214 protein-coding genes, 5 tRNA genes, 1 other RNA gene and 1 pseudogene (2 of these 221 only partly in view) are annotated in these 230,686 nt (G+C 55.8%); 104 read left to right on the plus strand and 117 right to left on the minus strand.

What is annotated here, in order from left to right:
- A protein-coding gene (purL, locus tag LG297_RS15245; protein WP_404421711.1) for a phosphoribosylformylglycinamidine synthase subunit PurL crosses the window boundary here: on the plus strand, window positions 1-1,321 show its 3' portion. Its footprint begins 890 nt before the window's first position; only the last 1,321 of its 2,211 coding nucleotides appear in the window; its start codon lies off the left edge, out of view; its stop codon occupies window positions 1,319-1,321.
- 77 nt (window positions 1,322-1,398) lie between these two features.
- Here the strand turns inward: purL and LG297_RS15250 are convergent, their stop codons facing one another.
- Window positions 1,399-2,214: a helix-turn-helix domain-containing protein gene (locus tag LG297_RS15250; protein WP_404421713.1), complete on the minus strand. Its 816-nt coding sequence runs from the start codon at window positions 2,212-2,214 to the stop codon at window positions 1,399-1,401.
- A 133-nt stretch (window positions 2,215-2,347) separates the two neighbouring features.
- On the opposite strand from LG297_RS15250, the gene LG297_RS15255 reads away from it, so the two are divergent.
- Window positions 2,348-2,752: a hypothetical protein gene (locus tag LG297_RS15255; protein ID WP_404421715.1), complete on the plus strand. Its 405-nt coding sequence runs from the start codon at window positions 2,348-2,350 to the stop codon at window positions 2,750-2,752.
- A 46-nt stretch (window positions 2,753-2,798) separates the two neighbouring features.
- Complete coding sequence (locus LG297_RS15260; protein ID WP_404421717.1) at window positions 2,799-3,572, plus strand: substrate-binding periplasmic protein; 774 nt, start codon at window positions 2,799-2,801, stop codon at window positions 3,570-3,572.
- Window positions 3,573-3,588: 16 nt separating this feature from the next.
- Here the strand turns inward: LG297_RS15260 and LG297_RS15265 are convergent, their stop codons facing one another.
- Window positions 3,589-4,803, minus strand: coding sequence for an Mrp/NBP35 family ATP-binding protein (locus tag LG297_RS15265; protein ID WP_404421719.1), 1,215 nt, complete (start codon window positions 4,801-4,803; stop codon window positions 3,589-3,591).
- A 276-nt stretch (window positions 4,804-5,079) separates the two neighbouring features.
- On the opposite strand from LG297_RS15265, the gene hflK reads away from it, so the two are divergent.
- From hflK to LG297_RS15285, 4 genes are all read left to right on the plus strand, one after another.
- On the plus strand, window positions 5,080-6,219 hold the full coding sequence (gene hflK / locus LG297_RS15270; RefSeq protein WP_404421721.1) for an FtsH protease activity modulator HflK: 1,140 nt from the start codon (window positions 5,080-5,082) through the stop codon (window positions 6,217-6,219).
- Window positions 6,219-7,091 carry a protease modulator HflC gene (gene hflC / locus LG297_RS15275; protein WP_404421723.1) on the plus strand — a complete coding sequence of 291 codons (873 nt, stop codon included), beginning with the start codon at window positions 6,219-6,221 and terminating at the stop codon, window positions 7,089-7,091. Before hflK ends, hflC begins: the two co-directional genes overlap by 1 nt.
- Before the next feature lie 132 nt (window positions 7,092-7,223).
- Entirely contained in the window at window positions 7,224-7,415 is a 192-nt protein-coding gene (locus tag LG297_RS15280; RefSeq protein WP_404421725.1) for a DUF2065 family protein, read from the plus strand.
- Between the two features lie 218 nt (window positions 7,416-7,633).
- Window positions 7,634-9,130, plus strand: coding sequence for a DegQ family serine endoprotease (locus tag LG297_RS15285; protein WP_404421727.1), 1,497 nt, complete (start codon window positions 7,634-7,636; stop codon window positions 9,128-9,130).
- 85 nt (window positions 9,131-9,215) lie between these two features.
- On the opposite strand, the gene serB is transcribed toward LG297_RS15285, so the two are convergent.
- The gene (serB, locus tag LG297_RS15290; protein WP_404421729.1) at window positions 9,216-10,106 is read right to left on the minus strand and encodes a phosphoserine phosphatase SerB; all 891 of its coding nucleotides are present in this window, start codon (window positions 10,104-10,106) and stop codon (window positions 9,216-9,218) included.
- 85 nt (window positions 10,107-10,191) lie between these two features.
- Window positions 10,192-10,833: a glutathione S-transferase family protein gene (locus LG297_RS15295; RefSeq protein ID WP_404421731.1), complete on the minus strand. Its 642-nt coding sequence runs from the start codon at window positions 10,831-10,833 to the stop codon at window positions 10,192-10,194.
- 131 nt (window positions 10,834-10,964) lie between these two features.
- On the opposite strand from LG297_RS15295, the gene LG297_RS15300 reads away from it, so the two are divergent.
- The 7 genes from LG297_RS15300 to LG297_RS15330 all read left to right on the plus strand — a co-directional run bounded on the left by LG297_RS15300 (window position 10,965) and on the right by LG297_RS15330 (window position 17,341).
- A complete protein-coding gene (locus LG297_RS15300) occupies window positions 10,965-11,219 on the plus strand; it encodes a type II toxin-antitoxin system Phd/YefM family antitoxin (RefSeq protein WP_404421733.1) in 255 nt (84 codons plus the stop codon).
- On the plus strand, window positions 11,219-11,638 hold the full coding sequence (locus tag LG297_RS15305; protein WP_404421735.1) for a type II toxin-antitoxin system VapC family toxin: 420 nt from the start codon (window positions 11,219-11,221) through the stop codon (window positions 11,636-11,638). The genes LG297_RS15300 and LG297_RS15305 overlap by 1 nt, the downstream gene beginning before the upstream one ends.
- Window positions 11,639-11,663: 25 nt before the next feature.
- Window positions 11,664-12,632 (plus strand): tRNA (adenosine(37)-N6)-dimethylallyltransferase MiaA, encoded by a 969-nt coding sequence (gene miaA, locus LG297_RS15310; RefSeq protein WP_404421737.1) that lies wholly within the window; start codon window positions 11,664-11,666, stop codon window positions 12,630-12,632.
- 151 nt (window positions 12,633-12,783) lie between these two features.
- Complete coding sequence (locus LG297_RS15315) at window positions 12,784-14,547, plus strand: acetolactate synthase 3 large subunit (protein WP_404421739.1); 1,764 nt, start codon at window positions 12,784-12,786, stop codon at window positions 14,545-14,547.
- A 104-nt stretch (window positions 14,548-14,651) separates the two neighbouring features.
- Window positions 14,652-15,161, plus strand: a complete 510-nt coding sequence (gene ilvN / locus LG297_RS15320; RefSeq protein WP_037989846.1) for an acetolactate synthase small subunit — start codon at window positions 14,652-14,654, stop codon at window positions 15,159-15,161.
- A 97-nt stretch (window positions 15,162-15,258) separates the two neighbouring features.
- Complete coding sequence (gene ilvC / locus LG297_RS15325) at window positions 15,259-16,278, plus strand: ketol-acid reductoisomerase (protein ID WP_063092645.1); 1,020 nt, start codon at window positions 15,259-15,261, stop codon at window positions 16,276-16,278.
- 154 nt (window positions 16,279-16,432) lie between these two features.
- Window positions 16,433-17,341 carry a pseudouridine-5'-phosphate glycosidase gene (locus LG297_RS15330; protein ID WP_404421742.1) on the plus strand — a complete coding sequence of 303 codons (909 nt, stop codon included), beginning with the start codon at window positions 16,433-16,435 and terminating at the stop codon, window positions 17,339-17,341.
- Window positions 17,342-17,413: 72 nt separating this feature from the next.
- Here the strand turns inward: LG297_RS15330 and LG297_RS15335 are convergent, their stop codons facing one another.
- A complete protein-coding gene (locus LG297_RS15335; RefSeq protein ID WP_404421744.1) occupies window positions 17,414-17,692 on the minus strand; it encodes a hypothetical protein in 279 nt (92 codons plus the stop codon).
- A 199-nt stretch (window positions 17,693-17,891) separates the two neighbouring features.
- Between LG297_RS15335 and LG297_RS15340 the strand changes: the two genes are divergently transcribed.
- Window positions 17,892-18,341 (plus strand): helix-turn-helix domain-containing protein, encoded by a 450-nt coding sequence (locus tag LG297_RS15340; RefSeq protein WP_404421746.1) that lies wholly within the window; start codon window positions 17,892-17,894, stop codon window positions 18,339-18,341.
- A gap of 115 nt (window positions 18,342-18,456) precedes the next feature.
- Here LG297_RS15340 and LG297_RS15345 read toward each other — a convergent pair.
- Window positions 18,457-18,873, minus strand: a pseudogene (locus tag LG297_RS15345) (GNAT family N-acetyltransferase); the annotation flags it as partial.
- 134 nt (window positions 18,874-19,007) lie between these two features.
- Here LG297_RS15345 and LG297_RS15350 point away from each other — a divergent pair.
- On the plus strand, window positions 19,008-19,376 hold the full coding sequence (locus LG297_RS15350) for a hypothetical protein (RefSeq protein WP_404421748.1): 369 nt from the start codon (window positions 19,008-19,010) through the stop codon (window positions 19,374-19,376).
- Here LG297_RS15350 and LG297_RS15355 read toward each other — a convergent pair.
- Window positions 19,363-20,127 carry a hypothetical protein gene (locus LG297_RS15355; protein ID WP_404421750.1) on the minus strand — a complete coding sequence of 255 codons (765 nt, stop codon included), beginning with the start codon at window positions 20,125-20,127 and terminating at the stop codon, window positions 19,363-19,365. The two genes, LG297_RS15350 and LG297_RS15355, sit on opposite strands and share 14 nt — an antisense overlap.
- Window positions 20,128-20,206: 79 nt before the next feature.
- On the minus strand, window positions 20,207-20,851 hold the full coding sequence (locus LG297_RS15360) for a pyridoxamine 5'-phosphate oxidase family protein (RefSeq protein ID WP_404421752.1): 645 nt from the start codon (window positions 20,849-20,851) through the stop codon (window positions 20,207-20,209).
- Between the two features lie 133 nt (window positions 20,852-20,984).
- Here LG297_RS15360 and LG297_RS15365 point away from each other — a divergent pair, with 133 nt between their 5' ends.
- On the plus strand, window positions 20,985-22,496 hold the full coding sequence (locus LG297_RS15365; protein ID WP_404421754.1) for a PLP-dependent aminotransferase family protein: 1,512 nt from the start codon (window positions 20,985-20,987) through the stop codon (window positions 22,494-22,496).
- Window positions 22,497-22,605: 109 nt separating this feature from the next.
- Window positions 22,606-24,090 carry a cryptochrome/photolyase family protein gene (locus LG297_RS15370; protein ID WP_404421756.1) on the plus strand — a complete coding sequence of 495 codons (1,485 nt, stop codon included), beginning with the start codon at window positions 22,606-22,608 and terminating at the stop codon, window positions 24,088-24,090.
- Between the two features lie 7 nt (window positions 24,091-24,097).
- On the opposite strand, the gene LG297_RS15375 is transcribed toward LG297_RS15370, so the two are convergent.
- A complete protein-coding gene (locus LG297_RS15375; RefSeq protein WP_404421758.1) occupies window positions 24,098-24,652 on the minus strand; it encodes a hypothetical protein in 555 nt (184 codons plus the stop codon).
- Between the two features lie 36 nt (window positions 24,653-24,688).
- Window positions 24,689-26,236 (minus strand): CHAD domain-containing protein, encoded by a 1,548-nt coding sequence (locus LG297_RS15380; protein WP_404421760.1) that lies wholly within the window; start codon window positions 26,234-26,236, stop codon window positions 24,689-24,691.
- A 546-nt stretch (window positions 26,237-26,782) separates the two neighbouring features.
- On the opposite strand from LG297_RS15380, the gene LG297_RS15385 reads away from it, so the two are divergent.
- Window positions 26,783-27,232 (plus strand): hypothetical protein, encoded by a 450-nt coding sequence (locus LG297_RS15385; protein WP_404421762.1) that lies wholly within the window; start codon window positions 26,783-26,785, stop codon window positions 27,230-27,232.
- A gap of 265 nt (window positions 27,233-27,497) precedes the next feature.
- Window positions 27,498-28,142: a hypothetical protein gene (locus LG297_RS15390; RefSeq protein WP_404421764.1), complete on the plus strand. Its 645-nt coding sequence runs from the start codon at window positions 27,498-27,500 to the stop codon at window positions 28,140-28,142.
- 49 nt (window positions 28,143-28,191) lie between these two features.
- On the opposite strand, the gene LG297_RS15395 is transcribed toward LG297_RS15390, so the two are convergent.
- The 6 genes from LG297_RS15395 to infA all read right to left on the minus strand — a co-directional run bounded on the left by LG297_RS15395 (window position 28,192) and on the right by infA (window position 32,161).
- On the minus strand, window positions 28,192-29,259 hold the full coding sequence (locus LG297_RS15395) for a linear amide C-N hydrolase (RefSeq protein ID WP_404421766.1): 1,068 nt from the start codon (window positions 29,257-29,259) through the stop codon (window positions 28,192-28,194).
- A gap of 168 nt (window positions 29,260-29,427) precedes the next feature.
- Window positions 29,428-29,503, minus strand: a tRNA-Phe gene (locus LG297_RS15400).
- Window positions 29,504-29,600: 97 nt separating this feature from the next.
- Window positions 29,601-29,807, minus strand: coding sequence for a DNA gyrase inhibitor YacG (locus tag LG297_RS15405; protein ID WP_404421768.1), 207 nt, complete (start codon window positions 29,805-29,807; stop codon window positions 29,601-29,603).
- Between the two features lies 1 nt (window position 29,808).
- On the minus strand, window positions 29,809-31,233 hold the full coding sequence (locus LG297_RS15410) for a ribonuclease E/G (protein ID WP_404421770.1): 1,425 nt from the start codon (window positions 31,231-31,233) through the stop codon (window positions 29,809-29,811).
- 2 nt (window positions 31,234-31,235) lie between these two features.
- The gene (locus tag LG297_RS15415; RefSeq protein ID WP_404421772.1) at window positions 31,236-31,814 is read right to left on the minus strand and encodes a Maf family protein; all 579 of its coding nucleotides are present in this window, start codon (window positions 31,812-31,814) and stop codon (window positions 31,236-31,238) included.
- A 128-nt stretch (window positions 31,815-31,942) separates the two neighbouring features.
- A complete protein-coding gene (gene infA / locus LG297_RS15420) occupies window positions 31,943-32,161 on the minus strand; it encodes a translation initiation factor IF-1 (protein ID WP_007092059.1) in 219 nt (72 codons plus the stop codon).
- Between the two features lie 221 nt (window positions 32,162-32,382).
- On the opposite strand from infA, the gene LG297_RS15425 reads away from it, so the two are divergent.
- Entirely contained in the window at window positions 32,383-32,889 is a 507-nt protein-coding gene (locus LG297_RS15425) for a GNAT family N-acetyltransferase (RefSeq protein WP_404421775.1), read from the plus strand.
- Here the strand turns inward: LG297_RS15425 and LG297_RS15430 are convergent.
- The 7 genes from LG297_RS15430 to LG297_RS15460 form a co-directional block, all read right to left on the minus strand.
- Entirely contained in the window at window positions 32,886-33,332 is a 447-nt protein-coding gene (locus LG297_RS15430) for an arsenate reductase ArsC (protein ID WP_404421777.1), read from the minus strand. The genes LG297_RS15425 and LG297_RS15430 overlap by 4 nt on opposite strands.
- Window positions 33,333-33,338: 6 nt before the next feature.
- The gene (locus LG297_RS15435; protein ID WP_167332761.1) at window positions 33,339-33,815 is read right to left on the minus strand and encodes a UPF0262 family protein; all 477 of its coding nucleotides are present in this window, start codon (window positions 33,813-33,815) and stop codon (window positions 33,339-33,341) included.
- 50 nt (window positions 33,816-33,865) lie between these two features.
- Complete coding sequence (gene hisD / locus LG297_RS15440) at window positions 33,866-35,161, minus strand: histidinol dehydrogenase (RefSeq protein ID WP_404421779.1); 1,296 nt, start codon at window positions 35,159-35,161, stop codon at window positions 33,866-33,868.
- Window positions 35,151-35,810 (minus strand): ATP phosphoribosyltransferase, encoded by a 660-nt coding sequence (gene hisG, locus LG297_RS15445; protein ID WP_007092064.1) that lies wholly within the window; start codon window positions 35,808-35,810, stop codon window positions 35,151-35,153. The genes hisD and hisG overlap by 11 nt, the downstream gene beginning before the upstream one ends.
- 61 nt (window positions 35,811-35,871) lie before the next feature.
- The gene (gene murA / locus LG297_RS15450; RefSeq protein WP_404421782.1) at window positions 35,872-37,164 is read right to left on the minus strand and encodes a UDP-N-acetylglucosamine 1-carboxyvinyltransferase; all 1,293 of its coding nucleotides are present in this window, start codon (window positions 37,162-37,164) and stop codon (window positions 35,872-35,874) included.
- A gap of 82 nt (window positions 37,165-37,246) precedes the next feature.
- Window positions 37,247-37,801, minus strand: a complete 555-nt coding sequence (gene dcd, locus LG297_RS15455; protein WP_037989813.1) for a dCTP deaminase — start codon at window positions 37,799-37,801, stop codon at window positions 37,247-37,249.
- 142 nt (window positions 37,802-37,943) lie between these two features.
- Complete coding sequence (locus LG297_RS15460; RefSeq protein ID WP_404421784.1) at window positions 37,944-38,126, minus strand: hypothetical protein; 183 nt, start codon at window positions 38,124-38,126, stop codon at window positions 37,944-37,946.
- A gap of 177 nt (window positions 38,127-38,303) precedes the next feature.
- On the opposite strand from LG297_RS15460, the gene LG297_RS15465 reads away from it, so the two are divergent.
- The 5 genes from LG297_RS15465 to LG297_RS15485 all read left to right on the plus strand — a co-directional run bounded on the left by LG297_RS15465 (window position 38,304) and on the right by LG297_RS15485 (window position 41,049).
- Window positions 38,304-38,378, plus strand: a tRNA-Thr gene (locus LG297_RS15465).
- A gap of 27 nt (window positions 38,379-38,405) precedes the next feature.
- A tRNA-Thr gene (locus tag LG297_RS15470) sits at window positions 38,406-38,480 on the plus strand.
- A gap of 282 nt (window positions 38,481-38,762) precedes the next feature.
- Window positions 38,763-39,464 (plus strand): MT-A70 family methyltransferase, encoded by a 702-nt coding sequence (locus LG297_RS15475; RefSeq protein WP_404421786.1) that lies wholly within the window; start codon window positions 38,763-38,765, stop codon window positions 39,462-39,464.
- Window positions 39,465-39,544: 80 nt separating this feature from the next.
- On the plus strand, window positions 39,545-40,633 hold the full coding sequence (locus LG297_RS15480) for a hypothetical protein (RefSeq protein WP_404421788.1): 1,089 nt from the start codon (window positions 39,545-39,547) through the stop codon (window positions 40,631-40,633).
- Window positions 40,630-41,049 carry a type II toxin-antitoxin system VapC family toxin gene (locus LG297_RS15485; protein WP_404421790.1) on the plus strand — a complete coding sequence of 140 codons (420 nt, stop codon included), beginning with the start codon at window positions 40,630-40,632 and terminating at the stop codon, window positions 41,047-41,049. The genes LG297_RS15480 and LG297_RS15485 overlap by 4 nt, the downstream gene beginning before the upstream one ends.
- A 98-nt stretch (window positions 41,050-41,147) precedes the next feature.
- Here the strand turns inward: LG297_RS15485 and LG297_RS15490 are convergent, their stop codons facing one another.
- Complete coding sequence (locus tag LG297_RS15490) at window positions 41,148-42,179, minus strand: NAD-dependent epimerase (RefSeq protein ID WP_404421792.1); 1,032 nt, start codon at window positions 42,177-42,179, stop codon at window positions 41,148-41,150.
- Between the two features lie 211 nt (window positions 42,180-42,390).
- On the opposite strand from LG297_RS15490, the gene LG297_RS15495 reads away from it, so the two are divergent.
- Complete coding sequence (locus LG297_RS15495; protein ID WP_404421794.1) at window positions 42,391-43,122, plus strand: putative metalloprotease CJM1_0395 family protein; 732 nt, start codon at window positions 42,391-42,393, stop codon at window positions 43,120-43,122.
- A 285-nt stretch (window positions 43,123-43,407) separates the two neighbouring features.
- Window positions 43,408-44,061, plus strand: a complete 654-nt coding sequence (locus LG297_RS15500) for a response regulator transcription factor (protein WP_007092070.1) — start codon at window positions 43,408-43,410, stop codon at window positions 44,059-44,061.
- Between the two features lie 51 nt (window positions 44,062-44,112).
- Here LG297_RS15500 and LG297_RS15505 read toward each other — a convergent pair whose 3' ends face one another.
- The 7 genes from LG297_RS15505 to LG297_RS15535 form a co-directional block, all read right to left on the minus strand.
- Window positions 44,113-46,089, minus strand: a complete 1,977-nt coding sequence (locus LG297_RS15505; protein ID WP_404421796.1) for a response regulator — start codon at window positions 46,087-46,089, stop codon at window positions 44,113-44,115.
- 79 nt (window positions 46,090-46,168) lie between these two features.
- Window positions 46,169-47,167: an MDR family oxidoreductase gene (locus tag LG297_RS15510; RefSeq protein WP_404421798.1), complete on the minus strand. Its 999-nt coding sequence runs from the start codon at window positions 47,165-47,167 to the stop codon at window positions 46,169-46,171.
- A gap of 90 nt (window positions 47,168-47,257) precedes the next feature.
- Complete coding sequence (locus tag LG297_RS15515) at window positions 47,258-47,638, minus strand: YkvA family protein (RefSeq protein WP_404421800.1); 381 nt, start codon at window positions 47,636-47,638, stop codon at window positions 47,258-47,260.
- 59 nt (window positions 47,639-47,697) lie between these two features.
- Complete coding sequence (locus LG297_RS15520) at window positions 47,698-47,973, minus strand: hypothetical protein (RefSeq protein ID WP_404421802.1); 276 nt, start codon at window positions 47,971-47,973, stop codon at window positions 47,698-47,700.
- A gap of 125 nt (window positions 47,974-48,098) precedes the next feature.
- Entirely contained in the window at window positions 48,099-48,863 is a 765-nt protein-coding gene (locus tag LG297_RS15525; RefSeq protein ID WP_404421804.1) for a glycosyltransferase family 2 protein, read from the minus strand.
- Entirely contained in the window at window positions 48,856-49,827 is a 972-nt protein-coding gene (locus tag LG297_RS15530) for a glycosyltransferase family 9 protein (protein WP_404421806.1), read from the minus strand. Before LG297_RS15530 ends, LG297_RS15525 begins: the two co-directional genes overlap by 8 nt.
- Window positions 49,828-49,830: 3 nt before the next feature.
- On the minus strand, window positions 49,831-50,859 hold the full coding sequence (locus LG297_RS15535; protein WP_404421808.1) for a glycosyltransferase: 1,029 nt from the start codon (window positions 50,857-50,859) through the stop codon (window positions 49,831-49,833).
- 160 nt (window positions 50,860-51,019) lie between these two features.
- On the opposite strand from LG297_RS15535, the gene LG297_RS15540 reads away from it, so the two are divergent.
- The gene (locus LG297_RS15540; RefSeq protein ID WP_404421810.1) at window positions 51,020-51,934 is read left to right on the plus strand and encodes a YgfZ/GcvT domain-containing protein; all 915 of its coding nucleotides are present in this window, start codon (window positions 51,020-51,022) and stop codon (window positions 51,932-51,934) included.
- An 85-nt stretch (window positions 51,935-52,019) separates the two neighbouring features.
- Here the strand turns inward: LG297_RS15540 and ppdK are convergent, their stop codons facing one another.
- The 6 genes from ppdK to LG297_RS15570 form a co-directional block, all read right to left on the minus strand.
- On the minus strand, window positions 52,020-54,683 hold the full coding sequence (ppdK, locus tag LG297_RS15545; RefSeq protein WP_404421812.1) for a pyruvate, phosphate dikinase: 2,664 nt from the start codon (window positions 54,681-54,683) through the stop codon (window positions 52,020-52,022).
- 58 nt (window positions 54,684-54,741) lie between these two features.
- Window positions 54,742-56,805: a glycine--tRNA ligase subunit beta gene (glyS, locus tag LG297_RS15550; protein ID WP_404421814.1), complete on the minus strand. Its 2,064-nt coding sequence runs from the start codon at window positions 56,803-56,805 to the stop codon at window positions 54,742-54,744.
- A gap of 3 nt (window positions 56,806-56,808) precedes the next feature.
- On the minus strand, window positions 56,809-57,699 hold the full coding sequence (locus tag LG297_RS15555) for a glycine--tRNA ligase subunit alpha (protein ID WP_007092414.1): 891 nt from the start codon (window positions 57,697-57,699) through the stop codon (window positions 56,809-56,811).
- 247 nt (window positions 57,700-57,946) lie between these two features.
- Entirely contained in the window at window positions 57,947-58,171 is a 225-nt protein-coding gene (locus LG297_RS15560; RefSeq protein WP_404421816.1) for a hypothetical protein, read from the minus strand.
- An 85-nt stretch (window positions 58,172-58,256) separates the two neighbouring features.
- Entirely contained in the window at window positions 58,257-59,042 is a 786-nt protein-coding gene (locus LG297_RS15565; protein WP_404421818.1) for a tRNA1(Val) (adenine(37)-N6)-methyltransferase, read from the minus strand.
- Between the two features lie 8 nt (window positions 59,043-59,050).
- The gene (locus LG297_RS15570; protein WP_404421820.1) at window positions 59,051-59,320 is read right to left on the minus strand and encodes a DUF2007 domain-containing protein; all 270 of its coding nucleotides are present in this window, start codon (window positions 59,318-59,320) and stop codon (window positions 59,051-59,053) included.
- A 234-nt stretch (window positions 59,321-59,554) separates the two neighbouring features.
- On the opposite strand from LG297_RS15570, the gene LG297_RS15575 reads away from it, so the two are divergent.
- From LG297_RS15575 to LG297_RS15585, 3 genes are all read left to right on the plus strand, one after another.
- On the plus strand, window positions 59,555-60,565 hold the full coding sequence (locus LG297_RS15575; RefSeq protein WP_404421822.1) for a polyprenyl synthetase family protein: 1,011 nt from the start codon (window positions 59,555-59,557) through the stop codon (window positions 60,563-60,565).
- Window positions 60,566-60,652: 87 nt separating this feature from the next.
- Window positions 60,653-60,729 (plus strand) — tRNA-Pro (locus tag LG297_RS15580).
- Between the two features lie 213 nt (window positions 60,730-60,942).
- A tRNA-Pro gene (locus LG297_RS15585) sits at window positions 60,943-61,019 on the plus strand.
- 204 nt (window positions 61,020-61,223) lie between these two features.
- On the opposite strand, the gene LG297_RS15590 is transcribed toward LG297_RS15585, so the two are convergent.
- A complete protein-coding gene (locus tag LG297_RS15590) occupies window positions 61,224-62,360 on the minus strand; it encodes a DUF2336 domain-containing protein (protein WP_404421824.1) in 1,137 nt (378 codons plus the stop codon).
- Window positions 62,361-62,627: 267 nt separating this feature from the next.
- Between LG297_RS15590 and LG297_RS15595 the strand changes: the two genes are divergently transcribed.
- Window positions 62,628-63,023 carry a c-type cytochrome gene (locus tag LG297_RS15595; protein ID WP_404421826.1) on the plus strand — a complete coding sequence of 132 codons (396 nt, stop codon included), beginning with the start codon at window positions 62,628-62,630 and terminating at the stop codon, window positions 63,021-63,023.
- A gap of 78 nt (window positions 63,024-63,101) precedes the next feature.
- Here LG297_RS15595 and LG297_RS15600 read toward each other — a convergent pair whose 3' ends face one another.
- From LG297_RS15600 to LG297_RS15635, 8 genes are all read right to left on the minus strand, one after another.
- Window positions 63,102-63,842 (minus strand): DUF6969 family protein, encoded by a 741-nt coding sequence (locus tag LG297_RS15600; protein WP_404421828.1) that lies wholly within the window; start codon window positions 63,840-63,842, stop codon window positions 63,102-63,104.
- Between the two features lie 142 nt (window positions 63,843-63,984).
- Window positions 63,985-64,854, minus strand: a complete 870-nt coding sequence (locus tag LG297_RS15605) for a formylglycine-generating enzyme family protein (protein ID WP_404421830.1) — start codon at window positions 64,852-64,854, stop codon at window positions 63,985-63,987.
- Window positions 64,855-65,594: 740 nt separating this feature from the next.
- Window positions 65,595-66,023 (minus strand): universal stress protein, encoded by a 429-nt coding sequence (locus tag LG297_RS15610; RefSeq protein ID WP_404421832.1) that lies wholly within the window; start codon window positions 66,021-66,023, stop codon window positions 65,595-65,597.
- Between the two features lie 14 nt (window positions 66,024-66,037).
- Entirely contained in the window at window positions 66,038-68,629 is a 2,592-nt protein-coding gene (locus LG297_RS15615) for a TRAP transporter permease (RefSeq protein ID WP_404421834.1), read from the minus strand.
- Window positions 68,630-68,841: 212 nt separating this feature from the next.
- A complete protein-coding gene (locus tag LG297_RS15620; protein WP_404421836.1) occupies window positions 68,842-69,819 on the minus strand; it encodes a TAXI family TRAP transporter solute-binding subunit in 978 nt (325 codons plus the stop codon).
- Between the two features lie 207 nt (window positions 69,820-70,026).
- The gene (locus LG297_RS15625) at window positions 70,027-70,857 is read right to left on the minus strand and encodes a 3-keto-5-aminohexanoate cleavage protein (RefSeq protein ID WP_404421838.1); all 831 of its coding nucleotides are present in this window, start codon (window positions 70,855-70,857) and stop codon (window positions 70,027-70,029) included.
- Window positions 70,857-72,218 carry an aspartate aminotransferase family protein gene (locus LG297_RS15630; RefSeq protein ID WP_404421840.1) on the minus strand — a complete coding sequence of 454 codons (1,362 nt, stop codon included), beginning with the start codon at window positions 72,216-72,218 and terminating at the stop codon, window positions 70,857-70,859. Before LG297_RS15630 ends, LG297_RS15625 begins: the two co-directional genes overlap by 1 nt.
- Window positions 72,215-73,117: a MurR/RpiR family transcriptional regulator gene (locus LG297_RS15635; RefSeq protein ID WP_404421842.1), complete on the minus strand. Its 903-nt coding sequence runs from the start codon at window positions 73,115-73,117 to the stop codon at window positions 72,215-72,217. Before LG297_RS15635 ends, LG297_RS15630 begins: the two co-directional genes overlap by 4 nt.
- 276 nt (window positions 73,118-73,393) lie before the next feature.
- On the opposite strand from LG297_RS15635, the gene LG297_RS15640 reads away from it, so the two are divergent.
- Window positions 73,394-74,482, plus strand: coding sequence for a response regulator (locus tag LG297_RS15640; RefSeq protein ID WP_404421844.1), 1,089 nt, complete (start codon window positions 73,394-73,396; stop codon window positions 74,480-74,482).
- Here LG297_RS15640 and asnB read toward each other — a convergent pair.
- From asnB to LG297_RS15655, 3 genes are read right to left on the minus strand one after another with little or no spacing between them, the layout of a single operon-like run.
- Window positions 74,453-76,384 carry an asparagine synthase (glutamine-hydrolyzing) gene (gene asnB / locus LG297_RS15645; RefSeq protein WP_404421846.1) on the minus strand — a complete coding sequence of 644 codons (1,932 nt, stop codon included), beginning with the start codon at window positions 76,382-76,384 and terminating at the stop codon, window positions 74,453-74,455. The genes LG297_RS15640 and asnB overlap by 30 nt on opposite strands.
- Window positions 76,385-76,405: 21 nt before the next feature.
- Window positions 76,406-77,383, minus strand: coding sequence for a UDP-glucose 4-epimerase family protein (locus LG297_RS15650; RefSeq protein WP_404421848.1), 978 nt, complete (start codon window positions 77,381-77,383; stop codon window positions 76,406-76,408).
- The gene (locus tag LG297_RS15655) at window positions 77,376-77,642 is read right to left on the minus strand and encodes a ribbon-helix-helix domain-containing protein (RefSeq protein ID WP_404421850.1); all 267 of its coding nucleotides are present in this window, start codon (window positions 77,640-77,642) and stop codon (window positions 77,376-77,378) included. Before LG297_RS15655 ends, LG297_RS15650 begins: the two co-directional genes overlap by 8 nt.
- A 78-nt stretch (window positions 77,643-77,720) precedes the next feature.
- Between LG297_RS15655 and LG297_RS15660 the strand changes: the two genes are divergently transcribed.
- The gene (locus tag LG297_RS15660) at window positions 77,721-78,497 is read left to right on the plus strand and encodes a phosphodiesterase (protein ID WP_404421852.1); all 777 of its coding nucleotides are present in this window, start codon (window positions 77,721-77,723) and stop codon (window positions 78,495-78,497) included.
- Between the two features lie 2 nt (window positions 78,498-78,499).
- Here the strand turns inward: LG297_RS15660 and queG are convergent, their stop codons facing one another.
- From queG to LG297_RS15710, 10 genes are all read right to left on the minus strand, one after another.
- Window positions 78,500-79,654, minus strand: a complete 1,155-nt coding sequence (queG, locus tag LG297_RS15665; protein ID WP_404421854.1) for a tRNA epoxyqueuosine(34) reductase QueG — start codon at window positions 79,652-79,654, stop codon at window positions 78,500-78,502.
- Window positions 79,655-79,764: 110 nt separating this feature from the next.
- The gene (locus LG297_RS15670; RefSeq protein WP_404421856.1) at window positions 79,765-82,242 is read right to left on the minus strand and encodes a TonB-dependent siderophore receptor; all 2,478 of its coding nucleotides are present in this window, start codon (window positions 82,240-82,242) and stop codon (window positions 79,765-79,767) included.
- A gap of 167 nt (window positions 82,243-82,409) precedes the next feature.
- Window positions 82,410-83,432 carry a FecR family protein gene (locus LG297_RS15675; RefSeq protein ID WP_404421858.1) on the minus strand — a complete coding sequence of 341 codons (1,023 nt, stop codon included), beginning with the start codon at window positions 83,430-83,432 and terminating at the stop codon, window positions 82,410-82,412.
- 139 nt (window positions 83,433-83,571) lie between these two features.
- Window positions 83,572-84,096, minus strand: coding sequence for an RNA polymerase sigma factor (locus LG297_RS15680; RefSeq protein WP_404421860.1), 525 nt, complete (start codon window positions 84,094-84,096; stop codon window positions 83,572-83,574).
- A gap of 196 nt (window positions 84,097-84,292) precedes the next feature.
- On the minus strand, window positions 84,293-84,760 hold the full coding sequence (queF, locus tag LG297_RS15685; protein ID WP_404421862.1) for a preQ(1) synthase: 468 nt from the start codon (window positions 84,758-84,760) through the stop codon (window positions 84,293-84,295).
- Window positions 84,761-84,764: 4 nt separating this feature from the next.
- Window positions 84,765-85,907 (minus strand): tRNA guanosine(34) transglycosylase Tgt, encoded by a 1,143-nt coding sequence (gene tgt, locus LG297_RS15690; RefSeq protein ID WP_404421864.1) that lies wholly within the window; start codon window positions 85,905-85,907, stop codon window positions 84,765-84,767.
- A complete protein-coding gene (gene queA, locus LG297_RS15695) occupies window positions 85,900-86,955 on the minus strand; it encodes a tRNA preQ1(34) S-adenosylmethionine ribosyltransferase-isomerase QueA (RefSeq protein ID WP_404421866.1) in 1,056 nt (351 codons plus the stop codon). The genes tgt and queA overlap by 8 nt, the downstream gene beginning before the upstream one ends.
- Window positions 86,956-87,069: 114 nt before the next feature.
- Complete coding sequence (locus LG297_RS15700) at window positions 87,070-87,615, minus strand: queuosine precursor transporter (protein WP_404421868.1); 546 nt, start codon at window positions 87,613-87,615, stop codon at window positions 87,070-87,072.
- A 263-nt stretch (window positions 87,616-87,878) separates the two neighbouring features.
- Window positions 87,879-89,408 carry an inorganic phosphate transporter gene (locus tag LG297_RS15705; RefSeq protein ID WP_404421870.1) on the minus strand — a complete coding sequence of 510 codons (1,530 nt, stop codon included), beginning with the start codon at window positions 89,406-89,408 and terminating at the stop codon, window positions 87,879-87,881.
- Window positions 89,409-89,578: 170 nt separating this feature from the next.
- On the minus strand, window positions 89,579-93,175 hold the full coding sequence (locus tag LG297_RS15710; RefSeq protein WP_404421872.1) for an AsmA family protein: 3,597 nt from the start codon (window positions 93,173-93,175) through the stop codon (window positions 89,579-89,581).
- 370 nt (window positions 93,176-93,545) lie between these two features.
- Between LG297_RS15710 and LG297_RS15715 the strand changes: the two genes are divergently transcribed.
- Both LG297_RS15715 and LG297_RS15720 read left to right on the plus strand, forming a co-directional pair.
- The gene (locus tag LG297_RS15715) at window positions 93,546-94,382 is read left to right on the plus strand and encodes a DUF2189 domain-containing protein (protein ID WP_404421874.1); all 837 of its coding nucleotides are present in this window, start codon (window positions 93,546-93,548) and stop codon (window positions 94,380-94,382) included.
- A gap of 178 nt (window positions 94,383-94,560) precedes the next feature.
- Entirely contained in the window at window positions 94,561-94,941 is a 381-nt protein-coding gene (locus LG297_RS15720; protein ID WP_404421876.1) for a hypothetical protein, read from the plus strand.
- A gap of 165 nt (window positions 94,942-95,106) precedes the next feature.
- Here the strand turns inward: LG297_RS15720 and LG297_RS15725 are convergent, their stop codons facing one another.
- Complete coding sequence (locus tag LG297_RS15725) at window positions 95,107-95,346, minus strand: hypothetical protein (RefSeq protein WP_404421878.1); 240 nt, start codon at window positions 95,344-95,346, stop codon at window positions 95,107-95,109.
- 160 nt (window positions 95,347-95,506) lie between these two features.
- Between LG297_RS15725 and LG297_RS15730 the strand changes: the two genes are divergently transcribed.
- Window positions 95,507-96,241 carry a Crp/Fnr family transcriptional regulator gene (locus LG297_RS15730; protein WP_404421880.1) on the plus strand — a complete coding sequence of 245 codons (735 nt, stop codon included), beginning with the start codon at window positions 95,507-95,509 and terminating at the stop codon, window positions 96,239-96,241.
- 36 nt (window positions 96,242-96,277) lie between these two features.
- Here LG297_RS15730 and LG297_RS15735 read toward each other — a convergent pair whose 3' ends face one another.
- The 4 genes from LG297_RS15735 to LG297_RS15750 form a co-directional block, all read right to left on the minus strand.
- Entirely contained in the window at window positions 96,278-96,496 is a 219-nt protein-coding gene (locus LG297_RS15735; protein ID WP_404421882.1) for a hypothetical protein, read from the minus strand.
- Window positions 96,497-96,610: 114 nt separating this feature from the next.
- Entirely contained in the window at window positions 96,611-96,991 is a 381-nt protein-coding gene (locus LG297_RS15740; protein ID WP_404421884.1) for a hypothetical protein, read from the minus strand.
- Between the two features lie 119 nt (window positions 96,992-97,110).
- Window positions 97,111-97,308, minus strand: coding sequence for a hypothetical protein (locus LG297_RS15745; protein WP_404421886.1), 198 nt, complete (start codon window positions 97,306-97,308; stop codon window positions 97,111-97,113).
- A 213-nt stretch (window positions 97,309-97,521) separates the two neighbouring features.
- Window positions 97,522-97,767, minus strand: coding sequence for a DUF3309 family protein (locus LG297_RS15750; protein ID WP_404426957.1), 246 nt, complete (start codon window positions 97,765-97,767; stop codon window positions 97,522-97,524).
- A 426-nt stretch (window positions 97,768-98,193) separates the two neighbouring features.
- Between LG297_RS15750 and LG297_RS15755 the strand changes: the two genes are divergently transcribed.
- Window positions 98,194-98,571: a hypothetical protein gene (locus LG297_RS15755; RefSeq protein ID WP_404421888.1), complete on the plus strand. Its 378-nt coding sequence runs from the start codon at window positions 98,194-98,196 to the stop codon at window positions 98,569-98,571.
- A gap of 104 nt (window positions 98,572-98,675) precedes the next feature.
- On the opposite strand, the gene LG297_RS15760 is transcribed toward LG297_RS15755, so the two are convergent.
- The gene (locus LG297_RS15760; protein ID WP_404421890.1) at window positions 98,676-99,590 is read right to left on the minus strand and encodes a DMT family transporter; all 915 of its coding nucleotides are present in this window, start codon (window positions 99,588-99,590) and stop codon (window positions 98,676-98,678) included.
- A gap of 163 nt (window positions 99,591-99,753) precedes the next feature.
- On the opposite strand from LG297_RS15760, the gene LG297_RS15765 reads away from it, so the two are divergent.
- Window positions 99,754-100,662: a LysR family transcriptional regulator gene (locus LG297_RS15765; RefSeq protein ID WP_404421892.1), complete on the plus strand. Its 909-nt coding sequence runs from the start codon at window positions 99,754-99,756 to the stop codon at window positions 100,660-100,662.
- The gene (locus LG297_RS15770) at window positions 100,659-101,744 is read left to right on the plus strand and encodes a lipid A deacylase LpxR family protein (RefSeq protein ID WP_404421894.1); all 1,086 of its coding nucleotides are present in this window, start codon (window positions 100,659-100,661) and stop codon (window positions 101,742-101,744) included. The genes LG297_RS15765 and LG297_RS15770 overlap by 4 nt, the downstream gene beginning before the upstream one ends.
- 71 nt (window positions 101,745-101,815) lie before the next feature.
- Here the strand turns inward: LG297_RS15770 and LG297_RS15775 are convergent, their stop codons facing one another.
- The 3 genes from LG297_RS15775 to betC form a co-directional block, all read right to left on the minus strand.
- Complete coding sequence (locus LG297_RS15775) at window positions 101,816-103,219, minus strand: FAD-binding oxidoreductase (protein WP_404421896.1); 1,404 nt, start codon at window positions 103,217-103,219, stop codon at window positions 101,816-101,818.
- Between the two features lie 197 nt (window positions 103,220-103,416).
- Window positions 103,417-104,370, minus strand: a complete 954-nt coding sequence (gene choX, locus LG297_RS15780) for a choline ABC transporter substrate-binding protein (protein WP_404421898.1) — start codon at window positions 104,368-104,370, stop codon at window positions 103,417-103,419.
- Window positions 104,371-104,411: 41 nt separating this feature from the next.
- The gene (gene betC / locus LG297_RS15785) at window positions 104,412-105,962 is read right to left on the minus strand and encodes a choline-sulfatase (RefSeq protein WP_404421900.1); all 1,551 of its coding nucleotides are present in this window, start codon (window positions 105,960-105,962) and stop codon (window positions 104,412-104,414) included.
- A 146-nt stretch (window positions 105,963-106,108) separates the two neighbouring features.
- Here betC and LG297_RS15790 point away from each other — a divergent pair, with 146 nt between their 5' ends.
- Window positions 106,109-107,035 (plus strand): LysR substrate-binding domain-containing protein, encoded by a 927-nt coding sequence (locus LG297_RS15790; protein WP_404421902.1) that lies wholly within the window; start codon window positions 106,109-106,111, stop codon window positions 107,033-107,035.
- A 33-nt stretch (window positions 107,036-107,068) separates the two neighbouring features.
- Here LG297_RS15790 and LG297_RS15795 read toward each other — a convergent pair whose 3' ends face one another.
- From LG297_RS15795 to LG297_RS15820, 6 genes are all read right to left on the minus strand, one after another.
- The gene (locus tag LG297_RS15795; RefSeq protein ID WP_404421904.1) at window positions 107,069-107,659 is read right to left on the minus strand and encodes an NTP transferase domain-containing protein; all 591 of its coding nucleotides are present in this window, start codon (window positions 107,657-107,659) and stop codon (window positions 107,069-107,071) included.
- A complete protein-coding gene (locus LG297_RS15800; protein WP_404421906.1) occupies window positions 107,656-108,654 on the minus strand; it encodes an XdhC family protein in 999 nt (332 codons plus the stop codon). The genes LG297_RS15795 and LG297_RS15800 overlap by 4 nt, the downstream gene beginning before the upstream one ends.
- A gap of 116 nt (window positions 108,655-108,770) precedes the next feature.
- On the minus strand, window positions 108,771-110,996 hold the full coding sequence (locus tag LG297_RS15805) for a xanthine dehydrogenase family protein molybdopterin-binding subunit (RefSeq protein WP_404421908.1): 2,226 nt from the start codon (window positions 110,994-110,996) through the stop codon (window positions 108,771-108,773).
- A gap of 14 nt (window positions 110,997-111,010) precedes the next feature.
- Complete coding sequence (locus LG297_RS15810; RefSeq protein ID WP_404421910.1) at window positions 111,011-111,994, minus strand: FAD binding domain-containing protein; 984 nt, start codon at window positions 111,992-111,994, stop codon at window positions 111,011-111,013.
- Window positions 111,995-111,998: 4 nt separating this feature from the next.
- Window positions 111,999-112,670, minus strand: a complete 672-nt coding sequence (locus LG297_RS15815) for a (2Fe-2S)-binding protein (protein WP_404421912.1) — start codon at window positions 112,668-112,670, stop codon at window positions 111,999-112,001.
- A 429-nt stretch (window positions 112,671-113,099) separates the two neighbouring features.
- Complete coding sequence (locus LG297_RS15820; RefSeq protein ID WP_404421914.1) at window positions 113,100-113,807, minus strand: TIGR00266 family protein; 708 nt, start codon at window positions 113,805-113,807, stop codon at window positions 113,100-113,102.
- Between the two features lie 185 nt (window positions 113,808-113,992).
- On the opposite strand from LG297_RS15820, the gene LG297_RS15825 reads away from it, so the two are divergent.
- The 4 genes from LG297_RS15825 to LG297_RS15840 all read left to right on the plus strand — a co-directional run bounded on the left by LG297_RS15825 (window position 113,993) and on the right by LG297_RS15840 (window position 117,749).
- The gene (locus LG297_RS15825; protein WP_404421916.1) at window positions 113,993-115,414 is read left to right on the plus strand and encodes a branched-chain amino acid ABC transporter permease; all 1,422 of its coding nucleotides are present in this window, start codon (window positions 113,993-113,995) and stop codon (window positions 115,412-115,414) included.
- Window positions 115,415-115,505: 91 nt separating this feature from the next.
- Entirely contained in the window at window positions 115,506-116,504 is a 999-nt protein-coding gene (locus tag LG297_RS15830) for a diguanylate cyclase (RefSeq protein ID WP_404421918.1), read from the plus strand.
- A 231-nt stretch (window positions 116,505-116,735) separates the two neighbouring features.
- Complete coding sequence (locus LG297_RS15835) at window positions 116,736-117,212, plus strand: GNAT family N-acetyltransferase (protein ID WP_404421920.1); 477 nt, start codon at window positions 116,736-116,738, stop codon at window positions 117,210-117,212.
- A 279-nt stretch (window positions 117,213-117,491) separates the two neighbouring features.
- Window positions 117,492-117,749 (plus strand): YjhX family toxin, encoded by a 258-nt coding sequence (locus tag LG297_RS15840; RefSeq protein WP_085643998.1) that lies wholly within the window; start codon window positions 117,492-117,494, stop codon window positions 117,747-117,749.
- A 49-nt stretch (window positions 117,750-117,798) separates the two neighbouring features.
- On the opposite strand, the gene LG297_RS15845 is transcribed toward LG297_RS15840, so the two are convergent.
- Genes LG297_RS15845 through LG297_RS15860 form a run of 4 tightly spaced genes read right to left on the minus strand, consistent with a single transcriptional unit; the run spans window position 117,799 to window position 120,531 of the window.
- Window positions 117,799-118,152 carry a VOC family protein gene (locus tag LG297_RS15845; protein ID WP_404421922.1) on the minus strand — a complete coding sequence of 118 codons (354 nt, stop codon included), beginning with the start codon at window positions 118,150-118,152 and terminating at the stop codon, window positions 117,799-117,801.
- Between the two features lie 10 nt (window positions 118,153-118,162).
- Complete coding sequence (locus tag LG297_RS15850) at window positions 118,163-119,842, minus strand: FMN-binding glutamate synthase family protein (protein WP_404421924.1); 1,680 nt, start codon at window positions 119,840-119,842, stop codon at window positions 118,163-118,165.
- Between the two features lie 60 nt (window positions 119,843-119,902).
- Complete coding sequence (locus LG297_RS15855; RefSeq protein ID WP_404421926.1) at window positions 119,903-120,259, minus strand: transcriptional regulator; 357 nt, start codon at window positions 120,257-120,259, stop codon at window positions 119,903-119,905.
- On the minus strand, window positions 120,256-120,531 hold the full coding sequence (locus tag LG297_RS15860; RefSeq protein ID WP_404421928.1) for a DUF2442 domain-containing protein: 276 nt from the start codon (window positions 120,529-120,531) through the stop codon (window positions 120,256-120,258). Before LG297_RS15860 ends, LG297_RS15855 begins: the two co-directional genes overlap by 4 nt.
- A gap of 238 nt (window positions 120,532-120,769) precedes the next feature.
- Here LG297_RS15860 and LG297_RS15865 point away from each other — a divergent pair, with 238 nt between their 5' ends.
- The gene (locus LG297_RS15865) at window positions 120,770-121,543 is read left to right on the plus strand and encodes a phage Gp37/Gp68 family protein (RefSeq protein WP_404421930.1); all 774 of its coding nucleotides are present in this window, start codon (window positions 120,770-120,772) and stop codon (window positions 121,541-121,543) included.
- Window positions 121,544-121,592: 49 nt separating this feature from the next.
- The gene (locus tag LG297_RS15870; RefSeq protein ID WP_404421932.1) at window positions 121,593-122,429 is read left to right on the plus strand and encodes a three-Cys-motif partner protein TcmP; all 837 of its coding nucleotides are present in this window, start codon (window positions 121,593-121,595) and stop codon (window positions 122,427-122,429) included.
- Between the two features lie 123 nt (window positions 122,430-122,552).
- On the opposite strand, the gene LG297_RS15875 is transcribed toward LG297_RS15870, so the two are convergent.
- The 4 genes from LG297_RS15875 to LG297_RS15890 all read right to left on the minus strand — a co-directional run bounded on the left by LG297_RS15875 (window position 122,553) and on the right by LG297_RS15890 (window position 129,211).
- Entirely contained in the window at window positions 122,553-126,206 is a 3,654-nt protein-coding gene (locus LG297_RS15875) for a hydantoinase B/oxoprolinase family protein (protein ID WP_404421934.1), read from the minus strand.
- Window positions 126,207-126,273: 67 nt separating this feature from the next.
- On the minus strand, window positions 126,274-127,575 hold the full coding sequence (locus LG297_RS15880) for a TRAP transporter large permease (RefSeq protein ID WP_404421936.1): 1,302 nt from the start codon (window positions 127,573-127,575) through the stop codon (window positions 126,274-126,276).
- Between the two features lie 10 nt (window positions 127,576-127,585).
- Window positions 127,586-128,098: a TRAP transporter small permease gene (locus tag LG297_RS15885; RefSeq protein ID WP_404421938.1), complete on the minus strand. Its 513-nt coding sequence runs from the start codon at window positions 128,096-128,098 to the stop codon at window positions 127,586-127,588.
- 138 nt (window positions 128,099-128,236) lie between these two features.
- The gene (locus LG297_RS15890; protein WP_404421940.1) at window positions 128,237-129,211 is read right to left on the minus strand and encodes a TRAP transporter substrate-binding protein; all 975 of its coding nucleotides are present in this window, start codon (window positions 129,209-129,211) and stop codon (window positions 128,237-128,239) included.
- A gap of 258 nt (window positions 129,212-129,469) precedes the next feature.
- Here LG297_RS15890 and LG297_RS15895 point away from each other — a divergent pair, with 258 nt between their 5' ends.
- Window positions 129,470-130,219, plus strand: coding sequence for an SDR family oxidoreductase (locus LG297_RS15895; RefSeq protein ID WP_404421942.1), 750 nt, complete (start codon window positions 129,470-129,472; stop codon window positions 130,217-130,219).
- A 20-nt stretch (window positions 130,220-130,239) separates the two neighbouring features.
- Here LG297_RS15895 and LG297_RS15900 read toward each other — a convergent pair whose 3' ends face one another.
- Together LG297_RS15900 and LG297_RS15905 are read right to left on the minus strand one after the other, a co-directional pair.
- Entirely contained in the window at window positions 130,240-130,764 is a 525-nt protein-coding gene (locus LG297_RS15900; protein ID WP_404421944.1) for a winged helix DNA-binding protein, read from the minus strand.
- A 136-nt stretch (window positions 130,765-130,900) separates the two neighbouring features.
- The gene (locus LG297_RS15905; protein ID WP_404421946.1) at window positions 130,901-132,865 is read right to left on the minus strand and encodes a methyl-accepting chemotaxis protein; all 1,965 of its coding nucleotides are present in this window, start codon (window positions 132,863-132,865) and stop codon (window positions 130,901-130,903) included.
- Between the two features lie 217 nt (window positions 132,866-133,082).
- Between LG297_RS15905 and LG297_RS15910 the strand changes: the two genes are divergently transcribed.
- The 4 genes from LG297_RS15910 (at window position 133,083) to LG297_RS15925 (ending at window position 137,582) form a co-directional block, all read left to right on the plus strand.
- Window positions 133,083-133,856 (plus strand): TerB family tellurite resistance protein, encoded by a 774-nt coding sequence (locus LG297_RS15910; protein WP_404421948.1) that lies wholly within the window; start codon window positions 133,083-133,085, stop codon window positions 133,854-133,856.
- 116 nt (window positions 133,857-133,972) lie between these two features.
- Window positions 133,973-135,805: an ABC-F family ATP-binding cassette domain-containing protein gene (locus tag LG297_RS15915; protein WP_404421950.1), complete on the plus strand. Its 1,833-nt coding sequence runs from the start codon at window positions 133,973-133,975 to the stop codon at window positions 135,803-135,805.
- 166 nt (window positions 135,806-135,971) lie between these two features.
- Window positions 135,972-136,844, plus strand: a complete 873-nt coding sequence (locus LG297_RS15920) for a DMT family transporter (protein ID WP_404421952.1) — start codon at window positions 135,972-135,974, stop codon at window positions 136,842-136,844.
- Window positions 136,845-136,850: 6 nt separating this feature from the next.
- Entirely contained in the window at window positions 136,851-137,582 is a 732-nt protein-coding gene (locus tag LG297_RS15925; RefSeq protein WP_404421954.1) for an N-acetylmuramoyl-L-alanine amidase, read from the plus strand.
- Here LG297_RS15925 and LG297_RS15930 read toward each other — a convergent pair.
- A complete protein-coding gene (locus LG297_RS15930) occupies window positions 137,576-138,385 on the minus strand; it encodes a substrate-binding periplasmic protein (RefSeq protein ID WP_404421956.1) in 810 nt (269 codons plus the stop codon). The two genes, LG297_RS15925 and LG297_RS15930, sit on opposite strands and share 7 nt — an antisense overlap.
- Before the next feature lie 199 nt (window positions 138,386-138,584).
- On the opposite strand from LG297_RS15930, the gene rnpB reads away from it, so the two are divergent.
- Window positions 138,585-138,980: RNase P RNA component class A (rnpB, locus tag LG297_RS15935), an RNA gene on the plus strand.
- 57 nt (window positions 138,981-139,037) lie between these two features.
- On the opposite strand, the gene LG297_RS15940 is transcribed toward rnpB, so the two are convergent.
- Window positions 139,038-139,658 (minus strand): pyridoxamine 5'-phosphate oxidase family protein, encoded by a 621-nt coding sequence (locus LG297_RS15940; protein WP_404421958.1) that lies wholly within the window; start codon window positions 139,656-139,658, stop codon window positions 139,038-139,040.
- 56 nt (window positions 139,659-139,714) lie between these two features.
- Complete coding sequence (locus tag LG297_RS15945) at window positions 139,715-140,281, minus strand: cysteine hydrolase family protein (RefSeq protein WP_404421960.1); 567 nt, start codon at window positions 140,279-140,281, stop codon at window positions 139,715-139,717.
- 96 nt (window positions 140,282-140,377) lie between these two features.
- Between LG297_RS15945 and LG297_RS15950 the strand changes: the two genes are divergently transcribed.
- Window positions 140,378-141,346, plus strand: a complete 969-nt coding sequence (locus tag LG297_RS15950) for a GlxA family transcriptional regulator (RefSeq protein ID WP_404421962.1) — start codon at window positions 140,378-140,380, stop codon at window positions 141,344-141,346.
- 110 nt (window positions 141,347-141,456) lie between these two features.
- On the opposite strand, the gene LG297_RS15955 is transcribed toward LG297_RS15950, so the two are convergent.
- The 3 genes from LG297_RS15955 to LG297_RS15965 form a co-directional block, all read right to left on the minus strand.
- Window positions 141,457-142,260 (minus strand): DUF3800 domain-containing protein, encoded by an 804-nt coding sequence (locus LG297_RS15955; protein ID WP_404421964.1) that lies wholly within the window; start codon window positions 142,258-142,260, stop codon window positions 141,457-141,459.
- 169 nt (window positions 142,261-142,429) lie between these two features.
- Window positions 142,430-143,485 carry a magnesium/cobalt transporter CorA gene (corA, locus tag LG297_RS15960; protein WP_404421966.1) on the minus strand — a complete coding sequence of 352 codons (1,056 nt, stop codon included), beginning with the start codon at window positions 143,483-143,485 and terminating at the stop codon, window positions 142,430-142,432.
- 159 nt (window positions 143,486-143,644) lie between these two features.
- Complete coding sequence (locus LG297_RS15965; protein ID WP_404421968.1) at window positions 143,645-144,406, minus strand: hypothetical protein; 762 nt, start codon at window positions 144,404-144,406, stop codon at window positions 143,645-143,647.
- A gap of 522 nt (window positions 144,407-144,928) precedes the next feature.
- Here LG297_RS15965 and LG297_RS15970 point away from each other — a divergent pair.
- From LG297_RS15970 to LG297_RS16060, 19 genes are all read left to right on the plus strand, one after another.
- On the plus strand, window positions 144,929-145,450 hold the full coding sequence (locus LG297_RS15970; RefSeq protein WP_404421970.1) for a division/cell wall cluster transcriptional repressor MraZ: 522 nt from the start codon (window positions 144,929-144,931) through the stop codon (window positions 145,448-145,450).
- A complete protein-coding gene (rsmH, locus tag LG297_RS15975; protein WP_404421972.1) occupies window positions 145,450-146,433 on the plus strand; it encodes a 16S rRNA (cytosine(1402)-N(4))-methyltransferase RsmH in 984 nt (327 codons plus the stop codon). The genes LG297_RS15970 and rsmH overlap by 1 nt, the downstream gene beginning before the upstream one ends.
- Window positions 146,430-146,873, plus strand: a complete 444-nt coding sequence (locus LG297_RS15980) for a hypothetical protein (RefSeq protein ID WP_404421974.1) — start codon at window positions 146,430-146,432, stop codon at window positions 146,871-146,873. Before rsmH ends, LG297_RS15980 begins: the two co-directional genes overlap by 4 nt.
- A complete protein-coding gene (locus tag LG297_RS15985; RefSeq protein WP_404421976.1) occupies window positions 146,870-148,588 on the plus strand; it encodes a peptidoglycan D,D-transpeptidase FtsI family protein in 1,719 nt (572 codons plus the stop codon). The genes LG297_RS15980 and LG297_RS15985 overlap by 4 nt, the downstream gene beginning before the upstream one ends.
- Complete coding sequence (locus tag LG297_RS15990) at window positions 148,575-150,035, plus strand: UDP-N-acetylmuramoyl-L-alanyl-D-glutamate--2,6-diaminopimelate ligase (protein WP_404421978.1); 1,461 nt, start codon at window positions 148,575-148,577, stop codon at window positions 150,033-150,035. Before LG297_RS15985 ends, LG297_RS15990 begins: the two co-directional genes overlap by 14 nt.
- A gap of 65 nt (window positions 150,036-150,100) precedes the next feature.
- Complete coding sequence (gene murF / locus LG297_RS15995) at window positions 150,101-151,531, plus strand: UDP-N-acetylmuramoyl-tripeptide--D-alanyl-D-alanine ligase (protein ID WP_404421980.1); 1,431 nt, start codon at window positions 150,101-150,103, stop codon at window positions 151,529-151,531.
- Between the two features lie 24 nt (window positions 151,532-151,555).
- A complete protein-coding gene (gene mraY / locus LG297_RS16000; protein WP_404421982.1) occupies window positions 151,556-152,644 on the plus strand; it encodes a phospho-N-acetylmuramoyl-pentapeptide-transferase in 1,089 nt (362 codons plus the stop codon).
- 17 nt (window positions 152,645-152,661) lie between these two features.
- Window positions 152,662-154,068 carry a UDP-N-acetylmuramoyl-L-alanine--D-glutamate ligase gene (murD, locus tag LG297_RS16005; protein ID WP_404421984.1) on the plus strand — a complete coding sequence of 469 codons (1,407 nt, stop codon included), beginning with the start codon at window positions 152,662-152,664 and terminating at the stop codon, window positions 154,066-154,068.
- Window positions 154,065-155,210 (plus strand): putative lipid II flippase FtsW, encoded by a 1,146-nt coding sequence (gene ftsW / locus LG297_RS16010; RefSeq protein WP_404421986.1) that lies wholly within the window; start codon window positions 154,065-154,067, stop codon window positions 155,208-155,210. Before murD ends, ftsW begins: the two co-directional genes overlap by 4 nt.
- A 185-nt stretch (window positions 155,211-155,395) precedes the next feature.
- Window positions 155,396-155,734, plus strand: coding sequence for a type II toxin-antitoxin system RelE/ParE family toxin (locus tag LG297_RS16015; RefSeq protein WP_404421988.1), 339 nt, complete (start codon window positions 155,396-155,398; stop codon window positions 155,732-155,734).
- The gene (locus tag LG297_RS16020; RefSeq protein WP_037992159.1) at window positions 155,731-156,009 is read left to right on the plus strand and encodes a helix-turn-helix transcriptional regulator; all 279 of its coding nucleotides are present in this window, start codon (window positions 155,731-155,733) and stop codon (window positions 156,007-156,009) included. Before LG297_RS16015 ends, LG297_RS16020 begins: the two co-directional genes overlap by 4 nt.
- Before the next feature lie 78 nt (window positions 156,010-156,087).
- Complete coding sequence (locus LG297_RS16025) at window positions 156,088-156,402, plus strand: ArsR/SmtB family transcription factor (RefSeq protein WP_404421991.1); 315 nt, start codon at window positions 156,088-156,090, stop codon at window positions 156,400-156,402.
- 61 nt (window positions 156,403-156,463) lie between these two features.
- On the plus strand, window positions 156,464-157,441 hold the full coding sequence (locus tag LG297_RS16030) for a zinc-dependent alcohol dehydrogenase family protein (protein WP_404421993.1): 978 nt from the start codon (window positions 156,464-156,466) through the stop codon (window positions 157,439-157,441).
- A gap of 260 nt (window positions 157,442-157,701) precedes the next feature.
- On the plus strand, window positions 157,702-158,166 hold the full coding sequence (locus tag LG297_RS16035) for a GNAT family N-acetyltransferase (RefSeq protein WP_404421995.1): 465 nt from the start codon (window positions 157,702-157,704) through the stop codon (window positions 158,164-158,166).
- A 300-nt stretch (window positions 158,167-158,466) separates the two neighbouring features.
- Window positions 158,467-159,666: an undecaprenyldiphospho-muramoylpentapeptide beta-N-acetylglucosaminyltransferase gene (gene murG, locus LG297_RS16040; protein WP_404421997.1), complete on the plus strand. Its 1,200-nt coding sequence runs from the start codon at window positions 158,467-158,469 to the stop codon at window positions 159,664-159,666.
- A gap of 11 nt (window positions 159,667-159,677) precedes the next feature.
- Window positions 159,678-161,087, plus strand: coding sequence for a UDP-N-acetylmuramate--L-alanine ligase (gene murC / locus LG297_RS16045; protein WP_404421999.1), 1,410 nt, complete (start codon window positions 159,678-159,680; stop codon window positions 161,085-161,087).
- A 39-nt stretch (window positions 161,088-161,126) separates the two neighbouring features.
- A complete protein-coding gene (gene murB, locus LG297_RS16050; protein ID WP_404422001.1) occupies window positions 161,127-162,071 on the plus strand; it encodes a UDP-N-acetylmuramate dehydrogenase in 945 nt (314 codons plus the stop codon).
- Window positions 162,068-162,982: a D-alanine--D-alanine ligase gene (locus LG297_RS16055; protein ID WP_404422003.1), complete on the plus strand. Its 915-nt coding sequence runs from the start codon at window positions 162,068-162,070 to the stop codon at window positions 162,980-162,982. Before murB ends, LG297_RS16055 begins: the two co-directional genes overlap by 4 nt.
- 39 nt (window positions 162,983-163,021) lie before the next feature.
- Window positions 163,022-163,897 (plus strand): cell division protein FtsQ/DivIB, encoded by an 876-nt coding sequence (locus tag LG297_RS16060; protein WP_404422005.1) that lies wholly within the window; start codon window positions 163,022-163,024, stop codon window positions 163,895-163,897.
- A 265-nt stretch (window positions 163,898-164,162) separates the two neighbouring features.
- On the opposite strand, the gene LG297_RS16065 is transcribed toward LG297_RS16060, so the two are convergent.
- The 5 genes from LG297_RS16065 to LG297_RS16085 form a co-directional block, all read right to left on the minus strand.
- Complete coding sequence (locus tag LG297_RS16065; RefSeq protein ID WP_404426958.1) at window positions 164,163-165,209, minus strand: LacI family transcriptional regulator; 1,047 nt, start codon at window positions 165,207-165,209, stop codon at window positions 164,163-164,165.
- 25 nt (window positions 165,210-165,234) lie between these two features.
- Window positions 165,235-166,344, minus strand: a complete 1,110-nt coding sequence (locus tag LG297_RS16070) for an ABC transporter ATP-binding protein (protein ID WP_404422007.1) — start codon at window positions 166,342-166,344, stop codon at window positions 165,235-165,237.
- Between the two features lie 31 nt (window positions 166,345-166,375).
- Window positions 166,376-167,254: a carbohydrate ABC transporter permease gene (locus tag LG297_RS16075; RefSeq protein WP_404422009.1), complete on the minus strand. Its 879-nt coding sequence runs from the start codon at window positions 167,252-167,254 to the stop codon at window positions 166,376-166,378.
- Window positions 167,254-168,147 (minus strand): carbohydrate ABC transporter permease, encoded by an 894-nt coding sequence (locus LG297_RS16080; protein WP_404422011.1) that lies wholly within the window; start codon window positions 168,145-168,147, stop codon window positions 167,254-167,256. Before LG297_RS16080 ends, LG297_RS16075 begins: the two co-directional genes overlap by 1 nt.
- Before the next feature lie 64 nt (window positions 168,148-168,211).
- Window positions 168,212-169,471: an ABC transporter substrate-binding protein gene (locus LG297_RS16085; RefSeq protein WP_404422013.1), complete on the minus strand. Its 1,260-nt coding sequence runs from the start codon at window positions 169,469-169,471 to the stop codon at window positions 168,212-168,214.
- Between the two features lie 295 nt (window positions 169,472-169,766).
- On the opposite strand from LG297_RS16085, the gene ftsA reads away from it, so the two are divergent.
- The 7 genes from ftsA (at window position 169,767) to LG297_RS16120 (ending at window position 179,725) form a co-directional block, all read left to right on the plus strand.
- Entirely contained in the window at window positions 169,767-171,017 is a 1,251-nt protein-coding gene (gene ftsA / locus LG297_RS16090) for a cell division protein FtsA (RefSeq protein ID WP_404422015.1), read from the plus strand.
- A 235-nt stretch (window positions 171,018-171,252) separates the two neighbouring features.
- Entirely contained in the window at window positions 171,253-172,935 is a 1,683-nt protein-coding gene (ftsZ, locus tag LG297_RS16095; RefSeq protein ID WP_404422017.1) for a cell division protein FtsZ, read from the plus strand.
- 297 nt (window positions 172,936-173,232) lie between these two features.
- Window positions 173,233-174,201, plus strand: coding sequence for a UDP-3-O-acyl-N-acetylglucosamine deacetylase (gene lpxC / locus LG297_RS16100; RefSeq protein ID WP_404422019.1), 969 nt, complete (start codon window positions 173,233-173,235; stop codon window positions 174,199-174,201).
- 222 nt (window positions 174,202-174,423) lie between these two features.
- A complete protein-coding gene (locus tag LG297_RS16105; protein WP_404422021.1) occupies window positions 174,424-175,245 on the plus strand; it encodes an outer membrane protein assembly factor BamD in 822 nt (273 codons plus the stop codon).
- A 225-nt stretch (window positions 175,246-175,470) separates the two neighbouring features.
- The gene (gene recN / locus LG297_RS16110; RefSeq protein WP_404422023.1) at window positions 175,471-177,141 is read left to right on the plus strand and encodes a DNA repair protein RecN; all 1,671 of its coding nucleotides are present in this window, start codon (window positions 175,471-175,473) and stop codon (window positions 177,139-177,141) included.
- Between the two features lie 57 nt (window positions 177,142-177,198).
- Window positions 177,199-179,298 carry an NAD-dependent DNA ligase LigA gene (ligA, locus tag LG297_RS16115; protein ID WP_404422025.1) on the plus strand — a complete coding sequence of 700 codons (2,100 nt, stop codon included), beginning with the start codon at window positions 177,199-177,201 and terminating at the stop codon, window positions 179,296-179,298.
- A 34-nt stretch (window positions 179,299-179,332) separates the two neighbouring features.
- Window positions 179,333-179,725: a hypothetical protein gene (locus LG297_RS16120; protein ID WP_404422027.1), complete on the plus strand. Its 393-nt coding sequence runs from the start codon at window positions 179,333-179,335 to the stop codon at window positions 179,723-179,725.
- Window positions 179,726-179,761: 36 nt separating this feature from the next.
- Here LG297_RS16120 and LG297_RS16125 read toward each other — a convergent pair whose 3' ends face one another.
- On the minus strand, window positions 179,762-180,757 hold the full coding sequence (locus tag LG297_RS16125; RefSeq protein ID WP_404422029.1) for a DMT family transporter: 996 nt from the start codon (window positions 180,755-180,757) through the stop codon (window positions 179,762-179,764).
- 140 nt (window positions 180,758-180,897) lie between these two features.
- Between LG297_RS16125 and LG297_RS16130 the strand changes: the two genes are divergently transcribed.
- Window positions 180,898-181,803: a LysR family transcriptional regulator gene (locus tag LG297_RS16130; RefSeq protein ID WP_037992114.1), complete on the plus strand. Its 906-nt coding sequence runs from the start codon at window positions 180,898-180,900 to the stop codon at window positions 181,801-181,803.
- 58 nt (window positions 181,804-181,861) lie between these two features.
- On the opposite strand, the gene mgrA is transcribed toward LG297_RS16130, so the two are convergent.
- Window positions 181,862-182,917, minus strand: coding sequence for an L-glyceraldehyde 3-phosphate reductase (gene mgrA / locus LG297_RS16135; protein WP_404422031.1), 1,056 nt, complete (start codon window positions 182,915-182,917; stop codon window positions 181,862-181,864).
- 684 nt (window positions 182,918-183,601) lie between these two features.
- On the opposite strand from mgrA, the gene LG297_RS16140 reads away from it, so the two are divergent.
- Window positions 183,602-184,300 carry a LuxR C-terminal-related transcriptional regulator gene (locus tag LG297_RS16140; protein WP_404422033.1) on the plus strand — a complete coding sequence of 233 codons (699 nt, stop codon included), beginning with the start codon at window positions 183,602-183,604 and terminating at the stop codon, window positions 184,298-184,300.
- Window positions 184,301-184,351: 51 nt separating this feature from the next.
- Here LG297_RS16140 and LG297_RS16145 read toward each other — a convergent pair whose 3' ends face one another.
- The 4 genes from LG297_RS16145 to LG297_RS16160 all read right to left on the minus strand — a co-directional run bounded on the left by LG297_RS16145 (window position 184,352) and on the right by LG297_RS16160 (window position 189,013).
- Window positions 184,352-186,373: an aminopeptidase P family protein gene (locus tag LG297_RS16145; protein WP_404422035.1), complete on the minus strand. Its 2,022-nt coding sequence runs from the start codon at window positions 186,371-186,373 to the stop codon at window positions 184,352-184,354.
- Between the two features lie 215 nt (window positions 186,374-186,588).
- Entirely contained in the window at window positions 186,589-186,804 is a 216-nt protein-coding gene (locus LG297_RS16150) for a hypothetical protein (protein WP_404422037.1), read from the minus strand.
- A 149-nt stretch (window positions 186,805-186,953) separates the two neighbouring features.
- Window positions 186,954-188,354: a sensor histidine kinase gene (locus LG297_RS16155; protein ID WP_404422039.1), complete on the minus strand. Its 1,401-nt coding sequence runs from the start codon at window positions 188,352-188,354 to the stop codon at window positions 186,954-186,956.
- 2 nt (window positions 188,355-188,356) lie between these two features.
- On the minus strand, window positions 188,357-189,013 hold the full coding sequence (locus LG297_RS16160; protein WP_404422041.1) for a response regulator transcription factor: 657 nt from the start codon (window positions 189,011-189,013) through the stop codon (window positions 188,357-188,359).
- A gap of 168 nt (window positions 189,014-189,181) precedes the next feature.
- On the opposite strand from LG297_RS16160, the gene LG297_RS16165 reads away from it, so the two are divergent.
- The 6 genes from LG297_RS16165 to LG297_RS16190 all read left to right on the plus strand — a co-directional run bounded on the left by LG297_RS16165 (window position 189,182) and on the right by LG297_RS16190 (window position 194,507).
- Window positions 189,182-189,460 (plus strand): PepSY domain-containing protein, encoded by a 279-nt coding sequence (locus tag LG297_RS16165; protein ID WP_404422043.1) that lies wholly within the window; start codon window positions 189,182-189,184, stop codon window positions 189,458-189,460.
- A gap of 2 nt (window positions 189,461-189,462) precedes the next feature.
- Window positions 189,463-190,002: a cytochrome b/b6 domain-containing protein gene (locus tag LG297_RS16170; RefSeq protein WP_404422045.1), complete on the plus strand. Its 540-nt coding sequence runs from the start codon at window positions 189,463-189,465 to the stop codon at window positions 190,000-190,002.
- A gap of 132 nt (window positions 190,003-190,134) precedes the next feature.
- Window positions 190,135-191,808: a phosphoethanolamine transferase gene (locus LG297_RS16175; RefSeq protein WP_404422047.1), complete on the plus strand. Its 1,674-nt coding sequence runs from the start codon at window positions 190,135-190,137 to the stop codon at window positions 191,806-191,808.
- Window positions 191,795-192,742 carry a diacylglycerol/lipid kinase family protein gene (locus LG297_RS16180; protein WP_404422049.1) on the plus strand — a complete coding sequence of 316 codons (948 nt, stop codon included), beginning with the start codon at window positions 191,795-191,797 and terminating at the stop codon, window positions 192,740-192,742. Before LG297_RS16175 ends, LG297_RS16180 begins: the two co-directional genes overlap by 14 nt.
- A 103-nt stretch (window positions 192,743-192,845) precedes the next feature.
- Entirely contained in the window at window positions 192,846-193,586 is a 741-nt protein-coding gene (locus LG297_RS16185) for an SDR family oxidoreductase (RefSeq protein ID WP_404422051.1), read from the plus strand.
- A 159-nt stretch (window positions 193,587-193,745) separates the two neighbouring features.
- Entirely contained in the window at window positions 193,746-194,507 is a 762-nt protein-coding gene (locus tag LG297_RS16190) for a sulfite exporter TauE/SafE family protein (RefSeq protein ID WP_062947775.1), read from the plus strand.
- Here the strand turns inward: LG297_RS16190 and LG297_RS16195 are convergent.
- Both LG297_RS16195 and LG297_RS16200 read right to left on the minus strand, forming a co-directional pair.
- Entirely contained in the window at window positions 194,504-195,385 is an 882-nt protein-coding gene (locus LG297_RS16195) for a 50S ribosomal protein L11 methyltransferase (RefSeq protein ID WP_404422053.1), read from the minus strand. The genes LG297_RS16190 and LG297_RS16195 overlap by 4 nt on opposite strands.
- Window positions 195,386-195,445: 60 nt before the next feature.
- Complete coding sequence (locus tag LG297_RS16200; RefSeq protein WP_404426959.1) at window positions 195,446-197,803, minus strand: ATP-dependent helicase; 2,358 nt, start codon at window positions 197,801-197,803, stop codon at window positions 195,446-195,448.
- A gap of 208 nt (window positions 197,804-198,011) precedes the next feature.
- Here LG297_RS16200 and LG297_RS16205 point away from each other — a divergent pair, with 208 nt between their 5' ends.
- The gene (locus LG297_RS16205; RefSeq protein ID WP_404422055.1) at window positions 198,012-198,743 is read left to right on the plus strand and encodes a hypothetical protein; all 732 of its coding nucleotides are present in this window, start codon (window positions 198,012-198,014) and stop codon (window positions 198,741-198,743) included.
- A 98-nt stretch (window positions 198,744-198,841) separates the two neighbouring features.
- Here LG297_RS16205 and LG297_RS16210 read toward each other — a convergent pair whose 3' ends face one another.
- Window positions 198,842-200,635: a chloride channel protein gene (locus LG297_RS16210; protein WP_404422057.1), complete on the minus strand. Its 1,794-nt coding sequence runs from the start codon at window positions 200,633-200,635 to the stop codon at window positions 198,842-198,844.
- Window positions 200,636-200,961: 326 nt separating this feature from the next.
- Between LG297_RS16210 and LG297_RS16215 the strand changes: the two genes are divergently transcribed.
- On the plus strand, window positions 200,962-202,206 hold the full coding sequence (locus LG297_RS16215) for a multidrug effflux MFS transporter (RefSeq protein ID WP_404422059.1): 1,245 nt from the start codon (window positions 200,962-200,964) through the stop codon (window positions 202,204-202,206).
- Between the two features lie 141 nt (window positions 202,207-202,347).
- A complete protein-coding gene (locus LG297_RS16220) occupies window positions 202,348-203,505 on the plus strand; it encodes an acyltransferase family protein (protein ID WP_404422061.1) in 1,158 nt (385 codons plus the stop codon).
- A 30-nt stretch (window positions 203,506-203,535) separates the two neighbouring features.
- Here LG297_RS16220 and metH read toward each other — a convergent pair whose 3' ends face one another.
- The 4 genes from metH to LG297_RS16240 all read right to left on the minus strand — a co-directional run bounded on the left by metH (window position 203,536) and on the right by LG297_RS16240 (window position 209,290).
- Window positions 203,536-206,181 carry a methionine synthase gene (gene metH / locus LG297_RS16225; protein ID WP_404422063.1) on the minus strand — a complete coding sequence of 882 codons (2,646 nt, stop codon included), beginning with the start codon at window positions 206,179-206,181 and terminating at the stop codon, window positions 203,536-203,538.
- A gap of 35 nt (window positions 206,182-206,216) precedes the next feature.
- Window positions 206,217-207,281 (minus strand): homocysteine S-methyltransferase family protein, encoded by a 1,065-nt coding sequence (locus tag LG297_RS16230; protein WP_404422065.1) that lies wholly within the window; start codon window positions 207,279-207,281, stop codon window positions 206,217-206,219.
- Between the two features lie 49 nt (window positions 207,282-207,330).
- Complete coding sequence (metF, locus tag LG297_RS16235) at window positions 207,331-208,233, minus strand: methylenetetrahydrofolate reductase (RefSeq protein WP_404422067.1); 903 nt, start codon at window positions 208,231-208,233, stop codon at window positions 207,331-207,333.
- 79 nt (window positions 208,234-208,312) lie between these two features.
- Window positions 208,313-209,290: an ArsR/SmtB family transcription factor gene (locus LG297_RS16240; RefSeq protein ID WP_404422069.1), complete on the minus strand. Its 978-nt coding sequence runs from the start codon at window positions 209,288-209,290 to the stop codon at window positions 208,313-208,315.
- A gap of 307 nt (window positions 209,291-209,597) precedes the next feature.
- Here LG297_RS16240 and LG297_RS16245 point away from each other — a divergent pair, with 307 nt between their 5' ends.
- Window positions 209,598-210,383, plus strand: a complete 786-nt coding sequence (locus LG297_RS16245; RefSeq protein WP_404422071.1) for a VacJ family lipoprotein — start codon at window positions 209,598-209,600, stop codon at window positions 210,381-210,383.
- Between the two features lie 14 nt (window positions 210,384-210,397).
- Window positions 210,398-211,045, plus strand: coding sequence for a phospholipid-binding protein MlaC (locus tag LG297_RS16250; RefSeq protein ID WP_404422073.1), 648 nt, complete (start codon window positions 210,398-210,400; stop codon window positions 211,043-211,045).
- 119 nt (window positions 211,046-211,164) lie between these two features.
- On the opposite strand, the gene ettA is transcribed toward LG297_RS16250, so the two are convergent.
- Complete coding sequence (gene ettA, locus LG297_RS16255) at window positions 211,165-212,847, minus strand: energy-dependent translational throttle protein EttA (RefSeq protein ID WP_404422075.1); 1,683 nt, start codon at window positions 212,845-212,847, stop codon at window positions 211,165-211,167.
- A 152-nt stretch (window positions 212,848-212,999) separates the two neighbouring features.
- Here ettA and LG297_RS16260 point away from each other — a divergent pair, with 152 nt between their 5' ends.
- From LG297_RS16260 to modC, 9 genes are all read left to right on the plus strand, one after another.
- Entirely contained in the window at window positions 213,000-213,206 is a 207-nt protein-coding gene (locus tag LG297_RS16260) for a hypothetical protein (RefSeq protein WP_404422077.1), read from the plus strand.
- Window positions 213,207-213,384: 178 nt separating this feature from the next.
- On the plus strand, window positions 213,385-213,642 hold the full coding sequence (locus LG297_RS16265) for a DUF4212 domain-containing protein (RefSeq protein WP_007089795.1): 258 nt from the start codon (window positions 213,385-213,387) through the stop codon (window positions 213,640-213,642).
- A 36-nt stretch (window positions 213,643-213,678) separates the two neighbouring features.
- Window positions 213,679-215,445, plus strand: a complete 1,767-nt coding sequence (locus tag LG297_RS16270) for a sodium:solute symporter family protein (protein ID WP_404422079.1) — start codon at window positions 213,679-213,681, stop codon at window positions 215,443-215,445.
- 114 nt (window positions 215,446-215,559) lie between these two features.
- Window positions 215,560-217,428: a DUF294 nucleotidyltransferase-like domain-containing protein gene (locus tag LG297_RS16275; RefSeq protein WP_404422081.1), complete on the plus strand. Its 1,869-nt coding sequence runs from the start codon at window positions 215,560-215,562 to the stop codon at window positions 217,426-217,428.
- A 2-nt stretch (window positions 217,429-217,430) separates the two neighbouring features.
- Window positions 217,431-218,120, plus strand: a complete 690-nt coding sequence (locus LG297_RS16280) for an exonuclease domain-containing protein (protein ID WP_404422083.1) — start codon at window positions 217,431-217,433, stop codon at window positions 218,118-218,120.
- A 74-nt stretch (window positions 218,121-218,194) separates the two neighbouring features.
- Window positions 218,195-218,710: a hypothetical protein gene (locus LG297_RS16285; RefSeq protein WP_404422085.1), complete on the plus strand. Its 516-nt coding sequence runs from the start codon at window positions 218,195-218,197 to the stop codon at window positions 218,708-218,710.
- Between the two features lie 18 nt (window positions 218,711-218,728).
- Window positions 218,729-219,517, plus strand: coding sequence for a molybdate ABC transporter substrate-binding protein (gene modA, locus LG297_RS16290; RefSeq protein WP_404422087.1), 789 nt, complete (start codon window positions 218,729-218,731; stop codon window positions 219,515-219,517).
- Between the two features lie 5 nt (window positions 219,518-219,522).
- Window positions 219,523-220,215 carry a molybdate ABC transporter permease subunit gene (gene modB / locus LG297_RS16295; RefSeq protein WP_404422089.1) on the plus strand — a complete coding sequence of 231 codons (693 nt, stop codon included), beginning with the start codon at window positions 219,523-219,525 and terminating at the stop codon, window positions 220,213-220,215.
- Window positions 220,212-221,327, plus strand: coding sequence for a molybdenum ABC transporter ATP-binding protein (gene modC, locus LG297_RS16300; protein ID WP_404422091.1), 1,116 nt, complete (start codon window positions 220,212-220,214; stop codon window positions 221,325-221,327). Before modB ends, modC begins: the two co-directional genes overlap by 4 nt.
- Window positions 221,328-221,451: 124 nt before the next feature.
- On the opposite strand, the gene LG297_RS16305 is transcribed toward modC, so the two are convergent.
- The 8 genes from LG297_RS16305 to LG297_RS16340 form a co-directional block, all read right to left on the minus strand.
- Complete coding sequence (locus LG297_RS16305; protein ID WP_404422093.1) at window positions 221,452-222,399, minus strand: 2-hydroxyacid dehydrogenase; 948 nt, start codon at window positions 222,397-222,399, stop codon at window positions 221,452-221,454.
- A 137-nt stretch (window positions 222,400-222,536) separates the two neighbouring features.
- Window positions 222,537-224,159, minus strand: coding sequence for a dihydroxyacetone kinase subunit DhaK (locus LG297_RS16310; protein WP_404422095.1), 1,623 nt, complete (start codon window positions 224,157-224,159; stop codon window positions 222,537-222,539).
- Window positions 224,160-224,170: 11 nt separating this feature from the next.
- On the minus strand, window positions 224,171-225,166 hold the full coding sequence (locus LG297_RS16315; RefSeq protein ID WP_404422097.1) for an ABC transporter ATP-binding protein: 996 nt from the start codon (window positions 225,164-225,166) through the stop codon (window positions 224,171-224,173).
- A complete protein-coding gene (locus LG297_RS16320; protein WP_404422099.1) occupies window positions 225,159-226,256 on the minus strand; it encodes an ABC transporter ATP-binding protein in 1,098 nt (365 codons plus the stop codon). The genes LG297_RS16315 and LG297_RS16320 overlap by 8 nt, the downstream gene beginning before the upstream one ends.
- A gap of 3 nt (window positions 226,257-226,259) precedes the next feature.
- Window positions 226,260-226,448, minus strand: coding sequence for a hypothetical protein (locus tag LG297_RS16325; RefSeq protein ID WP_404422101.1), 189 nt, complete (start codon window positions 226,446-226,448; stop codon window positions 226,260-226,262).
- On the minus strand, window positions 226,445-227,383 hold the full coding sequence (locus LG297_RS16330) for a carbohydrate ABC transporter permease (RefSeq protein ID WP_404422103.1): 939 nt from the start codon (window positions 227,381-227,383) through the stop codon (window positions 226,445-226,447). The genes LG297_RS16325 and LG297_RS16330 overlap by 4 nt, the downstream gene beginning before the upstream one ends.
- Window positions 227,380-228,327 (minus strand): carbohydrate ABC transporter permease, encoded by a 948-nt coding sequence (locus tag LG297_RS16335; RefSeq protein WP_404422105.1) that lies wholly within the window; start codon window positions 228,325-228,327, stop codon window positions 227,380-227,382. The genes LG297_RS16330 and LG297_RS16335 overlap by 4 nt, the downstream gene beginning before the upstream one ends.
- Window positions 228,328-228,457: 130 nt before the next feature.
- Complete coding sequence (locus LG297_RS16340; protein ID WP_404422107.1) at window positions 228,458-229,780, minus strand: ABC transporter substrate-binding protein; 1,323 nt, start codon at window positions 229,778-229,780, stop codon at window positions 228,458-228,460.
- A gap of 184 nt (window positions 229,781-229,964) precedes the next feature.
- Here LG297_RS16340 and LG297_RS16345 point away from each other — a divergent pair, with 184 nt between their 5' ends.
- Window positions 229,965-230,686 carry the 5' portion of a LacI family DNA-binding transcriptional regulator gene (locus LG297_RS16345; RefSeq protein WP_404422109.1) on the plus strand. Its footprint extends 301 nt past the window's final position, so the window shows 722 of its 1,023 coding nt (coding positions 1-722); the start codon lies at window positions 229,965-229,967; the stop codon falls past the right edge of the window.

The raw sequence follows: 230,686 nt of genomic DNA on the forward strand, positions 1-230,686 counted from the left end.
GGTCCCGATGCGCGAAGAAGGCATGACACCTTACGAACTGATGCTGTCAGAATCGCAGGAACGCATGCTGATGGTTCTGAAACCCGGTTGCGAGGATGCTGCCAAGGCGATCTTTGACAAATGGGAACTCGACTTTGCAGTGATCGGGACGCTGACCGATACCAAGCGCATGGTTCTGAAATGGCATGGCGAGGTTGCCGGTGACCTGCCGATTGATCCGCTGGCCGAGGCATCGCCGGAATATGACCGTCCGTGGGAACCGACCCCGAAGCAGGATCGTATTGATCCGGCCAGCATTTCGGGCAAAGTCAGCCATGCCGATGCGCTTAAAACCCTGATGGCGTCGCCCGATCTGGCATCGCGTCGCTGGATCTGGGAACAGTATGACCATCTGGTCATGGGCAACACGATTGTCCGTCCGGGTGGGGATGCCGGTGTCGTGCGCGTACAGGGCACGAACAAGGGCATTGCAGCCACCACCGACTGCACCCCGCGCTATGTCATGGCCGATCCGGTTGAAGGCGGCAAACAGGCCGTTGCCGAAGCCTACCGCAATCTGGTTGCAACCGGAGCCAAACCGCTTGCGATCACGGACAATATGAATTTCGGCAACCCGGAACGCCCGCGCATCATGGGTCAGTTCGTTGGTGCCTGTCAGGGCATCGCCGAGGCCTGCATCGCACTCGACTTCCCGGTCGTTTCGGGCAACGTGTCACTTTACAACGAAACCAATGGCGTTGGCATCATGCCGACCCCGGCAATCGGTGGCGTTGGGGTGATTTCAGATCTGGGCCACCATGCCACCATCGCCATCAAACGCGATGACAGTGCATTGATCATGATCGGTGCCGCGACCGGTGAACTTGGCCAGTCGCTGTATCTCAAAACCATCGAAGGCCGCGAAGAAGGTGCCCCGCCACCGGTCGATCTGAATGCGGAAAAACGTGCCGGTACACTGGTACGCGAACTGATCGAACTGGGTCTGGTACGCACCTGCCACGATATCGCCGATGGCGGCCTTCTGGTCGCGGTTGCCGAGATGTGCCTTGCCGGCAATATCGGTGCCGACCTGCACCTGCCCGAAGCTGGCAGCGAAGTCGCCTGGCTGTTTGGCGAGGATCAGGGCCGTTACGTGATCGCCACCCGCGATCCGGACAAGGTCCTGAACGCGGCGGGCAGCGCCAACGTCGCCGCCGTCATCATCGGTCAGGCCGGTGGCGATGCGGTCACCATCGATGGCGGCACCAAGATATCCCTTGCCGAGCTGCGCGAACTGAACGAAGGCTGGATGCCGAACTTCATGGCAGAAGCCGTCCAGTAAGCCGCCCAAACCGCAAACCCAAAACCCCGTCAGAGAAATCTGGCGGGGTTTTAGGTTTTGGCCCGTTTCGGTTCAAATTAACGCAAGTCTGCCGACAGCTCCCGCAGAAGGGCCGCCGTTTGAGCATCCGCAGGCAATAGGGTCTCAATCGCAAGTTCGGACAGTGTGACCTCAACCGGGGTGCCAAAAACCGTGGTCGTGCTGACGAAGCGCAATTCACCGGCATCGGTCCGTAGAACCAGTGGCACGACAAGCCCGGTCAAATCCCCTGCCCCGTCAGAAGCAGCCATCTCGTCCGCATTTACGGGCGCATGATAACGACTGGCTTCGTCATAAAGACCGCACAGTTTCGCATCGGCCGTCACTGCAATCTGGCGACGCATTCGATCCAGCAAATGATCGCGCCATTCGGCGTAATTCACGACCCGAGGCGCAAGCCCGTTTGGATGCAAACTCAGCCGCAGGATATTGACCGGCGGTTTCAGAAAGTCGGGATCAACCCCGCCAAGCAATAACGGCACGATCCGGTTCGCCGCCACCATGTTCCAGTGCCGGTCCATGGCAAGGGCCGGATAAGGTTCATGTGCGGTAAGGATTTGATCCACCGCCGCCCGAATTGCTGCCGACTGTTCGGTGCCAAGATCATATTCGGCATAGATCGGCGCAAAGCCCCCGGCAATCAGCATCGCATTGCGTTCGCGCAGCGGCACATCAAGACATTCGGACAGATGCAAAACCATGTCGCGGCTGGGCCTTGCCCGACCGGTTTCAAGGAAGCTTAGATGCCGGGTCGATATAGCGGCCTCGCTTGCAAGGTCAAGCTGGCTCATACGGCGCTGCTTGCGCCAGACCTTAAGCACATTGCCAAACGGATCGGGTTTTATCGCGTTCATCAGATCACCGTCATTATTGATGGCGCAATCCTAACACCGATCAATTCGAACAAACATTACCTGTCAGGTAATCGTATTCATTCCCGCTTTTCGGCAAGGTTCGCGAACCACAACCAACCGAAAGGTCAAAACGATGTCGATTGATGTGCAAAACAAAATGCTGAAAACCGTCCTGATGCTTGACGCGGCAACCTGCCTGGCCTTCGGCCTGCTGCTGTGCATCGGTAACACTTTTCTTGCCAGACTGCTGGGCCTGCCTGCCGATTTGCTGTTCTATGCCGGGATGATCCTGTTTCCCTGTACCGTTTTGATGTTTGTCACCGGGCGGCAGGCCTGTCCGCACAGCCTTCTTGTTCGATTGATCGTTATGGGCAATCTAGGCTGGGCACTGGCCAGCATTGCGGTGCTGATCGTCCCGGTCGGCACTCCTACGGTCATCGGATATGGCTTTGTCATCGTGCAGGCACTTGCCGTTATGGGCATCGCGGCACTGGAATATCGCTTTGCAGCATCGCATTCCTTGTCGGCGGCATCCTGACGCCCCATGTCTTCTGTACGGTACAGAAGCATTATCAGGGGCCAGAATGACATTTCCGGCAAGACTGTTTGCCCTATTGATACTCGTCGTCGGCATGGCCTTCGCGGTCCTGATGCCGGCGACGCAAAGCCATGCCGAAACCATTTATGTCGACGAAGCCAATCCGCCGTTTATGTATCGCGCCGGGAACGAGGCAGCAGGCATTTATCCCGCCCTGATCCGGACGATCTTTCTTCATGCCGGAATTGATGTCGATATCGTTGCGGTACCTTGGAAACGCGCGATTGAAAACCTGGATGCCAACAAGGGCGGGGTTGCCGGGATTTACAAGAATCTTGAACGCCAGAAGAAATATTTCTTTTCCGACCCGATTCATGTCGAACGGCTAATGTTCTATCAACGTCAGGACGCATTTAGCGACCCCGGCGATATTGACGATCTGCGCGGCCAGACGGTTGGCGTCATTCGCGGATGGAGTTACGGAGATGAAATCGATAATGCCCGGAAACGCGGCGTATTTACCGCATCCGAGGCATCCGGGGATGAACAGAATTTTCAGATGCTGGAACTTGGCCGGGTCGATACTGTAATTGCCATCGCCGAGGCAGGCAGCGTCTGGGTCAAGCGGCTGAAACTGGATGACACAGTCACGCGGAGCACAGAACCCGTGCGCGAAAATCCGACCTATATCGTGTTCAACCGCGCATCACCGGCCATCTCGATGATGACCGCAATCAACCGTTCAATTGAAGAACTGCGAGAAAACGGCACCCTGCAACGCATCACCAACGAAGTGTTGCAGGGTGCCAGCAATTACTAAGCGAAAGTCGGGCGACCTAGCGGAAACTGATCTTCGGAAACAGGCTTTTCTTCGGGGCGGTTTTCGGACCAACCCGTTCGTCAATTGCCGCAGAAATCTTTTCGGCAATCGCCGCATAGGCCTTGGAATGTTCGCCGTCCGGATCGGTATGGATGATCGGTTTGCCTTCGTCCGCACCAAGGCGGATTTTAAGGTCGAGCGGGATCTCGCCAAGGAACGGCACGCCGAGTTCATCGGCCGCCTTGCGCGCACCACCATGATCGAAGACGTGATCGACATGGCCGCATTCCGGGCATTTGTAATAGCTCATATTTTCGATCAGACCGAAAACCGGCACATTGACCTTGCGGAACATATTCAGCCCCTTGCGCGCATCAAGAAGGGCAATGTCCTGCGGGGTGGAAACAATGACAGCACCCGTAACCGGCACGCGTTGCGCCATCGAAAGCTGGATATCGCCCGTGCCCGGCGGCATATCGACGACCAGAACGTCAAGTTCACCCCAGTCGCTGTCGCGCAGAAGCTGTTCGAGCGCCCCCATCGCCATTGGGCCGCGCCAGATCACCGGTTGTTCTTCGTCGACAAGGAACCCGATCGACATGATGCGAATGCCAAAGGCCGACGGCGGGATCATTTTGCCCTGCTGGCCCGACGGGGTCGGCTTGGCGGTGCGAAGACCCATCATGCGCGGCAGGCTGGGACCATAGATATCGGCATCCAAAAGACCGACCTTTAGCCCACGCGCGGCCAGTGAAAGTGCCAGATTGACCGAGGTTGTCGATTTTCCTACCCCGCCCTTGCCCGAAGCAACGGTGATGATCGAACGCACAGTCGGCAGTTCAAGCGGTTTTTGCGAGGCACCTTGCGGGCGTTGCCCGACCTGCTGGCCTGCTTGCGGTGCGGGGCGTTGAACCCTATGTGTATGGCCATGGGAATGGGGATGCGAATGACCACCTTGCGCCGGGGCAGAAGCCCCCTTCGGACGTTCTGCCGTAAGGGCCACACGGGCTGTTGTGACCCCGTTCACATTGGCAACGGCACGTTCGGCGGCAAGACGCAAATCTTCGAGAGACGCCCCCCGTTCGGGGTCAACAGCGATCATGACATTGACCGTTTCCTCATGGATATCAATGCCTTGAACCATATCCTTTTCGACGATACTCTTGCCGTCAGCCGGATCGATAACACTGGAAAGGGCTTCGGTAATGCGTTCCCGGTCGGGCGAGGTCATATTGCAGTCTCCGAAAATTGGCTTAAGTCCGTGATCGCACAGAACTTGCAGGCGCGTATCGTTGTTTTGCAGGACAAGCTGTCATATAAGGCCTTAGGGCGTGGCCCCATTAATTACATGCAACACCGTCCGGATAAAAGGTTTCAGACGGTGCTTGATGCGCAAATAGGTCATATGGCCGCAATTGGCAAGCAATCGGGGATGTAATTAACGGGCTCACACCCAAGCTCGGTAAACATAAATAAACACCGAACGGCAAGAAGAGGAAGACACTCGATGCCTTGGAATTCACAAGGGGGCGGCGGCCCCTGGGGCAGTGGCGGAAACAATGGCGGCGGCCGCAATCCGTGGGGACAGCGTCCCCAGGGTGGCGGTGGCGGCGGTGGTAATGCCTCCCCCGATTTTGACGAAATGATCCGCAAAGCCCAGGAACGCCTGAAACGGCTGTTCCCCGGTGGCGGTGGCGGCAGCTATAAAGGCATTGTCCTGATTGGCATCGCCATCATCGGGTTGTGGCTTTTGACCGGTTTTTACCGTGTCCAGCCGGGCGAACAGGGTGTCACACTTCTGTTTGGCAAATGGGTTGGCACAACCGGTCCGGGTCTGAACTATTTCCTGCCTGCCCCGATTGGCGAAGTGATCAAGCCGAACGTCGAACGTACCAACCAGATCGAGGTTGGCTATCGCGGGACCGGCGGCGCGGGCAATGGCGGTGCGCGTGACGTGCCCGAAGAAAGCCTCATGCTGACCGGCGATCAGAACATCATCGACATCGATTATGTCGTACAGTGGCGCATCAGCGATGCAGGCTCCTATCTGTTCAATGTTCGCGATCCGGAAAACACCATCAAACTGGCATCCGAAAGTGCGATCCGCGAAGTCATCGGCAAAACCAGTCTGGAAGAAGCCCTGACTGTCGGTCGTGTCCGCGTCGAGGAACAGACCCGCAATCTGCTGCAATCCATCATGGATGGTTATGATTCCGGCATTTTCATTGCCGAAGTGAAAATGCAGAAGGTCGATCCGCCGCGTGACGTTATCGATGCGTTCAACGATGTGCAGCGTGCGCGTCAGGACCGTGACCGTTCCCAGAACGAGGCGCTGGCGTACCGTAACGACATCATCCCGCGCGCCAAGGGTGAAGCAGAACGCCAGATCCTTGAAGCACGTGCCTACAAGGATCAGGTGGTCAAGAATGCCGAAGGTGAAGCGGACCGCTTTGGCTCGGTCTATGATTCCTATCTGACTGCGAAGGACGTGACCACGCGTCGTCTGTACCTGGAAACCATGCAGGATGTTCTGAAGAGCTCCGACAAGGTTATTCTTGATCAGAACGGTGAAGGTGCCAACGGCGTCGTCCCTTATCTGCCGTTGCCTGAAATCCAGAAACGCGCAAATGCAGGAGGCAACAACTAATGGCAAGTCCTAAACTTATTGCCGCCGGTGTCGTTGTCGTCATCGCTGCCGTGGTTGCATCGATGTGCATGTTCACCGTCCGTCAGGACCAGCAGGCACTGGTGTTGCAGTTCGGTAATCCGGTTCGGGGTATTTCCGACCCCGGCCTGCATTTCAAGCTGCCGATCCAGAATGTGGAATATTACGAACGCCGCATTCTTGAACTTGATCCGCCGGTTCAGCAGGTTCTTCTGTCGGACCAGAAGCGAGTCAATGTTGACAGCTTTGCCCGCTGGAAAATCATTGATCCGTTGCAGTTCCGTCAACGTGCCCTGAACGCACAGAACTTTGTCCAGCTTTTCGGGCAGCGTCTGAACTCGGTCATCCGGGGTGAGCTGGCACAGGCACCGCTTCTTGCCCTGCTGTCGGATAACCGCGCACAGATCATGGAGAAAATCCAGTCGACATTGCTTGAAGCCGCCAAGGATTTCGGGGTCGAGTTGATTGATGTTCGTATCGGTCGTACGGACCTTCCACAGGAAACGTCGCAGGCTGTCTATAACCGTATGCGATCTTCGCGTATTGCCGAAGCTGCCCAGCTTCGCGCCGAGGGTGAAGAGCTTAAGGCGAAAATCCAGGCAGAAGCAGATCGTGAACGCGTCGGCATCCTTGCCGAAGCCCGCCGTCAGGCCGAAGTCCTGCGCGGTGAAGGCGACGGCCAGCGAAACATCGTTCTTGGCGAAGCCTATGGCAGAGATGCCAACTTCTTCGAGTTCTATCGTTCGCTTCAGGCCTATCGCGAAGCGCTTTCGGATGGTTCGACGATGGTGATTTCACCGGACTCGGAATTCTTCAAGTTCTTTAACCAGTCCGCACCTGCGGCACCGCGTTAAAAAAACAGGTGCTGGACAAAGCACCAAGGCGACCGGCATAGTGTGCCGGTCGCCTTTTTTGTTTGAAAATAATGCCCTGCTGTCCGCAATAATGCCTGCAAGGTCCATAGAAACGCCGGAACGTCCACGCCCATGAAGGAACTTGCCACAGCTATTCTTCTGGCCATCGCGCTGGAGGGAATGTTTTATTCGCTGTTCCCGGGCGGGGCGAAACGTGTCATGGAGCTGATGCAGGAAATCCCCGAATCCCAGCTTCGGATCGGCGGCCTTGTCGCCGCGGTCGTTGCCATTGCCGCAATCTGGGGCGTGCGGGTCTGGCTTTGAGGAAAAAGTTCCGGTTCATTTTGCGCGTAATCGCGCCTTTCTGTGCGCAAACACAGAAAAACCCGAGCTATTCCTTGTTTTTTCTCGACCTTGCCAAATTTCTGACAAACTCGGCGCTAACTTGGCTAGTTAAGCGATGCATGAACTATCCGAAAGAACAGCATCGCGTGCTGCAAAAATTCAATACCGTGAACGCGGCAACGAACAGGATCAGACACATGCTAAAAGCATTATACAATCCGGCGCGAAGCAAATTTACCGCTGCGCTGGTGATTGTTCTTCTTGGCGTGACCAGCGTCTCGCAGATTGCGAACGCTCGCCCCGCTCCTGAAAGTTTCGCAGACCTGGCCGAAAAGCTTCTGCCCAGTGTGGTAAATATCTCGACCAGCCAGATGGTGGCCGAACGTCAGGGACCGGACTTCCAGTTTCCTCCCGGCTCGCCGTTTGAAGACCTTTTCCGTGACTTTATGGAACGCAACGGACAGGGTGAAGGCGGCCAAGGGCAAACGCCCCAGCAGCGACGCGCGACCGCACTTGGTTCGGGCTTCATCATTTCGGCTGACGGTTACATTGTAACCAACAACCATGTGATTGACGGTGCCGATGAAATCACGGTGCGCCTGCATGATGGCGATACCCTTCCGGCGGAGCTGATTGGCCGGGACCCGAAGACCGACGTCGCCCTTTTGAAAGTCGAGCCGAAAGAAGGTCTTCCGTTCGTCGAATGGGGGGATTCGGATCATTCGCGCATCGGCGACTGGGCGATGGCAATCGGCAACCCGTTCGGCCTTGGCGGCACGGTGACCGCTGGGATCATTTCGGCGCGTAACCGCAACATCAATCAGGGTCCGTATGACGATTTCATCCAGACCGACGCATCAATCAACCGGGGGAACTCGGGCGGACCGCTGTTTAACCTTGATGGCGATGTCATCGGCATCAACAGCGCAATCTATTCGCCGTCCGGCGGTTCTGTCGGGATCGGCTTTGCCATTCCATCCGCAATTGCCCAGTCGGTTGTCGAACAGCTTAAGGAATATGGCCGCACGCGTCGCGGCTGGCTTGGCGTTCATATCCAGACCGTGACCGACGATATCGCGGACTCGGTCGGGCTTGATAAATCGACCGGTGCGATGGTTGCCGGTGTGTCCGAAGACGGCCCGGCGAAGGCCGCCGGGATCAAACAGGGTGATGTCATCCTGTCGTTTGACGGCAAGGAAGTCGAAAGCATGCGCCGCCTGCCGCGCATTGTTGCCGATACCAAGATCGGCAAGAATGTCGATGTTGTGATCTGGCGTGACGGTGAAAAGAAGACCGTTCAGGTCGAGCTTGGCGAGCTTGAAGAAGAGCCCGTCGCCACAGCAGCCGAACCGGGCGAAGAACAGGCCCCGGACGCCATTGCCGAAGCCGAAATCAAGGCGCTTGGCATCAAGGTTGCCAATGTCGATGACGAGCTGCGCCGTCGCTACGGCCTTGCCGAAGGGACCGAAGGTGTCGTCGTGACCGAAGTCAATGGTGACAGCTATGCCGCGGAAAAAGGTGTTCGCCCGGGCGATATCATTATCGAGGCTTCGCACAGTTCGGTTTCCACGGTCGAGGAAGTTTCCGACGCGGTCAAAAAGGCACTTGATGATGACAAGCGCACCATCCTGATGCTGATCGAAACTTCGGCAGGGCCGCGTTACTTCGGTCTGACGCTGAACAAGGAAGAATAAAACCTTCGGGTTTTACCAACCGAACAAAAATGGGCGACCCGCAAGGGCCGCCCATTTTGCGTTTTGTCCCCGATGTCGGTCGCGATCAGGCGACGAAATCGGCCTTGGCGTATCCTTGCAGATAGAGCAAGGCGGTCAGATCGCCATGATTGATGCAGATGCGCGCCTGTTCCTGAACTGCGGGCTTGGCATGGAATGCCACACCGGTCCCGGCCAGCGCGATCATCTGAAGATCGTTTGCGCCGTCACCGACCGCAATCGCGTCCTCAACCCCGATCCCCTGCTGGGCGGACAGTTTCTCAAGCGCATCGACCTTAGCCTGACGGTCAAGCACCGGTTTCTGAACCTTACCCGTCAATGTGCCGTCTTTGGTGATCAGCACATTGGCCTGATCGAAATCGAAACCAAGTTCGCGCCGCACCGCACCAGTAAAGTAATCGAAACCGCCCGACACAAGGGCGGCAAAGGCGCCATTGGCCTTCATGGTCGCAACCAGTGTTTTGGCCCCGCTGGTATATTCAATTTCTTTCCAGGCTTCGGCCAGCATATCGGTCGACATGCCATCCAGCAGCCCGACGCGTTCATCAAGAGCGGCCTCGAAATCAAGTTCGCCATTCATTGCACGTGCCGTAATCGCGGCAACATGGTCCTTGACCCCGGCAAAGGCCGCAAGCTCGTCAAGCGTTTCACCGGTGACCATGGTGCTGTCCATATCCGCAATCAGCAATTTCTTGCGACGCGTTTTGGCAGTCTGGGTCACGGCATCGACACCAAGAGCAGCATCGCGAAGAGCCGTATCGGCAATATCAAGGCTCAGCCCGGCAAAGCCGATATCGCACGCCTCGCCCGCCGCCAGCCAAGAAACATCCCCGACACGCGCCCCGGCCCCGGCCAGAACGGTTTTGGCGCGCGCGACAATTTCATCGCCCAGCGCGTTCGAATTGGGGGCAGCGATCAGGGTCAGGACCAGATCCATGGATTGCGGGCTCCTTGGCGGGACAAAGGTAAATCGGATTTTCGTCTTTATCCGTATTGGGACGGGCAAAGACAAGGAGTTTTCTTCAGGCTAAGGGTAAGCCCGGATCGGTTTTACGAAGAAGGGCGTGACTGGCCATCCCTTGCCACCAGCGTTGCAGGCGCGGAAAGCTATTCACAATTTCCAGCCCTTCCGGGGCCAACGTGAAATAAGCCATCATCGCGCCAAGATGCAGATCGGCATGGCTGATCGCTGTCCCTGTCAGAAAGTCCCCGTCGCCCGCAAGCTTATCTAGTGCTTCACAAACTTTTCGCGATGCGACTTTACCTTCGGCGATAACGTTTTCCTCAGGCTCCTCGCCCTCAGCCACCCGAAAGACGCGATGGGCAAAGACCTGTCGCACCATGGGCCAGTATCCGTAGCTATCCGCAATTTGGATCATTTGCATCATCAGCGCCCGACTTTCGGGATCGGGTGGTGAAAGCAATACAGGAGGGGAAATTTCATCAAGATATCGCGCAATAGGTGCGGTTTCATACAGGACAAAATCACCATTACGGATCACCGGAACCCGACCAAAGGGGTGTAGATCAAGGTAAGCCAGATCAGGATTGTCGGAAAAGGGATCAATTTCGACATAGCGATACGCAATGTCCTTGGCGGCGAGCACCATTCTGACGATGCGCGTATAAACGCTATAATGATAGCCATACAAGATTACCGACATGCGTTTGTTCCCGCAAAGTCACGACGGTCGAAACATAACACGAGACCCTATCAGATATAGACTTGTTGCTACATTATTGAAAAACGCGCGCAGACATTGTAGCATTGTTGCTACAATATTGGAGGCGAGCCATGGGTATCACAACAATCACGAGCCGTGATTTCAATCAGGACACGAGCGGAGCCAAAAAGGCATCCCGCAACGGGCCGGTCATGATCACGGACCGGGGCAAGCCATCGCATGTTTTGCTGTCGATTGAAGATTACCAGAAACTGACCGGGCAATTGCCGTCAATTGTTGATCTTCTTGCCATGCCAACAGCAGGCGATATCGAGTTTGAGCCGCCGCGCATGCAGCCGATCACACGTCCGGTTGATTTTTCTTGATGTATATCCTTGATACGAATGTCATATCGGAATTGCGCAAAGCCGGTAACGGAAAAGCCGACGGAAATGTTGTTCGATGGGCAGATTCCGTTCCGACCGCCAGCCTTTATATTTCGGTCGTAACGATATTGGAAATCGAGACCGGCATTTTGCAACTCGAACGTCGAGATCCCGAACAGGGCGTCATGTTGCGCGACTGGTTTGAAAACCATGTTCTGTGCGCGTTTGAAAATCGCATTCTGTCAATTGATGAGACAGTTGTCCGACAATGTGCCCGGTTGCACGTTCCCGATCCGAAGTCAGAGCGGGATTCCCTAATCGCGGCAACCGGACTGGTACATGGCATGACGGTTGTGACGCGGAACATTCGTGATTTTGAACAGACAGGCGTGAAGCTGCTTGACCCGTGGCAGCCATAAAATCCCGATATAGAAACAAATTGATATGACACAGCCAAGCAGCACGATTCCCTTCCAACCCGTCCTGATCGTTGCCGGGCCAACAGCCAGCGGCAAGTCCGCCTTGGCCCTTGATCTGGCGGATGCGTTTGACGGCGTGGTGATCAATGCCGACAGCATGCAGGTCTATAAGGAACTGCGCGTGTTAAGCGCACGCCCCGATGACAGAGAGATCGCGCGCGCGCCGCATCGGCTTTATGGCGTGTTGTCCGGGCGCGAGGCATGTTCGGCCGGGAAATGGCGCGACATGGCGATGGCGGAAATTGCGGAATGCCATGCAAACGGCAAGCTTCCGATCATTACCGGGGGTACAGGCATGTATCTGAATGCCCTGATAGAGGGGATCGCACCGATTCCCGATATTCCCGCCAGGATTCGCGAACAGGTCACCGCCGATCTTGAGAAAACCGGGCATCAGGCGTTTTTCGATGATTTTGCCAAACGCGATCCTGACACGGCCGCCAGCCTTGATCCGTCAAATACCCAGCGCCTGATCCGCGCAGCCGAGGTTCTGGCGGGCACCGGGCGCGGGTTGGCAGCGTGGCATCGCGAGCCGATGGCCATGCCGCCCGCAGGCATGATGTTTAAGAAATTCTGTTACATGCCACCGCGCGATATTCTTTATGATCGCTGCAACCGGCGTTTTGATTTGATGATCGAACAAGGTGCGATTGAGGAAGTCCGCGGACTTTTGGCCGAAAACCTGCCGGAAACGGCCCCTGTGATGAAGGCCGTCGGCGTGCGCGAGATTGCCGCCTACCTTGCGGGCGAGATCGATCTTGAGAGTGCAAAAGAGAAATCGCAGCGCGAAACCCGGCGTTATGCCAAGCGGCAATTAACGTGGTTTCGTCATCAGATGCGTGACAAGGAGATCATCGACGCGCAATATTCGGAAAGTTTGGCCGACAAATTGCGTAATGATGTTCACCAATTTCTGTTGACCACGCCAAAGTGAGGCGATAGGTTGGCCCTTCCGCCGTCGAAATGGCGGAAAACCGCCGTTTCGGCGGATTTTTCAACTCCAGTTCAAGGGTAATTGGATCATGTATCAACCACGCGGTTATCACGCGGCACGTTGTTGTCGCTAAGGAAGAGGCTCGAAAATCATGGCAGAACGTATTTTAAGCGGTTCGGAAGTAGTGTTGCAGGCTCTGGTCGATCAGGGTGTGGAAGTCGTGTTCGGCTATCCCGGCGGCGCCGTCCTACCGCTATATGACGAGATATTTAAGCAAAACCGGATTCGTCATATCCTAGTACGCCATGAACAGGCAGCCGTGCATGCCGCCGAAGGTTACGCACGTTCGACCGGAAAGGTCGGCGTCGTTCTGGTAACCAGCGGTCCGGGTGCAACGAATGCCGTTACCGGCCTTACCGACGCGTTGATGGATTCGATTCCCGTCGTCTGCCTGACCGGGCAGGTTCCGACCCACCTGATCGGCAATGATGCGTTTCAGGAAGCCGACACCACCGGCATCACCCGCCCCTGCACCAAGCATAACTATCTGGTGAAGGACAGTGCGAAGCTTGCCCGCACGATGCATGAAGCATTCCACGTTGCGTCAAGCGGCCGCCCGGGGCCCGTCGTGATCGACTTGCCAAAAGACATTCTGGTTGCCAAGGCACCGTATCTTGAACCGTCACAGGTCCAGCACCGGACCTATAACCCGGTGGTCAAGGGCGACCGTCGCCAGATCGAGGACGCGCTGGAACTGCTGGCATCGGCGAAAAAGCCGATCCTGTATTGCGGCGGGGGCGTGATCAATTCCGGCAGCCAGGCCTGCAAGGTCCTGACGGAATTCACCCGCCTGACCGGCGTTCCGATTACTCTGACGCTGATGGGACTTGGTGCCTATCCGGCATCGGACAAACAGTATCTTGGCATGCTGGGCATGCATGGCACATACGAAGCCAACATGGCGATGCATGATTGCGATGTCATGGTTGCGATTGGCGCGCGATTTGATGACCGTGTGACCGGCAATCTTGATTTCTTCTCGCCGGGTTCGCAGAAGATTCAGGTCGATATTGATCAAAGCTCGATCAACAAAAACGTTCCGGTCGATATCGGGATTGTTGGCGATGTCGGCCATGTCCTTGAAGACATGATGAAAATCTGGAAAGCCAAACAGCACAAGATCGAAGCCAAGGCGCTTGATAGCTGGTGGGACGAGATCGAAGGCTGGCGGGGCAAGCATTGCCTGTCCTACAAGCAGCCCAAAGACATCATCAAGCCACAGCATGTGATCCGTCGCCTGCATGCGCTGACCCGTGATCGCAAGACATACATCACCACCGATGTCGGGCAGCACCAGATGTGGGCAGCCCAGCATTTCGGTTTTGAACATCCCCATGAATGGATGACGTCGGGTGGACTTGGCACCATGGGATATGGCCTTCCGGCAGCACTTGGCGTTCAGGTTGCCCATCCGGATGCAACCGTGATCTGCTTTACCGGTGATGCATCGATTATGATGAACATTCAGGAATGCGCGACGCTGACCCAGTATCGCCTGCCGGTGAAAACCGTCATCCTGAACAACCGTTACATGGGCATGGTCCGCCAGTGGCAGCAATTGCTGCACGGGTCGCGCTATTCGGAAAGCTACAGCGAATCCCTTCCGGATTTCGTCAAACTGTCCGAGGCATTCGGCTTTACCGGTCTTACCTGTGACAACGCGGCCGATCTTGATGATGCCCTGACCAGGATGCTTGAAATCGACGGTCCGGTGATCCTCGACGTTGCCGTGGATGACAAGGAAAACTGCTATCCGATGATTCCGTCGGGCAAGCCGCATAATGAAATGCTGCTTGGTTCGGAAACCACCGGTGACGAAGCCATTGATTCCGACGAAGGGATGGTTCTGGTCTGATCCGCGAAACCCGTTCGCGACAAGACATCATCAAAACCAAAATCAAAGGCCGGGCCGGGCCGCACATTTGATGCGCCCGCCCGCGCCCTAGCGGAGCAAGACCCGTGAAAGAAACCGAAATTTCGAAACACACGATATCCGTTCTGGTGGATAACGAAGCGGGCGTTCTGGCCCGTGTCATTGGCCTGTTTTCGGGCCGTGGCTACAACATCGAAAGCCTGACCGTGGCCGAGGTTGATGCCAGTTCCCACCAGTCGCGCATCACCGTTGTCACCTCGGGCACGCCCATGGTGATCGAACAGATCAAGGCACAGCTTTCACGTCTGGTGCCGGTCCACAAGGTCAGCGACCTGACCCTTGCCGGACCGTGCGTTGAACGTGAACTGGCGCTGGTCAAGGTGATTGCATCGGGTGAAAAGCGCGTCGAATCCCTGCGTATTGCCGATATCTTCAAGGCCCGCGCAGTCGATGCGACCAACAGTTCCTTCGTCTTCGAAATCATCGGAAGCCCGGAAAAAATCGACGCCTTCATCAAATTGATGGAGCCGTTGGGGCTTTCGGAAACTTCGCGCACGGGTGTCGCAGCAATTTCGCGCGGCACGCTGACGATGTGAGTTCGCCGGGGATGCCTTGGCATTCCCGCTTTAACAATTTGATCCATCCGCCACGCAAAGAAAAATCGCGTGGTCCAACGTCCAGAGGTATCGAAAGATGCGTGTTTATTACGACCGCGATGCAGATGTTAATCTGATCAAGACCAAAAAAGTTGCCATCATCGGTTACGGTTCGCAGGGCCATGCCCATGCGCTGAACCTTCATGATTCCGGTGTCAAAGACGTTGTTGTCGGCCTTCGTGAAGGTTCCAGCTCGCGCAAGAAGGCGGAAAATGCCGGTCTGAAAACCATGACCCCGGCCGAAGCCGCCGCATGGGCCGATGTTGTCATGATCCTGACCCCGGACGAACACCAGGCTGCGATCTATGCCAACGAACTGCGCGACAACCTGAAAGACGGTGCCGCCCTTCTCTTCGCACACGGCCTTAACGTTCATTTCGGCCTGATCGAACCACGTGCTGATCTTGACGTCATGATGATCGCACCGAAAGGTCCCGGCCACACGGTTCGTTCCGAATACAAGCGTGGCGGCGGTGTGCCTTGCCTCGTTGCCATCGAACAGAACGCATCGGGCAATGCGCTTGAACTCGCACTTTCCTATGCATCGGCAATCGGCGGCGGCCGTTCGGGCGTGATCGAAACCAGCTTCCGTGAAGAATGCGAAACCGATCTGTTCGGTGAACAGGCTGTTCTGTGTGGCGGCCTGACCCAGCTGATCAAATACGGCTTCGAAACCCTGACCGAGGCTGGTTATGCTCCGGAAATGGCATATTTCGAATGCCTGCACGAAGTGAAACTGATCGTTGACCTGATGTATGAAGGCGGCATGGCCAACATGCGTTACTCGATCTCGAACACCGCGGAATACGGCGACTATGTCACCGGCCCACGCGTGATCGACGCATCGGTCAAAGAACGCATGAAAGAAGTTCTTGCCGACATTCAGGAAGGCAAATTCGTTCGTGACTTCGTTCAGGAAATGCATTGCGGCCAGCCGATGTTCAAGGCAACCCGTCGCCTGAACGCCGAACACGAAATCGAAGAAGTCGGCACCAAACTGCGCGCGATGATGCCATGGATTGCTGCAAACCAGCTCGTCGACAAAGAAAAGAACTAAGCTTTACGCTTTGTTTTGCAAAACGGCCGTCCCGATGGGGCGGCCGTTTTTGTTTGCCCGCACACAACAGTCATGATGTGTTTGGGGTGGATTTTACAGGCTGATCCGCGTAATCCTGACCTTTAAAACTTTAACTCAACCATGAGCATTTTGAATGTCGGACTTTATCGATATCGCCCCCGAAGTCGCCGAAGCCCTTGCGGCGGGCAAGCCGGTTGTCGCCCTTGAATCCACCATCATCTCGCACGGGATGCCTTATCCGCAGAACCTTGAAACCGCGCAGGCGGTTGAGCAGGATGTTCGTGATAATGGCGCAATCCCGGCCACCATCGCGCTGATCGGCGGGCGTTGCAAAATCGGCCTGTCGCCGTCGGAACTGGAATATTTTGCCAAGGGCACCGACATTCTGAAACTGTCACGCCGCGACATTCCGTTCTGCATCGCCAAGAAACGCGATGGGGCCACCACCGTTTCAGCAACCATGATTCTGGCAGAAAAAGCCGGGATCAAGGTCTTTGCCACCGGCGGGATTGGCGGAGTTCACCGCGAGCTTGCGGCAAGTTTTGATATCTCGGCCGACCTGACCGAACTTGGCAAAACCAGTGTTGCCGTGGTCTGCGCCGGGGCGAAGGCGATCCTTGATATTCCGATGACGCTTGAACATCTCGAAACACTCGGTGTGCCGGTGATTGCATATGGCACCGATGAATTCCCGGCCTTCTATACCGTTAAAAGCGGCCAGAAAGCCCCGATCCGCCTTGACAGCCCAACCGAGATTGCCGAATTCCTGAAAGCCAAGTGGGACTTTGGCCTTGCAGGCGGGGCCGTGATCGGCAACCCGCCGCCTGCGGACAAGGCGTTGGAGCTTGATGCCATCGAACATGCGATTGACAGTGCATTGGTTGAAGCCAAGGGCCTTAACATCCATGGCCGCGAAGTCACCCCGTTCCTGCTGGAACGTGTGACCCAGCATACCAAGGGCAAAAGCCTTGAAGCCAATATCGCACTGGTGCGCAACAATGCCGCCCTTGGCGCAAAAATCGCGGTGGCACTGGCCAGTTGATTCCCGTTATGCAGGTCTGAAATACAGGCCCCCCGAGCGGTTCGTTCGGGAGATTTTTATGCTAAGCAGGCTCTAGTCGGCTTTTGTAGTTGTGCAGGTCGTGCCGCCCGCCTCGCCATTTTCGCGTGCGGCATTGGCCGCGACAAGTTCGCGAATAATCGCCAGAACGGCAGGGGAATCAACATCCATTCCGTGAACGGATTGTTCATATCGCGTGATGTCTTCGGCCAGGAATTGCAAATTGGACAACAGAATGTCCGTGGTCTGGCGGGACAGATACAACCTGCCACCGTAACCATTGGCCGTGCGACGTAACAACGCCGTCATTGTCGAGAGTTGTTCGCTCAACATCTGTTCTCTACGCGATTTATGATATGTTTAATCCCTCATTCTTATATTAGCACCATTTTTCGCGTAGAAACAACCTTTATGCACACCAAATAAGTGCTAAAGACGCAAAATTCACGTAGCCTTTGGTATGATTGCTTCACAACATCCGCCTTTCGGGGTAGCCTTCATATCGTTTAAAGACCGCAGTGGGGCAAAAGGTATGAACTCCGACGCGATGACGGGACTGGGCCAGCGGATCGGGATTTGCGAAAAAATCGTGGGATCGCGCAGCGCCCTTGCCGCAAAAACCGGGATCGCGACCCGGACGCTTGAAAATTACAGTCACGGTCGCAACGACCCGAAGGCCGCCGCATGCGTGGCCATTGCACGGGCAACCGGTGTTTCGATCGAATGGCTGTTAACCGGCAAAGGCGACCCATCCATCGAAGCAGAAGAAGGCGACCGCAAAATCGTCTATAACATTGCCTATTTCCTTGCGCGCAGTTCCAAGGCCGTTAAAGCCGACCCGGAGGAATTTGCCGATTCATTTCTGTCGCTTTACGATTATTGCCGGGAGAAACAGCAATCGGGTTCGGAAACGTTTGATGCAAGGGCATTTGAGAATGTCGTGGAATTTGCGTCAAAGCGTTTTCAGAAGAATAGCGCGTAAGCAGCATCTGCAAACGCCGTCTTAGCCGGTCACAATCGTCGCAGACATAACCGACTTCGGGTAGTCTGCGACCTTCGATCACACGATCACGCTTGACTTGGCTGCGCCATCCCATCTGTGCATACCAGAACCGGATCGGGTTATCTCGAAACGCCCATAATACCGGCGGCGTCAACCCCTGTTCGATCAGAAAATCGACCATGGTCAGCATCATCACCGGTCCGGTTTCACGCCCGCGATAATCGGGCAGGACATAGGCCGCATGCATTTCGCCCCTGCCATCGATTTCCGGATCGCGATTTTGGCAGCAAAAACAAAAGCCGACCACCTGCTGGCCGGCCTCAATCACGAATAATCCATCGGTGTCTTCGTGGGAGTCGAACCAGTCCAGCCATTGCTGTTGCCGGTATTCACGCGACCGGCTGCGCAAAACGGCTTCGGGCATAAAGGCATATGTTTCACGCCAGCAGAAAGCGTGAATTTGGGAAATCATTGAAACATCATCGATTTTTGCAGTCCGGATCGAAATCATCGCTTTTCCTCCAATTGATCAGCGGAGGAAAATAATTGCACATCTTTCGCGCGTTGCGTTTTCCGTATAAAACTATTTAAAGAAATTTGTTCAAAATCATTACCGCTTTAACGATAGTGATCGGGTTCTGCCACATGCTTGATATTGATCTTCAGAAACGTCTTGATCAGGCATCGTCTGCCATTCGCAGAGAAAAAACCGGCTTATCCACCGCCCAGCACATTGTTATTACAATCGCAGTTTCCCTGTTCATGATGACCGCAGGCATCGCAACCTATGCGCAATTATCCGCTGTTCCGGCCATGCCGTCGGACGATCTGGGGAAACTTGCCGTTATTGTCAGTGATGTAACCGAAACGGTTCCGGCCGATATATGGGCCGCGATGGAACGCCATATCGGCAAAAAGGTCGAAGATTTCGACTCGGCTGATCAGGTTCGGGCGGTTGCCTTCCTGCTTGATCTGATTGAAAAGCAGCCCAAACCGACAATCAATATATGGTGACGACCGAACTGGTCACGACAACCGGATAATCGCGCAATTTGCGCCACATGGTGCGCGCCGGATAAGCATTGAGTTTGGTTTCGGTAATACCCGAAAGACCATTGGCGATCATCAGGCTGTTAAAGAAATCCGGGGCCAGTTCCATCTGGGCCGGGCTTGTCATGACGGTGACGCCATCGGTAGTGAAGGCGGAATAGAAACACAGACGACATGCCCGTTCGACCGGAAGCCAGGCATCGGGCGTCATGACCGCGACCAGAACCCCCATAATAGATCCCGAAACACCATGCAACAGGCGTGTCACCGGAATGAAGGGCACGCCCGATTGCTGCCCGGTTACCGGTGTGCCGATCCTGATATCGTCGCTGTCGGCAGCAATAGCCTGACTGAAATAGTCGCGATCAGACAGATCAAGATCGGCGGCGGGATGACGGGTGGTATCGAAGCGCAAAATCCCCTTGGCATCGATGAACAGCAGGGCGCGAACTGCAGAAACCTGTTCGGTAAAACGTTTCAGGCTGCCTTGCAGCACAACTTCGTTCATGCTGCCGTCATTGCGCAGAAGATCAGCCGAACGACGCATCAAACCGTCGGTCTGGTTCAGGATGTTTTCAACATGGGTCGCCATCAGAAGAACGTTTTCTTCAAGCGAGATGTTTGACGTATCGGCAGCGGCCTGCCCCGGTGCCCAAAACAGGCCGAGCAGGATAACCAGCCATTTCTTCATCATGTCCCCCGCGCTGTGCAACATTACAGCTATCCAAATTCGGACATTCTGTAAATGAAACAACAGCGCGGCGGCTTGCGCAATATCTAATATTCTTTGTTTTTTAGCGACGATGGGACGGATCAAGGCGGCTATCGTCAATCGGATCGCCCCAGACAGTGGCGCATGGCAGCACCCCGGCCCAGACCGGCCAGCCGTAATCACCCTCGTCATCCACCGGATCACCGCTACGGACCTTGGCCGATACCTCGTTCAGGTCAAAACCAAGGAACATGGTGGCCTTGAGCTCCTGTTCGTTGGGATGACGGATCTGCTCCCAGCGGCCTTTGGACAGCTTTTCAACAAACAGTCGGGAATGTTCCATTTTGCCTTCCGGATCGGCCACGATTTCACCCCTGCCGTAAATCACGACCGACCGGTAATTGGCCGAGTGATGGAAGGCCGAACGCGCCATCACCAGGCCATCCAGATGGGTGATGCACAGGCAGGCTTCTGCGCCATTGGCGATGGTCGCCAGAATGCGGTTCTTGGATGCGCCATGGATATAAATCCGTTCCCCCACGCGCCAATGCGCGGTCGGGATCATCGAGGGGCGACCATTCACAATGGTCCCGACATGGCAGATCAGGGCATCGTCAATGATACCATGTACCAGTTTGCGGTCGTAACTGGCGCGTTTCGGCCCACGCACCACTTTGGTCGCAGGATGGACTTCGTACTGTTCGGGAAGCTCGGTGGTATCAGACATTTTCTATTTCTCTGTAACTTGTGGTGGCGCAACGGGTTGGCGTCATCATCGGCAGAATTGGACTTTATCAAAGGTCCGTTATAATAATTTTGATAGAACCAATTTTACTGAACCTGATTTTCGATAGGCCACCATGCGCAGCGACTTTACCTGGATCTATCCCAGCCATGCAGCCACGGCAGGCGATGAAAACGGCGATACGGCCTATCGCCGGCTTTATCTTGGCATCCGCCAGGCCATTCTGGACGGGCGACTGCATCCGGGTGAAAAGTTACCCGCCAGCCGTGATCTGGCCAAAAGCCTTGGCATTTCGCGCAATACGGTGGTGACGAGTTTTGATCTGCTGGTATCAGAAGGGTATCTCGAAACCCAGATCGGGGCCGGAAGTTTCGTTGCGAGCAGCCTGCCGGACAGGGAAATGACGGCGACCACCCTGCCCGCATCGGCCGATCAGGCCCGTAAATCCGCAAACCTTCCACGGCTTAGCCAAAGTGCAACCCGCATGCTGGCCTATGATCGACGGTTTCCACGGTTTCGCGTGGCCCGGCCATTTAACCCGGCAACCCCCGATCTTGATGCCTTTCCGTTTGATGTCTGGGCGCGGTTGCTGCGCCGAAGCTGGCGGGCACCTGCCCTTGACCTGACCATTCCGGTTGATCCGCTTGGCATGCCGGCATTGCGCGATGAAGTTGCCAAGTGGCTGCGCCAGTCCCGTGGGGTCAAATGCGATGCCGATCAGGTGATGATTGTTTCAGGTGCGCAGCAGGCACTTGACCTGATTGCGCGTGCGCTTGTGGATCCGGGTGACGTGATCGCAACCGAAGACCCCGGTTATGAAGGCATTCGCGGGGTCCTTGCCGCCAGTGGTGCCACCTTGCTGCCGATCCCGGTCGATGAAGATGGATTGCAGGTCGACAGACTTGGTATCGGTGCCCCGGCGCGCATTGTGGTCACGACACCGTCGCGCAATTATCCGCTGGGTACGACATTGTCGCTTGCCCGTCGTCTTGCCCTTTTGCAATGGGCAGATGCCCATGATGCGTGGGTTGTCGAAGACGATTATGACAGCGACTATCGCTATGACGGACCGCCGTTGTCATCCTTGCAAGGGCTAGACCGGCAGGACAGGGTGATTTATGTCGGCACGTTCTCGCGCGTGATGTTTCCCGGCATTCGGCTTGGCTATCTGGTTTTGCCACCTGCCCTGATCCCGGTATTTCGCGGAATGCGCGGCTTTGCCGATGGCGTGCCCGCCCCGACGGCACAGGCCGCACTGGCGGCATTCTTTGCCGAGGGGCATTTCGGCGGCCATGTGCGCAAGATGCGGCTAAGTTACGGCGAACGTCGGGCTCATCTGCGCCACCTGATCGAGACACGCGCCAGTGATATTTTGCAGGTTCTGCCATCCGATGGAGGACTTCATCTTTGCACAAGGCTGATGACCGCGCAGGATGATGTGGACGTGCAGGAACGGATGGTTCAGGCGCAGCTCGATTGCCGGGCACTTTCATCCTACTACCATGATAAATCGGCAGAAAACCGGCCCCGCCCCCTGCACGGGCTGGTACTTGGATTTGCCGGATGGAAAAAGAATGTGATTTCGCAAAGTTTCGATGAACTGATCAATCTGATCCGCCGTACATGATCATGTACCCCGAGCCAGAGAGAGTGCATCGACATCCCCTCTATGCTGTCACAGTCGATGTGCTCTCTCACCCTTCAGCCTTCCCCTCTCCCAAGGTACGAGTTCCCGGATGCCCTCTGCTTCTGCCGCCCCGGTTGCCATCATGTGGTTTCGCAATGACCTTCGTCTTGCCGACAACCCGGCATTGAACGCCAGCGTAAAGTGGGCACAGCAAAATAACGGCGTCGTGGTTCCGGTATTTATCCTTGATCGGGTGATTGATACCCAATTGGGCGGGGCGACGCGCTGGTGGCTTGAACGCAGTCTGGCACGACTTGATGAAAGTCTTGCCAAGGCTGCGGGGCTCAACTGCTCCTGTCTGAGGGTTTTCAAGTCGGAGGCACAGGACGTTTTCAATCAGTTACAGGCTGATCACAAAATCGGGGCGGTTTTCTGGAACCGGCTTTATGACAAGCCATCCATTGCGCGCGATACCGATATCAAATCATCCTTGCGCGACCTGAATATTGAATGCGACAGCTTCAATGGTCAATTGCTGTATGAACCGTGGGAAGTCAAAACCGGTGCCGGGACCGACTTCAGGGTTTTCAGTCCGTTCTGGCGGGCGTGTTTGAAACTGCCACCCCCGGCAGAGCCGAAAAAAGCCCCGGAAAAGATCCCGCTTGGGAACCTGAAACTGGCCAATGAAACGGACATTTCCGGGCTTGATCTATCGCCCAAGCCGTTTGACTGGGCCACCGGCTTTGCCGAGCGGTTCACCCCCGGCGAACAGGGAGCGATGGATCAGCTTTACGGCTTTATCGATGACCGGTTGATTGATTATGCCGATTTGCGCGACCGACCCGATCATCGGGTGACATCGGAACTTTCCCCGCATCTGCGCTTTGGCGAGATCAGTCCGCGCCAGGTCTGGCACGCAGCAGACCATTATGCCGATGCCCATCCCGGTCAGGGCAAAACCGCATCAAAATTCATGGCCGAACTGGGCTGGCGGGAATTTGCCCATCATGTGCTGTTTCATGCCAAGGATTTGAAATCCGTGCCGCTTCAGGGGCAATTCACCGATTTCCCATGGGTCGATGATCCGAAGGCACTTGAACGCTGGCAACGCGGGCAAACCGGTTTTCCGATTGTCGATGCCGGAATGCGGGAGCTTTGGCATACCGGCTATATGCATAACCGGGTGCGGATGATTGTCGGATCGATACTGGTAAAACACCTTCTGATCCATTGGCACGAAGGGCTTGCGTGGTTTGACGATACGCTTGTCGATGCCTGCCCGGCCAACAATCCGTTTTCATGGCAATGGATTGGCGGCTGCGGTGCCGATGCCGCCCCCTATTTCCGGATTTTCAATCCGGTCCTGCAGGGCGAGAAATTTGACCCCGCTGGAAGTTACGTCCGGCAATGGGTGCCGGAACTTTCCGACATGCCCGACCAATATATTCACAAACCGTGGGACGCATCGCCCTTGATCCTGAAAGCCGCCGGGGTGGATTTGGGCGACACCTATCCAGAACCCCTGATCGGCATCAAAGAAGGCCGTGAACGGGCACTGGCGGCCTATCAGGAGATGAAACGCGTCGCAGCATAGATCGTACTTACGGTGCCTTGCGCAAATACCAGATCAGGTTATCCATCGTGTTTGGCAGCAGGATGCCGCGTGAACAGATTGCGGCTTCGACAAAACTGTCCCGTTCACCTTTGCTTTTGGCGTTATCAAGCTTGAGGATTGCGGTTCCGACCACGCAACGGTTCTGGCGCTTGTCTTTGCCAAAGGCAACGAAGCCCTCTGCCCCGTTTGGATGGTCGGGTTTGCTGACAATCGTGTAATCGGAAACCAAAAGCCGCCACCGTTCTTCAAATGCGGAACGGGTACGGATGAATTTCTTCAGTCCGGATGGCATGTCGTCCGTCGCCCAATAGGATATTCTTACCTGCCCTTTTCCGCCATCAAGTTCCCAATTGTAATAGGCGGCAGCCGTTTCGAAAAACCCGTCCCTTGGCAGGTCCCGAACAGAGGTCACAGACATTCCCGACGCTTCGGCGATATTGAACTGTTCCTGATAGACAACGTCGCTTTCAACCGGAAACTCGTCATTGGTCACGCATGTCGACAAAGCCAGGATCAGCGGCAAAAGTAGCAGATGATGCAAGACCAACATTAGTCCCAATGCAGATCCCCAATCTGTCTACTTCCAGAACGGCTTCTGTTTTTCGAATTTCTTCCATGCCTGATCCAGCCCCTGCAGGTGATGATCGGCGCGTGCGCCGAACCAGCCGGAAATCAGGCCAATGGCGACCAAGCCATCCTTGGAAAGCTGTGGCCGTAAGGCCGTTAGCCTGGCTTCGGCCACCGCGACATCGTTCAGCCAGCCAAGGATTTCCTGCAGATTGGTCAGTTCCTTGCGAAACTTTTTGGTCGGCTTCCCGTCATAGATTTCACCAAAGAAATCGCTGCCATAGCGCATCTGTTTGACATCAAGCCGCAGGGCATGAAGTTGCGGGACGGTCAGTTTGCCAACGTCGCTGCCGCGTTTGGTCAGGCGTTTATAGGCCCGGCTCAGCAAGGGTTCGGCCAGCTTGGTCACGGATGCCGACATTGCCTTCATCTGGGTCGCGTCCGCGCCCGATGCCCAGCGCGAATAACTTGACCATGCCCCAAGCAGCAGCAGGAGTTGCTGATACTCGAAACTTTCAAGCATTTCGTGCGCGGTAAGCAAAGCGGCGTCGCGTTGCTTCGTTGCCGCCTTGCGCAGATCGGCAATTCCCGGATGATCGGGGAAGCGTTCTTCGACCATCGGCAGGGTTTCATTGAGGAAAACATCCCAGTCGCGCAGGCTGTCAAGCGCCTTGGTACAATGTTTCAGCAGGCGGCGGATCAGGACACCTTCGCCCTGCGGCAGGTTTTTCTTGAACAGGTTGAACGTCACGCGCAGGCGACGCATCCCCACCCGCATCTGATGGCAGCCTTCGATATGAAGGTCTTCGCGCACGCAGACCTCGTTCCCAAGGATCATGCGAAGCCCCTGCGCCAAGACCGCACGAAACGCGGTTTCGGCCGACATACCGGCGGCAAGCCCGACGGGGGCCGCCTTGTAAAATCCCGGCACCTCGTTCAGATAAAGAGCCCGGCCGCGCGATGCCTTTGACCGCAAACTTAAAAACAGCGGCACGGTGCGTTGCAGTTCAAGCGCCAGGTCAAACAGGGCGGCGGGATGACCTTCCTTCAGCTCCAGTTCGACCTCTGACAGGGGAGATTCTTTTTCTGCCGTGCGCACCACACCCTGATCGATTGCCAGTTCCATGATCGCATCGCGATAGGTCAGATCAACCGCACTGCGTTTCAGGTCGGTTTCAAAAATCCGTTCGATCTTTTTCTTTTTGACATGCTTGTCGAGCAGACCAACCACGTCTTCGTCGGTGAATTTATCCAGATCAAGAACACCGTCGGGCAGTTCGACATTCCATTCATGGCGTTCGGGCAGGGCTTCGCGCATGCCGTTCGAGGCCTTGACGGTCTGTTCCCACCCCTTGGTGCCCTTTTTGCGCACCCGCAATGCCAGCCCCTTGCGGGCCAGCGAAAGTTTGGGTGTGTCGTGATAGATGGACACAAGATGGGTGGTCAGAAGGCGACGGCCTTCCTTGACCTCGCGCAGGACGGGTGCCTGCTTCAAACGCGATACGTGCTTCGGATCGATGCGGAGCTTCAGTTCGATCTCGATCTGCTTTTCGGCCATCAGGGTCCCCCGGATGTTCTTGTTATTGCAGCGCAGAACACGCTGTCTGCCATAACGTCATAGCCCGAATTGTGTTTCAGCAGTTTGAAACCAGCCGCCGGACGTTATGGTAGCGAGATGTAAAATTTCCGCAACATTCCTGACATAACACCATCTTTTCAAGCGTTAATGTTGCGATTGGCAGCTTGCAACGCGGTCCGTTTTCATTTGAAACCGGATTGATCCCGACAGGTTCGTTTGATCAGGAAAAGTATGAGGAATCATCAAAACGCCCGGACGAATCCCAAATTTGTCGAGGTGAAAAGGTGCCGGTGCCTGCGATTCCCTCCCCCTTTCTGACGGCATATAAAGTTTTTCCAAAAAGTTCTTGATTTGTTCTTTTGTTTGTGGCATAAGAGAAAAATCAACGGGAGAAATGCACCCGGACCAAAACCCGCAAGGCCTTGTGCCTCGCGGGTTTTTGCGTTTGGGGCTGGATCAAAGAGGGTATCAGGATGCAGGGACAAAGACACAGACAGGGCAGCGGGGCCATCCGCAGGATATTGATTGGCGGATGGCGGAGCCATTACGGCGGCGTTCCGCGCCGGTTCTGAAACGTTTCGAACACGCTTGTTTGTCATGACGGGAGAGGTGCGTCTTGTCGGGGAAAGGACCCCGGATTTGCCGGAGGCGGCAGCAATGGCAGCAGCGGGCTTTGGCCCGCCAATGGTGGACAGGTTGGGGGCAGTACGCCCGAAGACCGTCTTTGGCGAGAATGACCGAAGCCCGAAGTTTGTCCGGGCCGCATCGGTTGCCGGAAGTGATCAGAGCGGGCCAGAAGCCGGAAGGCCGTCGATTGGCGAGGATGGCCGAAGCCCGAGGTTTGTCCGGGCCGCACCGGCTGCCGGAAATGCCGTCAGGGCCGGGAGTGACCGGAGCGGGCCGGAAGCCCGAAGGTTGTCGGTTGGCCGGGATGGTGACCGCCCGCAGTGTGTCGGGGTTTCCGGGAAGCCATGACGCCAGAAAACATCCGCCGTCTGCGGTCCGGTTTCCTGAGCCCGGATCACCCCGACAGGTTCGGTTGGTCAGGAAAAGCATGAGGAATCATCAAAACATCCGGGCGAATCCCAAATTTGTCGGGGGGGGGGGGTGAAAAGGTGCCGTTGCCTGCGATTCTTTGCACAACCCTGCCTGTTATCTGCCCTAACCCCCACTTTCGCATAGGTTGTGGTGGGCCTTTCTGGTGCTATTCTGGGCCGGGACGTTAACCAAGGGACAGAAGATGAAATTCAATAAACTTTTTTACCTGGCCGCATTGGCCGGGACGTTGTCGTTGGGCGCATGCCAGACCACGCGCGATTATTCCTATTCGGAATGGCAGGAAATGCCGATTGGCAAATCGCGTTTCAATGTACCGTCCATTTCAACAGTGCCGGTTACGAAACTGGAACAGAATGACCGCAATAACGGTCAGGTCCAGAACGAAAAATGGCAACTGGCGTGCGGTCTGGGATATGTCACCCTTCAATATACATTCGAAGTCTGGTTTGGGCAGACTGTTGAACAACGCCTTGATAACCGGGAAGAATTCACATCCCATTTCAAGGAACGCAAAATCGATGTGTCAAACCTGAAGGCTGTATCGAACAAAAACGGCAGGGCAGTGGGTTACATCGCCGATGCGGAACTTTCCGATAAAACCAGCTGTCAGGTTGCGATGTTCGGTTTCCGGGCTACGAAGGGGCGGAAAATCTATGACAATGACCGTGGTGGTGCGGATGCAGTTGTTGATGCCATTTACTGCGGCTCAATACCGCTTGATATGGAAAAACTGACGTCACAGATCAGTCTTGTCGAGGATCGCGAGGCTTATGCATTGGCGGCCCATGCTCTGCCCAAAATGGAATGCAGTGCCGATAAAACGTGACGGCTGAACCCGATTTAAGCCCCTTTTCGGGAACAGGTTTCAGGCGTGCTCAGTCTGCGAGCCCCTGAAACCTGAACGGCTTTTCTTCCTCGAAGGAAGGGGCGGCATCCCCGGCATAGACATTGCGTTGATCCGGCCCGAGGTCGAGCTTTTTCACCGCGCCGGTTTCCGCGCTGAAATCGATATTCTTGAGATCGACCCAGAAGGTGTTCGGGGTCAGGGCCGATTCAAAGAAGTAAAGCATCCGTTTGTGATCGGCGACCGTGCGCCAGCGGGTGGAGGAAATGTTGGGTTCGTTTGGTGTTGAAATGCCAAAGGGCACCGAGACATTGCGGATGACGCTGAACACACTTGCAAGGGCGACGACCGGGTCCTCGTCCTTCGGGATTGCGTTGATATAGAACGCGGCACGGGCAAACCGGTCGGCAGACCGGTTGGTGCCGGGCAGCATCACGGTTCCGCCGACCTGCTTCCAATAGGCATTCTGCGCAAGCTGATGTTCGAAAATCGGCGAGTTTGTCATGACCTGATAATCGCGGTCATGATGAATGACCTGTTTGCCGTCGATATATTCGATAATCGCGCTGTCACCCGTGGCATCCGAGATCGAGAGATGCAGGGTCGCAAGCCGGTTTTCACCCGGCATCTGGTCGGTGACGACGACAAAGGGTTCCCGGGCGAGTGCCGCAACAGCGTCAGACACCGTCGCGAAATTATCGAGCACATATTGCGCCCAGGCCGCAATCGAAAGACCCGGCTTTGTGCCGTCATAGGGCGGATATTCGGACTCGACCAGCCAAAGCACATTGGCCGACAATCCGGCTTCGTTCAGGCCGTCCGTCGTGGCGATGTCATAGGCGCTGGCGATGACGCTACCGTATCTGGAAACCCATTTGAGGGAATTCGGCCCGGCTTCGCCATTCCGTTCCATACCGCGCGGGAAAATCCATAGATTGGTGGCAATATCGGATTTCCAGTCCATGGAACGCGCGGTGATCACATCGTTATCCGCCCCGTGATAGACGGCCCGCGTGCAGGCATCGGCAACGGGTGAAATGGCCGTCGCCAACAAACCCGAAACCATCATCATCGTTGCAATGCGTGTCCGTTGGCCCATCGGGTTATCCCTTTGCACGATCCGGGTTCATCCTGTTGAACCGTGATTATGTCGCGCAGGGCAACGAACTGCAACCATTGCAGGTATTGAGGGATCATATTCAATTTTACTGAAATTTCAGGCACAAAAAACCCGGCCAGTGGCCGGGTGATTTTTGGGCGACCTAGATGGTGCCCGGGGGCGGATTCGAACCACCGACACGCGGATTTTCAGTCCACTGCTCTACCAACTGAGCTACCCGGGCATTCTCTGGGCGTCTCCGTTTCCGGAGCGTTCCCTGCGGAACGAGCGGGGTTATACAAACTCCTTTGGGGCTTGTCCAGCCTCAAATCGCATTTTTTTTATGCGCGAAAATCTTCTTCATCTTCAAGGTCTTCAAGATACTCCGGCGGTTCGGTCACCGGGACGGCATAGCTTTCATTCAGCCATTTGCCGAGGTCGAGATCGGCACAGCGTTTCGAGCAGAAAGGCTTGTATTTTTCCACCACCGGCTTGCCGCACATGGCACAGCCCGAGCCTGCTGTTTTAACTGTGTTTTTTTCGCTCATATCAGAGTTTCTCCAGCCTGTAGTCTGCGCGCGACAGGGTTTTGTCGGCAGCCAGTTCCGGCGCCATTCCCATCACACGTTCGAGTATTTGTTGCCCAAGGCTTCCCGGCGCAAGGGCCGTCACAATTTCCGGGGCGAGATGAAGACGGTAACGTCCCGCCTGCCCGGCCCGCAGATCGCGAGTCACAGAACGCAGGACCGCATTCAATGCCGCCGCCCGTGTCGGTACAGGATCGGGTTGCGATGCCTGCATCAGTTCGGCAAGGGCAATGCCGCCGCGCTGCCGGGTCAGTTCGAACAGGCCCAGCCGCGTAAACCCGCCAAACTGGACCGCCCCGTTCATTTCCGGGCCAAAGGCATCGCGAAGGGCGACTTCGAACCTGTCGCGCGATGCCTTGCCCGCCATGCGAAGCGGATCAATCACCACCAGACCGCCAATATTGCGCAACTGCAATTGGCGAACGATCTCGGACGCCGCGCGCAGATTGACCTGTTCGGCGCGTCTAGCCTGATCATGATCGGCATCCGATCCGCCCGCGTTCACATCAATCGTGCAGAGTGCCGTCGTCTGTTCAACCGCGATCCAGCCACCACCCGGAAGCGGTACGCGCGGTTGCAGGGCTGTTGCGATATCGTCCTCGATATCCTGATCATCAAACAGCAGGCGCGCGCCGTCATGACGGATCAGATGCGCATCATCCAAACCACGTGCGCGTAACAGGCCGCGCAGACGAACAAATTCGTCCGCCCCATCAACAATACATTCCCGGCCCGCCATCACATGACGTTCGATCAACTGATCGGCATCAGATAATGCCTTGAACACCAGAACCGGTTTTGCCGGCGATGCCAGAGCGGTCTGCGCCCGTGCCCAGGCCGTGCGAAGTTGCCGGAGCTCGCCAGTCAGTGCGGCGTCATCCCAATCGATTGCCAGACTGCGCAGGGTGATGCTTTCCTCGCGCGTGATCAGCCCCTTGAACAGGGACAGAAGCGACGCGCGGCGGGTTTCGTCCTTAAGCTTGCGGGGGAGTTCGATCAAGCCGCCAGCCTTGTGCTCGTTCGGGCGTTCGGCTGGGCGCAGGATCATGCCCAGCCCCTCTATCGCGATGCGACCGGTCAGCTTCGGTCCTTTATCCTCGAACCCGAGGCGGGAAATCTGCACGATGACCCATTGGCCTTCGTGAAGCGGGCCATCCACACGATCAAACGGCAACAAGCCATCGGCAACGCCATCAAGGGCCACCATCGCCGCCGCCATTTCGGGAAGAATTTTCGAAACACGGCCCAGATGGATATCAAACCGGGCCGGACCACCACGATCAATCCATAGACGCGACAGCCTGTCATTGCAGATCAGGGCAATGCGCCGTTCGCATGCGACGGCATCAATCAGCAGGCGGTCCGTTTCTGTTCCGCCAGCCACCATGATCATGCCCCCTGCCGGAAGCCAAGACCGCGCAGCATGCCGTCAACCTCGCACAGCGAAAGACCAACGACGTTGGAATAGGACCCGGTGATGCTTTTGACGAAGGTTGCGGCATATCCCTGAATGGCATAGGCACCCGCCTTTCCCTGCCATTCATCGTGGGCCAGGTATCGCGCAAGATCGTCTTCGCCAAGGCGGCGGAAAATCACCTGTGTTTCGATCACGCGCGAGCGGGTCGTACCATCAGGCGCAACCACGCAAAGACCGCCATAGACACGATGACGACGGCCAGACAGCAATGTCAGGAATTTGCGGGCCTCGGCATGATCGGATGCCTTGCCAAGTGCCCGACGGCCGCAGGCGACAACCGTATCGGCGGCAAGAACAAAGCCGCCCGCATGATCGGCGGCAACCGCACGTGCCTTTTCCTCGGCCAGGCGGAGTGCCAGCCGACGCGGACTTTCATCATCATGCGGTGTTTCGTCGATATCAGCAGGGATAACCTGATCCGGCACAATTCCGATCTGTGCCAGCAGCTCAAGACGCCGCGGCGATGCAGAGGCCAAAATCAGTTTCGACAAGTCGCGGCTCCCCACAGACATCCAAAGCCAAACCAGAAGGGTTGTAGACACAGCAAAACGCAACCATGCGCGCAAACCTAAACTGCGCGCCCGGCAACGTCAATTTTTGCGGTATTACAGGTTCCGGATTACTTGAAACGGAAGGTAATACGACCCTTGGTCAGGTCATAAGGCGTCATTTCGACGCTGACGCGGTCACCAGCAAGAACACGAATACGGTTCTTGCGCATCTTGCCCGAGGTATGAGCAAGAATTTCGTGATCATTGTCCAGCTTCACGCGAAACATCGCATTGGGCAAAAGTTCGACAACGGTGCCCTGAAACTCGATAACGTCTTCTTTAGCCATGAGACTCCTAGCTTTCGTATTGCAATACCAACTACCGGTGGCCCGCAAACTGCTCCGAACGCGCAAAAAGGTCAAGCCCTTTCACGCAAGGGACAAAGCGGCCCTGCACTGCATTTCGTTCATGCCCTGCATGACGGCATAAACCTGCACCGGGAAATCATGTTGTTTCCCATGACCGATCCCCTTTATGGTCTCAAAGCCCCCATCAAGGACCTTTGATTATGTCTGCCAACCACCCGATGCCCTTAAACCCGCCCCAGATCAGGATCGCATCCGCGCAGGATGTTGACGACATTCATGCCATGCTGTTTGAAATTGCCCGTGCCACCGGGTGCGAGGACAAGTTCAAAAGCACAGCGGAAGATCTGGCGCGCGATGGCTTTGGCCCCCACCCGGCGTTTGAAGCGTTGATTGCGCATGATGGTGATGTGCCGGTCGGGCTGTGCCTTTATTTTCCGAGCTATTCGACCTTTCGCGGCAAGGCGGGGATTTATATTCAGGACCTGTTTGTCGCCCCGGAATATCGTGGCGGCGGTTTTGCCCGGCATCTGATCGCAAAGGTTGCCGAACGCGCCCGAACACGTGGCCAGCATTATATCCGTCTGTCGGTTGATGCCGAAAACATCGTCGGGCAGCGGTTTTATACCCGTATGGGCATGCGTCATGCCCATGATGAAAGAATATACGTTCTGGACGGGGATGCGTTTGACGCGCTGATTGACGGCTAGACTTTGGGGGCCGGATCAAGCGGGAAGCGTTCAAGAATGCGTTTTTTGATCTGATCACGGACCTGACGGTAAGCTTCAAGGCGGACTTCACGCGAACCTTCGACAATTGTGGCGTCGAAGGTATTCCAGAATTCGACATCACAGGCCATGGTGCGGGTCATTTCAACCGCCCTGTGCTGGGCCTCGGGCGACAGGGTGATGATCAGATCGAAAAATCCGTCTTCAAGTTCGTCAAATGTCTTGGATTTATAGTTCGAGATATCCAGCCCGATTTCTTCCATGACCGCGACGGCAAAGCCGTCAAGATCACCGGCGCGCAAGCCGCAGCTTTCAACATATACCTTTGTTCCGTGATAATGGCGCATGATTGCAGCCGCCATCACGGATCTTACAGCGTTGAAGCTACAGGCAAAAAGAACCGAACCGGGAAGTTCTTCTGCCACCGTGCCTTAACCCCGGATATGAAGGACACAGATCAGGGTAAACAGGCGACGCGCAGTGTTTTCATCAATCGTCACCTTTTCCGACAGCAGTTCGCGAAGCTGTTCCGATCCTTCGTTATGCAGACCGCGACGGGCCATATCGATGGTTTCGATCTGTGCTGCGCTCGCCTTTTTGATCGCGTCGTAATAGCTTTCGCAGATCATGAAGTAATCCTTCACGATCCGGCGGAACGGCGTTAACGGCACGACAATGGTTGTCAGATTTTCGGTATCGTCATCGCCGCGCACATCCATATAGATGCGGTTGTCCTCGATGCGCATGTGAACCGAATACGGCCCTTCGAAGCCGCCTTTTGGCGCGAAATGGTTTTCTTCGAGAAGGTCATAGATGGCCACCGCCTGCTCGTGCTCGACCTCGGGGCGGCGACGCACCTTGTATTTCTCGTCGAGATAGATACCGGCAATGCATTGGTTATCTGCAATTTCTGCCATCTTAGTCTCCCTGCGATCCCTCGGCGCTGCACTGCAACAGCTTACATGCGGTTGGACCGGATCGCCACAGAAAGTCCGTGTGCCTGCAAACCTTCGCTTTCGGCCAGTGCAATCGCCGCCGGGCCGATCTTGGCCAGACTTTCAGGCGTGCATTTGATCAATGACGACCGCTTGATGAAATCAAGCACACCCAGACCCGACGAGAAACGCGCCGAACGGGCGGTTGGCAGAACGTGGTTCGGCCCGGCAACATAATCGCCAATCGCCTCGGGCGTGTAACGGCCAAGGAAAATGGCACCGGCATGATGAATGTCTTCGGCAAGCGCGTCCGGGTCATCAACAGCCAGTTCAAGATGTTCCGGTGCAATCCGGTCAACCAAAGCCGGAGCCTGCGTCAGATTTTCCACCAAGACAATTGCACCAAAGTCGCGCCAGCTTGCCCCGGCGATTTCCGCACGCGGCAGTTTTTCAAGATGGGCATCAATGGCGTCCTGAACACGGTCGGCAAATGCCGCATCATCGGTAATCAGGATTGATTGCGCGACCGGATCATGTTCGGCCTGCGACAGCAGATCGGCCGCGACCCAGCTCGGATCATTGCTGCCATCGGCAACCACAAGGATTTCCGACGGGCCGGCAATCATGTCAATCCCGACCTGCCCGAAAACGCGGCGCTTTGCGGCAGCGACAAAGGCATTGCCCGGACCGACGATCTTGTCGACCGGCTTGATGGTTTCCGTCCCATAGGCAAGGGCGGCAATCGCCTGTGCCCCGCCGATACGGTAAATTTCATCCACCCCGGCAATGCGCGCGGCGGCCAGAACCAGCGGGTTCATTTTATTATCTGGGGTCGGCACCACCATCACGAGGCGCGCCACACCGGCAACCTTGGCCGGGATCGCATTCATCAGGACGGACGACGGATAGGATGCCAGCCCACCGGGCACATAAAGACCGGCTGCCGACACCGGACGCCAGCGCCAGCCGAGTTCGACCCCGGTCGCATCGGTATAACGTTCGTCAGAGGGCATTTGGCGGTCGTGATAGGACCGAATGCGTTCTGCGGCCAGTTCCAGCGATTTCAGAAGATCGGCATCGATTGCGGCAACCGCAGCATCGACTTCGTCCCTTGTTACCACCATGCCGCTGGCATCGATATTCAGGCGATCAAACCGGTTGGTATAGTCACATACCGCCGCGTCACCGCGTGCGCGGACATCGGCAATGATATTGGCAACCGCGGCATCAACATCGGCATCCGATTCCCGCTTCATGCCCAGAAGTTTTACAAAGCCGTCTTCGAAATCGGCATCCGTGATCGAGAGTTTAATCGGCATTGCGCACCTCGGAAAAACGGTCGATCCAGGGCTGAACATCGGTCGGGCGGGTCTTGAGCGCCGCCCGGTTGACGATCAGGCGCGAGGTAACATCGGCAATATGTTCGATTTCGCGAAGCCCGTTGGCCTTGAGCGTGTTGCCGGTCGATACAAGGTCAACGATACGACGGCACAGGCCAAGGGTCGGTGCCAGTTCCATCGCCCCGTTCAGCTTGATGCATTCGGCCTGAACGCCGCGCGCGGCAAAATGGTTGCGGGTGACGTTGGGATATTTGGTGGCGACACGGACATGCGACCAGCGCGACGGATCATCGCCGTCGATCATTTCTTCGGGTTCGGCCACGGCAAGGCGGCAATGCCCGATATCCAGATCAAGCGGGGCGTAAATTTCGGAATAATCGAATTCCATCAGAACATCATTGCCGCAGACCCCGATATGGGCCGCGCCAAAGGCAACGAAGGTGGCGACGTCGAAGCTGCGCACACGAATGATATCGATATGCGGATGATTGGTGGCGAAACGCAGGGCCCGGGATTTCGGATCGTCAAATGCGGCTTCCGGTTCGATCCCGGCGGCACGCACCAGCGGCATTACCTCGTCAAGAATGCGCCCCTTTGGCAGGGCCAGCACCAGCTTTTCGTCACTCATCAATCAGTCGCCTTACGCGTTTGTCTGTCGCCGTGGCCCAAAGGCCAATGATCCCTGCGATTTAAGCAGGGACACGGACACGTTCGATCTGCGCCCCGCAGGCGCCAAGTTTTTCTTCCAGCCGTTCATAACCGCGGTCGAGATGATAGACACGGTTAATAATCGTCTCGCCCTCGGCTGCCAAGCCTGCAAGTACCATGGATACCGATGCGCGCAGATCGGTCGCCATCACCTCGGCCCCCGACAATTTGGCACTGCCGCGCACGATGGCGGACCGGCCATGCACATTGACATCAGCGCCCATGCGGCTCAGTTCCGGGACATGCATGAAACGGTTTTCAAAAATCGTTTCGGTGATCATGGATGCGCCATTGGCGACTGCCATCAGGGCCATGAATTGCGCCTGCATATCGGTCGGGAAGCCGGGATAGGGTTCGGTCATGACGTCAACCCCCTTAAGGGCGGCGCGATTGCCGCGCACGATCATGCCGTCTTTGGTTTCCTCGATCTCGACCCCGGCCTTGCGCATCGACACGATCAGGCTTTCGACCAGTTCGGCTTTGGTACCGACCAGTTCGATCTCGCCCCCGGTAATGGCGGCTGCAATGGCATAGGTGCCGGTTTCGATACGATCGGGCACCACGGAATATTCCGCCCCGTGCAGGCGTGGCTTGCCGGTGACTTTCAGCGTATCGGTGCCGATGCCTTCGATCTCGGCCCCCATCGCGACAAGGCAATGGGCCAGATCGGTGACTTCGGGTTCGCGCGCCGCATTGGCGATTGTGACCACACCATCAGCAAGGGATGCCGCCATCAGGGCGTTTTCGGTCGCGCCGACGGATACCTGCGGGAACAGGACATGCCCGCCCTTAAGCCCTTCGGGGGCGCGGGCTTCGATATAGCCCTCTGTCAGGTGGATTTCAGCGCCCATGGCTTCAAGCGCCTTCAGATGCAGGTCAACCGGACGGTTGCCGATGGCGCAGCCACCGGGCAGCGACACACGTGCCACACCACACCGCGCCACCAGCGGCCCCAGCACCAGAACCGATGCCCGCATTTTGCGGACCAGATCATAGGGTGCGGTCGTCGATGCGATTTCCCTGGCGGTCATTTCCAGAACGCGACCGGTATGCCCGCCATTGGGCGCATGACCGTTCAGATGCAACGCGACACCATGTTGCCCCAACAGATTGGCCATCGATGTGATATCGGCCAGATGCGGCAGGTTGGAAAGGGTCAGCGTTTCATCGGTCAGAAGGGCTGCTGCCATCAGCGGAAGGGCCGCATTCTTGGCACCGCCAATTGCGATTTTGCCCTGCAACCGGCGGCCGCCGGAAATCTTGATCTTGTCCATTCAATCCTCGTATGACCATGCCGGTTGCGACATGGCGGTTACTCGTGTCTCTGGCGATGCCGCCTTTGTGGCATTGCCTTTATCACAGACGCGGCAGCGTGACACCTTTTTGGCCCATATATTTTCCTGCGCGATCCGCATAGGAGGTATCGCATTCGCTTTCGGCTTTCAGGAAAATGAACTGGCAGGCCCCTTCGTTGGCGTAAATGCGGGCCGGAAGCGGCGTGGTATTGGAAAATTCAAGGGTGACATGCCCTTCCCATTCCGGTTCCAGCGGGGTGACATTGACGATGATGCCGCAGCGGGCATAGGTCGATTTGCCAAGGCAGATCACCAGCGTATCGCGCGGAATGCGAAAATATTCGACCGTGCGCGCCAGTGCGAAACTGTTGGGCGGGATCACGCAGACATCGGTCTGGCGATTGACGAACCCTGCATCGGAAAATTCCTTGGGATCGACAATGGCCGAGTCGACATTGGTGAAAATCTTGAATTCGTCGGCAACCCGGGCGTCATAACCATAGGAACTGACCCCGTAGGAAATGACACCATCGCGTTTGAAACCGTCGACAAACGGTTCGATCATGCCTTTTTCCTGCGCCATCTGGCGTATCCAGTGATCCGGTCTTACCGACATATCGCCACCCCTGTTCTGCATATTGGCATTGTGCCATTGGTTTTACCCGCGCGGGGCACACAAGATCAACCGGGCGATGCGGGCAACCGGGCCAAATTGGCATTTTTCTTGAAACGGGGCTCCGAAACCGGTGGGAAGCGGACTAATCCTTGCCCGAACCGTCCGAACCGCTGCCCTGCTGGTTGGCATCGGTATCCTGTTCCACGGTCTTGCGCGAACGCTGTTGCTGTTTTCGGCGCGCCAGATTGGCACGCAGGGCTTCGGCCTCGCGTTTTTTGCGCTCTTCGTTGGTTGCGGGATATTGCTTGCTTTGCTGTGCTGTCATCTTGCCAATACGTTTCTGGTTCCAAAGGTCAGGCTTTTATAGAATATTCCGAGGCAGAATGCAGCCTTGACCCACAAAATCGTACCATCCGCCCAAGATCAAAAATCTTCGCATAATTCGGGCTTGACCAATTGCCAGCCAGTGGCCTATAACCCGCCCGCACCGCAAGGGCTCAATGCTGCTGTAGCTCAGGGGTAGAGCACTCCCTTGGTAAGGGAGAGGCCGGGAGTTCAAATCTCCCCAGCAGCACCATTGCCCGACGACCAGCCTTTTTAAAGGGCTGCTGTAGCTCAGGGGTAGAGCACTCCCTTGGTAAGGGAGAGGCCGGGAGTTCAAATCTCCCCAGCAGCACCATTTTCCCGAAATCGACTTTCTACTATCCAACCGACCTTCATTACAATGCACTTTAGCGAAACTAGACGTGCATTGAAAAACCCGATGAACTCTGCTAGAACAAAAAAAGAACATTACATCACCCTCGTTACCAATTGTCAGTCATGTCAATGTGTGTTCTAAGGGCTTTATTGAGAAATCGATTGAGAACATCACTCGGTAGACTCCCTAAGCCAACGTAGATTTTCTCCTTATATTGTGCTTGTTTGGAGAGAAAGAACCGAACATGTTCAAAGGGACAGCATGAAAGACCAAGAACTTTCCGCTAAAGACGAATTACGATCATTTTTGAATGGTCAAAAATTCGGAACAATTATGGCAGACCCTCCTTGGCGCTTCCAAAACCGAACCGGAAAGATTGCTCCCGAGCACAAAAGGCTTGCTCGCTACCCAACCATGGAGCTCTCGGATATCTGCAATCTCCCCGTCACGGAACATCTTGAAGACCGTGCTCATTGTTACCTATGGGTACCAAACGCACTATTACCTCAAGGCCTTCAAGTCCTTCAATCTTGGGGATTTGAGTATAAATCTCATATTGTATGGGAGAAGGTTCGCAAGGACGGAGGCCCTGATGGTAGAGGTGTTGGGTTTTACTTTCGAAATGTCACAGAGATTCTACTCTTTGGCACCCGCGGAAAAAGCGTAAGAACTCTCTCGCCAGGACGATCACAAGTAAACTTTATTTCAGCACCGGAACCAAGCGAGACAAAGATAGCCCCCCAAGGGGACCTTCTGAAAACACGCAAACGTGAACACTCTAGAAAACCCGATGAACAATATGACATTATCGAAGCCTGTTCATGGGGTCCTTTTCTCGAACTATTTGGCCGAGGGCGTCGTAAGGGATGGACGGTTTGGGGCAATCAGGCCGAAGACGACTATAAACCAACTTGGAAAACCTACGCATACAACTCGTCTTTGACAACTGCTCCGGCAGAGTGATAACCCCTTGATTTAATCATCAGAAATATTGTTTCATAGAAGCGGTCGATAGCGACCGCTTTTTTCGTTTGGAGGACTTCGTGAGCGAGGTTTGGAAACCCGGAAGTTTCACAAAGAATTTCTCATGGGGCCGAAACAAAAACGGTCTTGTGGAACTGCATTCCGTAATTCAAACAGGCTTTAATGGAGTTCTGGAAGATGTGCCGCGACAATTATTCCGCGAACGCATCAAGAGAAGCGGACACACAGAATACATTCCGATAAATTTCTTCTTGTTTAATAGGAACATTGACGGCGAGGACATGATTTGCGCCGATGAGCTGGCGTTCCAAGCGTTATCATGGGAACACTCTGCAGCCTTCGATAAAGTTGCATTATTCGCATTTTTATTCAGCTACGCGGGCAAGTGGAAAGGGGCTAGTTCCTTTCAACGTCACCCCGCAATGTGGGCAAATGCGTATGTACGAGAACGTATCAGCCCCTTATTTGGGTGGAACGCAAGCAAGGTTAATGCAAATGACATTCAAAATTTTGTTGCGAATGACCCGCGCTATCAAGCAGAAACGACACGCAAGCTTGCGACCAATCTGAATTTTTTACTGCACATAGGTAGAATACAGGATTTTGGAGATAAACGACCGGGGAGATGGTGGGTAGACTGCCTATTTCTGGCACTAGACCGTATTTTGGAAGACGCATTGATTGATGGTCGCACATATCAAAACTCGGAATATTCAAGCTTGCTAGCCCACAGCAAATTTTTCGAGCTTACAGGTGGTGACAATATAGAAAAAAAACTCGCAACCAAGCATCTTGTCCGGCTCTATGCAGCTCTTGGCGGCAGGGATCGTTTGTCAGAGCCCTCTGTAGAAAACCGACTCAGAACATACTTACAAGAATTCCAACCAACTCGTGTAAATGATCCAAGGCCTCGCGGGGCAATACACCTGACAAACCCTAGAATTCTCAAGAGTATCCCACCTATCTGCACAGACTTAGCGAAAAGCGCAGGCTTTGAAGTTATATCTCCTGACGATATGGAGGATCTGCAAGCAGCAGATTTCATTAGGGGACAGACAACCTCCGCTCTTGCTATATTACATGAACATGGCATTCGCCCAACAATGAGTATTGAAGAGTTATTGCGCATTACTAGAGGCGATGAATGACGACTTTACTTGACACAAATATTCTCATTGCAATGCTCGACGACAATAATTATTTCCATAGGTGGGCTTTAGAGAAGTTTGACGAACTCAAAACTGAAGGCCCTATGCTTATTTCTGATATTGTTTATTGTGAAGCCTCAGTAGGCATGGAGAGTCAGGAAGCGATGGATACCGCCATATACCGATTAGGTATAGATCGAATTCCCTCTTCAAACAAATCACTCTTCAGAGCTGGACGAGCTTTTAAGCGTTACAAACAAGAAAACCACGGCCCCAAATTGGGGGTCCTGCCAGACTACACAATTGGAGCAATTGCAGAAACTGAGGGAATCCCACTTCTAACCACTAATCCCTCAGATTATGTAGGCTATTTTCCTGAGATTGAAATTATAAAACCAACCCCAACTGCTCCTTAGCCAACTACTAAAAATATTTAAGACGGATCGTTCATGACTTTCACAAAAGTGGAACTTTCCGTTCACATCTCAAAAACGCTAAAAACTGCCAATTTAAATTATCGATAAAAGGTCTGGTACCACTCGACAAAGCGGCCAATCCCCGTTTCAATCGAGGTTTCCGGCTTGAAACCGACGGCATCGGTCAGGGCGTCGACATCGGCATAGGTCGCCGGAACATCGCCCGCCTGCATCGGCAGCATGTTTTTCTCGGCCGTTTTGCCCAGTGCCTTTTCAAGGGTTCCGATCATATGCATCAGTTCGACCGGATTGTTGTTGCCGATATTGAACACGCGATACGGGGCGGAACTGGTTGCCGGGTCCGGTTTGGCCGGGTTCCAGTCGGGATTGGGGGATGCGATGGTTGAAATGCAACGATAAACACCTTCGACGATATCGTCGATATAGGTGAAATCGCGGCGCATTTTACCTTCGTTAAAGACGTCAATCGGACGGCCTTCCAGAATGGCCTTGGTAAACAGGAACAGCGCCATATCCGGGCGCCCCCATGGACCATAAACCGTAAAGAAACGAAGGCCCGTGGTCGGCAACCGGTAAAGGTGGCTGTAGGTATGCGCCATCAGTTCGTTGGCTTTTTTTGACGCCGCATACAGGCTGATCGGGTGATCGACATTGTGATGCACCGAAAACGGCATTTCGGTATTCATGCCGTAAACCGAACTGCTTGACGCATAGACCAGATGCTTCACACCGTTATGGCGGCAGCCTTCAAGGATATTGGTAAAACCAACCAGGTTGGCATCAATATAGGCATGCGGATTTTCGAGCGAATAACGCACCCCGGCCTGTGCGGCAAGGTTGATGACATAGGCGGGCTTTTCGGTTGCGAACAGATCAGCGATGCCTTCGCGGTCTTCGAGGTTCATACGGACAAATTTGAAACCGTCACGCCCCTCAAGCCGTGCAAGACGGGCTTCTTTCAGCGTGACGTCATAATAATCGTTGACGTTATCAAGCCCGATTACGGTGCTGCCCTGATCCAGCAGTTTCTGGCAAAGATGCGATCCGATAAAACCGGCAGCCCCGGTAACCAGAACCGTTTCATTTGCGGGAATGACAAAGTCGGACATCACGATCAGTTTTCCTGTCTTGAAAGGCTATTGCCCAAGAATTGGGGGCATCCAAAATCCAGACTTTCCTGTAACAGCCTATAGTTTGGCACGCAAGACAGCATGCTTCATGAAGGCTGCCAAAGGATAGACACCGGGCGAGACTCCTGCAAATTTTCCTGCTATCCTTAAGTATCGATTCTGTATCGCCACGGAAAACCATTTCGATCCGATGATTACGACCGGCCAAACCATAAGCAACCCGGCCAGCGGTGGATTGGGCATCGTCCTGAATGTCAGGGAGATTGCACAAACTGCCGATGGCAGTGTATTGGCCGAATATGAAGCGATCGAGGTTAAACCGGGTACACAAACGGCGTCATCAAACGCCCCCTATGGCATTGCAGGAGAAGCCGGTTCGGGGCTTCGCACCCGTATCGTCGATCCCAGAACACTGACCGAGGCGCAGGCTGTTGCCAGCGGCGTCAGCCGTAGCGAGTATCGCGCGGCACGTGAAGCAAGCGATGAACAGGCAGAAAGCAATAGCACCGGACCAAAGAACCCGGCGGATCTGAGTGCCGCGGAAAAAGCCGACATTGCACGATTGCAAGCCCGCGATTCAGCTGTAAAGCAGGAAGAAAAAGCGCACGCTGCCGCAGCAGGGCCTTATGGCTCTGCCCCGCAATATGAATATCAGATCGGGCCGGACGGCAAAGCATATGCCATTGGCGGTCATGTCGATGTCGGCGTGAGCCTGTCGGGCAGTGCGGAAGACACGGACAGGGCGCTGGCGACACTTCAGAATGCGGCCCTTGCGCCAAATGCGCCGTCGGGGGCGGACATGTCGGCATTCAGGCAGGCCAGTCTGCAACGGGCAACGACAGATCATGATGAACCTAAACCGATCCCCGGTTACGGAACCTCAAAAAACGACGCGAACGACATTTTTTCGATTTATGCCTGATCCCCGGGATAAGGCGATATAGATTAGAAGCCGGTTTTACTATGCAATATGCGATAAGAATTTTAATTCCCCTCAACGCATACTATTCTCACGGATAGTATTACCCTCTAAAAACCATCCTGCAGTTTGACAGGACATCAGAATTATTTAATGCTGCGCTCGCGTCCGGGGGGACGCGAATTTGGAAGATGACAACTTTGCGCTGTCCCGTCTTTTTGGGTGCGGGGCGCGATTCCGGTACCGCCTTTTGCGGGATACCGACAGAAACGGGTACGGCACAATAACATGAATATCCTGCTAGCGGACGACCATGACCTCGTCAGAGACGGGATCACATCCTTTCTGAAAACAGCAGCCCCAGAAGTCGAAATTGCCCAGGCGAAGGATTTTGCCGAGGCCCTTTCAATTGTTGATGGCGACACTCCGGTCGAGTTGACGATCCTTGACCTTAACATGCCGGGTATGAACGGTCTTTCCGGCCTGACCGTGATGCGCCAGAAGCATCCGGAAATCCCTGTTGTCATCCTGTCGGGCTCGGTCAAGCGTAGTGACGTCCTGAATGCGCTTGAACATGGCGCATCGGGCTATCTGCCCAAAACGCTGTCCGGAAAGTCGTTGATCAATGCGCTTCGCCTGATCATGTCGGGGGAAAAATACATTCCGTCGGCACTTCTGGAAGATGACGGCAGCAATACGCGCCCGGGTGAGATTGATCTTGATGGGCTTGCACCGGATAATCCCCTGCGTCAACTGACCAATCGCGAACGCGAAGTTCTGGCCCTGCTGACCAAAGGCCTGTCGAACAAGGAAATTGCCAAGCAACTGACCGTGCGCGAAATTACCGTAAAGGTCCATCTGACCGGCATTTTCAAAAAGCTGGGTGCGGCGAACCGCACACAGGCCGTAAAAATCGCCATGCAGCTTGGCTGGGAAGCTTAAGCTTCAGACGTCAGAGCTTCAAAAACCCGGCCGCTGGCCGGGTTTTTTGTTTCAGCCCGCAAATACCTCGGATATTTCGTCAAGGGTTGCCAGAAGTTCCTTCAGATCAAGCGGCTTTGACATCACCATGACGGGCGCGTCGTCGCCATCCTCGACCGGCCGGTCGGCATCCCCCGGATGGCCGGTCATGACGATCACTGGCAAGGCAGGATTGCGTTCGCGCAACGCCCGAACCAGACTGTTGCCATCCATTTGCGGCATCCGGATATCGGTAATCAGGATATCGGGTTGCACAACACCCGCGAGTGCGAGGGCATCCTCGCCGTCGCTGGCCGCAGAAACCGAAAATCCCTGCGCTTCGAGATAGGCCGCAATGATTTCCATGGCATCGATTTCGTCATCGACAACCATGATCCGTAAATTGCGGGATTTTGTTTCGGGGATTTTCTGCTGTTGCGGCAGTAACGGCGCATCATCGGACGCCCCCCCCTCATCCCCGGTACTTTCGCCGATATGGACAGCAGGCAGGACAATCTCGAAACAGGCACCGTCCCCTTCATTGCGGACATCGATATGCCCGCCCATTCCCTCGACAATGCCATAACTGACCGAAAGGCCGAGCCCCGTACCCTTGCCGACATCCTTGGTGGTAAAGAACGGGTGGAAAACAAGGCCGATGGCATCTTCGGGAACACCGCCACCATTGTCGTTAATGGCAATCCGCAGCACTTCCTGATCGGCATCCAGCATCGCGGTTAACCGGATCAACCCGCCAATGCCGCCGGTATCATCGCCATTTTCGGTGATCGCATCACGTGCATTGGTCAGCATATTGACCAGAACCTGTTCTAGCTGCACCTGCCGGCCAAGCACCTGACAATTTTGTGCAGAGGGAACAACATCGACGACAATACCCGCCAGTCGACAATCATGTTCAACCATGTCCACCGCACGGCTGACCGCCCGCATCGGATCGAAAAGCTCGAAATCATCCTCGTCCGGACGACTGTAAATCTGCAAATGGCGAATGATTTCGGCCATCCGCCGGGTCTGGCCGCTGATCAGCGACAACCGTTCCTTCTGGAAAGAAGGCTGAACCTTTTCAAGCTCATATTGAAGCGCACAGGTATCCGCAGCCATCCGGATCACATTAAGCGGCTGGTTCATCTCATGGGCGACGGATGCGGCCATCTCGCCAAGGGTCGCCAGTTTGGAGGTTTGCACCAGTTGCCGTTCGATTTTACGCTTTTCGGTCACATCCTCGGCAAGCATCAGCATCGCCGGTGCGCCTTCATGGGTGAAGGCGATGGCGGATACTTCAAGTTCGACATTCTCCCCGTCGCCGCGACGGCACATGATCACGAAATCGGCCCGCCCGGCATAACCACCGGCGTAACGTGCGATATATTCGCCCATGATTTCCCGGCTATCGGGATGGACCATCTCCATAAAGCTGCGCCCAACCAGTTCCGAACTGTCATTGCCATGCAGAATGGCTACACCCTGCTGATTGATATAGGCGATCTCTTCGCCGCTCAGCACGGAAATCAGTTCAGGGGCAAGCTCCACCAGCTTGCGATACCGTTCCTCGCTTTCCTTTAATGCCTGTTCAGCGCGCGAACGTTCAATCGCATAACGGATGGAGCGGCGAATGGTCCTGCCATCGGGGAATTCCTTGGTCAGGTAATCTTCTGCACCGTGCTGAAGGGCTTCAAACGCCAGTTCCTCGTCCTTATGCCCGGTCAGGACAACGACCGGGGCACTGTTGGTACAACTGCGAATGCGCCGAATGGTCTCGACCCCAGATGAATCGGGCAGGGTCAGATCGAGCAGGACAACGTCAAACTGCCCATCAGGGCCGGTGCCATTTAGCAAGGTCATGGCTGATGCGAGATCGGGACGATGTTCGATCTTGAACTGTTCGCCGGTTTCCTCCAGCAATGTTTTTACAAGAAAAGCATCGCCGGGATTATCTTCGACCAGAAGGATACGAAACCGGTTTTCGCTCATAAGGCTGGGCCCATTCATTTCAGCATTTTGGCGGGCACCGCCGACACAAAAGGGGCAACGGGCCAGATCACGCTGATTCTGCATATATTTGGTCTGACTAGCAATCCTGCACATCAATCAGCAACCGCCCGCGCACCTGTCCTTTGAGGATTTTCTCGCTCCAGGGCAGGATATCGCGAAGGGCAACTTTGGTTGTTACCGCATCCAGTTGTGCCATTGGCAGCTCCTTTGCCAGTCTTTCCCAGGCTGTGACGCGTTTATCATAGGGACACAGGACCGAATCAATCCCGATCAGCCGCACGCCGCGCAACAGGAAGGGAATGACCGTTCCGGGCAAATCAGGACCGCCGGCCAACCCGCAGGCGGCAACGACACCATGATATTTCATCTCGGACAGGACATGGGCCAGCGTTGTGCTGCCGACACTGTCAATCGCCCCGACCCAGCGTTCACTCAGTAACGGTTTGCTTGTGTCTGTCAGTTCTGATCGATCAATAATCGTTCGCGCCCCAAGCGTGCGCAGATAATCATGCGTATCGGCCCGCCCGGTGGAGGCAGCAACCCGATAGCCAAGACTGGCAAGAAGACTGACCGCGACAGACCCGACCCCACCGGCTGCCCCGGTCACAAGGACTTCGCCATCCTGATCGGGGGGCAGCCCCTGTTCTTCCAGTGCCATGACCGCCAGCATGGATGTAAAGCCCGCAGTGCCAATCGCCATGGCGTGTGCGCCATCAAGTCCGCCCGGCATTGGTACCAGCCAATCGGCTTTGACGCGTGCATACTGGGCATAGCCGCCCCAACGGGATTCGCCGACCCGCCATCCGGTCAGGATGACCTGATCGCCGGGCGCATAACGCGGATCATCCGATGAAATCACTTCGCCCGCAAAATCGACACCGGGCACATGCGGGTATTGCCGGACAAGGCGGCCAAGCCCGTTCAGAATCATGCCGTCCTTGTAATTCAGGGTCGACCAGTCGACCCGGACAAGAACCTCGCCCTCAGGCAGGTCATCAATCGCGATATCCTGGAAACCGGCCTGAACCGTTTTATCCTGCTGGGTTAAAACCAGTCCGCGGAATGCCTTTTTCATGGTTGCTTCCCCGTTTTCGTTCGTGATCAGGAAAGAAGCTTACGGCTCGATGGCAAAGACTGTCAAAGACGCAAGGAGGGTGCTTTGCTTTCACCCGCCGGATGGATTTTTCAGGAATGATTCATCGGGCCCTGTCAGCATTCCGATAGCAATAACGACAACGATCAGAACCACCAGATAAAGCCATTTGCGCGAGGTTGCGGGATTATCGGCACTGTCGGGACTATCGGTTGCCATGCCTTGCTTTATGGATGGCGGCAAACTGCGATAGGAAAGCCAACCGAGCAACGGCACGATAATCAGATCATCAATCCAGCCGATCCCGGCAATAACATCGGGCAAAAGATCAATCGGACTGACGAGATAGACAATCCCCATTACCAGCAAAATCTTGCTGCGTATCGGCACATCGGGCCGAAACAGGCTGCGTAAAAGATTGGGAATGATCGCCCAGACGGATGCCTTGGCCATGGGATACTCCGGAAAATGACCCGTTACACAATCCATTCTGACAGCTTGTGGGGAGAATGTCAGCGACGTGTAACGCGCCCCGGAAGACTTGCCTGCATATAGCCACCTTCGACCCCGGCGGTCCTGGTCAGATCAAATGCTCCGCACATGCTGCCGCAAGACGCTGCCTGTGACGGATTATGTCGGATGGCATATACTTCAAGGCCGCTTCCGTAATCGGGAACCGGTACAAGCATGGCGCGGGCCTGCTGGTCCCCCACCGACACCTGAAGCCAGGCAATGGCAACGGCAAACAACAAAACAATTATCATTGTCATATTATCAGTACGGATCATCGGTCTGGTCCGAACGCAGTTGGAACAAAAGTCACATGCAAAGCAAATGCGCCAGCGTGTGATTTGTTCCCGACCAAACGGCAATAGTACCAGTTTAAGTATCAGTTGTTTGTCAATTTGACGATTTACTCGTCGTCATAGCGTGCTTTCAGGTAAGAGAGCATGGGGAACAAAGCAGCAAACAGCGCGATAAGGAACCCCATTCCTCCTTCCTTGTATCCCTTGCGGGACACATAACAGCGAAAGAACCGGGAAAAGATGCGGCGGAAATTGTTTGCAAAGCTTCCAATGTTTCCACTTGCGCGCAAATCCGCAGCGCGGGCTGAACTATAGCTGTTCAGTCTTTTGATCATGTCCGAAATGTTTCTGTCGACATAATGTAAAAGAGCACCATCAAGCTTGGGCCCCGGACGCCCCAACAATTCGATAGATGGATGAACCCGTTGGGGACCCCATTGTTTATGCCCTTTCCGGAACAGGCGCCATACAGCCGACGTTCCGAATGATGCCCCCCACCCATAACGAACCAGACGGCGACCAACATAGTTATCAACCGGGATAACAAAGCGATCAAACTCGTTTGTTTCCATGGCCTTGCGAATAGATTTAGCGAGTTCTTCGTTTACATGCTCGTCGGCATCGACTTCGAAAATCCAGTCGCCGGTAGCCTCGGCAATCGCCCGATTGCGACGCTCGCCCTCGATATCCCAGCTGCCTACAATCGTTTTTGCGCCAAACTCGCGCGCGATTTCTTCCGTGCGATCCGTACATTTATCGCATAGAACAATAACTTCATCGGCAAAGGTGAGGTGTGCCAAACAGGATGGCAGGCGTTCTTCCTCGTTATGCGCACACATAACAACTGAAAGACGGGGCATTTCATCAGCCATGATGCTTTTCCTCTATCCGGTAGTCTCGTAGAAGCGTTTCTGCCGCTGACACAACCTTGTCCACAGGCAATGTATCCATCAAGACCTCTTTGGATAACGGGCTGGAACGATTTTCGATAATTTTGTCATAGGACCAATCGGTACGAACCGCTCGTCCCCACTTCGCAAAAGGACGGTAATGTTCATCACGCGATGGACCAAACAATCCTATTGTCGGTTTGCCCGACGCCGCCGCCATATGCATAAGACCTGAGTCATTTCCAACATACAGGTCCGCGCGGCGCAGACAGGCCATGACCGTCAAAAGATGTTCGCTGCCAAAAATCTCGGTTCGCCTGTTTTCCGGTATCGATGCAATCACCGGTTCGGATGCCTCGCGTTCATTCGGTGCGCCAACCAGCAGAACGTGGGCATCTTCAAGCACACCGCCAACCGCCCGCAGGCGCGCAATTGTTTCGGCGAAGCGTTCGGGACGCCAGGTTTTTCCTATCCAGTTGGTACTTGGTCCAACCACCAGAAGCGGGCGCTCATCGACAGGCAGTATCTTTGCCGCACGTTGTTCATGTTCGGGCCCGACCCAGACAAACGGTTCAGGAGCCGGATCAACACCGATAAGACGTGCAAGCTGTTCCACCCGGTGGACACTGTCATCGTTGCCCTTGAGCACCACACGTTTCCAGCCCGGAAGCACATATGCCGTTGCACTGCCGCGCAGATCGACGATGATGTCCCACCAGCGAAACGCGACCGATTTCCAAAGCTTCCACCAATGGCCGCCGCGTTTCTGCTTTGGCATTTCGATGATGCGTTCAAGTCCCGGCACCGCTTCAAAAATCGGGGCGGCAACCGGGCCGCAGGCGACTGTCACCCTGATGCCGGGATATGTTTCGACATAGTGACGCAGTACCGATGTCGAAAGAACGGCATCGCCCAGCCGGTTCGAGGTGATGAACAGCAAACGCACGGTTTAAAGTTTCTCCAGCTCGCCAGCGACGTTAAGCCATTCGCGGCGGCTGTTGCGCGCCGCTTCGGACTGGCTGGCAAAAATCTGCCGGTCTGCCAGCAACTGCATCACCAGATTGCCATAGGCGGTTTCATCGGGAACGATATAGCCGGTCTTGCCGTTTTCAACCCGCGTCTTGGCAATGCCGCCAAAGGACACAACCGGGGTTGCCGCGGCCAGCGCATCGTAAATCCATTGGCCGACCTGATCATTGCCGTATTTTCCGTGATGCAGAAACGCCCGCGCGGTTGCGATACGTTCGGCCATGTCGGCCTCGGGCATCGGGTGGCAAACGCGTACACCCTTGTCGATGTTATCACGCACCATATCGACGAGTTCTTCGGAAACCTCGTCATTTTCGCCGGCCATCGCCGAAAACAGGTCGGCAGCATAAATTTCCAGCATGGCACCGGGCACCTTAGGTACGACATAAGCCGACCAGATGCGGATGATCTGGGCAATGCCGGTTTTGCTGTTGGCGACCGTCACGGCAAGGTCTTCGCGGCTTTCGAATGCCCAGTGCATGTTTGATGCCATGGCAAAGGCCGGGCACGCGCCCGGTGCGATCACAATCGGGCGTTTGGCGGTATCGCCATCAAATGCCCTGCCCTGATCCTCGTGGGTGAAAATCACCTGCGCGCCGGTTTCAAGCAATGCCAGACGCGCCTTATCCGCATTCAGATCGGATGCCATGCCATCAAACCAAAGCCAGCAATCGCTACCTTCGGGGATTGACGGATGACGCAGCAATTCCGCATCGCGCCACACCAGAACCCGATCCACCGGATCCCCGCCAAAGGGCGGCATGGCGCTGTCAAGCTGTCGCCAGGCAACGCCATGATAATCAAGGTCAATGCCACCGTTCCGGCGGGCTTCAACCTTGTGGCCACGGGCAACAAGGGCCTCGGCCAGCGCGATAAATCCGCGTTGGCGAGACCCCAGCGGGCGGGCTTCGCGATCCTTGGGATCAAAGCCGATGGAACGGTCGAGCATCAATATTTTCATACATTGCGTTCTATCGGTTCCCGCGCGATTTATGAAGGCTTTTCTTGTGGTGGGTTGCTTTTGCCTTTGCCAAACCACCCCTTGCCAAATCCCGGTCATTGCCCCACATTTCGGCCAACAATTCCGATAAACCGGAGCCATAAGAATCATGAGTGAGACTTTATACGCCCCCCTGCCTGACCGGGCCGTGATCCGGGTCAGCGGGCCTGATCGCGTCAGCTTCCTTCAGGGGCTGGTGTCGAACAATATCGAAAAAATCACGGCTGATCATTCCGGCTATGGCGCGCTTTTGTCGCCGCAGGGCAAGTTCCTGTTCGATTTCTTTGTCTATCAGCAGGATGAAGACAGCCTTCTGATTGAATGCGAACGTGGCGAAGACGGTGCGCGCGCGGCCGAGCTGTTCAAAAAGCTGCGCATGTATAAATTGCGCGCCAAGGCGGAACTGACCGACGTCACCGAAAGCTATGACGTTGTGGCCGTTTTCGGCGATGGTGCCCTGAGCGCACTTGATCTGCCCGATACGCCGGGTGCCACGGCACCGTTTGCCGACGGGATCAAGGCCGTTGATCCGCGGCTGAGTGCGATGGGTGCGCGTGTGTTGCTGCCAAAAAACGAACTGGCACAAATGGCGGCCATCGGTGCCACCGAAAGCGATGAAAGCACCTATCACCAGCATCGCGTGCTGCTGGGCCTGCCCAATGGCAGCGAGGAAATGGAAATCGACCGCGCCATCCTGCTTGAAAACGGGTTTGAGGAACTGGGCGGCGTCGATTTCAAAAAGGGCTGCTATATGGGGCAGGAACTGACCGCACGCACCAAATATCGCGGGCTGGTTCGCAAACGCTTGCTACCGATCACGATCACCGGCCCGGCACCGGAAATCGGCACCCTGATCATGAATGGCGACAAGGAAGCCGGCACCATCCGCAGCATCCATGGCAATGCGGGTCTTGCCCTGATCCGGCTCGAACGGATTGGCGATGATGCCGAGCTGACGGCGGGGGATGCCAAAATTTCGGTCAAGGTTCCCGACTGGGTCAAGTTGCCCGAAACGGCGGCCTGATCCACCGATCATCGGCCTATTCAAATACAAACGGCGGCAGAAATTCTGCCGCCGTTTGCTTTATCAATGCTGCCAGATAGCAGCCTTATTTCTTGAGCGCGGCCTGTGCGGCGGCCAAACGCGCAATCGGCACGCGATAGGGCGAGCATGAGACGTAATCCAGCCCCTGTGCCTCGCAGAAGGCGATGGAGGATGGATCCCCGCCATGTTCGCCGCAAATGCCAAGCTTGATGTCAGAACGCGTTTTACGGCCACGTTCGGCAGCAATGCTGACCAGCTCGCCCACCCCTTCCTGATCAAGCGACACGAACGGGTCACCGGCAAAGATATCCTTGGAAATATAGGTGTCCAAGAACCGGGAAGCGTCATCACGCGAAAGACCAAAGGTCGTCTGGGTCAAATCGTTGGTCCCGAAGCTGAAAAATTCGGCTTCTTCGGCGATTTCACCGGCCCGAAGGGCGGCCCGCGGCAATTCGATCATCGTGCCGACAAGGAATTCGAGCTTGGCCGATTTTTCGGCCTCAACTTCGCCCGCAACCTTGATGATCACGGCCTTGAGGATTTCAAGTTCCTTCTTGCCGACAATCAGCGGGATCATGATTTCCGGAATGACCGGATCGCCACCATCCTTTGAAACCTCTATCGCGGCTTCGAATATCGCGCGGGTCTGCATTTCATAGATTTCCGGATAGCTGATGCCAAGACGGCAGCCGCGATGCCCCAGCATCGGGTTGGCTTCCGAGAGTTCCAGCAACCGGCGACGCACGACGACCTCTGCCACACCCGCCGCATTGGCGACCTCGGCAATTTCTGCATCGCCATGCGGCAGGAATTCATGCAATGGCGGGTCCAGCAGACGGATCGTGACCGGTAATCCCTTCATGATCCGGAACAGGTCAATAAAGTCCTGACGCTGATAGGGCAGAAGTTTATCCAGTGCCGCACGCCGGCCCTTTTCCGTATCGGCCAGAATCATTTCGCGCATGGAAATGATGCGTGCCGGGTCAAAGAACATATGTTCGGTCCGGCAAAGGCCGATCCCCTCCGCCCCGAAACCGCGTGCGGTTGCCGCATCATCAGGTGTTTCGGCGTTGGTGCGGACCTTAAGACGGCGCACCCCATCCGCCCATTCCATCAATTGCGAAAAATCACCCGACAGGTCCGGTTTCAGTGTCGCGACTTCGCCCAGCATCACCTCGCCCGTCGCACCGTCAAGGGTGATGACATCGCCTTCGTTCAGGGTCACGCCACCCGACATCATGGTTTTGTTGGTATAGTCGATCTTGACCTGACCGGCGCCGCAAACACAGGGCGTGCCCATGCCACGCGCCACCACCGCCGCGTGGCTGGTCATGCCGCCGCGCGATGTCAGAATACCCTCGGCGGCATGCATGCCCGCAATGTCCTCGGGGCTGGTTTCGATGCGCACCAGAATGACCTTGCGGCCCCGGTTATGCACCCAGTCCTCGGCCACCTCGGCGGAAAAGACAATCTGCCCCGATGCCGCGCCGGGCGATGCCGGAAGCCCCATGCCGATCACCTTGCGATCCGCATCGGGATCAAGGGTTGGATGCAGCAACTGGTCAAGCTGTGCGGGATCAACACGACGCAGCGCATCTTCCTGCGAAATCACACCATCGCGGCACATCTCAACCGCGATGCGAAGGGCGGCCTTGGCCGTGCGTTTGCCCGCACGGGTTTGCAGCATATAAAGCCTGCCGGACTCAACGGTGAATTCCATGTCCTGCATGTCGCGATAATGCGATTCAAGCTTGTCACGAATATCGCAAAGCTCACCAAAGACGCCGGGCATGGCTTCTTCCATCGACAAAAGATCGGAACCCGACTCTTCGCGTTCGATTTTGGTCAGCGGGGCCGGGGTACGGATCCCCGCGACAACGTCCTCGCCCTGCGCATTGATCAGATATTCTCCGTAAAAACGGTTTTCACCGGTCGACGGATTGCGCGAGAAGCACACACCGGTCGCGCAATCATCGCCCATATTACCGAATACCATGGCCTGAACATTGACCGCCGTGCCCCAGCTTGCCGGGATATTGTGCAGGCGACGGTATGTGTTGGCGCGCGCGTTCATCCAGCTTCCGAAAACCGCCCCAATCGCGCCCCAAAGCTGTTCGCGCGGATCCTGCGGGAAGGGACGCCCGAGTTCGGCATCAACCTTTTTCTTGAAGCCCTGAACCACCGCCTGCCAGTCATCGGCACCCATTTCGGTATCAAGGACATAGCCCTTGTCTTCCTTGTGGATTTCAAGGATTTCCTCGAAATGGTAGTGATCAACGCCCAGAACCACATCGCCATACATCTGAATGAAACGGCGATAGCTGTCATACGCAAAACGGCGGTCACCAGAGACCGCCGCCAAACCTTCAACCGTTTCGTCATTCAGGCCCAGATTAAGAACCGTATCCATCATGCCGGGCATCGAGGCACGTGCGCCGGAACGAACGGAAACCAGCAACGGGTCCTTGGGATTGCCAAATTTGCGACCGACCAGGGCTTCGACAGCAGCAAGCGACTTTTCAACTTCGGCTTCAAGACCGTCGGGATAGGCACGGTCATTGTCATAAAACGCCGTGCAGACTTCGGTCGTGATGGTAAAACCGGGCGGGACCGGAAGGCCGAGATTGCTCATCTCGGCAAGGTTGGCACCTTTACCGCCCAAAAGCTCGCGCATATCGGAACGTCCTTCGGCGCTACCGCCACCGAAGCCGTAAACCCATTTGGTCATCTTGCCTTTTCCTCATCTGGTCAAGGCGTTCCGGAATTCCGGGCGACCCCGACCTTATTTATGACTCGATCTTCGAGAAATCGGCAATGTCATGCAAAGCAGTGCGAATTTGCGCCAGCAGCTTAAGGCGGTTGGCACGTTCTTCTGCCTTGTCACTATTTACCGTGACCCCTTCGAAGAATGCATCGACCGGTCCGCGCAGATGCGCGAATTCGGCCATAGCCTCGGCATAATTCTCGGCCCGCAGAAGCGGCAAAGCCTTATGCCGGACATTGATGAGCGCCTCATAGAGCTTGCGTTCCTCGTCCTGCGTCAGAAGATCGGCGGACACATCCGCATCATAGGATTTTTCATCCTTCTTCTCTTCGATACGCAGGATATTGGACGCACGCTTGTACCCGGCCATAAGGTTGACGCCGCTTTCCCCCGACACAAAATCGGCAAGCGCATCAACACGGGCCAGAAGGCGGACAAGATCGTCCTCGCCATCCAGTGCAAACACGGCAGACACCAGATCATGGCGAACGCCCTGCTCGCGCAGATGGACTTTCAGGCGGTCGGCAAAGAATGCCAGAAGTTCGTCAACCGCCTCGTCACGACGAATAGAGGCCGGATATTGGGAAACGGCAAAGGCAAATGCGCGCCGCAGCGGCACACGCAAACCGTTTTCCAGAACCAGCCGGATGACACCCAATGCCGCACGACGCAGCGCGAACGGATCTTTTGAACCGGTCGGCTTTTCATCGATGGTAAAGAACCCGGCAAGGGTATCGAGCTTCTCGGCCAAGGCAACAGCCACCGAAACGGGTGCGGTCGGACACATATCCGACGGACCGGCCGGTGCATAATGCTGTGCAATGGCGTTGGCGACTTCGGGGGCTTCGCCGTCATTCTCGGCGTAGTATTTCCCCATCAGTCCCTGAAGTTCGGTAAATTCGAACACCATGTTCGACACCAGATCGGCCTTGGCAATTTCCGCCGCCCGATCGGCAAGTTTGACATCGCAGCCCGGAATATCGGCTGAAAGTTCGCGTGCCAGTCCGCGCAGGCGCAAAACACGCGCGGCCAGCGAGCCAAGCTTGGCATGGAACACGATGTTATCAAGTTTCGGCAGACGCGCTTCGAGCGTCACTTTCCGATCCTGATCCCAGAAGAATTTCGCATCATGCAGGCGCGCACGCAAAACGCGTTCGTTCCCGGCAATGATCTGTGCATTGGCATCCATCGTCACCATGTTCGAAATGGTGATGAAGCGCGCGGCCAGTTTGCCATTGCTGTCTTCGACAACGAAATATTTCTGATGTTCACGCATCGAGGTTTCAAGAACCTCGCGCGGGATATCCATGAACTGGTCATCGACCTTGCCCATGACGGGTACCGGCCATTCGACCAGACCGCAGACTTCTTCAAGCAGTCCGTTATCTTCCAGAAGCGTAAAGCCTTCTGATGCCGCAAGCTTGCGCGCACCATCCAGAATGACCTTCTTGCGTTCTTCGCGATCGAGCATCACCTTGGCAAAGGCAAGTTTCGCCTTGTATTCGGCGGCGTTGGCAACGCTAAAGGTCGCCGGGGCAAGGAACCGATGGCCGCTTGTGATATTGCCAGCGGTTACCGGGCCAAAGGATGCCGGGATCACCTTGCCGTCAAACAGGCACAGGATCCGGTCAAGCTGACGCACCCAGCGGACTTTCTGATCGGCCCAGCGCATCGATTTCGGCCAGGGCAGTTTTGCCATGGCGTCTTCGATGATGTCCTTGATGACCTCGGCGCTATTGCGGCCCTTCTGTTCGACAATCGCAAACAGGAAAACACCCTTGGGCGTTTCGCGCTTTTCACATTGTTCCAGTGTCACACCATTGCCGGCAAGGAAACCGGCAATCGCCTTTTCCGGGGCATCGGCACGCGGGCCACGGCGTTCTTCGCGCAGGTCCGGCTGTTTGTCCGGCAAACCGTCAATGATCAGGGTCAGGCGGCGCGGTGTAACCAATGCCTCGACATTATCAAACGCAAGATCGGCGGCCTTCAGGCCATCGGTGACCAATTTGGTCAGGTCCTCGGAAGCACGCGCCTGCATGCGGGCCGGAATTTCTTCCGAAAACAGTTCAAGCAGCAATTCGGCCATGACTTATGCCTCCTCTTTCAAATGCCCGCGCGAACGAAGCCACGCCTCGCAGCAGGATTTCGACATGTCGCGCACACGGCCGATATAGGCCGCACGTTCGGTGACCGAAATCACGCCGCGCGCATCGAGGAGGTTAAAGATATGGCTGGCCTTCATTGCCTGCTCATAGGCTGGCAATGCAAGGCCGCGTTCGATATTGACCGCACATTCGGCCTGCGCGTCCTTGAAATGCTGGAACAGCATATCGGTATTGGCGACTTCGAAGTTATAGGTCGATTGTTCCTTTTCGTTCTGAAGGAACACATCGCCATAGCTGACGCCATTGCCGTTATAATCAAGGTCATAAACGTTTTCGACGCCCTGGATATACATCGCAAGACGTTCCAGACCATAGGTCAGCTCGACCGGGACCGGGTCGCATTCAAAACCGCCAACCTGCTGGAAATAGGTGAACTGGGTGACTTCCATCCCGTCCAGCCACACTTCCCAGCCAAGGCCCCACGCGCCCAAAGTCGGGCTTTCCCAGTCGTCTTCGACGAAACGGATATCATGCGCCATCGGGTCAATGCCCAGATGCGCCAGCGAGCCAAGGTAAAGTTCCTGCGAATTGGCCGGTGACGGCTTCATCAGGACCTGGAACTGGTAATAGTGCTGCAAACGGTTCGGGTTTTCGCCATAACGACCATCGGTCGGGCGGCGCGACGGCTGCACATAGGCCGCATTCCAGCTTTCCGGGCCCAGCGCGCGCAACGTGGTTGCGGTGTGGAAGGTTCCGGCACCGACTTCAAGGTCATAGGGCTGCAGGATGACACAACCCTGATCGGCCCAATAGCTTTGCAGGCGGAGAATGATTTCCTGGAATGAAGGGGGACGTTGCGACCCGTCGAGCGCCATTGCGCGAACTCACTATTATGTTGTCGGTAAATTTAGAGCGGCAAGCTACCGCCCCACCCCGTCGGGGTCAAGAACGCAAAAGCCCTGAGTGGGCCTGAATTTAGCGCTTTTTATGACACCGCGGCGAATCCCATACCGCATTGCAGCATACAACATCCCTGCAACAACCGGTTTTTCCAAGCGAAATCACGGCCTGTTGGGCGAAAGTCGAAGAAATCAGCAAATGAAAATATGCATTGCGCGCAACTCAGACTTCGCAAACATGCGCGCTGCCTTCGGCGTGATAGACACCGCATTTCGGGCATTTTTCAAGATCGTGCGCCACAGCTTCATTCTTCTGGCTTTTCTGATGCCGGGTCTGTTTTGGCTGTTGCTGCCCGGAAACCTGATTCTTGCGGGTAAACAGCTTGAAGCCCTGCCATACCACCACAACGATCAGTGCGGTAAAAAGGATTTTCGATAAACTCAGCATGGCATTTCCCAAAGCATCAAGGTTTCTGCGCCACAACGGACCCGCGACGCACTTTATAGTGCCCTTATATTAAACCAAGCCCGATTTAGAAACCGGGCAATGCAGATGGCACCCGCAAAAGCGCATCACATTCGGGCAGATAAACCCCGGCCTCGTCATGCAGAACAATCCCCCGCCGCAGGGTAACCGGCGAGGAAACGCCCTTGCGCGCCGAAACAATCACGCGAAGCGGTGCATCGGCGCTGGCCTTGCTCCAGATCGGGTAAATGGTCATGTCGCCTGCCCGGCCATGCAAAAGCCCGATGATCCGGTCCAGATGATCCGCCCGATGCACAATGGTGATCCGGCCCTTCTGGCGCACCATCCGAAGGCAGAAATTGATCCAGTCCCTGAGATCGGCGGTGCCTTCCTGATGTGCCCTCGCCCGGCTTTCATTGGCGGGTCGGGTGCCCCCGGCATAATAGGGCGGGTTTGAAATCACCTGATCAAAACTTTCGGCCACCAGCGGCAAGGACCGGTCATTGATATCGCCATGAACCGGCGTTACCCGGCCAACCAGATCATTTTCAACAACGTTGCGGCAAAACAGCGCATAAAGATCGTCCTGCAACTCGACCCCGGTCACTTCGGCATCGGCCAGACGGCGTGCAACACATAACCCGGCCGACCCGACAGCCGCCCCGACATCGAGTATTTTCTGATCCCGTCTGGAACTGATCGAAACGGACGCCGCCAGCAAAACCGCATCCACCGCCGCCCGATAACCATCCACCGGCTGCTTTAACGTCACCGAACCGCCCAGCAGGAAATCATGGCTGATGCGTTCTTCGGCAAAGTCGGGAACATGAAATGCACTATCGGTCCGGTTCATAAATCGCCTTAATCCTGCTCTTCCTCGGCATTGGGCCCGGCATCGGCATCATGCTGTGCGTTATGCGCATCCAGATCGCGTCTGGCAATATCAAGGATGTATTTGGCCCGGCTTTCTTCTTTGGGATCAACCATCAAACGCCTTGGAAGTGCGCCGATGGATCCTTCCAGAATGCTGGCATGATAATCAAAAACGTGGCTTGCAATGCCTTCGTCGGCGAGGACCGATTGCGCCCAGCTAAGCTCGATCGGGTCGTTGCTGCGAAATAGCTCGATCATGCGATTTATGCGCCCCGGTTGTTATTGTATGTTGATCTTGTCGATATATATGTGTCCGACCGCACATATTCGGGTAAAACTGACGCCAAAGTGACCATTGTTGCGTGGCTGGCAACCATTTGTCCACTTGACCGTCACCACCCGGCATCTCTATGTTGAGGCCGCCCACTGAAATCAGCGTTACCCGTCCCGGTGGGCGGGGTCAATACGCGAGAAATTGTTTCGGATTACAGCGTGACCAATATCGCAACGCAACAAACGACCGAACCCAGCCTTGACTCCCTGATCCGCCTTGTCGATGCCGACATGAAGCGCGTCAATCAGGTCATCATCGACAACATGCACAGCGAAGTCGCGCTGATCCCGCAACTGGCAAGCCATCTGGTTGCCGCCGGTGGCAAACGCATGCGCCCGATGCTGACGCTGGCATCCGCCCAGCTTTGCGGCTATCAGGGCGGGACATCTGCGGTTGATCTTGCGGCCTGTGTCGAGTTTATCCACACCGCAACGCTTTTGCATGACGATGTTGTTGATGAAAGCCTGCTGCGCCGTGGTCAGGCATCGGCCAATGCCCTGTTTGGCAACGAAGCCAGCGTTCTGGTCGGGGACTTCCTGTTTGCGCGCGCCTTTGTCGTGATGGTCCGGAACGGCTCGCTCAAGGTTCTTGATATCCTTGCCAAGGCGTCCGCCGTCATTGCCGAAGGCGAAGTTTTGCAACTTTCGACCGCCAACGACATGGCGACCAGCGAAGAAGCCTATCTTGAAGTCATCACCGCCAAAACCGCCGCCCTGTTTGGTGCCGCATCGCAGATCGGTGCGGTCATCGCCAATCGTTCGGCCGAGGACGAAGAAGCCCTTCGTCTTTATGGCATCTATCTGGGTACGGCCTTCCAGCTGATTGACGATGTACTGGATTATTCCGCCCATCAGGCGACACTGGGCAAAACGGTTGGCGATGATTTCCGTGACGGCAAGGTGACGCTGCCGGTGATCATTTCCTATGCCAAGGGCGACGACGCGGAAAAGGCCTTCTGGCGCCGCTGCATGGAAGATCAGGATTTCCAGGATGGCGATCTTGATCGCGCGCAGGAACTGATCCGCAAATATGATGCGCTTGGCGCATCCATGGATCGTGCGCGTGAATTTGGCCAGCTTGCCATTGATACCCTGGCGCGTTTTGATGATGGTGCGATCAAGGATGCGATGATCGAAGCGGTCGAGTTCTGCATTTCGCGCCCATACTGATACCGCATGCCGGGGTCCCGGCGGATTGGCGCAAAAAATCCTTGCGTCGACCGGTAATTGGGATTATCACCCGGCTTCGCAGAATGACGGAGCGTAGCTCAGCCTGGTAGAGCACTGTCTTCGGGAGGCAGGGGTCGGAGGTTCGAATCCTCTCGCTCCGACCATCATTCAAAGGCCCTGAAACGGTTTCCGTTTCGGGGCCTTTTGCGTATCGGATTGTTGCCGCCATTCCTGTCTGGAAGGCCATGGCATACCGGGCACGGCACCTCTGTAATCACCCCCGCAATCACCCGCCGTGAAATGATACATTTTTCCATCGGATCGACCGGTTTATGCTTGATCCGGCCCGAAAGACGGGCTAAACAACCGCCCACTGACGGAGCGTAGCTCAGCCTGGTAGAGCACTGTCTTCGGGAGGCAGGGGTCGGAGGTTCGAATCCTCTCGCTCCGACCATCAGTCGGGAAGCTGTTTGAAAAGACAGCTTCCCGTTTTCATTTCGGCCTTGGCCTGCTTTTCCCGTTCGGCAAATATTGCAACATGGCCCCATAAAATGGCCCGTCGATTCGCAGTCCCCCTGAAATACAATCACTTGTCTCTCATAAAGAAAAACCGCCCGAAACGGGCGGCTTGAATTCAAGGGATGCGGTCGTTTGGCTGCTATTGCGGCAGGTTCCGCTCGCTCGGCAATTGCAGCATGCGCCCCATCAGATAATCGACATCGTCGGAATCAAACTCGACCCCCAGATCGCCATACTGCGTCAGAACCCGTTCGATCATCCGGCGCGAATAACGTTCACGATCACGTTCCCCGCCATCAAGATCGGTTTCGCGCGCAACCTCGATTGCCGCGCGAACACCGGGGAAAAAGTGGGCTGGCATTTCAGCCTTGTTGTAAATCGCTTCAAGCCCGAACGGGCCGCTATCATGGATCAGGATGCGGGTATTGATTAACGATACCCCGGCCCGACGCGCAAGAGCGGCTTCGAAAAAGGCGACGTCCCCCATACAAAGGGCACGCAGGATCAACCCGCTGGTCAGGCGGTTGTTGGTGTGAAGATGTTCGACCAGAAGCTCGACATCGCGTTCTTCCGCACCCTCGCCCAGAAGTCCGATGGTGGCACTTTCCTGCGACTGGGTCATGACGGCATTCACGATCCCCTCGGGGATATGGCCGCGCGCAATCAGTTCGGAACGCATCCGGTCGGATACCAGCGTCACCAGCCTTTCGGCAATCGTGATCGGCAGATGGTTGCGTTCGATCATCGGTTTCTGGATACGTTCGTTATCGCCGAAATCGTCGACAACCTTTTGCAGGGAATGTTCGCTGATTTCCGCACCATCGTTGGCGATCAGGTCGACCATGACATCTTCGTGGCCGATATCAACCAATGTGGCCGAAACGACCTCCGAGACATGCGGGCGCGATGCGATGGCACGCTGCTTTTCAACACTGTCGGCATTGTCGCCGATGATATCGACCAGATCGTTATCGTTCAGGACCTCGGAAAATTTCAGGATCGGCAGGGCCACGTCATCAACGTCGCGCGCAAGTGTCGCAGCCACGTCATGGGGCACCAGTGGTGTCTGTTTCAGGTTCTTGGCCAATGCCTTGCGCACGCGCACTTCGGCGTCGCGCACCATCAGGCGAAAAATATCTTCGGCAAGAACGCGTTCGCTATCTGACAGATTTTCAGCAGAAAATTCACGGCTGATCTTGTCGGCCGTTTGGGCGCGATTCTTCGCGGAAGGGTCCTGGATCAGATTGTTAAGATCTTCTTTGGTGATACGCGGCAATGGAGCTCTCCCGGCACGCTAAGCAATCGGCTGCCAACCATTTGAATATCTTTATACACCGTAGGCGCGATTGACTAAACGCAAATTATTCAGTTCGTGCTTGTGCTAAATGTCGTGTCGAAATCGCGAAACTCAACAGTAAGCCCATCTTTTTTAACGAAAAGCGAATTTTCGGTTCTGTTTGTGTTTTTCGGTTCACTTGGGAACCAACCAACGACAGAATGCAGTGGGGACCCTACCACTTGCAGACCATGAGAGGCCCGCAATATGAATTTGACCAAAACGCTTACCATCGCCGCCACCATGGCCGTGCTCGGCGTGGTTCCGGCCATGGCCGGTGATGCCGCCAACGGCGAGAAAGTTTTCAAGAAATGCGCTGCCTGCCACAGTGTTGAACCCGGCCAGAACAAGGTCGGTCCGTCGCTGGCCGGTGCTTTCGGCGCACAATGCGGCCATGTCGCTGATTACAAATATGGCAAGGGTTATCTGGCTGCTTGCGAAAAAGGTTTCACCATCGATGAAACCTTTCTGGTCGACTATCTTCAGGACCCGTCCGCCAAGCTGAGCGAAATCGCCGGCTCCAAGGAACGTTCGAAGATGACGCTAAAGCTGAAAAAAGAAGACGAGATTGCCGATGTCATCGAATATCTGAAAGCGCATTAAGCGCCTTTGATATCTGATATCACATCAAAAAAACGGCCAGTGCATCCGCATTGGCCGTTTTCATTCGTCCCAATAACATCACGCCGCTGCGCGCCGGCGCCCGAGCTCCTCGGTAATCGCGCGAATTTGTTCCTCGACCCGGATATCGATGGTCGATGTCACTTCCAGCTCCCGGTCCTCGTAAACATCGCGGTCCGGATGTTTTTCATGCCATTCGCGGATCGCCACATCACGCAGACGCACCAGCTGTTCGATCTGCGGCCGGTACAGGACAATCATTCCCGATATCCAGCGATTGACCGGCCAGGATGGTTGCGCATGATCAATGATGAAATTTTCCAGCATTCTGACGACGGTTTCCCCGTCATACCATACCTCGCCGGTGACCCAGCGATTGGTGGTGAACAGGCGCTGGGCAAAACCGTATTCATCCATCGATACCGCAACCAGATGCGACAGCGCATCATTGGGGCCTTCGGGATAGTCAAATCCCTCGATCGGGAAGGGCTTTGATCCGGCAGGCATGCCGCGCGGACGCAGGAAGGTATGGAAATGTCCGTGTTCGGCCCAATCGCGTTGTTCATCCTTCGGATGGGCGTGATAATAAAACTGGGCATGCGAATTGCGGTCATACACATCCCCTTCGGGATAATGCGACCATTCGTAAAAGGCACTGCCCGTCTTGATCAGTTCACCGACAATATTGTCGCCGGTGATCGCCAATACCCGGTGGCATTCCATCACGTCGCGCCCGGCCGCCAGCATCCGTTCAAGCCGCCCGGTCGGAAGCAATGTCCAGTCAATTTCTATTTTGGTCATTCCAACACCAGTTACCTTGCGATCCGAACCCTTATCCGCAATGGCAGAAATAACCCGATCCCGGCCAGCATGGCCAATTAATCCCGTTCAAGAATTAGTGATTCTGCAACAATTCGCAACCATGCAGCAGGCTGACAACACCCTATTCGTACATCAAACGGACGCCGATCAGGATATGCTGCATATGTTCCGGTCGGCCATGGCGGGCTGCCGGGCGGCAAACCCCGCATCCCCGGTCATCCCAGGACCCGCCTTTGACGATCCTGTATCCCGGTTGCACGCTGGTTGATGTCCATTCAAACACCTGCCCGGCTCCGTCATAAAGCCCATAGGGACCCGGCGCGAACTGACCGACCGGCATGGTATCAAACGGCCCGCGATCAGCACTGTTAAGCTGTTCCGGCTCATAGATATTGCCCCACGGATAAAAAATGCCGTCGGCCCCGCGAACGGCCTTCTCCCAATAGATTTCCTCTGGGATACGCCATTTTTTACCGCTTTTCTCACTAAGCCAGTCGGCATAAGCCTTTGCATCGCGCCACGATATCAACACAACCGGATGGTCACCCTTGCCCCGCGGCGGCGCACCATTCACCCAGGCGAACGGGCGCGTGGTGTCATAGCCATATATCAGCCCAAGATTTTCCCAGTCTTCGACGCTGATATCGGGCACGTCATGCCCGGTATCGCGAACGAAGGCGGCATACTGGTCATTGGTAACCGGGGTCGTCATGATGAAATAGGTCGGCAGATAAATGCGCCATTTATCGACTTCAACGTCGTACCAGCGATTGCGGCGACTGACATCATGGCCGTAAACCTGCTCATCAATCTGATAGGCATATTGCCGTTCAACCTTGTCCGACCCCTGAAAGAACCAGCCGGCCGGAATTTCGGCCACATCAGGCAGGAGAATATCGGCCGTCTGGGCCCGTGCAGTTTGTTGCAGCGATATGGCGGCCAAAAAAGCCGCAAACAATCCCCCGATGTGATGCCATTGTTGTTTTTTCATTATCTGCCCTGGTCTGTATGACGGCTGTTCTCACGGTTTATTCAACCGCACAGCATCCCCGATTTCTTTTGTCCCTGACTCCTTAAATGTGGGAAATCCATCGGGTTTTCAATCGTTTTGATACCAAAGCATTAAAATCAAAAATCAAGAAATATCTAATATTAAGCCCGGCAAATGTGCTTTGCCAACACGGCGCTCTCACACAACAGTGAAACCATGTGACGCCCCGAGACAAATGTTTTGACGCATATTGACCCCGGTCGGACGACGAACATCAAGCGTCCGGGCAATCGTATCGAAATGAACGCTTAATCAGTGAGGCAATCCATGTCCAAAAAGTCCAGCTTCTTCTCCCAAACCGCCCTGATCCCAGCGATTGCCGTTGGTGCCGGTCTTGCAATGGCAGCCCCGATGGCACAGGCCGCCCCCCTACCCTCGCCAACTGCCGAAGTCGCCACCTGCACTGCAAATCCTTGTGCGGCAAACCCGTGTGCTGCCAACCCGTGTGCCGCAAATCCCTGTGCCGCAAATCCCTGTGCAGCAAAGAAAGCTGTGAACCCCTGCAATCCATGCAGCCCGTGCGCGGCCAACCCGTGTGCGGCCGCCAACCCCTGTGCCGCAAATCCGTGCGCAGCAAACCCTTGCGCGGCAAAGTAATCAGCCTGACCGTCTCCCGACATGCAAAAGGGGCAGTGCCGAACGGCACTGCCCCTTTCTTTGATTATCCGGCCTGTCCGTAATCAGTCGCGCACAACCATCACCGAACAATCGGCATGGCGGACAACACGCGCCGCATTCGGCCCCAGAAGGTAATCCTTCAATTCCGGGCGGTGCGCCCCGATGACGATCAGATCGCAATTGGTCTTTTTCGCCATTTTCAGGATCACTTCATAGACCGTCCCCTGGCCCACGATATGCTGGACCTTAAGATCGGACGGAATATGTTCGGACACAAACTGGTGCAGTCTTTCGTTATAGGCATCGAGAACCTTTTTCTCGTACCCCTTCGGGAAAAACTGCCCCACCATCGACATCCCGACCGAGGGCACCACGGTCAGGACGTGAAGACGTGCATTGAATGCCTGGGCTTGCCTGATCGCGACCGGAATGGCTTTTTTCCAGGACAGATCATGATCAAGATCCACTGTAACCAGAATATCCTTATACATGGACTTTGCCCTCCTTAAGCCGGTTCGGCACGACGACGGCGAAGTTGCAACATGATGATCCCGCCCAGCAGAATAAACGCCGGGATAAAGAACACCTCTTTGGGCATCCGGTCGGCTTGAACCTTGATCGCGGTGATTTCAAAGTCGAAATCAAGTCCCGCTTTCTCGGCCGGGCCACCAAAGACCAGATCATCGATAAAGACCTTGCTGTCTTCACTGCGAACCGCAATGCCCGCATTGTAAAGACGATCTTCGCCCGATGCTTCCGGCCCCAATGGCAACATCACCGATTTGCTGACTTCGTCGCCTTCCAGACTGATGCCCTCGACATCCAGAAGAATGCTGGTATTGGCAGGCATTTCTTCTGCCGTCTGCACGATCTCGGTTGCGGGCAGGTTTTCATAGGGCGGCTCCAGCAGATCAAGCCAGAAACCCGGACGGAACAGGGTAAAGGCAATCAACAGAAGTGCCGCACTTTCCCACAGTTTCGACCGGGTGAAGAAATACCCCATCGTCGCTGCGGCGAAGACCAGCATCGCAACAATCGCAACAAAGATCACCATCACCACATCAAATGGATGATCAAGCCCGATCATCAGAAGCTGCGTGTTGAACAGGAACAGGAACGGCAGAACAGCCGTCCGCATGCTGTAAAAGAACGCGACAAAGCCGGTCTTCATCGGATCGGCCCCTGAAACCGCCGCAGCGGCAAAGGATGCCAGACCGACCGGTGGCGTCACATCGGCCATGATGCCGAAATAGAACACGAACAGATGCACCGCAATCAACGGTACGATCAGGCCGTTCGCAGCCCCGAGTTCGACAATCACCGGCGCCATCAGGCTCGACACGACGATATAGTTCGCCGTCGTCGGCAAGCCCATGCCAAGGATCAAGCTGATGATTGCGGTAAAGATCAGGATCAGCATCAGATTGCCGCCCGAAATCAGTTCGACAAACTCAACCATCACCTGACCGATCCCGGTCAGCGACACGGTGCCCACGATGATACCGGCAGCAGCCGTTGCCACCCCGATCCCGATCATGTTCCGCGCACCGGTGGCAAAACCGTCAATCACATCGGCAATGCCATCCTTGATGCTGGCCATATAGTCCGGCTGCTTGCGGAAGAACGCCTTGACCGGACGCTGGGTCAGCATGATGAACAGCATCAGAACCGTCGCCCAGAAGGCCGACAATCCGGGTGATTTCAGTTCAATCATCAGGAACCAGACCAGCACCACGACCGGCAGCAGATAATGCAGGCCCGACTTGGCAGTTTCCCCCAGTGCCGGAAGCTCCAGCACCGGTTTGTTGGGATCGTCCAGTTCAAGATCGGGATATTTCGCCGCATAATAAAGACCGGCAAAATAGATCGCGGCACATTCGACCGCGACAATCCAGCCAACCGCGTTACCAAATAGCTGTTTCTGGAAATTGATCGCGTAGTAAATCACACCCGCAAGAATAACCAGCGACAGCACGAACAGAAGCGAGCGCATCAGCACTTGCTGCATGGTCGATGTCTGGCGTTTCGGCAGGCCCTTCATATTGGCCTTGAGCGCCTCAAGATGGACGATATAGATCAGCGCGATATAGGAAATCGTTGCCGGCAGGAAGGCATGTTTGATGACTTCCGGATACGGAATGCCGACATATTCCACCATCAAAAAGGCCGCAGCCCCCATGACGGGCGGCATGATCTGCCCGTTGACCGACGATGCAACTTCGACCGCACCGGCCTTCTCGCCGGAAAAACCGACACGCTTCATCAACGGGATGGTGAATGTGCCCGTGGTCACCACATTGGCAATCGACGAACCTGAAATCAGCCCGGTCATCGCCGATGCCAGAACGGCTGCCTTTGCCGGGCCGCCGCGCATGTGACCAAGGGCGGCAAAGGCCACCTTGATGAAATAGTTGCCAGCCCCGGCTTTATCGAGCAACGAACCAAACAGCACAAACAGGAACACGAAGCTTGTCGAAACGCCAAGTGCGACCCCGAACACGCCCTCGGTCGTGATCCACTGATGCGACATCGCCTTGGAGAAGCTTGCACCCGCCCATTGCAGGACATCGGGCACCCACGGCGCATTGCCAAAGAAAACATAGGCAAGGAACACCATCGCCACGACCATAAGGGGCGGGCCAAGTGCGCGGCGCGTTGCTTCAAGCAACAGCACCAGACCGGCACCGGCCACCACAAGGTCCTGCGTAATCGGCAAGCCCGGACGCGATGACAGCTCGCGATAGAAAATATAGATATAAAGAGCACAGAATCCGCCGGCTGCCGCCAGAACCCAGTCAATAACCGGGATATAGCTTCGCGGTGAATTCTTGAAAGCCGGATAGGCGAGAAACGCCAGAAAAACGGCAAATGCCAAATGGATAGAACGAGCTTCGGTGTCATTAAACACACCAAACCCAACCATAAAGGGCACCGGCGATGCCAGCCAAAGCTGGAACAGCGACCACGCCACAGCGACATACAGCAAAATGCGTGCTGTCATGCCGGTCGGCTGACGCGCGCCGGTATCATTTTCCGCGATAAGATCCTGAAGATCCTGGTCCGATGGACCCTGTGTCGCGCTTTTATCGTCGGTCATTGCAAACTCCCGGTCTGAACGCGGTCTTTGTTTCGGATCGGACCGGTTTCATACAGGCCCAGAAACAAAAAACCTCCGTCGACACTTACCCGGTCGCCCACGGAGCATATCGGCACATCTTTGTGTGCCACTTTGATCGAATTTTTTGATGCCCTCGGGGGCGCAAGAAAAATGAAACGGGAGGCAATCGATGCCCCCCGTTTCAGCCCGTCTTACATCAGGCCTGCTTCTTCGAAGTATTTGACAGCGCCGTCATGCAGCGGTGCCGAAAGGCCGTCTTTGACCATTTCTTCTTTTTTGAGGATCTCAAAAGCCGGGTGCAGCTTTTTGAAGTCCTCGAAGTTTTCAAAGACTGCTTTGACAACATTGTAAACGACGTCCGCATCGGTTGCGGTCGAGGATACGAAGGTCGCGCCAACACCGAAGGTCTGAACATCATCCGGGTTACCGCGATACATGCCGCCCGGAATGGTGGCAACACGGTAATACGGGTTGTCGGCAACCAGTTTCTCGATTTCCGGACCGGCAACTTCGACCAGAACGGAATCACAGGAAGATACAGCTTCCTGAATCGAACCGGACGGATGACCAACGACATAGAGCATCGCATCGATCTTGTTATCGCAAAGCGCCTGCGACTGTTCAGCCGGCTTCAGCTCGGATGCCAGTGCGAAATCATCAAGGGTCCAGCCCTTGGCATTCATCACGATTTCCATGGTGTCGCGGCTACCCGAACCCGGGTTACCGATATTGACGCGTTTGCCTTTGAGGTCGTCAAAGGTTTTGATGCCGGCATCTGCACGGGCAACAATGGTGAACGGCTCCGGATGGATCGAGAAGACGGCGCGAAGTTCCGGGAACGAGCCGACGTCTTTGAATGCATTTTCACCATGCAGGGCATAGTACTGGATGTCAGACTGGGCAACGCCCAGATCCAGTTCGCCCGAACGGATGGTGTTGATGTTGTAGGACGAACCACCGGTAGACTCGACCGAGCAACGAATGCCGTGCTCTTTACGATCTTTGTTAACCAGACGGCAGATAGCGCCACCGGTCGGATAGTAAACGCCCGTCACGCCACCGGTACCGATGGTGATAAAACGGTTTTCCTGTGCCGATGCCTGTCCGGCGAACAGCGACGCACCTGCCAAGGTGGCAATGGCACCCGCTACAGCAATAAGTTTCTTCATCAGGATTAGCTCCCTATTACACCCTGTTATAACGTTTTCAACCACACCGCTAAGATCTGGCAGAAAAACATGGAAACATCAGATAAATCAGATGTTTCGGCGAGGGGATTATAATGACGAGCCCCAAGAATTGAAACCCTATAACCCCGAAACCCCCTGATACTTTTATGAAAAGTAACCAGTCTGTTTTCATTGGCGCACCGCAGTCTACCACTGCGGTTGCATGATCTCTCGCGCCTGATCGCCGGTCGCAACAGTACGACCCATAAGATACGCGCCTTCGCACGCCTGAACGATCAAAGCAGCATTATCGACCGCACCCGAACGGTCAACCAAAAGATGATTATTTTCAAAACCAATGCGCGCATGACCACCCAATCCGGCCGCCGTCAACGCACAGGCATTTTCATGCGCCCCGAAGGCGCACACCATCCATTCCGATACAAACGGGGACGTCTCAAGATACGGCAAAAGGTCTTTGGGATCGGACACCTGCGCCTTGGTGTAACGGCCCAGAACATAAAGCACCGGCAGCTTTTCCCCCGGAATGACGTCACCGGTCACAAGCTGATTGAACCGCTCGATATCACCAGGCGCATACAGAATGAATTGCGGCAGGATGTTAGCCTCGCGCATGAAGGCAAAGAAACCGCGCAATTCATGCAGATCGGCATTTTCCGGCGCAATTTCGCGAACCGCGATTGAAACCGCTTCGGGGACAAGTTGCCGGATCATCGCCATCTGATCCTGCGCGCTATACATGCCGACCGCCTCGCTTGTGACCTGAAGCAGCATGTCATCCCCGACACTTGCGCGCACCTCGCGCAGCATTTCACGATAACGGCCGACATCAATGCTGTGCTTCTGGTCATCATCGCGCACATGCAGATGCATCATTGCCGCCCCGGCGGCCTTGCATTTGGCCGCCTCCCGCGCCAGTTCGGCCGGTGTTATCGGAATATTGGGCAAATCGGCCCTGGTCTTGCGCGCGCCATTCGGTGCCGATGCGATCAGAAACGGGGTTTCACCATAGGACATTACAAAAGCCCCTCGGCGGCAAAGACATCCCCAAGGGCAAGCTCGAACAGATCGACAATCTTCGCAACATCGTCCTCGGTCACGATAAAGGGCGGCGCAAAGAGCACATGATCACCGCGCACCCCGTCAATCGTGCCCCCCATCGGATAGGCCATCAACCCGCGGGCAAAGGCCGCCTTCTTGATCCTGGCGTTGATCTTGCGCGCCGGGTCAAACGGGTCCTTGGTTTCGCGATCCGCGACAAGTTCAACACCACGGAACAATCCCCGGCCCCGAATGTCGCCGACAAACGGATGCTGCCCGAACCGTTCGCGCAGCCCATCGGCCAGCAATTCCCCCTGTTTGACCACATTGGTCAGAAGGTCGCGTTCGCGAATGGTCCGCTGGGTTGCAAGGGCCGCAGCACAGGCAGTTGCATGCCCCTGATAGGTATGGCCGTGCTGGAAGAAACCCGATCCATTGGCAATCGCATCATCGATTTTCTTCGACACCAGGATCGCACCAATCGGCTGGTATCCGGCACCCAGTCCCTTGGCAATGGTTTGCAAATCACCCGAAATGCCTTCCTGTTCAATCGCATGCAGGGTGCCGGTGCGCCCCATGCCGCACATGACCTCGTCAAGGATCAGAAGCACACCATACTGGTCACAAATCTCGCGAATGCGTTTGAAATAACCCGGCACCGGGGCGACCGCCCCCGATGTTGCCCCCACAACCGGTTCGGCAACAAAGGCAGCAACGCTGTCGGCCCCCAGTTCAAGGATCGCGGTTTCAAGTTCGTTGGCGACCCGCAAGCCATACGCCGCGTCGCTTTCACCGGGCATCTGGTCACGATACGGATAACAGGGCGCGATATGGCTTGCCGTAATCAGCAACGGTTCGAACTGTTTGCGACGCCACATATTGCCACCAACCGAAAGCGCGCCCAGCGTATTGCCATGATAGGACTGGCGACGCGCAATCACGTATTTCCGGTCCGGCTGCCCGATCTCAAGGAAATATTGCCGCGCCATTTTAAGCGCCGCCTCGGTCGCCTCCGACCCGCCCGAAACGAAATACGCCTTTGCCATGCCGTCTGGCGCATGCGTCACCAGATCCTCGGCCAGTTCTTCCATGACATCGGTCGAAAAGAAACCCGAATGGGCATAGGCAATCTGATCGATCTGGGCATGCATGGCGGCACGCACCGCCGGGTCGGAATGACCAAGGCATGAAACCGCGGCACCACCGCTGGCATCCAGATAACTTTTGCCATTCTGATCAAAGATATAAATGCCTTCGCCCCGAACAGCACGCGGCGGTGTTGCGACACTGCTGCGGTGAAGGACAAAGGTTTCGGGGTTGCTGCGGGGCTGGTTCATGATCGGGAATTCCGGGTGGGGGCGACTTCTTCATAATAGGTATCGAAAGCCGCAAGTTGTTCTTCGGCAACGGCAATCCGTTGCAGTGCCTTTTGCCCGCCGCGCGCGACCAGAAGGGCGACAAGCGCCTGCATGACCGAAACGCTGGCGGTAAAACTTTGAAAGAAGGATGGCGATCTGTCAGACACGACCAGCTTGGTCACCGCATCCATTGCAATCGGTGCGACATCTGAATCGCAAACCGCAATCACCGGGCAATACTGATTGCGCGCAAACTCGACCGCACGCACCGTATCGCGGATATAGGGCCGGGCGCCAACCGCAATCAGGATGTCGCGACGGCCAATACCGCGCAACTGATCGCCAAATGCGCCCGAACCGCCGTCAACCAGAACGACATTGTCGTTAAACAGCCGATAGGCATAGGCAAACTGATACGCCGCCGGATAGGCCGCCCCGCGTCCGACAACAAACACCTGACGGGCGCGCGCGATATGTTCGCAGGCATCCTTCATCCGTTTGCACATTTCCGGTGCGAATGCATTCCCGATATTGGCAATCTCGGCCTGTGCCATGCCTTCAAGCAGATGCGTATCGCGATGGATGTCGGCTTCGCTGTTTTGCAACTCGCGCGCCCGATGCGCATAACTTGCCGGCAGGTCAAGCAACCGGTTCTGGTAACTGTCGCGGAACTGCTGCCACGTATCGACGCCAATCGCCGCCATCAGGCGCGTGACCGTGCTGGGCGGGACATTGGCCGCCCGCGCAAGTGCGCGCATCGACCGCAGGGCAACATCGTTCGGATGATCAAGGATATAGCGCGCTGCCTTCTGCATTTGCGGGCTCAGCGTCGCATAGTCCGAAATCAGCTTTTCGTGCAAATCGGTGTAAACACCCATTTTTCCGGTATTCCTGTGACCTTTGGGTTCGGAAACTACGCCACAGGGCTGTCATTTTTACAACAAATGTTTCAGTTTACTAAATTAATGAAACACTCGTTTCGTAAAATGTTTCATTCGCATTGTGGAATCTCCGGCTGCAAATGCTAAAAAACATGGACTTATAAGAAAAAACTGTAACAATGCCAGCTTCGCGACAGGAACGTTGACGTTTCATATAAAGCAATAAAATACACCCGCGATATGGGACTGGGCACCGAATCGATAAGGTGGCCAATGGATAATCAGCTCATCGATGCACTGGCGCAGACGACTGCGGGCATCGCTCTTTTCGACAGCAATGAACGGATCATTTATGCCAATCCGGCCTGGGAACAGCTGATTACCGGCGTTGCCGAGGAAGATTTGCAGTTTTGCGAAACGGAACTGGCCGATGGCGGCATGATTTCCGTTTGCTTTGTCAAACCGCAAGCCAGCCCCATTAATCCACTTTCCCTGCCCGCATCGGCAAATGACAGCAAAATCGGCACGGTGATCATCGCCGATGACAGCGAAAGCAACCGCACGGTCGCACGCCGCATCCTGCAGGCCGAAGGGTATGGCTGCGTCGAGGCAAGCAACGGTCAAACCGTGCTGAACATGCTGCGTCGCGGAGTCACAGCCGATCTGATCCTGATGGATGTTGAAATGCCCGACATGGACGGGTTGCACACGACCCGCCGCATCCGTCACATGCAGGGGCCGGTTTCCCAGACTCCGATCATCGCCCTTTCCGCCCACCAGTCGCGCGACTGGAACGTGATTGCCCGGCAGTCCGGCGTTGACGAATTCATCAACAAACCGATCCAGCGCACCAAACTGCTTGATACCATCCGCGACCTCATCAGCCGGTCCCCGGATGGTGCAACCGCCACCCCACGCCTGTCACCGCCGCCGGTATTACGTTCCAAGGGCGCGCGCATTACCCGCCCGGAACGCCTTGATCCACCATCCGGACCGGTATTGGATATCCGCATTCTTGAACAGCTATATTCCGATGCCGGGGACGAAGGGGCGTCGTGCGGCATTGATTTGTTCATCAATGAAACCCAAACCCGTCTGGTCAAGATCGACAACGCACTTTCCAGAAACGATCTTGCCATCGTGCGCAACGAGGTTCATGTGCTCAAAAGCACATCGGGCACCTTTGGCCTGCGCCAGCTTTCCGAACTGTGTGAAACGACCCAGAATTTCTTTGAAGACGACGATATCGACGAGGGCCGCATTCTTGCCCTGTCCCGCCAGGTGGTGCAACTGGCACCAACGGCCCTGACTGCCCTTAATCTTTATCGCCGTTCACGCGGCTGGGGGCGTTCCGGCATGTAACCCCCTGTCTTGATGCGAGCCGCAAACAATGCAACATTTTCCGCCATTGCCGTGCTGATGTTTGCCGCTCCGATATCCGATTGCCACCCCCCCCTCCCGCAGTCGCCAGACCAGCATCGCCCAAAGGCTTAACGCCACATCCGGTGCCCTGCCCTGTGTTGCCCTCTGCCAGTAATGCCGCCGTTGGCGGTTTGTCACCGGCAGATCGCCAAACAAGACATCAATGATCCGCCCGTCATTTCCCCAAAGCAATGCGCCAAGCTTGACCAGCCATTCGGCGATCGGCGGATTGAAGCCGATTTTGCCTGTACACAGATAACCATCAGGCATCATCGGCGCGATGACCGCCCGCAACAGGACCTTTCCCCCGCCGCGCAGATGCGCCACTGCCGGAACACGCCCGGCGATTGCCATCACCTCATGGCCAAGCAACGGCACCCGATATTCAAGCCCATACGCCATGCCGCACCGATCCGACATGGCAAGCTGATTGCCCGGCAAGGTGATTTCCCGGTCAAACGCCATCATCCGGTCGCTCAATTCGCCATTTGGCAAATCCGCGGCCAATGACAATTTCGATGGCACTTGCGAAATACCGGCACGATCATTCCAGAAATGAAACGCATCCTCGGCACTTCCCTGCCCGCCTTGAACAAACCGTTCGGCCCCACGCGGCAATGTCCTCGCAAAATTCCCGGCCATCGTGCGCCGAACAACACCCGGTACATGCTGCCAAAACCGGAACATCCGGGCGGCCCGATATCGCGGATAACCGCCAAACAGCTCATCCCCGCCATCCCCGGCCAGACAGACCGGCACATGCTGCGACACGCCCGCACTCAATGCCTGCATCAGAACAACCGATGGATTGCCAAACGGGGAACCAAAAGCCCGCAGGCCATCCTTCAGATGCCCCCAAATTTCATCGGGCTCGTCCGGTGCCGCAATAGCATGCAGTTCCATTCCCAGATGATCCGCCAACTGCCGGGCCCGTGGCGTTTCGTCCATCGTCGCATCCCGAAACTGCATGACAAAACCCGGCGGCGGCTTTTGCCCGCGTTCCCGCGCGACATCGCATGCCATCGCGGCAACAGCACCACTGTCCACACCGCCTGACAAAAGCGTCCCGACGTCCCGATCCGCATCCATTGCATCCGCAACCGACTGCCGCAGGGTACGGCGCAGGTCGGCAATCATGTTGTTACCGTCAGATCGATGGCAAATGGCTGGCCGGATCATCCGGCTTTCAACGGCCCCACCCTGCCAGCACATCAGTTCCCCCGGCCTTAACTGCCCGATATTGGCAAAACCGGTTGCCGGTGCAGGCACAAACAGATGCGCCAGATAATGCGGAAAAACATCCGCCTCCGGGATGGTCGATACGATGCAACGCAGGGCGGCAATTTCGGACGCAAAAGCCACATTGCCGTTGCCGTACTCCGCAAAATAAAGCGGCTTTATGCCGACCGGATCGCGCCCGAGCCAAAGATGGCATGTCTCACGATCCCAAAGGGCAAAGGCATACTGCCCGGAAAGATCGGCAAGTGCTTTGGCTGGATCACCACCATCACGCAGGGCATTACCAAGAACCGCCAGGAACAGTGCCGCATCACTGTCGCTTTCAACAACGGAACCCTTTTCACGCAAAGCCAAAATACGCCGCCGGTGCCCCGCGATATAACCATTAAACGCCAGAACAAACCGGCCATCGGCGGAAACCATCGGCTGGCGGGCCAGATCCCCCGGATCGGTCGTTACCAACCGTGTTGCACCAAGCGAAATTCCCGCCTCCGGATCAGCCCAATATCCGGCATCATCCGGCCCGCGATGAGAAAGCGCACCAAGAGCTGTCTTAACACGCGAATGCTCCCCGCTCCCGGTCGCCCCTGCCACTCCACACATAAGTCTCCCCCTTATGAAGACCTAGATCCCCTGTTTGCCAAACCACGCGCCAGTCCTACGCAATCCGTCAAACGCATCCACAGGTGGTTGCCAGTCCAGCGTTCGCCGAATGGCACGGCTATCGATTTGCAAAGAGCCCGTCAAACGCGAAACCTGTGCGCTTTTGCCGGTTACCCGCCCCAACAGGGTCAGAACACCTTCAGGTATCGGCAGTAAAACCGGCTTTTTGCCCATCCCCTCGGCCAGAAGACGGATCATCTGGCTAATCGAATGATCCACCCCGTCCGAAACCAGAAATGTCTGATTTGCCGCCCTGGCATGTGCCAGCGCGATTACACAGGCATCCGCCAGATTATCGACATGCACAAGGGAACGATGATTGTCTATCGCGCCTAATGGCAACGGCATTCCCCGACGCACCAGCTTCGTCAGTGCGGCGAAATTCGCCCCGACATTTGGCCCATACACCAGAGGGGGGCGCAAAATGGTGATTTCCAGTCCGGTTTGCGATGCAATTTCACGCAACGTCTGTTCCGCTTCGGCCTTGGATTGCCCATACGGGTCTTCCGGTGCCGCCGGACTGCTTTCATCAAAGGCACAGTTTGTCGTCGCCTCGCCGTTAACCTTGATCGAGCTCATGAAAACCAGACGCTTCACGCCCTGCACCTGCGCCGCCCGTGCAAGCCCCGCCGTCCCGTCAACATTGACCGCGCGAAATGCCGCCAGCGGATCATCAGATCGGTCATTCATGACATGCACGCGTGCCGCCAGATGAATGACCGCCTGCACATCTTTTAGATGATCTTTCCAATCGGTTGCCGCATTGATATCGCCAACAACCCGGCTGTCAATTGCCACGCCATCTAAAGGTTCCGCCAAAGCATCCGCACGGCGCAACAATGCTCGGACGCCGTATCCCTTCGCCAGCAGCGCCCTGCAAACCGCCTGCCCGACAAAGCCGTTGGCCCCCGTCACGGCAACCCGTACCGGTTCACTCATGATCCATATCCCTTGTTTCAGATGATCCTGCGCTGCCGGATGAATTCAGCCGCCCCTGCAAATCCGCCAGCACATAAAGCCGCAAGGCGCTTGAAAGGTTGCCGTCGCGGCCTTCGTCAACCTCGGCCACCAGTTCGGCAATTGCCATGTCGCGCCGTGTGGCGATGCCCTGAAGTTCGGACCAGAACGCATCTTCAAGCGAGAAACTCGTCCGGTGTCCGGCAATTGTCACAGATCTTTTGCGAACGTCGCTACTCATCGGCCTGTATATCTTCCCAATCCTCGGCAACTCGATCATCATGCCGGTGGCGTCACCCGATCATGATAAGGCATCCCTATGAAATTCATACATCTTTCAGATACGCATCTGCTGGCCCGTGATGATCTTTCACGCCCGCCACATGCGGGTGAAACGCTGCGTGCCGTCATTGCCGAAATCAATGAATATCATAGCGATGCAACGATCTGCGTGATTACCGGCGACATCACCCATCACGGACGACCCGAACAATACGCCCACGCGGTCGAACTGTTCGCGACCCTTGCCATGCCGTTCATCATGATCCCGGGCAATCACGATATCCGCGAACCGATGCTCGCCGCCTTCCCCGATACGCCACGCGATGAAAACGGCTTTATCAATCATGGACAGACAATCGGCGGCATCCGGTTTGTCATGCTTGATACCATCGTCCCCGATGCCCATCACGGCACATTGTGCCACACCCGGCTTGACTGGCTGAAACGCGAACTTGCCAGCCACCGCGACCTGCCAACCTTCCTGTTCATGCACCATCCGCCGCTTGATATGGGTCTGCCGTTTCTTGACTCGATCCGGATGGATGCAGACGCCGAACTGGCCGCCATCGTCAAAGACAATCCGCAGATCAGACATATCTTCCTCGGCCACCTGCACCGGCCCAGCAACGGTATCTGGCAGGGCATTCCGTTCAATGTCGGCGGCAGCAGCCAGAAGGGAGAGCCGTTCGACATGCGCCATGAAAAGGAAGAGGAACTGGTTGAACGCGCGCCGTTAAAACCGATGTTCGGTATCGTGCTTACCGATCCGTCGGGCAATGTGCGCTATCATTATGAAACGGTGCCGTTCGACTAGGATCACGGCGCGGGGCGCGCCCATTCCGCCAACACCACCGGGTTGCTTTCCATGCGTTCATGACGCGATCGCAGGGCGTCAAACCCGCCGCCATCCATCAATTGCGACAGCGCCCAGACGGCAGATCCGCGCACAAGCGGGCTTTCGTCTGTCAAAAGGCTTTCGACACGCGGCACAAGATTGACTGCGCCGCTATTGCCCACCGCCGTCAGGACATTGCGCAAAAACTTCGCCCGACCGATCCGTTTGATCGGCGATCCGGTAAAGAAACTGCGAAATGTTTCGTCATCAAGATCAAGGAAATCGGCGAGCCTCGGCGCAGTCAGTTCGGCGCGCGGGATAAAGGCCATTTCCTGTGTCCGGCTGGCAAATTTGTTCCACGGACACACCGCCAGACAATCGTCACAGCCATAAATCCGGTTGCCCATCGCACGGCGAAACTGGGGCGGGATCAAGCCATCATGCTCGATCGTCAGATACGAAATGCATTTGCGTGCATCAAGTTTATATGGGCCAGGAAACGCATCGGTCGGGCAGGCCGACAGGCATTTTGAACAGGACCCGCAATGATCGATTTCCGGTTCCGCCAGATCAAATTCAAGGGTCGTGAAAACCTCGCCCAGAAACAGCCAACTGCCATAGTCGCGCGACACAAGATTGGTATGCTTCCCCTGCCAACCAATCCCGGCGGCCTGCCCCAACGGCTTTTCCAGCACCGGGGCGGTATCGACAAACACCTTGACCTGTTCGCCACCTGCCCCGGATTTCTGCGCCTGTTCGATCATCCAGCGCGCAAGCTGCTTCAGGCGTTTTTTGATCAGGTCGTGATAATCGCGATTTCTGGCATAGACCGAAATCATCGCCCGGTCGGGATGATCCAGAAGCGTAAGCGGATTTTCCGCCGGTCCGTAATTCGATCCCAGAACAATCACCGATTTCACATCCGGCCACAGCATTTTCGGGTCACGGCGGCGCGGCAAGCGCTCCGGATCATTCATCCAGTCCATGGTGCCATATTCGGCAGCCGCGACAAATTCATCGAGCCGCGCCTGATTGCGTTCGTCAATCTGCGGGCGCGCCACGCCACAGACATCAAAGCCGATTTCACGGGCTTTGGCCTGCAGGCTTTCAAGGGTGATGGCAACGGCAACCGTCATGGCAAAACATCTGGGTCGTTTTCTCTCTCTGCTGCCTTATATAGGTTTGTCACCGAAACGCAAAAGGCCGCAGCACATGGCTGCGGCCTTTAAAATGAAATGAACGACTTCTAGAAGCGATAGCGCAGTGTCGCCAGAATTGTGCGTTCCTCACCATAGTAGCAGTTATCCGACCACTGCGTGATCAAGCAGGACGCGACATATTCCTCGTCCATCAGGTTGTTCACATTCAGCCGGAAATCGGCATTGTTCATGCCGACCTGTGCCAGATCATAGTTCAGCACGACATCAACCAGCGTGTAGTCCGGAACCATAAGGGTATTGGCCTCGTTGGCGGCTGTTTCACCGACATAGCGGATACCTGCCCCAATGCCGAGCCCGTCAAGCGATCCCTGATCAAAGCGGTAATGCCCCCAAAGCGACACCATATGTTCGGGCACCTGCTGCGGGCGGTTGCCATCCTTGACCGACCCCGGCGCATCAAAGGACGCGTCGGTATGAGTGTAACCGGCCAGCATACTAAGATTGTCGGTCAGTTCGGTACGTGCCTCAAGCTCGATCCCCTGTGATTCAATCGTTCCGGACGGTTCCCATGTAAGATTTGTATTATTATAAACGGCAGTGTTTTCCTGTTCGATATGGAATGCCGCCGCACTCAGCATCGTTCTGCTGCCTTCGGGCTGGAACTTTACACCCACTTCATATTGCGTGCCTTCGGCCGGTTCCAGCGGCCTGCCCGAGCCGTCAACCTGCAGATTGGGATTGAAGGATTCCGAGTAATTGAAATAGGGCGCGATGCCGTTATCAAACAGATAAAGAACCCCGGCACGTTTGGTCAGCTTGCTGCGATCTTCACCCTGTTCAACATTGGTCAAACGGTTCAGGTTGCTGGTTTCCAGCCAATCCTGCCGAAGACCCAGCGAGAAACGCCAGTTTTCATATGCCAGCTGATCCTCAGCATACAGTCCCGCCTGTTCAAGGGACCGGCTGTTGCTATTGGTGATTGTTCCCAAAGCAACCCCGGGGCTACCATAGACCGGATTGAATGCATCGATGTTCGATGCCCCGGTAAACAGCCATTCGTTTTCGCTTTTGCGGTCCTGATAATCAAAGCCCATCAAAACCGTGTGGTCGATATCGCCCGTGGCAAAATTGGCTTCGGCCTGGTTATCCACCGTAAAGGCGCGAAGGCTTTCATCCCCACCGCCATAGGTACGGGTCAGTTCGTTGGACGTGCCGCTCCAGCCCGTCTGGTAAATCTGGTCAAGATGCACATCGGCATCAAGGAAGCGGAAGTTCTGGCGCACCGTCCAGGTATCGTCGAAATCGTGCTCAAACTCGTAACCAACCATATTCTGGGTACGTTCAAAACTTTCCAATGCCGGATCACCGTCAAAGAAAGTGTCCGAGATATACTGCCCGTTACGCGGGAAAAGCGTGCCTTCGGACGGAAGACCATTATGGGTGCCGCCTTCCGGGTCTTTCTGGAAATAACCCGACAGGGTCAGGCGCGTATCATCGCTGATATTGGCCGTCAGTGACGGGGCGATGGCATAGCGCTCTTCTTCGGTGCCTTCGAACTGGGTGTCGGATGCATCTGCCTTGCCGACAACGCGATAGGCAAGCTTGCCCGCCTCGTCCAGCGGACCGGTAAAATCAAAACCGACCCCGCGCTGATTGCGGCTGCCATAGGAAAGTTCGACCTCGCCCTGCTGTTCGAATTGCGGTTTCTTGCTTGATAATGCGACAAGACCACCGGGCGAACTGCGGCCATAAAGCACCGATGCCGGTCCTTTGACCACATCAGCACGTTCGACAAAATAGGGATCGATCTGCATCGAGCTATAGGTCGAATCATCGCTCATGGTTTTCAGACCATCGAGATAGATATTATCAATGCTGCGATCCACCAGACCGCGCAGGATAATGTAATCGTACCGGTTTGATGCACCGACCTGTCCGGTAAAGGCACCGGGGGTATAGCGCATCGCCTGCATCACCGTCTGCGATCCCTGATCTTCCATCTGCTCCTTGGTCACCACGCTAATACTTTGCGGTGTTTCAAGGATCGGTGTGCCGGTTTTGGTTGCCGCACGCGACTGGGTCGCGACATAGCCGTCCACCGGGCCATCGGCGGTTTCGGTGATCGCATTGGCTTCGACCCGCACCGGATCAAGCACCGTTTCACCATTGGCGGCAATCTGTTCTATCGTGACGGTGTTATCCTCGGTAAAGCGCCAGGTGTAGCCCGTCCCGCTCAGAAGCTGCCCCAGTGCCTGATCAACCGTCATTTCCCCCTGAATGGCGGATGCCTGAACCCCGGAAATCCCGCCGGACGGGAAAAACAGCCGCAGGCCAGCCTGATCGGCAAGGCTGGTCAGGGCCCGGTCAAGGTCCTGTGCCGGGATGTTGAAATCAATCACGCTCGCCTGTGCGATTTCGGCATTGTTCCGCGATGGCGCAATATCGGCGGCCATCGCATGAAACGGTGCGATGGCAACAAAACCCGAAATCACCGTGGTTACCGCAAGACGACGTTTCCAGCCGACCGCTGCCTTTTGCCGAACCACACAAACGTTTGTATTCATTCCATAAGCCTTTTCGTCAAAAAATCCCCGTTGCGAATGAAATTAAGAACCGAAATCATTCGCTGTTATTTCTGAGACGAAACCGCATGACGTGATTTGCAGTAAAAAATTCAAAAAATTTTCAGATCGGGAAAAAAGCGCAAGAAACCGCGCCTTTCGGGTAAAGGTCAATAGATGACCGTCAGCAACGGCAAACGGGTAATGCGTGCAGATGTCGTTTGCGCGATAGAGGCGAAAACCGCATCAAGATCGGCGGTTTCAAACACCCCCGTAACCGTAAGCCCGCGCAACGCATCCCGCGCCACAATGATCCTGCCGGGCTGATAGCGTTCCAGTTCCGCCATCACATCCGAAAGGTGCCGCTGATTGAAAATCAGTTTGCCGCGCTGCCAACTGCCATAGGCCGCAAGATCGGCATCCGTGATCTTTCTCAATCCACCATCGGTGTCATAATGCGCCTGCTGCCCGACGGTGATCCGTACCGGTTCACTGTCACCATTGGTAACCTCGACAATGCCTTCGCGCACGGTGACATTCGCCCCCTCACCCTCAAGCCGAACCCCATAAACCGTGCCAACCGCGCGCGCCGCCCCGCCATTGGCGAAAACGACAAACGGATGATCGGCATCCTTTGCCACGTCAAAAATCACTTCGCCCGCTTCAAGGCGGATTTCACGGCGCGGACCGGAAAAATCAACGGAAAAGGCCGATGCGGTATTCATATGCGCGACCGATCCATCGGCAAGCGTCACCGCCCGCTGCTGCCCGATGGCCGTACTGTAATCCGATGTCCAGCGTGCGATGGGGCCGGTTGCTTCCAACCCGCCAAACACCGCCAGCATCAAGGCGCAGACCATTGCCCCCGCGATGGCAAGGCGTCCGGGCCGGGCCCCAAATACCCTGCGTTGTGCCGGTTGTAGCGTAGGTTGCCTGCGGGTCGGGGCTCCCCTCGGCGCGGGTGACTGGAAACTGCCGGTCTCGTTCCGGATGTCGGGATTTTCCTGCCATTGCTGCGCGGCTTCGGTTTGACCGATGGCGGCAAAAAGGCTTCTGGCCTCGGCCGCGGCACGGGCATGATCCGGGCTTTGCGCGCACCAGTCGGCAAAGGCCGCATGATCGCGCGCACCGGCATCGCCCGATTGCAACATCACAAGCCATTCAATCGCCTGATCGCCAAGATCAGTCGCCACCGGCGTGCCTGTTGACTGCGGATCCGAATGCCCGGTCTTCAAAACCCGATACCCCGAAAATGATTCTGTCCGGCTCCGGTTGTGGGGCCGTTATTGTTAAGACGTTTGGGCATGGGCAAATCCACAATGATTTTCGTCATTATTTTTTGCCCTCGCGCAAAAGCTCGTCACGGCAATGCTGCAGGGCGCGCACGATATATTTCGCGACCATGCTGTTTGATACGCCAAGACGCTTGGCAATTTCACTGTGTGACAACCCATCGACCCGAAACATCAGCAACGCCATGCGCGGCTTTTCTGGCAGTTTTTCCAATGCTTTATCAAGCAGTAAAATCTGTTCGCGATCCAGCATGATATTTTCGGGACCGGGTTTGGGATCGTGGATCGTATCGGTATCCTCGTCCATGTCGTGATGGACGGTGATGCGTTTTTCACGCCTGATCCCGTCAATCGCAAGGTTCCCGGCCACCCGATAGATATAGGCACGCGGATTGTCGATCACCTCACCCTGATCGGGTGTATCGGCAAGCCGCACATAGGTATCCTGCACCACATCGGCTGCGCGTTCATGGTCCCCGCCCAGCTTTCGGGTCAGAAACCGGAAAAGCTGTTCGTAATTTTCCTGAAAGCTTGCGATCAGAACCGATGCGCTGTTGCGCGCCATGGTCTTGCCCAAACACACCGTTGCCAAATGATACAGGTTCCCCTGCCCCGCCCGTGTATTAGCAAGAACCATAACACAAAACAATGAGAATAATTCGCATTGTTAATAACTATACATACCGGTAATGCCCGAAAACAAAAAGGCTGCCACCGGTTTCCCGACAGCAGCCTTTGATTTTGCATCAATTCCGGCAGGCCTAGCCCCGACCGCGATAAGGGGCAACGCCCTGATCGGGGATCCACACCCCTTCGGGGGCCGGGCCGGTCTGATAAAACACGTCAATCGGAATGCCGCCGCGCGGATACCAGTATCCGCCAATGCGCAGCCATTTCGGATCAAGCGTCTCGACGATGCGTTTGCCGACTTTGACCGTGCAATCCTCGTGGAACGAGCCATGATTGCGAAACGACGTCAGAAACAGCTTCAGCGACTTGCTTTCGACAAGCCAGTCACCGGGCACATAATCAATCACCAGATGGGCAAAATCCGGCTGACCCGTGATCGGGCAAAGCGATGTGAATTCCGGTGCGACAAACCGCACGCAATAATCGGTTCCCGCCTGCGGGTTCGAAACGCGCTCAAGAACCGCTTCATCCGGGCTTGCGGGCTGTTCAGTGGTGCCGCCCAGCATGGTCAAATTGTCGTAGATGGTTTGATCGGCCATGTGATTAATCCTCGATGATCGGCACGGGATCAACGTCCCCGCCTTCCTGCCCGGCGTAAAAATCACGGGCGAATTGTTCCATGCGGCCCGCGGCAATGGCGTCGCGCATGCCACGCATCAGATCCTGATAATAGGCAAGGTTATGCCAGGTCAGCAGAACCGCCCCCAAAATCTCGCCCGCCTTGATCAGGTGATGCAGATAGGCGCGCGAATATTTGGTGCAGGCCGGGCAGTTGCACTGATCGTCAAGCGGACGGTCATCATCGCGATGACGCCCGTTCTTAAGGTTCAACGTGCCGCGATGGGTAAAGGCCTGCGCATTGCGGCCCGACCGGGTCGGCAAAACGCAGTCAAACTGGTCAATCCCGCGCATCACCGCACCGACAAGGTCCGATGGCTTGCCAACCCCCATCAGGTAACGGGGCTTGTTGGCCGGTAACATATCGACACAGAAATCCAGCGTCTCGAACATGATCTGCTGGCCTTCGCCAACTGCAAGCCCACCGACCGAATGCCCCGGAAGGTCAAGCTCGGCCAGTTTTTCGGAACTTTCGCGCCGCAGATTTTCAAAAACACTGCCCTGCTGAATGCCATAAAGCGCATAGCCTTCACGCTCGACAAACGCATCCCTGGACCGCTTTGCCCAGCGCATAGACATGCGCATGCTTTCTGCGGCCTGCTGTTCGGTCGCCGGGAACGGAGTGCATTCGTCAAACGCCATGGTGATGGTCGATCCCAGCAGATGCTGGATTTCCATCGACCGTTCCGGCGACAGCGCAAATTTGCGCCCGTCGATATGGCTTTTGAACGTCACGCCGTCTTCGGTGATCTTGCGCAGTTTGGAAAGCGACATCACCTGATACCCGCCGCTATCGGTCAGGATCGGCTTGTCCCAATTCATGAATTTGTGCAAACCGCCAAGGCGTGCAATGCGTTCCGCACCGGGGCGCAGCATCAGGTGATATGTATTGCCAAGCAGGATTTGCGCACCCGTATCGGCGACATTTTCCGGCAACATGCCCTTGACCGTGGCGGCCGTGCCGACCGGCATGAAGGCCGGGGTATCGATCACGCCGTGGGCGGTATGAATGCGGCCCAGACGGGCCTTGCCGTCGGTCGCCAGAAGTTCATAACGGAATTCAGTCATCAGCTTTTTCAATCTTGCTGGCGCATTCAAGCAGGCTGCAATCGCCATAGGAATAGAAACGGTATCTGTTTTCAATCGCGTGGTCATAGGCCGCCTTCATGCGCTCAAACCCGGCAAAGGCCGATACCAGCATGAACAGCGTTGATCGCGGCAGATGGAAATTGGTCAGCAGCATGTCCACCGCCCGGAATTTATAGCCCGGCGTGATGAAAATATCGGTTTCGTTCTCGAACGGTTCAACCACCCCGTCTTCGCGTGCCGCACTTTCAAGCAGCCGAAGCGACGTGGTGCCCACCGCAATCACCCGTCCGCCCTTGGCGCGCGTTTCGTTGATCAGGTTGGCGATCTCGGGCGATATGATGCCCCATTCGGCATGCATTTTATGATCGTCGGTATCGTCGACCTTGACCGGCAAAAACGTGCCCGCCCCGACATGAAGCGTGATCGTCCGGCGCTCGATACCGCGTGCATCAATTGCTGCCAGCAGTTCCGGGGTAAAATGCAATCCCGCCGTCGGGGCGGCCACCGCACCGTCATGCCGGGCGAAAATCGTCTGATAATCCGATCTGTCCTGATCATCCCCGCCCTTGTCACGCCGGATATAGGGCGGCAACGGCATCACGCCATATTTTTCAAGGGCGGCAATCAGATCAGCCCCGGCAACGTTAAACCGCAGCAACACCTCGCCGCCGTCTTTCTTTTCCATGACCTCGGCTTCGAAATCATCGGCAACCCTGAACGTTTCGCCAACGCGCAGCTTCTTGGCCGGTTTGGCAAAGGCGCGCCATTGTGCAAGACCTTCCTGCTTGTGCAGGGTCACTTCAATGCCCGCCTCCCCGCGCTTGCCAAACAGGCGGGCCGGGATCACGCGGGTATCATTGGAAATCAGAAGATCACCGGGTCGCAGGATTTCGGGCAATTCACGAACGATGCGGTCATGCGTTTCCCCGCCGGTCAGGTCGAGCATACGGGCACTGTCACGCGGATTGGCCGGATGTTCGGCAATGCACTCACGCGGCAGATCGAAATCGAACAGATCGACTTTCATCGGAAAAACAAAACCTGCAATTATCAGAAAAAATCAGAGGGGCGCTTTATACCGCCCCTCTTTGCAAAACCTCAAGGCATCGCGTTGGAATATCAGCCCTGCATCACCCCGGCATCAGTTCTGGGCCGGGACCGCTTTCAAACGCGGGGCCACCACCGTCATCATCAACCGGAACGGCGCCAGACAGGTCAGCGCCATGATGATCTTGGCGCTAAAATCGCCCATCGCCCATGTGTGCCACGGAAGCCCGGTACCCACAAAGGCAATCGAAAAGAACAAAGCCGTATCCACCGCCGACCCGATCCCCGACGATATCAGCGGCGCCTTCCACCAGGTCGCCTGACGCAGCTTGTCAAACACCGTCACGTCAAGCATCTGCGCAATCAGAAACGCCGTGCCCGACGCAATCGCAATGCGCGTATCGGCAACGATCAAGGACAAAACAACCGCAATCGCAAACCCGGCCAGAACGACCACGCGGGCTGCCTTGGCACCGCGTGCGCGGTTGGTGAGGTCCGTGACCAGAAACGCCACCGGATAGGTAAACGCGCCATAAGTCAGCCAGTCGGCCAAAACGCCCGGCAGCGGATATTCAACCAGAATGTTCGATGCAACAACCGTCACAGCCATTGCCAGAACGCCAACAATGATGGCTTTCATCGTTTTTCCTTAACCAAAATCCTGACCAAAAGCAGAACGCACGCATAATAAATCTCGCGGCCCACTTTGATTGGGCGGCGATTCGGCACGGGTTTGATTCAAATTATGTTTTCGGTAATTACGCGCAAGAGCCCTCAAGCGTCAAGGAAAAACGGCGGCCAGACGAAAGCCCGGCCGCCGCTGCAGATCGCCGCAAGTTGCTCCGGGGAAAAGGAGGAGCACCGTGCCACGAAACCTCAATTCTGCGCTTAATTCCGGCGGAATTAAAGCATGATCCCGCGAATGGTGAAAAACAGCAACGCGCCAAGAAACGCCCCGGCCGGAACCGTGATCACCCAGGCGGTCGCAATCGTCACCGCATAACGCCGCCGCACCAGCAACCGTTTGCGCAGCTTCTTCTCGGCCTTTGCGGCCTGTGCCGGGTCCAACTGACGCAGGGCCTCGATATGCTGTTTCTGTTCGTCGGTTTCGGCATCTTCGCCAACCAGCATCGGCGCATTGTCAACCCGGCGACGATGGCTCAGCGTTTCACGAAGGAAACCGACCCCAAACACCGCACCGACCGCGATATGGGTCGAACTGACAGGAAGACCAAGGGCGGATGCCACAATCACCGTCAATGCCGCCGAAAGCGCCACGGTATAGGCCCGGATCGGATCAAGCTTGGTGATTTTCGATCCAACCGTCTTGATCAGTTTCGGCCCGAACAGGATCAGCCCCGCCGAAATACCAATCGCACCAATCACCATCACCCAGATCGGGATCGGGGCCGATGCCACGATCTGCCCGCTATCCACACCTGAAACAATCGCCGCCAGCGGGCCGATGGCATTCGCCACATCGTTTGACCCATGCGCGAATGACAGAAGGGCAGCCGACACAATCAGCGGAATACGAAACAGCGATGCGATTTCCTTGCGCCGCCCGGTCATGTTGCGCGACGCATGCAGGACCGCCTTGCGCACCGGCAACAACGTCACGAAAAACGCACCGATGCCGATCAGAACAACCTGCCAGGTCTCGGTTTTCCAGACCTTCGATATCCCCTTCATCATCAGATACATGGTAAAGGCCGATACCATCACACCGACCAGGATCGGCACCCATTTGCGGGCCGCCTCGACACGGTTGTCGGTATAAAGAATTCTGAACTTGATAAAGGCAAGGAACCCGGCGGCAATCACCCCGCCCAGAACCGGCGAAATGACCCAGCTTGCGGCAATCGTGCCCATGGTCGGCCAATTGACTGCATCAATGCCGACGGCTGCCATACCGGCCCCCATCACCCCGCCGACGATGGAATGGGTGGTCGAAACCGGCGCGCCAAGCCACGTGGCAAGGTTAAGCCAAAGGGCGGCCGCCAGAAGGGCCGCCATCATCGCCCAGACAAAGGTCTGCGCATCGGGCATCTGCGTCGGGTCGATGATACCGTTCTTGATCGTGCCGACAACGTCGCCACCGGCGATAATCGCGCCCGCTGCCTCGAAAATCGCGGCAATCAAAAGGGCGCCAACCATGGTCAGCGCCTTTGAACCAACTGCCGGCCCCACATTGTTCGCCACGTCATTGGCGCCGATATTCAGCGCCATATAACCGCCAATCACCGCAGCCGCGATCAGGAATCCGCTTTGCGGCAGGCCCCCCATGTGAAAGGCGACAAACGCGCTGCACGCCAAAAGAAAGACAAGCGCAAGTCCGAGCTTCGCACTCAGGGACGCGGTCTCTCCGGCACCCGCATCCATGCGGCGTTGCCATTTGAGATCCTTATCCAGAGCGGTTTTCTTTGCGACCATGATCAACCGTTACTAAAAAGGGAATCGACGCGCGGATCATGTCGAAGCAAACCCGGTTTGTTAAGGTTTTTTTGCTTTTTCATGACAGTCATGTTTTGGCTGCACCCCGCCAACAGCAAAACGGCCCCGCATTGCGGGGCCGTTTCGTCATTTGGAATAGTACCGGAAACCTATCGACCGAACTGGTTCAGAAGCCCTTTCAGGACATCCTTGGCCGCATCCTTGCCAGAACTTCCTGACCCTGACGACCCGCTATCGGATGAACCACTCCCGCCCAGTGCCTTATCAAGGATATTATCCAGAACCCTGATCGCGACCTTGTCCATGCGCCCGGTAATGGCGGGGTTGCTGATATTGCCCTTGGCGTAAACGCTAAACGGCGGCAATTCTTCGATTTTCTCGGAAAAATCGAAATCGGCCTGCGTATCCATCTGCCATTTCGGCAGATCAAGGGTCGCATCGGCGTCCGCCGTTCCCACACGCGATGTCGCTTCGACGCGGGTGGTTTTGGCAATGCCGTTGGTGATCGCGATATCGGCCTCAAGCGTCTGAACCAGATCGTTGTTGCCAACCCCTTCAACCACCATCGCCTGCGGGCCCTGCTGCAACAATGCCTGGATGTTGAGCTGCGGATCGGCGGACCGTTTATCGGCATTGCTGAACCGGACATTGTTCAGAACAAGGTTCGCCGTGCCGTTCAAGGCACTGACCAGCTTGCGCGACGTATTGCCCGATGCACTCACATCAAACCGGGTCGCCGCCCCGCCAATCACCGTGTCATTGGCAACCCGGATCGGGGCCAGTTTGGCGATATCGGCACCATCAAGATTGCCTTTAAGGGCCAGTTTCGGCGTATCGGAATTGCGCGCATCAAACGTCCCGTCAATCGACAGATCCCCATCGCCCAGAAGGCCGGTGAAATTCTGAATGGTCAGAAGCCCGGTCACAAGTGTCGCCTTAAGGTCGGGCTTCACAAGGCTGTAGCTATCGAAATCAAGCTGATCGAGCGCCAGCGAAATATCGGCATCAATCGATCGTAATGCCGACACATCAATCACCGTGTCATCCCACGGTGTCCCGTCGCGGGCATCGACCGTTGTGACTTTCATGCTGGTCGGCATATTGAACGCCGCCCGGCGCGGACCACTGCCACCTTCAGGCATCAGTCCGGCCCGTTTTGCCGCTGGCATGAACGGATCGACATTCAATGTCCCGCCCGAAAGGGCAACAGAAAGTTTCGGTTGCTCACCGCTGGCGTCGAAATCAACGTCACCGCTGGTTTCAAACGGACCGACACCGAACTTCGCAATATCAAGCGCGATGTTTTTGGCATTGCCCCTGACCGTACTGTCCAGAACCAGACGCCCCAGATTACCCGACGGCTCATAGGTCGGTGCCACCAGCGGCAAAACCCGGTTCAGGCTTGATGCCTGCATCGCAAGTTTGCCGTCAATGCCGGGCGTTGCACCAAACAGGTTCTGCAACACCCCGTTCAACGCCACCTGCATCAACGGATTGGACACATCAAGCGCAAGCTCCGGCCCGGTTACCGGACCATTCAGCCCGACATTGGCCTGGATGCTTTTATATTCGCTTGCCGGTGCCGGAAGCGTCATCCCGGTCAGCTTCGCCAACGGTTCCAGCGTTTTGGCCGTGACCTTAAGCTTGATCCCTTCAAACGCCGGAACGGCAATATCGCCACGGAACACACCGCTGGCACTGGCCGAAAGACCCGCGGCATCCGCCACCGCGAAATTGTTCAGCCGGATTTGCGAACCGGTCAGGCTGCCATCAATCGAAATGCCCTTGATCGACACGCCCGACGAAATGATTTCATCTGCCGCCAGTCGATAATTGGCCGCCATCCCGTCAAGTGGTGCCAAGGCATCCTTGATGGTTTTGACCATGGCATCACTGCCCGCCGCCGGGCCTGAAGACGGGGCGGCATCCGAACCGCCCGATGCCGTGCCGGAATCCGGCGTTGCGGCATCATTGCCCGATGGGCTTGACCCATCGCCATTTCCACCTGCCGGGGCCGCCGCGATATATTGATCCAGATTGATCCGATCCAGTTTCAGACCGATGCCAAGGGCCGGCAATCCCTCGCCGCTCAGATTGGCGACGATGGCACCGCGAATGGCCGTATCGTCAATCCGCATATCCAGATCGGAAATATCCAGCTTGTCGGGTGTCCCCGTGATCCCGCCGGTCAGCGAGAAACGCCGCAACCGGTCGGCACGGATACCTTCAACATCCGCCCCAAGCCAACGCGCCACCGCCCGAATATTTTCCGATGCCACCTCATAGGAAAGGGCGGCACTGGGTTGCGGACCTTCGCCCGAAATGCTGCCAAACACCGAGAAATCCGTGCCCCCCGGCAAACCAGCCGATACTTCGTTCAGGGTAATCTTGCTGTTGGCAATCGCGGCATTGATCCGCGCATTATGCACCGGCGTCTGGTTATAGATCAGGGTTTCGACTTCGAAATCAATCGATGCCGTCAGGTCAGCCGGGATCATCGGGCCATTGGCCGCCCCCGATGTTCTGCCGCCTTGCGACGGGATCGACTGGCCGCCTGTGTCATTCGCACCATTTGCGGGTGCTGCGTCAACATTGCCCTCGGTGGCACCATCCGTACCGCCCGCCGGGCTGGCACCCTCGCCCATATGGGTCAGGACAAGGATTGAATCGAGATCAAGCTGATTGAAACGAAGCGCCACATCGGCCTTCATTTTCGGGTCCTGATCAATGGCAATCGCACCCGATCCACGGGTTTCGCCAAACCGGATCGACAGGTCATTGACCGTAACCGACTTGGCATTGGCGGCAATCTGCCCGCCCAGATTGAACGGTTTCGCCGCGATATCGGGGATATCGGCACCGTCACCGGCAATCCGAAGGGCCGCTTCGCGCAGATCATCGAAATTGCCGTCAATCTGGCCGTTAAAGCCCGGATTGTCGCCCGAAATATCCACCTGCCCGCTTAAATTGATGCCGCCATCGACCTTGTCGATCCCGATCTGCATGCCAATCGGGAACGGGCCGGTCTGGCTGACCTGACCGACATTGAAATTAAACCTCAGCGGAATCCCGCGATAGAAAACATATCCCTCGCCCTCGGCCGGGCCATTCAGGCTATCGGCCGACACGCCAAGGGTCAGCCCTTCGATCCGCTCCGTACTGCCCGGTGCGTGATACAGGATCGTGGCATTTTCGATTTCCAGACGGTCAACCCGGATCGTGCTGGCAAAATCCGACGAACCGGCGTCACTGCCACCCGGCTGCGCTTCGGGTGTTGTCGCATCGCCTTCCGGTGCCGGGGTTGCGGATGGCGGTGTCGTGATCGTGCCTGCATCCGGGCCGCTTGGGACGGCCTGTGCCGGGTCAAAGACCAGATTGTTGCTGCCATCCTCGAACGTCTCGATGGAAATCACCGGATCGATCAGGCTGATCTCGGTGACCTGCACATTGCCGGTCAGAAGCGGCATCAGGGCCACCGAAACGCGGACTTCCTCGACCGATACCATGTCGGGGTCCTGCGCGCCGGGCAGATTGCCAAGTGTCACCTCCTTGACCGACAGGGCCGGGAACGGCAGGACGGACATCGAAAGATCGCCGCGAATATCAAGATTGCGACCGGTTGCGTCCCGCACCGCCTGGGTGATTTGTGGCTTGTACCCGTTCCAGTCAATCAGGGATGGGATCACCAACAGGGCGGCGATGATCACAACCAGAATGGCGCCAATCACGGCAAGGATCTTTTTCAACAGTCCGGCTCCGCTTTTTGCTCGGCACCGCGTCAATGAATGTCTTTGCGCGGTGCAATGTTATATGTAATTCCAGCAGCATATGGCTCATACCGCTCGTCGCAACAGAAAATGGCAACAAGTTGGTTGATGATACCATTTACGTGTTTATCGGGTACGGACTTTTCCCTTCTGCCGGTTCACCTGTGTATTTGTGACCCGAATGTCCTGCAATCAAGTTTCCGCCAATAGAAAACGTCCGGCCAAAATCCACACAGCCAGCACTGGCAATTGTTTTGCGAAGTGATATTATAAATAAAAAGAACACTCCGTCAGGACTTTCCGGCTGTGTATCGGCCACCTTTGTCAATAAGGTGCAGGGAGGATGCAGATGTCCGAAACGACAATCGAACAAACAACAGGTTCCATCGGCGGACTTCCGCAGGGCATTACAATCCGCGATGTCACCAGCGACCAGTCGGGCAAATGGCTCGAAGCAGGCTGGCGCGATTTCAAACGTACCCCGGCCATCGGCCTTGCCTATGGCGGGCTTTGCGTTATCGCCGGTTATCTGATTTTACTCAGCCTGTTTCAAACCGGGCAGCCCTATCTGACCCTGCCGCTCGGTGCCGGTTTCATGCTGCTGGCCCCGGTCATTGCGGTTGGCCTTTATGAAACCAGCCGCCGCCTTGAAATGGGTGAAAATGTCACCCTGTGGCACAGCCTGAACGGCTTCCGGCGCAATCCCGGGCAGCTTGGCGCGATTGGCGTGATCCTTATGCTGTTCTTTCTGGCCTGGACACGCATTGCGATGCTGTTATTCGCGCTGTTTTACAACGGATCGGTGCCATCACTTGATGTCTTGATCTGGGAAACCTTCTTTTCGCGCGATGCCATCACGTTTCTGATCACCGGCACCCTCCTTGGCGGTGCCTTGGCGATGATGGTGTTTGCCATCACGGTCGTCTCGATCCCGCTTCTGGTGGATCGCGATGTTGATGTGATTACCGCATTGATCACAAGCGTTGCGGCATTCCGCAAAAACTGGCGGGTTCTGACCGGCTGGGCTGCGATGATTGCCGTCATGGCAGCGTGTGGCATGGTGGTCTTCCTGCTGGGCCTTGCGGTCATGATGCCGCTTCTGGGTTATTCAAGCTGGCATGCCTATCGCGGCCTGATCGACACCGAAAAGGCCGAAGCCCGCCGCCTGCGCCGCGTGGTGCCGTAACAGCCTCGCCCGGACATGTTTTCATTGGCCCCGGATCGCATCAAAGCCGTCCGGGGCCTTTGTTTTGGCCAATTCACCCCGAAAACTAACCGGGGTTAGTGAGCTATACGTCCGCATATGATACTCCCTTGGGTTGCTTACCGGCAGTTCCGATATGCATTACCAAAGGCATCCGAACATGACCCAGAAAACGACCGAAGCCGCCAAAACGACCACCGCAATCCCGGAGCCCATTCTGGAGGTATTTAACGGACCGATTGCATCGGCCGTCTCCAAGAATTCCGAGGCTCTCGCCACAGGAATGCAAGTCGTGCCCGCAAAATTCGGGGAATTTGTCGCCAACCGGATCAAGGCCAACGTTCAGCTTTACAATGAATGCAGCGAATGCACCGACTGGTCCGATCTGAGGAACGCTCAGCAGAAATGGCTGAAAGACACAAACGACGCCTATGCCGATCAGGCCAACACCATCATTTCGATGACCCAATCCCTTTTTGGCCAGATTGAAGTTCCGAAAAACACTGTCGAAAACAAAGCGTCAGAAAAACCCAACAAATAAAACCGCCTGAACACGACACGGCAAACCCTCGGAAGACCTGCATAACGGGCACGGGACACGTAAAAAAGGGCGGAGTCTTGCTTCTGCAAGATCTCCGCCCATCAATGTCCAGTTATCAAATAATACACTTTCAGAAATCACTCAATATTCTGAATTCAGAATATCTTACTTTGGATGTCGTACGGAATTTCCACCCTTGATGATCGCCTGAATGAGATCATGAACAGCCCGATGATGTTCATACATTTCGGCTGCAACACCATCACCATTATGAGCATTTGCTGCATCTTCAAGAATACCAATAATATCTTTGTCCGACATCACACCCAAATCTCCGAGGCAAAGAAGTATGGACTCGCAAATTGATAGGGCAGCAGCACCTTGAATATCCGAATTTTCAATCATGGAAGTAATCCTTTTGAATATCACTCATCATATATTACATATATTGCAATATACAACCTTAGGAAGTATCATATATTATAGGAATCATTCCAAACACAGATCAGGATTTCAAAAATATTGACTTTTGAAAATTCCTTATTTGGTCAGGAAAGCGAAAATTATGATTTCCTCTACCGAAGTCGTCGTCAAAAAGCTTAAATGTTATATCGATCTAACAAATAAAGAACTCGATACATTTGTCTCGCTGCCAAGCCGACTGGTCACATTTGAGGCCGGACGTGAAATCGTCCACGAGGGGCAACAGGCACATAAGGCATTCATCCTGCTCGACGGCTGGGTATCGTCTTACAAACTGCTTCCTGATGGCACCCGCCAGATCATCGATTTCCAGATTCCGGGGGATTTCCTTGGCTTGCGCAGCCTGTTATTGCGCACATCGGATCATAGCTTCGAGGCCGTTACCGATGTTTCAATCGCCGAAGTATCGGCGCAAAACATGTTCTCGGTCTTTGCAGAATCCCCCCGACTGGCAAGTGCGGTATTGTGGGCAGCATCGCGGGACGAGGCAATGGTGGTCGAACATCTGGTCAGCATTGGCCGCCGGTCGGCTATTGTGCGCACGGCCCATTTCCTTTTGGAACTGGGCGCCAGACTGAACCTGATCGGGGTCGGCACCAAAGACGGCTATCCCTGCCCGCTATCCCAATATCTGCTTGCCGACGCGCTCGGCCTGAGTGCGATACATATCAACCGTGTTTTGCGCCAGTTGCGCGAACAGAAATTATTGACATTCCAAAAGGGGATTGTGCGGTTCGACAATTTTGAAAAACTGATCGAACTGACCGATTTTCACGTTGGCTATCTTGATCAGGACGGGCCCATCATCAAAAATTAATGCAAAAAGCCGGGCCATTAACCCGGCCCCTTCAAATCAGAAATTCTTGCCCCGCATCCAGGCATCGACATCCTTTAACGCCTGATCGTCCGAAAGACCGGCACGGACTTTGATCATATTGCAAAGCTGTCCTTTGGTCTTGATCGTTGAAAGATCGTAATGCGTCAGAAATTTCCAATGGGCCTGCGCATCCTTGAGGTAACCTTTCTTGCGTGTGACAGTTTCAGCCGTTTCGCCACCTTCAAAGCCGAACATTTCGGTTCTCCTGCTTTATGTATGAATTTCAAAATGAAACAAAATGCATGGCATTGCCGGTCCCGAACCAGGAACGGAACAATCAAATGGCAGACGAAACTGGCAACCGTGAAATCAGCGAATGACCGACGAAAATGGGGACCTGGCCGTTCCAAACCGGCTCACACGTCGCAATTCTCCCAGCAGATGCTGCTCCTGCTCGGAAATGTTACCATTCAGAAGGGCAATCTCTTCTGTGGCAAGTTCGTCCATCATGATGGCAAGGTCGAGCTCTTCGAGACTGACCTGAATTGAGACCCTTGCATTACTGGACACTGACGTCCCGTTGATATGCAGAAGTGACAAAACCGGCTGATAGGTTACAAAACTATCGCCTTTTTCAAGCTCCTCATACGTTTCCACACAATATGTGCCGGCGGGCAAACTTTGCGCACGCCCCAACAAATGAAACGGATGTTTGAAACTGTAAACCCGGTTAATCGTGCGAACACTCATGGAACTCTCCTGCCAATCAGGTCCAGCCCTGCAACCCCGTCATCGCCTCTCTGAAAAACCATCCCGGCATGACGCCGGGATGGTTGATGTCAATCATGGGGGAGAGAGGACATCAAAGTTCAATTCAAAGCTTTGGTCGCTGCGTCGAGCGATTTGATACATTCAGGATCATTCTTGGCCTTTTGGGCCGTTTCGGCTGCCTGATAATGCTTCAATGCCGCATCTTTTTTCGGACCGGAAGGTGCCTTGTCCCAGGCAGCCTTGACAGTCTTCATTTTCTCGGCAGCGGACTGCCCTGAACTCTGTTGTTCTTTCATAACCATTGACCTTAAGTCATGATTCCGCCGGGGCAACATAGAGGAACTTGTCTATAGGATCGGGGGTCCGATTTGCGGGCGACAAGAATTGCCCCGGTCAAAACCATATTTGAATAACTGAACATTCAGTATTCATGGTTACTTTTAGTCGAAAAAGCAGATCGTCAAATTAACCTGCGTTTGTTTTTCTCGGATTTTTTAAAGCACCGATTTCTAGAAAAACAGATTAACATCGTTCGTGAACGATATCCCTGCAATCACAACAATCATCACAAGCATGATTGAACAGGGATAATATCCCCACCTTCGGCTAAACGACCAGATCGGCATGGTCACGACGAATATTGAACCCAGTACAAGCAGCATCAGGAATGTAAGTGACATGGTATCCTCTCTGTCTTGGGTTGACCGGAAGATAACTTGACGGGCGGGTATTTCCTGCAACCGCATTCCTGACATTATTGAAATCACCACAGGAACAAGCAGATCGCCGAAATTTTTCAAATGATCGCCCGGCAAAACGGAAAAATCATCCTGATATGATTTCCCTAAAAATAAAAAAGCGCACTAACTTGCGTTTACCAATCAAATAAAAATATTAATTCCAATAAATATTACAAAAATCATTTAATATAGAAGATAAATATCAATATAAAATCAGAAAAAAGACCAAAACCTCAAATAAAAACAACGAATTGATAAAATATAAGTCAAAACGACATCTTTAAGGATGCCCGTTCAGCATACCGTTCCTTTTTCCTACAGGGAACCGGATGAAGGTCACCCCGCGCGGTCATGAAATGATTTTCGCCTGACCTCGCACAGGCACCCGGCATATCGCCGGATAAAACCGTGCCGTGGCCTTCGCACATGGAGTCTCCCGATATGACCACGACCAGAATCACACAGAAAACCTATGAATTTCTCCATCCTTTCAATCTCGCGGGTTTCGAGCCGAGCTTTCCACCGGGCCATTACAACGTTGAAACAGAAGAAGAAATTCTCGAAGGACTGTCTTTTGTCGGCTTCAAATGCATTTCAACCACGATGTATATGATCCGCAAACCCGGCACCGTTATCGAACCAAAAACCTTCAACATTGATCCACGCGATTTCAATATCGCGCTCCTTCGTGATCGCCACCAATGCAGTGAACATCACGACACCCGATCAGGGAAAACAGCGATGTCCAAACTGGATCGGCAGGCCATCGAAAGAAGCGAGAACGAAGGCATGTCCGTACCTCCCCAGGCACCGGTTTGAAATTCGATTTCAGGCCCCCGACATTTGCAGCAAAACACCGCCCGATGGACCGGGCGGTGTTTTACGTCGCGTGGGGCAAGTTTTTTATTGTAGTGCGTTGATAATCAACTCGTGGCGGACGCCCGGCCACCCGATGTACGCGCAGGCCGCACAAGAAACGTCCCCGCCACCACACAAGCCAGCGTCACGATCAGTTCCGGGCGCAGCGTCTCGCCCAGCAAAAGCGTCCCTCCGGCAAGGCTGGTCAGCGCCATGACATAGCCGATCTGGCTGAGGAAGACCGGGCCTGCCACGCGCTGCAATTCGAAATGGCAGATATACATCAGGCTGGCGACCGCCATCTGCACCCCGATGATCAGCCACGCCATGCCATTCCCGAAATCGGGCACATGCAACTGATCCCGTCCGGTTTCAAACACAAGGCACAGAACCGCACTGGCCAGCATCATCCCCGACGCCAGCGTCAGGGGCGATGCCCCCGCGGGCCATGCCACGGTCCGGTATACATTGCCAACAGCCAGACTGACCGGGATCAGGGCTGCAATCAGCAGGTAAACCAGAAGGGTACTGTCGGGCGCACTGATTTGCGGCACATACAGGACCAATACCCCGCAAAAACCGACCATCAACCCCATCAGGCGTTTGAATTGCGCGGTTTCAATCCCGATCCCCATCGAAATCAGGTATGTCATCAGCGGCGGCAGGGCGGTAAAGACACCCGCCATCGACGCCCCGATATAGGGCACCATGAAATAACCAAGCCCCATCGGGATGGCGAGACTGACCAGACCGGCCAGAAAATAATAGCGAATATATCCGGCCCGCAACGGCGGCAAACCACCCCGCCCGACCGACAGGATCGCCAAAATCAATCCGGCACCAAGGCACTGCCAGAACAGATAGGAAAGGGCGGGAATACCCTCCTGCACACCGACTTTGGCAAGCAGGATCGAACTGCCGCCCATCGTTCCGGAACCGATCAGCAATAAAACAGGTTTGAGCCAGGTGGCGCTCATCATCTTGTTCCTTCCTCCGGCCTGCGCAGATTTGTGGGGCGCGCAGGCAATTTCAATTTTTCTGAAACTAACACATCATTACCAGTCGATCTTGCCGGTATTTGATCGTAGTTTATTTCCAATATGGAAATTATCGGATTATCTCACGGGGATATGAGGGATACGAATGGACCGCCTGCGCGCACTGGAATGTTTTCGCAAAATCGCCGAACGCGGCACATTTGCCGCTGCTGCCCGCGAACTCAATATGACGCCGGGCTCGATGACCAAGCATATCAACGCCCTTGAAGACCAGCTTGGCGTGCAACTGATCGCGCGCACCACGCGCCGCATGAGCCTGACCGAGGCGGGCGAAACCTACCTTGCGCGGATTACCGGTATTCTGGATGACATGACCGATGCCGATGAAACCGTGCGCGATCTCAACGATGGTCCGCGCGGCCGGGTGCGCATTGCCGCACCGATGTCGTTTGGCATCCGGCAACTCTCGCCCATGATCGCGGAAATGATCGACGTCTATCCCGAACTGACCATCGAACTTGAACTCAATGACAAGATGGTCGATCTGATTGACGAAGGCTTTGATATTGCCCTTCGCATCAGTGAATCACTGCCCAATTCAAGCCTTATTGCCCGGCGATTATGCGCCTATTCCAGAGTCTTATGCGCAAGCCCCGCCTATCTTGCCAAATCCGCGCCGCTCGAAAAACCCGAGGATCTGTTGCACCACAACTGCTTTGTCTACACCAATGACAGCCGTCCGGGTTTCTGGACCTTCTCCGATGGTGAACATGAACGCAGCGTTCAGGTCAAAGGCCGCTTTTATGTCAATAGCAGCCTTGCGAAGCGTGACGCCCTGCTGCAAGGTTGCGGGATCACGCTGACACCGCGTCTGGTTGTGGAGGATTTGCTGGCTGATGGTCGCCTTGTCAGCCTGCTGGATGATTTCGCCCCGCGCGAACTGGGACTTTTCGCTTTATGTGCACCGCAACGTCATAAACTGCGTAAGATCAGAACCGTGATTGATTTCATGGCCCGGAAATTACGCGCAAATAGTGATCAGAGCATTCGATGACACCGACCAAATTCATCCCTGCCCGTTTTCTGGCTGCACTACCCGTGCTTGGTGTAATGACCATCGGCAATATCGCACATGCCCAGCAGGACACCGCCAACGGTCCGCAATCAACACGAACTCCCGATGACAAATGGGGTGTCTCGCTGTCGATTGAAAACGATCTGTTCACCAAAAACAATCAGGACCAGCATTACACCAATGGTGTCCGGCTTGCCTTTGTCTCCCCCGAAGACAACGCTCCCGAACCGGTGCTAAGTGCAGCCAAGGCCGTGCCGTTTTTCGCATCGAACGGCCGCATCCGCACCAGCTACGCCGTCGGGCAAAGCATGTTTACGCCAAACGACATCACCATTGCCGAAAACCAGCCCGATGACCGCCCGTGGGCCGGCCTGCTGTATGGCAGTGTCGGGCTTTTGTCCGATACCGGATTGCAGCGCGAAGGCGACAGCAACTATTCGCGGATCGACACCCTTGAACTCACCCTTGGCGTTGTCGGCCCCGCATCCTTTGCCGACAATACCCAGAAAGTCGTTCATGACATGATCGACAGCCCTGATCCCAAAGGCTGGGATAACCAGATCAAGAACGAACCGATCGTCAACCTTGCCTATGAACGAAAATACAGAAGCTGGTTTGAAGGCGACGTTCTGGGCCTTGAATATGACGCCACCCCGCACGCCGGTTTGATGCTGGGCAACGCCTATACCAATGCCGAACTCGGCACCATGTTCCGGCTTGGCTTTGACCTGCCGGCTGATTACGGCCCGCCGCGTATCCGCCCCAGCCTTCCGGGTTCTGATTTCTTCGCCCCTGACACCCGGGGCGTCCCGGTCAGCGGCTATCTGTTTGCCGGGGTTGCCGGGCGTTGGGTACTTCGCGATATCACTCTTGATGGCAATACCTTCAGGGACAGCAATTCCATCGACAAGGAACCGCTGGTCGGCGATCTGCAAATCGGTTTTGCCGTCATCGTCGGACAGGCCCGCTTTACCTACACCCACGTCTATCGTACCGCCGAATTCGAAGGCCAGGACAAAGGCGACCAGTTCGGCTCCCTGTCCGTCTCCTTCCGGTTCTGATCCGATACAATCATAAAAAAAACGGGGCCGCTTTGGCCCCGTTTTGCATTCATCTGACAGGTCAGGCGCTCTTAAAGCCCGGGGATCAGCTTGCCCGGATTCATCAATCCCTTGGGATCAATCGCCGATTTGATCGCGCGCATCAGGGCAATCGTATCGGGGCCATGTTCGGCTTCCATGAAATCAAGCTTGCCATAGCCGATGCCATGTTCCCCGGTACATGTCCCGCCCAGTTTCAACGCACGTTCGACCATACGATCATGCAGGCGTTTGGCTTCGGCCATCTGGCCGGCGTCTTCGGGGTCCAGCAGGATCAGGGTATGGAAATTGCCATCGCCGACATGGCCGACAATCGTGCAGGTCAGCGGGCTGGCATCGCAATCAGCCCGCGTTTCGCGAATTGCCTCGGCCAGTTTTGAAATCGGCACGCAAACGTCCGTCGGCATCCCGGCCTTGCCCGGTTCAAGCTGAAGCGACGCGTAATAGGCCTTGTGGCGTGCGGCCCACAATTTGTTGCGGTCTTCCTGCCGGGTCGCCCACTGGAATTCCTCCGCACCGAATTCCTCGGCCACCGACTGAACAAATTCCGCCTGTTCCTTCACACCCGCTTCGGTGCCGTGGAACTCGAAGAACAGGGTCGGCGCTTCCTTGTGATCGGTCTTGGAATAATTGTTGATCGCCCGGATTTGCATCTCGTCCAGAAACTCGATGCGTGCCACCGGAATTCCCGCCTGAATGGTCAGGATCACGGTATCGACCGCCGCATCAACACTTGGAAATGCGCACACGGCGGCTGACATCGCTTCGGGGATGCCATAAAGCTTCAATGCGATTTCGGTAATCACGCCAAGTGTGCCTTCCGACCCGACAAACAGACGCGTCAGGTCATAACCCGCCGATGATTTGCGTGCCCGGTTGGCGGTCTTGATGATCTTGCCATCCGGTGTAACCACCGTCAGGTTCAGCACATTGTCGCGCATGGTGCCATAACGCACCGCATTGGTGCCCGATGCGCGGGTGGCCGTCATACCACCGATGGAGGCATTCGCCCCCGGATCAATCGGGAAAAACAGACCGGTATCGCGCAGATGATCGTTAAGCTGTTCGCGTGTCACCCCGGCCTGAACCCGGCAATCAAGGTCCTCGTTATTGACCTCAAGGATCGCATCCATCCGCGAAAGGTCGATGCAAATCCCGCCGCGCAACGCCGCCACATGCCCCTCAAGCGACGATCCGGTGCCAAACGGCACGATCGGTACGTTATGTTCCGCGCAAAGTGTCACGACCTTCGCGACTTCCTCGGTCGAGGTCGCAAACACCACCGCATCGGGCGGCGATGCCGCGTGCCAGCTTTCATCCTTGCCATGCTGTTCGAGAACGGCGGCGGCAGTCGACAGACGATCCCCCAGCATATCGCGCAATGACGCGATCAGGCTTTCCGGGGTTTGAATGCGGTCATATTGACGATGGGACATGACGTTCCTCTTGGTCTTCGGTGGCAGCCTGCCGGTACGAGGCGGTATCAAACGGGGCGCAGGGCCGGCAGGTCAAAATCTGGCCCCAGCCTAATCCGATACATCCCAAATTGGTATTACCTTTTGCCGCGAAATGCAAAAAACCGCCCGTGAGGTGACGGGCGGTTTTGCAAATCCGTTCACGATGTCCGGCTGTCTCAGACGCCAAGTGCTTCCTTGACAGCGGCCAGTCCGTCGCCGCCATCCTTGGTGGTCACTCCCTCAAGCCACGCATCAAGAACCGACGGGTCTTCTTTCAGAAGCTTGGTCGCGGCATCATTCGGTGCCATGCCGTCATTGATGATCAACCCCATCATGGTGTTTTCCATATCAAGGGTGAAGCTGACATTATCCAGAAGCTTGCCAACATTCGGGCAGGCCTTGACAAAGTCGCCGCGCACCAGCGTATAGACATCCGCCCCGCCGTAATTCGGGCCGAAATAATCATCCCCGCCCTCAAGATAGGTCAGGTCGAACTGGTTGTTCATCGGGTGCGGTGCCCATGCCAGAAACACGATCCAGTCTTCGCCGCGTTCAAGGCGCTTGGCCTGTGCCAGCATTGCCTGTTCGCTGCTTTCGACAAGTTCCCAGCCCTCAAGACCGAAATCACCGGAATCGATCATTTTCTGGATCAACTGATTGGCCGGTGCGCCCGGCTCTATCCCGTAAATCTTGTGATCGAACTCGTCCCCGTGTGCGCCCAGATCGGCAAAGCTTTTAATGCCTTCGGCGGCAACATATTCCGGCACGGCAAGCGTGAATTTCGCCCCCTTCAGGTTGACACCCAGATTTTCAATGCCGCCCTTTTCGTTGGCCGCATCGACAAATTTCTGCTGGGCAGGCATCCAGTTGCCCTGAAACACGTCGACCTCCCCGGCACCAAGCATTTCAAAGGTCACCGGCACGGAAATGGTCTCGACTTTCTGCTGATAGCCCAATGCCTCAAGCACCACACCGGTCAGCGCATTGGTTGATGTGATGTCGGTCCATTGCGGGTCGGAAAACACCACGGTATCGCAGGCGGCGTCTGCGGCACTTGCCGGCGTTGTCTGGCCAAATCCGGCCAGTGCAACACCGATCGCCATCATCCCCAAAAGTCCTGTTTTTTTCATTTTTTGCCTCCTTCTGATTGGTTAATTGCCGTTCCGGTCGTTCATTCCCCTGCCGCCGGAACCGTCAGACGCGCATCAAGTTCAACATCATCAAGATCAAGATGATTGCGCATATACATGGTCGAACTATCGCGTTTCGGCTGATGATCCCACGGCGTGACCCGCCCTTTTGTCAGGGCTTCATAAACCAGCTTGCGGCGTTTCTGGCTGTGGATGACACGGTCGCGAAACGCATGCAGATCCCATTTTTCCGCAAGTTCTGCGCGAAACGCATCGCGGATGTCGCCGTGCGCCGGATCATTGATCAGGTCGCGCACTTCGTCGGGATCGCTTTCAAGGTCATAAAGCATGTCGGGATCAATCCCCGATGCAATGTATTTATAGGCCCCGCGCCGGATCATGATGATCGGCGACAACGCCCCTTCGCCACAATATTCGCCAATCACCTCGTCATGGCCGCCAGTACCCTGCATGTGCGGCACAAGGCTTCGGCCATCAATCGGCACCGCCAGATCACCGGAACCATCACCTGATCCATCACCGGCAAGATCGCGCAATGTCGGCAGGATATCGATCAGCGATACCGATTGCGAAACGCGTTTCTGCCCCTTTGCCCCCGGAAAGGCAAAGAACATCGGCACCCGTGCGCTCGGTTCAAACCACGACATTTTGTACCACATGCCGCGTTCGCCCAGCATATCACCGTGATCGCCGCTGAACACGATCAGCGTGTTGTCGTCCATGCCCGTCTCGCGCAGGGTCTGCATCAGCGATCCGACCAGACTGTCGACATAACTGATCGAGGCATAATAGGCACGGCGCGCCTGAAGGATTTCGTCATCGGTAACCGGCTGTTCATCAAGATTATAGACATGACGCAAACGCCGCGAATGCGGATCAAGTTCCGCATCGTCGATTTTAACCCGCACCGGATCGATTTCCACCCCGTCATAAAGGTCCCAGAATTCCGGGCGCGCATTATAGGGATCATGCGGATGGGTGAATGACACCGTCAGGAAAAACGGACGGTCATCGTGCTTTTTCTGGCGCGCCACATCATAAAGGTAACGCCTTGCCTCGAACGCGGTTTCGTCATCGAAATCAAGCTGGTTGGAACGGTAAACCGGCCCGGCCTGCGTGACCGAACCCATATTGTGATACCATGTCGGGCGGTCCTCGAAATTGTCCCAGTCGCAATACCAGCCATAATCGGCCGGATAGATATCCGATGTCAGGCGGTCCTCGTAACCGTGAAGCTGATCGGCACCGCAAAAATGCATCTTGCCCGAAAGGGCGGTGCGATATCCGGCCCGCCGCAGGTAATGTGCCACCGTCGGAATATCGGACGGCAGGTCGGATGCGTTGTCATAGGCCTCGATCCGGCCGGGCAATTGCCCGGTCATCAGGCAAAAGCGCGACGGCGCGCAAAGCGGGCTGTTGGTATAGGCGGAATCAAACACCACCGCATTTTCGCACAGCGCATCGATGTTCGGCGTTTTGACCACGCCATGACCATAAACCGGCAAACACCGCGCGGCCAACTGGTCGGCCATGACAAACAGAATATTCATCGGTTTTGAGGCCTTCGGCACCGCTAACCCCCTTTTGCTATTTACCAATATGATGTCTTTCGCAAACCGGTCGGATGCGAAAATAACCGGAAACCATATGTTTCATGTTTGTCCGGGGGTTGTGAAGGCCGCTTGCATCGATCATTGGTATCAATATAATTAATGTCATGAGATATTATCACATCCCCTCGCCGCATGCCCTGATCGCGTTCGAAGCCGCCGCCCGCCGCGCCAGCTTCACCGCAGCCGCGCGTGAACTGGGTGTGGGTCAGCCCGCCGTCAGCCACCAGATCACCGCCCTTGAAGAACAGCTTGGCCAACCGCTGTTTCGCCGCAAGCATCGCGGTGTGTCGCTGACCCGTGCCGGGCAGGAACTGTTTGATTGCATTTCGGTGGCATTCGGGCAGATCGACCGAACGGTGGAACGGATCAAAACCAGACGGTCGGCCCGGCTCAGTGTCGGCACCGATTTTGCCTTTGCGTCCTTCATCCTGATGCCGCATCTGCCGGAATTCATCGCCCGCCACCCCGATATCGAGGTCAATGTCGTCACCAATCAGACCGGGCATTTCGCCGCCGACCAGAATATCGATATCGAAATCTCGTTCGGGAACTGCCGCCCCGAAGACGTGATGCTGATCCCCGAACAGGTCACCCCGGTTTGCAGCCCCGCCTTTCTTGAGGTGCGCGGCCATCCGAAAAACATCGCCGACCTGCGGCATTATCCGCTGATCCATCTGGATGATGAAATCGATCATCGCTGGTTTAACTGGGAAAGCTGGCTGCGCACCGCCGGGGTTCGGGAAACCGGGCGGCTTTACGGCCACCGGTTCAATACCTATCTGCTCGTCCTTTCGGCCACCCTGTCCGGGCAGGGGGTGGCCCTTGGCTGGACCGCCCTTTTGCAGCAGCACCTTAAAACCGGACAGCTCGTCACCCTTGGCGATGTCACGCTGGGATCGGATCGCGGATATGTCCTGTCCTGCCGGTCAAACACCCACCGGCAGGAACAGATCAATGCGTTTCTCGGCTGGGCTCGCGATCTGGTCGCGCAGAACCCCGAGCCAGAAGAAACCCCGGCAATCGCGCCCTGAATCCTGTTGCGATGATCATCAATGGCGTTACCATCACGAACCCGGCAGGTCCGCCTGTATCACCCCAAGGTCTTCACTGGTATCAATGTCGATCACAGCCCGTTCCATCGGCACCCGCCGTATCTGCCAGTCGCCCTGCAACACTATTTTTTTGGCCCCCTGATCACCTTTCAGCCTGGTCAATTTCGTCATGAACTGCTTCGGAAAAAGAGCCGGCGCCCCTACCGTATCCGCATAATCCGCAACTGATACGACATCGGGTGCAAAGGATTGCACAATGCGGCGGTAATCATCCGTCGTCAGGGCAACCTGATCACCAAGAACAATCAAAACCCCATCATAATTGCCGCCTGCAACAAGCTCAGAAACGCCCACTGCAATCGATCCGCCGATCCCGGTGTGCCAGTCCGGGTTTTCGACAACATGAACAGTATCATCAAGGATCGGCCTGATATCGGATGCAAAGGCCCCAATCACCACATAAACATCATCGGGTGCCAACGGGCAGACAGCATCGATCACATGACGCAGCATCGGAATACCGTGAACCCCCGCAAGCTGTTTCCGCCCGCCGAAACGGCGGGCCCCACCGGCTGCCAGGATCAGGCAGGCAATGCGTGTCATTCCGCGGCCTGACGGGCACTGTAATCGACCGCCTGATCGCGATACAGAAACCGGTGAATCCCCGACAGGATCGAAAGCGCGATACTTTCGGGAAGCTCCCCACCGATATCAAGCCCCGCCGGACTACTTAACGGAAAGTTCAGATCGTTCTTCGTCAATCCGGTAACCGACAGCACATTGCCAAAACGATGTTCAGGTCCAAGGGCTGAAACGTGACGGATTTTGCTGCCATTCAGGCTGCGCAGGGCTTCGGCGTCAATCGGAATGCTGTGCGACATCAGGATCGCGGCATCAACACGGGCTTCATCGACATACGCCGCAAGCGTCGGGCCAACGGATCGCAACGTGTGGTCCGCAGAAGGAAAATGTTCCGGTCGTGCATTCGCCGGTCGCGGATCAGCCAAGGTTACCCGCCATCCCATCACATTCGCCAATTGAACCATCGGGCGGGCGTCAAGACCGCCGCCGACAACAAGCAAATGCGGTTCAGGCACCACCGGCGTCACCAGCCATTCGAAACCATTGCGGTTTTCGATACGCGAATGCAAAGCCCCGTTATCCGCACCGGGCACAAAATAACCCGATGCCTCACCGACAAGCTGGCAGTAAAGCCCCGTCGTTCTGTTTTTCAGCGCCTTGAAAACATTGTTCAATCCAAGATCGTTTTCAGGCGTGACAGGTTGCAGCATGATGAAGACCTTGCCACCACACCCGATACCCAGCCGGAAAGAGAGATCATCATCATCGGTGCCGTCATAGGTCAACATGATGACGCGCGACATCTGCATCGCCTTGCGGGCATTCCGGATGATATCGGCTTCCAGACAGCCACCGCTTAACATACCGTAATGCTCGCCCTTATCATTGACCAGCATCATGGCACCTGCCTTGCGATACGCAGATCCTTCGGTGCGATAAACCGTCCCCAAAACCCAGTTCGAACTATTCCGGCCAGCATGCCACGGAACCAGCATCGCCGAGAGTTGATTACTCATTGCGGACTCCTGCAGATGATCATCAAACACAAGAGATCCCACAGGCCGCCACCGATTTCAGGCTTTGGATTTTTCAAAACCGATCAACCGGTGACGATCCGGCGGGGGAGAAAATGTCAGTGCATGATCCCTTCCATGAGCTTCTCTTTGACAATCGGAAGGTCCCGTATCCGTTTGCCGGTTGCATGATACACGCCATTTCCGATTGCGGCCGCCAGCCCGGTCGTACCGATTTCACCAATCCCCCGTGCACCCAGCTCATTAAGGGCAAGATCCGGGTAATCGAGCAGAATGATATCCATATCGGGCTGGTCGGCATGGACCGGCACGGCATATTCCGCGAAGTTGTTGTTGGTCAGCATCCCATCGCGCGGATCGTATTCCGCCATTTCAAACAGGGTCATGCCGATCCCCATCACAATGGCACCTTCGACCTGATTGCGCGCCAGAAGCGGGTTGATGACACGACCAACATCAATGGCACTGACCACCCGGCGTACCCGCAATCTTGAAATCCCCGGATCCCAGCCGATCTCGACAAAATGGGCACCAAATGACCGGTATGAAAATTCCTGCGCATGTGCGCCGTTACTTTCATACGTTCCCTCGGCCCGTGCCACACGCTGACTTTGCAGTATCTCGGCAAAGGAAAGAGTTCGCCCGTCATAACCAAGCGTCCCCTCGCCAACTGAAATCGCCTGCGGGTCCGCTCCGGCAAAGGGCGCACCGGGATATGTCGCAAATTCCTGCAACTGGGCAAGCGCATTGCGTGTCGCCCCACCAACGGCCGGTACGATACTTGCCGTCGCCCATGATCCGCCCGATACAGGCCCCGCCGGGAAAATCGAACTGCCCAGTTCGACCTCGATCTTCTCGACAGGCAGCCCCGTGAGTTTGCTGACCATCTGGGCGACAACGGTATATGTTCCCGTGCCGATATCCTGAACACCAAGCTGCGCCAGCGCCGTGCCATCCGACCGGATGCTGACACGTGCATGGGCAGAAACCTGATAGGCTTCCCAGTTACATGCTGCCATACCGTATCCGATGATCTCGTCACCATCACGCATGGAACCAATCGCCGGATTACGTTTTGACCAGCCGAAACGTTCCCCGCCCTGATCAATGGCTTCCTGCAAATGGTTGCTCGACCAAGGCAGGCCGACACTTTCATCCATTTCCGAAATGTTCAGCTTGCGGAATTCAAGCGGGTCCATGCCAATCGTTTCGGCCATTTCATCAATCGCGGATTCCAGCGCAAACAGCCCCGGTGCCGCCCCCGGTGCCCTCATCGAGGTTGGTGTACCGCGATGAACCTGCGCCTGAAGATGTGACACAAGCACATTTGGACAGGAATAAAGGCTTTGGGTTACGCCACCACAGTTTTCGGTATAGTCGGAAACAAACGACGTGCTGTTCGATGATTCATGGCGCAACGAGGTCATTTTACCCGAACTGTCCGTCGCGATGCGTATCCTCTGGATTGTTTCCGGCCGCTGGCCGACGGCCGTGAACATGCCCGCACGCGGCATCATGAACTGTACCGGCCGATCCAGCGATTTTGCCGCCGCACAGATTGCCGCAGAATGCGGCCACGGCCACAGTTTGCTGCCAAAACCCGACCCGATGAACGGCGCATGGACTTCGACCTGATCGGGCGGAATACCAAAAACACGTGCCAGAAAGTTTCGGTGGATCACCACACCCTGGGACGATTCATGGACAAGCAGCTTGCCATCCTGCCACATCGCGGTTGTTGCGTGCATTTCCATCGGATTGTGAATTTCGACCGGCGTCGTATAGGTCACGTCAATCCGCTTTTCCGACGCCTCGAACGCTTCCTCGGGATTGCCCCGGCTATGCCCGCGCCCCCCGTCTCTGGGTTCACGCTGCTTAAGGCTTTGTGACAGCGTCAGGACCGGGTTTGGGTCCTTCTCGTATTCGACCTGCACCAGATAGGATGCCTCGCGTGCCTTTTCGAATGTTTCGGCCACCACCAGGGCAACAAGCTGCCCCGGATAATAGATGACTTCATCTTCGAACGGCAGCCGGTATTCGTCGGTAAAGTTGCTCGTCAGAATACCCGAAAAACTAAGGGGTATCTGCGGTGCCCGATGCAGGTTCGGGAAATTTCCATGATGAAAAACATCAAGCACACCATACAGGTCCTTGGCCGCATCAACATTCATCGACGTAATGCGACCGGCGGCAATGGTACTGAAAACAGGATACGCATATGCCATGCCGTCCATGTGATAATCTGCGGCATATTTCGCCTGCCCCGAGACCTTGAGGCGCCCGTCAATACGACGCGGAGAAGACCCAATCACTGTTTCACTCATGATTACCTCCTACCTCAAGCTGTCAAATTGCGCAGATTGCGGATGATGGCCTGCTTGCCAAGCGGAACCTTGTAGGCATTGTGTGCCTGGGGTTTCGCATCTCTCATCGCAATGTCGGCGGCTTGCGCAAAGGCAGAAGGCCCTGCGGCCTGCCCGACAAGCACCATTTCCGCCTCCTTCGCACGCCACGGTTTCGTCGATACCCCGCCCAGTGCCAGCCTTGCATTCGTGATGATGTTGCCATCAAGCACGACAATCGCGGCACTCGACGCCAGTGAAAACTGATAGGACGTCCGGTCCCGCAGCTTCAGGTACGAAGACCGGCTGCCGCCAATCGGCGCGTCTAGAATTACATGCGTGATCAGTTCATCGGGTTTCAACGCATGTTCACGATCCGGCGTGTCACCGGGCAAAAGATGAAAATCAAGAAAATCGATTTCACGTTGCCCTTCGGGGCCTTCAACCAGAATGCGGGCGCCGATTGCGGCCATGGCAACGCACATATCAGACGGATGTGTCGCGATGCAGTTATCCGAAACGCCAAGAACCGCGTGGACACTTCGGTTCAGACCGCCAATCGCCGCACAGCCGGAACCGGGTTCACGTTTGTTGCACGGTGAAACGCCGTCCCTGAAATAACTGCAACGGACGCGCTGCATGATGTTTCCGGCCGTCGTTGCCTTGTTGCGCAACTGCGTGGATGCCCCGGACAATATGGCCTGGGACAGGGACGTGTAGTCGCTTTTGACCACAGGATGCTGGGCAAGATCCGTATTGGTGACCAGTGCCCCGATCTTCAGCCTGCCATCTGAAAGCTTCTCGATCTTTTTCAGGGGCAAACGATTGATATCGACCACGAGATCAGGTCGCATCACGTCAATCTTGGCAAGGTCAAGCAAGCTTGTCCCGCCCGCAAGATAGGAAGCCGCAACAGAACGGCTATGGCTCGCAACAGCGTCACCGCTGGTGCCGGCCGGCGAATAAGCGAAGGTTCTCATCGGACTACCCCTTCATTTTTTCACGGGCCGACTGAATGGCCGCAACAATGTTGGTATAAGCACCGCAACGGCAGATATTGCCGCTCATGGCCTCACGGACACTGGCATCGTCTGGTGCAATGTTGGGATCCTGAATGACCGACAGGGCATTCATCATCTGGCCGGATGTGCAATATCCGCACTGATAGGCATCATGCTCCCAGAAAGCTTCCTGAATCGGGTGCAATTCACCATTTTTTTCAAGGCCTTCAACGGTCGTGATGCTATCGCCATGATGCTGGACCGCGATCGACAGACAGGAATTGATCGCAAGGCCATTCACAAGCAATGTGCAGGCACCACATTGCCCAAGATCGCATCCCTTTTTTGTGCCGGTAAGAAGAAGACGATCCCGCAGAACATCCAGCAGGATTGCGTTTGGTGTCACATTAAGCGTGTGCGCGACACCGTTGACATTCAATTCGATCTGCACTTCACCTTCTGCGGGAGCACCATCATCTATCGGTGCTTGTTCGGCACGTGCTTCAGACATTTGAGCCCAGGCGGGTGCGGTTGCAATGGCAATACTGCCAGCCCCAAAGGATTGCAAAAACTGACGTCGGGAAGGTACGGGAACCTCCTGCTCGACGGGCAATCCGCGCACACCCGAAGAGGCTTTCCCTTCAGACATGGTCATGGCGGGACTCTCTCTTTTACAGGTATGTTATGACGGAAATGCTGTTAATCTTTGCTGTGGCATAGTGTGCCACTCTTCGGACTTGCGCCGAAGTTGAAGGTCGATCTGATCTTAGGTTAGATAGGCGGGATAAAGTCCGGGAATCACAAAACCGTGATCATATGTTAAGTTGGCCGCACAAATAATCAACCAAAGGTAATTATAATTGCTCTAAAGTATTGTTCTTCGGTTGCTTCTTGAAAGCATCGAAACAGACAATAACTATTCTTGCGTATAGAATTCAATCTGTCTTGTTTGAGGAGGATCATCACCCAAAAGGGTCCCGAATGCAGACATGACGCTCCGAATTCATGCGACTCTTGATAAAACGGACACTGCCGCATTAACGAAAATCCGCAACCACTTCCGGGATAAATGCTCTATCGCACCCTAACCCTTGTTCCGATCCTTCGGCAGGGCGGCGGCGATGCGGTCGGCCAGCCGCGCAAACGGCAATGTCTGCAACCAGACCGTTCCCGGCCCTTCAAGGGTGGTCACAAAAAGCCCCTCCCCGCCAAAAAGCGCATTGGTAAAGCCGCCAATGAACTTGATCGAATAATCAATTGATGGCGTCATGGCGACAAGTGCGCCGGTATCGACACGCAATGTCTGGCCCGCCTGCAAATCCTTGCGAATGATGGTGCCGCCCGCATGAACAAACGCCAGCCCGTCGCCGCGCAGCCGCTGAAGGATAAAACCCTCTCCGCCAAACAGACCGGCACCAAGTTTCTTCGAAAAGGCGATATCGATATCAATGCCCGATGCCGCGCATAAAAACGCATCCTTCTGGCAAATGATTTCCCCCCCAAACTCGGGCAAATTCATCGGCACCACCTTGCCCGGATAGGGGGCGGCAAAGGCGACATGCCCCTTGCCCGATCCTTCATGGACGAAACTGGTGATGAAGAACCCCTCGCCGGTCAGCATCCGCTTGAAACCGGAAAAAATCCCGCCGCCCGTGCCGGTCTGCATGGCAATGCCGTCCGACATATACATCATGGCACCGGCTTCGGCCCGCACGCCCTCGCCCGGATCAAGTTCGATCTCGACCAGTTGCATTTCCTCGCCATGGATTTTGTAATCGATCACGTCTGCCATTCGGGCGTCTCCCTCTTCGGGCTTTGGTTAAATCCGTCGTCATTGATCAAGTTCAGCATGACCGCCCCCTGATCGCAACCAAAAGGGGCGAAATTTCGTCGCCTGTCATCGCGACAACACCATGCACTTGTAAAAACACCCAAATCGCACGAGGATGAAGCATTCAGGGCAAGCCGGAGCAACCGGTGAACACCAGATCAGGGTCAAGGCATCTTCGTCGCATTTTCTGGCTGCTGCCACTTCTGGCCGCAATGCTGGCCTCTTGCGCCCCGCGCGATCCCTATCAGTTCAATATCTGCCGCCTCGCCCTGCCGGGGATCGAGGATGAAGACAAACAGATCCGCCTTGTCACCCGCTTTGATGAAACAACCGATGGCAATCAGATCACCCTGCGTTACCAATTGCTCGCCCCCGGTGAAATCCCGATGCCATCCACCGAAACCCACGCCATCACCTGCCATTTCGAAGACGCGACCAGGCCCAACACGCCAACCAACCTTTATGCGATTGAAACAACCCGCCTTGGCCCGGTGTCGGACGCGCATATGGTTCTGCTCAAACGGTTCTGGATCGACCGGGTCGGGCGCACCGCGCTTGAAAGCTATATCGATCCCGAAAGCCACGGCCTGCGCGCCGATGTGCCCGATATCGGCCTGCCCGCCGCCTATGCGACCCAACTGGTGCTAAGCGGCCTTGCACGCGGCGCGATTTATGGCCTGCTGGCCCTGTCCTTTACCCTGATCTATGGCCTGATCGGGCGGATCAATCTTGCCTTTGGCGAGGTGGTCATGACGGCCGCCCTTGGCACCATCATCACAAGCCTGTGGATTTCAGGCATGGTCGGCTGGCTGATCCCGGTGATGGTGGTGGGATCGGTCGCGATGGCGGCCTTTATCGGATCGGGGTTAAGCCACCTGACATGGCGCAATGTCTTTGGCCCGCTGGGTCGCCGTGCCGCGGGCGGGCGGGCGATGATTGTCGCGTCACTTGGCTGCGTGCTGGTCATTCAGGAATTTATCCGGATTGTCATATCAGCACGCAATTTCAACCTGCCGCCGATCTGGCAGTTTTCCGTGCCGCTTCTGCGCGGTGATCATTTCGTCGTCCGCCTGCACGGGTTTGACATACTCGCCATTGGCGGCGCGGTCGCGGTTGCGGGCATTCTGGTCTGGATCATGAGCAAAACCGCCTTTGGCCGGAACTGGCGCGCCATAAGCCAGGATCGTCTGGGGGCGGCCCTTTGCGGGGTGTCGCTTTCGCGGACAGAATCCCAATCCTTTGTTCTGGCAGGATTTTTATGCGGATTAACCGGTGCAATGTTGGCCCTTCGTTATGGTGTCATTAATTTTCACAGTGGTACGCTTTTCGGGTTCAAGGCACTGACTGCCGCCATCCTCGGGGGAATTGGACGGATGCGCGGTGCGTGGCTGGGCGGATTAATGATCGGTTTGACCGAAACGCTATGGTCGGGATATTTCGGCGGGGCCTATCGCGATGTGGCGGTTTTCGGGCTTCTGGCGGCAATTCTCGTGCTGCGCCCTCAGGGGCTTTTGGGGATAAATGACAGTCATGACAGCTTGTTCTCCGCACGAAACGGACAAATATAAAAGGAACGGACCCCTGAAACGTCTGGTCACGTCGCTCACACCCACAAGACCGGAACCATCAGGGAAATGGAGGGACCGGGGACGTCAGGATATGGTGCAGTTCAAGACCCGCGACTGGCTTGTCGATGACGATGCCATCGCGCCGTCACTCGAAAAGTGGCAGCGTGCGGTCGATCTGATGACCGAACTTCTGGGCGCAACCGCGGGCTTTATTGTCGAATATAATGACAGGCTCGGCTATCGCGCCGCAATCACCAGCACCAATGATGCCAATCCCTATGCCGGGTGCAAAACCTCAATCACCGGGCTTGATACCAATATTTTCTGCCGTCAGGTCATCGCACAAAGCGGCACCTTCTATGAACCCGATGCACGCGGCAAGACCGAATGGGCCGATAACCCCGAACTGACCGAAGACGGCTTCTGTTCCTATTTCGGGGTGCCGGTCACATGGTCGAACGGCACGATATTTGGCACGATCTGCGTGTTTGACTGCAAACCCACCCAATATTCCGACACCCTGCAACGGTTGATCGAAACCATTCGCGACCTGATCGAAGCCGACCTTCGGCTGTATGAACAGTTCCAGATCATGCGCAGCATCTCGCTGTCCGATCAGCTCACGGGGCTTAACAACCGCGCCGGGTTTGAAATGCTGGCCCAGCAGAAAATCCGCATCGCCAAACGCTATCATCATCATATCGGCCTGATCTTTATCGATCTGGATAACATGAAACACTGGAACGACGATTACGGTCACGCGGCGGGGGATGCGGCACTCAAGGCCGTTGGCACCGCCATCACCGCCTCGATCCGCGAGGTTGATATCTGCGGGCGGATCGGCGGCGATGAATTTGCCATTCTGGGCTATGTGCGCAATCGCGGCGATCTGACCACCATCATCACCCGCATCCGCAATGTCTTGCAGACGGCCAGGCTTCTCGTGCCGGGATCAAAAAAACCGATCCACGAAACCCCGAAAATAAGTGCCGGGGCCTCGGTCTTTTTCGAACCGGTCAAGGAAACCCTCGAAGAAATGATGGATATGGCCGACCGCGAAATGTATCGCGACAAAAATCGCAGCCGATAGAAACTTTATTTCGCTCGCCCGATCCGGCTTTTACCCAGCAATTTCAACAGGACACCATTACCGCGTGCATTGTTCTTCCCAAACACACCAAATCAGGGGGATGACACAGGAACGGCCCGATGCTATGAGGCCCCGCAAAATCCCGAACACCCCAAAAAACGACCCGAAAGACGATGGCCGCCTCGCGGGGAAAGGCCGGACACAACAAGAAAAAGACAACGAGCACACAATATGCAGATCCGCAAAGGCACTGCCAACGACCTTCCCTTCATCCGGGATTTGACCAAACGCGCCACCGATTCAACCTATTTCATCGAAGGCATGGGCGATGCCGCGACCGCAACGGTTGCCCGCTATGTCGATATGTCGACCGACGTGTTTGAAAACGCGCTTTCAAGCGACAATCACGGCGTCATCGTCGCAACCCAGGGCGACGATCTTCTGGGCTATGTCATTGTCATTCACGACAATCCCGAAATCGACTGGATCATGGTCGACCCGGCGGCACATGGGCTGGGCGCGGGCAAGGCACTGATGATCGCCGCCCTTGATGCGCTGGCCGAACGCAAACCGCATGCGACCGTCAAACTCTCCGTCGTCGCGCATAACGAACGCGCCAAGGCGTTCTACCGCAAATTCGGCTTCCTCGTCACCGGCCCGATCCCGGGGCGCGATATCCCGACTGTGGAGATGCAGCGGGCGGCGTGAACGCTACGCACGACAACAGCTTGACGAACAGCCGCCGGATTGGCATTTTGGCGGCGAACCTTTATCGGAGCTTTTATGTCAGAGTCCCGGCACAGTCGCTGATCGCGGCTTGACCAAAATCTGAACGCGACCATCAATTCCGGTCGTCCGTTTCATCCTTCCGGCCGCTGATCAGCAGATCGGGTTGTCCCTGCCTTAAGACGCAGGCACGCCACCGGCACCTTTGTGCCCGTCCCGATCGGAAAAACTTCTGACTGACAGTTTTCCGGACTTACGACAGTGAATATCTCGAAAAATGAACAGCGCGTTTTGCACGCACTGGCACAAGGCGGCCTGATCAAGGTGATCAAGGACGACAAAAACCGCGTCTGCCAAGCCGACTGCATCACGCGCGACGGCTGGTTCCTGACCGCATGCAATATCGACATTTTCAAGAAACTGCGCAAACGCCGCCTGATCCGATCACGCGGCGGGGCTCCCTATCGCATCACGCGAGAAGGGCTCGAAGCAGTCCGTGCGGAATTATTCCAACGCTAAAAAAACCAAAGCCCGACTGGTTTTCCGGTCGGGCTTCCCGTTCCCACCCTCACAAATGACACAGGATATTCAAAAGCCTGCCCGCCGGGTCGCGGACATAAAACCGTTTAATGCCCCACGGCTCGACCGCCGGGCCGTATTCGATGCCGACCCCGGCTTCCTTGACGCGCGCCAGCATATCCTCAAGGTCATCGACCTCTATCGAAAGATCGGGTACCGGGGTGCCGGAACCACCCTCGGTCGCGAAGCTGACCTGCGGCATGACATTCTGCTTCTCGGCGGCAAAGGTGGCGATCCAGCCGTGATCCATCACGCAGTCAAGGCCAAGGACATCCTCGTAAAACGCCCTGATCTTTGCAATATCATCAATGGCAAAGTTCGAAACGATGCGTTTGACGGCCATGCGATGCCTCCTACTGCGCTGCCCGCTCCCCCGCGATATTCGTATGCCGCTTGAACGGCCCGAACGGGATTTCCTTGGGCGCAAAGGTTTCCGCCGATGCCCGGTCCCAGCGCGAATACCAGTCATGCAGCCCCTCGATCTCCGGCCCGCCGGAAACAAGGAACCCTTCGGGCAGGTAGGGATAGGCTTCGTTGCCATCAAGGAATTCGTTGTCCTTCTGGCGCACCATGAAGTGATAGGGCATGAAATTGCGCGGATCGGTCAGGCCTGCCGCGCCGGTAATTTCGGCCAGCGCATGCATGGTATTATGATGGAACCGCGCCACACGGTCGCTTTTGTCACCCACATTCAGGGCGCGCTGGCGCAGCGGGTCCTGGGTCGCAATGCCGACCGGGCAATGGTTGGTATGGCATGACTGCGCCTGAATGCAACCGAGCGCAAACATATACCCCCGCGCCGCATTGCACCAATCGGCCCCCAGCGCCAGGGTCTGCGCGATGTCAAACGCCGAAACGATCTTGCCCGCCGCCCCGATCTTGATCTGATCGCGAACCCCCGCACCCCGAAGGGCATTATGAACGAATGTAAGCCCCTCGCGCATCGGCATGCCGACCCGGTTGGCAAATTCAACCGGGGCCGCACCCGTGCCGCCTTCCTTGCCATCAACCACGATGAAATCGGGCAGAATACCGGTTTTCAGCATCGCCTTGACGATGCACATGAACTCGCGCCGATGCCCGATGCACAGCTTGAACCCGACCGGCTTGCCGCCCGAAAGGTTGCGCAGCTTGGCGATGAATTCCATCAGGCCGACGGGGGTGGAAAACGTGCTGTGCGCGGCAGGCGAAATGCAATCAATCCCCATCGGAATGCCGCGTGCTTCGGATATTTCCGGGGTGATCTTGGCGGCGGGCAACATGCCGCCGTGGCCGGGCTTGGCGCCCTGGCTCAACTTCACCTCGATCATCTTGACCTGCGGGTCGGATGCGGTTTCGGCAAAGCGTTCCTCGGAAAAAGTGCCATCATCATTGCGGCATCCGAAATAACCCGACGCCACCTGATAAATCAGATCCCCGCCGCCTTCGCGGTGATACCGGCTGATGCTGCCCTCGCCGGTGTCATGGGCAAAGCCGCCCTTTTTCGCCCCCTTGTTCAACGCCAGAATCGCATTGCCCGAAAGCGAGCCAAAACTCATCGCCGAAATATTATAAAGGCTGGCGTCATAGGGCTGCTTGCAGTGCGCCCCGCCCACCCGCACGCGAAAATCGATATCGGTGATGCTGGTCGGCGTGACCGAATGGGTCAGCCACGCATAGCCGGAACCATACACTTCCTCGATCGTGCCAAACGGGCGCTTGTCCTCGACCCCCTTGGCGCGCTGATAAACCAGCTCGCGGGACTGGCGGCTGAACGGCACCTCGTCCTGATCGCTTTCGATCATATATTGCCGGATTTCCGGGCGAAAACTTTCAAGGATAAACCGGATATGCCCGCTGACCGGATAGTTGCGCAGGATCGAATGCCGGGTCTGGCGCAAATCAAACCAGCCAACCACCATCAACGCGCCAAAGATCACCACCGGCACCCAGAACCAGACATCGACCACGGCAGCACAGATCAACGAGGCAAAAGTCAAAAGCGTCACACCGGCCAGAACCGCATAACGCTGATTCAAAATCAGAAACTTCACAGTGATCTATCCCATCCAATGGTGCGGGGAGTGTTGAATGCGGCCCCCGATCCTATCTGCTTATGCCGCCGCCGTCAGGGTGAAATCGACATGCACGGCATCAAACGGGAAAATGATCTGGCCGTTTTCCTCCCGATCCAGAACACCGGCATCCAGCAGGGCATGAACATCACCATGCACGCTTTTAACATCCCGCCCGACACGCCGCGCTGCCTCGCGCATGCTCACTGCGCCCTGCCCGGTCATCGCCTTAAGCAATTCCCACCGCTTGGCCGTCATGGTCTGCCACAGCAATTCGACCGATGCGAACGATATATGCGCGCCTTGCGCCGTGCCCTCAAACGCCGCAAGTGCGCGCTTGGTCACATCGTCACGCGATGCGACCGACAGGGTGACGGTATTAGCTTTGGTGGTCATTGACACCTCCATTCATCAACATCGGCCTGCTCATCGGCGATGCGCGCAAGATTTTCCACGCTGTAATCCAGCCCGTTTTCCCACGCGATACCATGCCCCCAATTGATCACGTCCACCTTTGCGAAGGCTTCTGGATCATCGGCAAACACGGCAAAATGACGCGACACGGAAATCAGGCCGGAAAGATCGGCTTCCTGTTCACCCCCGCCATCCCACAAAAGCGAAAGCGTGAATGGCTTGGACGTTGCGTTAACCCCTGCAAGGCGTTTCATCGCTGCACCTGTCATCCGTTTAGGCCTGCCAGATTACCCGCAACCGGTTACGGGGCATTCGGATGTCTAATCATTGTTCATTTAGCCCGACACCTCAATGGCAATGTCTGGGATTCACAAAAAGCTATTCAAGCCAACGAACAAGTTTAATCCCTCGGTTAAGGAAAGAGAAAATATTTACCGATATAAAACTTGAAGTTTTAAAATATTGTCTTCGCGGCAGATGAGGTTACTGGAAATGGCTGAGACCGAAATTGAATGGACCGATGCCACATGGAACCCTGTTGCTGGATGCTCTGTCATGTCCGCAGGGTGTACCAATTGCTATGCGATGAGAATGGCCAAGCGCTTGGAGGCAATGGGCGTCGAAAAATATCAGGGTCTAACTGAAACAAGAAATCGAAAGGCCGTCTGGACAGGCAAAATCCACGAAGATCACCATGCTTTAAATGTCCCATACAAATGGAAAAAGCCCAAGAAAATCTTCGTGAACTCGATGAGTGATCTATTTCACGACAAAGTCTCAGAGGAATTTATTCTCGAAGTCTGGAAAGTCATGGAAGAAACTCCTCATCACAACTACCAGATACTTACAAAACGCCCAGACCGCATGTTAGATATTCTCACAAAGAAAGGTGGGAAGATTTTATCCAATGTTTGGCTTGGCACCAGCATTGAGAATGAAAGAGTTGCATATCGCGCCGACGAACTTAGAAACGTGCCCGCAAAAATTCGTTTCATCTCGTTTGAACCACTAATTGGGCCGGTTGGTGCAATCAATCTATCAAACATCCATTGGGCCATTGTCGGTGGGGAAAGCGGTCCTTTTGCTCGACCAATTCAAGAGCAGTGGATTGATGAAATCCATGACCAATGTGCAATCTACGATACCGCATTCTTTTTCAAGCAATGGGGTACTTGGGGAGCAGACAATAAAAAACGTTCCAAGAAAGCAAATGGCCGTGTTTACAGAGGCCAGACTTGGGATGAAATGCCGCAATACGCATACTGAGTGGGAAAATCACCTGGCTAATTACCACCCCAAAAATTAGAGAGGGGGAATGAGTCAGATTAATAAAATAATTGAAGCCGATGATGGATTACCCGCATCGGGCGTTGGTACTTGGGTTTCTGAGAAGCACAACTATCTCCAAAGATATCTGGATATCTCTAGAGCCGCTAGAAACAAGTTTCTCTCTGGCAGAGCCCAGTCCGCGACCTTCGTAGATTTATTTTGCGGAGCTGGTCGCGCAAAAATTAGAAATACAGAAGATTGGGTGGATGGAAGTGCCGTAGCTGCTTGGAAGATTAGTCTGGCAGGTGGTGCTCCGTTCACAGCGATATATATTGCAGATATTAACCCAACACTTCGATCCGCGTGTGCTGAACGCCTTCGAAAGCTTGGTGCGCCAGTTATCGAATTAGAAGGTAACGCCATCGAAGCGGCTAAGAAATACGCTGAGGTTGTGAACCCTTACGGCTTAAACTTTGCATTTATTGACCCATTTAGCCTTGGGACCCTTAACTTCGAAATCATTAGAACTCTATCCAAACTCAAACGTATCGACATGCTCACCCATTTCAGCAAAATGGATCATCAAAGAAATTTAGAAAGCAATCTGTCATCTGAAAAATCAGAGTTCGACAATCTCGTACCTGGCTGGAGGGAAAAGATTGATCAAAACCGACCTCTTACCCAAATAAGGCGACAGATTTTTGAACTTTGGCGCGATATGGTTGCCGAAATTGGCATGGATCCATCGATTGATGTCAAGCTGATCACAGGCAGCAAAAATCAGCATCTATACTGGCTACTCATAGTGGCGAAACACAAGTTAGCCTTAAAGTTTTGGAAAGAAGCTTCGGGAAGCGAACCTCAAGGAAACTTTTTCGACTAAATGAGATGAAAAAAAGCCGCCGGTTTCCCGGCGGCTGGAAGTTTGACAGGGAGCATCCTCTCGGGAACACCCCATAATGAGGGGCGGGTGTTCCCGAATGTCCTGTCGCTCTGGATCGTGTGATCAGGCTTTGCCGTAACCGCCGCCCCCCGGCGTCTCGATGATGAAGACATCACCGGGATACATGGTGGCGCCATCAGTACCCTTAAGTTCCTCGACCGTGCCGTTGGTGCGTTCAATCGCATTGCGGCCAAGCTTGCCCGGCTCCCCGCCGCCAACGGCCTGAACCGGCACGCGACGGTGGTTGGACAGGATCGATGCGGTCATTTCTTCAAGGAAGCGCACCCGGCGAACCGTGCCGTCCCCGCCCTTGTGTTTGCCGGCCCCGCCGGAACCCTTGCGGATACCAAAGCTTTCCAGCAGAACCGGGAACCGCCATTCAAGGACTTCCGGATCGGTCAGGCGAGAATTCGTCATGTGAGAATGCACACCCGACGTCCCGTCATAATCCGGGCCCGCACCGGTCCCGCCACAGATGGTTTCATAATACTGGTGCGTATCATTGCCCCAGGTGAAGTTGTTCATCGTGCCCTGCGCACCCGACATCACGCCAAGGGCGGCATACAGCGTATCGGTGACATGCTGCGATGTCTCGACGTTCCCGGCGACCACGGCGGCCGGATACCGCGGGTTGAGCATCGAGCCTTCCGGCACGATCAGATTGACCGGCTTCAGGCACCCGGCATTCAGCGGAATGTCATCATCAACAAGCGTGCGGAAGACATAAAGAACCGCCGCCCTTGTTACCGCCGACGGTGCGTTGAAGTTGTTATCAAGCTGATCGGACGTACCGGTGAAATCAACCGTGGCCGAACGGGTTTCCTTATGGATCGTGACCTTGGCTTTCACCACCGCCCCGTTATCCATTTCATAGGAAAACTCGCCGTCTTTAAGCACGTCAATCACACGACGCACGCTTTCCTCGGCATTGTCCTGCACATGGCCCATATAGGCATGCACAACATCAAGCCCGAAGTGATCGACCATCTTGCGCAGTTCCTGCACGCCCTTTTCATTGGCGGCGATCTGTGCGCGCAGATCGGCGATGTTCTGATACGGGTTGCGTGCCGGATATTTCGCGCCTTCCAGAAGGGCGGTCAAACCGGCCTCGTCAAACTTGCCCTGATCAACCAGTTTGAAATTGTCGATCAGAACGCCTTCTTCCTCAAGGATGCGCGAATTTGGCGCCATCGAACCCGGGGTGATCCCGCCAACATCGGCATGGTGGCCACGCGATGCGACATAGAACAGGATTTCCTTGCCATCATCGCCAAACACCGGCGTGATCAAGGTAATATCGGGCAGGTGCGTACCGCCGTTATAGGGATCATTCAGCATATAAACATCGCCGGATTTCATTTTCCCGGCATTGTTTTCCATCACGGCCCGAACAGATTCCCCCATCGATCCAAGGTGGACCGGCATATGCGGTGCGTTGGCAATCAGAAGACCTTCCTGATCAAACAGCGCGCACGAGAAATCAAGCCGTTCCTTGATGTTGACCGAATATGACGTGTTGGCAAGTGTGACCCCCATCTGTTCGGCAATATTCATGAACAGATTGTTGAACACTTCCAACATCACCGGATCGGCCTGCGTGCCAATCGCTTCCATGCGTTTGAGCGGCACAACACGGGTCAGTACAAGGTGATCCCGGCCATTGACCTTGGCCTCCCAGCCCGGATCAAGCACCGTGGTGCCGACCGGCTCGACAATCACCGCCGGGCCGCGCACGGTGGCACCGGGTTTCAGGTCTTCGCGTTTATAGAACGGCGTATCTTCGGATTTGCCATCAAACACCACCTTGCGGGTGGCAAGCGGATCGGGTTTCACACCATCCTTGGCAACTTCGGCCTCGGCATCGGGCAGGCCTTGCGTTTCGCCAATCGCCTCGACCGCGACGGCCTCGACCACCAGCGGCTTTTCATCCATGACAAAGCCGTAACGCTGCTTGTGCTGTTCTTCGAACTGCGCCTTGATCGATGCAACGTCACCGAAATCAACGATCAACGGATTATCCGTACCGTCATAGCGCAGATGCAGCTTTTTAAGCATGGTGATCTTGCTATCCCCGATGCCCTGCTCATGCAGCTCGCCGCGCGCCTCAAGCGCCAGCGCATCAAGGCTTTCATCAAGCCCGGCAAGGGCAGATGTTTCAAGCTTCGCCTCGACCGCCTGTTCGCGCATTGCTCGGATATCGGCAAGTCCCATGCCATAGGCCGACAGGACCCCGGCAAACGGATGGACAAATACCCGTGTCATGCCCAGCGTATCGGCCACCTGGCAGGCATGCTGCCCGCCTGCCCCGCCAAAGCATTGCAAAACATAATCCGTCACGTCATAGCCGCGCTGTACCGAAATCTGCTTGATCGCGTTGGCCATGTTTTCAACCGCGATCCGAAGGAACCCTTCGGCAACTTCTTCCGGGGTTCTGATCTGACCGGTGGCGTCCTTGATCTTGAGCGCCATGTCGGCAAAGCCCGCCTTGACCGCATCGGCGTCAAGCGGCTCGTTGCCTTCGGGGCCAAACACATTCGGGAAGAAGTCCGGCTGCACCTTGCCCAGCATGACGTTGATATCGGTCACGGCAAGCGGCCCGCCACGGCGATATGCCGCCGGTCCCGGATTGGCACCGGCACTGTCCGGACCAACACGAAAACGCGCGCCATCGAAATGCAGGATCGACCCGCCACCGGCCGCAACCGTATGGATTTTCATCATCGGGGCGCGCATGCGCACACCGGCAACCTGGGTTTCGAAATCGCGTTCATATTCGCCGTCATAATGCGAAACGTCGGTCGATGTGCCGCCCATATCAAAACCGATGACCTGATTGAAGCCATCCATTTCCGCCGTCCGCACCATGCCGACAACACCGCCCGCCGGGCCGGACAATATCGCATCCTTGCCCTGGAACTTGGCGGCATCGGTCAGGCCACCGTTGGACTGCATGAACATCAGCTTCACACCGCCAAGCTCGCCCGCAACCTGATCAACATAACGGCGCAGGATCGGCGACAGATAGGCATCAACAACCGTGGTATCGCCGCGCGACACCAGCTTCATCAACGGACTGACCTGATTGCTGACCGAAACCTGGGTAAAGCCGATCTCGCGTGCAATTTCAGCCGCCGCATTTTCATGGGCGGTATAACGATAGCCATGCATGAACACGATGGCACATGCCCGGATGCCGTCATCAAACGCTGCCTTCAAATCCTTCCGCAGGTTTTCGCGATCAAGGGCGGTCAGTTCCGCGCCCTGCGCGTCAAAGCGGCCATCGGCCTCGATCACGCGCTCATACAGCATTTCCGGCAGTTTGATATTGCGATCAAACAGCTTCGGACGGTTCTGATAGGCAATGCGCAGCGCATCGCGGAAACCGGTCGTGGTCACCAGAACCGTGCGATCGCCCTTGCGTTCCAGAAGCGCATTGGTCGCAACCGTGGTGCCCATCTTGACCGCTTCGATTTTCTCGGCCGGGATTTTCTCGCCCGCCGGGACGTCCAGCAATTCGCGAATGCCCTGAATGGCGGCATCGGCATAACGTTCCGGGTTTTCCGACAGCAGCTTGTGCGTCAGAAGGCTGCCATCGGGCTTGCGCGCGACGATATCGGTAAAGGTGCCGCCACGGTCGATCCAGAACTGCCATTTCGGCTGTCCCGTCGTCTGATCAGTGGTCTGCGAAGCGGGCGAATTTTGGGTATGCGAAGCCATGATGCTTACTCCTTAGCATCGTATTCAAACAAATCTTGCGAATGCGCCGACCGTTAAACGGCGCGGGTCAACCGTTCATTTTCTGCGGAAGCCAGGTGGCGATTTCGGGGAAGACCGTAATCAGCAAAACCGCCAGCAAAAGCAGGAAGAAGAACGGCAGGGAAGCCAGCGCAATGGAAAACAGGTTTTTGCCCGTAAGCCCTTGCAGAACGAAAAGGTTGAAACCGACCGGCGGGGTGATCTGCGACATTTCGACCACCAGCACCACATAGATGCCAAACCACAAAAGATCGATCCCGGCGGCCTGCACCATCGGCAGGATCACCGACGTGGTCAGAACCACCACCGAAATCCCGTCAAGGAAGCAGCCCAGCACGATAAAGAACACCGTCAACGCCGCGAGCAACGCATAGGGCGAAAGGTTCATTTCCGCGATCCATGCCGCAAGTTCGCGCGGAATGCCGGTAAAGCCCATGGTGACGGTCAGCACCGCCGCCCCGGCAAGGATGAAACCGATCATGCACGATGTGCGCGTCGCCCCCATCAGGCCGTCAATAAAGCTCGCCCGATTAAGCGACCCGCTGATCGCCGACAGGATCAGCGCCCCGACCACACCAAAGGCCGCGGCCTCCGTCGGGGTGGCAACCCCGCCATAGATCGACCCGATCACCGCCGCAATCAGCGCGATCACCGGGATCAGGCGACCCGACGCCCGGACTTTCTCGACAAAGCTGTAAACCGGCCCGGCAGGGGGCATCTTGTCCTTGTTGAGCGTCGCCCAGATCATGACAAAGCCCATGAACAGGATGATCAGCATCGCACCGGGCAGGATGCCGGCAATAAACAGGCGCGCAATCGAAAGCTCGGCCGAAACACCGTAAACGATCAGGATGATCGAGGGCGGGATCAGAAGCCCGAGCGTCCCCGACCCCGCCAGCGTGCCAAGGATCAGCTTGTCGGCATAACCCTGCTTGCGCAGTTCGGGGATCGACATCCGGCCAATCGTCGCCGCCGTTGCCGCCGATGATCCCGAAACGGCGGCAAAAATCCCGCAGCCCAGAATATTGACATGCAGCAACCGGCCCGGAAGCTTGTTCAGCCACGGCGCAAGGCCGGTAAACATGTCCTCGGACAGCCGCGACCGGAACAGGATTTCCCCCATCCAGATAAACAGCGGCAACGGTGCCAGCGACCAGCTTGCAAGCCCCGACCACGCGGTTGTCGCAATGATCGGCCCGGTTTGCGCACTGGTAAAAAACTCAAGTCCGATGACACCGACCGCAAACAGCGACAATGCCACCCAAAGCCCCGCCCCCAGGAACAGGAACATGATCCCCATAAGGATCAGGCCGATTTCAAGTACACCCATGACCGTCCCCCTATTCCGTCAGTTCACTGGTTTCGCGCGATGCAAAGCCGGGCGTACGGCCGCAAGCTACATCGAACAATGCTTCGAGGATGGCGACGGTAAAAACAACCAGCCCGAACGCCATCGCGGCCTGCGGAATCCAAAGCGGAAAGGCCAGAACACCGGGCGACGTATCGCCATACGAGAAACTTTCCTCGGCCAGAACCGCCATCCAGTATGCGAAATACCCGCCAAGGAAACCCGCCGCCAGAAGCGTCACGGCTTCAATCCCCCGGCGCAAACCGCCCTTAAGGTGCGATAACACAATCAGAACCCGGATATGGGTCCCCGCCCGAAGGGCCGGACCAAGCGCCAGAAACGTTCCCGCCGCAAGCGAAAACCCGGCAAGCTCGTTGGCATCATGCACGGCAATTCCAAAAACCCGGCCAATCGACGACGCCAGAATCAGTAGTGCGATGGCAACCATGAAAACGGCGGCAAGCCCGGCACTTAGTTTGAACAAATAATCTAATGATCTACGCACAGCAGTCCCCTTTCCGCCCGCGGGATTTCCCAGTGGTGGCTATGAGGGTCTTAACCCTCCGGACAGTCATATCATGAATTTCGGCGGGGCGTCCCGATCCGGGCATTTTCACCCGGATCGGAAAACGTGGTTTCGCGCTTACTTCTTGAACGCGTCGATGATGGCTTTGCCCTCATCACCGGCTTCGTTCAGCCAGTCGGCAACCATTTCATCACCAACCTTGGCAAGACCGGCTTTCAGTTCGTCACTCGGTGCGGCAACATTCATGCCGTTATCGGCAAGAACCTTTTTCTGCGCATCCGTTTCGGCCATGCTCATTTCCCAGCCGCGCGTCTCGGCCTTGGCGGCGGCGTCCATGACGGCTTTCTGTACTTCCGGCGACAGACCGTCGAACGACTTGGCATTGACGATCACCATGTTTTTCGGAAGCCATGCCTGAACGTCATAGAAGTTTTCGACAAAGTCCCATGCCTTCGAATTCGCACCGGTCGAGGGGGAGGTCATCATCGCCTCGACAATGCCGGTGGCAAAGGCGGTCGGGATTTCCGGCACTTCAACCTGGGTACCAACCATGCCGGTCAGATCCGCCAGTTTCGACGTTGCCGAGTTATAGGCACGGAATTTAAGCCCGTTCAGGTCTTCAACCGAATTGACCGGCTTTGCGGTATAAAGACCCTGTGCCGGCCATGCGACAGCATAAAGAACCTTCAGGCCATCAGCCGCCAGCTTTTCTTCAAGCGCCGGGCGCGATGCGTCCCAAAGCTTTTTGGCATCGTCATAGCTGGTCGCAAGGAACGGGATCGCATCGATACCGTAAACCGGGCCTTCGTTCGCCAGCAGCGAAATCAGGGTTTCCCCGGCCGGAATAAGACCGCGCTGCACCGAACGCTTGATGTCCGGGTGCTTGAAAAGCGAACCACCGGAATGAACGGTGATTTCCAACTCGCCACCGGTCGCTTCTTTCACGTCCTTGGCAAATTCGATGATGTTCTGGGTGTGGAATGTCGCGTCCGGATACGGGGTCGCCATATCCCATTTTTCGGCAGCCATGGCAAAACCGGCCGACATGGTCATGGCGGCAACTGCAACGGTGGAAAGTGCCTTTTTAAGCATCAGTCAAGTCTCCCTGTGTGTGATGAGGCCGATATGCATTTTTTCGCGCATCTCGTGACTCCGAAGTAGCCTCCCGACAGAACGGTCACATTTTACTGACAAATTGTCAATGTTATTTCATGGCTGATATGCAAAATGCGGGAAACTACGCAGGATATTTTATCGGCATCCCCCCGTCAGAATCCGCCATCAATCTGATATTTCTGGATTTATTGTCATGTGATAGGCTCCGGGCAAATCACAAACGGGAAAAACAGAATGCAGAATCTTTCAGGGAAATCGGTCTGGATCACCGGTGCCGGTAGCGGCATCGGCGAGGCGATTGCAAAATCTCTTGCGGCGGCGGGCGCACATGTCGCCCTGTCTGCACGGCGCGAAGAAGCGCTTCTTAAGGTCGCAAACGCGATCACGTCAGAGGGCGGAAAGGTCGAAGTCCACCCGCTTGATATCAGCAACAGCGATCAGGTCGCGGACGTCGCCCGCAACATTAAAAATTCGATGGGCTCGATTAATGTCCTGATCAATTGTGCGGGCATGAACACCCCCAAACGGCACTGGCGCGATCTTGATATTGCCGACTGGCACCGCATCGTCGCGGTCAATCTCAATGGTGTCGCGAACACGGTCTGCGCAACCCTGCCCGTCATGCGTGATCAACAGGACGGGCTGATCATCAATATCGCGTCATGGGCGGCAAAGCATGAATTCCCCGTTGCGGGCCCGGCCTATGTCGCCTCCAAACGCGGCGTTGTCGATCTGTCGCACAGCATCAATCAGGAAGAAATGCACAACAATATCCGCTGCTGCTGCATCAGCCCCGGCGAAGTCGCCACCCCGATCCTCGATCAACGCCCCGTCCCGGTTAAAGAAGACGAACGCGCCCTGATGCTAAAACCCGACGATCTGGCCGACATGGTAACCTATGTCGTCGCCGCCCCCGCCCGGATCTGCTTTAACGAAATCATCATGTCCCCGACCCATAACCGGACCCTCCTGCCGCAGCCATAGGATCGGGGGCCGGAGCCTGATCACATGGCACTTGCCGCACGCGATGCCTGGTCATAAACCCCCGAAATCGCGCGCAGTGTCTTGGCAACATCACCGACTTCCTCGTGATTGACGCCCAGCCGCTGGAACGTCTCCACCAGACAGGCCTCGCGCACCTCGCGGTATTTCTCGCACATCGCGCGACCGTCCTTGGTGGTCGCGTAATGCACTTCCTTGCCGCGCTTGATCCCGTCAACCAGCCCCAGCTTGCGCAGTTTCTTAAGCGAGTAATTCACCAGATGGCTGTCTTCGACATTCAGGACGAAACAGACCTCCGAAAGGCTCTTTTCCCGTTCGCGTGAATTGACGTTATGCAGCACAAGGATATCAAGCACCGAAACATCGGGCATCCCGGCGGCCCGCATGCAGCGCACCATCCAGCGGTTAAACGCATTCCCCGACAGGATCAGGGCAAATTCAAGTTCGGAAAGCTCGGCGGCGCGTTCCGAAACAAGATGTGACGATGATACGATACGTGGTTTGTCGGTCCGTGGTGTGTCGGTCATGCGGCGTTCCTGAAATCCCGGTGTTAACTTTCGCGATGCGCTTTCTGGCATTCACTTATACGCTTTGTCGGGATTTTATCGCAAAAAAAGCAGCCTGGACAAGGCCAGGCTGCACATTAATGTCGACGTTTCACCATCAAAGTGACCGCATCCGTTCCAGAAACCCGTCAATCTGGCCGCGCAAATGACCGCTTTGGGTGCCAAGATTATCGGCCGAACCATGCACGTCATTGGCGGCAACATTGGTTTCCGCCACTGCGGCAGAAACCCCCTGCATGGCTGCCGATATTTCCTCGGTCCCGGCGGCGGCCTGTTCGACATTCTGCGAAATCTCGCTGGTCGCAACCGTCTGTTCCTCGACCGCAGCGGCAACCGCAGCCGCCCGTTCGCTGATATCGGAAATCATCCGCACGATCTCGTCAATCGCATCAACCGCCAATCCGGTCGCCTGCTGGATACCGTTGATCTGGCTGGTGATTTCATCGGTCGCCTTCGCCGTCTGATTGGCAAGGTTCTTGACCTCGCTTGCGACCACCGCAAACCCCTTGCCGGCATCCCCTGCACGGGCGGCCTCGATGGTGGCGTTAAGTGCCAGAAGGTTGGTCTGCCCGGCGATATCGCTGATCAGGCCGATCACCTCCCCGATCTTGAGCGCCGCATCATTCAGCCCCTGAATGTTTTCATTGGTATGGCGCGCACGTTCGGTTGCCGATTGCGCCATGTTCGATGTTTCGCTGACCTGACCGGAAATCTCGTTGATCGATGCCGCAAGCTCGGTCGCCGCCGTCGCGACAAGCTGCACGTTTGATGATGCTTCCTCGGTCCCCGATGACACCGCCATCGACTGGCTGGCCGCCGTATCGGCACTGCGCCGAAGAACGTTTGACACCTGATGAAGCTGTTCGACCGCAACCCCGACCTCGGCCATGACTGAAACCACCGCCTGATCGAACTCGCGGATATACTGCTCCTGCGTTTCCATGCGTTTGCGGCGGCGCTCGTCCGCCTCGCGCTGGGCGGCCTCAAGCTTGACCCGCTCGATCCCGTTTTCCCGGAACACCAGAACCGCCCGCCCCATCGTGCCGATTTCATCCGCCCGATTGACTTCGTTGATCTCCACATCGAAATCATTATCGGCCAATCGGGTCATTTTGCCGGTCAGTCCGGCAATGGCCCGCACAATGGCACGCGACAGCACAAACGACAGCAACAGCAGGGCCAGCGCGCCGACGACAAACATGATCACCGTGATCACAAGACTGCGTTCTGAAATCGCCTCGGATTCGGCCTGCATGATGGCGGCCTGTGCGCCGATATCCTCGCTCAGCCGGTCAAGGACCGGCTCGGCTTCGGCATAATAGTCACTCAGCAAGGCCAATTCTTCCTCACGCTGAAGAATACCCGCCGCCAGTGCCTTGAAATCCGTGACGTAGGAATTCATAAGGCCGGTGATCTTTTGCTTTTCTGCGGCAGGAATACCGTCGGCTGCGGCCAATGCCGGGCCAAATTCTGCCAGACGGGCATCAATGCGCTCGACATATCCCGGATCAAGACGGGCAAGGAAATCTTTCTCGTGACGGCGCATCATCAACATGATGATCGTCAGCTTGTCGGCATTATATTGATCCAGTGCTTCTTCAACATTGTGGACCGATCCGCGCAGCCGCCCCAAAAGACCGCTTTCCTCGTTCAGGCCGATATTACGCTGCAAATCGACCACGGTTTCGAATTTGGCGGCATAATTGTCAAATGACGCCATGATGTTGCTTATAGCGGCATCAAAAGCATCCATGTGCGGGTCTTGCGCCAAATTCTGCAATCCTTCGCGCACCAATGCGACGGTTTCGCCGTGACTGGCGACATATTCCTCGTCAAGCCGCAGCAGAAAATCCTTCTCGCGTCGCCGCGCATTCAGGAATTCGCGTGAAATGCCATCGACGATCATCTTGTCTGCAATGGCATCGTCAGACGCCATATTGGCGTTTTGCCGCTGCCGGTCCGCTGTGAACAACACCACAGCAACAACGGCAAAAATCATTAAAGCCGCCAAGCCGATCAGCGATATCTGATAGATCAGTTTCATCCGAGACAGGAAATTCATATCACGTCTCCCTTTTTGGAAAGCGTTCATGAAACCCAAACAGGTCCTGCTTCTGGATATGTGAACGCCAGACCGGTTTTGCGCAAAAAATCCGACAAAACCATTTCAATTGTCTTCATCCGGACTATTTTGGAACGCGACAGGGATATTTCAGCAGGGCACCGGAAGACCTGTGGCCCCCTTCACACAATGAACGAACACAGGACACGAAATCGGAATGAGCATTTGGGGCAAGATTATCGGCGGTACTGCGGGCTTCGCGCTTGGCGGACCGCTTGGTGCCATTCTGGGCGCGGCTGCCGGTCATGTCGTCGACAGGATCAAGAAAAACATCCGGACCGCCCAATTTGGCGGCTATACCGGCACCGCACAGGGCCACTTCCCCGGCGCGCAGGACGCGCGCCAGATCGCCTATGCCACCGCCGTTATCGTGCTGTCGGCCAAGATGGCCAAGGTCGATGGCGTGGTGTCGCGTGATGAAATCAACGCCTTCAAGCGCGTCTTTCACATCCCCCCGGGCGAGGAAAAGAATGTCGGTCGCCTGTTTGACATGGCGCGCAAATCGTCTGACGGGTTTGAACCCTACGCCCGGCAGGTCGCCCTTCTGTTCCGTGGCGAACCCGCCCTTCTCGAAGGCATCCTCGAAGCGCTGTATCAGATCGCGATGGCCGATGGCGACCTTAACCCGGCGGAAAAGGACTACCTGCACAAGGTCGCAGCCATTTTCGGCTTTGCCGATGTCGATTTTGATCGTGTGCATCACGCCTATACACGCCCCGGCGGCCCCGATCCCTATGAACAGCTTGGGCTGGGGCGCGACGCCAGCGACGATGACCTCAAGGCTGCCCATCGCAAACTGTCGCGCGAAAACCATCCCGACACCCTGATGGCCAAGGGCATGCCGCCCGAATTCATCGAACAGGCAAACGAAAAGATGGCCCGCATCAATGCCGCCTGGGATCAGATCCGCAAAGAACGCGGTATTCGCTGACAGCGGCAATTTGCAACGCACACCTGCCCTGCATGCAATGATTTCCCTTGCAAGATGCCGCGATTTGCGGTTTGCAGGGGGCCTGTATTCATGACCTCAAGCTTATCGGTTTTCCAATGGCGCCACCGCTGATCAATATTAACGATATCCGTCTGACCTTTGGCGGCAACGATCTGTTTTCCGATGTCTCCTTTGCCATCGGGGATCGGGATCGCCTGTGCCTTGTCGGGCGCAATGGCGGCGGGAAATCGACCCTGCTTAAAATCATCGCCGGCGAAATCGAAGCCGATGGCGGCGAACGCTTTGTCCAGCCGGGCTGCAAGATCGCCTATCTCAATCAGGAACCGAAATTCGACGGCTACGCCACGGTCGAGGAATATGTTCTGTCCGCACTCGACGAACATGAAATCGATTATGCCTATCGCGTCTATATGCTGCTGGACTCGGTCAATATCGATCCGCAGGCCGATCCGACCAAACTCTCAGGCGGCGAAGGCCGCCGGGCGGCAATCGCGCGCGCCCTGATCGCCGATCCGCAGGTCCTTCTGCTCGACGAGCCGACCAACCATCTTGACCTGCCGACCATCGAATGGCTTGAGGGCGAGATCAAAAACTTCCGCGGTGCCGTTGTCGTCATCTCGCACGACCGCGCCTTCCTGAACGCGATTTCAACCGGCATCCTGTGGATTGATCGCGGCGTCATGCACCGCACCGATCAGAACTTCGCCAAATTCGAAGAATGGTCCGAGGAAATCTTCCGCAAGGAAGCCGAAGAACGCGCCAAGCTTGATAAACTGATCGCCCAGGAAACCGTCTGGTCCGTGCAGGGCATCTCGGCCCGCCGCAAACGCAATCAGGGCCGCCTGCGCCGCCTTTGGGACATGCGCGCAACCAGATCGCAGCAGATCGAACGCATCGGCAATGTGTCGCTTGCCGCCGATGCCGGCAGCACCTCGGGCAAGGTCGTGATCGAGGCGACCGACATCACCAAATCCTTTGGCGACCGCACGATCCTGACCGGTTTCTCGACCCGTATCCTGCGCGGCGACAAGGTCGGCATCATCGGCCCGAACGGGGCGGGCAAAACCACCCTTCTTAAAATGCTGACCGGGCAACTTGAACCCGATAGCGGCACGATCAAGATCGGCACCAACCTGAATGCCAGCTATTTCGATCAGAAACGTGCCGCCCTTGATGACAATATGACCCTTTGGGATACGCTGTGCGATATCGGCGGCGATCAGGTCATGGTGCGCGGCAATCCCCGCCATGTCGTAAGCTATCTGCGCGATTTCCTGTTTGATGAAAAACAGGCGCGCAGCCCCGTTGGTGCCCTGTCGGGTGGCGAACGCAACCGGCTTTTGCTGGCCAAACAGCTTGCCAAGCCGACCAACCTTCTGATCATGGACGAACCGACCAACGATCTCGATATGGATACGCTTGATCTGTTGCAGGAAATGCTGGCCGATTACGAAGGCACCCTGCTTCTTGTCAGCCACGACCGTGACTTCCTTGATCGCGTCGTGACCTCGTCTATCGTAATGGAAGGCAACGGCATCGCCACCGAATATCCCGGCGGCTATTCCGATTATATCGCGCAACGCAAACTGTCCGCCGCCCCCGCCGTGGCCGAGGAAAAGCTGGGCAGCACATCCGGCAAAGGCGGAAAAAAATCGGTCTCTGCCCAGGCCGCCAAGCCCAAACCAACCGGCAAGATGAGCTACAAGGACCAGCGCGAATACGACAATCTGCCCGGCCAGATCGCCAAGCTCGAGGCCGAGATTGCCGAACTCGAAGCCGCCCTGTCCGATGGCAGCCTGTTCACCAAGGACCCGAACGCCTTCCAGAAAAAGGTCGACCGCATGGCCGCTGCGCGGGCCGAACTCGAAGCAGGCGAAGAACGATGGCTCGAACTCGAAATGCTGCGCGAGGAACTCGGGCTGTCATAACACTTCAAAGCCAATGCTTTACGGCACTATTCGGATCGGTCACACTTTACCCGACAACTGAAAACAATTCACTTGTCGGGTTTCCCTTTCCATCCGATGAAGGGGCATACCGATAAACCCGCAAACGCGCCACCAGCGCCGATGCGCTTTGCCGAAAGCCCGTGCCATGCCCCTCAAAGCCGTTCTGATGGCCCTGTCCGTTGCCGTGATCTGGGGCATCAATATGCTGACCGTCAAAGGCGCGGTCGGTGAAATCCCGCCCCTGATGTTGACCGCGATCCGTTTTGGGGCGGTTGCGATCCTGCTGCTGCCCTTCACCAAAATGCCAACTGGCCGGTTTGGCCGTCTCGCCATTCTGTCGGTCGTCTTTGGCACCGGCCATTTCGGGGTGCTGTTCTTTGCGCTTTCGATGCTGGATGCCGGGCCGGTGGCGATTATCGTTCTGCTTGGTGTGCCGTTCTCCTCGATGCTGGCGACCTATTTCTTCAATGACCGGCTCGGCTGGAAACGGCTTTCGGGCATGACGCTGGCCTTTGTCGGGGTCATGATCATGTTCTGGGACCCGACCATGACCGATCTGCAATTGCCCCTCTTGCTCGTGGTGTTTGCCGCTTTCATGTGGGCGGTTGCCAATGTCATGATCAAGAAACTCGGCAATATCGATACTTTCCAGCTTAACGGCTGGATGGCGCTGATGGCGGCCCCGCAATTGCTGACCCTCTCGCTTCTGCTCGAACCCGCAGCCGTTGATGCCGTGTTCAATGCAAGCTGGGTGGCATGGGCAAATACGAGTTTCACCGTCGTGATGTCGTCCATCGTGGCCTATGGCTTCTGGTATCATCTTCTGAAAACGCAGGATGTGAATGTGGTGGTGCCGTGGTCGTTGCTGGCCCCGGTGATCAGTGTCGCCGGTTCCTTCCTTGTCTTTAACGAACCGATCAGTACCCTTAAGATCATCGGCGGCCTGACGGTTCTGGTCGGTGTTGCCGTGATCATGCTGCGCAAACCGCCGCAGCAACAGGAACAGGGAATGGACTGACCCGCAATGCCCGCCGGAAACAACGACCTCAGGAACCGCATCATCGCCCGCCCGTCGCCCAATTGCGGCGACCGGCCCGGTGACGCCGGGGCGGACCGTAAGGTCGATATTCTGGTCCTGCATTATACCGGCATGCAAAGTGGCGCGGCCGCCCTTGATCGCCTGTGCGATCCGGCGGCCTCCGTCTCCAGCCACTATCTGGTCGAGGAAGACGGCACCATTTTCAGATTGGTCGACGAGGATAAACGCGCCTGGCATGCCGGGCGCGGCCAGTGGCAGGAATGCGATGATGTAAATTCCAATTCCATCGGCATTGAAATCGTCAATCCCGGCCATGAATTCGGCTATCGCGCCTTTCCCGATATCCAGATCGATGCCGTCATCGCGCTATGCCGCGATATCCTGACCCGTCACGATATTCGCCCGGACCGCATCATCGCCCATTCCGACATGGCCCCGGACCGCAAGGAAGACCCCGGCGAATTGTTCCCGTGGGATCGGCTGGCGGCCAACGGCATCGGATTATGGGCGACAGTGGAACCAACGAACGGCGATGACGCCTGCACCGAAGCCGAATTTGATGCAATGCTGGATCGGCTGGGATATGGCCCAAATGATCCGCTTAAACGCCGTATCGCCTTTCAGCGTCACTGGCGGCAAACCGATATTTCGGGGAAGGTGGACGGTGAATGCGCCGCAATTTTGCGCGCCCTGCTTGATAAAGCCGGAATCTACTGAACGATCAGGCCACCCGGATTGGCAATCGGGATATCGGATAATCCGACATAGCGCGCAAAGCCGACCCGGCCAAACCCAAGATGCCGGTGATAGATATCATCCACCACCCCGGTCAGAAGCCCGCGCGCCATTTCCCGGTCAAAATCATGCAGAACCGGTGCCAAATCAGGCCGCAGGCTAAGATAACATTTGGCAATGTCGACAGCCGGCCGCAGGACCTTGAACCCCGTCAGGCTTTGGTCCCCGCCGGCAAAACGCAAATAAGCCAGATCGGTAAACAGCACATCGACATAGTGCCGTTTGAGCATTTCAAACCCTTTGGCATATTCGGCCACTTCGACCGGATGCATGGTTTCGTTTGCCAGAATTTCCTGCGGATAGGACTGCCCGATCACCTTGAGCCAGTTGGTATTGTCAAGGCTTCCCGCCCCCTGATAGGTCGCAAGGCTGAAGCCTGTATTGACAACCGCCACTGTCACCCGGCTGACAAGGGACTCGGCTGATATCACAAGCCCGGTTTCATCGGCCCTGGCAAGGTCATCCAGCAGCAAACCATCCACCGCCCCATACCGCAGCGAGAAACGGCACCGCGCCATCGGCATTTCAACAAAACTGACGGAATGCCCGGCATTTTCAAGGAATTCGGTCGCGATATCCACCGCAAGCCCGCGCGCAACACCCTGATCGTCATAGGCATAAGGCTGCCAGTCGTCATAGCACAGACGCACGTGTTCTGCCTGTGCGACCAACGGCACAGAACAAAAGATCAATATCGCGCTTAAAACCCGAAGCACCGCACGCATGGCAAATCCTTCAAATGAAAATCCGGCATCATCAATATGAGCCCGAAATCACGACATACCCCCTTAAGAGGGATATGGCAAACCCGCAGTTTCCCGGGCTTCCATGCGTTTTTGGCATGGTTAAAATAACGAATGTATAAGTACCTGTATAAGCTGCTTTTTCTTGACGACGCGATCAATGTCACCTACATCACGCCCACCAGATGGCCGGATGGCCGCCCCTGTTCTTCGGAACGGGGGAGGAAAGTCCGGGCTCCATGGAAATACGGTGCCAGTTAACGGCTGGCGGGGGCGACCCCAGGGAAAGTGCCACAGAAAGCAAACCACCTGATCGCGCATGCCATCAGGAAAGGGTGAAAGGGTGCGGTAAGAGCGCACCGGTCCTTCAGCAATGCGGGACGCATGGTAAACCCCACCGGGAGCAAAACCTAATAGGAATGGTCGGCCGAATGCTTCGGCATTGTCGGCAGGCGGGTTTCCGCGCCACCATTCGGGTTGGTTGCAGGAGGCGTCCGGCGACGGGCGTCCCAGATGAATGGTCATCCAGTGCGGTTCGCCGCATGGACAGAACCCGGCTTACAGGCCATCTGGTCTATTTCTTTTCTGATACCCGATATGACATCGGCGGGGACATGCCCCGCCGCTTATGCCGTTATCCGCGTTCCGCGATGGATTGCGCGAAATATGTATCGGCATCTTCCTGGGTGCCGACTTCAAAATTCCCCGCCGTCTGATCCTTGATGATCTTGCCAAGGGTCGGCATCACCTTGCGATCCACCTGGCTCTCGATGCTCCAAAGCTTCGAACGCATCAGCGATTTCGCACAATGCAGGAACGCTTCCTCGACCCGGATCCTGATCACCGTGATCGGCGGTTTTGGCGTATCGGCAAAATGCGCAAGCAATTCCGGATCATTATGGATTTCCGCCTGCCCGTTCACACGCAGTGTATCGTTGAAACCGGGCACGAAAAACAGCATCCCGACATGGGGGTTTTCAACGATGTTCGATAACGTATCGACGCGATTGTTGCCCGGACGGTCGGGCATCAGAAGCGTATTGTCATCCAGCACCCTGATAAAGCCCGGCCCGTCGCCGCGCGGGCTGACATCGGCATTGCCCTTGGCGTCCGCCGATGAAATCACCGCAAAGGGTGCCAGTTCGATGAAATGCCGGCAATGCGGGTCAAGCTTCGACAATGCCTTCGAAACCGCCAATTCCATTGGCATTCCATAAATCTCGCGCAGCTTTTCATGGGTGTCGATTTTTGTCATGGGGCGTACCTTTTGCGGGAATCAGATGGGGAAACTGCGTCACCACGAAACGCAAGTCAATCGCATTTCCCCCCGATCACCTGTTCTGTCGTGCAAACCCTGGCAAACTCGCCGTTCAGGCTCGCCAGCGCCACATCATGCACAAGATCGGCACCAAACACCCGCCCATCAGACAGTTTGCGCTCAAACGCAAAACACGCATCGCTGACAATCGTGACCTCAAAGCCAAGGTTCCCCGCCATCCGCGTCGTTGTATTCACGCAATGATCGGTCGAAATCCCGCAACAAACGACCTTTGAAATCCCGCGTGCCCGCAAGTCGGCCTCAAGCGCCGTTCCGATAAAGGCCGAATTGACCTGCTTGCCATAAACCGGCTCGTCATCCTTGGGCGCGGCGAAATCAATGAATGCATGCCCCGGATGATCGGGATAAAGCCGCGATATCGGCGTGGTCGAATCATGGCGCACATGGATCACCGGCCATCCCTTTTCCCGCCAATGCGCCAAAAGCTTCGCCCCATTGGCCTCGGCATCCGGGTTGTTGCGATCCCCCCAATAATCAAGGTCGGCAAATCCCTGCTGCCAGTCGATCAGGATCAGGGCCGTGTAGTCTGTCTGCGTCATTGTCGTTATCTCCGGGTCATCTGAATGTTGCCGCTAGCTTATCCGATCCCCAAATGGCATAAATGACAACAACCCCTCATTTCAGGACAATGCCGCGTGACACCCCGCCTCATCGTTTTCATCCTCACCCCGCAAACCGTGATGCTTGATGTCACAGGCCCGCTTCAGGCGTTTCACGAGGCCCGCGATCCGGCAACCGGCAGCCCGCTTTACCGCACCATATTGGCCTCAAGCCACGGCGGCCCGGTCATGACCGATACCGGCATCGCCCTTGATACCGTCGCCCTTGCCGATCTTGATCCGGGCGAAATCCATACCCTGATCGCCGCCGGGTCTGATGAAATGCTTGATGCGCTGGGCGATGCCAATCTGATCGGCTGGCTTGAAAAACACCGCGCTCACATCCCCCGCATCGGTTCGGTCTGTATCGGGGCGTTTATTCTGGGGGCTGCCGGGATGCTCGATGATCGCGCCTGTGTCACCCACTGGCGCTGGTGTGACCGTCTGCAAACCATGTTCCCGCAAAGCCGCGTCGCCCCCGATCCGATCTTTGTCCGCGATGGTCCGGTCTGGACGTCGGCCGGGGTGACAACCGGGATTGATATGGCGGTCGCGATGATCGAACAGGATTTTGGCCGGGACGCGGCCCTTGCCGTCGCGCGCAGCCTGATCGTCTTCATCCGCCGCCCCGGCGGCCAGTCACAATTCAGCCTGCCGCTCGAACATCAGGCCAATGACAATACCGGGCGCTTTGATGCCCTGCATGGCTGGATCGCACAAAACCTTCAAACCCGCCTTTCGGTCGAAGACCTCGCCGAACAGACGGGCATGAGCCCGCGGAACTTTTCGCGCACCTACAAATCCGCCACCGGCCTGAGCCCGGCCCGCGCGGTCGAACTGATGCGCCTCGAAGCCGCCAGAACCGCCCTTGAACAGACCGAAAAACGCATCAGCCAGATCGCCATCACGTGCGGCTTTGGCGATGACGAACGCATGCGCCGCTGCTTCGTCAAACATCTGGGCGTCGCGCCCAGCGACTACCGCGAACGGTTTCGCCGGGCTTAGGGGCAGGCGTTCCACGCGTCTGTTGAGGACAAGGACAAGCACTTGCAGTTTAGTTAAGTCAGCCTTCCAAGTATGGATTTCGACTGTTTCCTTGCCATCGCCTACCCCAGTTACTCTTTAAGGTTTTTGGCAATATCGTTGGATTCCTGATCAACGAAACTGGCACCCCCCCCAGTTCGGACACCGCTTCGTACTGAAACACGATTTAATCGTGCTTCAAAATAGGTTCGGAACGGTTCCCAGTCTTCGTACTGCTTACCATCCGCCCAGCAAGCTCCCAACCGCCCAACGAGACCAGCAATCCAATCGGCTGCTTGCAATGTTTGATATCGATCACTCTCAACTTGGAACGGAGGCTCGATAAGCCGACGACGCGGCTCATTCGGGTTGTACATGGCCTGAGCTGCTGCGGTTACAAGCGCTTGTCGTTGATCATGCTCATCCAGAACCAGTAGAAACGAGGAACCGTTGCCACAGTCTTTCTCGCAGAAATGATCCAGTCTTTTGATAGCCTCTTTTAGCACCGAGAGGTAAAGCCGGTTCGGGTCGTGATCACCAACAGGTGCAGTTTTCTCCGTCCCGACATAGAAAACCCGACCCCCAATTTTTTCTATCTTATTGAAGAGGCGATTTGTTAGTGCTCGCAGTTCTCGATACTTTTGTACATTTCTGAGCGTATATAAGGTGGCACCCTTCTTTTCCCAGGTAGCGGGATGCGCACCTGCACGCTCAATTTCCCATCCAAGCAATTCTTGCTTTCTTTGAAAGAACCAAGTACCGAAAGAGCGAATTTCTGTCGCTGGCAAAATTAAACCAGCTAGACCAAAAACCGGACTTTCCTTGAATTTAGAGTCTGTTCGGGAAGTAAAAGGGCCGATGTGCCCAAACTCGTCCAGATAAGCAACGTAAGTCACATCCGTCCCCCACAAACGCGAAGACCCGCGTTGAACGCGGGCCTCGGAAAGCGTGTACAAACTTACGTTCGTACGACACAACTATTTTATACAGGGTCTTCGGGTACGAAATCAACAAAAACCGCACGCGCTTTTGTAAGTGCAAACTGATTTTGTGAGTGAACTTAAACTAAAGCCACCCCTTCCGCTTGAAATACCAAAGCGGAAGAACAGCCGATAGCACCATCAACCCGATCGCCAGCGGATAGCCGAATTGCCAGTCAAGCTCCGGCATGACCTCAAAATTCATCCCGTAAATGCTGGCGATCAAAGTCGGCGGCAGGAAAGCTGCGGCGGCGACCGAGAAAATCTTGATGATATTGTTCTGTTCCAGATTGATCATGCCCAAGGTCGCATCGAGCAGGAACGTCACCTTGTTGGCGATGAAATTGGCATGTTCGGTGATCGACACGATATCGCGCGAAATGGTTTTAAGCCGCGTCTTGGCATCCTTTTTAAGCCGCGTCTGCGTCGACAGAAACAGCCCCAGCCGATGCAGGTTCAGCAAGCTGTCCTTGGCCTTGCCCGAAAGGTTCCCGGCCCGCCCGATGCGGCGCAGAACCGCCCGGTGATCCTGTTCATGGGCCGGGTCATCGGGATTGGCAAAAACGATGTTTGAAAGCCCCTCAAGGTCGGCCGCCGCCTGTTCCATGATATCGGCCAGCCGGTCGACAATCTGTTCCAGCAACCCGAACAGAACCGCCTCGGCACTGGATGCCAGCGACGGGCTGCGATTGACCCGCCGGATAAAGGTCTTGAACGGCACCGGATCGGCATAACGCAGCGTGATCAGGGTTTTCTTGACCAGGATAAAGGTAATCGCGGTCGTTTCCGGCTCGTCGGTATTGGCCTTGTTTAACACCGATACCGTCATGAAAAGCGCGCCATCCTCGTCATACAACCGTGATGAAAGCTCGATCTCCTGCATTTCCTCGCGCGTCGGCACCTCGATGGAAAACCGTTTTTCGATCTCGTGGATTTCATCGTCGGAGGGATTCAAAAGATCGATCCAGACCGGCGTGCGTTCCGCCTTTGGCGGCTTTGCGACACTTCCCGCAGCACCGGTTTCGCCCTCACCGGCAACGGGATCGCCGCCACCGACCAATGCAGCATCGTCCGACGGGGTCGCCGTATCGTCCGACGGGGTCCGGGCCGGGGCAAAAAACTCGTTGCTGTCCATGGTCATTCTCCCTCCGCGCCAGATCATCGACCAGATCACCGGACATTGCCGGGTAGCGGTCTATTTGGGGCTTTCGCGTTTCCTGTCATATGCCCGAAGGCCCCGTTCTGTCACGCGCCAAGCCATGACAAATCGGTTAAACGCCACCGGGGCGCGGCATCCCCGCTATTGAAACGGCAGAACCGTCTGAAATTCAAACGGATCAATGTCCGGATCGTTCCCGCGCTTTTCATCAAACTGCGCCTTGGCATATTCAAGGAATTCATCCTTGCTGATCATTTTGTCAGAATTGGCATCAACGCTGCCAAACAGCAATTCCAGCCGACGGCTTTCGGTCCGCAACCGCTTGCGGTTGGCATCCGGCGATCCCGGCAATGCCTCGACCGCGGCAAATTCACGCCCCACCAGAACACTGTCGCCATTGATATCACGCCGCCGGAACATCCAGCTCGCATACGCGGCCGCTTCATCGGCACTGATCCGTCCGTCATGATCCATATCGATCGGGTGATATTGTTGCCGGTAAATCTGCACCTGCTCGGGGATGCCGGTGGCAGCAGCACTCGCCGCATTCTGATTGGCCAGCGCCTTGGCAATCGCATCCTCAAGGCCGGGGATGGCCGCCGCACCATTTGCGCCATTGGCACCAATTCCGGTCGGCGCTCCCTCGCCATCCTCAAGCCCGTCCAATCCGTTAAGCGCGCCCAAGCCACCAAGCCCGAACTGCCCCATCAATTGCGGATTGTTCTGCAACTGCTGCATGATCAGTGGCAATAACTGGCGCATTTCCGGCGACGTGACCTCGGGCGAAATCGTCGCACTGCCCTTATCCATCTGAAGGCTTTGGGCATGGACCGGCCCCCGAATGCCAAAAACCGCCACAACGGCACAAATCATTAACAATATGGCAGCTTTTTTCCGCAACACTCATTCCCTTCGCCTGTCCTGATGCCGCCCCGCCTCAGGATCACCATCATAGCATATCAGCACGGACTGGATCGCGGGCAGCATTGCCCCATCAAAACCGATTAACGATCAAATGCCAATCCCCGAAGCCGGGATCAGGACTCAAACCGGATCATTGCCATGTCGCGTGAAAGTCGTCCCCGTCATCCCGTCCCATCCCATACCGATCAAAAATGGTCCGCAAATGGATTTGCATGGGCAGGCATGGGAACGCGTGTGGGTTTTGATGGGCGACACCTGAAAATCACCCGGAAAACGGTTACTTTTAGCCCATCTGCACCCAAGTCCGATATGCCCCAAAGCCGCAGGAAACCACATTATTACCCTATTTGATCCCATCAATTCCCATTGACCCCCATCAAATCCCATGATACCCCATAAGCAGGCACATTTACGGTGTCATGCGGGGCTTATCCATTTCGGCGCGGAAACTGATCATTCTCTGGCGGTTCGAAATGGGTTTTTGATCAGGGGAATGGCGAAGTGCTGTTCACAGGAACGCACATTCACAAGCTGGACCGAAAAGGGCGCGTCTCCGTGCCCAAGCGGTTCCGTGCGACCCTGGAACGTGAAACCTTCGCTGGCATCTATCTGTACCAATCCCACAAGGAAGCCGCCCTTGAAGGCTGTGGCGAAAGCCACATGGACCGCATCGCCGCGTCGATTGACGAACTCGCGATGTTTTCGGACGAGGCAGACGACCTCGCCGATACCATCCTTGGCGCGTCCCACATGCTGCCGTTTGACGGCGAAGGCCGCATCATCCTGCCCCCGGAACTGATCGAATTCGCCCGCATCGAAGATCAGGTCGCCTTTGTTGGCCGTGGCCGCACCTTCCGCATCTGGAACCCGGAAATCTTCAAACCGCTGCAAGACGCCAGCCGCACCCGCACCCTCAATCGCGGATCGACCCTCAAACTGAAACCGGCATCCGATTTCGCGCCGGGCAGCCGCCCCGCTGCCTCCACCGCTGAAACCGCCCCGGATGAAGAGGGGGACGCGTAATGAGCATCCATGACCTCAGCTTCGCCACAGGCGATGGCCCGCACAAGCCGGTGCTATTGCGCGAAGTTCTCGATGCCCTGTCCCCCGGGGCGGGCGAGATCATGGTGGACGGCACTTTTGGCGCGGGCGGATATTCCCGCGCCATTCTCGATCATGCGGACTGCGAACTGTATGCCATTGACCGCGACCCGACCGCCGTTGCCACCGGCAAGGCAATGGAAGCCGATTATGCCAATCGCTTCCACATGGTCGAAGGCTGCTTTGGCGATATGGGCACCCTTCTGCCCGCGGCCGGAATTGATCAGGTTGACGGCATCGTTCTTGATATCGGCGTATCCTCCATGCAGCTTGATCAGGCCGACCGCGGATTTTCCTTCCGCGAAGACGGCCCGCTTGACATGCGCATGTCGATGTCCGGCCCGACGGCGGCTGATTTCGTCAATACCGCCGACGAAGAAGACATCGCCAACGTCATCTATCGCTATGGCGAGGAACGCGCCTCGCGCAAGGTCGCGCATAAAATCGTTGAAATGCGGGCCGAGGCGCCCTTTGAAACCACCCTGCAACTGGCCCGCGCGGTCCGGTCTGTCGTGCGCAAATCCAAGGACGGCATTGATCCCGCCACCCGCACCTTCCAGGGACTTCGCATTTACGTCAATGACGAGTTGGGCGAACTGGAACGCGCCATGCAGGCGGCTGAAAACCTGCTCAAACCCGGTGGCCGTCTGGTGATCGTGACCTTCCATTCGCTCGAAGACCGCAGTGTCAAAACCTTCATGAAGGAACGGTCCGGCGATCCGTCGAAAATGTCGCGCCGCCTTCCGGGCGAACCCGAAGTCGCCACCCCGACCTTCACCCCCCTCACGCGCAAGGCCGTGACTGCGCAAAAAGACGAACTGCGCGCCAATCCGCGTGCGCGGTCGGCCAAGCTGCGCGCGGTTGCCCGCAACGAACAGCCCGCAAACGCAGGGGGGCGCAAATGACCCGTGCGATGACCTTTATCGGGCTGTTTCTGACCATCGTGATCGGGGCTGGCACCTATTGGGTGTCGCACGAAGTCGAAAGCCTTGAAAAACAATATGCCGCGATCCAGTCGGACATCCTGAACGAACAGGAAAGCATCCATGTGCTCGAAGCGGAATGGAGCTATCTGAACAGCCCGCAACGCGTCGAGGCGCTGGCCAAAAACTACCTTAAACTCGATCAGATTGCCCCGCTTCAGATGGCCAGCATCGACGATCTGCCCGAAGATGCCGACCTGCATCAGTATCGCCTTGATAAATTTGGCGAGGCCGTTGCCTTCCTGCCGATGCCACGCGCGCGCCCCTATGAACTGGCGCCCGACGAAGCCGCCGAAGCCATGATCATCAATTCCCCGTCCCTTGCCGCTACGCAATCCAATACGCAGGAGGACGGACAATGAGCTTCTACCGTTTCTCATACTGGCTGCGCGGCGACCGCCCGGAACTCAGCCCCGATCAGCGCGAACGTCACGCGATTGAAACCGCGCGCAACCGCATCTTCATTACCGGGGCGATGTTTGCTATCGGTTTTGTCTGGATTACCGTCGGTCTGATCGATGCGACCGTCCTGCGCCAGGGCAACGAACCCGAAATGGTATCGGGGCCCGATACCCGCGAACTCAAAACCGAACGGGCCGATATTGTTGATCGCAACGGCATGCTGCTTGCGACCGATCTTCCGACCAATTCGCTTTATGCCGATGCGCGCGTGATCAAGGACCCCGTCGGATCGGCTGATCAATTGCTGACGGTCCTGCCCGAACTGGATCGCGATACCCTGATCCGTCATCTCAGCTCGCAAAAGGCATTCGTCTGGATCAGGCGCAACCTGACACCCGAACAGCAATATGCGGTCAACTCGCTTGGCGTACCGGGCCTGAATTTCCAGCGTGAAGAACGCCGCGTCTATCCGCATGGCCGTCTGTTTGCCCATGTGCTGGGCTTTACCGATATCGACAATAACGGCATTGCCGGTGTCGAACGCAAGTTTGATAACGAACTGCGCATCAATAACGGCCCGCTGCAACTCTCCCTTGATACCCGCATTCAATACGCGCTCGAAGAAGAAGTCGAAAGCGCGATGAAAGCCTATGATGCGGTCGGCGCAACCGGCATGGTCATGGACATCTATACCGGCGAAGTGCTGGGCATGATGTCGCTGCCCGATTTTGATCCGCACCGCCCCGGTCAGGCCCCGGCTGATGCGCGCTTTAACCGCGCGACACTGGGTGTTTATGAAATGGGCTCGGTGTTCAAACTGTTTAACACCGCGATTGCGCTTGAAACCGGCACCGCGCATCTCGATACCATGTTCGATGCCTCCCAGCCGCTGCGCATCGGGCGCTTTGCAATCAATGACTATCGCGGTGAAAACCGCTGGCTGTCGGTGGCCGAAATTATCAAATACAGCTCGAACATCGGGTCTGCCCGCATGGCGCTGAATTTCGGGACCGAGACACAACGCAAATACCTCAAGAAATTCGGCATTCTCGATACACCAAAGATCGAACTGCCCGAAGTCGGGTCGCCACTTGTTCCCCATCCGTGGCGCGAAATCAACACCATGACCATTTCGTTCGGTCATGGTCTTGCCGTGACCCCGCTTCAGGTCGTCAGCGGCATTTCCGCCCTTGCAAATGGCGGCATTCTGCGCCCGGCAACCATCCTTAAACAGGATGGCGCACCATCGGGCGAACGTGTGATTTCCCGGCAGACTTCGGACACGCTAAGGCGCCTGATGCGCCTCGTCGTGACCGATGGATCGGGCAAAAAGGCTGAAGTTTCGGGTTACTTCCTTGGGGGTAAAACCGGGACGTCGGAAAAACTCGTGAACGGGCGCTATGTCAAGAACGCCCGCATGTCGACCTTTGTCGCCGCCTTCCCGATGCAGGACCCGAAATATGTGGTTCTGGTGACGCTGGACGAGCCCAAAGGCACAAAAGAAACTTATGGATTTGCCACAGCCGGTTGGGTGTCCGCCCCGGCAGTCGGCAAGGTTGTGACACGTATTGCTCCCCTTCTGGGCATTGAACCGGCGAATGCGAAGGCGCCGGAGATTGAGCAAGCGCTGCAGATCGACCTTCGCAAGGGGGAGCGCAAACTTGCGTCTTTCTGAACTCATGGCAGGTGATCAAGCGGCACTTAAACATGCCGACGGACAGGACCCGAACATTACGGGCCTGACAGCAGACTCACGCACCGTAAAAGACGGCTATCTGTTTGCCGCCCTCTCCGGTGCCAAAACCGACGGATCGAAATATATCGACGATGCGATCCGCCTGGGTGCGGCCGCCATCCTCGCCAAGGAAGGCACGCCAAAACCCGTGGCCGCAACGGTTCCGCTGATCCCGGTGGAAAACCCGCGCCAGCGTTACGCCCAACTGGCCGCGCGCTTCTATGGCAAACAGCCGGCCAATATTGCGGCCATCACCGGTACGAACGGCAAAACCTCCACCGCTGTTTTCACCGAACAGCTCTGGACCATCATGGGCAATATGTCGGGCTCCATCGGCACCCTTGGCATTCGTGCCGCCGGGGCCAAAATCCCCGGCTCGCTGACCACGCCCGATCCGGTGGCACTCCACCAAAGCCTTAATGAAATGGCTGAAATCGGTGTCACCCACGTCGCGATGGAGGCATCCTCGCACGGGCTTGATCAGCATCGCCTTGACGGTGTGAAAGTCACGGTTGCCGCCTTCACCAATCTGTCGCGTGATCATCTTGATTATCACGGCAATTTCGAAAAATACTTCGCCGCCAAGGCCCGCCTGTTTGCCGATCTTCTGGCAGACGACGGCACTGCGGTTTTGAATGCCGATGTGCCGCAATTCAAACTCCTGCGCTCCATGTGCGAAGGACGCGGCGTTTCGGTGATGTCCTATGGCGAAAATGCCGACGATATCAAACTGCTCGAAGCCAAACCCGATGCCACCGGCACCAAACTTAAACTCGCCATCGAAAAGGGCGAATATGGCGTGCATCTGCCGCTTATGGGTTCCTTCCAGGTGATGAATGCCCTTGCCGCCCTTGGCATCGTCATTGCGTCGGGTGCCGATGTCGATGATGCGGTAGCAGCCCTTGAAAAGCTCGAAGGTGTCCGGGGTCGCATGGAACTGGTTGGCAAAACCAGCTTTGGCGCACCGGTCTTTGTTGATTACGCCCACACCCCCGATGCACTTGAAACCGTGATCAAGGCGGTTCGCCCGCACGCCAAGGGCCGCATCATCTGTGTCTTTGGTGCCGGCGGGGACCGCGATACCGGCAAACGCCCGGAAATGGGCCGCGTGGTCAAGGAAAACGCCGATATCGCCATCATCACCGATGACAATCCGCGCAGCGAGGACCCCGCCAAAATCCGCGCGGCGATCAAGGCCGCCTGCGAGGGTGCGGTTGAAATCGGCGACCGGGCCGAGGCGATCAAACGCGGCATCGGCATCCTGCAACGCAACGATATTCTTATTATTGCCGGAAAAGGCCATGAAAGAGGCCAAATTGTCGGCGATACGGTTCTGCCTTTCGATGATGCGGCGGTCGCGCGCAACATCCTTCTGGGCGGTAACTGATTGATTTTAAAACCAGCCACGACGCCAAAGATCGTGCTGGATGCGGACACGAAAGAAACCAGAAAATGACCAAGGCTGTTTTATGGACGGCAAAAGACGCCGAAAAAGCCACCGGGGGCAAGGCAACCGGCAACTGGCAGGCGTCGGGTGTATCGATTGACAGCCGCAAGGCCGCCAAGGGCGATCTTTTTATCGCACTCAAAGGCCCCAATTTCGATGGTCACAAATTCGCCCAAACCGCCCTTGATAACGGCTGTGCGGCGGCGATGGTGTCGGACACCAAAACCCTTGGCAATGGCGCACCGGCCCTTGTGGTCGATGATACGCTTGATGCGATGGTCCGCCTTGGCCTTGCCGGGCGCGAACGCAGCACCGCCAAAATCATCGCGATCACCGGCTCTGTCGGCAAAACCGGCACCAAAGAGGCGCTTAAATACGTTCTGAACGAACAGGGCCAGACCCACGCAAGCCCCGCCAGCTTCAACAACCATTGGGGTGTGCCCATGAGCCTCGCCACCCTGCCGGCGGCGGCTGAATATGGCGTGTTTGAAATCGGCATGAACCATCCCGGCGAAATCAGCCCGCTTGTGAAAATGGTCCGCCCCAAGGTCGCCCTGATCACCACGGTGGTTGGCGCACATACCGAATTCTTCAAGGACGAGGCCGAAATCGCCCAGGCGAAATCCGAGATTTTCGATGGCCTTGATACCGACGGCACCGTGATCCTCAACCGCGACAACCTGCATTATTTTGCACTGGCGCGGCGGGCCAAGGAACTCGGGATCAAGAACATCAAATGCTTTGGTACCGATGCCATGGCCGATTACCGCCTGTTCGAAGCCAACATTGTCGCCAATGGTTCTGCCGTGCGCGCGCGCATCGGCGGCCGTGATATCGAATATTTCATCGGCTGCCCCGGCGAACACTGGGTTCTGAACTCGCTTGCGGTTCTCGCCTGTGTCGATGCAATCGGCGGCGATGTGCTGCGCGCCGCACAGGATCTGGCCGATTTCACCCCGCCCGCCGGTCGCGGCGAAACCCATATTCTGCCGCTGCCCAATGGCGGTGACGGCACCTTTACCCTGATTGACGATGCCTATAACGCCAATCCGACCTCGATGATGGCGGGCCTCAGTGTTCTGGCCCAAAGCAAACCCGAAGGATCGGGCCGCAAGATCGCGATTCTGGGCGATATGCGCGAACTGGGCGATAACGCGCAAAAACTGCATGCAGACCTGCATCAGCCGCTGGTTGCCCTTGGCATCGAACGTGTTTATACGGTCGGCCCGTTAATGGCCAATCTGACGCAAACCCTGCCAACCGAACTCCATGCCGGTCATTTTGACACCGCCGAAGACGCAATCGCGCCGATAAAGGCCGATCTACAGGCGGGCGACGTGGTTTTGATCAAAGGATCGCTTGGCATTTACGTTTCGAAAATTGTCTCGGCCTTAAAATCATCGGATGGCGCATCTGGCGCGCCCTCTAAAAATTAAGACGCAGAAGGAACCCCCGGGGCGATGCTCTATAATCTGCTTTATCCGCTGGCCGACCAGTTTCCGATTTTCAACCTGTTTCGTTACATCACGTTTCGGACCGGCGGCGCGATTATCACATCCCTTATTCTGGCCTTTGTGCTGGGCCCGTCCCTGATCAACTGGCTGCGCTCCAAACAAAGCGAAGGCCAGCCGATCCGCGATGACGGCCCCGAAAGCCACCTTCTGACCAAAAAGGGCACGCCGACGATGGGCGGCCTTTTGCTGTTGCTCTGCACCTCCATCGGCACATTGCTGTGGGCCGATCTGTCCAATGCCTATGTCTGGGCGGTGCTGCTGGTGACCATCGGCTATGGCTTCCTTGGTTTCCTTGATGATTTCCTCAAGGTATCCAAGAAAAACACCAAGGGCCTGCCGGGTAAACTGAAACTGCTCGGGCAATTTTCGATTGCCGCGGCGGCTGCATGGTGGATTTCGCTGCACACCGCCGATCCGCTGTCGACCGCGCTGGCCTTCCCGTTCTTCAAAAACTACCTGCTCGATCTCGGCTGGTTCTTTGTCCCGTTCGCGATGTTTGTCATGGTGGGCGCGTCCAACTCCGTCAACCTGACCGACGGCCTTGACGGGCTTGCCATCGTGCCGGTGATGATTGCCGCCTCCAGTTTTGCCCTGATCACCTATCTGATCGGCAACATCCAGTTCGCCGAATATCTGCAAGTCCACTATGTCGCCGGATCGGGCGAACTGACCATCTTCCTCGGTGCCCTTGTCGGCGCGGGTCTTGGCTTCCTCTGGTACAACGCCCCGCCTGCGATGGTGTTCATGGGCGATACCGGGTCGCTCGCCCTTGGTGGTGCGCTCGGCGCGGTTTCGGTTGTCACCAAACACGAACTGGTCCTTGCCATCATCGGGGGTCTGTTTGTCCTTGAAACCCTGTCGGTGATCATTCAGGTCGGCTCGTTCAAACTGACCGGAAAGCGCGTGTTTCGCATGGCGCCGCTGCATCATCATTTCGAAAAAAAGGGCTGGCAGGAAGCCACCATCGTCATCCGCTTCTGGATCATCGCCGTCATTCTGGCCCTTGTCGGGCTGGCAACGCTTAAACTCCGTTAAATTAAGGACACCCCGCCTTGATCGACCTGTCACATCTGCGCGGCAAAACCATCGCGGTTCTGGGTCTGGGAAAATCCGGACTGGCCAGTGTCAAGGCACTGGTCAATGGCGGTGCCGTCGTCTGGGCGTGGGATGACAATGCTGATAGCCGTGGCCAGCTAGAGGCCTTCGGCCTTGCCCCGATCAATCTGGCGGAATGTGACTGGACCGAACCCGGCATGCTGGTCATCAGCCCCGGCATCCCGTCGACCTTCCCGACCCCGCACCCGGCGGCTGAAAAGGCCCGCCGTGCGGGCAAGCCGATCATCTGCGATGTCGAACTGCTCTGCACCGCTCTTCCCGATGTGCCCAGCATCGCGATCACCGGCACCAACGGCAAATCGACCACCACCGCCCTTACCGCCCATATCCTCACCCATGCCGGGATCAAAACCCAGGCGGGTGGTAATCTCGGCAATCCGGCCCTGGGCTTTGATCCCGCCGGTCCCGATGATTGCTTTGTGCTGGAACTTTCATCCTATCAGCTCGAACTGCTCCATGACGCCAGCTTCGATGCCTGCGGCCTGCTCAACATCACGCCGGACCATCTGGATCGGCATGGCGGCATGGATGGTTATATCGGAGCCAAACGCCTTGTCTTTGCGCGTAACAAGGGCCCCAAATGGGCGGTGATTTCGATTGACGATGACCCGTGTGCCCGCATGGCGGTTGAGCTCGCCCGCGAAGGCGGCCGCCGCGTGATCGAGGTCTCGGTCCATAAACCGACCCCGCATGGCATTTACGTTGAAAACGGCTGGCTGATCGATGACCTGACGGGCGCGCAAACCCGGATCATGGATCTGGTCACGGTTGCCCATATGCCCGGCGTCCATAACTGGCAAAATATCGCGTTTGCCTATGCGCTTTGCCGGGCGCGCGGGGTGGTGGCATCCAAGATCATCGAAGGCATCATGACTTTCCCCGGCCTTGCCCACCGGCAGGAACGGCTGGGCATGGTCGATGGTGTGACCTTTGTGAATGACAGCAAGGCCACCAACGCCGAAGCCACCGCCAAGGCGCTCTCGGCCTATCGCGATATCTACTGGATTCTGGGTGGCAAGCCCAAGGAAGGCGGCATTGACGGTCTTCAGGCGTTTTATCCGCAGATCAAAAAGGCCTATCTGATTGGTGCGGCCGCCGATGCCTTTGCCGAAACGCTCGGCGATGATCTGCCGTGGCAGAAATGCCAAACCCTTGATCGTGCCATGGCGGCGGCCTTTCTCGATGCCAAGGAAGACATCAAGTCACACGCGGTCGATATGCCGGTCGTGCTGCTTTCGCCGGCTTGCGCATCCTTTGATCAGTTCAAAAGTTTCGAAGCCCGCGGCGACGCCTTCCGCGATCTGTTTAACGCGCTGGCACATGCCGGGCAGGAGAAACCATGAAATCCCTGTTTGGCAACAGCACCAACAGCAACATCGCCTTTTCACGCGCCGATACCTCGGTACTCGGCATCTGGTGGTGGACGGTGGATCGCTGGATGCTCGCCGCTGTCATCCTTCTGATGGGGATCGGCGCACTGCTGGTCATGTCGGCAAGCCCGCCGGTGGCGGACCGCATCAATGTCGACAGCTTCCATTTCGTCCGCCGACAATTCGTCTTCCTTGTCCTGGCCGCGATCTGCGCCTTCGGCATTTCGCTGCTCTCGATCAAATGGGTGCGGCGTCTGGCCTCGATCATGTTTCTGGGCGTCATCTGCCTTCTGATCATCACCCCCTTTGTCGGGTCCGAGATCAAGGGCGCGGTGCGCTGGATCCATCTCGCCGGGATCACGCTGCAACCGTCCGAATTCCTCAAACCGGCCTTTGCCGTCGTGATTGCATGGATGCTGTCCGAAGGCCGGCTTAACCCGAACTTTCCGGGTTATATCGTCTCCTGCATGCTGCTTGCGACCTGCATCATCTTACTCATGATCCAGCCCGACTTCGGCCAGACCGTCGTTGTCACCGCCATCTGGTCGACCCAGATTTTCCTGGCTGGCCTGCCGATGGTGCTGGTCTTTGGCCTCGGGCTTGGCGTGGTCGGTCTGGCGCTCGGGGCCTATCTGGTCCTGCCGCACGTGCAGTCCCGTGTGGACCGCTTCCTTGATCCGGCATCGGGTGATAACTATCAGATCGATCGCTCGATGGAGGCCTTCATGAATGGCGGCCTGATGGGTCAGGGCCCCGGCGAGGGTTCGGTGAAAAACTTCCTGCCCGATGCCCATTCCGACTTCATCTTTGCGGTTGCGGGCGAAGAATTCGGGCTTCTGTTCTGCGTGCTGGTGGTTGGCGTCTTCAGCTTCGTGATCATGCGCGGCCTCTCGCGCCTGATGGGCGAACGCAACCTGTTTGTCGTCCTTGCCGTCACCGGCATTCTGGTCCAGTTCGGCTTGCAGGCGGCGATCAACATGGCCTCCACCCTGCAACTCGTCCCGCCAAAAGGCATGACCCTGCCCTTCATCTCCTATGGCGGCTCCGCCACGGTTGGCATCGCAATCGGCATGGGCTTCGTTCTGGCCTTAACGCGCAAACGCCCCGGCGAATAAGCCACCGGCTCGCACCTCTCTACCCCCATCGTCACTCCCGCGAAAGCGGGAGTCCATCTCGCCAAACGCTCTCACTTCCACATACGGCCTTCCTGAACACGGAACCGGCATGGGCTCCATTTTGGCCTTGACGCCACCGTCAATAAAACCGATCATGTACCGCACAAGGTACATATTGGAATCATATGAAGAAACTTGAAGCACGTTTCTTCCGGACCCTTGGCGGGATTGAACCTGTCCGGGAATTTCTCAAGGAACTTGCACCGCAAGACCGCAAAACGCTCGGCATGGACATTGCGACTGTGGAATATGGCTGGCCTGTCGGCATGCCAGCCTGCCGGTCATTAGGCAAAGGTCTTTGGGAAGTCCGCAGCAACATTTCCGACAAAAGGATTGTCAGGGTTGTTTTCTGCATCGCCGACGGGAAAATGCTTTTGCTTCATGCCTTCATCAAGAAAACGCAAAAAACGCCCCAAACCGACTTTGACCTTGCTCTGACGCGCAAGAAGGAACTGGAACAATGACCAACCATACTGGCTCTTCTTTTGACGACTTTCTCGAGGAAGAAGGCATTCGCGAAGAAGTCGAGACTGTCGCAATCAAACGGGTTCTCGCGTGGCAACTGCGTCAGGAAATGGAAAAGCAGAATCTGAGCAAAGCCGAAATGGCCCGCCTGATGAAAACAAGCCGCACACAGCTTGAACGCCTGCTTGATGACACCAACGACAAGGTGCAGCTCGACACGATCCAGCGCGGCGCCAAAGCCGTTGGCCGCACACTCAAGCTCGAACTGGTCTAAGCCCTCACACCTCCACCCTTGCATCAACGCATACCAGCCCTGCGGGCATTGCATATTGACATATCGGAAAATCCAGATATGTTTTGCGTTATGGAAATGCTCGAAATATTCAAAGCCCTCTCGAACCGGACACGCCTTGAGATCCTCAAAGGTCTGAAAGAGCCTGCGAAGAACTTTCCCCCGCAAGACGAGGGGGACGTGGATACGGTTGGAGTTTGCGTCAGCAGTATTCAGGAAGGTGTTGGACTGTCGCAATCGACAGTGTCCGATTACCTTGCGACGCTGCAACGTGTGGGTCTGGTGGAAGTCAGACGCATCGGGCAGTGGACCTACTACAAGCGAAACGAAGCCGGCATCCGTGCCTTTGCCGAGACGATCGGCAAAGAGCTGTAACTATTTGCCAATATACATCGAGATTTCTCGATATTCCTTTTTAACGAAATGAGGTACCAAGATGAAAGCCGAAACAATGAAAGCCCAGATCCTGAACGCCTTTGGCGGTCCGGAATCATTCACCCTCCAGGACGTTGCCAAACCGGTCCCGCAGGCCGGCCAGGTCCTTGTCCGGGTCCATGCCACCTCGATCAATCCGCTGGATTACCAGGTCCGTCGCGGCGACTATTCCGACTACGTGCCCCTGCCGGCGATTACCGGTCATGACGTTTCCGGCGTCGTCGAAAGTGTTGGCCCCGGTGTCACCAGCTTCGTGCCCGGTGATGAGGTCTGGTACACCCCGCAGATCTTTGATGGTCCGGGCAGCTACGCCGAATACCATGTTGCGTCCGAAAACATTGTCGGCAAAAAACCGGCATCGCTCAGCCACCTTGAAGCCGCCAGCCTGACGCTGGTCGGGGGCACGGCGTGGGAGGCACTGGTGGTGCGTGCGGGCCTTCGGGTCGGTGAGAGCATCCTGATCCACGGCGGTGCCGGCGGTGTCGGCCATGTCACGATCCAGCTGGCAAAGGCGATTGGCGCAAAGGTCTTTACCACCGTGCGCGAGGAGAACTTCGAATTCGTGAAAAGCCTTGGGGCCGACGTCCTCATTGATTACGAAAAAGAGGATTATGTCGATGCCATCCTGCGCGAAACCGACGGCCACGGGGTTGATGTCATTTTTGACACCATCGGCGGCAACACCCTGGCCAAAAGTGCTGATGCGCTGGCCCAGCTTGGCCGGGTTGTCTCGATTGTCGATATCGCACAGCCCCAGAACCTGATCGAAGCCTGGGGCAAAAACGCCAGCTACCACTTCGTGTTCACCCGCCAGAACCGTGGCAAGCTTGACGAGCTAAGTGCCCTGATCGAACGCGGCCAGCTCCGGCCCCATGTCGGTGCCGTCTATTCGCTGGCCGATCTCCCGCTTGCCCATGCCCGCCTCGAAAGCCCCGATAACGGTCTCCAGGGCAAAGTTGTGATCCAGGTCGCCCCATAACCCGACAACAATCCGACAACGCCGCACCGAAAGGTGCGGCGTTTCCTTTCCAAACAGGCCCCTTATCCTGCTTCCGCCAAAACTGGACTCCCGCGTTCGCGGGAATGACGACAAAGGGGCAGCGCGCGCCCCCCAAAAAAAACCACCGTCACTCCCGCGAACGCGGGAGTCCAGCCTGCCCCTTCCTCAAAAACACCAGCCTTGATTGACTTTTAGCGATACAATACCCGCACCTGTTCGCCCCAACCCAAGGCCCCACCATGATCGATATCCAGCACGCCGAACCCCGCCACCGCACCGGATGGGAACGCCTCTGGCGGCAAAACATCATTCAGTTCGGCGCACCCGACATGCCAAACGACGTGATTGATGGCCTGTGGCTGCGCATCCTCGATCCCGGCCACCCGATGCAGGCATGGCTGGCCCTGGATGACACCGCATCAAAGGATGACCAATCCGTCATCGGACTGGCCCACCTGATCATCCACCCGCACACCTTCACGCTGCGCAATGTCGCCTATCTCGAAGATTTCTGGGTATCACCCGATCACCGCAGCCGCGGCATCGGCGGCCTGATGATGGATGCCCTGCAAAAACAGGCCAGACAAAACAACTGGCTCCGCCTCTACTGGCTCACCGCCAGCGACAACCACGGAGCCCAACGCCTTTATGACCGGCTGGCAAAACGGGTTGATTCGGTGCTGTATAAGATTGATGTGGCTTAAAATTCTGCTCCTTCGGCGCGACCGGCCAAAACTGGATTCCCGCCTGCGCGGGAATGACGAATTTGGGGACCACTCCCCCGAACAAAAACCACCGTCACTCCCGCGAACGCGGGAGTCCATCGCGCCACAGGCTCGGTCTCACCTTCCCCGTCAACCGCGCGCCACATCCCCAAACCTCAAAACGCACTAATCCACCCCAAAAAACGACAAAATCCTCCCCTACAAACACCCGCGCTTGAAGGGATGTTAACCTTTCTCGGGTTCTGATAGGGGCAAACCGTCGTTGCATATGTGGATCTGATGACCGACATCCAGAATATTGAAGTTTCCCCGATGGAACACCCGTTGGCAGGACAGGTGATCGCCCTGACATCGGGCGGCACCGGCGGCCATATGTTTCCGGCGGTTGCACTGGCACGTGCCCTTGTCCGGCGCGGCGCCCACGTGCTGTTTTTTACCGATGCCCGTGCATCACGCTATACCGAGGGGGTCGAGGGCGTTGAAACCATCATCCTGCCGGCCGGTGGCATTGCCGGAAAGGGCCTTAAGGGCCGTCTGACCGGCGCCCTTCGCCTTGGCCTTGGCACGATGAAGGCGCGCGCGCTTTTGAAAAAAAGCCGCCCCGCTGCGGTCATCGGCTTTGGCGGTTATGCCTCGATCCCGGCAACATTATCGGCCAAATGGCTTGGCATTCCCTTTGCCATTCATGAACAGAACGCGGTTCTGGGCCGGGCCAACCGGATGGTTGCCGGTGCCGCCCACCGCATCGCGACATCCTTCCCCACGGTCAAGCTGATCGCGCCGGGCGACGAAGCCAAAGTCATCTGGACCGGCAACCCGATCCGCCACGAAGTCGCCGCGCTTGCCAGCACCGAATATGACGCCCCGACGCCTGAGGGGCCCGTCCGCCTGCTGATCACCGGCGGGTCGCAGGGCGCGCGCGTCCTGTCCGAAATCCTGCCCGCCGCACTGGTCGCCCTGCCGCGTGATTTGCGCAACCGCCTGATCGTGACCCAGCAGGCGCGCGAGGAAGACCTTGAAGCGGTGCGCAAGACCTATGAAGGATCGGGCATTGATGTGACGCTGGCATCCTTTATCGATGATATCCCCGAACGTCTGCGCGACTGCCATCTGGTGATTGCGCGGTCCGGTGCCTCGACCGTGGCCGAACTGACCGCGGCCGGTCGTCCGGCCCTTCTGGTGCCGCTGCCAAGCGCGATTGACGATCACCAGCGTTTCAACGCCCAGCAGGTCGAAGAAGCCGGGGGTGCATGGATGTTGCCCCAGGACCGTTTCACAATCGAGATTTTAAGCGAACGTTTGACCAAGCTTCTGCAAAACCCGGCGGCACTCACCCGTGCCGCCAAGGCTGCCAAGGCAACCGGTCGCCCCAATGCCGCCGAACGGCTGGCCGACATGGTGCTGGATCTGCTGGGGCTGAACCCGGCCGGCAGCCCCGATAATGATAACATGACAAAGAAAGACCCCCAGAAGGTATGAGGAGACACTCCATGAACACCCTGCCGCTCAACATCGGCACCATCCATTTTGTCGGTATTGGTGGCATCGGCATGTCCGGCATTGCCGAAATCCTGCACAACCTTGGTTACACGGTGCAGGGATCGGATATTTCCGACAATGCCAATGTGCAGCGCCTGCGCGATCTGGGGATCAGGGTTTTCGTCGGCCATCAGGCCGCCAATGTCGAAGACGCCAAGGTGGTGGTCATCTCCACCGCCGTCAAACCCGACAACCCCGAAGTCGTCGCCGCACGCGCCGATATGATCCCGGTTGTCCGCCGCTCCGAAATGCTGGCCGAACTGATGCGCCTCAAGGCCGCGATTGCGGTTGGCGGCACGCACGGCAAAACCACCACGACCTCGCTGGTTGCCACCATGCTGGACGCTGCCGGGCTTGATCCGACCGTGATCAATGGCGGCATCATCAATTCATATGGCACCAATGCGCGCCTTGGCGATGGTGACTGGATGGTGGTCGAGGCGGACGAGTCCGATGGCACATTCGTCAAGGTCCCCTCGACCATTTCGGTCGTGACCAATATTGACCCGGAACATCTTGATCACTGGAAAAACTTTGATCAACTGCGCGAGGCCTTCAAGAACTTCGTTCAGAACATCCCGTTCTATGGCTTTGCGGTTCTGTGCATCGACCATCCCGAAGTCCAGGCCCTGATCGGCAAGGTCACGGATCGCCGCATCTTTACCTTTGGTTTCTCGCCGCAGGCCGATGTCCGTGCCGTCAATGTCCGCACCGAAATCGGCCAAAGCACCTTTGACGTTGTCATTCGCGAACGGGTCGATAGCGAGGAACGCGTGATCAGGGATGTCCGCCTGCCGATGGTTGGCGATCATAACGTGTCGAACTCGCTGGCCGCGATCACGGTCGCGCTGGAACTTGGCATTCCTGACGATAAAATCGTTTCCGCCTTTGACGGTTTCACCGGGGTCAAACGCCGCTTTACCAAAACCGGCGAGGTGGATGGTGTCACCATCATCGATGATTACGGTCACCACCCGGTTGAAATCAGGGCGGTGCTGAAGGCCGCCCGCAAGGCGACCGAAAACAACGTCATCGCCGTCGTTCAGCCGCACCGCTATTCGCGCCTACATGATTTGTTCGAGGAATTCTGCACCTGCTTTAACGACGCCGACAGCGTGATCGTCGCCGACGTCTACGAAGCCGGGGAAAGCCCGATTGAGGGTGCCAACCGCGACGCACTGGTCGAAGGGCTTCGCAATCGCGGCCATCGCCATGTTGCCGCCCTTGAGGGGCCGGAATCACTGGCAGGCATGATCGCCAAGGAAGCCAAACCGGGCGATCTGGTCGTCTGCCTGGGTGCCGGATCGATCAGCGCATGGGCCAACGCCCTGCCCGCCCAGCTTGAAGCGCTTAAGAACTGAGACTGAACCGAAACCTGAAACGGATTTGACGAGTTTGTCATGAGCACGCCGGGACATCACACACCGCTTATTGATCGCCTGCCAAAGGTGCGCGGCAAGCTGCGCGAAGGCGCACAATTGTCCAAGGTCACCTGGTTTCAGGTCGGCGGCCCGGCCGATGTGATGTTCCGACCCGCCGATGAAATGGATCTGGCCGATTTCATCAAAAACCGCCCGGCCGAAATTCCGATCACCGTGATCGGGGTCGGCTCAAACCTTCTGGTCCGTGATGGCGGCATTCGCGGCGTGGTCGTCCGCCTTGGTCGGCCCTTTACCGATGCCATCATCAAGGACGGCGAAATTCATGCCGGGGCCGGTGCGCTTGACCTGAACGTTGCACAAATCGCGCGCGATGCCGGGATCGCCGGGCTTGAGTTTTTATCGGGCATTCCGGGCACCATTGGCGGCGCGCTTCGCATGAATGCCGGGGCCTATGGTACTGAAATCAAGGATGTTCTGGTCAGCGCCAATGCGATTGACGGCAATGGCGATCTTCATACCGTCACCGCCAAGGCGATGGATATGACGTATCGCCACTGCGGCCTGCCCGAAGACTGGATTTTCACATCCGCCATCCTGCGCGGCAAACCCGGCGACCCGGCCGAGATCACCAAACGCATGGATGAAATCCACGAAGCCCGCGCCGGGTCACAGCCGATCAAATCGCGCACCGGCGGCTCGACCTTCGCCAATCCCCTGCCCGACCGTGCATGGGAAGTCATTGATGCCGCCGGGTGCCGGGGGCTGACGATTGGCGGCGCGCAGATGTCGCCGCAACATTGCAATTTCATGATCAATCTGGGCAATGCCACCGCCTTTGATCTCGAAGAACTCGGCGAAACCGTGCGCGAGCGCGTGAAAAAACATAGTGGCGTCGATCTGCGCTGGGAAATCCGGCGTATCGGCGACCGACTGGGACACTCGATCATAGGAAAAGACGCATGAGCAAGCATGTCGCCGTCATTTATGGCGGCTGGTCCGCAGAACGCCCTGTTTCCCTGTCCTCGGGCACGGAATGCATCAAGGCGCTGCGTGAAAAGGGCTATCGCGTCACCGAAATTGATGCCGACCGCGATCTTGCCGCCCAGCTTGCCGCGATTGATCCCAAACCCGATGTCGTCTTTAACGCCCTGCATGGTCGCTGGGGCGAGGATGGCTGCGTGCAGGGCCTGCTTGAAATCATGGGTATTCCCTATACCCATTCCGGCGTGCGCGCATCTTCCATCGCCATGGATAAAATGTCGGCCAAGGCGATGTTCATGGAATATGACATTCCCTGTGCGCGCCACGTCTGGGTCTCGCGCGATGAAATTGCCGCGGGTAATGCCCTGCCCCCGCCCTATGTCCTCAAACCCAATAACGAGGGATCATCCGTCGGGGTTGAAATTATCCTGACGGCCGAGGAAGAACAGAACATGCTGGCGCGTGAATGGACGCATGGCGATGGCGTGATGCAGGAAGAATTCATTCCCGGCCGTGAAATGACCGTGGCGGTCAAGGATGGCAAGGCGATGGAAATCATCGAAATCCTGACCGGCAATCACGCCTTTTATGACTTTGAATCAAAATATGTCGCCGGCGGGTCCGAACATATCATCCCGGCCGATATCCCCGGCGACCTTCGCGCCAAAATTCAGGATTGCGCCGAAAAGGCCTATCGCGCGCTCGGCTGTCGCGGGATTGCGCGTGCCGATTTCCGCTATGACCCGGTCCATGACCGCGTCGCGATCCTTGAAATCAACACCCAGCCCGGCATGACCCCGACATCGCTTGTCCCCGATGCCGCCCGTCATGACGGTCTAAGCTTCGCCGACATTGTCGCCTGGATGGTCGAGGATGCCTCATGCGAACGCTGATGCCCGTATCCATGCATAAAGTCTCTGGAAATGGCTGCCATGTATAGCACCCCGCCAAGCACGCTTGAAGAACAGGCCCGCGAACGCCGCCAGAAGCTTGAACAGCAACACAGTGTCGGTGCCAACCTGAAAAAACTGGTGCATGTTTTCTGGTGGTCGAGCCTCACGGCCCTTCTGATCGCCGGGCCCTTCGCGCTGTGGTATACCGGCAAGGCCGAAAAATGGTATGCAATTGCCGAGGTGGAGGCGATCCGCCTTTCCGCCGAATTTGGCATGACGGTCAAAAACATCGAAGTCCGGGGGCGCGAAAAAACCGACCCCGAAGCCCTTCTTGCCGCCATCGGCCAGAAGCCCGGCACCCCGATTGTCACCTTTGATGTCGATGCCGCGCGCGAACGCATCGAACAGCTTTCCTGGGTGCGCGATGCGATTGTCGAACGCCGCCTGCCCAACACCCTGATCGTCTCGATCTCCGAACGCCAGCCTGTCGCCCTCTGGCAGACCGATCATGGCCATACCGTGATTGATGCCGACGGGGCGCAGCTTCAGGATTACGAGCTTGGCGATTATCTTGACCTGCCGGTCGTGGTGGGCGCGGACGCCCCGGAACATGCCAGCGAAATGCTCATCACGCTCAAATCCATCCCGCGCCTGTTTGACATGGTCAGCGGCGCACAGCGCATCGGCAACCGCCGCTGGAACATCCAGCTTGCCAACGGCATGTTCATCCGCCTGCCCGAGGAAAACATGGACAAGGCCTGGGCGCGCCTCGATCAGCTTGATCAGGAACACCACATCCTGTCGCGCGACGTGCTGATCGTCGATCTGCGCCTGCCCGACCGCACCTTTGTCCGCCTGACACCGGGGGCGGCTGAGCAACGCCGCAACCCGCCAAAGAAGGGTAACGCGGCCTAGTGCCGTCCCTTCTCCGCAAAGCACCCCGAATAAATCCTCATACAAATACAATTAATGGCGGATTTCCGGGATTTATATGGCAGATCGGGGCTCAAAACCTGCCTGAAATGCCGGTTTTGAAAATCAATTCCTCATACAAATAAAATCGCTGTTTTGACGCTTCGCCGGGCCGATGATTCACGCCCGAAAAGTGATTAACAATCAAAAATGAATAATCGACCGTATTTTTCATTTTAAGTGAATAATAAATCGGCGTAGCTGGCGCTCAGATATCGCTGCGCCAGACCGGGATCGGCGCGCTCAGCGATTGCAGATCTGCCCCTTCCCGCCCCTCGATCACGTCCAGCAGATGGGTCGCCAATTGCTGCCCGGCCACGATCAGATCCTCGCGCAAACTGTCGATCCGGGGCCGGGTAAAGTTCAGCAAATCCGACGTTTCCTTGGCAATCACATCAATGTCCCGCCCGACATCCATCCCCGACTGGATCATGCCGTCAATCAGCGCCATCGCGCACAGCTCGCTGCCGCAAATCACCCCGTCGGGCACATAATCCTGATGGCGCAATGCCATGCCGGCCTGACGCAGAACCTCGCTGCTACTGTCAAGGTCGATCCCGCCAAGCACTTGAAAAGGCACAGCTTCTGCCTCCGCCACCGCCGCCAGTCCGGCCAGCGTTTCCTGATAATAGGAAAACTCCGACGGCGGTGATAACAGGGCCAGCCGCCTGCGCCCCCGCGCAATCAGGCGCCTTGCCGCCATCTCGCAAAACGCCCGGTTATCAAAATCGTGATAGGCATGATCGGGCGCCAAAAGGCACCGCCCGTGCGCCACAAACGGCAGCCCGCTTTTGGTCAGGGCCTGCACCCGTTCATCATCGGGCCTGATATGGGTAATGATCACCCCGTCGGCGGCCCGGGTATTAAGCACATATCGCACCGGGTCCATCGGGTCATCGGCGCGTGATTGTGGTGTTACAACAAGGTGATAGGGCGTGCCGCGAATGACATCGGAAATGCCGACGATCAGGCGCCGGGCAAATTCCGGCACCTTGTCGGTCTGATCAAGGATCAGGCTGATAACGTTGGTTTTTCCCGTCCGCAAACGCACCCCGGCCCGGTCCGGATGATAGCCGATGGCGTCCGCCACCTTGCGCACGCGCAGCTTGGTTTTCGCACTGATATCATGCGCATCCTTAAGCGCGCGCGACACCGTCGTCACACCAAGACCGGTCATTTCCGCAATGGTTTTAAGGGTCGGCCGGGAGGACGCCCCGTGGCGCCCGGCCTTCCCGGCAAGATCGTGATCGGACAGTTCTCAAAGCCTCCGTGGGGTATTTCTAGCGCAGTCTTATGCCGCTTTCGGGGTCAAAAAACACAACTTTTTCAAGGTTGAACACCAGTTCGGCATGGCTGTTGGCCTGCCCGTCCCAGTCCTGATGCAGGCGGGTCACCACCTCCTTGCCGCCCAGCGACGTGATGGCAAAAATATCCGCCCCGGCCGGTTCAACCACATCAATCCGGCACGATGCACTGGCCGCCTGCTGCCCGTCGCGCACCAGCGCCCGATTATCGGCATCAGTAATCGCCTCGGGCCGGATGCCGACAATGACCTCCTGCCCGTCCCGCGCCCGGACATCCGCAGGCAGGTGCTGAAATTCAAGCATCAGCGGCTCTTCGCCCGCCCGCACCATTTCAACCGCACTGCCCCGCACCGTAGCTGGGATCAGGTTCATCGCGGGCGATCCCATGAAATCGGCAACAAACAGGTTGGCCGGATCGTTATAAATATCGGCCGGGGTGCCATATTGCTGGACAATGCCGTCCTTCAGGACCGCGATGCGTGTACCCAGCGTCATGGCTTCGATCTGGTCATGGGTAACATAAACAATCGTGGTGCCGAATGTCTGATGCATGCGTTTGATTTCGGTGCGCATATCGACGCGCAGCTTGGCATCAAGGTTTGATAGCGGTTCATCAAATAGGAAAAGCTGCGGATTGCGCACAAGGGCCCGGCCCATCGCAACGCGCTGGCGCTGCCCGCCCGAAAGCTGGCCGGGCTTGCGATCCAGCAGATGTTCGATCTGAAGCGTTTTTGCGACCTCGGCAACCTTGGCGTCGCGTTCATCCTTTGGCATACCGCGCATTTCAAGGCCAAACGCGATGTTCTGTCCGACATTCATGTTGGGATAAAGCGCATAGCTTTGAAACACCATCGCGATATTGCGCTCCGACGGCGGCAGGTCATCAATGACATTGCCAGCAATCCGGATTTCCCCGGTCGTCAGCTTTTCCAGCCCGGCAATGGTATTAAGCAAGGTCGATTTGCCACAGCCCGACGGCCCGACAAGCACCAGAAAACCGCCTTCTTCAACATCAAGCGTAATGTCGCGCAGCACATTGATCGGGCCAAAACTTTTGCACACCTTGTCGATTTGCAGAAAGGACATGATAACTTCCCTGTAAGTCTTTTTTTATGAGCTAACCCTTGACCGCACCGGCCATCAATCCGCGCACGAAATAGCGCCCGGAAACGACGTAAACGATCAGTGTCGGAAGGGCGGCAAGAACCGCACCGGCAAAATGCACATTGTATTCCTTGACCCCGGTCGAGGACGAAACAAGGTTGTTCAGCGCAACCGTCATCGGCATCGAATCAAAGTCGGCAAATGACGCCCCGAACAGGAAGTCATTCCAGATATTGGTAAATTGCCAGATCACGGTCACCACAATGATCGGCCCGGAACTGGGCAGAAGAATGCGGGTAAAGGTCCGCCAGAACCCGGCCCCGTCCATCTTGGCCGCCTTGATCAGCTCGTCGGGGAACGCCGCGTAATAATTGCGGAAAAACAGCGTGGTAAAGCCAAGCCCGTAAACCACATGCACCAGAACCAGTCCCCCGGTCGTACCCGCCAGACCAATCGTACCCAGCACGCGTGCCATCGGGATCAGCACGATCTGAAACGGGATGAAACAGGCAAACAGCATCAGCCCGAAAATGATCTTGTCGCCCGGAAACCGCCATTTGGTCAGAACATAACCATTCAGCGCCCCAAGCGCGGTCGAGATCGCCACCGCCGGCACCACCATCATGATGCTGTTGATGAAATACGGGCTTAATCCGGTCGGCTCGACCCCGATCTGGGCTTTGGACCACGCAGTCAACCACGGCTCGAAGGTAAACATCTCGGGGAACGACATCATGTTGCCGCCGCGGATTTCATCAAGCGTCTTGACCGAATTGACCAGCATGACAAACAGCGGCAGCAGGTAATAAACCGCAAACAGGATCAGGACCGCATAAAGCGCCGCACGCAAAAGCTTTCCGGTGCCAAACGAGGGTTGCGTTGAACGGGACATCAGCGGCGCTCCCGAAGTTCGGAATAAAGATAGGGCACAATGATCGAGGCAATCATGGCCAGCATGATCACCGCCGACGATGCCCCGACCCCCATCTGGTTTCGCGTGAAGGTATAGGAATACATAAACGTCGCGGGCAGTTCGGTGGCCCGTCCCGGCCCGCCATTGGTCAGCGCAATGACAAGGTCATAGGCCTTGATTGCCAGATGGGCCAGAACCACAAAGGCCGACAGAAACACCGGGCGCAATTGCGGGATGACGATGCGGGTATACAGGCTCCAGCGGCTCGCACCATCCATCTGGGCGGCTTTGAGGATTTCACTGTCAATCCCACGCAAACCGGCCAGAAACATCGCCATGACAAAGCCCGACGATTGCCAGACCGCGGCAATTACCACGGTATAGATCGCCATGTCGCGATCCTTGATCCAGTTGAAGGTGAAGCTTTCCCACCCCCAAAGATGCATGGTGTTTTCAAGACCAAGCCCCGGATCAAGAAACCACTTCCATGCCGTGCCGGTGACAATGAAGGACAACGCCATCGGATAGAGATAGATCGGGCGCAAAATGCCTTCGCCGCGAATTTTCTGATCCAGCAGGATCGCCAGAACCAGCCCCAGCACCGTACAGATCGCGATGTAAAGAATGCCAAAAATCGCAAGGTTCTGAAGGGCGATCAGCCAGTTTCGCTGCCCCCACAGATTGGCATAGTTGCCAAACCCCTCAAGCTCGTAGGAGGGCAGCATTCGGCTGCCGGTCAGCGACAGATAACCGGTGTAAATGATAAATCCGTAAACGAATAAAAGGATCAGAAACAGGCTGGGGCTCAGCACCAGACGGGGCAGAACCTCCCGCAGGGTTGCCTGTGCCTTGCCGGGCAAGGATGATTGCATGGGTGATGCTCCGCACTTTGTCCGGCGGCCGGGACGCTATCCGGCCGCCGGTTTCATTCCGGTCTTATTGGGCGGACTCAACCGCGTTAACCAGCTCCTCGACAGCGGTTGCACTGTCATATTCGCCGTTAAAATGCGCGGTAATCACGTCATACATGGCATTTTTGACCCCGGCCGGAACCGAATGGCCATGCGCCATTGAACCAAACAACGTACCCTTTTCATTGGCAGCAGCAAGTTCGGCCATGCCTTTTTTGCCACAGGCATCAAAATCATCATTCGGCACATCGGTGCGCGCCGGGACAGAGCCCTTGACCACGTTGAATGCCGACTGGAAGCTTGGCGACATCACGGCAGATGCCAGTTTCATCTGGGCGTCCTGACGCTCTTCGCCAACCTGGAACATCACGAACTGATCGGAGTTGAACGTCACCGCATCCTGAGTTCCGGGGAAACGGAAGCACAGGAAATCGGTATCGGGGACTTTGCCGGCATTAAGAAACTCGCCCTTGGCCCAGTCGCCCATGAACTGCACCCCGGCTTCCTTGTTGATCACCATCGCGGTCGCAAGGTTCCAGTCACGGCCCGAGAAATTGTCATCGACATAGGTCCGCAGTTGCGCCATGCGGTCAAACACGGTTTTCATCGTGTCCGACCCCAGCGCATCCGGATCGGTATCGATCATCGAGGATTGATAGAATTCCGGCCCGCCGGTTGCCATGACAACCGCGTCAAAGATGGTGGCGTCCTGCCATGCCTGTCCACCGTGGGCAACCGCGGTGTAACCGGCTTCCTTGATCTTATCGAGGGCCGCGATCAGTTCGTCCCAGTTGGTCGGCTGTTTGAGGCCAAGCTCATCAAAGATTGCCTTGTTGGCCCAGACCCAGTTGGTCGAATGGACGTTCACCGGGGCCGCGATCCAGTGACCGTCATATTTTGAAAACTCTTTCAAGGCATCGGGAACGACATCCTCCCAGCCTTCCTTTGCGGCCAGATCGTCAAGATTGCCCAGAACGCCCTCGGTGGCCCAATCCTTGATATCAAAACCAAGCATCTGAACGGCAGTCGGTGCGTTGCCTGAGGTAACACGGGCACGAAGTACCGTCATGGCCTGTTCACCGCCGCCACCGGCAACCGGCATGTCGTTCCACGAAACACCCTGATCTTCGAGATCCTTTTTAAGAACCTGAAGCGCCTTGGCTTCGCCGCCCGCCGTCCACCAATGCAGGACTTCCACACTTTCCTGTGCCGATGCGATGCTGGTTGAAAGCCCGAGTGCGGCGATCATACCGATCCCGACACGTGTCATTTTGCCAAGAAACATGCTGTTTCCTCCCTGTTGGTTTTTTAATTTGGCAGTTGATTACTGCAACGTTACAGGTGGGAGTCAAGCTGCTGCTGTAACGTTGCAGCACAGCAAAGCCGCCAACAGGCACGAAACCTGTGGTTGACCTGATGATGTTTTGCATCGCAAAACAGCACCCGTTTCACGACCGGAAACAAGAATGCAGAAGACTCCACCCTGCCTTAACCAATTTGCAACAGCTTTTGGGTCAAAACCGGCATAAGGTCTGGGGAACAGAAATCAGATCATTTTTTAAAAAGTTCAGAGCATTCAATTGGCACGCAGCAAAACCAGATCAGGCTTGATCGCGGCCTTGGACATCGGCACGTCCAAGGTCTGTTGCTTTATTGCCCGGCACGAAAAGAACGAGACGCCGAAGGTCATCGGCATCGGTCATAATATGTCCAAGGGGCTGCAAAGCGGATCAATCGCCAATCTTGATGCCGCACAGGAAGTTGTGCTTGCCGCAGTCAATGCCGCGGAAAAAATGGCAGGCCAGACCATTGATTCCGTTATTGTCAATCTGTCGGGGGGGAGCCCCGAATCTGAAACACATACAGTCGAATTGCCGCTGGGGTCACGGCCGATTGGCAATCTGGAAATCCGCAAGCTGAATGATCAGAAAGAAGCCGTCCTGCGCCAGGCTGGCGACGAGCTGATCCATACGGTTCCACTGGGTTTCCGGGTCGACGGGGCAACCGGGCTTCGCGATCCGCGCGGCATGTACGGGTCGGTTGTCGGTCTTGATCTGCATTTCGTCCGCACACAGACCGCACCGCTTCGCAATCTGGAAACCCTTCTGGGCCGTTGCCATCTGGGGATCGAGGAAACGGTGGTTACACCACTGGCATCCGGTCTGTCTGCATTGACAGCCGATCAGCGTGACCTTGGTGCGACTGTGATTGATATGGGCGCAGGCACCACGAGCGTTGCCGTATTCCATGGCGGTCAGGTGATCTATACCGCGACCGTACCGGTCGGCGGGGCGCATGTGACGCGCGATATTGCCTATGGGCTGAACACGTCGCTTAATCATGCCGAACGCATGAAGACGTTGCATGGCAGTGCGCTGACATCGCCATCCGACGATCAGGAAATCCTGGCGGTGCCTGTGATCGGCGATGAAGACGAAAACAACGTCAACCATGTGCCGCGGTCGATGCTGATCAACATCATCAAACCGCGCCTTGAAGAAACGTTCGAATTGATTCGCGATCAGTTGGACGAACATGGCCTGTCGCAAATCGGCGGCCGTTCCATCGTTTTGACCGGCGGGGCCAGCCAGCTTAACGCCATTGCCGATCTGGCAAGCCAGATGTTTGAACGTCCGGCCACTATCGCGACACCGCACGGCGTCTCGGGCCTTGCCGAGGCCACTGCCGGTCCGGCTTTCTCGGCATGTGCCGGTCTGCTGTTGCGTGCCCTTCAGCAGCAGAACGATCCGCTGAGCGAAGCCATGGCCCAAATTCGCCAGTCGGGCGGACGCTGGGGCCGTTTCGGTGCGTGGTTCAAGGAAAATTTCTAGGCCGATATCCCGAGCCAAGTATCCCAAGATGCGTCTTTTACGCGACACGAAAATTATTTGACGCAAAAAAAGCGATAATTTTCGAAATCTTCCATTGTTATTAACACGGCAATAACTCTTTGCCCGCTAAAACGAATGCCAAGGTCTAATGTCCGGGGGACACCTGAGACGTAGCGTGGCAAAGGGAAGGCCGCGCCGATCTTGAGCTCTAAAGCGCGGAGAGGAAGAGCAAACGATGAGCACGATCAATTTTTCCGTTCCTGAAACGGAAGAAAACCTGAAACCGAAGATTACCGTTATTGGCGTCGGTGGCGCCGGTGGCAATGCTGTTAACAACATGATCGCATCCGAACTTGAGGGTTGTGATTTTGTTGTTGCCAACACGGACTCACAAGCCCTTAGCCAGAGCAAAGCTACACGCAAGATGCAGCTTGGCCGCAAGATCACCCAAGGGCTGGGTGCCGGTGCTCGTCCCGATGCGGGCAGTGCCGCAGCCGAAGAATCCATAGAAGACATTCAGGCCCAGCTTGAAGGCTGCCACATGGTGTTCATCACTGCGGGCATGGGCGGCGGTACCGGTACCGGTGCGGCCCCGGTCATTGCACGGGCTGCCAAGGAAGCGGGCATTCTGACGGTTGGTGTCGTTACCAAACCGTTCCATTTCGAAGGCACGCGCCGCATGCGCACCGCCGAACAGGGGATCGAGCAGCTTCAGCAATATGTTGATACGCTGATCATCATCCCGAACCAGAACCTGTTCCGGGTTGCGAATGAAAAAACCACATTCGCAGATGCCTTCCAGATGGCAGACGACGTTCTGCGCAATGGTGTCCGTTCCATCACCGATTTGATGATGGTTCCGGGCCTTGTGAACCTTGACTTTGCCGATATCCGCACTGTTATGAGCGAGATGGGCAAAGCCATGATGGGCACGGGCGAAGCCACGGGTGAAAAACGTGCGCTTGAAGCTGCCGAGGCCGCCATTGCAAATCCGCTTCTGGAAGATGCTTCGATGAAGGGCGCGCGTGCGGTCCTGATCAACATCACCGGCGGCATGGACATGGCCCTTTACGAAGTCGACGAAGCCGCGAACCGTATTCGCGAGGAAGTTGCTTCGGAAGCCAACATCATCTTTGGTTCGACCTTTGATCCGACCATTGAAGGCGCGCTTCGCGTATCTGTGGTGGCCACAGGCATCGATGCAGAGGACGTCCGCCGTCCGCAGCCGACCACCGTTTCGGTCGCGCCGATCAAGGCCACCGAACAGGCCGCCAAGCCGGCAACCCCGTCCTTTGGGCAGCATGGCGCAGCAGCAGCTGTCGCCAGTGCCCCGGAAGCTGCTGTTGCCAGCGCGCATGACGGCTATCATGGCGGTGCCTCGATCGACGAAATTCCGGCAGAACGTTTTGCTGCAACCGGCAGCGCCCAGCAGCCGGAACTGAGCAATCAGCCTGCAACCGATACCGGCTCCATCGAACTGGGCCAGACCGTTCTGAAACCGAAACCGGTTTCGCGTCCGGCACAGCATTTCACCCCGGCAGAAAAGCCGAAAGAGAACGGCGATATGGCCTTTATTCCGCCGCGCCCGGCTCGTCCGAGCGACGCAGAACAAAACCACAGCCCGGATGTGTTCGAGGCAGCAGACGCCCAGAACGCAACCCCGCCGCGTTTTGGCCTGCGGACCCTGTTTGGCAAGAACAAGGGCGGTCATGACGATCACGCGGAACAGTCTCATCATGCCGCACCGCGTCAGGCACATCCGCAGCCGCAGGCTCCGGCACCGCGCCAGACCGAAATGTCGCTTGGCGAGGATGCGAACCAGTCCTTGAAGGCCGATCCAGCTTCCCGCGTCAAGACATCGAATGCGTCTGACGACCTTCTGGAAATTCCGGCCTTCCTGCGTCGTCAGGCCAACTGACGACATTCTCCGCGCGAAAAAGGGGAAGGCTTTGGCCTTCCCCTTTTTTTAGATACTGCCGAATGGTGCGAAAGCTCCTGCCCCAGTGTAATCTGAAATTGCATTTAATCGATTTTTTGAAATAATTTTCATATTTTTCAATATGTTAAATCGCTTACAAAGCGTAACAAAGAGTGATTTGTTCTATTGTCACAACGCTTGTAGGGTCTGATGCTAAGAAATGGGGTTAACGCCCCGATGCGCCTGAACAATGCGCATATTTAACAACTCACTGACCTGACTTTTCTGGGGGTTCCCGTGAATAATATTACAGACCTCGGCGCGACCTTCACGCCTGCGGGTGCATTCGATCAGGAGGTTGTGCGTCAGCGCACCCTTAAAGCATCCATCGGCTGTGCCGGTGTCGGGCTGCATTCAGGTCACAAAATCCGCATCACCCTGCACCCAGCCCCTGAAAATCACGGTATCGTATTCCGCCGCACGGATCTGGATGGCCAGCCGCTGTTTCCGGCACGTTACGATGGCGTGATCGACACGCAGCTTTGCACCTGCCTTGGCGACCGTGATGCCGGCATCAAAATCGGTACGATCGAACATCTGATGGCGGCCCTTGCCGGGCAGCGCATCGATAACGTTCTGATCGATATTGATGCCGATGAAGTGCCGGTGATGGATGGCAGTTCTGCACCGTTCAACTTCCTGATTGATTGTGTCGGGATCGAGGAACAGGACGCGCCGCGTCTGGTGATCGAGGTCCTCAAACCGGTTGAAGTCGAATATAAGGGCTGCACCGCACGGGTCGAACCGGCTCGTGGCTTTGAAGTCGATTTTGAAATTGATTTCGCCAGCAAGGCAATCAACAACCAGCGCCTGTCGGTTAAATTCGACGATGGCGTGTTTGTTGCCAATATTGCGCGCGCCCGTACTTTCGGCTTCCTGCACGAAGTCGAAGCGATGCGATCGATGGGCCTGGCACGCGGTGGTTCGCTTGACAATGCGGTCGTGCTTTCGGGCGATGAAGTGATGAACGAAGAAGGCCTTCGTTATGATGACGAATTCGTCCGTCACAAGATTCTCGACGCGCTTGGCGATCTCTACACCGCAGGCAAGCAGCTTCAGGGCAAAGTGACCGCCTATAAGTCCGGTCACCATGTCAACAACCTGCTTTTGAAGGCGCTGTTTGCCGATGCAAGTGCATGGCGTGTTGTGCCGATGCGCAAATCGGCCCTGCAGGCTGTTGAAATGCCTGTACTGGCAACAGCTTAAACCGGTCTTGTGATAAGTTTTAATTCAAAAAAGCGGCTCTTGGGGGCCGCTTTTTTATTGTGTTTCGCAACCGTAATTTGCATGGCTTCGATCCCGGAGCCAGTCATGGTGCAGAAAAGTGCCCGGAATGCGACACAACCACTTGCCCTATGCCCGTACCGGCATGATATAGTCCGGCAAATTTCCGCCTGAATGCGTCCCAAAGTTTAAGGAAACGACACAGTGCTTCGTAAGGCTTCCAAGAATGTTATTGCTGCTTGTGGTCTGGCCCTGCTTCTTGCGGCCTGCTCCAGCAACGACAAGCCGGAATATGTCGAACGCCCGGTTTCCGAGCTTTATAACAGCGCGCAGGATCTTCTGGATGCCCGGGAATACCAGCAGGCAGCCGAAGCCTTTGACGAGGTTGAACGTCAGCACCCCTATTCGGTCTGGGCAACCAAGGCGACGCTTATGTCAGCCTATGCCTATTACCAGGATAACAAATATGATGACGCGATCACGGCCCTTGATCGCTTTATCTCGCTTCATCCGGCAAACCCGGATGTACCATACGCCTATTACCTGAAGGCGTTGTCCTATTACGAACAGATTTCCGACGTTGGCCGCGATCAGCAGATGACCCAGCATGCGATGGATTCGCTTGACGACGTGATCCGCCGTTTCCCCGACAGCCAGTATGCGCGCGATGCAAAACTGAAAAAAGACCTGACGGTTGACCACCTTGCCGGCAAGGAAATGAGTGTTGGCCGTTATTATCAGGATCGTGGCGAATATCTGGCAGCGATCAACCGATTCAAATCGGTTCTTGAGAAATATCAGACCACCACGCATGTGCCCGAGGCATTGGCCCGCCTGACCGAAAGCTATCTGGCGCTTGGTCTTGAAGGCGAAGCCAAACGCACGGCATCGGTGCTTGGCCATAACTTCCCCGGCAGCCCGTGGTATGAGGACTCATACGATCTTCTGGTCGGCGATGGCCTGAATACACGCGAGAGCGAAAGCTGGTGGCATTCGACCGCCACCGCCCTTGGTGACTGGTTCTGATTCTCGCCGCGTCGCGTTACTCTTCCCCTCAGAACACATCAAGAACACTTGTTTCTTGTCAGTTGTTTTTCAACATTTTTCGCTCTTTCCTGCGGCCCACAGCGGTACGGTGAATTTTGCCCCGTGCCAAAGCTTGCAAGGCGCGCTACGATTGGGCACTCTGCATGTCGCAACGTCGCCTGACGGGCACCATCGCCGCTGTTTTAACAATGTCAGTATCCCGCAATGCTTCGACGGCTTAGCATCCGAAATGTTGTTCTGATCGACAAGCTGGACCTTGATTTCCGCGACGGGCTTAGCGTGCTTACCGGGGAAACCGGCGCGGGGAAATCGATCCTGCTTGACTCGTTGGGGCTGGCACTTGGCGCGCGCGCCGATAGCGGGCTTGTCCGTCATGGCACGGATAAATGCAGCGTGACCGCGACCTTTACCCTGCCGGCCGGTCACCCGGTTTATCGGCTTCTGGCTGAACAGGATATCGAGGTTGAAGACGACGAGCTTGTCGTACGCCGGGTTGTTACCTCGGACGGCCGTTCGCGCGCCTATGTCAACGATCAGTCGGTATCGGTAGGACTTTTGCGCGATGTCGGCAATTATTGTGTCGAAATTCAGGGGCAGTTTGACCAGCACGGATTGCTCGACCCAACCACCCATCGCGCGACCCTTGATGCCCATGGCAATCTTAGCAGCCTTGCCCTTGCGGTGCGGGATCAATGGCGCGCATGGCGCGATACGCAAAAGGAACTGACTGCGGCAACCAACCGCATCAACAAGGCACGCGAAGAAGAAGAATGGCTGCGCCATGCGGTGGACGAGCTTGAAAAGCTTGGCCCAGAGGACGGTGAGGAAGAACGCCTTGCCGAGGAACGTCAGTTCCTGATGCATGAGGAAAAGCTGGTGGCGGCCCTTAACGATGCCGAAAGCGAACTTTCGCGCGGCAAGGGGGCCGAAAGTGCGCTTCGCAGTGCGCAGCGTCATCTTGAACGCGAATTGCAAAAGGCCGAAGGCCGATTTGAACCGATCATCGAGGCACTGGACCGGGCCGCGATCGAGCTTGAAGAAGCATCGCGTGCGATATCCGTTACCCTTGCCGATCTGAATATCGATACCGGGCAGCAGGAAAATGTCGAGGAACGGCTTTTTGCGCTGCGCGCGGCGGCACGCAAATACAATGTGCCGGTCGATGGGTTGAATGGCCTGATGAAGGAATACCGCAGCCAGATCGATCAGCTTGAGTTTGGCGAAAAGGAATTGTCGCGCCTGACGGCTGCGGTTGCCGAACATCGCGCGGCCTTTATCGATGCCGCGCAAAAGCTTCGTGGGGCGCGCAAAGCCGCCGCCGAAACGCTCGATACCGCGATCAATGGCGAATTGCCGCCGCTTCGTATGGAAAAGGCGCGCTTTGTCACCGACATTGCCGCGCTGGAAGAAAACGAATGGGGCATCGACGGGATCGACCGCATCCAGTTCATGGTCGCCACCAACCCCGGCAGCCCGGCCGGACCGTTAAACAAGATTGCCTCCGGGGGCGAGCTTTCCCGTTTCCTGCTGGCACTCAAGGTGGTTCTGGCGCGGGTTTCAGCGGTGCCGAGCCTTGTGTTCGATGAAGTCGACAGCGGTGTCGGCGGGGCAACTGCTGCCGCGATTGGCGAACGCCTGCATTTGCTGGCCGAGGAACGCCAGATCCTTGTGATTACGCACAGCCCGCAGGTTGCAGCACGCGGGCGTACCCATTTCAATATTGCCAAAAGCGAAAATGACGGCAGCATGGTAACCCGTGTGAACGAACTGATTGACGGGGCACGGCGCGAGGAAATCGCCAGGATGCTGGCCGGTCATTCGATCACCGCCGAAGCCCGTGCTGCGGCAGACAGCCTGTTAGACCAACCTCGATAGAACATTTGCGCAGAAGGCCCCGCCAGTTCGCGCGACAAGAATACGGATAAATGAACCATGAGCGCCGATACCGGGTCGAGCAAATCGAATGTCCCTGAAATGCCGGAAACAGGTACCGAGGCCCGCCGCCAGCATGCCGAAATTTCCAACCGCATTCGCGATTTCAACGAAGCCTATTACGTCAATGACGAACCGCTGGTGCCCGATGCGGAATATGATGCGCTGTTCAATCGCCTGATCGAACTCGAAGCACGCTATCCGACGCTCAAGAAAAACAGCCCGACACAGGAAGTCGGTGCGGCCCCGGCAGAAGGTTTTGCCAAGGTCAAGCATGCCCGCCCGATGCTGTCTCTGGGCAATGCGTTTTCACGCGAGGATATTGTCGATTTTCTGGCCCGCGTTCGCCGTTTCCTGAACCTTGGCGCGCACAGCCCGGTCGAGATTGTCGCCGAACCCAAGATCGATGGGTTGTCGCTGTCGCTGCGCTATGAAAAGCGGAAGCTCGTCCGCGCGGCAACGCGCGGCGATGGGACCGAGGGCGAAGACGTTACCGCCAATGTCGCCCATATCGGCGATATACCCAAAACCCTGCCCGACGATGCACCCGAAGAGGTGGTTGAAATCCGTGGCGAGGTTTATATGGCGCGCTCGGACTTCCACAAGCTGAACGCGACGCAGGCCGAAAATAGCGGCAAGACATTTGCCAATCCGCGCAATGCCGCCGCCGGGTCACTGCGCCAGCTTGATCCCACGATCAGTGCCAAACGCCCGCTTCGGTTTTTTGCCTACAGCTATGGCGAGCTTTCCGAAAGCCTTGCCAAAACCCACTGGGATTTCATCGAAAAGATCAAGGGTTGGGGCTTTGTCACCAATCCGCACACCACGCTCGTCAAGAATGTCGACGACATAATGGATCTTTATGAGGAACTCGGCAATCAGCGGGCCGACCTTGATTACGATATCGACGGCATCGTCTATAAGGTCAACGATTTCGAATTGCAGTTGCGCCTTGGCTTTGTCAGCCGGTCGCCGCGCTGGGCAATTGCACACAAATTTCCGGCGGAAAAAGCCCGTACCCGGTTGCTCAAAATCGAAGTTCAGGTTGGCCGCACCGGCGCACTGACCCCGGTTGCACGGCTGGAACCTGTCACTGTCGGCGGTGTTGTTGTTTCAAACGCAACCCTGCATAACCGCGATGAAATCGAACGGCTTGGTGTCCGCGAAGGCGATCTGGTAACGGTGCAGCGGGCTGGTGACGTTATTCCGCAAATCGTTGATTACGTCCCCGAAGAACGCCCGAAAGACACCGTCGAATACAAATTCCCCGATACCTGTCCGAAATGCGGCAGCCACGCCATGCGCGAGGAAGGCGAAGTCGTTACGCGCTGCACAGGCGGGTTGATCTGCCCGGCACAGGCGGTCGAACGCCTGAAACATTTTGTGTCACGCAATGCGTTCGACATCGAAGGCATGGGCGGCAAACATATCGAGGCGTTTTTTGATCTTGGTTGGGTCAAATCACCTGCCGATATTTTCCGGATCGAGGAAAAGCACGGGGAGGCCCTTCGCAAGCTTGAAGGCTGGGGTGATAAATCGGCTGAAAAGCTGTTTGCCAGCATTGATGAACGGCGGACCATACCGCTTGACCGGTTTATCTATGCCCTTGGCATCCGTCAGATCGGTCAGGCTACCGCAAAACTTCTGGCGCGGCATTACGGATCTATTACGGAATGGCGCGCGGCCATGAATGACGCGGGAACACCTGATAGCGACGCATTGCGCGACCTGATCAATATCGATCAGATCGGCCCCAGCATGGCCCATGATCTGATCGAGTTCATGGCCGAAGAACATAACCGCGATGTGCTGGATGATCTTCAGGCCGTTCTGACCATTGAAGATGTCGAGGCACCGCAGGTAACCGACAGCCCCGTCAGCGGCAAAACGGTTGTCTTTACCGGCAAACTGGAACTGTTTTCGCGTAACGAGGCCAAGGTCAAGGCCGAAAGCCTTGGCGCAAAAGTTGCCGGTTCCGTTTCAGCAAAAACCGATTTTCTGGTTGCAGGACCAGGTGCCGGTTCCAAATTAAAGAAAGCAGAAGAATTAGGTGTTACTGTTCTGGATGAACAAGGATGGCTTGATCTGATCGCCGAGTGATCAGTACGGGCAAAAGCGGAAGGAAAAATATCCGATGGAAGATCTGGGCAGCTTTTTTCGCCGCTATGCCGATGCGCACCTTAAATTCGAAGCCGACGCCCTTGACGGTTTTTACCACTTCCCGTGCCTGATCAACGATCTGATGGGGGTCCATGCCATCGGCTCGGTCGAAGATCTGCATAAATACAATCAGTCGTTTTTTGGCGAGTTGAAAAACGCCGATCTGGCGATGGCGAAATCCATGCTGATCGAACAGCATTCCGCCCTGCCCGGCGGATCGCGCGCGGTTGTGTCCTTCCGGTTCGGCAATTCGGAAAACAATCTGATTTTCGATTGCGATTATGCCTTTGCCCTGCTCAAACAGGACGATGCATGGAAGATCGTTTTCGCCCAGCTTGACGAAATCCGATATAGCGACCTTTACTGATTAAGCGGTTCCCATCGGCGGAACCATGCAGTCATATCACTTGTCTGAATGCACTGAACGCCCGGTTGCCGAAAAGAACGGCCAGGCCAGCAATCGCCCCAGACCGGCCAGTGTCACGCCATTCTTGATCGACGCGACCCCAATAATAACAACAGCAAAGCCCAGCGCCTGCGGTGCTGTCAGAACTTCGCCCAGCAGCAGCCACGCGGCAAAGAATGTCATGGCGGGCCCGGAAAGTGAAATCAATGCCGCCTGTGTCGCCCCGATCCGCCGGATGCCTTCATAAAGCAGGAAGAACGGGATCACCGTGCAAAAGATCGAAATGCCCGCCGTCCACAAAACCCCGTCGACATTCAGGTTCAGCGGCTTGGTCACAACCAGCTCATAGATGATCATCGATATACCGGCCATGGTATTGACCAGAGCGGCAAAATGCATCGATCCAATAACCGAAATCATCCGCTGCCCGAAATAAAGGTAACAGGCGTAAGTCAGGGCGGAAGCAAACGCGAGCGACGCCCCCAGCCAAAGCTGATCCGAAACAGCACCGATCCCGTTGGGGGCAAGAACCAGTACCAACCCGATATAAGTGACGACAAAGCAGACAAACTGGCGCAAGGGAGGAAGCCGCCACTTATGCAGGCATTCAAGGATCAGAACGATGGCCGGGAATGTGAAAAGCACGATCCGCGAGACGGTGACATCAATCACCGACACCGCCGTAAAATCAAACAGGGCGGCAGCAAAGAACAACCCGCCATAAAGCGCGCCCCAGAGAATATCGACCGGTTTCATTTTGCGCTCGCCCGGCCGGTGTTTGCCAAACAGATAAACGCCGATCCAGAAAAACGGCAGCGCAATCAGAAAACGCAGCAACAACAAACCATCCACGGTCATGCCGGTGGCATAGACGTATTTCGCAAGCAGGCCCTTCATGGCAAATGCAACGGTGGATAGCAGCACAAGTGTCAGAGCGGAACCCGATGGTTTTGCCACGGAATTGGCATCGGATTGTGCGGATGGTTTTGTCATTATTGTCTCCGGTCTCTCTCGCCCCCAACTATCTGCTCCGCCTAGTCATTATTCAATTCGAATTAAATGTTATCAGATATCAGTAATTGCTATATCTTTTGCGATATTGATCCGGCCGTTTCCGTTTTCGGGACCATGAAATGGACATCAAACAGCTTCGAAGCTTTGTGCATATCGCCGAACTTGGCAGTCTGTCGCGGGCAGCCGACCGGTTGAACCTGTCGCAACCAGCCCTTAGCCGGCAGCTTAACCTTCTGGAAGAGGCACTTGATACCCGCCTGCTGGAGCGGACCGGACGCGGGGTCAAACTGACCGAAGCCGGTCAGATGCTGGCGGAACGGGCACGGGTTATTCTCGGCGATCTGGCCCGCCTTGAGGCCGATCTTTCGGCGCGACGCAGTAAGGTAACCGGTCATGTTCATGTCGGTGTGCCGCCCAGTGCGGGGATCGTCATTACCGGCGCACTAGTCGAAGCGTTGCGTGAACGCTATCCCGATCTGAACATCTCGATTGCCGAGGATTTGACAGGTGACGTTCAGGAAGGATTGCTATCGGGCCGTCTTGATATCGGCATCCTGCATGACGGTATGATATCGCGCAGCCTGCATGCAGAACCATTGTGGCGCGAAGACCTGTTTCTGATTTCTCATCCGTCGCGCGTTGGCGAAGGCGAAACCGAAATTGCCTATGAAGATGTTCTGGCATTGCCATTGATCATGCCGACCCCGAAACACGGGCTGCGCGCCAAGATGCAGGAAGCAGCATTCCGTGCCGGTCGTCCCCTGACCCCGGTGGTCGAAGCCGATGCGTTGCGGGTTCTGGTCGATCTGGTGCATCGCGATCTGGGCCATACGGTTTTGCCACGAAGTTCGCTTGTGATGGAGCTTTCGACCGGGCGGCTCAAGGCGCGGCGGATTGTTAACCCGCAACTATCGCGCAAGGTAATGTTATCTTGGCTTCAGGATCGCCCGCTTAGTACCGGGGCCAAGGCCGTGCTTGACACCCTGCGCGATCTGGCGGGAACCATGCCGATGGCCGATAACTGAAAAACAAAACCCCGGCACGACGAACGTACCGGGGTTTGCTGGAAAGGCTTTGGACCGATCAGACCGGGGCTTCGGAATCGGATGATTTCTGCCACAGGTTCAGACCGCCATCGGTCGCGTATTTATCGATTTCAGCCAGTTCCTCGGCACTGAATTCAAGATTGTTCAGGGCATCAAGGCTGTTATCAAGCTGTTCGACATGACGCGCGCCAATCAGGGCTGATGTGATTTCCGGGCGACGCAGCACCCAGGCAATCGCCATCTGCGCCAAACTCTGGCCACGGCGTTTGGCGATTTCGTTCAGTGCGCGCACACGGTTCAGGTTGTCTTCGGACAGCATGCCGGACTGGAACGATCCTTCAAGCGCGGCACGGGAATTTTCCGGCACACCGTTCAGGTATTTGTTGGTCAGAAGTCCCTGGGCAAGCGGCGAGAACGCAATGCAGCCAATACCAAGTTCGGACAGGGTATCAAGCAGACCTTCGGTTTCGACCCAGCGGTTCAGCATCGAATAGGATGGCTGATGAATGACGCAGGGCGTGCCCAGATCGGACAGGATCGCCTGCGCCTTACGGGTCATTTCGGCGGAATAGGATGAAATACCGACATAAAGCGCCTTGCCCGAACGCACGATCTGATCCAGCGCGCCCATGGTTTCGGCAAGCGGCGTATTCGGATCAACACGGTGCGAATAGAAAATATCCACATAATCCAGCCCCATGCGTGACAAGCTTTGATCCAGACTTGAAATCAGATATTTGCGCGAACCCCATTCGCCAAACGGCCCCGGCCACATGCGATAGCCCGCCTTGGTCGAAATCACCAGTTCGTCACGATGGGATTTAAAATCCTTTGCCAGCACCTTGCCAAAGTTTTCTTCGGCCGATCCGGGGGGCGGGCCGTAATTGTTGGCAAGATCGAAATGGATGACACCGCGATCAAAGGCCCGCCGGATCATGGCGCGCTGCGTTTCAAAGACGTCAACGCCACCGAAATTCTGCCAAAGACCCAGCGTGATCTGCGGCAACATCAGGCCGCTTTTGCCTGACCGGTTATAGGTTGCGTTGTCGTATCGCGCGGGATTGGCATTCCAGCCTTCTTCCACTGACGCCATGTCGTCCTCCTACTCATTCTCTTTTGGGGACATGCCCACAATTGAATCGATCCAATGCCTCTCTCATAGAATAAATTGTTAAGATTGTCAGGTCGCAAGATCATCGCAAAACAGGGATGTATGAGTTTTCCTTACAGGACTCGGCCGACTGGAGAGTCAATTTTCCATTTTGGGAAATCAAGACGACAACCCTTGATAGAGAAACAACATTTATCATTACAAAATGCGCGAAACTGAAACATTTGAAGGATAATTGATATTTTTCAAAAATTTCAATTAAAACATTGATTAAAAATAATAAAGCGGGATGCAGGATAAAATTCAATTTAAGAGGCTGTTATAAATACCAATAAACTCTACATACCTATGAGGGGCGCACCCTATATTATGGTATAAGAAACTTCTCAGGTAATAGAAGGGCTACTTAAAATCTTGTGATATTTGAAATATTTTGCGGACGAGCGTCCTTCCAAAATTATAAGCCTTCCCGACGAAATTGTTCCGAGAAGTAGTTTCATCATATCAGTACTCATGAATTTCAGATTACTACCCCCAAATGGCTGAATGCCATGCACAAAATGGCGGATATCATACCGTTGATTGATAAAATGGATAAGGAGGAAGATCGGGTAAGATCGAAAACCACTGAAAACAAAGAGAAAGTTTCCATGTAATAGGTGAAGTATGAACTTCTACTCTGGTTGCGGAGAGCGGCTTGTCGCTATTGTGCACTCCAGCTCTTTACTTCGTGCAGGTCTTACCGGCCTTCTTTCACACATTGAAGGCATCACGGTTATTGCCGTTCCTTCCCTTGAGGATCTCGAACAAGCGGTGAATGAAAATCGGTCACTCAGCACCGTTCTTTTCAACATTGATGATTTTTCTCAACAGATCGAACATCTGTCGGCTTTCAAGGTGAACCACCCTTCTATTCACCTTTTGACTCTTGCGCACGAATATTCGGCAGATGAACTTTTCGGTCTATTTTCTGCTGGCGTCAGTGGAGCTCTTCTTGACGATGTGTCGCAAAACGCTATTGAGCTTGCAGTCGCACTTGTCAGTGAAGGTGCAAAAATCTATCCGGCCAGTCTTACCAATATCATCATGGACCGCTTCCGCTTCATGTCCGGAAACGATACAGCTCCTATTCTATCGCACGACGATATTGATCTATCGGAGCGTGAAATCGAAATCCTGAAATGCCTGACCAACGGTGCCTCCAACAAAAAAATCGCACTTTCTCTGGACATTTCCGAAGCCACTGTAAAAGTTCATGTGAAAAGTATCCTTCGGAAAATAAAAGTCGACAACAGAACCCAAGCCGCAATTTGGGCACTGCGAACTCGATCAGAAACACCATCAGCGACACGACGCGCGTCGTAAGACATCTCCCCGATTGCCCTCACAATCGGGGAGATTTTTTACCACCAAACGTTACACATTTTTATTCAAAGGTGCCGTTGCCCTTTGCAGCCATTCAAGAAGATCTTCGTCAAGATCGTCGGCATACATGGCATAGACCTGCGCGTGGTAATCGTTCAACCACTGCAATTCATCCTTGGTCATCAGTTCCGGATCAATCAGTTTGCGTTCGATCGGCGAGAAGGTCAGCGTTTCAAAGCCCAGCATCGGGCGGTCCGCACCGACCGGGCCATCGACTTCGACAACCGCAATCAGGTTTTCGATGCGAATGCCATATTCGCCTTCCTTATAGAAACCCGGCTCGTTCGACAGGATCATGCCGGGTTTAAGCGCGATTTTGTTCGGGGCCTTGGAAATCCGCTGCGGACCTTCGTGAACACCAAGGTAACTGCCAACGCCATGCCCGGTACCGTGGTCGAAATCAAGCCCGGCTTCCCACAGCGGAGCACGGGCAAGGGTATCAAGCTGCTGGCCGGTGGTGCCGACCGGGAAAATCGCGCGCGCAAGTGCGATATGCCCCTTCAGCACACGAGTGAAACGGTCACGATGTTCCTGGGTCGGCTGTCCGATCACGGTTGTACGGGTGATATCGGTGGTGCCGTCCAGATACTGCCCGCCACTATCGATCAGGAAAATCTCGCCCGGTGACAATTTCCGGTTGGTTTCAGGGGTATTGCGATAATGGCACAACGCCCCATTCGGACCGCTGCCCGGGATGGTTTCAAAACTGGTATCGCGGAATAACTGGTCTTTGGCACGAAGTGCGAGAAGTTTGTCCGCAGCCATGCGTTCATCAATACTGCCATCGGCGGCGGCTTCTTCAAGCCACGCGAAATAACGAATGATTTTTTCGCCATCGCGTTTATGCGCCTTGCGCGATCCTTCAAGCTCGACCTCGTTCTTGCAGGCCTTGGGCAATGCCACCGGATCACGCCCGATCCGCATGGTCGCCCCGGCATCTGAAAGCTTCATGCGCAGCCAGTCGGATGCGGTTGCCTCGTCCAGGCGAACCGACTGATTGCCCATTGCGCCAAGGGCTTCTTCGAGTTCGCCGGGGTGGCGGATGGTCGCATCATTTTCAAGCCATTTCACGGTTTCCGCCGGAAACTTGCGGTCATCCATAAACAGATCAACCGATGCATCGCCATGGATGATGGCATATCCCAGCGGCAGCGGAATATGGGGTACATCGCCACCGCGGATATTCAAAAGCCACGCGATGCTGTCGGGGGCGGAAATCACCGCACTGTCGCATTCGAGCTTTTCGAGCATCTCGGCAATCTGTTTGCGTTTTTCCGCGTTTGATTTACCGGCATATTCCAAGGGATGCGGGCGCACGGGTGCTACTGGCATGGCCGGCTGTTTATGCCACAGAACATCAATCGGATTGGGTTCGATTGCGACCAGTTCGGCACCGACACCCTTGCACGCACCGCGCAGATGTTCGGCCTGCTGGACGGTATGCAGATGCGGATCATAGGCCAGCTTCTGGCCCGATTTAAGATTGTCGTGGATCCAGCCGACAACCGGCTCGTCGACCAGATGGCGGTATTCGTAAATATCACGGTTGACCTGCTGGCGGACCTGAATGGTGTAACGACCATCGACAAACACGGCGGCCTTGTCGGCCAGCACCACCGCAGCCCCGGCCGACCCGGTAAAGCCGGTCAGCCATGCCAGACGTTCGGCACAGGCCGGAACATATTCACCCTGATGTTCGTCAGAACGCGGCACGACGAAACCATCGACACCCTTTGCCGCAAGATATTTGCGAAGTGCTTCGATCCGCTCCGCGGCATCATGGCCGTCCTTGGCATACAGAAATTCCGATTTGCGTTCATCGCGCAAGGACAGCAAGGCAGCTTTCAGGTCATCACCAGGTTTGCCACCGACCAGATCGAGCCAATCGGTTCGCGTATCGCCATTGGCACTGGCAAGAACACCGTCGATCAGATCGACAATGGCAGTAACGTCCTTGTTGACGCCGTCGCGTTCAAGCATGGCAGCAAGTTGGGTATCGCCGAGAAGGGTCATCAAAATCCTCGTTTCTGTGCGTGGGGCGGCATCCGACCAAAGCTATCTAAGGGTTTTCGCCGATCACTTGCAAGATGGAATGCCAGAAAACGTGGCAGGACACACCAATCGGACGACCGGTAAACTACACCGGTGTCACGCCTATACCACCACATGCATGATGGGTATGAAAGCCCTGCAAGCTTCGCAATGCAAATTAAGAGATGTTTAATCTATTACAGGCGCGTGACAAAAAGATGGCCCGTCGGGACGTCAATTTGCAGGAGACCAAAACGGTGATCCGTTTTCCAATTACTGTCCAGAGCGTCGTTCAATCGCGTCGTCGTCAGACGGCCTATGACGGTCTTGAGCGCCTCAGCCTTGCGGAAAGAGTCGCGCTCGGCCTCGATACAGGCCCTGCCAATCTGGCAGACGACGCTGAAAGTCACCATCGGGGTCAGACCCTTTCGGTAGCAGCAATGGGCAGGGAATAGGGATCAATCCCGCCCGCGCAGGTCTTTCATGCCATAGGACGCCACGCAGGATCGAAGGTTCGCGATCCTTGCGGTCTTTTTTTGTCTTTCCCTCTGAAACGGCCCTGCTACTCCACAGCAGGGCCGTTTCTTTTTCCAGGCAGCGTCAGGCGTGCCATAAATCCGTCCATCATGCGATGTCGTGGCGAGATAAGCTCCAATTGCCCACCAGCCTGTCCAATGATCGCCGAAACAATTGACAAGCCCAGCCCCGAACTTTCGGGATGTTTGCCATGACGTTCAAACCGGTGGGTCAGGCGAACCAGAATATTGTCGGGTACAGTCGGCCCGGCATTCTCCACAATCAATGTATCCGGACCTTCGACGCGCAGAGAGACTGCCTGATCGGCATCACCATGCATCAATGCATTTTCAAGAAGATTGCCAACACAGATACCAAAGGCATCCGGATCAATTGCCGCCCAAAGCGCAACCCCGTTACGCATCACATCGATACGATCCCCGAACCGGTTGCTGCGCCGGATATCTTCAACCACCATATCCACAATCGCATCAAGATTATGGTATTGGTCACTTTTGCCAATACCGGCCTCGGCGCGCGACCATTGCAGCAGTTTTTCCGATAAACGCCGCAGCCGACCAAGCGATTGTTCGACCCTTTGTGCCCGCGCACGGTGAATGTTGTCCGGTGCCATTTCCGAAAGCAATTGCTGTGTTTGTGCCAACGCACTTGCAATCGGGGTCCGCAATTCATGCGCGCTGTTGGATGCAAAGGAACGTTCCGCGTTCAACGCCGCTCTCAAGCGCACCAAAAGCGTATTGACCGCGCGTCCCATCCGGGCAAGTTCAACCGGAATATGTTCAATCGCTATTGGATCAAGATTGCCACTGCCGCGCAGATCGATTTCATTATGAAGGCGGGCAACCGGCTTCAGACCTGCGCGGACGCTCAGCCAAATCGCCACAATGATTGCCGGCACCAGGACAATTACCGGCAACAGAACCGCAACTGCACTTTCAAAGGTTGCCTCCCGCCGATGTGCCAATGGCTCTGCAACCTGCAAGAACAACGTGCTGCTGATCGCCGTCTCGGTATAGTAGCGAAACATATTATCCTGCCAGAACCCTGCTTCAAGCGGGGCGGGAAAGGCAACCTGCCCCGCGTCATGGGTCTGCAACAGCACCTCGCCCTGCGCGTTTCGCATCTGATAGAGAAGATATTCCCCGCTATCACCGGGTCCATTATCTTCCCCGTCGTGACGATCATGATCAAGCAACGCGGGCAATTCCGTCATCCCGCTGCCATTCGGTCTGTTCATGATGAATTCGACTGCAAGCGGAAGATTACGTCGCGCCGTTTCCTGCAAGCCACTATCGAAGGCTTCGCCAAGTTCCTCGTCAATGACTATCGCTGCTAATCCCGCTGCGACCAACCATAGCGTCACGACACAAAGTGTTACCCGCCCGACAATCCGCGCAGTCAGGCTGCTGCTGAAAAAACCTGCCATCCCTACCCCTCAAGCCGATAACCGACGCCGCGCAAAGTCCTGATCAGGGTTCCACCGATCTTTTTGCGCAGCCTGCTGACATATACTTCAACCGTGTTGCTTTCAATTTCAGCACCAAATTCATAAAGCGCGTCTTCAAGCTGGCGTTTGGACAGGGTTGCACCGGGACGGCGGACAAACTGATCAAGCAGTGCCCATTCCCGCGCTGTCAAATCAACGGTCTGTCCCGCCCGGAAAACGCTTCTTGCTGCCAGATCAATTTCGACTTCGCCAATCTGGATCAGTGGATTGGGATTACCCGAATAACGCCGGGCAACCGCCGCCAGTCTTGCTGTCATTTCGTCAAGGTCAAAAGGCTTTACCAGATAGTCATCCGCCCCGGTATTAAGCCCGGCAATCCTATCGGTAATCTGATCCTGAGCCGTCAGAATGATACAAGGCGTCGCATCACCCCGCCTGCGTAATGATCGCAACATGTCGATGCCATGCCCATCAGGCAAATTGAGATCAAGCAGTAAAATATCGTACGGCGTACCGATTATTGCGGTGGATGCATCGCCAACGGTTTGCACCCAGTCAATCGCATGCCCGGCTGCAATCAAGTGGTCGCGAAGTGCTGCGCCCAGTGCTTCTTCATCTTCAATCAGCAAAAGCCTCATGCACTTCTCCATCGCGAAATCCAATGGGTACACAATCCCATAGGTCAGATTGACGCAGTTTCCTGACAACAGCCTGAAGGCATTTTTCCGGCGTGTTCAGCTAGCTGTCAGGTTGGCCCTTCAGATTGCATGCCGACGAGTTTTCCACATCCCGCCCGGAGACACACGATGAAAAACGCAACCACGCTGGTGACCGCCTTTGCAACTCTTCTGGTCGCATCAACCATGGCTGCATCCGCGAACGAGGAACGCTGCAAGGCTCCGATGGAGCAATGGCAGCCACGTGAAACCCTTCAGCAGAAGCTCGAAGCCGAAGGCTGGAAAATCAAGAACATCAAAACCGAAGACAATTGTTATGAGGTTTACGCCATTACACAGGATGGCAAGCGCGTTGAAATCTATTTTGATCCTCAAACCCTTGATCAGATTAAACCACGGAAGGACTGATCATGGTTGCTACCGTAAAAGTCTGGGACCCACTGGTCCGAGTATTTCACTGGGGGCTTGTGGCATGCTTTGTCGTGGCGTGGATTACGGCCGACACATGGGACGACATGCACGAGGTCAGTGGTTATATCGCCGCTGCCCTGATCGCATTTCGTCTTTTGTGGGGGCTTATCGGTCCCCGCCACGCCCGTTTCACGCAGTTTCTGCGCCGTCCAACAGAAGTTGTCGCTTATCTGTCCGATATCCTGAAGGGTCGGGAAAGACGCTATATCGGGCACAACCCGGCCGGGGCTGCAATGATCCTTGTGCTTTTGCTGTTCATGACGGGTACGGCTCTGACCGGCTGGCTTTATACCACCAGTATGTTCTGGGGCTCGGACTGGGTCGAGGAAATGCACGAATTTCTTGCCAATAGTCTGCTTGTGCTAGTTGGCCTGCACGTTGCCGGGGTTGTCCTGGCCAGTATCCGTCATCAGGAAAGTCTGGTGCGTGCAATGGTGTCGGGTCGCAAACGCCGCCCTGCCGGTAATGACGTCAACTGATCAAAATCACCTCCCAATACCCTTGACTGCGAAGATTTTTTTGCCGGATCAGCCAACCATCTGATCCGGCCAGCTTCTTCATCTTTCCGGAAATCCGTTTCGCCTTTCTCTCTTGTTCAGGGCCGTTAACCAATGCATTTTCCAATTTTCCGACGCCTGCCAAATTTGCAGCATATTGACTACCGCGCCGTACTTTTCGCGTTGGCCCTATATTTTTGTGTTGCCTTTAACTGGACTGTATTGGGTGATTTTTACAGCATCCTTGGTGCACTTGATGATTATGATTCGGTTTTTGCTGCAACAGCCCCTTTGGTTATTTTCCTTGGTTTGTTGCTCGTTTTCATCCCGTTCTCGTTCAAACCGGTTCTTAAACCTTTTTTTGCGGTTCTGATTCTGACATCCGCCCCGGTTAGTTATGGCATGGTTCGATACGGCATCGTGTTTGATCGTGACATGATCCGGAATTTTGCCGAAACCAATGCTGCCGAGGCCTTTTCCTATCTGACACCAATGGCTGTGTTCTGGTTTGTCATGACCGGCTTGTTGCCTGCGATCCTGCTGGTATTGACGCCGGTTCGCTATGCAACGTCTTTCTATCGCGGGATCGGACAGCGGATCGTGATGACCGCAATTATCATCCTGTGTATCGGCACAATAGCAGCCGGATATTTCAAGGATTACGCATCCGTCGGACGTAATAACAAAATCCTTGGTAAGGAAATCGTCCCGATAAGCTACATCACCGGAACAATTCGCTATGTCAAAGGCATATATCGCGACCGGTCTATTCCGTTTCGCACAATTGGCAATGACGCCCGCCTTGTCCGGAAGGCGGATAAGCCGACCCTGATGTTTCTGGTCATCGGTGAAACCGGGCGGGCGGCAAGTCTGGCTGCAAACGGCTATGACCGCCCCACGACGCCCTTCACCGAAAAACTTGGCACTGTCATCGCGTTTCAAAATGTCCGATCCTGTGGCACTGCAACTGCAATTTCCGTACCTTGCATGTTCTCGCAAATGTCGCGTTCCAATTATGATGAAAGTGTCGCGCGCAATAGTGAAAACCTGCTGGATGTCGTTGCCAAGGCCGGGGTTTCGGTCCTATGGAAGGAAAACGACGGCGGTTGCAAGGGCGTTTGCGACCGCGTTCCCACCGTCAAGATATCAACAGATGACTTTCCCGACCTTTGTCACAATGGCACATGCCATGATGAAGCTTTTCTTGAAAACATTGATCAAGAAATCTTGGATATGGGTAAAGGCGACAAGCTGATTGTCATGCATCTGATCGGCAGTCACGGGCCAACCTATTTTGAACGTTACCCTGAAAACTTTCGCCAGTTCACCCCGGATTGCCCCCGCAAGGACATTGAAAACTGTACGCAGCAGGAACTGGTCAACACTTATGACAATACCATCCGCTATACCGACTTCGTGATAACACAGATGATTGAAAAACTGACGGAATACGACGACGCATACAATCCGGCGTTGCTGTATCTTTCCGACCACGGAGAGTCTCTCGGAGAAAGCGGATTATACCTGCATGGTGCGCCTTATATCTTTGCCCCCGAAGAGCAAACCCATATTCCGATGATGGCGTGGATGTCCGCTGCCTTTGCCAGCACCCGGCATATTGACCGTGACTGTATCAATACGATTTCCAAGGAAAACAGCTATTCCCAGGATAATCTGTTTTCAACGGTGCTTGGACTGATGCAAGTTGAAACAAGCATTTACGATCACAAGTCCGATATTTTTGCCTCCTGCGAAAACGGCAAGGATCTTGTAAATGCGGATCGGTAACTCGGACGAAGTTGCAAACATCTCGGCATATTCGTCAGTCGAATCAAACATTACCATCCCCAGTATCACAGTAATCTTTAATCCCTGTGCCGGGAGAGAAAATCGCAAATATCTGTTAGAGATATTTAGCAGACTCCCCGGCAATATCACGCTGGTTGAAACGCGCCATCCCGGCCACGCCCGCGAAATCGCGTTCCGGATACCTTCAACAACCCGACTGTTTGTGGCAGGTGGTGACGGTACGATCAACGAAGTGCTAAACGGTTTGGTCGATGCCCGCATAATCGGGCGGAACATTCCGCCGCTTGGTATTATTCCGATGGGAACTGCCAATGTGCTTGCCATCGAAATCGGAATGGATTTTCGCACCGAGGCTATTGCAGACTACATGCAAAACGGTGTTGAAGCAGATATATTTCCGGGTATGGCAAACGATCGGGCATTCATGCTGATGGCCGGTGTGGGGGCAGATGCCCAAACAGTCGCAGACATATCGCCTCGTCTCAAACGATGGATCGGAAAGAGTGCCTATGTCTGGCAAGGATTGATCACGACATTGCGTGGAAACCAACCGGTTTTTACTATCACTGCCAACGGCCAGACAACTCGTGCCACCGGCGTTATTGCAACACATGCAGCCCATTACGCAGGAAAGTATATCCTAGCCCCCGATGCAAGTCTGCGACACCATAACCTTGATATCGTTATCCTTTCCGCAACCGGACGCATCGCCAAATTGCGCTATGCGTTGGCTCTGCTTTACAGTCGTTTATCCCAAAGCAAAGACGTAAGGATCATCAAAACAAAAGAAATTACGATCAATTCTTCTATCCCTGATGCCTCTTTGCAAATCGATGGCGAAGCATGGGGAAAACTTCCGTGCCATATCTGTCTGTCAGACCAAGCGATCAGGCTGATCATGCCCATTTCATAAACGGCCCCGGCAAGGTCGCCTTTCAAATCACAGATTTCTTTTTGACCCTGCGGCAAAAGCCGCGCCATAGTATCGCCCGACGTTGATTTTCGGGGATACATCCATGACAAAAACCGTTCTGATCACCGGCGGATCACGCGGCATCGGTCGCGCCACTGCCATTCTGTGCGCACAAAACGACTGGAACGTCACCATCAGCTATGTCGGCAACAAGGAAAGTGCCGATGAAACCTGTGCGTTGTGTGAACGGGCGGGACGGACCGGCAATGTCTTTGCCCAGAAATGCGATGTGAAATACGAAGAAGATGTCGTTGCCCTGTTTCAGGCAACGCTTGACCGGTTCGGCACAATTGATGCGGTTGTCAATAATGCCGGGATCGTTGCCCCCAAAAGCGATCTGGCGGATATGAGCATCGAACGGATGAAATCGGTGTTTGATACCAATGTTCTGGGGGCCTATATCGTTGCCCGCGAGGCCGCACGCGCCCTGTCAAATACCGGTGGTTCAATCGTCAATGTATCGTCGATGGCCTCCAAACTCGGATCACCCGGTGAATATGTCGATTATGCCGGGTCCAAGGGCGCGATTGATACCCTGACCATTGGTCTTTCGAAGGAACTCGGCCCCAGGGGCATTCGGGTCAATGCCGTGCGACCGGGCATTATTGACACCGATATTCATGGCAGTGTCGGCCGACCGGAACGGGTTACCGAACTTGGTCCCAACTGCCCGCTTGGGCGGGCGGGCAAGGCAAACGAGGTCGCCAATCTGATTTATTGGCTGCTGTCAGATGATGCGTCCTATGTTACCGGCGCACTGATTGATATTTCAGGCGGGCGTTAAGCCAGGTCGCAAACAGCCCTATCACCCCGACAATCACAAAAATGTCCTGCGGCATTTATGCATGACGGACATTCCAGCAGCCGCACATTTGCCGATATCAAAAACGCGGCCTGTCGATACAATTCCGGCGTTGTGTTCTTGTTGGAGCAACGCACATAAATGGACGACTTTTTCTGGTGGATCGTTCTGATCGGCTTTGCCGCACAGCTTGTTGATGGTGCGCTGGGCATGGCCTATGGCCTGACATCGACCTCGCTTCTGATCAGCATCGGCCTTCCCCCGGCGCAAGCCAGTGCCACAGTGCACGCCGCCGAGGTTTTCACCACCGCCGTTTCCGGCACATCGCATCATTTCGCGCGCAATGTTGACTGGAAAATGGTCAGGACACTGGCGATTGCCGGTTCCATCGGCGGGGCCGCCGGGGCCGCGTTGCTGTCATCCGGGATCGGCGAATATCTTGCGCCGTTTGTCGCCCTCTATCTAAGCGCGCTGGGCGTTCTGGTCATTGCCAAGGCGGTGCGCAAGGTACAACCGCCTGCGGCCATGCGCGGACTTGCCCCGCTTGGTCTGGTTGGCGGGTTCCTTGACGCGGTTGGCGGCGGCGGATGGGGACCGATCGTATCAAGTACGCTGGTTTATCGCGGCCATGCCGAACCGCACCGGATGCTGGGTACCTCGGCAGCATCGGAATTTTTCGTCACGGTGATGATCACCGTGACCTTTGCCGGGCATTTCGGACTGGAAAGTTTCGGGATGGCGGCACTAGCACTGGTGATTGGCGGCGTGCCCGCCGCACCGCTTGCCGCCGTGCTTGTCCGCATCATTCCGCGCAAACCTTTGATGATCGCGGTCGGATTGCTGATCGTGATCCTTGGCGGGTTCGGGATTTACCGGTTTGTCAGTGCGTTGCTGGTGGCCTAGCCAACCACCAGCGTCGTCCATTCCTCGACCGGGAAACGCTTGACCAGTGACAGGCGAACATCGCGATAGGCCGACAGGACAAACTGTTCCTGATGGGACAGAAGCCCTGACAGAACCACATACCCACCATCGGCCAGCGTCCCACGCAGGTCGCGCGCCATATGGCGCAAGGGACGGGCAAGGATATTGGCGCAGACAATGTCATAATAACCGGCATTGCGAATGCGCACGTCGCTAAAGCCGTTGGAATGGATCGCGGTGACCAGATCGGTGATCTTGTTGATCCGGGCATTTTCACGGGCAACGCGCACCGATGCGGCATCAATATCGGCCATCATTACCGGGCAGCGCCATGTTTTGGCACATGCCATGCCCAGAATGCCGGACCCGCAGCCCATATCAAGCGCGTTGTAACGGTACGAATGTTTGGCGATCCAGTCGATTGCCGCAAGGCAACCCTTGGTCGTCTGATGTTCGCCCGACCCGAATGCCAGACCGGCATCAACCTGCAGACCGGTTTTGGCCACCGGTACGCCGTCTTCCCAATGCGAGCCATGGACATAGAACCGACCGACTGAAATCGGTTTGAAGCTTCGCAGATTGTCGCTGACCCAGTCTTTGGGTTCGTAGGTGCCAAATTCGACGACCGGCACGTCAACACCAACGGCCGAGGCCATCAATGATACGGCGGTTTCAACCGCGGTCTTGTCAAGGTGATCGCCCGAAAAGCCTTCGACCTTCCAGGGGGCCGTCGGATCGCCCTGCCGTTCGAAATGCGACAGGGCATCGCAATGCTCATACAACGCCTCGGCAAAGGCCGGAGCATATTTGCCATCGACCTCGAAGGTGAAATTATAGCAACGAACGGTTTCGGTCATATCGCTTCTCGCAAGATTGCGGCGGCCATTTGACCGCACCAGAAATAATCTCCCGGCGGCTTAACCCGGCAGGATGAAACTGTCGACCACTTTCTTTGTGCCGACACCTTCGAAATGGATTTCAAGTTTGTTGCCATCGACCGCCTTGACGGTGCCCGGGCCGAATTTGCGATGGCGTACCGCATCGCCGACCTTGTATTTCGATGATTTCGAATTGGTCGTGTAGCTGGTTTCACCATCCGGCTTTACATCAATCACGTTTTTGCGCACCCGGTCCTGCCATCCCGCGCTGGCAAACCGGCGCTCGCCGGTCCCGCCATAGGGGTTATAGCTTTCCACCGGTTTGTTATCCGCCCAGCTTGGCATTTTCATCCAGTCATCGGCACCCCATGCACCGGGCGATACATTGCCACGATGATTGCCAAGGCCGGTGTCGCTGATGCGTTCAACATGCTCGTCGGGCAGTTCATCAACAAAGCGCGACGGCAGGGCCGATTGCCACTGGTTATAAATCCGCCGGTTCGCGGCATAGGAAACGGTGGCGCGTTTGCGCGCGCGTGTGATGCCGACATAGGCCAGACGACGTTCTTCCTCCAGGCCCTTGACACCACTGTCATCCATGGCGCGCTGATGGGGGAAAACGCCCTCTTCCCAGCCGGGCAGGAAGACATAGTCAAATTCAAGCCCCTTGGCCGCATGCAGGGTCATGATGGTGACTTTTTCCTGATCAGCGTTCTGTTCGTTTTCCATCACCAGCGACACATGCTCAAGGAAGCTGGTCAGGTTTTCAAACTCGCCAATCGCGGACACCAGTTCCTTGAGGTTTTCCAGACGGCCGGGCGCATCAATTTCCTTGGATGTCCGCCACATATCGGTATAGCCACTTTCATCAAGCACCGTTTCAAGCACCGCCACATGCGACGTGGTTTCAAGCATCTCGCGCCAGCGTTTGAAATCGCCCAGCAACCCGCCAATCGCCTGACGCATTTTGGGTTTGAGTTTCTCGGTCCCGATCAGATCAAGGGCAGCCGCCGGAAGCGAAACCGCCTGATCACGCGAATATTGATGCAGGGTTTGCAGCGTTGCCTTCCCCACCCCGCGCTTAGGCACATTGACGATGCGTTCAAACGCAAGGCTGTCATCAGGTTGGGCGACCATGCGGATATAAGCCAGCGCATCGCGGATTTCCTGACGTTCATAAAAACGCGGACCACCCACAACCCGGTACGGAATACCCAGCGTAATCAGCCGTTCCTCGAACTCGCGGGTCTGGAAACCGGCACGGACCAGGATCGCCATCCGGGATGCACCAATACCCTTGCTTTGCAGGGCTTCGATATCCTCGCCAACAAGTCGCGCCTCGGCCTCGCCATCCCAGACACCTTTGACGAAGACCTTCTCGCCGGTATCAAGTTCGGTCCAAAGCTCCTTACCCAGACGACCATCGTTAAAGGTGATCAGCTTGGACGCAGCGGCCAGAATATGCGGGGTGGAACGATAATTCTGTTCCAGCCGGACGACCTTGGCACCGGGGAAATCGGACTCGAAGCGCAGGATGTTGCCGACCTCGGCCCCGCGCCAGCTATAAATCGCCTGATCGTCATCACCGACACAGCAAATATTGCGATGAACCATCGCCAATGCGCGCAGCCAAAGATACTGCGCAACGTTGGTATCCTGATATTCATCGACCAGAACATAGCGGAAGGTTTCCTGATAACGGCGCAGGATTTCCGGGTGTTTCTGGAACAGGGTCAGGCAATGCAGCAAAAGATCGCCGAAATCGGCCGCATTCAGAACCGCCAAACGTTCCTGATAGATTTTATACAGGTACTTGGCCCCGCCATTGGCGAACTCGACACTTTCATTGACCCGCTCGGGTGAAAGCCCCTTGTCCTTCCAACGCTGGATGATCCCCATCAGCTGCTTGGCGGGCCATTTTTTCTGATCGATCTGTTCGGCATCCATGATCTGCTTAAGCAGGCGGACCTGATCGTCGCTATCAAGGATCGTGAAGTTTGATTGCAGGCCGACCAGTTCGGCATGGCGGCGCAGCAGGCGGGCAGCAAGCGAGTGGAAAGTCCCCAGCCACCATCCTTCAACCGGACGGCCCAGCGCATGGGCGACACGTTCCTGCATCTCCTTGGCCGCGCGATTGGTAAAGGTCACGGCAAGGATTTGCTGCGGATGAAGGTGCTCCGTCTGTCCCTTGGTTTCCAGCAAGTGAGCCAGTCGCGTCGTCAAAACGCGCGTTTTACCGGTTCCTGCACCAGCCAGCACCAGCAACGGGCCATCAAGCGTTTCGACCGCTTCGCGTTGCTCGGCATTCAGATTGGCAAGGTAATCCGGTGCGGGTGCGTCCTGAAGGCGCATTTCCGGGCTTGCGGCGAATTCATCGATTTCAAAGGGATCATCCATCATGTCGGGATATATAACATGCTCTGCAAACGGGGCCAGTATTGGCATTCAATCAAGTGGCGATATCGGGTTGCTTATTGTGCAACAAATCAGGAACGTCGACCAATTTTTTCCCTGAAAATATTTTTTCCGCCTGCTTTTGGGCGCCAGTTTTTCCTGCGCCTCGCGTGAACAGTCATAACGACAATCACCACGCAAGGAGCCCCTGATGAGCGGCATCAACAGTCTCAGTGCCAGTCTTGCGCAAATATTTGGCCAGTCACAATCATCGTCCAGCAGCCAGTCTACCGAAAGCAGCAGCGGCATAGAAGGCATTGGTGCCTTTGCGCTCGCCAGTGCGCAAAGCACGGCCTCGACCCAGGCCGTCGACGCGGTTTCGGAAATTGCCACCAACGGACAGGGCAACGTGGATCAGCTTTCCGATCAGATCAAAGCCATGTTGCTGGAAATGCAGGAAAGCACCGATACATCGACCACCGATGGCGATTTTGACGCGCAGCAACTGTTTGATGACCTTGATACCGATGATGACGGCACTCTGACCAAGGATGAATTCCTGGCAGGCAACCCCGACGATGTCAGCGATGAAATGGCCGAAAACCTGTGGTCAATGATGGCAGGTAGCGAAGCCGAAAGCATTTCCGAAGACGATTACCTGACAAGCATGGCACCCCCACCCGGTTCCACAACGGCCACGGCAACTGCGGACGAGAGCACGGGCAGTTCATCGGACGGTGGCAGTGCCGCAACATCCGATACCGAAAGTTACGACCCGCTTGATACCAACGAAGACGGAATTGTCAGCCTTGCCGAACTGATGGCTGCCGCCCCGGCGGACGAAACCCCGTCTGCCAGCAGCACAAGCGACGACGCAGCCACCACTACCGGCAATGGCGCAACACCGTTCGACAACCGCCTGATGGCGCAATTGATGGCGTAATACCGTTCACTTCCGACGAAGCGATAGCACCAACTTGCTGCCGGCACCCCCGAAATCAAACCGGCAGCATTTTTTTGCTATCAAATTCAAAGAAAACCTTAGAAAAGCTTTGGCGGCGCATCGCCGCGTTCTTCGCTTTGCAGTTCCAGAAGCGCGTTGTTATAGGCCATCATCGCGTCCTTTTCGTGGACGAAACCGACCATAAGACGTTCTTCGTCATTATTGATCACCGGCAGGTGTTCCTCGCCAGTTTGTTCCATCAAACGCACGGCCTTTTCGATACTGTCGGTCCTAAGCAGGACCGGCGGTTTGGATCGGGCAACCTGGCCTGCGGTAACTTCTTCGCCCATCGTCGGGTCAAATGCGGCATGGCGCAAATCGGCCAGTGTGATCGTGCCGTGCAACCGGCCATCATCATCAATCACGAACAGTTCGGAATAAGGCGCATTGATCAGCTTTTCGCGAATGGACGGCATCCCGTCGCCAAGCGGCACGGTTTGATATTCCGCCTTCATGATGTCGGCGACCTTCATCATGCGCAGCAAATTCATTTCCCGGCCCCAGCGGGTCGAAAGCCCTCGGCATTTAAGCTGCCAGGCAAAGAACGATCCGCCCTGGAACTGGTCCATCACAATCGATGCAATCACCGATGCCACCATCACCGCAATCGTCAGGGCATAGTCGCCTGTCAGCTCAAACATCATCAGGGTGGTTGAAATCGGAGCGCCGAGCATGGCTGCAGCGACCGCCCCCATCCCGATCAGCGTATAGGCCCCATAGCCCGATGAAAGGTCCGGGAAAATTGCCGTTGCCGTCACCCCGAATGCCCCGCCCAGCATCGCGCCCAGAAAAAGGGCGGGACTGAAAATGCCGCCCGCAAACCCCATACCGATGCAGATCGCGACCATCGCGGCTTTTATAAACAAAAGCTGCATCAGGAGTGACCAGCCATACGCCCCGTAAAGCGCATCATTCATCGCGCTGTATCCAACCCCGACAATCTGGGGAAACTGGATCGCAACGATACCAATCACAAGCCCCGCCACCGCAGGACGCAACCAAAGCGGAATTTTGGATGCCTTGGCTAGCTTTTGCACCACCGGGATGGCACGCGTCACGCAAATCGCCGTGATCCCCGCCGCAATGCCCAAAAGCGCAAAGGCCGGAAATTCCAGAAACGACTGGATTTCATTGGCGGGCAACAGAAAGGCAACATCGGCGCCGAAATAAAGCCGGGTGATGATCGTACCGGTCACGGATGCCAGAACAATCGGCGCAAACGCGGTCAGGGCATAATGACCAAGAGCAACCTCGTGGGCAAACAGCGCACCAGCCAGCGGCGCATTGAAAGACGCAGCGACCGCGGACGCCACACCGCATCCAAGCAGGGTGCGCGCCGTGCTGCGCCGCAGATGAAGAATACGCGCCAGCCACGCCCCGAACGACGCCCCCATATGAACAACCGGCCCCTCGCGGCCAAGCGACGACCCCGTGCCCAGCGATACCGCACTGATAAACACCGATTTGATGCCGCAACGTGACGACATGCGCGCATCGTGAAACAGGGCCGCATCAACCACATCGGCCACCCCGTGGGCACGCCGTTCCGGCAAAAACCGGTAAATGAAAATCCCGACAAACAATCCGCCCAGTGTCGGCACCATGATCAAATGCCACGCCGGAAGGTGCGCAAGATAGTCATGGACCGCTTCCTCGCCCGAGCCAAAGCTCAGCAACTGCACAAACAGGATGCCTTCACGAAATAGAATTGTCCCGCTCCCGGCCATCGCGCCGACCACAAGCGCCAGGATCGACAGCACAAGCTGCTCACTTTTGACGACGCGTCGCAAGCGCCCAAGCAACTGATTGGATTTGAAAAGCTTTTCGGCCATATCGTGTTACCGGCGGGAACGGGTGAAACGGGAAGCTGTCATATGATCACAAGCTGTTGCGAATAAAAGGTAAAGGTTGGCAAATCCAGTGATATTTGCCAATAGCAGCCCCTTGCCGGATGTAGATGCTGACCGCAGGTTACCTGAAAAGCGTTTCCCAAGCCGGTCAAGTTCGGGCCAAGTCGATGACGAGACAATGCTTTTTTCAGAAAACCATCATTGATCTTCGAACGGGAAATAACGCATGCTTGATGCCATACAGGTTTCCGAAGCCTGCGGGACTTTCCCCGAATAACAATAAATTCCTTTTTCAGGACTTCCGATAAATGACTGAAAGTCAAAAATCGGGCGCCACCATCGCCCGTCCGCTTCCGGGTTTTGTCGAATTCGTTGTGTTAATGGCAATCACGATTGGTCTGGTTGCGCTTTCGATCGACAATCTTTTACCCGCATTTGGTCCGATCGCCCTGGATTACGGCATCGAAGACGGCAACCGCATGCAGTTGCTGATCTATGTTTTCATGATTGCCTTTGGCCTGATGCAGATTGTCTATGGGCCGCTGGCTGACAGTTTCGGCCGCAAACGCGTTTTGATGCTGGGTCTTTTCATTTATGCCATCGGGACCGTCATGGCGATTTTTGCCGACAGTTACGATCACCTTCTGGTCGCGCGTTTCGTTCAGGGGCTTGGTGCGGCGGCTCCGCGCGTCCTGACGATTGCGATCACACGTGACTGTTTCGAAGGCCGCGAAATGGCCCGCGTCATGTCGTTCGTGATGATGATCTTCATCATCGTGCCGGTCTTTGCCCCGGCATCGGGCAGCCTGATCCTTGCACTTGCCAACTGGCATATGATTTTTGTCAGCACCCTTGTGCTGGCGATCATTATTGCCGTTTGGTACAGTCTGCGGATGCCCGAAACGCTGCATCCGGAATACCGGCATAAACTGTCACTCAGCCGGATTGCGCGCGATATCAAGACCACCATCACCACCCGCCAGACACTGGGTTATGCCACGGCGATGGGGCTTATGTTTGCCTGTCTGATGGCCTATATCGGGTCGGCCCAGCAGATTTTCGAAACCGAGGTTTACGGGCTTGGCGTCTGGTTCCCGCTGGTGTTCGGGATGATTGCCGCCTGCATGAGCGTTTCGTCCTTCGTCAATGCCCGCCTTGTTCGCAAGATCGGCATGCATAAACTATCGCAGGGCGGGCTTCTTGTGATGGCGATCAGCAGCCTGATTAATCTGGGCATCGCCTTTGCCTTTGACGGTGTCCCGCCGCTTCCGGTATTTGGCGTTGGTCTTACGGTCACACTGTTCTGCTTTTCCATGACCATGCCGAATTTCAATTCGCTGGCGATGGAACCGGTTGGCCGGATTGCAGGCACCGCATCCTCGATGATCGGAGTTTACAGCACCCTGATCGGTGTTGTTGCTGGCGGGATCATCGGACAGCAGTTCAATGGTACGGTTATTCCGCTGGTGGGGGGGTATCTGGTTCTTGCACTGCTTGCCATTGTGATCGTCGGCATTACCGAACGCGGCAAGTTTTTCCACGCGGTGCATTAACATTGCGATCCGGTCCTGCCCAAATCCAGAAACCATGACGGTTCCGCCTTAAATCGGGCAGGAACCGTCATGTGGTCGTCATGTTTGGCAAATAGGTTCGAAACAATATCGCTTCGCAACATCAGATTACCAACATCCTTCATGGCCTCACAAAGAATAGACTCTCTGACCGGCTTGCGCGGAATTGCGGCTCTAATTGTCGTTATTTATCATTATACTGGCGGTTTTCTTCCCAACCTTGATTTGACCGAATACACCCTTTTTGTCCGCAAGGGTTATCTTTGGGTTGACCTGTTTTTCCTGCTTAGTGGCTTTGTCATCGCCCATGTTTACGGGCCAACATTCAGTCGCCAAGTCACATGGCGGACAACCGGCCATTTCATAGTATCCCGTCTGGCGCGACTTTATCCGCTTCATATTACGATTCTGGCCGGTTTCATTATTCTCGAATTGACCAGACTGTGGCTCGAAACAAAAGGATTTGCCGAATTCAGACAGTCTCCTTTCGACGAGGGACGCACAATCGAGGCGCTCTTGGCAAATGTTCTGATGCTTCACAGTATCGGGCTTCAATCCACCCTTACATGGAACGGGCCGGCCTGGTCGATCGGGGCGGAATGGTTTGCCTATCTGGCATTTCCGTTCGTTGCCATACTTCTCTGCCAAGGGCACAAACGGACGAAACTTGCATTTCTGGCACTCTCGATCGGCAGCCTTGCCGCAATCAGCAAGGGCGGGCGGGATCTTGATGTCACTTACGACTTCGGATTATGGAGATGCTTGGCTGAATTTCTTCTGGGGCTGCTGATTTATCGATTGTATTGGCGCTATCATCAAACTCGTCATACCGGGCATGATATGGTGCTTTTGCTGCTTTTCGCGGTTACAGGATGGGCGATGCATGTCGGCTGGCGCGATATTTTGATTATCCCGCTGTTCACCGTTTTGATCATCGGTCTGGCACACAACAAGGGGCGTATCGCCCGGGTCTTCTCGTATCGTCCAATGTATGGATTGGGTGCGATTTCCTATTCTGTTTACATGTCGCATATGCTGCTTCTTGAAATCGCGAACACCATAAGCCGGGTTCTCTCAGATCGTTCATTTGGCAGCCATTTTGATCAAAACCAGTCTATTGGCATTCTGTTTTTGATGACCTTTCTGGTTCTTGCTGTTTCCGGCCTTTTATATTGCGGCATTGAAAAACCCGCACGCCGGGCCATCCGCAAAAGCGCACTGGTTCGCAAACTGTCCCGCGAAACCGTTCAATCGCCATTGCACAACTCGCGAACCGGCTAGATGTTCAGTCCCGGCATCTGATGGATTGGACTAGCTTTGACGCGGATCATAATTCAGGTTCGGTGCCAGCCAGCGTTCGGCTTCGGCCAAAGTCATGCCCTTGCGTTTGGCATAGCTTTCGACCTGATCGCGTTCGATTTTGCCAAGGCCGAAATATTTGGCTTCGGGATGGGCGAAATAGAACCCGCTGACCGAAGATGCCGGGGTCATGGCACAGCTTTCGGTCAGTTTGACACCGACATTCTTTTCTGCATCCAGCAACTGCCACAGCGTGCGTTTTTCCGTATGTTCCGGGCAGGCCGGATATCCCGGTGCCGGACGAATACCGCGATAGTTTTCGGCAATCAGTTCGGCATTCGGCAGGTTTTCATCGGCGGCATAGCCCCAAAGCTCCTTGCGGACCTTTTCATGCATGCGTTCGGCAAAGGCCTCGGCAAAGCGGTCACCCAGTGCCTTGACCAGAATGGCGTTGTAATCGTCATGCTCGGCTTCAAGCTTTTTGGCGATTTCTTCGACTTCCGGCCCGGCGGTGACGACAAAGCCACCGATATAGTCGGTTTTACCGGATTCCTTTGGCGCGATGTAATCGGCAAGGGCCCGGTTCGGGCGTGAATTGTTTTCACGGAACATCTGCTGGCGCAGGGTGCGCAGCATTACCGGTTCATTCTGATCGGGTGCCGGGGTAACTTCGATATCATCACCAACCGAATTGGCCGGCCAGATACCGACAACCGCACGGGGTTTGAACCATTTTTCATCGACAATGCGTTTGAGCATCGCCTTGGCGTCTTCATATAGACCACGCGCGGTTTCGCCGACTTTCTCGTCCTGTAAAATATCGGGGAAACGTCCATGCAGTTCCCAGGTTTCAAAGAACGGCTTCCAGTCGAACCGTTCAACCAGTTCGGCCAGATCAAAGGTTTCAAACCGGGTAATACCTGGTTTGACCGGTGCGGGAACGTCATAGGCATCCCAGTCGAGCTGCACCTTGTTGGCGCGCGCATCTGCAATCGCGAAACGTTTTTTCTGCAATTGCTGGGCAGCGTGTTTTTCCGCCATCGCAATATATTCCGCACGGATTTCAGCCGCAAACCGTTCCCGGTGGGTTTCAGACACAAGCTGGCTTGCAACCCCCACCGCACGCGATGCGTCAATCACGTAAACCACCGACTTGTTGTAGTTCGGGGCAATCTTGACCGCGGTATGGACCTTGGATGTGGTTGCGCCACCGATCAGAAGCGGGATATTCAAACCTTCGCGTTCCATTTCGGCCGCGACATAGGTCATTTCTTCAAGCGACGGCGTGATCAGGCCAGAGAGTCCGATCATGTCGACCTTTTCGGCCTTGGCGGTTTCGATGATTTTCTGGGTCGGCACCATCACGCCAAGATCAAGGACCTCGAAATTGTTACATTGCAGAACGACACCCACGATGTTCTTGCCGATATCATGGACATCGCCCTTTACCGTCGCCAGCAGGATTTTGCCGTTGGTTTCGCGAACCCCATCCTTTTCCGCCTCGATGAACGGGATCAGGTAAGCCACGGCCTTTTTCATCACGCGCGCGGATTTGACCACCTGCGGCAGGAACATCTTGCCCGCGCCAAACAGGTCACCGACCACATTCATGCCGTCCATCAACGGCCCTTCGATAACGTGAAGGGGTTTGTCGGCCTGCTGGCGGGCTTCTTCGGTGTCTTCTTCGACGAACTCGGCAATACCGTTGACCAGCGCATGAGCCAGTCGCTCATTGACCGGCTTTTTGCGCCATTCCAGATCAGCCTTTTTCTCCGGCCCGCCAGTGCCCTTGTATTTTTCGGCAACTTCAAGCAAACGGTCGGTCGCATCCGGGCGACGGTTCAGGATGACGTCCTCGACCCGTTCACGCAGTTCAAGCGGGATTTCCTCATAGACCACAAGCTGACCGGCATTGACGATGCCCATATCCATGCCGGCCTGCGTTGCATAATACAGGAACACGGAATGCATTGCCTCACGGACCGGGTTGTTACCCCTAAACGAGAAGGAAACGTTGGAAACACCGCCGGAAATCTTGGCGTATGGCAGTTTGGCCTTGATCAGTTTGCAGGCTTCGATGAAGTCGACCGCGTAATTGTCGTGTTCCTCGATCCCGGTGGCGACGGCAAAGATGTTCGGATCGAAAATGATGTCTTCGGGCGGGAAGCCGACCTTGTCGACCAGCACGCGATAGCTGCGTTCGCAAATCTCAATCTTGCGAGTAACCGTATCGGCCTGCCCTTTTTCATCAAACGCCATCACGACGACGGCAGCACCATAACGGCGCAGAAGGCGTGCCTGCTTGATGAAGGGTTCTTCGCCTTCTTTCAGGCTGATGGAGTTGACGATCCCCTTGCCCTGAAGACATTTCAGACCGGCTTCGATCACGTTCCATTTGGAACTGTCGATCATGATCGGCACACGGGCAATATCGGGTTCGGCCGCCAGAAGATTGACGAATTTGACCATCGCCGTTTCGGCATCCAGCATCGCATCATCCATATTGATGTCGATGATCTGCGCGCCGTTTTCGACCTGCTGACGGGCAACCTCAAGGGCCGCGTCGTAATTTTCCTCGACGATCAGGTTTTTGAACTTGATCGATCCTGCGACGTTCGTGCGCTCGCCGATATTGATGAATCTTGAAATGTCACTCATGGGTCTGTTCGATCTCTTTTTTCAGCTTACCGGCATCAGGCGGCGTTGAATGGCTCAAGGCCCGAAAGGCGCATTTTCGGTTCGATCTTGGGCAATTTGCGCGGATTGGCATTTGCCACCGCATCGGCAATCGCCTTGATATGGGGCGGCGTCGTGCCACAGCACCCGCCCAGCAGATTGACCATACCGGTATCGGCCCATTCCTTGACCAAGGCGGCCATTTCGGCATCCGACTGGTCATATTCGCCAAATTCGTTGGGCAGGCCCGCATTGGGATAAACCGAAACCCGGCATTCGGCAATGCGTGACAGTTCCTGAACATAGGGGCGCAACTGTGCCGCCCCCAATGCGCAGTTAAGCCCGATCGAGAACGGCTTGGCATGACGGACCGAATTGTAAAATGCCTCGGTCGTCTGTCCCGAAAGGGTCCGGCCGGACGCATCGGTGATGGTGCCCGAAATCAGAACCGGCACATCTTCACCACGTTCTTCAAGCACCTCATCGATGGCAAACAGAGCCGCCTTGGCATTGAGCGTATCGAAAATGGTTTCCACCAGAAGCGTATCCGCCCCGCCATCCAGAAGGCCGTTGACGGCTTCTTTGTATGCTTCACGCAATTGGTCAAAGCTGACCGCGCGGAAACCCGGATTATTCACATCGGGCGAAATCGATGCGGTGCGGTTGGTCGGGCCGATGGCACCATTGACAAAGCGCACATCGCCGGGATGGGCGGCTTCCCATTCATCACAGGCCGCGCGCGCGATTTTCGCACTTTCGTAATTGATCTCGTAGGCAAGGCTTTCCATGCCGTAATCGGCCTGCGCAATTGTCGTCGCACTAAAGGTATTGGTCCCCTGAAGGTCCGCACCCGCGGCAATATATTGCAGATGGATATCCTTGATGATGTCAGGCCGGGTCAATGACAGCAGGTCGTTATTGCCCTTCACATCCTGTTTCCAGTCGGCAAAGCGTTCGCCGCGATAATCTTCCTCGGTCAGCTTGTGCTTCTGGATCATGGTGCCCATCGCACCATCAAGGATCAGGATTTTGTTTTCGGCCCGTTTGCGCAGCAGGGCAATGCGTTCCTTACGGTCATTCATCATCGTCATCCAGTCGTTTTGATCATACAGGCTGTTTGGGCGGGTCGGTTCAGGCAGCGGCCTGTGCAACACCGCGAATCCCCAGCGCATGACAGATGGCATATGTCAGTTCGGCACGGTTTAGCGTGTAGAAGTGGAAATCGGTAACACCTTCGGCCATCAGGCCTTCGACCTGCGAAATGGCTTCGTGGAAAGCGACCATGCGACGCGTGTCGGGATCTTCGTCAAGGTCTTCAAACCGCCAATGCAGGCGCTTGGGCACCGATGCGCCGCACATGTCGGCAAATTTCAAAAGCGACCCGAAATTGGTCACCGGCAGAATGCCCGGCACAATCGGTGCGGTGATCCCGGCGGCAACGCATTTGTCGCGGAACCGAAGAAAAACCTCGTTATCAAAGAAGAACTGCGTGATCGCGCGGTTTGCACCGGCATCGATCTTGTGCTTCAGATAATCGATTTCGAAATCGGCATTCGGCGCATCCGGATGGGTTTCCGGATAGGCCGATACCGAAATATCAAAATCCGCAATCCGTTTAAGTCCTTCGACCAGATCAACCGCGTAAGGGTAGCCGCCCGGCGTCGGCACATATTTATCGCCCGCATCGGGCAGGTCACCGCGAAGGGCAACAATCGACCGGATGCCTTCATTCCAGTAATTGCGCGCGATACCTTCAATTTCTTCCTTGGTGTGACCAACGCAGGTCAGGTGGGCGGCGGCCGGAATGCCGGTTTCGCCCTGAATGCGGGTGACACTGCTGTGCGTGCGGTCGCGGGTTGATCCGCCTGCCCCGTAGGTTACCGAAACAAAAGACGGGTTCAACGGGGCCAGACGGTGGATCGAACGCCACATGGTTTCTTCCATCTTTTCCGTTTTCGGCGGAAAGAATTCGAACGAAACCCGCAAATCGCTGCGCGAGATGCCCTGTGAAGTGATGTCGTTTTGAACCGTCATTCTTTTTGATCCTGTCTTGTCGTTCCTGCAGAACGGGTCGTTATGCGTCATTCTTGAAATCGTATCTTCTGCCGGATTGTTATTCGGCAGCCTCGCTATTCTTGCTTGCCGTTGCCGGTTGTTGCCCCTCTGCCGATGCATGTGCGGACCAGATTCGTACGGTCAGGGGTTTACCCGGCAGGCTTATGACATCGCCGGGCGAAAGTTCACATGCGCGAAACCACGTATGGATCGACCCGTCTTCAAAACCAAGGCGACGATGTGCATGCTCCTCGCGCAATTCTTCGCGATCATGAGTTGCAAAATCTACAACCACCAGCCGGCCGCCCGGTGCCAGAACACGGGCAGCTTCGGCAATCGCCGCCTCAGGCCGTTCGGCGTAATGCAGCACCTGGTGCAGGGTCACAACGTCAAACATCCCGGCCGGATAAGGCAGTTGATACATATCGGCCTGCCGTACCAGACAGTTTGACAGATCGGCTCGCTGCAACCGGGCCCGCGCCACTGACAGCATTTCGCGCGACATATCGACGCCAACACCTTCTTCGGCGGTTTTGCCCAGCAGTTCAAGGATACGGCCCGTGCCAGTCCCGATATCAAGGATACGACCGCCAGAAAGATCACCGATGACGTCAATCAGGGCCTGCTCGACAACCGCCTCGTCAATATGAAGCGAGCGGATGCGGTCCCAGTCAGCGGCATTGGCGCGGAAATATTCGGTAGCAATCTGTTCGCGTTGCGTCTTGACCTGCTCCAACCGGGCCCGGTCAAGTGCCAGCGTTTCATCATTTTCCGGCAAAAGGTCAAGGACCGGTTGAACCAGCTCTGCCCCCGGGCCACTATTGGGGGTGCGATAAAATACCCATGTGCCTTCACGGAATCGGACAAGCAACCCGGCTTCACACAGCAGTTTCAGATGGCGTGAAACGCGCGGCTGACTCTGTCCGATAATCTGGGTGATCTCGCTGACGGTCAGTTCGCATTCAGCACAGATCGCCAGCAGACGAAGGCGTGTCGCCTCTGCCGCCGCGCGCAATCTTGCAAGAACCTGTTCCATTTCACCGCCTCCACCAATTCATCAAAAGACATAAAGATATGTTTATATTTAATCAAGACCTAATTGCCTCCCTCAAAAGGGGTATTGCAAAAAGGCAACACACGAAATCTCATTGATCAGGCTCATAATTTTGTGTGCTGGCGTTTAAACTTTGCCTATGCTACCCACATGGATATCTGAGGCGTGTGCGATGCACGGTCCTGTTTTCTTTGCGGGCAGCAGGTCGGGTAGCGTTTTTGGGATCTTGGTTCCAAAGATGTCTCGGGGTCGGGGAAAGTTTGTATCGAAAATCGTTTGGCATAAAATAATGAAGCTTCGAACTTTGCTTTCGCTGTGCGCTGGTGCATCTCTGTCCATGCTGACGGCATGCGCGTCCACCCAGCCGGCACAGGACATGAGTGACTATGACCCGATCGAACCGGTCAACCGGATCGTTCACGGTGTTAATGGTGCTGTCGACTTTATGGTCCTTTACCCGGCCGCCATGTGGTATCGCGACATCGCTCCCGAAGAAGTCAAAACCGCAGTTCGCAGTTTCGTGCGCAATATCGGGGAACCGGTCAATGCGCTGAACTCGCTGCTTCAGGGTGACCCTGATCAGGCTGCTGACTCCGTTCAGCGCTTCATCATGAATACCACAATCGGGTTCCTTGGTTTCAATGATGTGGCTGCCGATTTCGGCATTGATTATCATTCCGAGGATTTCGGCCAGACTCTTGGCCATTACGGCATCGGCGGCGGCCCTTACATCGTCCTGCCGCTGCTTGGTCCGTCAAACTTGCGTGATACGACCGGCATTGCCGTTGATTACGTGGCAAACCCGCTGACCTGGGGCAGCCGAAACAGCGATACCCTTGATAATCTCTATCTTGGTTCGCTGGCTTTGACCGCACTTGACGCACGCTATCGCACGCTCAACCAGCTCAACGAATTGCAACAGACGTCGATTGACTATTATGCTGCATTGCGTAGCCTCTACCGTCAGCAACGCAACGCCGCCATTCGGAACGGTGCAGATCCTTCGGCACCGAATTTCGAAGACGAAAGCGCTTCTGCCGATTTTGATGATGCGTTTGAAGCAGCGGCAAATTAATGGCTCGATCGAACATGAAAAGCAGATTTGCGATTCCCGCTTTGGCGGCAGCAATCGTCAGTGTGACCGGCCTCATGGCCGGTCCTGCATTTGCAGGTAATGTGACGACCACACCGTCCCCGACGGTCGAGGTTGCCGCGAACCGCAATGCAACTGACGTCATCAAAACCCTTGCGGACGAAGCAATTGCCGGCCTGACCGATCAATCGCTTAGCAACGACACCCGCCGACAGAACTTTGTCGCGCTAATGGATCGTTACTTTGCCATGGATGTGATTTCCCGGTTCGTGCTGGGACGTTACTGGCGCTCCATCTCCGAGGAAGAACTCAACGAATTCGCCGATCTTCTGCAGGATTATCTGGCGCTTAACTACGCCAGCCAGTTCAAGGGTTTCAATGGCGAGCAGTTCGTTGTCGGCGACGAAAAGCAGCAGAACAAGGATACCTTCGTCAATTCGCAATTCGTCCGACCGGATGGCCCGCCTGTTTCGATCATCTGGCGTCTGCGCGAATTTGGCGGTGAATACAAAATCATCGACGTCACCGTCGAAGGCTTGAGCATGGGCATCACCCAGCGCGACGAATTTACCGCCGTTATTCAGCAAAACGGTGGCGAGGTTTCCGCCCTGACCGAAAACCTGCGGGCGAAAGTCGGAAAATAATTCCGTCGCAACCGGAATAGAAGCCAAAAGCCACCGGCAGTGATTTGCCGGTGGCTTTTTTCATGCTTGCGGCCCGAATGCCAGCAAAGAAAAGGCCGCCCGATGGGCGGCCTTTGTCATTAACCGCGGGTAAGCGGCTTGTATTTGATGCGATGCGGACGATCCGCCGCGTCGCCATAGCGGCGTTTGTAATCCGCTTCGTATTCCTGATAGTTGCCTTCGAACCATTCAACATGCGAATTGCCCTCATAGGCCAGGATATGGGTCGCGATACGGTCAAGGAAGAAACGATCGTGCGAGATAACCACGGCACAACCGGCAAATTCCAGCAGACCTTCTTCAAGCGCACGCAGCGTATCTACATCAAGATCGTTGGTCGGTTCGTCAAGCAGCAGAACGTTTGCACCTGATTTCAGCATCTTGGCAAGATGAACGCGGTTACGTTCACCCCCCGAAAGCTGCCCGACTTTCTTCTGCTGATCGGCTCCTTTGAACGCGAACTGCGATACATAGGCACGCGAGCTCATCGGGCGTTTGCCCAGAAGGATTTCGTCCAGCCCGTCGGAGACTTCCTGCCAGACGGTTTTGTTCGGATCAAGCGAGTCACGCGACTGATCGACATAGCCCATCTTGACGGTTTCACCGATCTTGAGCGTACCAGCATCCGGTTTATCACTGCCGGTCAGCATCTTGAACAAAGTGGTTTTACCCGCTCCGTTCGGACCGATCACACCAACGATGCCACCCGGCGGCAGACGGAAATGCAGATCATCAAACAGAAGCTTGTCACCAAATGCCTTGGTCAGACCTTCGGCCGTGATCACCTCGTTACCAAGGCGTTCGGCAATCGGAATAACAATCTTGGTTGAATCCGGCACCGCCTTGGCGGCTTCGGCAACGAGATCGTCATAGGCACGGACACGGGCCTTGGATTTTGCCTGACGGCCTTTCGGGTTCTGACGGATCCAGTCAAGTTCGGATGCAAGCTGCTTCTGACGGCTGCCTTCCTGGCGTGCTTCCTGTTCCAGACGCTTCTGTTTCTGTTCCAGCCAGGATGAATAGTTGCCTTCGTACGGGATGCCCTGACCACGGTCGAGTTCAAGGATCCAGCCGGTAACGTTATCGAGGAAGTAACGATCGTGGGTGACCAGGATGACAGTGCCCTGATAATCTTCAAGGTGACGTTCAAGCCACGCCACGGATTCGGCATCCAGATGGTTGGTCGGTTCGTCAAGCAGCAGGATGTCAGGCTTGGCCAGCAACAGGCGGCACAAAGCCACTCGGCGGCGCTCACCGCCCGAAAGCTTTGTCACGTCGGAATCTTTGGGCGGGCAACGCAAAGCATCCATGGCGATATCGAGCGTACGCTCCAGATCCCAGCCATTGGCCGCATCAATGCGTTCCTGCAATTCACCCTGCTCGGCGAGGAGATCGTTCATCTCGTCGTCGGTCATGGGTTCGCCAAACGCCATGCTGATTTCGTTAAAGCGCGCCAGATCGTCAACAATCTGGCCACAGCCTTCCATAACGTTGCCCAGAACGTCCTTTTCCGGGTTTAGTTGTGGTTCCTGTTCAAGGTAACCAACCCGGACACCTTCGGCTGGCCATGCTTCACCGGAGAAATCCTTTTCGATACCCGCCATGATTTTAAGCAGGGTCGATTTACCGGCACCGTTGTTCCCGAGAACACCGATCTTCACACCCGGCAGGAAGGACAGCGTGATGCCTTTGAAAAGTTCACGACCGCCCGGAAGGATCTTGGTCAGGTCCTTCATGACGTAGATATACTGGTAGGATGCCATTAAATTCCCCATCCAAAATGTGAGAAATCCCGGACGATGCCGGGACATGCGGATCGTCGCTATGCGACCACCCCGAAGCTTTGCCCGTTTGTACCCGACCGGCCTCTTACAAACAATGACAAACAATAAGAACCAACGCCGGATCGCATCGATTGCAAATTACGCAAAACGACGCGGGCCAAAACCCGGATCAAAACAGCCCCGGCAAGGCCAAATCAACCTTTAATAAGGTCAAATCAACCGGATATGCGCGTATTTCGATTAAAAATACAGTGCCATTGTGCAGCGCCGAAGCACCCCGGGAAATGGCGGTTTTAGTGGGTTTTACCAACATTTCCAGCAGGTTGGAGAACGAATGAACGCTAATGTATACGACTAATGATTAGCTTCTGGCGCATTCTGAAAACTGTTATCGAACTTGTTGGCAATGTTGTGTGAAGACACCACCATTGCATCAAAAGCAGGCGGACCGGCATCAAAAAGAACTCAATAGCCGGTCGGCAGGGAAGTTTTCATTTTCTAGGAAGGAGACGCGCTATGGATGAGCAAAGCGCAGCCTACTGGAAGCGAAACGTAAAACTGGTGACCACTCTGTTGATCATCTGGTTTGTCGTTTCCTACGGTTTCGGCATCTTGTTTGTCGATGTGATGAACAACATCAAGATTGCGGGCTTTGAACTCGGGTTCTGGTTCGCTCAACAGGGGTCCATTTACGTCTTCGTCGCGTTGATTTTCGTTTACGTGTCCAAGATGAACAAACTGGACCGTGAATTCGACGTTCGCGAAGACGACTGACGTCGGTGAAAATTCCGGATCCGGGGAGACAGACAAATGGATCTTACTACCCTTACCTATATCGTCGTCGGCCTAAGCTTCGCGCTGTATATCGGCATCGCGATCTGGTCACGTGCGAGCACCACCGGCGAGTTCTATGTCGCTGGCAAGGGCGTTAACCCGGTCGTCAACGGTATGGCGACCGCCGCAGACTGGATGTCTGCTGCATCCTTCATCTCAATGGCCGGCCTGATTGCCTTCCTTGGCTATGGCGGCTCGGTTTACCTGATGGGCTGGACTGGCGGCTACTGCCTGCTGGCAATGCTTCTGGCACCTTACCTGCGTAAGTACGGCAAATTCACTGTGCCGGAATTCATCGGGGATCGTTACTACTCCAAAACAGCGCGTATCGTTGCTGTTATCTGCCTGATCTTCATCTCTTTCACCTATGTTGCAGGCCAGATGCGCGGTGTCGGTATCGTGTTCTCGCGCTTCCTTGAAGTCGAACTCCTGACCGGCCTGATCGTCGGCATGGGCATTGTCTTCATCTATGCCGTTCTTGGCGGCATGAAGGGTATCACCTACACCCAGGTGGCACAGTATTGCGTGCTGATCATTGCCTATACCATTCCGGCAATCTTCATCGCCTTCCAGCTTACCGGCAATCCGCTGCCGCAGCTGGCATTCGGCTCCACGGTTAACGGCACCGGCGACTATATGCTCGACCGTTTGAACCAGATCGTGACCGAACTGGGCTTCCTTGAATATACAACCACCAACAAATCGACGATCGACATCTTCTGCATCACGCTTGCACTGATGGTGGGTACGGCAGGTCTGCCGCACGTTATCGTCCGCTTCTTCACCGTTCCGAAAGTACGTGATGCACGTTCATCGGCCGGTTGGGCACTGGTCTTCATCGCGCTGCTTTACACCACTGCCCCGGCAGTTGGCGCAATGGCACGTCTGAACCTGACTGAAACCGTCCAGACCGGAGCAGTTGGCGATCCGGAAGGCAACCTCTCATACGACGAACGTCCGGACTGGATGAGCCGCTGGGAAGCCACCGGCCTTCTGTCATTTGAAGACAAGAACGGCGATGGTCGTATCCAGTATTACAACGATGCCAACCAGGACTTTGCCGCCAAAGCCGCCGAATATGGCTGGGCTGGTAACGAGCTTAAAGTTGACAACGACATCATGGTTCTGGCCAACCCGGAAATTGCACAGCTTCCAAACTGGGTGATTGCACTTGTGGCAGCCGGTGGTATCGCCGCCGCACTGTCCACGGCAGCCGGTCTGTTGCTTGTGATTTCCTCGGGCGTTTCGCATGACCTTCTGAAGGGCACGTTTACGCCAGGTATGACAGAAGGTCAGGAACTGATGGCCGGGCGTATTGCGGCCGCCATCGCAATCGTGATTGCCGGTTATCTTGGCTACAATCCACCTGGATTTGTGGCGCAGGTGGTGGCCTTTGCCTTCGGTCTTGCGGCCTCGTCACTGTTCCCGGTTATCATCATGGGGATTTTCTCCAAGAAGGTTAACCGGGAAGGTGCGATTGCCGGAATGCTGGTCGGCCTGATCTTCACCATGGGCTATATCATGTCCTACAAGGGCATCTTTATCCCGGTGCTGATCGAAAACGTCGAAGCAAACTGGCTGTTCGGCATTTCGCCGGAAGGCATCGGTGTTGTTGGCATGATCCTGAACTTCCTCGTTGCTTTCGGCGTGTCGAAAGTTACGGCGGAACCGCCAGCACATATCCAGCACATGATTGAAGATATCCGTGTTCCGAAAGGAGCCGGTGGCGCCGTTGACCACTAATAGGTCGACTGGTTTGCAATAAACCTGTTGCTGGCCCCCGGAAGTTTTTCCGGGGGCCTTTTCTTTTGTTCCGAACTCGGGCAACAATGCATCACGACAGGGAGGAATGGTCATATGAGCCTTGAATTAAAAGAAATCAGCGATTTCCTCAAACAGCATCACCCGTTCGATCTTTTGCCCGACGATGTGATCGAGGCCCTGCCAAAACGCCTGACTGCGCGCTATTTCCGCAAAGGGACAAAAGTCCTGTCGCCAGAACAGCAATGCCTTCATCTGCATATTATCCGGACCGGCGGAACCGAAACGCGCGACCCGGCTGGTCAGCTTCTTGCCCGTCTTGGCGAAGGTGAATGCTTTGGCGTGCGCGCGATGTTTCGCAACGGTCGGGCGGCCAACAACATCACCATGCTCGAAGACAGCCTTGTCTATCTGCTGCCCGAGAAGGATTTTCACGATCTGGCGGGCAAGTATCCGCAATTCAATTACTTCTTTGAACAGATGGGCGGTGCGCGGCTTCGCAGCGGCATGCAATTGCTTGAAAAACGTGATGATGATCAGCTTAAACTGATGTCCATCCGGGTGTCCGACCTGATCGCGCGTGATCTGGTCAGTATCGATATCGGTGCATCCATTCTTGAGGCGGGCAAGCTGATGAGTGCCGAACGGGTTTCCTGCCTGCTGATCACCCAAAACGGCGATGAAGTCGCAGGCATCATGACGGATCGCGACCTGCGCAATCGTGTTGTTGCCGAAGCCCGGCCCTTTGACGAGCCGGTGACAAATATCATGACCCCGAACCCGATCTGCATCGGGCCGGATGATTATGCCTTTGACGCGCTTCTGACCATGACACGCAATAACGTCCGCCACCTTCCGGTCATGAAGGATGGCAAGGCAATCGGCGTGATTACCACCAACAACCTGCTGGCGCGCCAGTCACTTTCGGCGGTCTATATGGTCGGGCGTATCCGCAAAATGACCAAACCTGCCGATATGGCAAAGGTCATTGCACAGGTTCCCGAACTGCTCAGCAACCTGATCGAAGCCGGGGCAACATCGCGCAATGCCGGGCATATCGTTACAACCCTCTCGGACGCAGCAACATCGCGTCTGCTGCAACTGGCCGAGGAAAAGTTTGGTCCCCCGCCCGTCCCCTATATCTGGATGGCCGGTGGCTCGCAGGGACGACAGGAACAAACCGCCATTTCCGATCAGGATAACTGCCTGATCCTTGATGATGCCTATGATCAGGAACAGCATGGCGATTATTTCAAATCACTGGCCGATTTTGTCTGCGATGGCCTTGATACTATCGGCTATGTCTATTGCCCCGGCGAGATGATGGCGAAAACCGATGAATGGCGTCAGCCGGTTCGCGTCTGGCAGCAGTATTTCAACAAATGGATCGAACAACCCGAACCCAAGGCCCTGATGCTGTGTTCGGTCTGGTTCGATCTGCGGCCGATCCATGGCGCGCGGTCGATTTTTGAAGACCTGCATCGCATGATCATTACCAAGGCCAAGGGCAACCGTATTTTCCTGGCTTATATGGTCGGAAACTCTCTGACGCACCATGTGCCGCTTGGCTTCTTCAAGAATTTTGTCATGATCCGCGGCGGTGAACATGATCGCACGCTTGATATGAAACATAATGGTGTAGTGCCGATTGTCGATCTTGCACGCATTCATTCGCTGGCCAACGGGATTGATGCCGTCAATACCTATGAACGGCTTGAGGCGGCAATGGCCTTCCCTTCAATCAGTAAGCAGGGGGCATCCGATCTGCTGGATGCATTTGAATTTATCAGCATCACACGCCTGAAACATCAGGTCCGGCAAATCCGCAACGGGGAACGTCCTGACAACTTCCTGCATCCCGAAAGCCTGTCGGCGTTTGAACGCACCCATCTGAAAGATGCGTTTTCGGTGATCAAGACCCTGCAGACTGCCCTTGAAAATGCCTTTGGCAAAAGCGGGACATAATCATGGGCCTGCGTCAGAAAATCATCGATAGCGACTTTTACCGCCAGATGGTGCAGCGCCGGGCGACCGGCCCGCTTCGTGCCTATTACGATATCCCGGCGGCCGACCCCGACACCCCGATCCGCAATGTCGAATTTGTCGCCCTTGATCTTGAAACCACCGGCCTTGATCCGAAGCATGATGAAATCGTTTCCATCGGGCTTGTGATCATTCGCCAGCTTGAAGTCGATTTTTCAAGCTGCCAGCATCTTCTGGTCCGCCCGAAAAACGAACTCAGCGAGAGTTCGGTGATCGTGCATCGCATTTTTGACAGTGATGTCGAACAGGCCCCCGATATCGAAATTGCGCTGGCCCATATCCTGCCCATTCTGGCCGGGCGGGTTCTGGTCGCCCACCATGCGCCAATCGAGCTCGGCTTTCTCGGCCATGCCTGCAAACGCCATTTCAACGCCCCCCTGAAAATACCGACCGTCGATACGCTGGTGCTCGCCCTTCGTGATCTTCACCGCCAAGGACAACCGATGAAACCCGGTGCACTTAAACTCGAATCGCTACGTCATACTCACAACCTGCCGCCTTACCGTGTTCATAACGCCCTTTCCGATGCGATTGCCGCGTCGGGCCTGTTTCTGGCACAGATTGCCAAACGTGATCCGAAAGGTGAACTTGAGCTTCGCCGCGTGCTGCGTTAATCCATTATCAGGGGAAACGGGAACGCCCGTCTGACCGATAAAGTCATAACAATAAATCAGGGACTTCGCGCCGGATGTATGTGTTTATTATCACGACCGTAGTGGTCGGTTTTGCCTGTGCCGGTGTCGTCATGCTGCTGTTTCGCCTTTGGGGGCGCAAGGCACCGAAATATGTCATTCCCTTTGTCGCAGCGATTGGCATGTTCGTCTATATGATCTGGGATGAATACAGCTGGTTTGATCGCTATGCCAGTCGCCTGCCCGGCCAGATCGATATCGTCCAGACCTTTGCCGACGAAAATCCGTTTGCACCCTGGACACTGATTTCGGCACCGGTCAATCGCTTTACCGCCATTGACCGCGACAAGGTTGTCACCAATCCGGCAAATCCGGATCAGAAACGGGTCACCACCCTGCTTCTGAAAAAGGGCGGAGAAACCCTCGCCCTGACACATCTGGTTGACTGTATTGCGGGCCGACGCGGTTATATCACCGCCCAGACCGAACTTGATGCCGATGGTTTCCCGACCGGCATTGATGAGTGGTTCTCGATGGATGACAATGATCCGTTGCGATCCGTCTGCAACTGATCCGAAACAGGCTTCCCCATGCGCCATCTGGTTAGAACTGGCCTTGCTTCCCTGTCCCTTCTGATTGCCGCAACAGTTGCACATGCAGAAGAAATCACCGTCTTTGCTGCGGCCAGTCTGACAAATGCCATGACGCAGGTCGCACAAAATTATGCCACGGCAACCGGCGATACATTGCAGCTGTCCTTTGCCAGTTCATCAACACTGGCCCGCCAGATTGCGGCAGGCGCACCAGCTGATTTATTTATCTCGGCCAATCAGAAATGGATGACGTGGCTTTCTGAGCGGGATCTGATAGCCACCAACAGCCGCCATGACCTTCTGGCCAATGCGCTTGTTCTGATTGCCCCAACCGATAGCAATCTCGGAACGCTGACAATCACCCCGAAAACTGATCTGACCAAACTGATCGGCGAGGAAGACCGTATCGCCGTTGGCGATCCAGAGCACGTCCCGGCAGGAATTTATGCCAAACAGGCGCTTGAAAGCCTTGGTCAATGGGTTACGATTGAACCACGTCTGGCGCGTGCGGATAATGTGCGCGCCGCACTGGCGCTGGTTGAACGGGGCGAGGCACCGCTTGGCATCGTTTATGCCACCGATGCCGCCATCGCGACCGATGTTAAAATCATTGCGACCTTCCCCCAAGACGGCCATCGGCCCATAATCTATCCGGTTGCCATCACAGCCGGGCAGACCAAACCAGCTACGGCAAAATTGCTGGCGTGGCTTTTGGGGGATGACGCGGGGATGATTTTTGCGGAATATGGTTTCAACCGCCCGGCAACCAGCCCGAAGACGCAATAACAAACATGATCACACTCACCCCCGCCGAGATCGAAGCCCTGCTGCTGAGCCTGCGCATTTCCGGTGTGGCGGTGATATGCGCCCTGCCCTTTGCCATTCTGGCGGCGGTCCTTTTGGCGCAGGCACGCTTTCCGGGCCGGATATTGCTTGATGCGCTGGTGCATCTGCCCCTGATCCTGCCGCCGGTTGTGATGGGCTATCTGCTGCTGATCAGTTTTGGCACCCGCGCACCACTTGGTGCGTGGTTGTTGGAAACCTTCGATATCCGTTTGATTTTCAGCTGGACCGGGGCGGCGCTGGCCGCCGGGATCGTCAGCTTTCCGTTTCAGGTGCGCGCCATTAGGCTGGCACTGGAAAATATCGACCCCGGCCTTTATCATGCCGCCGAAACGCTGGGTGCCGGGCCGGTCGACCGGTTTTTCAGCCTGACATTACCGCTTGCCCTCCCGGGCATTATCGCCGGAGCAATTACCGCCTTTGCCGCCAGCCTTGGCGAGTTTGGCGCAATCATTACATTTGTGTCCAACGTTCCGGGTGAAACGCGCACTCTGCCGCTTGCGATCTATACCGCGATCCAGACACCGGGCGGTGAATTAGCCGCAGCACGCCTTGCGGCGATTTCCATCGGCCTGGCCTTGATCGGACTGCTGTTATCGGAATTTGCCATGCGCCATATCCGTAAAAGGGCACGCGCATGAGCATTTCCGTCGATATCCACCACAAGATCGGCAAGCTGGACCTGCATGCGCAGTTCGACATTGCCGAGCCCGGCATTACCGCCCTTTTTGGTCCGTCGGGCAGCGGTAAAACCACAATCATCAATGCGATTGCCGGATTGCTGCACCCGGACCGGGGACAAATCACCATCCATGACCGCACGGTGTTTGACAGCACGCAACGGATCAATCTGGCACCACGCAAGCGCCGGGTCGGTTATGTATTTCAGGATGCCAGACTGTTCCCGCATATGAGTGTCGCGGCCAATCTGTTCTTTGGCCATAAACGCAGCGACCGGCCAATAACCCGGGCCGCCTGTGATGATGTCATCGAGATGCTCGGTATTGGCAGTTTGCTGACGCGACGCCCCAACCTTCTTTCCGGCGGCGAAAAGCAGCGCGTCTCGCTGGGCCGGGCCTTACTGGGGAATCCGGAAATCCTTCTGCTGGACGAGCCACTATCAGCCCTTGATCAGGCCCGCAAGAACGAGATCATTCCCTATCTGGAAAATCTGCGCGATGCGCGGCAATTGCCGATCCTTTATGTCAGCCACGCGATTGATGAAGTCGCCCGTCTGGCCGATCATCTGGTGGTGATGGAAGGCGGCAAAACGCTTGCCAGCGGATCGGTGTTTGACATGCTGGGCCGAACCGACCTTGCCCCGCTTACCGGGCAGTTCGATACCGGAACCGTGCTTCCGGCCATGGTCAAAAGCCGCGACCCGCAGGGTGTTGTCAGCTTCCTGGAATGTGCCGGGCAAAGATTTGTCGTCCCCTTCCTTGGCAAGAAATCGGGAAGTCCGGTTCGTCTGCATATCCGGGCGCGTGATGTGATGATTGCCCGAACGGCCCCGACCGGTATCAGTGCCAATAACGTTCTTCCGGTAACGATCCGCGATATTGCCGATAATGGCGGCGATACGCTGGATGTCACGCTGGGGCTTGGTCATGAGGATACCGGTGAAAGCCGCACAATCCACGCCCGCATCACCCAATGGTCGGCCACGCGCCTGAAACTTGCAAGCGGACAAAAGGTCTTTGCGGTGATCAAATCGGTCACGGTCGACGGGCATCTGCGCGCCGACGATCTTTAGAACCTGTTTGCAGTCGGAAAAGGATATTCGTCCAATTCGTCTGTCTGCTGGTCGGCTGGCTTGAGTAATGCGCCTGCCAGCGCGCACCATCGGGAAATTCGATTTTAAGCCGGTCCGGGTACAATCAGTTAACCGGGGTTAGCAACGCGCCTTCGGAAAACCAGCGTGCCAGATTATCAACCACCAACTGTGCCATCGCATCACGGGTTTCGACCGTGCCGCTGGCATTATGGGGATACAGCACGACATTGTCGAATTCGGCAAAAGCCCGGTCCATATGCGGTTCATTATGGAACACATCCAGCCCCGCCCCGGCAATCACGCCGTCACGAAGCGCCTTGATCAGGGCCGGCTCGTCAATCACCGAACCGCGTGCGATATTGATGACAAAACCGCGCGGGCCAAGTGCCTTCAGGATTTCGGCATTAATGATGCCCTGTGTTGCCGCCCCGCCGGGACATGAAATCATCAAAACATCGGCCCAGTTCGCAAGCCCGATCAGATCGGCTTCATAGTGATAATCGACCGGTTTCTGCGAGCGCCCAAAATATCCGATTTCCATGCCGATTGGCTCGGCTCGCGCGGCAATCGCGTGCCCGATCCGGCCAAGCCCGACAATGCCAAGCTTCTTGCCGCGCGCCGTTGTGGTTAACGGCATCGCCCCCTTTTCCGACCATTGTCCGCTGCGCGCCCAATGGTCGCCAACAACCAGCCGCCGAAGCGTCGCCAGCAACAACATGATCGCGGTATCGGCCACATCATCATTCAGAACATCGGGGGTATTGGATACGCGGATACCGCGCGCGGTACAGGCTGGAATATCAATGGCATCATAGCCAACCCCGAAACTTGTAATAACCTTTAGGTTCGGCAGCTTTTCGATCAGTTCCGTCGGCACCCCGACCCCGGCGGTCGAAACAAGGGCCGTGATCTTGTCGGCCACATTTGCCAGAAACGCATCCTTGTCCGTCGCCTGATCCCAGCGATGCAGTTCGTATTTCGTAGCCAGTTCTTCCATATGACGTGGCCGGATGGCCGAAACAACGAGGATATGTTTGTCAGCGTTCGACATTGGGGCTTCTCCGTTGGTGGCGGGAGGCATCAGACTAGAAGCATGTTACTTGTAAAACAAGAGAACAGGAATTCATACAAGAAGGCATGCCACCAACCATTGGCTGACGGCATGCCGAATTAGGCGGATTTGCTGGCTTAAACGCTCAACTTCTCGAACAAACGGGCAACGGCCTCTGCACCCGGATCGATATGCCCTTCAAGCTGCTTTGCATTAACGTAGGATGCCCGTCCGGCCTTGGCCTTGACGATGGTCGAGGTATGGATGGCCCCTTTGCGGGCGGCACTTGCAGCTTCGCTCAGACCCTCGGCTTCCAGCGCGTCGAGTGCGGGTTTCAGAGCATCCACCATCGTCCGGTCGCCCAATTGGGCACCACCGATCTGCTGCATGCGTTCGAGCCCGTCCTTGAGTGCCGCAACCATGGCACGGCCGCTTGAGGCGGCATCCCCGGCAGCGGTAAAGAAAATTGCCAGTAGCACACCAGAAGACCCGCCCATGGTCTGGCTCAACTCCTGCCCGATTGCGCGCAAAAGCTGCGTGTGATCAGCCAATGGAAGGCGATCCAGCGCCCCGATCAGGGCACGCGCAGCCCCCGCCAATGTCGATCCGGTGTCTCCGTCTCCCGATTTGGCATCGAGCCCGTTCAGGTCGGCCTCGGCGTCGATCAGGATCTGGCAACATTTGGTCAGAAACGCCGCCGTTTGTTTATGCTCGGACGGGATCGGCTGAATCGGGGTCAATCCATCGGGGAGTTCGATGACGGTGACCGGCTTGATCGGGGCACAGCCCGGCCAAGCTGAGGGAGCACAAGGTGCGGACAGCCATGCGTGATCCTCTGCACTGAGCGGATAAACCGAGACCGAGAAACCGCGCATATCGAGCGATGTCATCATCGCCGCCGGCCCGACGATCAATTTCAGGTTCTTGGCAATCGAGGATTTTATCAGATCGTTTGCCAGAATAGCCATCTCCAGCACCGATGTTCCGCCGAGGTTATTAAGCAGCACCACATGCGGTTTATTGTCCATCACGGCGGCAAGTTTCGCCGCAACCGCAGCCATGGCTTGCTCGGCATTGTGATAATCAATCTGCTGTACGCCCGCCTCACCGTGGATGCCAAGACCCAGTTCGGCCTTGCCCTCGCCAATACGGTTTTCCTTGGGCGAGCCCGGCACCGTGCAGGTATCAAGCGACATGCCAATGGACTTGGTCCCGGCAATCACCCGTTCCGCCGTTGCAGTAACATCTTCAAGTGACGCGCCGCTTTCGGCCATGGCCCCTGCGATTTTGTGGACAAAAAGCGTACCGGCGACCCCGCGCGGCTGGGGAAGATCGGGCAGCGCAATATCATCATCCACGATGACGATATTGACCTTCAGCCCAAAGGCCCGCGCCCGTTCCGCAGCCAGCCCGAAATTCAGCCGATCACCCGTATAGTTCTTTACAATCAGCAGACAGCCGGCCGGGCCTGTCACAGACAGAATACCGGCAAGCACCGCATCGACCGATGGCGAGGCAAACACATCACCGCAAACGGCCGCCGTCAGCATACCCTGCCCCACAAACCCGGCATGTGCCGGTTCATGTCCGGAGCCGCCGCCCGATACAATCGCCACTTTGGATTTGTCCCAGTCGTTGCGTACCACGACACGGATATGCGGATATCCGTCAAGCCGTGCCAGCCTGCCACCGGAAGCTCTGATCACGCCATCGATGGCCTCGGTTACGATTGCGTCTTTGTCATTTATGAATTGGGCCATGTTGTTCTCCCTCAGGCCACCCGGGCGCCATTGGCGCCGAAGTAGAATGGTTTATCAGGCCGGATTTTTACGATATCACCCGTTCTAAGCTTGGTATGTGCATCCGTGACCGTGACAATGTCATGTGATTTGAATGTCAGATGCAGACGGGTTTGGTCGCCCAGATGTTCGACCCTTTGCACAAAGCTGTCCTCGCCCTCGCCCTGAATGATCTGCTCGGGACGCAACCCGATCTGTATGGCACCTGTCGGTGCGCCCGCAAAGATATCGGCGGGCAGCACGTTGATCCGGGGCTGACCCAGACGGCTGGCAGCATAAATGCTGACCGGGTCTTCGTATATCTCGCGCGGTGAACCAAACTGCGCCAAACGCCCGTGATCCAGAACGCCCACATGGGTCGCCATGGTCATGGCTTCGATCTGGTCATGCGTGACATATAGCAGCGTTGCACCTGAATCGGCCTGAATGGATTTCAACTCGACCCTGAGATCGGCGCGAAGCTTGGCATCTAGAGAGCTAAGCGGTTCGTCCATCAAATAAACCGACGGTTTGCGCACCAGCGCACGTCCGATGGATACACGCTGCATCTCGCCCCCGGACAATTCGGTCGCCTTGCTGTCGAGTTTATGGGCGATCTGTAAAATCTCGGCGATCTCGCCAACCTTTTGCGCGATCTGATCCGGCGGTGTTTTCAGGATCGGCGATTTCAACGGAAATTCCAGATTCTGACGTACCGTCATATGCGGATAAAGCGAATATTGCTGAAATACCATCGCGACATTTCTCTGGGCGGGAGTGAGCCCGGCCATATCACGTCCGTCGATCATGATCTGGCCGCGATCCGGTCTATCAAGCCCCGATACCATCCGCAATGTCGTCGTTTTCCCCGCACCTGTCGGCCCCAGCAAAACAACAAACGATCCGTCCGGTATCGTCATTGTCACATCGTCGAGTGCAATATCCGCCCCGAAGGTTTTGGTGACACCGCTCAAGCTGACTTCAGCCATGGTTCAGCACTCCTTCATTTGCCGCAGAGCGTAATGCCCGTCCTTTTGCGGCATCAAACAACGTGATTGTCCGCGGGTCGAACCGAAGGCCAATCGATTGGCCGGTATTGATCACTTCATGACTTGCAACTCTGGCCTTAAGATGACCGTTCGGTGTGTCGAAGGTAACAATCTGGGTGGTGCCAAGATATTCCGTCGCCATCACCCGCCCGCGATAGGCCGCACTATCATCAAGCTTTACATGTTCAGGCCGGACACCGAAGGTCAGCTTGCCATTGGCGCCATCAATACTTTGGGGCACAGGCATCGCGACGTCGTTTAACCGTACTTCCGTACCGCCGGCGCCAATCATCCCGTTGAATTCAAGGAAATTCATGGGGGGCGAACCGATGAACTGGGCCACGAACTTCGTCGCAGGCCAGTCATAGATATCTTGCGGAACACCGAATTGCTCGACAACACCGTGGTTCATCACGACGATCTTGTCGCCCATCTGCATGGCTTCGAGCTGATCATGGGTCACATAAACGGTCGTTGCCCCCATTCTGTCATGCAATGCGCGAAGTTCTTCGGACATGTGTTCTCGAAATTCGGCATCAAGCGCGCCAAGCGGTTCATCCATAAGGAAGGCCTTCGGATCGCGCACAATCGCCCGCCCCAGGGCCACACGCTGTCGGTCGCCACCAGACAATCCACCGACAGGCCGGTCGAGGATACCGGTAATGCCAAGAATTTCGGCTACCTCTTCGACCTGCTTTTTCACCGCCGAAGCCTTCATCCCCTGGCTTTTCAGCGGATAGCTGATATTGCCGCGGACAGTCATATGCGGATAAAGCGCAAACATCTGGAAAACAAAAGCAATGTCACGCTGGCTTGCCGGTTTTTGACCGACTTCTTCACCATCAATGTAAATCTGCCCACTGGTTGGCAATTCAAGCCCCGCCATCATCCTAAGCGTCGTCGTCTTGCCACAGCCAGACGGGCCCAGCAGCATGAAAAATTCGCCATCCTCGATGGTAAAACTCGATGACTTAACGGCGGTGAATGCCCCGAAATCCTTGCGCACGTTTTCAATCCTGATTTGTGCCATGGGTCACTCCGGAAAGTGGCTGACGACAATGAACATGACTGTTCCGGTCAGCGTGATGATGAAAGAATAGGTATAAAGCGTGATCGCAAAAGGCTGCATCAGCATGGCCACACCCAGGGCAATAAGGACAGAAGCCACTATTTCCCAGGGACCGCGGCGCAGCCGCAGTAACCTGTTCATGAAATCGCTCATTTGCGTACTGCTCCGAATGTGATCCCGCGCAGCAAATGCTTGCGCAGCAGGATGGTAAAGACCATGACGGGAACGAGGAAAACCGTGGCACCGGCGGCAACCGCGGGCCAATCCTTGCCCCCCACACCAATGATCGTCGGAATGAAGGGGGGCGCTGTCTGGGCGGTTCCAGACGTCAGAAGGACCGCAAACGCATATTCGTTCCATGCAAAGATCAGACAAAAGATCGCGGTCGAGGCAATGCCGGTTGCCGCCTGCGGCAACACCACCTTGTAGAAGGCCTGAAACCGCGTATAGCCATCGATCAGAGCGGCTTCCTCATATTCGACCGGAATTTCGTCGATGAAACCCTTCAGAAGCCAGACCGACAGCGACAGATTGACCGCGGTATAAAGCAGGATCATCCCCAGATGCGTGTCATTAAGGCCAAGATTGCGGAACATCAGGAAGATCGGGATCGCCACGGCAATCGGCGGCATCATCCGGGTCGACAGGATAAAGAATAGCAGATCGTCCTTGAGCGGCACCCGAAAACGGCTGAAGGCATAAGCTGCCGCGGTGCCGAGGATCATGCACAATGCGGTCGAGCCGAACCCGATAATGACCGAATTCAGGAACCGCTCGCCATAACGTGACGGACCGTTAATGATTGTCCCCTGATCACGTGCAATCTGCTCGTACCAGTTTTCCGGCGCGCCTTCCCGTTCGATCATGTCCGGGGTCGCGCGGGTACGGTCGGTAAAAAGGTTCACATATCCTTCGAGCGAGGGATCAAAAATCACCTTCGGCGGATATGCGATAGAGTCCGCAGGGGATTTGAAACCTGTTGCGATGATCCAGAGCAGCGGAGCAATTGTAATCAACGCATAACCGACAACAAGCACCCCGGCGAACCACTTGGTCCCCTTGTTCGGTTCTGTAACAGAAAAGCTCATCTTTCTTTTACCTTGTTCAGCGCTTTGACGTAGATCGAAGCAAGGCCAAAGACGGTCACGAACAGGATGACGGCATAGGCAGAAGAATATCCGGTCCGCCATTTCTCGAACGCTTCGCGCTTCAGATCAATTGACGTCAGTGTCGTCGTGTTTCCGGGGCCGCCACCGGTAAGCTGAACCACAAGGTCGAACATCTTGAAGTTCTCGATCCCGCGGAACAAAATTGCCAACATCAGGAATGGCAGAACCATCGGAATGGTGATCGTCCAGAACTGCCGCCACTTCGACGCGCGGTCACACTCTGCTGCTTCGTAAATGCTGTTGGGGATAGACCGCAAACCCGCCAGGCAAATCAGCATCACAAACGGCGTCCACATCCAGGTATCCGCAATGACAATGGCCCATGGCGCAAGATTGACATCCCCGATCATCGAAAAACTTGCCGGATCGCCCCCCGTAAAAAAGGTGATCACATAGTTGAAAAGACCGATCTGCGGTTGATACAGAAAGGTCCAGAAATTGCCGACAACGGCCGGAGACAGCATCATCGGAAAGACGATGATCGTCGTCCAAAGATCGTTGCCCCTGAACTTCTTGTTGATCAGAAAGGCGAGCATAAACCCGATCAGAACCTGCAAAATGATGGTCCATATCAGGAAATGTGCTGTAGCTTGCATGGTGTGCCAGATATCGGGATCGGACAGAATGCGTTCGTAATTACGCAAACCGACCCATTCGACATCCCGATTGGGACGATTGACCCGATGGTCGGTGAAGCTGAGCCAGATGGTCCAGATCAGTGGAAAAATGTTGATCGCCAATAGCAGAAAAATCGTTGGCGCCACGAAAATCCAAGCAATGCTTCGATCCGAGAGGCCACGAATGTGCTGCGCCACGTTGTCAGGTGTGGCCCTGGCGATCTTTTCGATCGGAATATTCTTCATTATGGATGCCCTTAGCCGTGCAGCCGATACTGCGCGGTCTTCACATGGTCGGAAGTATGGCCCCGGCTATACTCCATTACGGCATGACCGGGGCCGGTCCTGAGCCAGTCGTCTCCGACAGGGAAAAGACCTAGAGCTTGCCTTCATCCTCGAAGACTTCGGTCCAGTCTTTTACCAAACCGTCAAGCGCTTCCTGTGCGGTCCCGTCGCCGGCAACTACGAAGTTGTGGACGCGTTCCTGCATCGACAAAAGCAGATCGGCATAGGCGGGCTCGGCCCAGAAATCCTTCACAATCGCCATGCTGTCGAGGAAGGTCTGTGCATAAGGCTGGCTGTCGGCAAAGCCCGGGTCCTCGACTACGGCGCGTAGTGCCGAATATCCGCCGAGCTCCCACCAGCGCGCCTGAATTTCAGGCTGTGCAAACCATTTGATATATTCCAGTGCGGCATCCTGCTTTTTGGAATAGGAGACCACCGAAATCCCCTGCCCGCCAAGCTGGGCAAATTGCCCGGCAGGTCCGGCCGGGTTGGGGAAATATCCCGACTTGCCGTTACCGACATTCGGGTCTGCCTCGACACCGGGCCAGATAAAGGCAAAGTTCATCTGCAAAGCAACCTGCCCGGATTTGTAGGCATCGATATTTTCGCTCATATACCAGTTCGATGACCCCGGGGGCACAGCTGTTTCATAAAGATCTTTGTAGAACTCCAGGCCTGATACGGCACCTGCGGAATTGACAAAGCCCTCAAGATCATAGGGTTTGTCGGGGTTTTCGTACTGGAAGCCATAGTTATAGAGTACGTTTGTCACCCCCATGGTGATACCTTCGGAGCCGCGCTCGGTATAGATCGCGGCACCATAGACGGTCGTGCCGTCAATTTCGCGACCCTGGAAAAACTGCGCGATGTCCTTTAATTCTTCAAGTGTTGCGGGCACGCCAAGTTCGCGACCATATTTCGCCTTGAAAGCTTCGCGGATTTCCGGGCGATCAAACCAGTCCTTGCGATATGTCCATCCGACCACATCGCCGAAAGCCGGAAGCGCATAATAGTTCGGCGTGTTCTTTGGCCATTCGGCGTATCCGGTCACAGTGGCCGGAATGAAATCGGCCATATCGATGCCGTTGGCATCAAAGAAATCATTCAGCTTCACATAGTGACCGTTCTCCGCCCCGCCGCCGATCCACTGGCTGTCACCAATCATCAGGTCGCACAACTGGCCACCGGAATTGAGTTCGTTCAGCATGCGGTCCGCGAACGACGTCCAGGGCACGAATTCAAAGCTCATTTTGTGGCCACTTTGGGCTTCAAAATCTTTGGAAAGTTCAACCAGTGCATTTGCCGGGTCCCATGCCGCCCAGCATAGTGTGAGATCTTCTGCGGCGGCTGCTGTCGGAAGCGAACCGGCAACAAGTACCGACGCCACTGCCGTCATCATGTATGTCGATTTCATTTTGTTTTTCCTCCCGTTGAAACGTGGCGGCTTCCCAGCCACAGCAGTACTTCTACCACAAGTTTTTGAGGTACGCACCTCAAAAAGAGGCATTTCTGAGTTACGCACCTCAATCCTCTTGCGATTACACGCTAAATAGTTGAAAGTTGCTCTGAAAAATGAACCTTCTCAGGCCTGAAAACAGATGAGACCGACCACTAAAGACCTTGCAAAAGCGGCCGGCGTCAGCCTTGCAACGGTAGATCGCGTACTCAACGGGCGTTCCGGAGTCCGGCAGAAAACCGTCGACGCCGTCAACGGGGCAATTGAACGCATCGGTTTTCAAAGAAATCAGGTTGCGGCCACTCTGGCCCGTCAGAAGGGATATCGTTTCGGGTTTGTGCTGCCGCGCGCGGGCGACGAATTTCTTGATGTCATCATCAAACACATCATGGAATTCGGTCAGGCCAGCCGGGCGGAAATGATCGACACAAAAGTCGTTCGCATTAATGAACATGATCCGCATCAGGCTGCCAAGGCACTGTCTCGCCTATCGGCAGATGACTATGACGGCATCGCCATCATGGCCCCGGAAACCCCGCAAATTCGCGATGCACTTCATCGAATGCGGGAACGGGGCATCCAGACGGTGGCCTTCATATCCAACCAGCAGGAAGAAGGCAGCCAGTCTTTTGTCGGGATAGACAACATCGCCGCCGGTGCAACGGCCGGGCGCCTTATGGCGCGTTTTCTGGGGAACACTTCGGGCTCGATCCTTGTGCTGGCCGAAACCATGCAAGCCCGCGACAGCCTCGAACGTCGCCTTGGCTTTGACCGGGTATTGAGCCGTGACTGCCCCCAATTTCATGCATTGCCGACACTTGAAACCCATGGCACCGCAGAACGCACCCGACTTGTTCTGACGAA

The organism is Thalassospira australica, assembly GCF_044790785.1.
Taxonomy (GTDB): Bacteria; Pseudomonadota; Alphaproteobacteria; order Rhodospirillales; family Thalassospiraceae; genus Thalassospira; species Thalassospira australica_A.

Coding starts and splice junctions, on each gene's coding strand:
- LG297_RS15250 (WP_404421713.1), bottom strand. CDS start 2,214: ATGAACGCGATAAAACCCGATCCGTTTGGCAATGTGCTTAAGGTCTGG.
- LG297_RS15255 (WP_404421715.1), top strand. CDS start 2,348: ATGTCGATTGATGTGCAAAACAAAATGCTGAAAACCGTCCTGATGCTT.
- LG297_RS15260 (WP_404421717.1), top strand. CDS start 2,799: ATGACATTTCCGGCAAGACTGTTTGCCCTATTGATACTCGTCGTCGGC.
- LG297_RS15265 (WP_404421719.1), bottom strand. CDS start 4,803: ATGACCTCGCCCGACCGGGAACGCATTACCGAAGCCCTTTCCAGTGTT.
- hflK (WP_404421721.1), top strand. CDS start 5,080: ATGCCTTGGAATTCACAAGGGGGCGGCGGCCCCTGGGGCAGTGGCGGA.
- hflC (WP_404421723.1), top strand. CDS start 6,219: ATGGCAAGTCCTAAACTTATTGCCGCCGGTGTCGTTGTCGTCATCGCT.
- LG297_RS15280 (WP_404421725.1), top strand. CDS start 7,224: ATGAAGGAACTTGCCACAGCTATTCTTCTGGCCATCGCGCTGGAGGGA.
- LG297_RS15285 (WP_404421727.1), top strand. CDS start 7,634: ATGCTAAAAGCATTATACAATCCGGCGCGAAGCAAATTTACCGCTGCG.
- serB (WP_404421729.1), bottom strand. CDS start 10,106: ATGGATCTGGTCCTGACCCTGATCGCTGCCCCCAATTCGAACGCGCTG.
- LG297_RS15295 (WP_404421731.1), bottom strand. CDS start 10,833: ATGTCGGTAATCTTGTATGGCTATCATTATAGCGTTTATACGCGCATC.
- LG297_RS15300 (WP_404421733.1), top strand. CDS start 10,965: ATGGGTATCACAACAATCACGAGCCGTGATTTCAATCAGGACACGAGC.
- LG297_RS15305 (WP_404421735.1), top strand. CDS start 11,219: ATGTATATCCTTGATACGAATGTCATATCGGAATTGCGCAAAGCCGGT.
- miaA (WP_404421737.1), top strand. CDS start 11,664: ATGACACAGCCAAGCAGCACGATTCCCTTCCAACCCGTCCTGATCGTT.
- LG297_RS15315 (WP_404421739.1), top strand. CDS start 12,784: ATGGCAGAACGTATTTTAAGCGGTTCGGAAGTAGTGTTGCAGGCTCTG.
- ilvC (WP_063092645.1), top strand. CDS start 15,259: ATGCGTGTTTATTACGACCGCGATGCAGATGTTAATCTGATCAAGACC.
- LG297_RS15330 (WP_404421742.1), top strand. CDS start 16,433: ATGTCGGACTTTATCGATATCGCCCCCGAAGTCGCCGAAGCCCTTGCG.
- LG297_RS15335 (WP_404421744.1), bottom strand. CDS start 17,692: ATGTTGAGCGAACAACTCTCGACAATGACGGCGTTGTTACGTCGCACG.
- LG297_RS15340 (WP_404421746.1), top strand. CDS start 17,892: ATGAACTCCGACGCGATGACGGGACTGGGCCAGCGGATCGGGATTTGC.
- LG297_RS15350 (WP_404421748.1), top strand. CDS start 19,008: ATGCTTGATATTGATCTTCAGAAACGTCTTGATCAGGCATCGTCTGCC.
- LG297_RS15355 (WP_404421750.1), bottom strand. CDS start 20,127: ATGTTGCACAGCGCGGGGGACATGATGAAGAAATGGCTGGTTATCCTG.
- LG297_RS15360 (WP_404421752.1), bottom strand. CDS start 20,851: ATGTCTGATACCACCGAGCTTCCCGAACAGTACGAAGTCCATCCTGCG.
- LG297_RS15365 (WP_404421754.1), top strand. CDS start 20,985: ATGCGCAGCGACTTTACCTGGATCTATCCCAGCCATGCAGCCACGGCA.
- LG297_RS15370 (WP_404421756.1), top strand. CDS start 22,606: ATGCCCTCTGCTTCTGCCGCCCCGGTTGCCATCATGTGGTTTCGCAAT.
- LG297_RS15380 (WP_404421760.1), bottom strand. CDS start 26,236: ATGGCCGAAAAGCAGATCGAGATCGAACTGAAGCTCCGCATCGATCCG.
- LG297_RS15390 (WP_404421764.1), top strand. CDS start 27,498: ATGAAATTCAATAAACTTTTTTACCTGGCCGCATTGGCCGGGACGTTG.
- LG297_RS15395 (WP_404421766.1), bottom strand. CDS start 29,259: ATGGGCCAACGGACACGCATTGCAACGATGATGATGGTTTCGGGTTTG.
- LG297_RS15405 (WP_404421768.1), bottom strand. CDS start 29,807: ATGAGCGAAAAAAACACAGTTAAAACAGCAGGCTCGGGCTGTGCCATG.
- LG297_RS15410 (WP_404421770.1), bottom strand. CDS start 31,233: ATGGTGGCTGGCGGAACAGAAACGGACCGCCTGCTGATTGATGCCGTC.
- infA (WP_007092059.1), bottom strand. CDS start 32,161: ATGGCTAAAGAAGACGTTATCGAGTTTCAGGGCACCGTTGTCGAACTT.
- LG297_RS15425 (WP_404421775.1), top strand. CDS start 32,383: ATGTCTGCCAACCACCCGATGCCCTTAAACCCGCCCCAGATCAGGATC.
- hisD (WP_404421779.1), bottom strand. CDS start 35,161: ATGCCGATTAAACTCTCGATCACGGATGCCGATTTCGAAGACGGCTTT.
- hisG (WP_007092064.1), bottom strand. CDS start 35,810: ATGAGTGACGAAAAGCTGGTGCTGGCCCTGCCAAAGGGGCGCATTCTT.
- murA (WP_404421782.1), bottom strand. CDS start 37,164: ATGGACAAGATCAAGATTTCCGGCGGCCGCCGGTTGCAGGGCAAAATC.
- dcd (WP_037989813.1), bottom strand. CDS start 37,801: ATGTCGGTAAGACCGGATCACTGGATACGCCAGATGGCGCAGGAAAAA.
- LG297_RS15460 (WP_404421784.1), bottom strand. CDS start 38,126: ATGACAGCACAGCAAAGCAAGCAATATCCCGCAACCAACGAAGAGCGC.
- LG297_RS15475 (WP_404421786.1), top strand. CDS start 38,763: ATGAAAGACCAAGAACTTTCCGCTAAAGACGAATTACGATCATTTTTG.
- LG297_RS15485 (WP_404421790.1), top strand. CDS start 40,630: ATGACGACTTTACTTGACACAAATATTCTCATTGCAATGCTCGACGAC.
- LG297_RS15490 (WP_404421792.1), bottom strand. CDS start 42,179: ATGTCCGACTTTGTCATTCCCGCAAATGAAACGGTTCTGGTTACCGGG.
- LG297_RS15495 (WP_404421794.1), top strand. CDS start 42,391: ATGATTACGACCGGCCAAACCATAAGCAACCCGGCCAGCGGTGGATTG.
- LG297_RS15500 (WP_007092070.1), top strand. CDS start 43,408: ATGAATATCCTGCTAGCGGACGACCATGACCTCGTCAGAGACGGGATC.
- LG297_RS15505 (WP_404421796.1), bottom strand. CDS start 46,089: ATGAATGGGCCCAGCCTTATGAGCGAAAACCGGTTTCGTATCCTTCTG.
- LG297_RS15510 (WP_404421798.1), bottom strand. CDS start 47,167: ATGAAAAAGGCATTCCGCGGACTGGTTTTAACCCAGCAGGATAAAACG.
- LG297_RS15515 (WP_404421800.1), bottom strand. CDS start 47,638: ATGGCCAAGGCATCCGTCTGGGCGATCATTCCCAATCTTTTACGCAGC.
- LG297_RS15520 (WP_404421802.1), bottom strand. CDS start 47,973: ATGATCCGTACTGATAATATGACAATGATAATTGTTTTGTTGTTTGCC.
- LG297_RS15525 (WP_404421804.1), bottom strand. CDS start 48,863: ATGGCTGATGAAATGCCCCGTCTTTCAGTTGTTATGTGTGCGCATAAC.
- LG297_RS15535 (WP_404421808.1), bottom strand. CDS start 50,859: ATGCTCGACCGTTCCATCGGCTTTGATCCCAAGGATCGCGAAGCCCGC.
- LG297_RS15540 (WP_404421810.1), top strand. CDS start 51,020: ATGAGTGAGACTTTATACGCCCCCCTGCCTGACCGGGCCGTGATCCGG.
- ppdK (WP_404421812.1), bottom strand. CDS start 54,683: ATGACCAAATGGGTTTACGGCTTCGGTGGCGGTAGCGCCGAAGGACGT.
- glyS (WP_404421814.1), bottom strand. CDS start 56,805: ATGGCCGAATTGCTGCTTGAACTGTTTTCGGAAGAAATTCCGGCCCGC.
- LG297_RS15555 (WP_007092414.1), bottom strand. CDS start 57,699: ATGGCGCTCGACGGGTCGCAACGTCCCCCTTCATTCCAGGAAATCATT.
- LG297_RS15560 (WP_404421816.1), bottom strand. CDS start 58,171: ATGCTGAGTTTATCGAAAATCCTTTTTACCGCACTGATCGTTGTGGTG.
- LG297_RS15565 (WP_404421818.1), bottom strand. CDS start 59,042: ATGAACCGGACCGATAGTGCATTTCATGTTCCCGACTTTGCCGAAGAA.
- LG297_RS15570 (WP_404421820.1), bottom strand. CDS start 59,320: ATGATCGAGCTATTTCGCAGCAACGACCCGATCGAGCTTAGCTGGGCG.
- LG297_RS15595 (WP_404421826.1), top strand. CDS start 62,628: ATGAATTTGACCAAAACGCTTACCATCGCCGCCACCATGGCCGTGCTC.
- LG297_RS15600 (WP_404421828.1), bottom strand. CDS start 63,842: ATGACCAAAATAGAAATTGACTGGACATTGCTTCCGACCGGGCGGCTT.
- LG297_RS15605 (WP_404421830.1), bottom strand. CDS start 64,854: ATGAAAAAACAACAATGGCATCACATCGGGGGATTGTTTGCGGCTTTT.
- LG297_RS15610 (WP_404421832.1), bottom strand. CDS start 66,023: ATGTATAAGGATATTCTGGTTACAGTGGATCTTGATCATGATCTGTCC.
- LG297_RS15615 (WP_404421834.1), bottom strand. CDS start 68,629: ATGACCGACGATAAAAGCGCGACACAGGGTCCATCGGACCAGGATCTT.
- LG297_RS15620 (WP_404421836.1), bottom strand. CDS start 69,819: ATGAAGAAACTTATTGCTGTAGCGGGTGCCATTGCCACCTTGGCAGGT.
- LG297_RS15625 (WP_404421838.1), bottom strand. CDS start 70,857: ATGTCCTATGGTGAAACCCCGTTTCTGATCGCATCGGCACCGAATGGC.
- LG297_RS15630 (WP_404421840.1), bottom strand. CDS start 72,218: ATGAACCAGCCCCGCAGCAACCCCGAAACCTTTGTCCTTCACCGCAGC.
- LG297_RS15635 (WP_404421842.1), bottom strand. CDS start 73,117: ATGGGTGTTTACACCGATTTGCACGAAAAGCTGATTTCGGACTATGCG.
- LG297_RS15640 (WP_404421844.1), top strand. CDS start 73,394: ATGGATAATCAGCTCATCGATGCACTGGCGCAGACGACTGCGGGCATC.
- asnB (WP_404421846.1), bottom strand. CDS start 76,384: ATGTGTGGAGTGGCAGGGGCGACCGGGAGCGGGGAGCATTCGCGTGTT.
- LG297_RS15650 (WP_404421848.1), bottom strand. CDS start 77,383: ATGAGTGAACCGGTACGGGTTGCCGTGACGGGGGCCAACGGCTTTGTC.
- LG297_RS15655 (WP_404421850.1), bottom strand. CDS start 77,642: ATGAGTAGCGACGTTCGCAAAAGATCTGTGACAATTGCCGGACACCGG.
- LG297_RS15660 (WP_404421852.1), top strand. CDS start 77,721: ATGAAATTCATACATCTTTCAGATACGCATCTGCTGGCCCGTGATGAT.
- queG (WP_404421854.1), bottom strand. CDS start 79,654: ATGACGGTTGCCGTTGCCATCACCCTTGAAAGCCTGCAGGCCAAAGCC.
- LG297_RS15670 (WP_404421856.1), bottom strand. CDS start 82,242: ATGAATACAAACGTTTGTGTGGTTCGGCAAAAGGCAGCGGTCGGCTGG.
- LG297_RS15680 (WP_404421860.1), bottom strand. CDS start 84,096: ATGGCGCGCAACAGCGCATCGGTTCTGATCGCAAGCTTTCAGGAAAAT.
- queF (WP_404421862.1), bottom strand. CDS start 84,760: ATGGCCGATCAAACCATCTACGACAATTTGACCATGCTGGGCGGCACC.
- tgt (WP_404421864.1), bottom strand. CDS start 85,907: ATGACTGAATTCCGTTATGAACTTCTGGCGACCGACGGCAAGGCCCGT.
- queA (WP_404421866.1), bottom strand. CDS start 86,955: ATGAAAGTCGATCTGTTCGATTTCGATCTGCCGCGTGAGTGCATTGCC.
- LG297_RS15700 (WP_404421868.1), bottom strand. CDS start 87,615: ATGAAAGCCATCATTGTTGGCGTTCTGGCAATGGCTGTGACGGTTGTT.
- LG297_RS15705 (WP_404421870.1), bottom strand. CDS start 89,408: ATGGTCGCAAAGAAAACCGCTCTGGATAAGGATCTCAAATGGCAACGC.
- LG297_RS15715 (WP_404421874.1), top strand. CDS start 93,546: ATGTCCGAAACGACAATCGAACAAACAACAGGTTCCATCGGCGGACTT.
- LG297_RS15720 (WP_404421876.1), top strand. CDS start 94,561: ATGACCCAGAAAACGACCGAAGCCGCCAAAACGACCACCGCAATCCCG.
- LG297_RS15725 (WP_404421878.1), bottom strand. CDS start 95,346: ATGATTGAAAATTCGGATATTCAAGGTGCTGCTGCCCTATCAATTTGC.
- LG297_RS15730 (WP_404421880.1), top strand. CDS start 95,507: ATGATTTCCTCTACCGAAGTCGTCGTCAAAAAGCTTAAATGTTATATC.
- LG297_RS15735 (WP_404421882.1), bottom strand. CDS start 96,496: ATGTTCGGCTTTGAAGGTGGCGAAACGGCTGAAACTGTCACACGCAAG.
- LG297_RS15740 (WP_404421884.1), bottom strand. CDS start 96,991: ATGAGTGTTCGCACGATTAACCGGGTTTACAGTTTCAAACATCCGTTT.
- LG297_RS15745 (WP_404421886.1), bottom strand. CDS start 97,308: ATGAAAGAACAACAGAGTTCAGGGCAGTCCGCTGCCGAGAAAATGAAG.
- LG297_RS15750 (WP_404426957.1), bottom strand. CDS start 97,767: ATGTCAGGAATGCGGTTGCAGGAAATACCCGCCCGTCAAGTTATCTTC.
- LG297_RS15755 (WP_404421888.1), top strand. CDS start 98,194: ATGACCACGACCAGAATCACACAGAAAACCTATGAATTTCTCCATCCT.
- LG297_RS15760 (WP_404421890.1), bottom strand. CDS start 99,590: ATGATGAGCGCCACCTGGCTCAAACCTGTTTTATTGCTGATCGGTTCC.
- LG297_RS15765 (WP_404421892.1), top strand. CDS start 99,754: ATGGACCGCCTGCGCGCACTGGAATGTTTTCGCAAAATCGCCGAACGC.
- LG297_RS15770 (WP_404421894.1), top strand. CDS start 100,659: ATGACACCGACCAAATTCATCCCTGCCCGTTTTCTGGCTGCACTACCC.
- LG297_RS15775 (WP_404421896.1), bottom strand. CDS start 103,219: ATGTCCCATCGTCAATATGACCGCATTCAAACCCCGGAAAGCCTGATC.
- choX (WP_404421898.1), bottom strand. CDS start 104,370: ATGAAAAAAACAGGACTTTTGGGGATGATGGCGATCGGTGTTGCACTG.
- LG297_RS15790 (WP_404421902.1), top strand. CDS start 106,109: ATGAGATATTATCACATCCCCTCGCCGCATGCCCTGATCGCGTTCGAA.
- LG297_RS15795 (WP_404421904.1), bottom strand. CDS start 107,659: ATGACACGCATTGCCTGCCTGATCCTGGCAGCCGGTGGGGCCCGCCGT.
- LG297_RS15800 (WP_404421906.1), bottom strand. CDS start 108,654: ATGAGTAATCAACTCTCGGCGATGCTGGTTCCGTGGCATGCTGGCCGG.
- LG297_RS15805 (WP_404421908.1), bottom strand. CDS start 110,996: ATGAGTGAAACAGTGATTGGGTCTTCTCCGCGTCGTATTGACGGGCGC.
- LG297_RS15810 (WP_404421910.1), bottom strand. CDS start 111,994: ATGAGAACCTTCGCTTATTCGCCGGCCGGCACCAGCGGTGACGCTGTT.
- LG297_RS15815 (WP_404421912.1), bottom strand. CDS start 112,670: ATGACCATGTCTGAAGGGAAAGCCTCTTCGGGTGTGCGCGGATTGCCC.
- LG297_RS15820 (WP_404421914.1), bottom strand. CDS start 113,807: ATGGCAGACGTGATCGATTACAAAATCCATGGCGAGGAAATGCAACTG.
- LG297_RS15830 (WP_404421918.1), top strand. CDS start 115,506: ATGGTGCAGTTCAAGACCCGCGACTGGCTTGTCGATGACGATGCCATC.
- LG297_RS15835 (WP_404421920.1), top strand. CDS start 116,736: ATGCAGATCCGCAAAGGCACTGCCAACGACCTTCCCTTCATCCGGGAT.
- LG297_RS15845 (WP_404421922.1), bottom strand. CDS start 118,152: ATGGCCGTCAAACGCATCGTTTCGAACTTTGCCATTGATGATATTGCA.
- LG297_RS15855 (WP_404421926.1), bottom strand. CDS start 120,259: ATGACCACCAAAGCTAATACCGTCACCCTGTCGGTCGCATCGCGTGAC.
- LG297_RS15860 (WP_404421928.1), bottom strand. CDS start 120,531: ATGAAACGCCTTGCAGGGGTTAACGCAACGTCCAAGCCATTCACGCTT.
- LG297_RS15865 (WP_404421930.1), top strand. CDS start 120,770: ATGGCTGAGACCGAAATTGAATGGACCGATGCCACATGGAACCCTGTT.
- LG297_RS15870 (WP_404421932.1), top strand. CDS start 121,593: ATGAGTCAGATTAATAAAATAATTGAAGCCGATGATGGATTACCCGCA.
- LG297_RS15875 (WP_404421934.1), bottom strand. CDS start 126,206: ATGGCTTCGCATACCCAAAATTCGCCCGCTTCGCAGACCACTGATCAG.
- LG297_RS15880 (WP_404421936.1), bottom strand. CDS start 127,575: ATGGGTGTACTTGAAATCGGCCTGATCCTTATGGGGATCATGTTCCTG.
- LG297_RS15890 (WP_404421940.1), bottom strand. CDS start 129,211: ATGCTTAAAAAGGCACTTTCCACCGTTGCAGTTGCCGCCATGACCATG.
- LG297_RS15895 (WP_404421942.1), top strand. CDS start 129,470: ATGCAGAATCTTTCAGGGAAATCGGTCTGGATCACCGGTGCCGGTAGC.
- LG297_RS15900 (WP_404421944.1), bottom strand. CDS start 130,764: ATGACCGACACACCACGGACCGACAAACCACGTATCGTATCATCGTCA.
- LG297_RS15905 (WP_404421946.1), bottom strand. CDS start 132,865: ATGAATTTCCTGTCTCGGATGAAACTGATCTATCAGATATCGCTGATC.
- LG297_RS15910 (WP_404421948.1), top strand. CDS start 133,083: ATGAGCATTTGGGGCAAGATTATCGGCGGTACTGCGGGCTTCGCGCTT.
- LG297_RS15915 (WP_404421950.1), top strand. CDS start 133,973: ATGGCGCCACCGCTGATCAATATTAACGATATCCGTCTGACCTTTGGC.
- LG297_RS15920 (WP_404421952.1), top strand. CDS start 135,972: ATGCCCCTCAAAGCCGTTCTGATGGCCCTGTCCGTTGCCGTGATCTGG.
- LG297_RS15925 (WP_404421954.1), top strand. CDS start 136,851: ATGCCCGCCGGAAACAACGACCTCAGGAACCGCATCATCGCCCGCCCG.
- LG297_RS15930 (WP_404421956.1), bottom strand. CDS start 138,385: ATGCGTGCGGTGCTTCGGGTTTTAAGCGCGATATTGATCTTTTGTTCT.
- LG297_RS15940 (WP_404421958.1), bottom strand. CDS start 139,658: ATGACAAAAATCGACACCCATGAAAAGCTGCGCGAGATTTATGGAATG.
- LG297_RS15945 (WP_404421960.1), bottom strand. CDS start 140,281: ATGACGCAGACAGACTACACGGCCCTGATCCTGATCGACTGGCAGCAG.
- corA (WP_404421966.1), bottom strand. CDS start 143,485: ATGACCATGGACAGCAACGAGTTTTTTGCCCCGGCCCGGACCCCGTCG.
- rsmH (WP_404421972.1), top strand. CDS start 145,450: ATGAGCATCCATGACCTCAGCTTCGCCACAGGCGATGGCCCGCACAAG.
- LG297_RS15980 (WP_404421974.1), top strand. CDS start 146,430: ATGACCCGTGCGATGACCTTTATCGGGCTGTTTCTGACCATCGTGATC.
- LG297_RS15985 (WP_404421976.1), top strand. CDS start 146,870: ATGAGCTTCTACCGTTTCTCATACTGGCTGCGCGGCGACCGCCCGGAA.
- murF (WP_404421980.1), top strand. CDS start 150,101: ATGACCAAGGCTGTTTTATGGACGGCAAAAGACGCCGAAAAAGCCACC.
- mraY (WP_404421982.1), top strand. CDS start 151,556: ATGCTCTATAATCTGCTTTATCCGCTGGCCGACCAGTTTCCGATTTTC.
- ftsW (WP_404421986.1), top strand. CDS start 154,065: ATGAAATCCCTGTTTGGCAACAGCACCAACAGCAACATCGCCTTTTCA.
- LG297_RS16015 (WP_404421988.1), top strand. CDS start 155,396: ATGAAGAAACTTGAAGCACGTTTCTTCCGGACCCTTGGCGGGATTGAA.
- LG297_RS16020 (WP_037992159.1), top strand. CDS start 155,731: ATGACCAACCATACTGGCTCTTCTTTTGACGACTTTCTCGAGGAAGAA.
- LG297_RS16025 (WP_404421991.1), top strand. CDS start 156,088: ATGTTTTGCGTTATGGAAATGCTCGAAATATTCAAAGCCCTCTCGAAC.
- LG297_RS16030 (WP_404421993.1), top strand. CDS start 156,464: ATGAAAGCCGAAACAATGAAAGCCCAGATCCTGAACGCCTTTGGCGGT.
- LG297_RS16035 (WP_404421995.1), top strand. CDS start 157,702: ATGATCGATATCCAGCACGCCGAACCCCGCCACCGCACCGGATGGGAA.
- murG (WP_404421997.1), top strand. CDS start 158,467: ATGACCGACATCCAGAATATTGAAGTTTCCCCGATGGAACACCCGTTG.
- murC (WP_404421999.1), top strand. CDS start 159,678: ATGAACACCCTGCCGCTCAACATCGGCACCATCCATTTTGTCGGTATT.
- murB (WP_404422001.1), top strand. CDS start 161,127: ATGAGCACGCCGGGACATCACACACCGCTTATTGATCGCCTGCCAAAG.
- LG297_RS16055 (WP_404422003.1), top strand. CDS start 162,068: ATGAGCAAGCATGTCGCCGTCATTTATGGCGGCTGGTCCGCAGAACGC.
- LG297_RS16060 (WP_404422005.1), top strand. CDS start 163,022: ATGTATAGCACCCCGCCAAGCACGCTTGAAGAACAGGCCCGCGAACGC.
- LG297_RS16070 (WP_404422007.1), bottom strand. CDS start 166,344: ATGTCCTTTCTGCAAATCGACAAGGTGTGCAAAAGTTTTGGCCCGATC.
- LG297_RS16075 (WP_404422009.1), bottom strand. CDS start 167,254: ATGTCCCGTTCAACGCAACCCTCGTTTGGCACCGGAAAGCTTTTGCGT.
- LG297_RS16080 (WP_404422011.1), bottom strand. CDS start 168,147: ATGCAATCATCCTTGCCCGGCAAGGCACAGGCAACCCTGCGGGAGGTT.
- LG297_RS16085 (WP_404422013.1), bottom strand. CDS start 169,471: ATGTTTCTTGGCAAAATGACACGTGTCGGGATCGGTATGATCGCCGCA.
- ftsZ (WP_404422017.1), top strand. CDS start 171,253: ATGAGCACGATCAATTTTTCCGTTCCTGAAACGGAAGAAAACCTGAAA.
- recN (WP_404422023.1), top strand. CDS start 175,471: ATGCTTCGACGGCTTAGCATCCGAAATGTTGTTCTGATCGACAAGCTG.
- ligA (WP_404422025.1), top strand. CDS start 177,199: ATGAGCGCCGATACCGGGTCGAGCAAATCGAATGTCCCTGAAATGCCG.
- LG297_RS16120 (WP_404422027.1), top strand. CDS start 179,333: ATGGAAGATCTGGGCAGCTTTTTTCGCCGCTATGCCGATGCGCACCTT.
- LG297_RS16125 (WP_404422029.1), bottom strand. CDS start 180,757: ATGACAAAACCATCCGCACAATCCGATGCCAATTCCGTGGCAAAACCA.
- LG297_RS16130 (WP_037992114.1), top strand. CDS start 180,898: ATGGACATCAAACAGCTTCGAAGCTTTGTGCATATCGCCGAACTTGGC.
- mgrA (WP_404422031.1), bottom strand. CDS start 182,917: ATGGCGTCAGTGGAAGAAGGCTGGAATGCCAATCCCGCGCGATACGAC.
- LG297_RS16140 (WP_404422033.1), top strand. CDS start 183,602: ATGAACTTCTACTCTGGTTGCGGAGAGCGGCTTGTCGCTATTGTGCAC.
- LG297_RS16145 (WP_404422035.1), bottom strand. CDS start 186,373: ATGACCCTTCTCGGCGATACCCAACTTGCTGCCATGCTTGAACGCGAC.
- LG297_RS16150 (WP_404422037.1), bottom strand. CDS start 186,804: ATGGTGACTTTCAGCGTCGTCTGCCAGATTGGCAGGGCCTGTATCGAG.
- LG297_RS16155 (WP_404422039.1), bottom strand. CDS start 188,354: ATGGCAGGTTTTTTCAGCAGCAGCCTGACTGCGCGGATTGTCGGGCGG.
- LG297_RS16160 (WP_404422041.1), bottom strand. CDS start 189,013: ATGAGGCTTTTGCTGATTGAAGATGAAGAAGCACTGGGCGCAGCACTT.
- LG297_RS16165 (WP_404422043.1), top strand. CDS start 189,182: ATGAAAAACGCAACCACGCTGGTGACCGCCTTTGCAACTCTTCTGGTC.
- LG297_RS16170 (WP_404422045.1), top strand. CDS start 189,463: ATGGTTGCTACCGTAAAAGTCTGGGACCCACTGGTCCGAGTATTTCAC.
- LG297_RS16175 (WP_404422047.1), top strand. CDS start 190,135: ATGCATTTTCCAATTTTCCGACGCCTGCCAAATTTGCAGCATATTGAC.
- LG297_RS16180 (WP_404422049.1), top strand. CDS start 191,795: ATGCGGATCGGTAACTCGGACGAAGTTGCAAACATCTCGGCATATTCG.
- LG297_RS16185 (WP_404422051.1), top strand. CDS start 192,846: ATGACAAAAACCGTTCTGATCACCGGCGGATCACGCGGCATCGGTCGC.
- LG297_RS16190 (WP_062947775.1), top strand. CDS start 193,746: ATGGACGACTTTTTCTGGTGGATCGTTCTGATCGGCTTTGCCGCACAG.
- LG297_RS16195 (WP_404422053.1), bottom strand. CDS start 195,385: ATGACCGAAACCGTTCGTTGCTATAATTTCACCTTCGAGGTCGATGGC.
- LG297_RS16200 (WP_404426959.1), bottom strand. CDS start 197,803: ATGGATGATCCCTTTGAAATCGATGAATTCGCCGCAAGCCCGGAAATG.
- LG297_RS16205 (WP_404422055.1), top strand. CDS start 198,012: ATGAGCGGCATCAACAGTCTCAGTGCCAGTCTTGCGCAAATATTTGGC.
- LG297_RS16210 (WP_404422057.1), bottom strand. CDS start 200,635: ATGGCCGAAAAGCTTTTCAAATCCAATCAGTTGCTTGGGCGCTTGCGA.
- LG297_RS16215 (WP_404422059.1), top strand. CDS start 200,962: ATGACTGAAAGTCAAAAATCGGGCGCCACCATCGCCCGTCCGCTTCCG.
- LG297_RS16220 (WP_404422061.1), top strand. CDS start 202,348: ATGGCCTCACAAAGAATAGACTCTCTGACCGGCTTGCGCGGAATTGCG.
- metH (WP_404422063.1), bottom strand. CDS start 206,181: ATGAGTGACATTTCAAGATTCATCAATATCGGCGAGCGCACGAACGTC.
- LG297_RS16230 (WP_404422065.1), bottom strand. CDS start 207,281: ATGAATGACCGTAAGGAACGCATTGCCCTGCTGCGCAAACGGGCCGAA.
- metF (WP_404422067.1), bottom strand. CDS start 208,233: ATGACGGTTCAAAACGACATCACTTCACAGGGCATCTCGCGCAGCGAT.
- LG297_RS16240 (WP_404422069.1), bottom strand. CDS start 209,290: ATGGAACAGGTTCTTGCAAGATTGCGCGCGGCGGCAGAGGCGACACGC.
- LG297_RS16245 (WP_404422071.1), top strand. CDS start 209,598: ATGAAGCTTCGAACTTTGCTTTCGCTGTGCGCTGGTGCATCTCTGTCC.
- LG297_RS16250 (WP_404422073.1), top strand. CDS start 210,398: ATGAAAAGCAGATTTGCGATTCCCGCTTTGGCGGCAGCAATCGTCAGT.
- ettA (WP_404422075.1), bottom strand. CDS start 212,847: ATGGCATCCTACCAGTATATCTACGTCATGAAGGACCTGACCAAGATC.
- LG297_RS16265 (WP_007089795.1), top strand. CDS start 213,385: ATGGATGAGCAAAGCGCAGCCTACTGGAAGCGAAACGTAAAACTGGTG.
- LG297_RS16270 (WP_404422079.1), top strand. CDS start 213,679: ATGGATCTTACTACCCTTACCTATATCGTCGTCGGCCTAAGCTTCGCG.
- LG297_RS16275 (WP_404422081.1), top strand. CDS start 215,560: ATGAGCCTTGAATTAAAAGAAATCAGCGATTTCCTCAAACAGCATCAC.
- LG297_RS16280 (WP_404422083.1), top strand. CDS start 217,431: ATGGGCCTGCGTCAGAAAATCATCGATAGCGACTTTTACCGCCAGATG.
- LG297_RS16285 (WP_404422085.1), top strand. CDS start 218,195: ATGTATGTGTTTATTATCACGACCGTAGTGGTCGGTTTTGCCTGTGCC.
- modA (WP_404422087.1), top strand. CDS start 218,729: ATGCGCCATCTGGTTAGAACTGGCCTTGCTTCCCTGTCCCTTCTGATT.
- modB (WP_404422089.1), top strand. CDS start 219,523: ATGATCACACTCACCCCCGCCGAGATCGAAGCCCTGCTGCTGAGCCTG.
- modC (WP_404422091.1), top strand. CDS start 220,212: ATGAGCATTTCCGTCGATATCCACCACAAGATCGGCAAGCTGGACCTG.
- LG297_RS16305 (WP_404422093.1), bottom strand. CDS start 222,399: ATGTCGAACGCTGACAAACATATCCTCGTTGTTTCGGCCATCCGGCCA.
- LG297_RS16310 (WP_404422095.1), bottom strand. CDS start 224,159: ATGGCCCAATTCATAAATGACAAAGACGCAATCGTAACCGAGGCCATC.
- LG297_RS16315 (WP_404422097.1), bottom strand. CDS start 225,166: ATGGCTGAAGTCAGCTTGAGCGGTGTCACCAAAACCTTCGGGGCGGAT.
- LG297_RS16320 (WP_404422099.1), bottom strand. CDS start 226,256: ATGGCACAAATCAGGATTGAAAACGTGCGCAAGGATTTCGGGGCATTC.
- LG297_RS16325 (WP_404422101.1), bottom strand. CDS start 226,448: ATGAGCGATTTCATGAACAGGTTACTGCGGCTGCGCCGCGGTCCCTGG.
- LG297_RS16330 (WP_404422103.1), bottom strand. CDS start 227,383: ATGAGCTTTTCTGTTACAGAACCGAACAAGGGGACCAAGTGGTTCGCC.
- LG297_RS16335 (WP_404422105.1), bottom strand. CDS start 228,327: ATGAAGAATATTCCGATCGAAAAGATCGCCAGGGCCACACCTGACAAC.
- LG297_RS16340 (WP_404422107.1), bottom strand. CDS start 229,780: ATGAAATCGACATACATGATGACGGCAGTGGCGTCGGTACTTGTTGCC.